Source organism: Acinetobacter piscicola (assembly GCF_002233755.1).
Taxonomy (GTDB): Bacteria; Pseudomonadota; Gammaproteobacteria; order Pseudomonadales; family Moraxellaceae; genus Acinetobacter; species Acinetobacter piscicola.
The window spans coordinates 57672-288357 of the sequence record NZ_KZ268704.1 but is presented as its reverse complement, the minus strand read 5'-3'; the positions used below and the strand labels follow the sequence as shown (position 1 = coordinate 288357).

The 230686-nt window shown below is 36.4% G+C and carries 195 protein-coding genes, 3 tRNA genes and 4 pseudogenes (2 of these 202 only partly in view); 124 read left to right on the top strand and 78 right to left on the bottom strand.

The features are described 5' to 3' along the window. The 5 genes from CDA10_RS01255 to CDA10_RS01235 form a co-directional block, all read left to right on the top strand. Nucleotides 1-324 carry the 3' portion of a response regulator gene (locus CDA10_RS01255; protein ID WP_089603703.1) on the top strand. The gene continues 45 nt to the left of window position 1, outside the view, so 324 of the gene's 369 nt are visible here — the last part of the coding sequence; its start codon lies off the left edge, out of view; its stop codon occupies nucleotides 322-324. A 3-nt stretch (nucleotides 325-327) separates the two neighbouring features. Further along, a complete protein-coding gene (locus tag CDA10_RS01250; RefSeq protein WP_089603702.1) occupies nucleotides 328-864 on the top strand; it encodes a chemotaxis protein CheW in 537 nt (178 codons plus the stop codon). A 44-nt stretch (nucleotides 865-908) separates the two neighbouring features. Continuing rightward, the gene (locus CDA10_RS01245) at nucleotides 909-2978 is read left to right on the top strand and encodes a methyl-accepting chemotaxis protein (RefSeq protein ID WP_089603701.1); all 2070 of its coding nucleotides are present in this window, start codon (nucleotides 909-911) and stop codon (nucleotides 2976-2978) included. A gap of 139 nt (nucleotides 2979-3117) precedes the next feature. Then, complete coding sequence (locus CDA10_RS01240) at nucleotides 3118-7530, top strand: Hpt domain-containing protein (RefSeq protein ID WP_089603700.1); 4413 nt, start codon at nucleotides 3118-3120, stop codon at nucleotides 7528-7530. 8 nt (nucleotides 7531-7538) lie between these two features. Continuing rightward, on the top strand, nucleotides 7539-7994 hold the full coding sequence (locus tag CDA10_RS01235) for a hypothetical protein (RefSeq protein WP_089603699.1): 456 nt from the start codon (nucleotides 7539-7541) through the stop codon (nucleotides 7992-7994). A 99-nt stretch (nucleotides 7995-8093) separates the two neighbouring features. Here CDA10_RS01235 and dapE read toward each other — a convergent pair whose 3' ends face one another. The 7 genes from dapE to CDA10_RS01200 all read right to left on the bottom strand — a co-directional run bounded on the left by dapE (nucleotide 8094) and on the right by CDA10_RS01200 (nucleotide 15104). Further along, on the bottom strand, nucleotides 8094-9227 hold the full coding sequence (gene dapE, locus CDA10_RS01230; RefSeq protein ID WP_089603698.1) for a succinyl-diaminopimelate desuccinylase: 1134 nt from the start codon (nucleotides 9225-9227) through the stop codon (nucleotides 8094-8096). Nucleotides 9228-9391: 164 nt separating this feature from the next. Beyond that, complete coding sequence (locus tag CDA10_RS01225; RefSeq protein WP_089603697.1) at nucleotides 9392-9532, bottom strand: entericidin A/B family lipoprotein; 141 nt, start codon at nucleotides 9530-9532, stop codon at nucleotides 9392-9394. 128 nt (nucleotides 9533-9660) lie between these two features. Then, nucleotides 9661-10548: a DUF1853 family protein gene (locus tag CDA10_RS01220; protein WP_089603696.1), complete on the bottom strand. Its 888-nt coding sequence runs from the start codon at nucleotides 10546-10548 to the stop codon at nucleotides 9661-9663. 183 nt (nucleotides 10549-10731) lie between these two features. Further along, on the bottom strand, nucleotides 10732-11472 hold the full coding sequence (gene ntrR, locus CDA10_RS01215) for an ADPR responsive transcriptional repressor NtrR (RefSeq protein WP_089603781.1): 741 nt from the start codon (nucleotides 11470-11472) through the stop codon (nucleotides 10732-10734). Between the two features lie 242 nt (nucleotides 11473-11714). Continuing rightward, entirely contained in the window at nucleotides 11715-13217 is a 1503-nt protein-coding gene (locus CDA10_RS01210; protein ID WP_089603695.1) for a nicotinate phosphoribosyltransferase, read from the bottom strand. 50 nt (nucleotides 13218-13267) lie between these two features. Further along, nucleotides 13268-14152 (bottom strand): phosphoribosyltransferase family protein, encoded by an 885-nt coding sequence (locus CDA10_RS01205; RefSeq protein ID WP_089603694.1) that lies wholly within the window; start codon nucleotides 14150-14152, stop codon nucleotides 13268-13270. 247 nt (nucleotides 14153-14399) lie between these two features. Then, complete coding sequence (locus CDA10_RS01200) at nucleotides 14400-15104, bottom strand: nitroreductase (RefSeq protein ID WP_089603693.1); 705 nt, start codon at nucleotides 15102-15104, stop codon at nucleotides 14400-14402. A 421-nt stretch (nucleotides 15105-15525) separates the two neighbouring features. On the opposite strand from CDA10_RS01200, the gene CDA10_RS01195 reads away from it, so the two are divergent. The 4 genes from CDA10_RS01195 (at nucleotide 15526) to CDA10_RS01180 (ending at nucleotide 20799) form a co-directional block, all read left to right on the top strand. After that, nucleotides 15526-16776 carry a DcaP family trimeric outer membrane transporter gene (locus tag CDA10_RS01195; RefSeq protein ID WP_089603692.1) on the top strand — a complete coding sequence of 417 codons (1251 nt, stop codon included), beginning with the start codon at nucleotides 15526-15528 and terminating at the stop codon, nucleotides 16774-16776. Nucleotides 16777-17364: 588 nt separating this feature from the next. Further along, nucleotides 17365-18600, top strand: coding sequence for a sodium/glutamate symporter (gene gltS / locus CDA10_RS01190; protein WP_089603691.1), 1236 nt, complete (start codon nucleotides 17365-17367; stop codon nucleotides 18598-18600). Nucleotides 18601-18940: 340 nt separating this feature from the next. Beyond that, entirely contained in the window at nucleotides 18941-19882 is a 942-nt protein-coding gene (locus CDA10_RS01185; protein WP_407640361.1) for a patatin-like phospholipase family protein, read from the top strand. Nucleotides 19883-20277: 395 nt separating this feature from the next. Then, complete coding sequence (locus CDA10_RS01180) at nucleotides 20278-20799, top strand: acyl-CoA thioesterase (RefSeq protein WP_089603689.1); 522 nt, start codon at nucleotides 20278-20280, stop codon at nucleotides 20797-20799. Between the two features lie 67 nt (nucleotides 20800-20866). Here the strand turns inward: CDA10_RS01180 and CDA10_RS01175 are convergent, their stop codons facing one another. After that, nucleotides 20867-21208 carry a hypothetical protein gene (locus tag CDA10_RS01175; protein WP_089603688.1) on the bottom strand — a complete coding sequence of 114 codons (342 nt, stop codon included), beginning with the start codon at nucleotides 21206-21208 and terminating at the stop codon, nucleotides 20867-20869. A 364-nt stretch (nucleotides 21209-21572) separates the two neighbouring features. Between CDA10_RS01175 and CDA10_RS01170 the strand changes: the two genes are divergently transcribed. Beyond that, nucleotides 21573-22181, top strand: a complete 609-nt coding sequence (locus tag CDA10_RS01170) for a glutathione S-transferase family protein (RefSeq protein WP_089603687.1) — start codon at nucleotides 21573-21575, stop codon at nucleotides 22179-22181. Between the two features lie 276 nt (nucleotides 22182-22457). On the opposite strand, the gene CDA10_RS01165 is transcribed toward CDA10_RS01170, so the two are convergent. Then, entirely contained in the window at nucleotides 22458-22706 is a 249-nt protein-coding gene (locus tag CDA10_RS01165; RefSeq protein ID WP_089603686.1) for a hypothetical protein, read from the bottom strand. Between the two features lie 451 nt (nucleotides 22707-23157). Between CDA10_RS01165 and CDA10_RS01160 the strand changes: the two genes are divergently transcribed. The 9 genes from CDA10_RS01160 (at nucleotide 23158) to CDA10_RS01120 (ending at nucleotide 32299) form a co-directional block, all read left to right on the top strand. Further along, a complete protein-coding gene (locus tag CDA10_RS01160; protein ID WP_089603685.1) occupies nucleotides 23158-24171 on the top strand; it encodes a CobW family GTP-binding protein in 1014 nt (337 codons plus the stop codon). Between the two features lie 60 nt (nucleotides 24172-24231). Beyond that, entirely contained in the window at nucleotides 24232-24762 is a 531-nt protein-coding gene (locus tag CDA10_RS01155; RefSeq protein WP_089603684.1) for a YaeQ family protein, read from the top strand. Between the two features lie 536 nt (nucleotides 24763-25298). Beyond that, a complete protein-coding gene (locus CDA10_RS01150) occupies nucleotides 25299-25637 on the top strand; it encodes an FKBP-type peptidyl-prolyl cis-trans isomerase (RefSeq protein WP_089603683.1) in 339 nt (112 codons plus the stop codon). Nucleotides 25638-26128: 491 nt separating this feature from the next. Beyond that, nucleotides 26129-28162, top strand: coding sequence for a poly-beta-1,6-N-acetyl-D-glucosamine N-deacetylase PgaB (gene pgaB / locus CDA10_RS01145; RefSeq protein ID WP_089603780.1), 2034 nt, complete (start codon nucleotides 26129-26131; stop codon nucleotides 28160-28162). Nucleotides 28163-28169: 7 nt separating this feature from the next. Then, the gene (gene pgaC / locus CDA10_RS01140; RefSeq protein ID WP_089603682.1) at nucleotides 28170-29435 is read left to right on the top strand and encodes a poly-beta-1,6-N-acetyl-D-glucosamine synthase; all 1266 of its coding nucleotides are present in this window, start codon (nucleotides 28170-28172) and stop codon (nucleotides 29433-29435) included. A gap of 26 nt (nucleotides 29436-29461) precedes the next feature. Continuing rightward, nucleotides 29462-29875, top strand: a complete 414-nt coding sequence (gene pgaD, locus CDA10_RS01135) for a poly-beta-1,6-N-acetyl-D-glucosamine biosynthesis protein PgaD (protein ID WP_089603681.1) — start codon at nucleotides 29462-29464, stop codon at nucleotides 29873-29875. Nucleotides 29876-29931: 56 nt separating this feature from the next. Continuing rightward, nucleotides 29932-31071, top strand: a complete 1140-nt coding sequence (locus tag CDA10_RS01130; RefSeq protein WP_089603680.1) for an acyltransferase family protein — start codon at nucleotides 29932-29934, stop codon at nucleotides 31069-31071. Between the two features lie 183 nt (nucleotides 31072-31254). Next, a complete protein-coding gene (locus tag CDA10_RS01125; protein WP_089603679.1) occupies nucleotides 31255-31725 on the top strand; it encodes a hypothetical protein in 471 nt (156 codons plus the stop codon). A 31-nt stretch (nucleotides 31726-31756) separates the two neighbouring features. Beyond that, nucleotides 31757-32299 carry a hypothetical protein gene (locus CDA10_RS01120; RefSeq protein WP_407640360.1) on the top strand — a complete coding sequence of 181 codons (543 nt, stop codon included), beginning with the start codon at nucleotides 31757-31759 and terminating at the stop codon, nucleotides 32297-32299. A 59-nt stretch (nucleotides 32300-32358) separates the two neighbouring features. On the opposite strand, the gene CDA10_RS01115 is transcribed toward CDA10_RS01120, so the two are convergent. The 3 genes from CDA10_RS01115 to CDA10_RS01105 are packed head-to-tail and all read right to left on the bottom strand — an operon-like array spanning nucleotide 32359 to nucleotide 34648. Next, complete coding sequence (locus tag CDA10_RS01115) at nucleotides 32359-32919, bottom strand: TetR/AcrR family transcriptional regulator (protein ID WP_089603677.1); 561 nt, start codon at nucleotides 32917-32919, stop codon at nucleotides 32359-32361. An 18-nt stretch (nucleotides 32920-32937) separates the two neighbouring features. Then, nucleotides 32938-33846: an alpha/beta hydrolase family protein gene (locus tag CDA10_RS01110; protein WP_089603676.1), complete on the bottom strand. Its 909-nt coding sequence runs from the start codon at nucleotides 33844-33846 to the stop codon at nucleotides 32938-32940. Between the two features lie 13 nt (nucleotides 33847-33859). Further along, nucleotides 33860-34648 (bottom strand): crotonase/enoyl-CoA hydratase family protein, encoded by a 789-nt coding sequence (locus CDA10_RS01105; RefSeq protein ID WP_089603675.1) that lies wholly within the window; start codon nucleotides 34646-34648, stop codon nucleotides 33860-33862. A gap of 263 nt (nucleotides 34649-34911) precedes the next feature. On the opposite strand from CDA10_RS01105, the gene pnuC reads away from it, so the two are divergent. From pnuC to CDA10_RS01085, 4 genes are all read left to right on the top strand, one after another. After that, nucleotides 34912-35496, top strand: a complete 585-nt coding sequence (gene pnuC / locus CDA10_RS01100; protein ID WP_089603674.1) for a nicotinamide riboside transporter PnuC — start codon at nucleotides 34912-34914, stop codon at nucleotides 35494-35496. Nucleotides 35497-35528: 32 nt separating this feature from the next. Next, on the top strand, nucleotides 35529-35798 hold the full coding sequence (locus CDA10_RS01095; RefSeq protein WP_089603673.1) for a hypothetical protein: 270 nt from the start codon (nucleotides 35529-35531) through the stop codon (nucleotides 35796-35798). A 134-nt stretch (nucleotides 35799-35932) separates the two neighbouring features. Beyond that, on the top strand, nucleotides 35933-36436 hold the full coding sequence (locus CDA10_RS01090) for a DUF2505 family protein (protein ID WP_089603672.1): 504 nt from the start codon (nucleotides 35933-35935) through the stop codon (nucleotides 36434-36436). 709 nt (nucleotides 36437-37145) lie between these two features. Further along, nucleotides 37146-38267: a GGDEF domain-containing protein gene (locus tag CDA10_RS01085; protein WP_167374932.1), complete on the top strand. Its 1122-nt coding sequence runs from the start codon at nucleotides 37146-37148 to the stop codon at nucleotides 38265-38267. Between the two features lie 236 nt (nucleotides 38268-38503). Here CDA10_RS01085 and CDA10_RS01080 read toward each other — a convergent pair whose 3' ends face one another. The 3 genes from CDA10_RS01080 to CDA10_RS01070 form a co-directional block, all read right to left on the bottom strand. Then, entirely contained in the window at nucleotides 38504-38686 is a 183-nt protein-coding gene (locus tag CDA10_RS01080) for a hypothetical protein (protein ID WP_228704576.1), read from the bottom strand. 363 nt (nucleotides 38687-39049) lie between these two features. Beyond that, nucleotides 39050-39568: a chromate transporter gene (locus CDA10_RS01075; RefSeq protein ID WP_089603671.1), complete on the bottom strand. Its 519-nt coding sequence runs from the start codon at nucleotides 39566-39568 to the stop codon at nucleotides 39050-39052. 7 nt (nucleotides 39569-39575) lie between these two features. Then, entirely contained in the window at nucleotides 39576-40157 is a 582-nt protein-coding gene (locus tag CDA10_RS01070) for a chromate transporter (RefSeq protein ID WP_089603670.1), read from the bottom strand. 122 nt (nucleotides 40158-40279) lie between these two features. Between CDA10_RS01070 and CDA10_RS01065 the strand changes: the two genes are divergently transcribed. From CDA10_RS01065 to CDA10_RS01050, 4 genes are all read left to right on the top strand, one after another. After that, nucleotides 40280-41164 carry a LysR family transcriptional regulator gene (locus CDA10_RS01065; RefSeq protein ID WP_089603777.1) on the top strand — a complete coding sequence of 295 codons (885 nt, stop codon included), beginning with the start codon at nucleotides 40280-40282 and terminating at the stop codon, nucleotides 41162-41164. Between the two features lie 283 nt (nucleotides 41165-41447). Continuing rightward, complete coding sequence (locus CDA10_RS01060) at nucleotides 41448-43520, top strand: M13 family metallopeptidase (RefSeq protein ID WP_089603776.1); 2073 nt, start codon at nucleotides 41448-41450, stop codon at nucleotides 43518-43520. A 273-nt stretch (nucleotides 43521-43793) separates the two neighbouring features. Then, the gene (locus CDA10_RS01055) at nucleotides 43794-44768 is read left to right on the top strand and encodes a hypothetical protein (protein WP_089603669.1); all 975 of its coding nucleotides are present in this window, start codon (nucleotides 43794-43796) and stop codon (nucleotides 44766-44768) included. A 182-nt stretch (nucleotides 44769-44950) separates the two neighbouring features. Next, nucleotides 44951-45469 (top strand): hypothetical protein, encoded by a 519-nt coding sequence (locus CDA10_RS01050; protein WP_089603668.1) that lies wholly within the window; start codon nucleotides 44951-44953, stop codon nucleotides 45467-45469. A gap of 61 nt (nucleotides 45470-45530) precedes the next feature. Here the strand turns inward: CDA10_RS01050 and CDA10_RS01045 are convergent, their stop codons facing one another. After that, complete coding sequence (locus CDA10_RS01045; RefSeq protein ID WP_089603775.1) at nucleotides 45531-46283, bottom strand: DUF4850 domain-containing protein; 753 nt, start codon at nucleotides 46281-46283, stop codon at nucleotides 45531-45533. Nucleotides 46284-46468: 185 nt separating this feature from the next. Between CDA10_RS01045 and CDA10_RS17210 the strand changes: the two are divergent. From CDA10_RS17210 to CDA10_RS01035, 3 genes and pseudogenes are all read left to right on the top strand, one after another. Beyond that, a pseudogene (locus CDA10_RS17210) lies at nucleotides 46469-46591 on the top strand (type VI immunity family protein); the annotation flags it as partial. 42 nt (nucleotides 46592-46633) lie between these two features. Further along, a complete protein-coding gene (locus CDA10_RS01040; protein WP_089603667.1) occupies nucleotides 46634-47401 on the top strand; it encodes a hypothetical protein in 768 nt (255 codons plus the stop codon). A 356-nt stretch (nucleotides 47402-47757) separates the two neighbouring features. Next, complete coding sequence (locus CDA10_RS01035; RefSeq protein WP_089603666.1) at nucleotides 47758-48813, top strand: GTP pyrophosphokinase; 1056 nt, start codon at nucleotides 47758-47760, stop codon at nucleotides 48811-48813. A 40-nt stretch (nucleotides 48814-48853) separates the two neighbouring features. Here the strand turns inward: CDA10_RS01035 and gatB are convergent, their stop codons facing one another. Genes gatB through gatC form a run of 3 tightly spaced genes read right to left on the bottom strand, consistent with a single transcriptional unit; the run spans nucleotide 48854 to nucleotide 52176 of the window. Then, nucleotides 48854-50332, bottom strand: coding sequence for an Asp-tRNA(Asn)/Glu-tRNA(Gln) amidotransferase subunit GatB (gatB, locus tag CDA10_RS01030; protein ID WP_089603665.1), 1479 nt, complete (start codon nucleotides 50330-50332; stop codon nucleotides 48854-48856). Further along, a complete protein-coding gene (gatA, locus tag CDA10_RS01025; RefSeq protein ID WP_089603664.1) occupies nucleotides 50332-51810 on the bottom strand; it encodes an Asp-tRNA(Asn)/Glu-tRNA(Gln) amidotransferase subunit GatA in 1479 nt (492 codons plus the stop codon). Before gatA ends, gatB begins: the two co-directional genes overlap by 1 nt. 51 nt (nucleotides 51811-51861) lie before the next feature. Continuing rightward, the gene (gene gatC, locus CDA10_RS01020; RefSeq protein ID WP_010116006.1) at nucleotides 51862-52176 is read right to left on the bottom strand and encodes an Asp-tRNA(Asn)/Glu-tRNA(Gln) amidotransferase subunit GatC; all 315 of its coding nucleotides are present in this window, start codon (nucleotides 52174-52176) and stop codon (nucleotides 51862-51864) included. Nucleotides 52177-52310: 134 nt separating this feature from the next. Between gatC and CDA10_RS01015 the strand changes: the two genes are divergently transcribed. The 6 genes from CDA10_RS01015 (at nucleotide 52311) to CDA10_RS16955 (ending at nucleotide 57090) form a co-directional block, all read left to right on the top strand. After that, nucleotides 52311-53351: a rod shape-determining protein gene (locus CDA10_RS01015; RefSeq protein ID WP_089603663.1), complete on the top strand. Its 1041-nt coding sequence runs from the start codon at nucleotides 52311-52313 to the stop codon at nucleotides 53349-53351. Between the two features lie 31 nt (nucleotides 53352-53382). Beyond that, nucleotides 53383-54240 carry a rod shape-determining protein MreC gene (mreC, locus tag CDA10_RS01010; RefSeq protein WP_089603662.1) on the top strand — a complete coding sequence of 286 codons (858 nt, stop codon included), beginning with the start codon at nucleotides 53383-53385 and terminating at the stop codon, nucleotides 54238-54240. Continuing rightward, complete coding sequence (gene mreD, locus CDA10_RS01005) at nucleotides 54227-54724, top strand: rod shape-determining protein MreD (protein WP_089603661.1); 498 nt, start codon at nucleotides 54227-54229, stop codon at nucleotides 54722-54724. Before mreC ends, mreD begins: the two co-directional genes overlap by 14 nt. Beyond that, nucleotides 54712-55278 carry a Maf family nucleotide pyrophosphatase gene (locus CDA10_RS01000; RefSeq protein WP_089603660.1) on the top strand — a complete coding sequence of 189 codons (567 nt, stop codon included), beginning with the start codon at nucleotides 54712-54714 and terminating at the stop codon, nucleotides 55276-55278. The genes mreD and CDA10_RS01000 overlap by 13 nt, the downstream gene beginning before the upstream one ends. Before the next feature lie 51 nt (nucleotides 55279-55329). After that, on the top strand, nucleotides 55330-56784 hold the full coding sequence (gene rng, locus CDA10_RS00995) for a ribonuclease G (protein WP_089603659.1): 1455 nt from the start codon (nucleotides 55330-55332) through the stop codon (nucleotides 56782-56784). Between the two features lie 132 nt (nucleotides 56785-56916). After that, nucleotides 56917-57090 carry a PA1571 family protein gene (locus tag CDA10_RS16955; RefSeq protein WP_010116013.1) on the top strand — a complete coding sequence of 58 codons (174 nt, stop codon included), beginning with the start codon at nucleotides 56917-56919 and terminating at the stop codon, nucleotides 57088-57090. Between the two features lie 213 nt (nucleotides 57091-57303). On the opposite strand, the gene CDA10_RS00985 is transcribed toward CDA10_RS16955, so the two are convergent. Both CDA10_RS00985 and CDA10_RS00980 read right to left on the bottom strand, forming a co-directional pair. Continuing rightward, nucleotides 57304-58767, bottom strand: coding sequence for a WS/DGAT/MGAT family O-acyltransferase (locus CDA10_RS00985; protein WP_089603657.1), 1464 nt, complete (start codon nucleotides 58765-58767; stop codon nucleotides 57304-57306). Between the two features lie 187 nt (nucleotides 58768-58954). Then, complete coding sequence (locus tag CDA10_RS00980) at nucleotides 58955-59686, bottom strand: phosphoadenylyl-sulfate reductase (protein ID WP_089603656.1); 732 nt, start codon at nucleotides 59684-59686, stop codon at nucleotides 58955-58957. A gap of 405 nt (nucleotides 59687-60091) precedes the next feature. Between CDA10_RS00980 and thrH the strand changes: the two genes are divergently transcribed. From thrH to glpD, 3 genes are all read left to right on the top strand, one after another. Beyond that, nucleotides 60092-60709 (top strand): bifunctional phosphoserine phosphatase/homoserine phosphotransferase ThrH, encoded by a 618-nt coding sequence (gene thrH, locus CDA10_RS00975; protein WP_010116018.1) that lies wholly within the window; start codon nucleotides 60092-60094, stop codon nucleotides 60707-60709. Between the two features lie 1069 nt (nucleotides 60710-61778). Continuing rightward, complete coding sequence (locus CDA10_RS00970; protein WP_089603655.1) at nucleotides 61779-62540, top strand: DeoR/GlpR family DNA-binding transcription regulator; 762 nt, start codon at nucleotides 61779-61781, stop codon at nucleotides 62538-62540. A 248-nt stretch (nucleotides 62541-62788) separates the two neighbouring features. Beyond that, nucleotides 62789-64318 carry a glycerol-3-phosphate dehydrogenase gene (gene glpD, locus CDA10_RS00965; protein ID WP_089603654.1) on the top strand — a complete coding sequence of 510 codons (1530 nt, stop codon included), beginning with the start codon at nucleotides 62789-62791 and terminating at the stop codon, nucleotides 64316-64318. A gap of 279 nt (nucleotides 64319-64597) precedes the next feature. Here the strand turns inward: glpD and CDA10_RS00960 are convergent, their stop codons facing one another. From CDA10_RS00960 to trpS, 3 genes are all read right to left on the bottom strand, one after another. Continuing rightward, nucleotides 64598-66313, bottom strand: a complete 1716-nt coding sequence (locus CDA10_RS00960; RefSeq protein ID WP_089603653.1) for a flotillin family protein — start codon at nucleotides 66311-66313, stop codon at nucleotides 64598-64600. 30 nt (nucleotides 66314-66343) lie between these two features. Beyond that, a complete protein-coding gene (locus CDA10_RS00955) occupies nucleotides 66344-66988 on the bottom strand; it encodes a YqiJ family protein (protein ID WP_089603652.1) in 645 nt (214 codons plus the stop codon). Nucleotides 66989-67531: 543 nt separating this feature from the next. Further along, nucleotides 67532-68545: a tryptophan--tRNA ligase gene (trpS, locus tag CDA10_RS00950; RefSeq protein WP_089603651.1), complete on the bottom strand. Its 1014-nt coding sequence runs from the start codon at nucleotides 68543-68545 to the stop codon at nucleotides 67532-67534. A gap of 196 nt (nucleotides 68546-68741) precedes the next feature. On the opposite strand from trpS, the gene CDA10_RS00945 reads away from it, so the two are divergent. The 3 genes from CDA10_RS00945 to CDA10_RS00935 all read left to right on the top strand — a co-directional run bounded on the left by CDA10_RS00945 (nucleotide 68742) and on the right by CDA10_RS00935 (nucleotide 72332). Further along, nucleotides 68742-69668, top strand: a complete 927-nt coding sequence (locus CDA10_RS00945; RefSeq protein ID WP_089603650.1) for a DUF808 domain-containing protein — start codon at nucleotides 68742-68744, stop codon at nucleotides 69666-69668. 48 nt (nucleotides 69669-69716) lie between these two features. Then, entirely contained in the window at nucleotides 69717-70607 is an 891-nt protein-coding gene (ypfJ, locus tag CDA10_RS00940) for a KPN_02809 family neutral zinc metallopeptidase (RefSeq protein ID WP_089603649.1), read from the top strand. 225 nt (nucleotides 70608-70832) lie between these two features. Further along, entirely contained in the window at nucleotides 70833-72332 is a 1500-nt protein-coding gene (locus CDA10_RS00935) for a cation:proton antiporter (protein WP_089603648.1), read from the top strand. A gap of 128 nt (nucleotides 72333-72460) precedes the next feature. Here CDA10_RS00935 and CDA10_RS00930 read toward each other — a convergent pair whose 3' ends face one another. After that, the gene (locus CDA10_RS00930; RefSeq protein ID WP_089603647.1) at nucleotides 72461-73426 is read right to left on the bottom strand and encodes an alpha/beta fold hydrolase; all 966 of its coding nucleotides are present in this window, start codon (nucleotides 73424-73426) and stop codon (nucleotides 72461-72463) included. A gap of 108 nt (nucleotides 73427-73534) precedes the next feature. Here CDA10_RS00930 and CDA10_RS00925 point away from each other — a divergent pair, with 108 nt between their 5' ends. After that, on the top strand, nucleotides 73535-73852 hold the full coding sequence (locus CDA10_RS00925) for an MGMT family protein (protein ID WP_089603646.1): 318 nt from the start codon (nucleotides 73535-73537) through the stop codon (nucleotides 73850-73852). Between the two features lie 405 nt (nucleotides 73853-74257). Here CDA10_RS00925 and CDA10_RS00920 read toward each other — a convergent pair whose 3' ends face one another. Beyond that, nucleotides 74258-74695, bottom strand: coding sequence for a universal stress protein (locus CDA10_RS00920; RefSeq protein WP_089603645.1), 438 nt, complete (start codon nucleotides 74693-74695; stop codon nucleotides 74258-74260). A gap of 545 nt (nucleotides 74696-75240) precedes the next feature. Here CDA10_RS00920 and CDA10_RS00915 point away from each other — a divergent pair. Continuing rightward, nucleotides 75241-75960, top strand: a complete 720-nt coding sequence (locus CDA10_RS00915) for a hypothetical protein (protein WP_228704575.1) — start codon at nucleotides 75241-75243, stop codon at nucleotides 75958-75960. A 65-nt stretch (nucleotides 75961-76025) separates the two neighbouring features. Here CDA10_RS00915 and CDA10_RS00910 read toward each other — a convergent pair whose 3' ends face one another. From CDA10_RS00910 to carA, 4 genes are all read right to left on the bottom strand, one after another. After that, the gene (locus CDA10_RS00910; RefSeq protein ID WP_089603644.1) at nucleotides 76026-76655 is read right to left on the bottom strand and encodes a CatB-related O-acetyltransferase; all 630 of its coding nucleotides are present in this window, start codon (nucleotides 76653-76655) and stop codon (nucleotides 76026-76028) included. Between the two features lie 327 nt (nucleotides 76656-76982). Further along, nucleotides 76983-77459: a transcription elongation factor GreA gene (gene greA / locus CDA10_RS00905; RefSeq protein ID WP_089603643.1), complete on the bottom strand. Its 477-nt coding sequence runs from the start codon at nucleotides 77457-77459 to the stop codon at nucleotides 76983-76985. Between the two features lie 93 nt (nucleotides 77460-77552). Beyond that, nucleotides 77553-80786: a carbamoyl-phosphate synthase large subunit gene (gene carB / locus CDA10_RS00900; RefSeq protein ID WP_089603642.1), complete on the bottom strand. Its 3234-nt coding sequence runs from the start codon at nucleotides 80784-80786 to the stop codon at nucleotides 77553-77555. Nucleotides 80787-80800: 14 nt separating this feature from the next. Continuing rightward, nucleotides 80801-81940, bottom strand: a complete 1140-nt coding sequence (carA, locus tag CDA10_RS00895; protein WP_089603641.1) for a glutamine-hydrolyzing carbamoyl-phosphate synthase small subunit — start codon at nucleotides 81938-81940, stop codon at nucleotides 80801-80803. A 316-nt stretch (nucleotides 81941-82256) separates the two neighbouring features. On the opposite strand from carA, the gene CDA10_RS00890 reads away from it, so the two are divergent. Further along, complete coding sequence (locus tag CDA10_RS00890) at nucleotides 82257-82766, top strand: hypothetical protein (protein WP_228704574.1); 510 nt, start codon at nucleotides 82257-82259, stop codon at nucleotides 82764-82766. A gap of 205 nt (nucleotides 82767-82971) precedes the next feature. Here CDA10_RS00890 and CDA10_RS00885 read toward each other — a convergent pair whose 3' ends face one another. Both CDA10_RS00885 and yhbY read right to left on the bottom strand, forming a co-directional pair. Further along, complete coding sequence (locus tag CDA10_RS00885) at nucleotides 82972-83511, bottom strand: DOMON-like domain-containing protein (RefSeq protein ID WP_089603640.1); 540 nt, start codon at nucleotides 83509-83511, stop codon at nucleotides 82972-82974. Between the two features lie 12 nt (nucleotides 83512-83523). Further along, the gene (gene yhbY, locus CDA10_RS00880) at nucleotides 83524-83847 is read right to left on the bottom strand and encodes a ribosome assembly RNA-binding protein YhbY (RefSeq protein WP_089603639.1); all 324 of its coding nucleotides are present in this window, start codon (nucleotides 83845-83847) and stop codon (nucleotides 83524-83526) included. A gap of 197 nt (nucleotides 83848-84044) precedes the next feature. On the opposite strand from yhbY, the gene rlmE reads away from it, so the two are divergent. From rlmE to CDA10_RS00850, 6 genes are all read left to right on the top strand, one after another. Further along, complete coding sequence (rlmE, locus tag CDA10_RS00875; RefSeq protein ID WP_089603638.1) at nucleotides 84045-84695, top strand: 23S rRNA (uridine(2552)-2'-O)-methyltransferase RlmE; 651 nt, start codon at nucleotides 84045-84047, stop codon at nucleotides 84693-84695. Between the two features lie 179 nt (nucleotides 84696-84874). After that, nucleotides 84875-86764, top strand: a complete 1890-nt coding sequence (gene ftsH, locus CDA10_RS00870) for an ATP-dependent zinc metalloprotease FtsH (RefSeq protein WP_089603637.1) — start codon at nucleotides 84875-84877, stop codon at nucleotides 86762-86764. A 139-nt stretch (nucleotides 86765-86903) separates the two neighbouring features. After that, a complete protein-coding gene (gene folP / locus CDA10_RS00865) occupies nucleotides 86904-87758 on the top strand; it encodes a dihydropteroate synthase (protein ID WP_089603636.1) in 855 nt (284 codons plus the stop codon). 431 nt (nucleotides 87759-88189) lie between these two features. Continuing rightward, nucleotides 88190-89800, top strand: coding sequence for a vWA domain-containing protein (locus tag CDA10_RS00860; protein ID WP_089603635.1), 1611 nt, complete (start codon nucleotides 88190-88192; stop codon nucleotides 89798-89800). 257 nt (nucleotides 89801-90057) lie between these two features. After that, nucleotides 90058-90372, top strand: a complete 315-nt coding sequence (locus CDA10_RS00855; protein WP_089603634.1) for a DUF5713 family protein — start codon at nucleotides 90058-90060, stop codon at nucleotides 90370-90372. A 262-nt stretch (nucleotides 90373-90634) separates the two neighbouring features. Continuing rightward, nucleotides 90635-90711, top strand: a tRNA-Met gene (locus CDA10_RS00850). Between the two features lie 201 nt (nucleotides 90712-90912). Here CDA10_RS00850 and CDA10_RS00845 read toward each other — a convergent pair. Together CDA10_RS00845 and CDA10_RS00840 are read right to left on the bottom strand one after the other, a co-directional pair. Continuing rightward, nucleotides 90913-91287 (bottom strand): hypothetical protein, encoded by a 375-nt coding sequence (locus CDA10_RS00845; protein ID WP_089603633.1) that lies wholly within the window; start codon nucleotides 91285-91287, stop codon nucleotides 90913-90915. A gap of 121 nt (nucleotides 91288-91408) precedes the next feature. Beyond that, complete coding sequence (locus CDA10_RS00840) at nucleotides 91409-93241, bottom strand: phosphoenolpyruvate carboxykinase (GTP) (protein WP_089603632.1); 1833 nt, start codon at nucleotides 93239-93241, stop codon at nucleotides 91409-91411. 407 nt (nucleotides 93242-93648) lie between these two features. Between CDA10_RS00840 and CDA10_RS00835 the strand changes: the two genes are divergently transcribed. The 7 genes from CDA10_RS00835 (at nucleotide 93649) to CDA10_RS00805 (ending at nucleotide 104385) form a co-directional block, all read left to right on the top strand. Continuing rightward, the gene (locus CDA10_RS00835) at nucleotides 93649-94587 is read left to right on the top strand and encodes a diacylglycerol/lipid kinase family protein (protein ID WP_089603631.1); all 939 of its coding nucleotides are present in this window, start codon (nucleotides 93649-93651) and stop codon (nucleotides 94585-94587) included. Then, nucleotides 94568-95332, top strand: coding sequence for a metallophosphoesterase family protein (locus CDA10_RS00830; RefSeq protein ID WP_089603630.1), 765 nt, complete (start codon nucleotides 94568-94570; stop codon nucleotides 95330-95332). Before CDA10_RS00835 ends, CDA10_RS00830 begins: the two co-directional genes overlap by 20 nt. A gap of 197 nt (nucleotides 95333-95529) precedes the next feature. After that, the gene (locus CDA10_RS00825) at nucleotides 95530-95820 is read left to right on the top strand and encodes a co-chaperone GroES (protein WP_010113891.1); all 291 of its coding nucleotides are present in this window, start codon (nucleotides 95530-95532) and stop codon (nucleotides 95818-95820) included. A 134-nt stretch (nucleotides 95821-95954) separates the two neighbouring features. Beyond that, nucleotides 95955-97589, top strand: a complete 1635-nt coding sequence (groL, locus tag CDA10_RS00820) for a chaperonin GroEL (RefSeq protein ID WP_089603629.1) — start codon at nucleotides 95955-95957, stop codon at nucleotides 97587-97589. 235 nt (nucleotides 97590-97824) lie between these two features. Next, nucleotides 97825-101718: a YadA-like family protein gene (locus CDA10_RS16950; RefSeq protein ID WP_228704573.1), complete on the top strand. Its 3894-nt coding sequence runs from the start codon at nucleotides 97825-97827 to the stop codon at nucleotides 101716-101718. 92 nt (nucleotides 101719-101810) lie between these two features. Further along, nucleotides 101811-102020, top strand: a complete 210-nt coding sequence (locus CDA10_RS00810) for a hypothetical protein (protein WP_089603628.1) — start codon at nucleotides 101811-101813, stop codon at nucleotides 102018-102020. Between the two features lie 253 nt (nucleotides 102021-102273). Then, nucleotides 102274-104385, top strand: coding sequence for a TonB-dependent siderophore receptor (locus tag CDA10_RS00805; RefSeq protein WP_089603627.1), 2112 nt, complete (start codon nucleotides 102274-102276; stop codon nucleotides 104383-104385). A gap of 115 nt (nucleotides 104386-104500) precedes the next feature. On the opposite strand, the gene CDA10_RS00800 is transcribed toward CDA10_RS00805, so the two are convergent. Beyond that, the gene (locus tag CDA10_RS00800; protein ID WP_089603626.1) at nucleotides 104501-104875 is read right to left on the bottom strand and encodes a diacylglycerol kinase; all 375 of its coding nucleotides are present in this window, start codon (nucleotides 104873-104875) and stop codon (nucleotides 104501-104503) included. A gap of 169 nt (nucleotides 104876-105044) precedes the next feature. Continuing rightward, nucleotides 105045-106196 (bottom strand): glycerophosphodiester phosphodiesterase, encoded by a 1152-nt coding sequence (locus tag CDA10_RS00795; protein WP_089603625.1) that lies wholly within the window; start codon nucleotides 106194-106196, stop codon nucleotides 105045-105047. Nucleotides 106197-106467: 271 nt separating this feature from the next. Between CDA10_RS00795 and CDA10_RS00790 the strand changes: the two genes are divergently transcribed. Both CDA10_RS00790 and CDA10_RS00785 read left to right on the top strand, forming a co-directional pair. Beyond that, entirely contained in the window at nucleotides 106468-109581 is a 3114-nt protein-coding gene (locus CDA10_RS00790; RefSeq protein WP_089603624.1) for a multidrug efflux RND transporter permease subunit, read from the top strand. A 605-nt stretch (nucleotides 109582-110186) separates the two neighbouring features. Further along, nucleotides 110187-110768, top strand: a complete 582-nt coding sequence (locus CDA10_RS00785; RefSeq protein ID WP_089603623.1) for a DUF4112 domain-containing protein — start codon at nucleotides 110187-110189, stop codon at nucleotides 110766-110768. A 109-nt stretch (nucleotides 110769-110877) separates the two neighbouring features. Here CDA10_RS00785 and htpX read toward each other — a convergent pair whose 3' ends face one another. Together htpX and CDA10_RS00775 are read right to left on the bottom strand one after the other, a co-directional pair. Further along, nucleotides 110878-111783: a protease HtpX gene (htpX, locus tag CDA10_RS00780; protein WP_089603622.1), complete on the bottom strand. Its 906-nt coding sequence runs from the start codon at nucleotides 111781-111783 to the stop codon at nucleotides 110878-110880. 252 nt (nucleotides 111784-112035) lie between these two features. Next, entirely contained in the window at nucleotides 112036-112941 is a 906-nt protein-coding gene (locus tag CDA10_RS00775; protein WP_089603621.1) for a lytic transglycosylase domain-containing protein, read from the bottom strand. A gap of 494 nt (nucleotides 112942-113435) precedes the next feature. Here CDA10_RS00775 and ttcA point away from each other — a divergent pair, with 494 nt between their 5' ends. Next, complete coding sequence (gene ttcA, locus CDA10_RS00770) at nucleotides 113436-114344, top strand: tRNA 2-thiocytidine(32) synthetase TtcA (RefSeq protein WP_089603620.1); 909 nt, start codon at nucleotides 113436-113438, stop codon at nucleotides 114342-114344. Between the two features lie 219 nt (nucleotides 114345-114563). After that, the gene (locus CDA10_RS00765) at nucleotides 114564-114947 is read left to right on the top strand and encodes an SCP2 sterol-binding domain-containing protein (protein ID WP_089603619.1); all 384 of its coding nucleotides are present in this window, start codon (nucleotides 114564-114566) and stop codon (nucleotides 114945-114947) included. An 85-nt stretch (nucleotides 114948-115032) separates the two neighbouring features. Here CDA10_RS00765 and CDA10_RS00760 read toward each other — a convergent pair whose 3' ends face one another. Next, the gene (locus CDA10_RS00760) at nucleotides 115033-116142 is read right to left on the bottom strand and encodes an MltF family protein (protein ID WP_089603618.1); all 1110 of its coding nucleotides are present in this window, start codon (nucleotides 116140-116142) and stop codon (nucleotides 115033-115035) included. A gap of 586 nt (nucleotides 116143-116728) precedes the next feature. Between CDA10_RS00760 and CDA10_RS00755 the strand changes: the two are divergent. The 13 genes and pseudogenes from CDA10_RS00755 to CDA10_RS00700 form a co-directional block, all read left to right on the top strand. After that, nucleotides 116729-116872 (top strand): annotated as a pseudogene (locus tag CDA10_RS00755) (transcription elongation factor GreB); the annotation flags it as partial. A gap of 264 nt (nucleotides 116873-117136) precedes the next feature. Then, a complete protein-coding gene (locus CDA10_RS00750) occupies nucleotides 117137-118366 on the top strand; it encodes a hypothetical protein (protein WP_089603616.1) in 1230 nt (409 codons plus the stop codon). 80 nt (nucleotides 118367-118446) lie between these two features. Then, a pseudogene (locus CDA10_RS00745) lies at nucleotides 118447-118801 on the top strand (DNA methyltransferase); the annotation flags it as partial. Between the two features lie 370 nt (nucleotides 118802-119171). After that, the gene (locus CDA10_RS00740) at nucleotides 119172-119849 is read left to right on the top strand and encodes a hypothetical protein (RefSeq protein WP_089603615.1); all 678 of its coding nucleotides are present in this window, start codon (nucleotides 119172-119174) and stop codon (nucleotides 119847-119849) included. Between the two features lie 152 nt (nucleotides 119850-120001). After that, entirely contained in the window at nucleotides 120002-120148 is a 147-nt protein-coding gene (locus CDA10_RS16805) for a hypothetical protein (RefSeq protein WP_157909332.1), read from the top strand. Beyond that, entirely contained in the window at nucleotides 120141-120566 is a 426-nt protein-coding gene (locus tag CDA10_RS00735) for a hypothetical protein (RefSeq protein WP_089603614.1), read from the top strand. The genes CDA10_RS16805 and CDA10_RS00735 overlap by 8 nt, the downstream gene beginning before the upstream one ends. A gap of 319 nt (nucleotides 120567-120885) precedes the next feature. Beyond that, on the top strand, nucleotides 120886-121128 hold the full coding sequence (locus CDA10_RS00730; protein ID WP_089603613.1) for a hypothetical protein: 243 nt from the start codon (nucleotides 120886-120888) through the stop codon (nucleotides 121126-121128). Between the two features lie 13 nt (nucleotides 121129-121141). Beyond that, nucleotides 121142-125938: an RHS repeat domain-containing protein gene (locus tag CDA10_RS00725; protein ID WP_167374931.1), complete on the top strand. Its 4797-nt coding sequence runs from the start codon at nucleotides 121142-121144 to the stop codon at nucleotides 125936-125938. A 5-nt stretch (nucleotides 125939-125943) separates the two neighbouring features. Further along, the gene (locus CDA10_RS00720) at nucleotides 125944-126234 is read left to right on the top strand and encodes a hypothetical protein (RefSeq protein WP_089603771.1); all 291 of its coding nucleotides are present in this window, start codon (nucleotides 125944-125946) and stop codon (nucleotides 126232-126234) included. Nucleotides 126235-126445: 211 nt separating this feature from the next. Then, a complete protein-coding gene (locus tag CDA10_RS17125; RefSeq protein WP_089603611.1) occupies nucleotides 126446-127219 on the top strand; it encodes an RHS repeat-associated core domain-containing protein in 774 nt (257 codons plus the stop codon). A gap of 12 nt (nucleotides 127220-127231) precedes the next feature. Beyond that, complete coding sequence (locus CDA10_RS00710; RefSeq protein ID WP_089603610.1) at nucleotides 127232-127525, top strand: immunity protein TriTu family protein; 294 nt, start codon at nucleotides 127232-127234, stop codon at nucleotides 127523-127525. A gap of 327 nt (nucleotides 127526-127852) precedes the next feature. Then, a complete protein-coding gene (locus tag CDA10_RS00705) occupies nucleotides 127853-128374 on the top strand; it encodes a hypothetical protein (RefSeq protein WP_089603609.1) in 522 nt (173 codons plus the stop codon). A gap of 305 nt (nucleotides 128375-128679) precedes the next feature. Continuing rightward, nucleotides 128680-129015: a ubiquitination-like system serine protease family protein gene (locus CDA10_RS00700; RefSeq protein ID WP_089603608.1), complete on the top strand. Its 336-nt coding sequence runs from the start codon at nucleotides 128680-128682 to the stop codon at nucleotides 129013-129015. Nucleotides 129016-129122: 107 nt separating this feature from the next. Here the strand turns inward: CDA10_RS00700 and CDA10_RS00695 are convergent, their stop codons facing one another. From CDA10_RS00695 to gmtY, 6 genes are all read right to left on the bottom strand, one after another. Next, complete coding sequence (locus tag CDA10_RS00695) at nucleotides 129123-130001, bottom strand: RelA/SpoT domain-containing protein (RefSeq protein ID WP_089603607.1); 879 nt, start codon at nucleotides 129999-130001, stop codon at nucleotides 129123-129125. A gap of 1 nt (nucleotide 130002) precedes the next feature. Next, nucleotides 130003-132162, bottom strand: coding sequence for an NACHT domain-containing protein (locus CDA10_RS00690; protein ID WP_089603606.1), 2160 nt, complete (start codon nucleotides 132160-132162; stop codon nucleotides 130003-130005). Nucleotides 132163-132231: 69 nt separating this feature from the next. Continuing rightward, nucleotides 132232-132705: a transcription elongation factor GreB gene (gene greB, locus CDA10_RS00685; RefSeq protein WP_089603605.1), complete on the bottom strand. Its 474-nt coding sequence runs from the start codon at nucleotides 132703-132705 to the stop codon at nucleotides 132232-132234. Further along, nucleotides 132702-133313, bottom strand: a complete 612-nt coding sequence (gene gmtX, locus CDA10_RS00680; RefSeq protein ID WP_089603604.1) for a gamma-mobile-trio protein GmtX — start codon at nucleotides 133311-133313, stop codon at nucleotides 132702-132704. The genes greB and gmtX overlap by 4 nt, the downstream gene beginning before the upstream one ends. After that, nucleotides 133303-136071, bottom strand: a complete 2769-nt coding sequence (gene gmtZ, locus CDA10_RS00675) for a gamma-mobile-trio integrase GmtZ (RefSeq protein WP_089603603.1) — start codon at nucleotides 136069-136071, stop codon at nucleotides 133303-133305. Before gmtZ ends, gmtX begins: the two co-directional genes overlap by 11 nt. Beyond that, the gene (gene gmtY, locus CDA10_RS00670; RefSeq protein WP_089603602.1) at nucleotides 136068-137378 is read right to left on the bottom strand and encodes a gamma-mobile-trio recombinase GmtY; all 1311 of its coding nucleotides are present in this window, start codon (nucleotides 137376-137378) and stop codon (nucleotides 136068-136070) included. The genes gmtZ and gmtY overlap by 4 nt, the downstream gene beginning before the upstream one ends. A 469-nt stretch (nucleotides 137379-137847) precedes the next feature. On the opposite strand from gmtY, the gene CDA10_RS00665 reads away from it, so the two are divergent. After that, a complete protein-coding gene (locus tag CDA10_RS00665; protein WP_089603601.1) occupies nucleotides 137848-138465 on the top strand; it encodes a hypothetical protein in 618 nt (205 codons plus the stop codon). 317 nt (nucleotides 138466-138782) lie between these two features. Here CDA10_RS00665 and CDA10_RS00660 read toward each other — a convergent pair whose 3' ends face one another. After that, nucleotides 138783-138980 carry an acetyltransferase gene (locus tag CDA10_RS00660; protein WP_089603600.1) on the bottom strand — a complete coding sequence of 66 codons (198 nt, stop codon included), beginning with the start codon at nucleotides 138978-138980 and terminating at the stop codon, nucleotides 138783-138785. A 714-nt stretch (nucleotides 138981-139694) separates the two neighbouring features. Here CDA10_RS00660 and CDA10_RS00655 point away from each other — a divergent pair. Both CDA10_RS00655 and CDA10_RS00650 read left to right on the top strand, forming a co-directional pair. Further along, a pseudogene (locus tag CDA10_RS00655) lies at nucleotides 139695-140048 on the top strand (GreA/GreB family elongation factor); the annotation flags it as partial. 90 nt (nucleotides 140049-140138) lie between these two features. Continuing rightward, nucleotides 140139-140228, top strand: a tRNA-Ser gene (locus CDA10_RS00650). 202 nt (nucleotides 140229-140430) lie between these two features. On the opposite strand, the gene CDA10_RS00645 is transcribed toward CDA10_RS00650, so the two are convergent. Further along, complete coding sequence (locus tag CDA10_RS00645; protein ID WP_089603599.1) at nucleotides 140431-141429, bottom strand: NADP-dependent oxidoreductase; 999 nt, start codon at nucleotides 141427-141429, stop codon at nucleotides 140431-140433. 489 nt (nucleotides 141430-141918) lie between these two features. Further along, complete coding sequence (locus tag CDA10_RS00640; RefSeq protein ID WP_089603598.1) at nucleotides 141919-142734, bottom strand: oxidoreductase; 816 nt, start codon at nucleotides 142732-142734, stop codon at nucleotides 141919-141921. Between the two features lie 381 nt (nucleotides 142735-143115). Between CDA10_RS00640 and CDA10_RS00635 the strand changes: the two genes are divergently transcribed. From CDA10_RS00635 to CDA10_RS00620, 4 genes are read left to right on the top strand one after another with little or no spacing between them, the layout of a single operon-like run. Continuing rightward, nucleotides 143116-143964 (top strand): alpha/beta fold hydrolase, encoded by an 849-nt coding sequence (locus CDA10_RS00635; RefSeq protein WP_228704579.1) that lies wholly within the window; start codon nucleotides 143116-143118, stop codon nucleotides 143962-143964. A 39-nt stretch (nucleotides 143965-144003) separates the two neighbouring features. After that, nucleotides 144004-144867, top strand: coding sequence for an alpha/beta fold hydrolase (locus tag CDA10_RS00630; protein ID WP_089603596.1), 864 nt, complete (start codon nucleotides 144004-144006; stop codon nucleotides 144865-144867). A gap of 51 nt (nucleotides 144868-144918) precedes the next feature. Beyond that, the gene (locus CDA10_RS00625; protein ID WP_089603770.1) at nucleotides 144919-145305 is read left to right on the top strand and encodes a helicase; all 387 of its coding nucleotides are present in this window, start codon (nucleotides 144919-144921) and stop codon (nucleotides 145303-145305) included. Between the two features lie 9 nt (nucleotides 145306-145314). After that, nucleotides 145315-146565, top strand: coding sequence for an NADH:flavin oxidoreductase/NADH oxidase family protein (locus CDA10_RS00620; protein WP_089603595.1), 1251 nt, complete (start codon nucleotides 145315-145317; stop codon nucleotides 146563-146565). Nucleotides 146566-146931: 366 nt separating this feature from the next. Here the strand turns inward: CDA10_RS00620 and CDA10_RS00615 are convergent, their stop codons facing one another. Both CDA10_RS00615 and CDA10_RS00610 read right to left on the bottom strand, forming a co-directional pair. Next, a complete protein-coding gene (locus CDA10_RS00615; protein ID WP_089603594.1) occupies nucleotides 146932-147372 on the bottom strand; it encodes a winged helix-turn-helix transcriptional regulator in 441 nt (146 codons plus the stop codon). A 484-nt stretch (nucleotides 147373-147856) separates the two neighbouring features. Then, entirely contained in the window at nucleotides 147857-148279 is a 423-nt protein-coding gene (locus CDA10_RS00610) for an Lrp/AsnC family transcriptional regulator (protein WP_089603769.1), read from the bottom strand. A 225-nt stretch (nucleotides 148280-148504) separates the two neighbouring features. Here CDA10_RS00610 and CDA10_RS00605 point away from each other — a divergent pair, with 225 nt between their 5' ends. The 8 genes from CDA10_RS00605 to CDA10_RS00570 all read left to right on the top strand — a co-directional run bounded on the left by CDA10_RS00605 (nucleotide 148505) and on the right by CDA10_RS00570 (nucleotide 159686). Further along, entirely contained in the window at nucleotides 148505-149776 is a 1272-nt protein-coding gene (locus CDA10_RS00605) for a Glu/Leu/Phe/Val family dehydrogenase (protein WP_089603593.1), read from the top strand. A gap of 95 nt (nucleotides 149777-149871) precedes the next feature. Beyond that, nucleotides 149872-151077 (top strand): aspartate aminotransferase family protein, encoded by a 1206-nt coding sequence (locus tag CDA10_RS00600; RefSeq protein ID WP_089603592.1) that lies wholly within the window; start codon nucleotides 149872-149874, stop codon nucleotides 151075-151077. Between the two features lie 21 nt (nucleotides 151078-151098). Beyond that, nucleotides 151099-152142: an arginine N-succinyltransferase gene (gene astA, locus CDA10_RS00595; RefSeq protein WP_089603591.1), complete on the top strand. Its 1044-nt coding sequence runs from the start codon at nucleotides 151099-151101 to the stop codon at nucleotides 152140-152142. Beyond that, nucleotides 152142-153620 carry a succinylglutamate-semialdehyde dehydrogenase gene (gene astD, locus CDA10_RS00590; RefSeq protein WP_167374930.1) on the top strand — a complete coding sequence of 493 codons (1479 nt, stop codon included), beginning with the start codon at nucleotides 152142-152144 and terminating at the stop codon, nucleotides 153618-153620. The genes astA and astD overlap by 1 nt, the downstream gene beginning before the upstream one ends. Before the next feature lie 33 nt (nucleotides 153621-153653). After that, nucleotides 153654-154994 carry an N-succinylarginine dihydrolase gene (astB, locus tag CDA10_RS00585; protein WP_089603590.1) on the top strand — a complete coding sequence of 447 codons (1341 nt, stop codon included), beginning with the start codon at nucleotides 153654-153656 and terminating at the stop codon, nucleotides 154992-154994. A gap of 32 nt (nucleotides 154995-155026) precedes the next feature. Then, a complete protein-coding gene (astE, locus tag CDA10_RS00580) occupies nucleotides 155027-155998 on the top strand; it encodes a succinylglutamate desuccinylase (protein ID WP_089603589.1) in 972 nt (323 codons plus the stop codon). Between the two features lie 175 nt (nucleotides 155999-156173). Beyond that, the gene (locus tag CDA10_RS00575; protein ID WP_089603588.1) at nucleotides 156174-157670 is read left to right on the top strand and encodes an amino acid permease; all 1497 of its coding nucleotides are present in this window, start codon (nucleotides 156174-156176) and stop codon (nucleotides 157668-157670) included. 393 nt (nucleotides 157671-158063) lie between these two features. Further along, nucleotides 158064-159686: a GMC family oxidoreductase gene (locus tag CDA10_RS00570; protein ID WP_089603587.1), complete on the top strand. Its 1623-nt coding sequence runs from the start codon at nucleotides 158064-158066 to the stop codon at nucleotides 159684-159686. 192 nt (nucleotides 159687-159878) lie between these two features. On the opposite strand, the gene CDA10_RS00565 is transcribed toward CDA10_RS00570, so the two are convergent. The 3 genes from CDA10_RS00565 to CDA10_RS00555 form a co-directional block, all read right to left on the bottom strand. After that, nucleotides 159879-160913, bottom strand: a complete 1035-nt coding sequence (locus CDA10_RS00565) for an AraC family transcriptional regulator (RefSeq protein WP_089603586.1) — start codon at nucleotides 160911-160913, stop codon at nucleotides 159879-159881. A gap of 298 nt (nucleotides 160914-161211) precedes the next feature. Continuing rightward, nucleotides 161212-161376: a rubredoxin gene (locus tag CDA10_RS00560; RefSeq protein WP_089603585.1), complete on the bottom strand. Its 165-nt coding sequence runs from the start codon at nucleotides 161374-161376 to the stop codon at nucleotides 161212-161214. Then, nucleotides 161373-162593, bottom strand: a complete 1221-nt coding sequence (locus CDA10_RS00555; RefSeq protein WP_089603584.1) for an alkane 1-monooxygenase — start codon at nucleotides 162591-162593, stop codon at nucleotides 161373-161375. Before CDA10_RS00555 ends, CDA10_RS00560 begins: the two co-directional genes overlap by 4 nt. Before the next feature lie 642 nt (nucleotides 162594-163235). Between CDA10_RS00555 and CDA10_RS00550 the strand changes: the two genes are divergently transcribed. After that, complete coding sequence (locus CDA10_RS00550; RefSeq protein WP_089603583.1) at nucleotides 163236-164045, top strand: formate/nitrite transporter family protein; 810 nt, start codon at nucleotides 163236-163238, stop codon at nucleotides 164043-164045. Between the two features lie 58 nt (nucleotides 164046-164103). Next, the gene (locus CDA10_RS00545) at nucleotides 164104-165834 is read left to right on the top strand and encodes a bifunctional protein-serine/threonine kinase/phosphatase (RefSeq protein ID WP_089603582.1); all 1731 of its coding nucleotides are present in this window, start codon (nucleotides 164104-164106) and stop codon (nucleotides 165832-165834) included. A 231-nt stretch (nucleotides 165835-166065) separates the two neighbouring features. Here CDA10_RS00545 and CDA10_RS00540 read toward each other — a convergent pair whose 3' ends face one another. Continuing rightward, nucleotides 166066-166299: a hypothetical protein gene (locus tag CDA10_RS00540; RefSeq protein ID WP_089603581.1), complete on the bottom strand. Its 234-nt coding sequence runs from the start codon at nucleotides 166297-166299 to the stop codon at nucleotides 166066-166068. 289 nt (nucleotides 166300-166588) lie between these two features. Between CDA10_RS00540 and CDA10_RS00535 the strand changes: the two genes are divergently transcribed. Further along, nucleotides 166589-167200, top strand: coding sequence for a LexA family protein (locus CDA10_RS00535; RefSeq protein ID WP_089603580.1), 612 nt, complete (start codon nucleotides 166589-166591; stop codon nucleotides 167198-167200). Nucleotides 167201-167337: 137 nt separating this feature from the next. On the opposite strand, the gene CDA10_RS00530 is transcribed toward CDA10_RS00535, so the two are convergent. The 3 genes from CDA10_RS00530 to CDA10_RS00520 all read right to left on the bottom strand — a co-directional run bounded on the left by CDA10_RS00530 (nucleotide 167338) and on the right by CDA10_RS00520 (nucleotide 170372). Beyond that, a complete protein-coding gene (locus CDA10_RS00530; RefSeq protein WP_089603579.1) occupies nucleotides 167338-168027 on the bottom strand; it encodes a pirin family protein in 690 nt (229 codons plus the stop codon). Nucleotides 168028-168189: 162 nt separating this feature from the next. Beyond that, complete coding sequence (locus CDA10_RS00525; protein WP_089603578.1) at nucleotides 168190-169023, bottom strand: SIR2 family NAD-dependent protein deacylase; 834 nt, start codon at nucleotides 169021-169023, stop codon at nucleotides 168190-168192. 107 nt (nucleotides 169024-169130) lie between these two features. Continuing rightward, entirely contained in the window at nucleotides 169131-170372 is a 1242-nt protein-coding gene (locus CDA10_RS00520) for a L,D-transpeptidase family protein (RefSeq protein WP_089603577.1), read from the bottom strand. Nucleotides 170373-170646: 274 nt separating this feature from the next. On the opposite strand from CDA10_RS00520, the gene hemE reads away from it, so the two are divergent. The 5 genes from hemE to CDA10_RS00495 all read left to right on the top strand — a co-directional run bounded on the left by hemE (nucleotide 170647) and on the right by CDA10_RS00495 (nucleotide 175802). Beyond that, a complete protein-coding gene (gene hemE / locus CDA10_RS00515; RefSeq protein ID WP_089603576.1) occupies nucleotides 170647-171720 on the top strand; it encodes a uroporphyrinogen decarboxylase in 1074 nt (357 codons plus the stop codon). 14 nt (nucleotides 171721-171734) lie between these two features. Then, the gene (locus CDA10_RS00510; protein WP_089603575.1) at nucleotides 171735-172541 is read left to right on the top strand and encodes a DUF817 domain-containing protein; all 807 of its coding nucleotides are present in this window, start codon (nucleotides 171735-171737) and stop codon (nucleotides 172539-172541) included. A gap of 132 nt (nucleotides 172542-172673) precedes the next feature. Continuing rightward, a complete protein-coding gene (locus tag CDA10_RS00505) occupies nucleotides 172674-173144 on the top strand; it encodes a DUF3015 family protein (protein WP_089603574.1) in 471 nt (156 codons plus the stop codon). A 92-nt stretch (nucleotides 173145-173236) separates the two neighbouring features. Further along, on the top strand, nucleotides 173237-175123 hold the full coding sequence (locus CDA10_RS00500) for an Lnb N-terminal periplasmic domain-containing protein (protein WP_089603573.1): 1887 nt from the start codon (nucleotides 173237-173239) through the stop codon (nucleotides 175121-175123). 169 nt (nucleotides 175124-175292) lie between these two features. After that, nucleotides 175293-175802: a GNAT family N-acetyltransferase gene (locus CDA10_RS00495; RefSeq protein ID WP_089603572.1), complete on the top strand. Its 510-nt coding sequence runs from the start codon at nucleotides 175293-175295 to the stop codon at nucleotides 175800-175802. Nucleotides 175803-175947: 145 nt separating this feature from the next. Here the strand turns inward: CDA10_RS00495 and CDA10_RS00490 are convergent, their stop codons facing one another. The 3 genes from CDA10_RS00490 to CDA10_RS00480 all read right to left on the bottom strand — a co-directional run bounded on the left by CDA10_RS00490 (nucleotide 175948) and on the right by CDA10_RS00480 (nucleotide 177792). After that, on the bottom strand, nucleotides 175948-176307 hold the full coding sequence (locus CDA10_RS00490) for a cupin domain-containing protein (RefSeq protein ID WP_089603571.1): 360 nt from the start codon (nucleotides 176305-176307) through the stop codon (nucleotides 175948-175950). A gap of 89 nt (nucleotides 176308-176396) precedes the next feature. Then, nucleotides 176397-176945, bottom strand: a complete 549-nt coding sequence (folE, locus tag CDA10_RS00485) for a GTP cyclohydrolase I FolE (protein WP_171057689.1) — start codon at nucleotides 176943-176945, stop codon at nucleotides 176397-176399. 142 nt (nucleotides 176946-177087) lie between these two features. Further along, nucleotides 177088-177792 carry a Smr/MutS family protein gene (locus tag CDA10_RS00480; protein ID WP_089603570.1) on the bottom strand — a complete coding sequence of 235 codons (705 nt, stop codon included), beginning with the start codon at nucleotides 177790-177792 and terminating at the stop codon, nucleotides 177088-177090. Between the two features lie 385 nt (nucleotides 177793-178177). Between CDA10_RS00480 and CDA10_RS00475 the strand changes: the two genes are divergently transcribed. Continuing rightward, nucleotides 178178-179317, top strand: a complete 1140-nt coding sequence (locus tag CDA10_RS00475; RefSeq protein ID WP_089603569.1) for a DUF389 domain-containing protein — start codon at nucleotides 178178-178180, stop codon at nucleotides 179315-179317. A gap of 500 nt (nucleotides 179318-179817) precedes the next feature. Here the strand turns inward: CDA10_RS00475 and trpC are convergent, their stop codons facing one another. From trpC to CDA10_RS00460, 3 genes are read right to left on the bottom strand one after another with little or no spacing between them, the layout of a single operon-like run. Beyond that, on the bottom strand, nucleotides 179818-180624 hold the full coding sequence (gene trpC / locus CDA10_RS00470) for an indole-3-glycerol phosphate synthase TrpC (protein WP_089603568.1): 807 nt from the start codon (nucleotides 180622-180624) through the stop codon (nucleotides 179818-179820). 19 nt (nucleotides 180625-180643) lie between these two features. Next, nucleotides 180644-181690 carry an anthranilate phosphoribosyltransferase gene (gene trpD / locus CDA10_RS00465; protein WP_089603567.1) on the bottom strand — a complete coding sequence of 349 codons (1047 nt, stop codon included), beginning with the start codon at nucleotides 181688-181690 and terminating at the stop codon, nucleotides 180644-180646. 17 nt (nucleotides 181691-181707) lie between these two features. After that, a complete protein-coding gene (locus CDA10_RS00460) occupies nucleotides 181708-182292 on the bottom strand; it encodes an anthranilate synthase component II (protein ID WP_089603566.1) in 585 nt (194 codons plus the stop codon). A 309-nt stretch (nucleotides 182293-182601) separates the two neighbouring features. Here CDA10_RS00460 and CDA10_RS00455 point away from each other — a divergent pair, with 309 nt between their 5' ends. The 8 genes from CDA10_RS00455 (at nucleotide 182602) to CDA10_RS00420 (ending at nucleotide 190607) form a co-directional block, all read left to right on the top strand. Next, nucleotides 182602-182877 carry a hypothetical protein gene (locus CDA10_RS00455; RefSeq protein ID WP_089603565.1) on the top strand — a complete coding sequence of 92 codons (276 nt, stop codon included), beginning with the start codon at nucleotides 182602-182604 and terminating at the stop codon, nucleotides 182875-182877. 804 nt (nucleotides 182878-183681) lie between these two features. After that, nucleotides 183682-184623, top strand: a complete 942-nt coding sequence (locus CDA10_RS00450) for a hypothetical protein (RefSeq protein WP_089603564.1) — start codon at nucleotides 183682-183684, stop codon at nucleotides 184621-184623. A gap of 162 nt (nucleotides 184624-184785) precedes the next feature. After that, complete coding sequence (locus CDA10_RS00445) at nucleotides 184786-185319, top strand: GTP-binding protein (RefSeq protein ID WP_089603563.1); 534 nt, start codon at nucleotides 184786-184788, stop codon at nucleotides 185317-185319. Nucleotides 185320-185735: 416 nt separating this feature from the next. After that, nucleotides 185736-187151 (top strand): type I glutamate--ammonia ligase, encoded by a 1416-nt coding sequence (gene glnA, locus CDA10_RS00440; protein WP_171057687.1) that lies wholly within the window; start codon nucleotides 185736-185738, stop codon nucleotides 187149-187151. A gap of 206 nt (nucleotides 187152-187357) precedes the next feature. Continuing rightward, nucleotides 187358-187855, top strand: coding sequence for a chorismate--pyruvate lyase family protein (locus tag CDA10_RS00435; protein WP_089603562.1), 498 nt, complete (start codon nucleotides 187358-187360; stop codon nucleotides 187853-187855). Nucleotides 187856-187872: 17 nt separating this feature from the next. Beyond that, entirely contained in the window at nucleotides 187873-188751 is an 879-nt protein-coding gene (gene ubiA, locus CDA10_RS00430) for a 4-hydroxybenzoate octaprenyltransferase (protein WP_089603561.1), read from the top strand. A 227-nt stretch (nucleotides 188752-188978) separates the two neighbouring features. Next, nucleotides 188979-190220: an alpha/beta hydrolase family protein gene (locus tag CDA10_RS00425; protein ID WP_089603560.1), complete on the top strand. Its 1242-nt coding sequence runs from the start codon at nucleotides 188979-188981 to the stop codon at nucleotides 190218-190220. 138 nt (nucleotides 190221-190358) lie between these two features. After that, entirely contained in the window at nucleotides 190359-190607 is a 249-nt protein-coding gene (locus CDA10_RS00420) for a hypothetical protein (protein ID WP_089603559.1), read from the top strand. A 429-nt stretch (nucleotides 190608-191036) separates the two neighbouring features. On the opposite strand, the gene argG is transcribed toward CDA10_RS00420, so the two are convergent. Next, the gene (gene argG / locus CDA10_RS00415; protein WP_089603558.1) at nucleotides 191037-192380 is read right to left on the bottom strand and encodes an argininosuccinate synthase; all 1344 of its coding nucleotides are present in this window, start codon (nucleotides 192378-192380) and stop codon (nucleotides 191037-191039) included. Between the two features lie 219 nt (nucleotides 192381-192599). Between argG and CDA10_RS00410 the strand changes: the two genes are divergently transcribed. Continuing rightward, nucleotides 192600-192947, top strand: coding sequence for a hypothetical protein (locus CDA10_RS00410; RefSeq protein WP_089603557.1), 348 nt, complete (start codon nucleotides 192600-192602; stop codon nucleotides 192945-192947). A 46-nt stretch (nucleotides 192948-192993) separates the two neighbouring features. On the opposite strand, the gene CDA10_RS00405 is transcribed toward CDA10_RS00410, so the two are convergent. After that, complete coding sequence (locus tag CDA10_RS00405) at nucleotides 192994-193845, bottom strand: LysR family transcriptional regulator (RefSeq protein ID WP_089603556.1); 852 nt, start codon at nucleotides 193843-193845, stop codon at nucleotides 192994-192996. A gap of 161 nt (nucleotides 193846-194006) precedes the next feature. On the opposite strand from CDA10_RS00405, the gene CDA10_RS00400 reads away from it, so the two are divergent. From CDA10_RS00400 to dld, 5 genes are all read left to right on the top strand, one after another. After that, nucleotides 194007-194924, top strand: a complete 918-nt coding sequence (locus CDA10_RS00400) for a DMT family transporter (RefSeq protein ID WP_089603555.1) — start codon at nucleotides 194007-194009, stop codon at nucleotides 194922-194924. A 659-nt stretch (nucleotides 194925-195583) separates the two neighbouring features. Further along, the gene (gene lldP, locus CDA10_RS00395) at nucleotides 195584-197251 is read left to right on the top strand and encodes an L-lactate permease (RefSeq protein ID WP_171333922.1); all 1668 of its coding nucleotides are present in this window, start codon (nucleotides 195584-195586) and stop codon (nucleotides 197249-197251) included. A gap of 32 nt (nucleotides 197252-197283) precedes the next feature. Continuing rightward, the gene (gene lldR / locus CDA10_RS00390) at nucleotides 197284-198027 is read left to right on the top strand and encodes a transcriptional regulator LldR (protein WP_089603553.1); all 744 of its coding nucleotides are present in this window, start codon (nucleotides 197284-197286) and stop codon (nucleotides 198025-198027) included. A 2-nt stretch (nucleotides 198028-198029) separates the two neighbouring features. Beyond that, nucleotides 198030-199184 (top strand): FMN-dependent L-lactate dehydrogenase LldD, encoded by a 1155-nt coding sequence (gene lldD / locus CDA10_RS00385; RefSeq protein ID WP_089603552.1) that lies wholly within the window; start codon nucleotides 198030-198032, stop codon nucleotides 199182-199184. Between the two features lie 175 nt (nucleotides 199185-199359). Further along, complete coding sequence (dld, locus tag CDA10_RS00380; RefSeq protein WP_089603551.1) at nucleotides 199360-201057, top strand: D-lactate dehydrogenase; 1698 nt, start codon at nucleotides 199360-199362, stop codon at nucleotides 201055-201057. A gap of 78 nt (nucleotides 201058-201135) precedes the next feature. Here the strand turns inward: dld and CDA10_RS00375 are convergent, their stop codons facing one another. Then, nucleotides 201136-201945: a hypothetical protein gene (locus CDA10_RS00375; protein ID WP_089603550.1), complete on the bottom strand. Its 810-nt coding sequence runs from the start codon at nucleotides 201943-201945 to the stop codon at nucleotides 201136-201138. A 244-nt stretch (nucleotides 201946-202189) separates the two neighbouring features. Between CDA10_RS00375 and CDA10_RS00370 the strand changes: the two genes are divergently transcribed. Both CDA10_RS00370 and CDA10_RS00365 read left to right on the top strand, forming a co-directional pair. Continuing rightward, nucleotides 202190-204223, top strand: coding sequence for an NADPH-dependent 2,4-dienoyl-CoA reductase (locus CDA10_RS00370; protein ID WP_089603767.1), 2034 nt, complete (start codon nucleotides 202190-202192; stop codon nucleotides 204221-204223). Nucleotides 204224-204321: 98 nt separating this feature from the next. Beyond that, nucleotides 204322-204411, top strand: a tRNA-Ser gene (locus CDA10_RS00365). 152 nt (nucleotides 204412-204563) lie between these two features. On the opposite strand, the gene CDA10_RS00360 is transcribed toward CDA10_RS00365, so the two are convergent. The 8 genes from CDA10_RS00360 to CDA10_RS00320 form a co-directional block, all read right to left on the bottom strand. After that, entirely contained in the window at nucleotides 204564-204959 is a 396-nt protein-coding gene (locus CDA10_RS00360; protein ID WP_089603549.1) for a DUF2784 family protein, read from the bottom strand. Further along, nucleotides 204946-206496, bottom strand: coding sequence for a radical SAM protein (locus tag CDA10_RS00355; RefSeq protein WP_089603548.1), 1551 nt, complete (start codon nucleotides 206494-206496; stop codon nucleotides 204946-204948). Before CDA10_RS00355 ends, CDA10_RS00360 begins: the two co-directional genes overlap by 14 nt. After that, on the bottom strand, nucleotides 206489-207211 hold the full coding sequence (locus tag CDA10_RS00350; RefSeq protein ID WP_089603547.1) for a hypothetical protein: 723 nt from the start codon (nucleotides 207209-207211) through the stop codon (nucleotides 206489-206491). The genes CDA10_RS00355 and CDA10_RS00350 overlap by 8 nt, the downstream gene beginning before the upstream one ends. A gap of 441 nt (nucleotides 207212-207652) precedes the next feature. After that, the gene (locus tag CDA10_RS00340) at nucleotides 207653-208774 is read right to left on the bottom strand and encodes a right-handed parallel beta-helix repeat-containing protein (RefSeq protein ID WP_089603545.1); all 1122 of its coding nucleotides are present in this window, start codon (nucleotides 208772-208774) and stop codon (nucleotides 207653-207655) included. After that, nucleotides 208771-214374: a DUF6765 family protein gene (locus CDA10_RS17120; RefSeq protein ID WP_089603544.1), complete on the bottom strand. Its 5604-nt coding sequence runs from the start codon at nucleotides 214372-214374 to the stop codon at nucleotides 208771-208773. The genes CDA10_RS00340 and CDA10_RS17120 overlap by 4 nt, the downstream gene beginning before the upstream one ends. A gap of 232 nt (nucleotides 214375-214606) precedes the next feature. Then, nucleotides 214607-215245: a 3-oxoacid CoA-transferase subunit B gene (locus tag CDA10_RS00330; protein WP_089603543.1), complete on the bottom strand. Its 639-nt coding sequence runs from the start codon at nucleotides 215243-215245 to the stop codon at nucleotides 214607-214609. Between the two features lie 3 nt (nucleotides 215246-215248). Further along, complete coding sequence (locus CDA10_RS00325) at nucleotides 215249-215953, bottom strand: CoA transferase subunit A (protein WP_089603542.1); 705 nt, start codon at nucleotides 215951-215953, stop codon at nucleotides 215249-215251. A gap of 319 nt (nucleotides 215954-216272) precedes the next feature. Continuing rightward, nucleotides 216273-217154, bottom strand: coding sequence for a LysR family transcriptional regulator (locus CDA10_RS00320; protein ID WP_089603541.1), 882 nt, complete (start codon nucleotides 217152-217154; stop codon nucleotides 216273-216275). 569 nt (nucleotides 217155-217723) lie between these two features. On the opposite strand from CDA10_RS00320, the gene CDA10_RS00315 reads away from it, so the two are divergent. The 6 genes from CDA10_RS00315 to CDA10_RS00290 all read left to right on the top strand — a co-directional run bounded on the left by CDA10_RS00315 (nucleotide 217724) and on the right by CDA10_RS00290 (nucleotide 224832). Continuing rightward, nucleotides 217724-219148 carry a GntP family permease gene (locus tag CDA10_RS00315; protein WP_089603540.1) on the top strand — a complete coding sequence of 475 codons (1425 nt, stop codon included), beginning with the start codon at nucleotides 217724-217726 and terminating at the stop codon, nucleotides 219146-219148. A 36-nt stretch (nucleotides 219149-219184) separates the two neighbouring features. Further along, nucleotides 219185-219970, top strand: a complete 786-nt coding sequence (locus tag CDA10_RS00310; protein WP_089603539.1) for a 3-hydroxybutyrate dehydrogenase — start codon at nucleotides 219185-219187, stop codon at nucleotides 219968-219970. 412 nt (nucleotides 219971-220382) lie between these two features. After that, on the top strand, nucleotides 220383-222140 hold the full coding sequence (locus CDA10_RS00305) for a type IV pilus assembly ATPase TfpB (RefSeq protein WP_089603538.1): 1758 nt from the start codon (nucleotides 220383-220385) through the stop codon (nucleotides 222138-222140). 140 nt (nucleotides 222141-222280) lie between these two features. Beyond that, entirely contained in the window at nucleotides 222281-222640 is a 360-nt protein-coding gene (locus tag CDA10_RS00300) for a NirD/YgiW/YdeI family stress tolerance protein (RefSeq protein WP_089603537.1), read from the top strand. A 163-nt stretch (nucleotides 222641-222803) separates the two neighbouring features. Continuing rightward, nucleotides 222804-223472 (top strand): response regulator transcription factor, encoded by a 669-nt coding sequence (locus tag CDA10_RS00295; RefSeq protein ID WP_089603536.1) that lies wholly within the window; start codon nucleotides 222804-222806, stop codon nucleotides 223470-223472. A 25-nt stretch (nucleotides 223473-223497) separates the two neighbouring features. Continuing rightward, complete coding sequence (locus tag CDA10_RS00290; protein WP_089603766.1) at nucleotides 223498-224832, top strand: sensor histidine kinase; 1335 nt, start codon at nucleotides 223498-223500, stop codon at nucleotides 224830-224832. 90 nt (nucleotides 224833-224922) lie between these two features. Here the strand turns inward: CDA10_RS00290 and hemP are convergent, their stop codons facing one another. After that, complete coding sequence (gene hemP, locus CDA10_RS00285) at nucleotides 224923-225093, bottom strand: hemin uptake protein HemP (protein ID WP_010112877.1); 171 nt, start codon at nucleotides 225091-225093, stop codon at nucleotides 224923-224925. A 139-nt stretch (nucleotides 225094-225232) separates the two neighbouring features. Between hemP and CDA10_RS00280 the strand changes: the two genes are divergently transcribed. Continuing rightward, nucleotides 225233-226141, top strand: a complete 909-nt coding sequence (locus CDA10_RS00280; protein ID WP_089603535.1) for an NUDIX domain-containing protein — start codon at nucleotides 225233-225235, stop codon at nucleotides 226139-226141. A 17-nt stretch (nucleotides 226142-226158) separates the two neighbouring features. On the opposite strand, the gene CDA10_RS00275 is transcribed toward CDA10_RS00280, so the two are convergent. Together CDA10_RS00275 and mrcB are read right to left on the bottom strand one after the other, a co-directional pair. Next, entirely contained in the window at nucleotides 226159-226728 is a 570-nt protein-coding gene (locus CDA10_RS00275) for a tetratricopeptide repeat protein (protein WP_089603534.1), read from the bottom strand. A gap of 104 nt (nucleotides 226729-226832) precedes the next feature. Next, complete coding sequence (mrcB, locus tag CDA10_RS00270; RefSeq protein WP_089603533.1) at nucleotides 226833-229235, bottom strand: penicillin-binding protein 1B; 2403 nt, start codon at nucleotides 229233-229235, stop codon at nucleotides 226833-226835. 194 nt (nucleotides 229236-229429) lie between these two features. Between mrcB and CDA10_RS00265 the strand changes: the two genes are divergently transcribed. After that, nucleotides 229430-230332: an NAD(+) kinase gene (locus CDA10_RS00265; RefSeq protein ID WP_407640359.1), complete on the top strand. Its 903-nt coding sequence runs from the start codon at nucleotides 229430-229432 to the stop codon at nucleotides 230330-230332. Nucleotides 230333-230334: 2 nt separating this feature from the next. After that, nucleotides 230335-230601, top strand: coding sequence for a YeaC family protein (locus CDA10_RS00260; RefSeq protein WP_089603531.1), 267 nt, complete (start codon nucleotides 230335-230337; stop codon nucleotides 230599-230601). Nucleotides 230602-230683: 82 nt separating this feature from the next. Here the strand turns inward: CDA10_RS00260 and CDA10_RS00255 are convergent, their stop codons facing one another. Further along, on the bottom strand, nucleotides 230684-230686 hold the end of the coding sequence (locus tag CDA10_RS00255) for a glycosyl transferase family protein (RefSeq protein ID WP_089603530.1). 993 nt of this gene lie beyond the right edge of the window; 3 of the gene's 996 nt are visible here — the last part of the coding sequence; its start codon lies off the right edge, out of view — the gene reads right to left on this strand; its stop codon occupies nucleotides 230684-230686.

Sequence of the window (230686 nt, the reverse complement as noted above, 5' to 3'; positions counted from 1 at the left end):
AGATTTAAAGAAATTCTAACAAAACATGGATTCGAGGTTCTTGAAGCAACAAATGGTGCGGATGGTGTAACGTTGGCTCAAGCTGAATTACCTGATCTCGTGTTGATGGATGTTGTAATGCCAGGTGTAAATGGTTTCCAAGCAACACGTCAAATTGCACGCAATGCAACCACTAAGCATATTCCAATTGTAATTGTCAGTACAAAAGATCAAGAAACTGACCGTGTTTGGGGCAAACGCCAAGGTGCTTGCGATTATCTAACAAAACCTATAGATGAGAATCAGCTAATCAATACGATTAAGCAATATCTCCAAGCAGGATAATATATGGCAGCAAATGGATTTATCGAATTACTTCGACTGTCTAAGCGGGGCAATAAAAATTACGCAGATAACGACAGTGAAGTAAATCGATGGTCAGGCATTGCATTTGAAATGATGGGGCAATATTTTGTTGCTCCATTAGGGGAGGTTTCGGAAGTTATATATCCGCCGAAATATACACCAGTTCCAAATGTTCAGGGCTGGGTGAAAGGTTTGGCGAATATTCGTGGACGGTTATTGTCAGTTTCCGATTTGGCTTTTTATTTAACGGGGCAAAGAAGCCAATTTCTACCTACTCAAAAAGTCTTATGTATTAGCCATAATGATCATTATGTCGGTTTGGTCGTAGATCAAGTCTTGGGGATTCAGCATTTTAATAAAAAAGGTTTTTTTTCTAAAAATAATCATTTAGAAGAAAACCTTCAATCGTATTGTCAAGGATATTTTCAACAGCATAATCAAGCATGGAATGTATTCTTGTTTAGCCGTTTGCTGAATGACCCTCAATACATGAATGCATCAGAAAAATTTATAAACTAGCTTTGACGCCTAAATGAAGAGTTAAGCGAATCGGGAGAAGCTGAATGGGCTTTAAACTAAAAAAGAAAAATACAGGGGATACTGCTCAAAAAAGTAGTCCAGGCGTATTAACCAAAACGAAATCAAAAATTGATGAGTTTGCTAAGTTATTTGGAGAAAGCGATAAGTCTAAGCCTTTCATTCAAATGGCGATCGTCAGTATTGTAATTGCACTGATTGTACTCTTAATTTTGTTCTATACGGTTCCTCGAAATAACGATTTAACGCGTAGTTTGGGTGAATTAAAACTTTTATCTCAAACTTTGTCGCGTCAAGCTAAAGATGCTACGGATTCTGGTTCTAAAGAATCGATTCAGGCACTTGTGGCTTCTCAGAAAAAATTCCAAGAAAACTTAGATGTTGTGAAAGACATTCATGTTTCGTCTAAAGAACTTGTGAATGCTGAAAAAATTTGGGCAAAAGTTTCTAGTGATATCGATCAGATTTCATCACAACAAAAAGTCATTAACCAATTATATGACACCAACATTGCCGTTGCAGATGCTATTCCAGGCATGCAGGCTGAGTACAACCTAATGGTTGACCAAATGGCACGTGACAATATGCCAAGTACTCAGGTGGTTATTGCGAAGAACCAAGTATTTATTGCGGAACGTATTTTACGTTCGATTGGTTCGGTCTTGGGTGGTTCTGATAATACACGTGCATCAGCAGAAGATTTTAATGCCGATACAGAAACATTTGGTACGTATTTGAATGCGCAATTAAATGGTAATGTTGACTTAGGTGTAACACGTATTGATAAGCCTGAATTGCGTGAATCATTAGAAAGTATTAAGTCTGACTATAATGAAATTGTTCAGTTAGCATCGACCTCAGTATTAAAGAACTCAGACCAAATTTTCAAAGTACGTCAAGCTGTTTCAAGTATTTATGCTGAATCAGATAACATGTTAAACAGCTTAAACCGTCTTTCAATTAATACGGGTGTAGGCACTGTTTTACCTGCGTTGGTTTTATTGCTGGCTTTAGGTGCGTTCTTATTTGCCGTATTCAAACTTCTTTCTTTACGTAGTGTATCAGATAAGGTTCGTGTAACTCGTTTACAAGATGAGTATGACCGTAACCAGAATGCGATTTTACGTTTACTGGATGAGATTGCCGACTTGGCAGACGGTGATTTACGTTCATATGCAACGGTATCGGAAGATTTTACGGGTGCAATTGCCGACTCGATTAACTTCGCGATTGACCAATTACGTGACCTTGTATCTCGAATCCACGAAACTTCGCAAGAAGTTGCGCAATATACGCAAAATACGCAAGAGATCACCAACCAGCTTGCGGAAGCATCTGAGCATCAAGCGCAAGAGATTGCAGGTGCATCTACTGCGATTAACGAAATTGCACAGTCAATTGATGACGTATCTGCAAATGCTGCTGAGTCAGCAGAAGTAGCGCAACGTTCAGTACAAATTGCATCGAATGGTGCGAATGTTGTAAACCGTTCAATTGAAGGTATGGATACAATTCGTGAGCAGATCCAAGAAACGTCTAAGCGTATTAAACGTTTGGGTGAATCTTCTCAAGAAATTGGTAACATTGTCTCTCTGATTAACGATATTGCCGATCAAACGAATATCTTGGCGTTAAATGCTGCAATTCAAGCATCGATGGCAGGGGAAGCGGGCCGTGGTTTCGCCGTGGTTGCGGACGAAGTACAGCGTCTTGCGGAACGTTCAGCGTCTGCAACTAAGCAGATTGAAACATTAGTTAAAACGATTCAGACAGATACTAACGAAGCGGTAATTTCGATGGAACAAACCACTTCAGAAGTTGTGCGTGGTGCGAATCTTGCGAAAGATGCAGGTGTTGCACTGGATGAGATTCAAACTGTATCGAGTAACTTGGCGAAATTGATTGAGAGTATTTCTGAGTCTGCGAAATTACAGTCTGCATCTGCAGGTCATATCGCAAATACGATGAATGTTGTACAAGAAATTACTTCGCAAACAACAGGTGCTACGTTTGATACTGCACGTTCAGTTTCTGAATTGGCAAACATGGCGGATTCATTACGTCAATCTGTTTCAGACTTTAAACTACCTGAATAAAACGATTGGTACTCGATGCAATATTGACGATACAGTTTGTATTGCATCGAGGAATGATAGCCTTCTAAAGTTATTCAGTTTGACTGAAGTTTTAAAGGTTTTAGTCCCATAGAAGGGAACTAACATAGAAGCCTAAGCTATGAAAGAAATATTAAAAAATTTAGTGGAACATGTCACTTTACCTGAAGATGCTTATCTAGATCAGGACGATGAAATTTTAGGAATTTTTGTAGAAGAACTCGAAGAAATTTTTGAAATGTTACAGACTTCGCTTGTGCAATGGAAAACAAGTGAGGCTCAGGCTGAGGAGTTGGTGAATGTTCGCCGTTACTTCCATACGCTTAAAGGATCTGGCCGTATGGTTGGGGCAAAGCAATCGGGTGAGCTTGCTTGGACTGTTGAAGACACTTTAAACCGCATTATTGCAAAAAATTTAGAACTGACAACAACGATTCAGCAATATGTAGATGCTGTATTTAACGTTTATAAATTTAAACTTTATCCAGAGTTTGTAAATAAAAAGCCACATCATCTTAGTTTGGCACCGTTGGTTTATTTAGGACAACAATTACAACAAAAACAAAGTTTAGAGCCAGCGCTTGATGATTTATTGAAGTTGTCTATAACATTAAACAATGTGGATGTTATTACTGGCTTAGAGTTGGATGGTGTATCTGAAACTTCTCAAGTCGTAGCGGTTGAAAATGAACAAACTTCTCCAGTAGCCGTAGAGTTAAGTACAGATGACGGTTTAATTTCTGAAACATTGGCAATTTTTGTTGAAGAGTCAGAAGACCATTTAGCTGTAATTAATGAGTTTTTGCATTTAGAGCAACATACGCCTGAGCAATATAATCGATTGATTCGTGCCTTGCATACTTTACGCGGCAGTTCTTCAATGGCACATGTCAATCATGTATTTGAAGCCAGTAGCAAGGTAGAGCAATTATTTAAAGTGTTGGTTCAGGAAGATACCGAATCATCGAAGAATGAAAATACTTTACTGATTCACTATGCAGAATTTGTCAGCGACTACTTACATGTTTTAAAACAAAAAGGTCATGATGATTTAGAACTTCAAAATATTTATCAAAAATTCAATGAAGCATGGGATCGTTATGATTTCCAAAACGAATATCAGCATGAAAATGAGCAACAAGTTGGTTTAGTATCACAACTGGTCGATTTGGAAATTGATTTATTGCTTGATGCTGAGTTTGAGTTTGAAAAACGTGCTCAGACTGAATATCCTGAATATTTTCAACAACTCAGCCAACAGGCTCAGTTACTTGTTGAGCACACAGATAATCGTGCTGCACAAGGGATTCATGAGTTTAGCTTAGCGTTGAAAGATAGCTATGATCAAGTATTGCAGCAGCATGCTTTATTAAATACAGATTATGTATTTGAAATTTTCTCTAAAGCCCATCAAGAATTCATTCATTTATTCGATACATTAGCCTCTGGGCAACGTGTGATTTTAGATGAGCGTACTCAAGCGATTTTGCTTGAATTACATGACTATTTACATCAAGAAATTGATGCAAGTATTGCTGTTCAAGCTGCAGAGAAGCCGCTTAATACGGCTATTGCAGCACCAGAAGCAAGCCCAGTTGAATCTGTAGGTAATTTCGTTTCAACACAAATTAGTAAAGATAAACAAAATATTGATTCAGAGCAGAGCCAAAAAGCTTTTGATGCAGATGTTCTTGATATCTTTATTGAAGAGGCTGATGAGCTTTTAGTTGAAATGGATCAAGACCTAAATACTTGGTCGAGTAATCCTAAAGATACGACAGCATTGAATAATTTAATGCGTTATTTGCATACCTTAAAAGGTGGTGCAAATATGGTACAAGCCACACATATTGGTTTGATCGCACATGAATTAGAAACGATTTATGAGCGTGTAATCAAAGGCCAGTTGAATGTTACACCACAAATTGTCCAATCTATTCGACTGATTCAAGATGATGTGGCAGACCGTATTCAGCTCATTCGTGAAAAATCTATCGATTATCCAGCAGATCATATTCTTGGCATTTTACAGAATATAGATCAGCAACTTGAAACTAAAAATACGGCAGCACAAACAGACCCTCAACCACAATCTACAACGGTTTCTGATGACTTGGTTGAAGTTGCTCATATTGATGATGATATTATCCTCGCGACTGATCCACAAACGGTTGAGCAAAGGCCTGCTGATGTTGATTTAGATCCAGCTGAGTTAATTGCCCGAGAAACTTTTTTTGAAGAAGCTCGTGAACTGATTGATGATGGTTTAAGAATTTTATCTCACTGGTTTGAACAACGTAGTAACCGTAGTTTATTACTCCAATTACAACGTATCGCACACAGCTTAAAAGGTGGTGCGAAGATGGTGAAATTGGATCAAGCTGCTGATATTGCATATGAATTGGAAAATGCTTTCGAACAATTTGGTTTGCATAACTTTAACTCCAATGTTTATGATGGTTTGCTTGAAAAAACGTTTAATTGGTTAGACTCAGCAATTTTTAATCATCATTATGAAAATTTTGATGGGTTAAAATTAAAACTACATAATATTGAATATGTTGATGTTTCGGCACAACTTCCAGATAAATTAGCTCGTACTAATTTGATTTTTGATACGTCTGAAAGTGATGTTGTTCATGGTGATGGTACTGAACCGCCTTCAATGTTAGGTGAATGGGATCTTTCAGAAAAAACTGAAACCAGCAATGAGATGATTCGTATCTCTGCTGATTTAGTGGAAAAAATGATCGATCTTTCAGGTGAAAATGCGATCAACCGTTCACGTATTGAAATGGATTTAGGTCAGTTAGGTAATACCTTGACTGATATGGAATTGGCCATCAAACGTTTGGCTGATCAGTTGCGTCGAATGGAAGGCGAACTTGAATCACAAATTATTGCTAAACATGGTGATTTAGGCTCACGTTATGCTGACTTTGACCCGCTTGAGATGGATCAATATTCATCCCTCAATCAATTGTCAAAATCACTTGCTGAATCTGCATCTGACTTGGTTGACTTTAAGACGACTTTGGCTGAAAAGATTCGTGATACAGAAGGTTTATTACTTCAACAGTCACGTATTCAAGCTGAAATTCAAGAAAGTTTAATGCGTACTCGCCTTGTACCATTCTCACGTCTATTGCCACGTTTACAACGTTTAGTGCGTCAAACTTCATCAACTTTGAATAAACCAACTGAGCTTTTAGTGAACAATACTGAAGGTGAATTGGATCGTAATATTCTAGAAAAATTGGTTTCTCCTTTGGAGCATATGCTTCGTAATGCGATTGACCATGGTATTGAAGAGACAGAAGTTCGTCAAAAACTTGGCAAATCACTTACGGGACAAATCGATTTAAATATTACCCGTCAAGGAACAGATGTTCTCGTTTCATTTAGTGATGATGGTAAGGGGATTAACCCTGAAATCATTCGTACTAAAGCGATTGAGAAAGGCTTGATCGATGCTGATCAGCAGCTAGAAGCTGAAGAAATTTTACAATTTATTTTCCATCCAGGGTTTAGTACAGCACAACAAGTGACGCAGATTTCAGGTCGTGGCGTAGGTTTGGATGTTGTACAAAGTGAGATCAAACTCTTGGGTGGACAGGTGACTGTTAGCTCGGAATTAGGCAAAGGTTCAACATTTACCATTCGTGTACCAACAACAGTGGCAGTAAGTGATGCCTTGATGGTGAAAGTAGGTGATCAACAATTTGCTGTACCATTATCGCAAATTGATCGTATCGTGCGTATTTCACCAGCAGCTTTGGAAGAATTTTTTGAAAGTCAAAATGACTACTTCGATATCGATTTCCAACGTTATAAGTTGCGTTATTTAGGTGAATATACGGCCAATCAAATTACACCTCGTTTGCACGGTGTTGGGCATTCATTACCAGTATTGTTGATTAAAGGAAGCATGGGGCAATCGATTGCGATTTTGGTTGACCAATTAATTGGCTCTCGTTCACAAATTGTTGTAAAACCGATTGGATCACAATTTGCAACGGTCAATGTGATTGCAGGGGCGACAATCCTCGGTGATGGTCAGGTTTGTTTGATTTTGGATGGTCAGAATATTGCACGACAAGTCCAAGCTTCAACACGTGGTCATACACTGAATGCGCATCAAGATAAGCAGCGTCATCGTGATCAACGTCGTTTAATTATGATTGTGGATGACTCAGTGACAGTACGTAAGGTTACTTCGCGACTTTTAGAACGACAAGGTTTTGATGTCATTACGGCAAAAGATGGTGTCGATGCGATAGAGCAGCTTGAAAATGTTAAACCTGATTTGATGCTGTTGGATATTGAAATGCCACGTATGGATGGTTTTGAAGTGACCAACTTAGTCCGTCACCATGAAGTACATCGTGATTTACCGATCATTATGATTACGTCACGAACAGGTGAAAAGCATCGTGAACGTGCATTCAGTTTGGGTGTGACAAATTATATGGGTAAACCATTCCAAGAAGCTGATTTATTAGAAAATATTGATGCTTTGTTAACAGTTAAATAGGAGGACTCATGGCTAAAGATATTAAAAAGTCTGCTATTGATAAAATTAGTGCACAAGAATTACAACATCTGATTACTGTGTCTACTGGTTTTATCGATGCCTATATTATTGACTGTTATAAGAAGGCACCAATGTTAATCCCGCAGAATATCGTTCTTTCTGCTCAGGATAGTCCAACGCATGTAAAAGCTGTAGAGTGGCATGAAAAGAAATTACCTGCGTTCAGTGTCAGTGACCCTAGAAAAACATTAGGTGTTGCTTTAGTGATTGAAGGTGAAGAAGCAGATGAACATTTTGCTTTGATGTGTAATGAAATGCCGACTTCAATTCGTTTACGTATTTCTGAAGTGGTTGATGCTGAGAATAATTCAACGGATAAAACGATTTTACAACACGTAAAAATTGGAGAAAGAATTTATCATGTACCTAATTTAGACCAAATTCAGCAAGAGATTGGGCTATAAATCAATACTTGATAAAAGCAACAACGTACTCAGAACAAAGGACGCTTAAAGCGTCCTTTGTTCTATTCAAATATATTAAAAATTGTTTTTAAAACAAAACTATGCCAATAATTCTATCAAAATTTGTTCATAAATTTCAGCCAAAGGCTCTAATTCATCGATATTGACATGTTCATTGATCTGATGAATGGTAGCATTCAATACACCTAATTCCAGAACCTGAGCACCTGTAGGGGCAATAAAACGACCGTCAGATGTACCACCACTGGTTGAAAGCTCAGTTTCAGTTCCTGTGACATTTTTAATTGCCGTTTTTGCTGCATTCACCAATTCACCAACAGGCGTTAAAAATGGCAAACCTGATAATGTCCATTTGATGTCGTATTCAAGATTGTTTCGATCTAAAATTTCCAAAACACGTGCCTTTAACTGCTCAGCTGTAACTTCTGTTGAATAGCGGAAGTTAAACGTTACCGCCATTGTTCCAGGTACAACATTGGTTGCTCCTGTACCCGCATGAATATTCGAAATTTGGAAAGAAGTTGCAGGGAAGTATTCATTTCCATGATCCCACACCGTGTCACATAGCTCAGTAATGGCTTTAGATGCGATGTGAATGGGGTTCACTGCTAAATGAGGGTAGGCTACATGGCCTTGTTTACCTTTCACTGTTAAAACAGCATTTAAAGAGCCACGGCGACCATTTTTGACAATATCACCAAGGGTATGGGTACTTGATGGTTCACCGACTAAACACCATTTCATTTTTTCATTACGTGCTTCTAAAGTCTCGATCACTTTTACTGTACCGTTAATCGAAGGACCTTCTTCATCGGAAGTGATAAGAAAAGCAATTGAGCCTTTATGGTTTGGGTGCTTTTTGACAAAGCGTTCAGAAGCAACCACCATCGCCGCCAATGCGGTTTTCATATCCGCACTGCCACGTCCATAAAGTTTACCATCACGTATTTCAGGTAAAAACGGATCTGAATGCCAAGCATCTAGATGACCTGTAGGAACAACGTCGGTATGACCTGCAAAACAGAAGACAGGCTCTTGAGTACCACGTCTTGCCCAAAGATTATCAACATCCTCAAAACGCATATTTTCAATATTGAAACCAACTGCAGCTAAGCGCTCAGCCATGATGGGTTGGCAAGTGTGATCAACTGGGGTAACTGAAGGTTGACGAAGAAGTTGCAAACTCAGGTCTAACGTATCCGAATGATTCATGGACAATGATCAAATAAGTAAATTGAGCGATATAATAGAGGAAGATAAAACTGAAAGAAAATCAAAAAATTCGAGAAGGTTTAAAACTATTATAAATGTAAATAAAAAAGCCCAATCTTTTGATCGGACTTATTGTGTAACTACAGAATGCTAAAGTACAGAATTTACAGCTTATCTTGAGTTTTTTCAGCGGTGTTCGTTACAACATCACCAACTTTAGATACGTCTTGCCCCACACCTTTAACAGTGTTACAACCTGTTAAAATAAATCCAACAACCATAGAAGCAACTAAAATTTTTTTCATTTACATCTCCAATTGTAATCTATTTATATATTTCCCAAGTTTAAATAATGCAAAGCTTTAGAAATATGATCCATTATAAGATAATTGGTTAAAAAGTGTATGCAATCACATGAAAAATTACATATTATTTACAGAATAGGTGCTTTTGAAGCAGATGCTTTTGAAGCAAGTAAGGCTGCTTGACGAAACATATAGAACTGTTGTGTTTGAATATTGTGATATAGACCATTACACCACCATTGAGCAAGCGCTGAAGATTGTACTAAATCTGGGCAAATCCATTCGTGGCGCTGTAAACGATATAAACTGTTATCAATTTGATGTCCCCATGTTCCCACTCTTCTTGCAGGGTTGAGCCAAGCAGGAAGGGCTGTACTGTCTGTAGAGTTCGTGTCAGAAAGTAAGTGTCTAGAACGTGGAATAAAAAGTTGTCCTTTCATCACTGCAAATTTCTTTTCAATATTCAAATCTAAAGCTTGGGTAAATTGAAACTGTTTGCTTGAAAAGTGGTTGAGTTTACGAAATAACGTATCACTACGATTTAAGCCATACCAATGTTCTAAACTTAAATTCGCTTCACCGAGATAATATTTTAAAGCAACTTCCCACTGTTCAATTTGTTGTGTTGCAAGATTCAAAACTAAAAAATCAATTTCGCCTAAGGTATTTTTTCCTTCAATAATTTGAATACTGTGTTGAATCAGTTTGAAGTTTGTTTGAGCGCCATCATGTAGCCAAAACCAAAATAAATATTCAAAGCGTAGTCCAAGCCTTGTACTTTTTAATTGCTGTAGAAACAAGATTAGCGGTTCAGGATTGATATCTAATTCAGCTAATCTACTTTGGTACAAGTCGAATTGTTGTTGCCAGAATTGAGTGTGATGCAACTCAAAATGGTTTTTAATCTCTAATTCTTGTGGATGACTTCGGATGATATTTGGACTGGCAATACAGAATGCAAGTTGCCGAACGATTGGATGTTTGTAGCTTAACCAAGGTTCAAAATAAGTGTCCATATGGTTTTTTGATTTCCTTTTTTAAATCAAAATTTGCTTTCATCATGTAAATGGGGAGTAGAAACGTCACACTAAAACGGTGTTTTCTGGTCATTCAACTGAGCATAACACTCAATACACTTAGTCATGCATGATTTATAACGGGTCAGCTTTCTCTTTATCTATAGATCATTTAAAGCAATGCTAATGCTGTTCTCTTGGGTATTCTAAAATACGTGGAAAATGAAAATCATAACTGTCTAAAGCATATTTATATAATTGAGCAGGGCGTTTTCCTGCAATTTTAGATTGATCGGTTTCCTCTACAGCACCTGCTTCAATCATACGACGTCTAAATGATTTTTTTTCCAAACTTTGCCCTAAAATGATTTCATAAATGTGCTGTAACTCAGTCAGAGTAAATAATTTTGGCATCAAACTTACAGGTAAAGCGGTATAACGTGTTTTATTACTAAGACGTTCAATCGCCATATTCAGTAGCTGTGCATGATCGAAAGCCAAATCTAGTTTTTGTGCATCAGCAATTGAAACCCATTCACTATATTCAGTTTGTGTAGTTGCAATTTTTTGAAATTCTTTAAAATCAATCAAAGCAAAATATAAAGCGGTGACTGACCAACCACGTGGGTCACGGGTGGCATTGCCTATACTTGCGACTTGTTCTAAATAGGGGGACTGAATTCCTGTTTTTTCAACAAGTTTGCGATGTGCTGAAGCCATCAAATCAGGATCTTGAGTCAAATCGATAAAGCCACCGGGTAGAGCCCACTTGTCTTTTTGTGGATAATTAGAACGTTTAATCAGTAAAACTTGTAGTTGTCCCGCATCTACAGAAAATATAGCCATATCCACAGTGAACAGTGGAGATTCATAATCCTTTTTATTGTAATTCGAGAGAAAGTCCTTTTCAGAAGTAAACGTCACAATTAGACTCACTTGATTTTTTCAATGAAATAGCTTGTAGGATTATTACAGGGTCATAGAAATTCGCCAAGTGGAAATTTGAAATCTGCTTTTAAATGATGATATTAATTGCAAATATAGGCGATCTCGTTCTTCAGTATTTTTTCCTAGATATTTATGATGTAGTCGTTTTCATTTATCCTAAAGATGAATAGTCCTACTTGAGTTTAAAAAGCAGGACTATTGGGGCTGTAAATGCGAGTTTAGTCTTTTAAATAAGCATCTATTTTTGCTCGAATTTCATTTAAAGTACATTTGGTTATCAAGTGTCCATTTTCAAAGACAACCTTTAATTCACCTTGCTGTTCTTGCTCAGCGCTTTGTTGGTCAAATAAAACAAAACCATCTTCAGACTGCTCAACACGCAGTAAGCCTTTAGCAGATTTTTTCACACCTGAATCAGTAATAGGATCTTTGAACAATTCACGCGGAATACCGTTGACTTGCCCCCAAGTGGCTTTGACTGCAAAACCAAAAGTATCACGGGTCAAATAGTTATAGGTATAACTGCCAATCCCAAACACGATATTATTTGATGCAAAACCTTTGGCTTCAAGTCCTTGCAATATTCTCAATGCACGATCTAATGTGATTGAATCACCATAAATCAGTCCAACACGTTCATTTAAAACGTTGTAGCCTTTTTCGGTATTCGTTCCACCAAAAATTTTCCATAAACATTGCACTGCACCTTTGTAAGCTGGGCTATCTATTTCAGCATCAGGGTCACCACAAATGATTTTAACTGGATCACCTGAATCTGGACGAAACACCAATTTCGCTAAACCTAAAGCATTCGGTTGGCGCGCTAATATTTCATCTTTGAGCTCTACAGTAAACTCAGTGATCACTCTCCAAAAGTCCCAAGTATCAGAGACAACACTCACCACACCTGAAGGATATAGTTCGCAAATTAAACGTCTAAAGGTATCAATTTCTTTATCTTCACTGCCCATGCACATCACGCTGTGTTCAGTTGCAGGGACAGAGACCCCAACGATACCCTCTGCAGCGTAGTATTCTTCTGCATAGTCGATAGCAGATACAGCATCTGTACCGATAAAACTGGTTAAGTGACCAACACCATTTTGTGTTGCATCATAAATACCACTCATGCCACGACTACTGAAATCATGGCCTTGTATCGCCACAAAATCGAGGGGCGCACCAGTTTTTAATGCATATTCAGTGAGTAGGCGTTTGTATTCGTAAGCAATCGTTGCAGTTGTACAACTTTTCCAAAGCTCAGCGCTAAGTACGGTTTCTAAATAATTGGTCAGCCAAAAAAACTCAGGCAATGTATTGATAATCGTCAATACGGGTACGCGAATATTAACGCGACTGCCTTCTGCTAAAGCTTTGATACGAATTGGTAAATAGCCTAAATCATGCAAAGCTTCAATGTGCTCAACAGGAACAGCACCATCACCTAAAGCACCGTCCATTCGGCGTTTATATGCTGTAACGACTTTGGTTTTGTCTTGTTGAAAAAAGCCTTCATTCCAAGTTTCAATAAGAAAGTGCTGAATGAAACCTTGTAAGCCAAAAAAGACGATTTTGTCTTCAAAGTCAGGCAACATATTGGCCAAACGTGACGAACGTGGTGTGAAATTCGCATAAACATATTCTGTACCAGTCGGGTACTGACGTCTATGGTCTGCTTTATAAAAGTCGATTGCATTTAAAGGGTTTATTTTAAAGCTCATTGTTATTCTCCAAGTTTCAACATTTCATTCATTTTTATCGGTTGATGTGATCATTTACGACTGAAGTAAATGATATTTAAGTTTTTGTATTGCTGTTGAATTAAGCTGTTTGTTGTGAAAATCTGATCGACAAGACCATCAAATACCTGCATGCCTTTACTAAAGATGCCGTGAGTCACATATAAGATGACGTGTTCACAATTGAGCTTTTTCAACTCTTCCGCAATACCAATAAAAGTTGCGCCACCATCACAAATGTCATCGCAAATTACGGCTGTTTTCCCAGTCAAATCAGTCGCATTTACCTGAGAATTCATCAGCCTTCCAGTGAGTGGGTTACGTTTCTTTTCACACTGAATCATTTCAATATTTTGCTTACGCAAAGGATTGATCGCCGCTGCAAGATTTGCTGTTCTAAGTTTTGCACCTGCATCAGGACAGACTAAAACTGTATTTTCAGCGGTTAAAATGCTCATCAGTGTTGAATCTTGCAAAATAATTTCACTGGGTTGCACATTTTCAACTTTCAAAAACTGAGTATTTTCATTTAGGAGTTTTTCAGTGGTTGTACTATGTGCATCCCATACAGTGATAGATTTGCGTTGTTGTGGAAATTTTTCTGTATTGATATTCAGCAGCTTGGTCATGATGTCCAAAGAAAAAGCTTGTCCTGTTGCACAAATACGGTCTTGGCGTGCATAAGGAAAGTAGGGCATTTCTATTTCAATTTCTAACTTTTGATTTAATAAAACATTTTCTATTAACAAATAATCCATTAAATCTTGGCTGTTATTGATTTGAGCTCGAATAAATACTCGACCATTTAATTGATTCAATCTTGTCGCATCAATTTGAACATGTCTTTCGCCACCAGCAAATTGCATGACTTTGATTGCAACTATTTCATTATTTATATCTTTGACTTGAATAGACATTTTTATATCTCTATAAGGTGGCTTATCGCCAATACAAATATAGTGTCATAAGGACATTATATTTGACAAGTGGAAATTAACATAAAATTACATATGTACGGGAAGCATGATTTTTAACCTGAGTGTTTGGAATTTAACAATACTTTGTTTTATCAATATATTTTTCTTAAAAAGCAGATAGAGAATGAATTTATATCTGCTCAAAAGTTTATGGTTTTTTTAATGTTTCACCTTTAGATTTTTATGTTTAGTCTAGAAATACAGTGAAATTTTCCACAGGTTCACGTGGTGTGATAAATGTATTTACGATGTGATTTGGATCTGCATAACCTAATGCAACGGTGCATACCAAGTCTTCATCATTTGGTGCATCAAGAATGTCTAAAACGATAGTGTGGAAATGGTTCCATGCCGCTTGCGGACAAGTATCCAAACCTCGCGCTTTGGCGGCGATCATGACATTTTGAACCATCATGGAAATATCCATTTTCGAACCAATCCCCATAGTTTTATTCACAGTAAAATATAAGGCAACAGGTGCATCGAACAGTTGGTAATTACGCAGTTGTTGCGCCGCCATCTTTTCTTTTTCACCTTTCAGAATTCCGAGAAGTCCATACAATCCCCAGCCATTTTCACGACGACGATCGATAAAGGGTGAAATCCAAGTTTCTGGATAATAGGGGAAAGTTTCTTGGTATTGTTTTGCAAGTTCTGGTGTGGTGAATAACTCAATTTGAGCGGCACACACACGATTGATCATTTCTTGGCGTTTTTTTCCCGTGACGACGTAGACTTTCCAAGGTTGAGTATTTGTCCCAGATGGTGCGCGACACGCTACGCTTAAAATATCCTTAATGGTCTGGGGATCAACCGCTTTATCTAAGAAAGCACGTACTGAATGACGGCTCGTAATGGCTTGATCAACTGCTTGAGTTTGTTCTGAACTCATAAAAACTCCGATTTATATGGTTATTTTATTGTATAAACTATAATACGATAGTCGTATAAGCACATTTAAAAAATTTAGTTGTTTTCTCTAAGCTACCGATTATATAACGATTATAGAAATGCTAATCTAAAAAAAGAATTGAAAACTATATGTTATTCGGTAAAACTGATTTTAATAAAGGGGTTGAGTTACGCTAGATTACAACAGTGTAGGAATTATACACAAATTGTTACTTTTGGGTTTTAACTTAGTTTCAACGCTTTCATAATTTAATAGCAGGCATACAAAGTGCAGTGTTTTTGAATGTGGTGTTTGAATAACTACTGAAGAAAACAATAAAAATTTAATTTTTTAACAAAGTATTGGGGTTAAAAAATTGAATTGTACGGATGCATAACATAAATAAGACTAGGAGTGTTTCATGAGTCTATTCACTAACAGCAAGTCATTTGTCATTAAAAGCTTAGCATTAACCGTCACAGCTTTAATGGTAAATACAGCTCATGCTGCTACAGACAGCGCAGAAATTCAGCAATTACGTACTGAGGTTCAAGAGCTTAAAGCTTTACTTCAACAGCAACAACAAGTTCAACAACAGCAACAAGTTCGACTTGCAGAAGTTGCAGCACAGCCTCAAGCGTCTTCTCCGTTAGCTGGTTTAAAATCTAAATCTGGTGCAGACATCAATATTTACGGTTTCGTACGTGGTGATGCAAACTACATCATCGAAGGTGCGGATGATGACTTCAACAAAGTAGCTGCTACAAATGGCGAAGCGGAAGATAAGTTACGTGCAACAGCTAAAACGACTCGTATTGGTTTAGATTTCTCTACTCCAGCAGGCGATTCAAAAGTTGGCGGTAAAGTTGAGGTTGATTTTGCAGGAAATGGCGCAAGCGAAAACCTTCGTATCCGTCATGCATATTTGACTTATAACAACTGGTTATTTGGTCAAACGACGTCTAACTTCCTTTCTAGCCATGCGCCAGAAATGATCGACTTCTCTACAAACGCCGGTGGCGGTACGACACGTATTCCACAAGTACGTTATGCATATAACTTAGCGCCAAGTACTAAACTTTTAGTTGCCGCTGAAGAAGGTAATAGCGCAGGTACTTCAATTAAATATAGCCTACCTGTATTAACTGCGAAAGTTGCGCATACTTATGCAAACTCAAAAGGTACTGTTTCGGGTCGTGCTTTAGTTGAAAACTATAAGTCTAGTGCTGCAGATGATAATAAAACAGGTTGGGGTGTTGCTTTAGGTACAGACTTTAAAGTAATTGATCCATTAAAGGTTTTTGCTGATGCTTCTTATGTGGTAGGTAACAGTAACTATTTATACGCAAGTAACAATGCATTCTCTGTTGTAGATGGTGACATTGAACAGAATGAATTTACTGCTATTCAAGTAGGCGCGACATACAAATTCTTACCGAACCTACGTTCTACTTTAGCTTATGGTACAGTATTGGCTGATGACGGTACTGATTTTGCTAAAGCAAACCAAACCGCAAACGAAAAAATTAAACAAGCTTGGGTCAATGTGATTTATTCACCGGCTAAACCAATCGATCTAGGTATTGAATATGTGAATGGTAAACGAGAAACTTTTGCTGGCCAATCTTATAAAGATAACCGTGTAGGTCTAATGGCAAAATACAACTTCTAATTTTAGAAAGTATTAAGCTCAAAAAACCGAGGATTATTCCTCGGTTTTTTATATATCTAACAATCGAAATTTATACTTTATAGACTTAAATATCAGAAAAAATTGTAAAAAATAAAGACTTTTATAAAAAAAACTGGATAATAGGCGCTCTTTTTAGAAATGAATTATTTCTAAAGCTTTTTCTATTGATATTTTTGATAGTCTGATGAAAAGTTACCCTTTTTTATCTGCGCTGGATTTCACAATATTTTGTTTTTCTCATTATTTGATGGAACGATCTTTTATCTATAATTGGAGTAACACCACATGACTCAAAACTTCTTGAAGTTGCTTGAATATAGCATTTCTGTTCATATTTAAGTCACACACTTTAACCCATTTTTATTTCCCATCTTTTAAGATATATCTTTCTCTTTTTTACCTTTAATTTGACATTAAATCCTTTTGGATTGCAAATTGGATCTTTTTTAATATTACAAATTGGATCTTTTTTAGATCGTATATTATTTGTATATTTAATGAACTATTTGCAATATTTAAAATTATTCAATGTAAAACTCAAGGTATTTTATAGCATGGATCAGTTCAATGGAATTTACTTTTAATGCTTTTTATACGCTGATTGCAGCGGTTATTGTACTTTTACTAGGACGATTCCTAGTTAATAAAATAGATTTTCTTCGTAAATATAACATTCCAGAACCAGTTGCGGGCGGTCTAGTTGCTGCGGTTATTTCTTTATTGGTACATAACATCTGGGGTTATAGCATTACTACAAGTAGTGAATTACAAACCAGTTTCATGTTGGTATTTTTTGCTTCGATTGGTTTAAGTGCGAACTTTGCAAAACTCAAAGAAGGTGGCTTTGGCTTAGTTGTATTCCTTATCTGTGTTGCATCATTTATTGTTGTACAAAATTTTGTAGGCATGGGCTTAGCGACAGTACTTGGTTTAGACCCATTGATCGGTTTAATTGCAGGTTCAATTACGCTTACAGGTGGTCATGGTACTGCTGGTGCGTGGGGTGAGATTCTTGAAACTCAACATGGTATACAAGGTGCTTTAGCACTCGGTATGGCAAGTGCAACTTTCGGTTTAATTATCGGAGGAATCATTGGTGGACCTTTAGCTAAACTGCTGATTAACCGTTATCAATTATCAAGTCCTAAAACAAGAAAAGAAGTGAAGGAAACGAATAGCCAACCAATAACAGAATTGGGGGAATACGTTCCTTTTGAATATCCTCATCAAGTTCGATTAATCACTGCGGATAATGCCATTACGACTTTAGGTTTATTTGCTGCTTGTTTGGCTTTTGCTGATTTTATGACAGGTTATAGTAAAGGGCAGTGGTTTGAATTACCGACTTTTGTATGGGCACTTGCAGGTGGTGTCATTCTTCGAAATGTTTTAGAAGGCATCCTTCGTGTAAAAATGTTTGATCGTGCAATTGATGTATTTGGTAATGCTGCACTTTCGCTTTATTTAGCGATGGCACTGCTATCTCTTAAATTATGGCAGTTGGCAGATCTTGCAGGTCCATTGGTTGTTATTCTTTCAGCTCAAACATTAACCATGGCTTTATATGCTGCATTTGTAACGTTCCGTGTAATGGGGAAAAACTACGATGCAGCAGTTCTAGCAGCAGGGCATTGCGGTTTTGGTATGGGAGCGACGCCAACAGCTGTGGCAAACATGCAAGCCATTACCAATATGTACGGGCCTTCACATAAAGCATTCTTAATTGTGCCACTTTGCGGTGCTTTCTTTGTTGATATTATTAATGCCACAGTGATTCAATTGATTTTGAAGTTTATTGCTTAAAATATCTGTATCAAGTCATAAAGCCAGTCACTTGACTGGCTTTTTTATTTAAGAATCAATCATTAAAACCAAATTTCACTATACTCATTATAAGCAATGTAACCAATCACTTAAAAATGATGATGTTGTTATCGCATACAAAACTTTTATTCAGCACATAACTACTTATTTTTTTAGAAAAATAATTTATACAATATCTAAAAATAATGACAGTTTAAATAAATACAACAACAATGCATTGTAAATTATGTTTATATACCGAATCGTTTCGGTTCATTCTAAATCTGAGATTATGTCTTTGCTCAACAAACTTTTCATTTCTTTGTTATGTAGTTCAACTTTGGTTGCTTGCGTATATTCACCTATAAAAAAAGATCGACAAAGCGCAGTTGCACATTCACCAAAAGTATCTGAAGCTGCATCAACGTTAGATAAAAGTTTTTATCAGTTTAAAAACGTCAGCAATGAAAAGCCCGTGATTGCACTTGTACTTGGTAGTGGTGGCGCTCGTGGTTATGCGCATATCGGTGTGATTGAGGCGCTAGAACAACATGGTATTCAACCTGATTTTATTGTGGGTACCAGTGCAGGGAGTATTGTTGGTTCAATCTATGCCAGTGGTAAATCTGCTGAACAATTACGTCAAATTGCTTTAGATATGAAAGTAGGTGATGTTCGCGACTTTAAAATTGGTATGAAAGGTTTTTTTGACGGTCAAAAAGTTGAAGATTATGTCAATAAACAAGTCAGCCAAATGTCATTGGAAAAGATGAAGATTCCAATGTATGTGGTCGCAACCGAACTGCAAAATGGACAACGTGCAGTTTTTAACTATGGTAATACAGGGCAAGCTGTTCGAGCTTCCGTATCTATTCCGAGTATGTTTATTCCGACAGTTATTCAAGGCAAAGAATATGTAGATGGTGGTTTGGTCAGCCCTGTACCTGTGGATATTGCGAAAGAATTGGGCGCAGATATTGTGATTGCAGTCGATATTTTGGCACAACCTGAAAATACTGAAACGACCAATGTTTGGGGTTTGTTTAACCAAAATATTAACATTATGCAGAATAAACTGGCTGCTGATGAATTAAAAAATGCAGATATTGTGATTCAACCTGATCTACGTGAAAAAGCACATATTTTTGATGTGAAAGGGCGCCAAGATACCATGCAAGCTGGTGTTGATGCGGCTAATCTACGCATGCATGATTTGGATGTTGTCATAGAAAGTAAGACAAAAAGTAAGTCTGAGAGCGCGCAGTATCACGCTTTGAACTAAGTTATTTCAATTCTTTATCTATATTTTAATTTCATGTTTAGATATATTTTTTACCCAAAATTCACTTAAATATTTTTAAGTGAATTAAATAAAAATTGTAATATAAAATGGTCAAATTATTTTTAATGTGTAGATGTGGTCGATACATTAGATATGATTATAAAATTGAAAAATAAAGATGGAAGGTTTTAAGTTTACAAAGAGAGTATTTTAGATGAAAGTGTCTAAAGTTTAAAAAATATACTATAAATCAAAAGAATATATTTAAAATAAATGAAACGCTTTCGGATCATCAATCTAAGGAATGACCAATTGCCGAATTAAACATGTTTTTTGTATGAAAAGATATATAATAATAAGTGTAAATCTCCTGTCCAAGTAGAGTTTAGAATACGATGTCTCCATTAGATCAAATGATCCCAGCTACAGATGATCAGTCAGAATTGACCATGTCCTTTTTAATGACGCCTGACATGGCAAACTTTTCAGGTAATGTACATGGTGGAACCATCCTTAAGTTTCTTGATCAAGTGGCTTATGCATGTGCAAGTCGTTACTCAGGAAGTTATGTTGTGACCCTTTCGGTTGATAAGGTAAACTTTAAAGAACCAATTCATGTGGGGGAGCTTGTGACTTTTTTAGCAAGTGTGAACCATGTTGGTCGTACTTCTATGGAAATCGGTATTCGTGTTGAAGCACAGAATATTCAAAAACGCACCGTTCGCCATACCAATAGTTGCTATTTTACGATGGTTGCTGTGGATGAAAATGGTAAGCCACAACAAATTCCATCTTTAGATTTAGATAATGATTGGAAGCGTTGTCGTTTTGAAGCAGCTGAACAGCGTAAAGTCGCTCGTTTACAAGAAAACCATCATCCTTCTTGTAGTATTTATAAAAAAGCTTCTCATAGCTAAGTGTTGTTGAGCTAAAACCTCCTTTATGGAGGTTTTTTTATTTGTTCAAAATTTTATTATCGTTTCTTTAATTAAGTCGCTTTAATTGATGCCCATCGACAGTCATTGTCCATGTTCCATCTGCGGTTTGTTGCGGTGCTTGACTGACTTTAAATTCAGTTGAAAGTGAGCCAAGTCCTGCACTAAAACCAGAACTACTAAACTCGGTAATTGGCGCGGAAACAGAGGTACTTGAATTAGGTTGTTTATTTTTATATTCCAGTCGACCCTCATTGCTAATTATTAAACTAATTCGACCATCAGCGCTTTGCCACGTGCCTATATAGTCTTTTTTATCTACAGGCAAAGGCTTAGAACAGGCTATAAGTAATATTGCTAATAATCCAATGGTTATGAACTTTTTAAGCATTGGTATTTTCTCCTTGATTTTTATAAGACAGGTTTTATTTATCAATTTTACAAGCTGATTTAAGTGATAAATAGTGCAACTTAATGATTAAATAATTCGAGTCAGAAAAATACCCCTAGAGTCTTTACTACGAGTGAGCTTGTATGTGTGTTATTGCAAAGATCAAGAAATGATGTGATTGCAATGGTTCTAAAATTTTTAAATGAATAATTTCAGTAGGCGATTCAAAAGGAGCATACCAAATAGCACCTTCAGCTCCATAATCTAAGTGAATTGGTATAATCATCATTTATGTATATAAATTAATCAAATTTAGCGATATTTTGATTATACTCAAAACACGATAAAAATGGATTCAAAAACAATGAAGCTTTATACCAATACACATTCTCGTGGAAATACGATTTTACCTTTATTAAAAGAATTGAATATCGAAGATCAAGTCGAAATTATTCAAGTGGATTATAAAGACTTGAATCAGCCTGAATATTTGGCGTTGAATCCAATGGCTAAAATTCCTTTTTTGGTGGATCAAGGTTCTGTGATTTCTGAGACACCTGCAATTTTTGCGTATTTAGCAGACAAATATATTGAGAAAGGTTTTGCACCCGCATTGAATGATCCCAAGCGTGGAGAATATTTAAAATGGTTATTCTTTTGCCACGGACCTTTGACTGAATTTATGGATATCAAAAGTTTAGGTATTTCAACAGAACAGATTCAAGAACGAAGAAGAAGTCTAGGGTTTGGTACAGAAGAAACAATTTATAACTTTATCAAAGTCGGTCTAAAGCAAGCGAATCCTTATTTGCTGGGGCATCAAATTTCTGCCGCAGATTTGTTTTTAGCATACTGGCTGATCTTTGCCATCTCTTTTAAAATTGTGCCCTATTTAGATGAATTTAAGCCTTTTATTCAGTTGATTCAACAGCGTGATGCCGTGAAAGGGGTAGCCTGGATTCAGGCGGTTTAGCGATATTTACTCAATAATGGATGTGGTTTAAAAAATGGATTTTAAATTTATCCAGATTATTCAAAATAGTGGAAATTCAAATACTATGAGTTGTTTTAATCATAAATTTAAGTGACTGATACTAATTATAAAAAGACTGTATCGCAGCAATGATACAGTCTTTCTATGTTAACGATTACTTTGAAAAAAAACCTGATCAGCTCATCATCGTGAACTCTGGAGGAGTCATCATTTTCACGATAAAGCGTTCATCTTTTTGGTTAACTCAAAAGTCAATTATTGTTTAGTTTTAGGTGTAGGCATTGCTGGTGTTTCAGCCGCACTTTCAGATGAAGGTTGGTTTGCGTTTGATGAACCAGCAGCTGTTTCTTCTGCTGAGGTTGCATCACTTGGCTGCTCTTGTGTAGAAACAATAACTTTTTCGCTGCTTTCAGCAGACTGGGTTGTTTTTTCAGAAGCTGCAAAAGTTGTCGTTGCAGCAGTCAAAGCAAAAGTTGTTGCTAAAAGCGTTTTAACTAAATTCATTGGAGACATCCTTATTTATTAAAAAATTAAAACCTGTAGTAGTGCAAAGTCCGAATCGACTGAGCTACAAGGCGTGAACTCATGCTAAGTGCTGAATGAAAATACGGCAACCTTATCAACAAAGCGAAACAGTCTGAGTTACGTGTTTAAAACAAAGGCCTGTGTTATGTAAGAATTTTGTGAGAAATCGGCATTTCTCCAATGATTTAAGTGTATTCAAATATTAAAAAATGGCTAAAAATCAAACAGGGTAGTTACTTGGATTAAACAATAACTGCAAATTTTCTTATTTAATTGAATTGTATTTTAGATCAATTGTAACATTTTAACTTCAAAAATAGATTAATCCCTTGATCTTGTCTGTACAATCTCAACTGTAGCTAATAGGTTTTAAGCAAATTTTAATATCAATCTTTAATAGCAACTGTCCATTGCAACTTGAGTAGTATCTGTGAAAATTATTTCTCAAAAAGTCGTCAAGACCCATATTATTTCTGGCTTTTTAGGTGCGGGAAAGACCACATTATTACAGCATTTATTACAACAAAAACCTGAAGGAGAGACTTGGGCAATCTTGATGAATGAGTTTGGTCAAATAGGAATTGATCAGCAATTATTACCGCAAGAAGAGGGTTATGAAGTCAAAGAACTTTTAGGTGGTTGTTTGTGTTGCGCAGGGCAATTACCGATGCAAATTGCTTTATCTCGATTGATTCAGGAAAAACAACCCGATCGACTTTTTATTGAACCAACTGGTTTGGGACATCCTGCGCAACTTTTAGAACAATTAACAGAACCACATTGGCAGTCTCAAATTGATATGCGGGCTTTGGTTACAGTCGTGGATGGTTCTCGATTGCATGATGAAGCATGGATTCAACAAGAACTTTATCAAGATCAATTAAAAGCAGCACAGATTGTTGTCGTTTCTCATGCAGATAGGATGACTGAACTTGATCAAAAACAATTAGATCAGTTTAAAAATGAGTATTTGGCTTATATTCAAACATGGTTATTGGCTGAAAATGGCAACATTCAACTTGAACAAATTGATGTTGCGCATCAAGGAATACAACGCAAAATTGTGCCTTTGATTCATATTCAAAAACAACTCAATTCAACTGAAGATTTACCTGTAATTAAGCAATTGCCATATCACTATGTAGAGTCTTCCAATGGTTATACGGTTGCAGGTTGGAAATTTTCCAAGCGTTGGCAATTTGATTTTTATGACTTATTGGATGCGTTATGCGAACAAAAAGACTGGTTAAGAATTAAAGGCATTTTTAACACCAATCAAGGTTGGATGAGCTTTAATTTCAATCCTGAAAACTTAAACTATAAATCGGCTGAAGAAAGCATCGATAATCGTGTCGAGATCATTACGCAACAGGATCGTGACTGGGAAAGCCTTGAAACTCAACTTTTACAATGCCGAATTGATCGGTCTGAAAATTCTCAGTAATTCGTTTGAAAATCTTATAGACTGAGCGGCATATTTTAGAACTTATTTTTTGGATTCAACATGGCTTTAAAAGCAACGATTTATAAAGCAGATTTAAATATCGCCAATATGGATGTGCATCAATATGGTGATTATCAGCTGACCATGGCATTGCATCCATCTGAAACCATTGAACGTTTAATGGTTCGAATTTTAGCTTATGCACGTTTTGCAGATGAGCAGTTGGAATTTACCAAAGATTTATTTGAAACTGATGAGCCTGCGCTGTGGGAAAAAGATTTAACAGGTCAATTGGTGAAATGGATTGAAGTTGGTTTGCCAGATGAAGATAAAGTTAAAAAAGCGGCTGCACGTTGTAAACACGTTGCTGTTATTGCTTATGGTTCAGCAGTAGCAGAGTGGTATAAACGTAGTTCAAAGCTTAAAACATTGTCCAATGTTGAAGTTTGGCAATTGTCTGAGCAGACGACGGCTGCCATTCAACAATTATGTGAAAGAACTATGCAATTACAGTTGAATGTAATGGATGGTGAATGGACATTGATTGGTGATCATGCTCAAGCGGTTATTGAATGGACGCAGTTAAAATAACGTCAGTTCGGAATAAACTTTGATGTAAGTTATTGAAAAGATAGGTCAGGCACAGCGGAGTCTTACCGTTTAAAGTCAAATGCAAGGATTAACCCACTTCGTCTTGCACTTCGCTTGAAATATATTTCAATCTTGTTCAGGTTCGACCTGAGAGGTACTACCTCGCAAGGCTTTCGGGATGAGTGGCACTGCCACGCAAGGGCAAAACCATTTGTCAGTCGCCAACTCGACAGATACTATCAAGTACCTAATATGTCGCAAAAACAGTACATTACAGATCTTGCGGAATATATTCCTCATGCCTCGAACAATGCGACTGACGTTTCCTCGTATCATATAGTTGGTAACATATCTTATCCCAAGCTCAGGTTACAATAAGGCTTTTAAAATTTAAAAGTTGTGAGCTTGCCTTGTATCTTTTAAATCAATTCATACATCAAGTGCTGAAAATTTAAGTCCAAAAATCACAGAATTCAGCACTTTTTCTTAGACCTGTTTATAATCGAACGAGAAAATTGAAAATTTAGGTAATTGCTATGTCGAATGAATTAGAAATCATTGATTTAAAAATTGGTGAAGGGAAAGAAGCGGTAAAAGGTGCTTTAATCACGACACATTATACTGGCTGGTTAGAAGATGGTACAAAATTTGATTCTTCAATCGACCGTGGCAATTATTTTGAAACCGTGATTGGTACTGGCCGTGTGATTAAAGGTTGGGATCAGGGCATTATGGGAATGAAAGTAGGCGGTAAGCGTAAGCTGATAGTTCCTTCTCATTTGGCGTATGGTGAACGCAAAATGGGTAAGGTGATTCCAGCAAACTCAAACCTCATTTTTGAAATTGAATTGTTTGATGTAAAAACACGTGATTAATCGATTGTTATGCTGAAATAGCATTAGAATCTAAAAATAGAGGTCATCGTGGTCTCTATTTTTTTGTAAATAAAAAAGTGAAAGTATTTATACTCGCTGTGATCTGAGCGCTTATTTTTTCTCATAATTCAACATTATAAAAGTTTCTAATCTAAATAAAAGCTTCTAATCAAAGCTTTTTGTTTTGTTATTTGATAATAATTTATTGAAAATAATGTGAAACGTAACACAATATATTTTTTTCTGTGTGTATAAAATATGCATAATTTAACAATCATCTACAATATTTTTGTTCTAAAAGTGTTTAAATGGCGCGAAGAAATAATTCTGTTCAGAGTTGTTTTTTAAGATTCATTTCAGCTTTATTCTTTTAAATCATCGTTGTAAAACGCTTGATTCAATTCGTCTAGAAAAAGGATTTTTAGTATTTCAATGATGGAATGCTACAGATGAGTTCAGGTCTAAACAATGATGATAGAGTATTAAAATTTATGGTAACTCGTTACTTTCCTGCTACAGCAATGTTGTGCGCATCACTATTATTTTCATCCTTTTTAAATAGTGCCTTTGCTGAAGAAAACCAAGCACTGCCAGACACAGCTGTTGAGCAGGAAGCGCCTAAAATTAATTTAGATACGCTGACAATTATTGGTTACCACGAAATCACAGCTGAAAAAAATGCAGTTATTCCAGACTATGCTGTAACGACTAAGCAATTTGAATTGCATTTAGATTGGCTGATTAAAAATGGCTATCACTTTGTGACTGTGAATCAGATCATTAGTGCCAAAGAAGGTAAGTTTAAATTACCAACCAAACCAGTATTGCTCACTGTAGATGATGGTTATCAATCCTTTTATCAATATGCTTATCCGATTATCAAGCGAAGAAAAATCCCTGTGGTTTTGTCTGTGGTTGGAAGCTGGTTAGAAACCAAGCCCAATCAATTGGTTCAATTTGGTGATGAAAAGCTAGATCGCAGTAAATTATTGACATGGGAAGAACTTAAAACCATGCAAAATAGTGGTTTAGTTGAAATTGGTAGTCACAGTTATAATTTGCATCGTGGAATTTTAGGCAATCCACAGGGGAACTCCGAACCTGCGGCGACAACTCGTGAATATGACCCTAAAACGAAGCAGTATGAGTCTGATCAAGCCTATGCAGATCGTATTTACAATGATTTAAAGAAAAATAATAAGGTTTTAAAAGCACATGGTCTAAAAGCACCACGTATCATGGTATGGCCATATGGACGATACAATATGGAAGCCGTGGCGATTGCAAAAAAAGTAGGCATGCCGATTACGATTAGTTTAGATGACGGCCCAGATCATATTGAAAAATCTTTAGGTCATCTCAACCGAATTTTAGTTGAAGGTAGTATGACGACGGATGCCTTGGCGCAAGAGATCCAAAGTCGTCAAATGGGTTTCACAGACAATAATCGCCCACAAAAAATCATGCATGTTGATTTGGACTATATTTACGACCCAGATCCAGTGCAGCAAGAACGTAATCTTGGACATTTATTAGATCGTATTCGTGAAATGCATGTAACAACGGTTTATTTACAAGCTTTCTCTGACCCAGATGCCAATGGTTCTGCGGATATGGTGTATTTCCCAAACCGTTATTTACCCATGCGTGCAGACTTATTTAACCGAGTGGCTTGGCAAATTCAAACGCGTACACAAGTCAGTCGTTTATATGCTTGGATGCCGTTATTGGCTTGGGAGTTGCCACAATCCAATCCAGTTTCAAAAGATTTAGTGGTGACTCAGCAAGCCAAAGCAGGAGATCACTTAAACATGGGTTATCTTCGTTTAAGCCCATATTCAGCAGATGCACGTAAAACCATTGAAGGGATTTATCAGGATTTGGCTAAGTCGGCGACTTTTGATGGAATCTTGTTCCATGATGATGCGACGTTGTCAGATTATGAAGATGCGAGTCCAGAAGCACTCAAAGCGTATCAAAAAATAGGTTTACCCACAGATCTAGCTGAAATCCGTAATGATGATGCAAAGCTGCAAAAATGGACTGCATTTAAAACGCAAACGATTGATTCATTTGCATTGGATTTAGCGCAAAAAGTACGTTATTACCAACCCTTCTTATTAACTGCACGTAATTTATACGCACAAGTTGCGTTATCGGCGTATTCTGAAAATTGGTATGCACAATCTTTAGAGCAATCGATTAAGAATTATGATTTTACAGCCATTATGGCAATGCCATACATGGAGCAAGCACCTGATAAAGATAAATTTTATCGAGATTTGGTGCAACGAGTGAAACAGCAACCGAATGGAATGAAGAAAACAGTTTTTGAATTGCAAGCAGTAAATTGGCGAAACAATGAGAAAATTTCAAATGCGGAATTAACTCAAACCATTCAATCGTTGTATCAACAAGGCGTGATTCATGTTGGTTACTATCCAGATGATTCGATCCAAGATCATCCTGATGCCACTGAAATGCGTAAAGTGTTTGATTCTAAATCATCACGTTTGATTCCATAGGCGACATATGCATTCATTTCAGCATCTTTGGCAGTCAATACTAAACTTTATCTTTTATTATCCACTGTTCATGTCGTATTTGTGGATGATCGGTGCACTCATTTTCTATTGGAAAGAGCGTAAAGAGCCCCCATATAAACAACCAGAGGCATTGTCTGAATATCCTTTGGTTGCGGTGTTGATTCCTTGTTTTAATGAACAAGATAACGCTGTCGAAACCATTACTCATGCACTGAATCTAAATTATCCAAACTTTGAAGTCATTGCAATTAATGATGGAAGTTCGGATCGAACAGCAGAGATTCTCAATGCTTTGGCTGAAAAACATGAGAAATTACGTGTTGTTCATTTGGCTGAAAACCAAGGTAAAGCGATGGCTTTACAGGCGGGTAGTCTATTAACAGATGCAGAATATTTAATTGGTATCGATGGTGATGCTTTATTAGACCAACATGCTGCGCAATGGATGATTCGCCATTTTTTACAAAATCCATCAGTTGCAGCCGTTACAGGTAATCCTCGTATTCGAACACGTTCGACTTTACTTGGGCGTATTCAGGTTGGGGAATTTTCTTCGATTGTCGGTATGATCAAACGTGCTCAAAGAACTTTTGGTCGTTTGTTTACAGTGTCAGGTGTAATTACTGCATTTCGTAAAAGTGCAGTGCATGAGGTGGGTTATTGGTCACCGAATATGCTAACTGAAGATATTGATATCACGTGGAAATTGCATCGAGCTGGTTGGGATGTGAGATTTGAACCGAATGCTTTGGTTTGGATTTTAATGCCAGAAACCTTTAATGGTTTATGGAAACAACGTCTGCGTTGGGCAATGGGTGGCGCACAGGTATTAATCAAAAATATTGATGTGCTTTTTAAACCGAAATTGAATTTTTTATGGCCACTCATTATCGAGTTATGTCTCACGCTAGTTTGGTCATATTTAATGTTGTTTATGGTGATCTTATGGATTTTGCATTGGGTTTTACCTTATGCCGGTTTTCCTGTCGTAAGTTCACCGTTACTCCCAATGGGAACAGGAATTTTACTCGGCACGACTTGTCTACTACAATTTGCAATTAGCAAATGGATGGATAGTCGTTACGAATCAAATTTAGCTAAAAACTTTTACTGGATGATTTGGTATCCAATTGTTTTTTGGCTGATTACAGTGACTGCAAGCATCATCGCATTTCCAAAGGTTTTGCTGCGTGGCAGTGGTAAGAGAGCACGATGGGTAAGTCCTGATCGTGGAATGCGACATGATGACTAAATCATATAAGTCATAGAGAAACAATGATGAAAACTGAAACTTTGATTATAGATGTACGTGATCAATTGCCTTGGCACAGACGCTATCTATCCAATACGACAACGGCAATGCTATGGGGATTTTGGTTATTCCTTTGGCGTCCTTTGGTGATTCTAATTGGGTATATTTCAGTACAAAAGCCACATTTAATTGAACATTTTTTTGGTACGCTTGCGCATGTTTTAGAGAATGGTTTTACTGCTTTATTGGCTTGCGCCGTTTCTTTATGGTTATGGAGTCATTTCATCCCATCAAAAACCAAAGCACAAGCTAAAGATAAAAGTACTGAAGAATATGCTCGGTCATTCAACTTAGATACGCAGGAACTGAAAATGTCGCGTTTACAAAAAGTTGCAACTGTACACCATGATGCTAATGGTCGAATTACCCATATTCACTAAAAGTTTGATTTACAAAAGTCCCACTGGTTGGGACTTTGTTTTATTAGGAAAAATTGATGTCAGGTAAAATAAATTCAGCAGAAAGCATCCGAGGTTTAGCCTGTCTTGCTGTGGTATTTTCACATCTGGCGATGAGTTTTTTTCCTTATCTACACCATTTCGATGCCAATGACACGACAGAACTGGCATGGGTCAATGCATTGCATCATGCTCCATTTGGTTTTTTATACTCAGGTGATGCTGCTGTTTTTGTATTCTTTGTCCTGAGTGGCTTTGTGTTAAGTTATGCAATTTTAAAAAGCCCTGATCAATTCAGTTATAAAATTAAAAGTATGATGATTAAGCGCTATCCACGTTTGATGATTCCTGCACTCACTTCATGTTTAATCATTTGGTCAGTGTTTAAAGTTATTCATATTGATAGTCATCTTGTCGGCGGGTGGTTACAGGCATTTACAGCACAAAATTTCAGCTTAAAGCAAGCCTTCTATGAAGGGACGATCAGCGCATTTTTATTTTCAGATAGTCAGATTAACTGGGTACTTTGGACGATGACCATCGAGTTGATGGGGTCATTTGTTTTATTTTTCTTACTCTATCTTTATCATCATCAAAAAATTGCATTTTTTATCGCCTCTTTATTGATTCCATGTTTGGCTTATTATTGGCGTGGGCAAGGTTTTTGTTTTGGCATATCCAGTTTTATTTTCGGGATGTATATTTACCTTTACGCCAAACCACTCAAAAACTATAGCGCAGTGATAATGCTGTTGATCGGTTTATATTTGGCTGGGGCACATAATACCAGTGCGGCTTATTCATGGGTTCATCATTTTTTAGGTGAGTCTACTTATGACTATTGTAATTTCTTTGCGGGTGTTTTGATTGTTTATAGTATTTTAATGAATCCATTATTGTCTAAAAACTTAGATCGTGCATTTTTAGTCTGGTTAGGAAAACTTTCTTTTTCGATCTATTTATTGCATTTGTTGATGCTGTATTTAATCTGTATTCCGCTCTTTAATCTTTTCTCTAGTTGGCAATGGAACTATTCCTTATCTGTGCTTGTTTCAGCAAGTGGTGCAATTTTAATGACTTTATTCATAGCCAATTTGTATAGTCGTTATGTAGATCAGTTTGCGATTACTGCCAGTAATTGGCTTGCAAATACAGTGTTAGGTAAAGATCCTAAATAAATAGAGTCCACAATTTATTTTATAAATCGAATGACTTCTTGTGAATTAGTCAGCTTATAATTTAAAATATAGCCCTTCAAACTATTGATACCTAAATAATAAATAATCAAATAGTTTGTCGAATGAAGTTCAAGTTTATATTGGGCTATACATTTAATTTAAAAAATTAATGAGTAAATTTAAATGCAAAAATTATTAATGATGACTGCACTGAGTTGTCTTTCTTCATTCAGCTTGGCAGATCCAGTGGTTCAACCTGTAATTCATGGAAAAAGCTACAGTAGTTTTCAAATAACAAATACTACGCCGAATAAAACATTTGGAAAGCCATTAAAAATTGTCAAAGGTGAAGTTGATGAGTGCAATGGTGGAAATTTCCCTGATCAATGGATCTATGATAGTTTTATCGTGTTAGATAATGGACGTATAGATAAAGTCTATTTGAAAATGAATAATGCTGTTAAAATAAACAGCATAACAATAGATGGAAAAATAACGGAAACACAATTTAAAAAGAAATTCTCATCGTTTATTTTTGGTTTAGAACCACATGTTTATGCTATGGAAATACCTAAAGATTCAAACAACGCTGTAACTTTTTATTTTAAAAATGGCAACTTGAATTATTACCAGTTTAATTTTGATGACTGTTAATAGAATAAATACATGAGGGAGTAGCGGTGTGATGAAGTTTATCTTTTTGATTCTAATTATTGCCACACTCTATATGCTTTGGAGATTGATGGCTAAACATAAAATAACCACGCTGAATAATGAACAAAATCCGTTGTTATCATCAAAATTACAAAATGAGTCTGAAGATGATGTGCTTCCTGAAAAATCTAAAGCCATCAAACAAGTACTTGATGCTGAACGAGTAAAAAGTGCAGATGCCGCCTCTACATCTGCTCCGCAAATTGCAGTTGAAGAAGTTCCAGTCAGTGAACAAGATCAACGGCTTTTTGATGAAGTGGCACAATTGTTTTTTGATAAAGCGATCCAAGTCAAAGACGTTAACCAAGCAGGGCAAATCCAACAAGAATTTTTAAATAAGATGCCAATGAGTACACAAAGCCAGAGCGGCAATTTTGATTTTGGTGAATGGTCAATTTTTTGGAGTTATCATGATCAATCATTGGAATACTACGTCGGACGCTATGGTATATTTTATGCGCATGTAGATCGTGAAGGAGTAGAGCATAAAGCTGAGTTTAAAGGTCATTTTTAACTTTTTATTCAAGGCATTGTTTTTAGTGTTTTAAGCCTAAGCGCATTTATTGCGAAAATTTAGGATTGAAGCGCTTGTAAGATTCTCGTTTTGATTTGATCAAGATAGAAAATATCATGATTCAATCGGTACATTAAAATAGCACCCTCATAATCTGCAATACTGATTTTAGCCAAGGTTTGCGCTGAATTCTCATCCAACCGATGACGAAATAATTGATAAAAAGCCTGTTGCCAATCTTGAAAGATTTCACGTATTTTTTGTACGATCTGCTCAGAGATATTTCCTGACTCTATAGAAAGGATTCCAACGAGACAGCCTTTAATTTCGTAGCTAAAAAATTGTAAGGCACGTTCATGCATTTGATTAAATTCAATCACAGGATTGATATCTTCTGCATAGGCGCTTGCAAATAGATATTGTTTTAAATACAAATGCGTATGTTCTAAAACTTTAAGTAATAAGGCTTCTTTATTTGGATAATAGTAATAAAATGAAGCCTTACTCAGCCCACATGCTTTTGCTAGCATATCCATACTGGTTCCTGCATAACCATGTGCCTTAAATTGTAAAGCGCAGAGATTAAGCATGTGTTCTGGCGTGAGTTTTTGTGGACGCATGTGTGACTTTGGTGCCTCTTAATAAGTAATTAAATCTTCAAAAGTATTCAGCATTTTATCCCAAATCGGTTCAGAACCTTTTCGGAAATAGCCCATGTGACCAATCTGTTTTAATCCGAACTCATCCGCAGAAATATTGATGAAGTGCATAGGGGCTTGACGGTAATGTTGCATAAAAGCATAACGTGAGCTAGGTAAAGCCCAATCATCATCGAGTGCAGCAACAGCATAAATGGGGGTTTTCACTTGTGCATATTGTTCATGTAACTGTTGTTGCTCAGGGTCAGCAAAGAAATAGGTTGGGTGTTTACACCATTTTCGCCATTGTTGATAAACACCTTTGGGAAGGTCAGCTCCCATATTGAGTTTGCTCCAAGGTAAATAGCCAGTTGCTGCAACCATTGGCGGAAAGACAATATTCCAAATCACTTGCACTTTAATTTTCTCTTTAAAGGGCATATAACCATGCCAACCTGCACCTGTACCGAAACAATACATTGCAGTGACTTTATGATGATTTGAAGTGAGCCCTAAAGCTTGCCCCCCGTAAGAATGTCCAACAACAAAGAGTGATACATCATCTTGCGCCAAATAATCGATTGCAGCAGTTAAATCTAACTTACCCCAATCTAGGTAAGACATTTGAAAGCCTTTTAACGTTTTTGGCGCTGATTGGCTTACACCACGATAATCAAAAGTAAAGACTTGGTAGCCTAATTGTGCTGCATATTCAGCGAAACGACGATAAAACCCTTGTGGAACACCTGTCGCACATGCAAGTACAATTTGAGCTTTAATGACGTCATTTGGTGTGTACGAGGTACCAATTAACGGATAACCATCCACTGCTTTAAATGAAACTGTTTCAGTATCGAAGCTTTGTATATTGAAGCTTTGAGTATTTGTTCGTTGTTTTAGGCTTTGCATCGTTGTTTCTCTATTATTTGCCTTTAAATTGAGGTGTTCTTCGCTCTATCATTGCCATAACACCTTCTCGGGCATCTTCAGATGCAAGTAACGGGCTCAGTAAACCTTGTAGATTTTTAAATGCAATTTCAGGGCTTTGTAAAAAAGCTTGGTGAGCAGACAGAAGTGTGGCTTGCACGGCAAGTGGCGCAGCTTGGGCGATACGTTCTGCCAATTCAATTGCATGGTTCAATTGATTATTGTCTTCAACGATTTCAGTGACTAAATTCATTTCATAAGCAGTTTGTGCATGAAATAAATCACCTGTTAGTATGTATTTCATTGCTTTGACCCAACCTGCGGCTTGCACAAAGCGCACAGTTGCACCACCAAAAGGTAAGATACCGCGCTGTACTTCGATTTGAGTGAATTGTGTATTTTGATTGGCAATCACGATGTCGGAATTCAGCATCAATTCAATTCCAGCTGTATAGCAATAGCCTTGTACAGCAGTCACGAGCGGTTTGGTTCGTTGGCGACCGACCGTCCCCCACGGATTGATCATCTCATCAGAAAAATTAAACACACCATTTGCGAGTTTAGGTTGTAATTCAATTAAATCTAATCCTGCTGTGAAATGCTCACCATGTGCAAAAACAACAGCACAGCGCAGTTCCGAATTATCCTCATATTCGGTTAAAGCGAGTGATAAGTCGTGAATCATATGACTATCAAAAGCGTTGCGTTTATCGGCTCGGTCTAATCCAATTAAAAAAATATGACCACGAATTTCACGACTGACTTTTCCTTGAGTATTTGACATTGTTGTTCTCTCTTTGGCTGTTATTTATTTTTAAACGATCGTTAGAAAACTGTCAAATGAATAAATATGACTGGATCGTATACAGTTGTATAGCATACTGCGGTGATAAGGATCATGTGAAAAATATAAAATGTAGCATTTTGAGGGAGATGATTCATTCACAGACTAGATCAAGTCAATTAATACTTGAGCATTGACTGTTCTACTTGCATTCGTTGTGTATTTTTTCATAATAGGCACTTCTTTTTATTCGTAGTCTAGCCATGTCACCATTAGAAATATTTGCCGTGATCATCAGTATTATTGGTGTTGCACTCACCATTAAACGGAATATGTGGTGTTGGTTATTTAACTTTGTTGCTTTTGTTTTATATGCTTATTTGTTCTTTGAATTTAAGTTATATGGAGAAACTATTTTACAGTTTTTCTTTATGGTGGTGAATTTTTATGGATTTTATCATTGGTTGAAAGGCAAGCAGCAAGATCATGAAATTCGAATTGAACCGATTGCAGTAAAAACAGTCATTTTACAAATGACTCTAGCCGCAATGGGTGGGCTTGTATTTGGATTAACACTGCACTATTTCACAGATGCCGCTGTGCCTATGTTAGATTCCCAATTAGCAGCATTTAGCTTATTGGCAACCTATTGGACTAGCCGTAAACATATCGCGACTTGGGTGCTTTGGGTTTTTGTCGATATTGTTTATGTGGGAATGTTTATTTATAAAGATTTGTTTTTAACAGCAGGCTTATATGCTGCTTTTGTCGGAATGGCTGCATTTGGTTGGTGGCAATGGGAACAAGTCAAAAAGAAACAGCAAGATAAGGCATTTAATGGTATTTAATAGAAGGGTTAATAGAGAGAAGAATTCACGCCATGATGATCAATTTTATTGAAATTCAAAAACAAAAGTTTGATGAAATTGTGCAAAGAATCATGGCAGAACCTGAAAAATATTTGGATTTTGATTCAATTTCTGATTTTTATAAATCAACTTGGTTAGATCAACTTCCAAAAGGAACAACATGGACAGTTTCAGGTTTGGATGATGGGGCAGAAGAGTTTGATATTTACATTGAATATAGAAACCATTATTTGTCTATCCACATTCAAGATCCAATAAGGTTATTGCATGGCATAAAATAACAAAAACAAGTCGTGCACAGTCAATCAAAAGACGAAATTAAAATATATAGTGGAGCTTAATTTCATTGAACGCTGTTCAAAAGAATTGAGAAAGCGTTTTATAGACAACAAAAAAACTGGGAAAGGGTTTTTATATGGCACATCAATTTACTGTAAATGCAACGATATCAGGTGTATCGCTCAATGATTTCAAAAGATTAGCAGCAAATACTTCATTGCATGAGGCTGTATGTAAAAGAATTCCAGGAGAAAACTTGGAAATTATTGAGTCTAAAATTGAAGGGAATACTTATACTTTACGTCGTGCTTACAATTTAGATGTGAATATTCCAGATATCGCAAAAAAACTTTTAAAAGACGCATTTCGCTTAAAACGTTCAGATGTTACCAATTTAGAAGCAATGACTTCTAAAGTAGAATTAGGTGCAAACTTACCTTTAGTTGCGAGTTGTAGTCGTTCCGTAACTGGTGATGACAATCAAGTGAATATCAAACTGGATTGGGACGTGAAAGTTAAAGTGCCATTGATTGGTGGTTTACTTGAAAAACATGCTGAAGGTGAAATTAGAAAATTCACAGATTTAGAAATCGAAATTATTGAAGATGAATTAAAGAAAAATTTAGCGACTCAAAGCTAATTGATACAAGACTGAATACAGCAAGGCCTCAATGAGGTCTTGCTTTTTTTTGGCTATACAAAAGTGACAGTGAATAATAAATTTTATAAGTCTTTATGAATCATAATTTTATAGAACATAAAAATACTAAAATTTGCTAGATTACTTTTTAAAATATTTCAGTACACAACAATGCTAAACATAGCAGCAAGAATAATTGAATTGAGAATCTTTAAGTTTAATACTGAATTTATTTCAGTATGCGTTAAAGAATTACTAAATAAATAAGATTAAAATAGAAGGTATTTTACCAATACCTTATTCACTATTAAGTTAAATTTATAAATATTTGAAATAATATAATGATCGTTGAATCATGTTTTATTCGGTTGTAAACTTATTACAATGATAACATTAAAAAACTATTTTTTTGATTATTGATATTATACTTAGTATATGAACCAATCTTTACTTATACTAAAGACTAATAATTAAATAAAAGGTGAATCTTGACATGTGTTCTAAATTAAACGTATAGAATGATAACTACGTCATATTTATTTTAAATACTGATACGTGATTATCTTATTTAACTTCTGTTAACCATATTGAATAAAAAGTTTCCAAATTAACAAGAGATGAGTATATCGAGTAGTAATTTCCCATGAAGCTTCATTTTCTTAAAATACTTAAAGACGAATATTCAAAATTCATGACAGCTAGCGTCATCATGAATTGGAGCAACGTCAATAAAAGTATTTTAGCTTTTAGCATGTGTGCGGTGATTACTTTGCTATGGATTGTGTGGTGGCTCATATGGACGAAACTACCTCATTTCCAAGTTTGGATTAATTTTGAGTTCTATCCCAATCTTATGACGGCGTATATTTTGTCATTAATGGGCTACTTGATTTCGATTGTTGCTGCCTATTTATTACGTAAAAACCTTTTTGTAGAAAGATACATTCCGTATTTTACAACGTGTTATCTCGGTATCACGCTTATGTATGGCGCATATTGTACGGGTATTATTAGTTTTGCTTCAATTGCAGGTTTTGTGAGTTTAGTGACCGTCGGTTTAGTACTTTTTCAACCCAGAGAAGTGTATACAGCTGTTATACCTGTTACTTTTTTTATATTGATTATGGGGTATCTTAGCGCAACAGATCAAATTGCTTATGCACCTATTTATAGTCAAAAATTACAAGAGCTTCCCTTACATACCAATGAGTTTTGGGTATATAGCATGTTGTATTTCTATATTCCAATTTTTTTAATGAGTATCATTTTATTTATTATCTTATTGATCCAATGGAAATATAGGGAAGAATATATCGATAAAATGAGTAAGATTGATCCATTAACTTCGGTATATAACCGTCGCAGTATTAGTGAATTTTTGGCTTTGAACCACGAGCAAAAAAAAGAATATGTTATTGTTTTATTAGACATAGATCATTTTAAACGCGTGAATGATACCTATGGGCATGATATTGGAGATCAAGTACTCAAAAAAGTCGCGAAAATATTGATGGAAAATATTAGGCAAGACGATTATGTTGGGCGCTTTGGTGGTGAAGAGTTTATTTTTATTTTAAATAATATCGAATTGAAGCAAGCTTCTGAAATTACGGAGCGTTGTCGAGTAGAAATTGAAAATAATCATATTCAACTGAACAATATTGAAAAAATAGTTGTGACTGCCAGTTTTGGTATTTCCATGCAATCTGGGCAAGCAGAAAATTTGAGTCAAGAAGAATTTATACGTCAAGCTGATCAAGCTTTATATTTTGCAAAATTAAGTGGGCGGAATCAGGTTCGGCAGTTTTCAGAATTAGGTAAAATGATTTGATATCTCTTTTAATGAGATCATGAGTTTAATTGTGTTGATATTTTTGATTTTAATAAAAATATTATCGAACTCAATTAATTCATAAAACCCTGTATTTCTGAGGAAAATCTATTTTTATATGATCACATATAGAGATCATTTCATGCTCTCCAAAATAACAAGGTAAATATGTATGGTTAAGTGTATTACATTGATTTTTGGAAGAGCATATTCTTAAAGTTTTATTCAGTGAAAAATCAAATTTTCTTCCACTGGATATTTTCATCGCTGAAATTGATCAGAAAAGAAAAACCTTTTTCATCTCCTACAAGATAAGAAGATGGATTGGTCATCAATATCTTCAATAAAGTTCCAGCCTCAATAGTTATCGGTTCTAAATCATCTTTTTTTAGTGTTACGGCTTTGAGTAATTCAATCACATCTATTTCCAAATCATTGTTTGTAAAAATATCAAGTTTATTATTGCATAATAAAATCCAACTTTTGTTGTGTTTGGTCAAACAATTGCAATTTTTTGTATCAACGATACTCTGTTTTAAATTCTAATTTTTAGATTTTTTGATTGTATGCTTTTGAATTATATAAGGAGTAATGGTTGAGTAATGGAGATATTTAACATGAATTTGGCTTGTATTTTGGGTTGCTATAATGATTTAAACAACTAGCTTTAAAGCAAAAGCTTTGGTCATCGTGTAAAGTCTTGAATGCTTATAACCAAAGCTTATTATGATAAAACTTATTGTGATCAGATGATCAGGCTTAGCGTGTTATAACAACTTAATTTATAACAAGATGGCCCCCGCACTTGCACCAAACACCATCAACCAAACAGGGTGTACATTTCTAAATAAACTTAGGCAAATCGTCAAAGCGACAATCACAATTAACAGAACATTTTGTGCAGAAGCTTGTGCAATAATCCAAGCGCTCACTAAAACTAGACCTACAGTGATGGGTTTCAGTGCTTTTTCAAATTTAGCTCTAAGCGGATGATCTTTAAAATTATTCCAAAACTTTAAAGCATATATTGTAATAATCGAAGAGGGCCCAAACTTTGCCAAGGAAGTGACAAGTAAACCTAGAGGCCCAGCAACATGCCAACCAACTAAAGGCACAATCATCATATTGGGGCCGGGTGCTGCTTGCGCCATTGCAAACATTGAACTGAATTGTTCCACTGTCATCCATTGATGAACTGTGACCACTTGATGCTGCATTTCAGGCAAAATCGCATTTCCGCCACCGAAAGCCAATAAAGACAATTGAGTAAAAACCAGTGTGAGTGCTAAAAGTACATACATGTTGTTGTTATCCCTGATTCATTTGGCGTTGTTTGAATGTTAAAACCAACATGTTAATACCTACTAAAATAAACAAGGTTAGTACCAATGGTAATTTAATCAACAGCATGAAAATGATGGTTAATATGATGGTGAAATAAGTCAATTTACTTTTCATCATCGGTTTAAGCATTTTAAAACCCGTTGCAAAAAGTAGCCCTGCGGCAGCGGCTGCCAAACCTTGAATCATGTGTTGTACTAGTGGAATTTCCTGAAACTGTGCGTAAAGTTGATATAGTGAAATTACGATTATGGTCGGAGCGAGCATTAAACCAAATACCGCACTAATTGCACCTTTTAGCCCTGCAAAATCATAACCAATCGCTACCGCCATATTGACAATATTGCCGCCCGGTAAAATCTGACAGACACCTAACAAATCTGTAAATTGTTCAGCAGTAAGCCACTTTTGATCTTCAACAATTAAACGCTGTGCCAGTGGTAAAACACCGCCAAAGCCCATTAAACCGAGTTTGCTAAAGCCTAGAAATAATGTTTTGCAATTGGGTACTTCCAAATGTTGTTCTAATGGCATGGCTTTAGTATTCATTTAGACCTCTTTCAATTGCTTTGCTATTTACCTTGAGACCAATTATCTGCTTGTTTAGATATAATGAAAAATGCTATTTTTGCTGTAAGGTATATCAAAAAAGTATGCTTTCAGGTGGGATGATGATTGATATTCATAAACTCAAAGCGTTTGTCGCCGTCGTAGAGGAAAGTAATATCTCACGTGCAGCGGTGCGCTTGAATATGCAACAACCGCCACTTACTAGAATGATTAAAAGCTTAGAAAATGAATTATCGACTGATTTATTGAAACGTTTGCCTCGAGGTGTTGAAGTCACAGAAGCTGGCAAAGCCTTATATCAAGAAGCATTGACCATACTTGCGCATGCACAAGCGATTCCAAAACGTGTACAAAATATTTCAATGGGTTTAGAAGGGCAAATCAGTATTGGTTTTACCAATTCAGTCGGTTTGCATCCATTCCTACCTGCATTATTGCGTAATTTTCGAGAGGCTTTCCCTGCAGTTTCTATTCAATTAGAAGAGGACGGAAGTAGCTCACTGATTGACTCTATTATCAATGATAAAAATGATATCGTGTTTTTACGAAAACCTGCGCCGATCGGCTTTGGATTGACCAGCTTGCATGTTTTGGATGAACCCCTCATTGTCGCATTGTCTAATAATCATCCTTTAGCAAACCAAACAGATGCAATTCATATCTTAGATTTAGAGGCCTATGATTTTGTGTTGTATCGACGTTTAGCAGGGCAAGACCTGTTTGATAATATTTTGGCCAGTTGTTATCAGGCTGGATTCAGTCCCAAAATTGTGCAAGAAGCCCCTCGTTTAACGTCAAGTCTTAATTTGATCGCAGCGGGAATTGGTTTGTCGATTGTACCGGCTTCGATTCGTGACTTTTGGAATAAGCAAATTGTTTATAAAGATCTAAAAGCGGATACGCCGTGTATCGCGCCGATTTATGCAGTGTTCAAACAAAATACTGCCAATATTCGTTTGACACATGTGTTGAATTTACTTAAGTGATTTCATTCATCAACGTGTTTTAGACTTTTATCAATTTTATTAAAAAATATACAATTCAGCTTGCTTTGGCTTAATTGTTGCTGTTATTTATAACAGATTGATTTTCAATTTATTTAACTGGGTTAAGAACAGTAATTTAAGCTTTATTGATCAATCATAATTAAATGCTTGTTCAAATCTAATGATGTGAAAATTGCATTTTCGCAACAGATTAAACTTGCTTGAAAGTACAAGATTGAAAATTAACGACACACATTTAAAAATTAAAATTGAGGGTATAGCTTTGAAATACAGATTCATAAAAAGTGCTTTAACAACAGCAATCATGTCAGCATCTGCACCACTTTGGGCAGGTACGGCAGTACAACCTACAACTACTTCATCAATAGCTATACAAGCTCAAAAAAAATCAGGTCTAGAAAAGCAATATTTTGACTCAAGTGTCAGTGAAAAAGATGATTTTTATGAACATGTAAATGGATTATGGTTAAAAAATACCGCAATTCCTGCTGATAAATCACGTTGGGGAACGTTTGATATTTTGCATGAAGATTCGGTCAATCAGTTACATGATATTGTTGATGAATTATCAAAACAACAATCGGCAGAAGGAAGTGCTGAACAAAAAGTATTATACTTATATGCCAATTTTATGGACGAAAAAGGTATTGAAGCACTGGGAATAAAGCCAATCCAAGCTGAAATTTCAAAGGTTGACGCATTAAAAACCAAAAAGGATATTGCTCAATTAGCAGCACATTTTTCACGTATTGGAGTGACGAGTCCTTTTGACGTGGGAATCGAACAAGACATGAAAGATTCTACGCAAATGCGTGCTGTACTTGGGCAAAGTGGCTTAGGTCTTCCTGATCGTGATTATTACTTAAAAAATGATGCTAAATTTAAAAAAATCCGTTCGCAATATGTCGCTTATATTGAAAAAACACTTGCAATGGCAGGGGATAAACAGGCATCACAACATGCTAAAGATATTCTAAAATTAGAAACTCAAATTGCAAAAGTGCAATGGAGCAATGTCCAAAATCGTGATGTACAGAAACTCTATAATATTTATAAAGTTGAAGACTTAGCCAAGTTAAGTCCAAAAATTGATTGGCAAACCTATCTAAAAGGACAAGGTTTGGCCGATAAAATTCAAACCATTCAAGTGGTTCAACCGAGTTATTTTAAAGCGCTTAGTCCGATTGTAGAAAATAATAGTTTAGATACATGGAAAGCCTATTATAAATTTCACTTAGTCAGCGATTTTTCATCTTTATTGAGTAAAGCTTTTGTCGATAACAGCTTTAATTTTTATAGTTATCAACTTAGAGAAGTGAAAGAGCAAAGACCACGTTGGAAACGTGGCGTACAGTTAGTTGAGGGTACTCTCGGCGAAAGTTTGGGTCAGATTTATGTGAAAAAGCATTTTTCTGCCGAGAAAAAACAACGCATGGAGCAACTGGTTCAAAATCTAATGAAAGCTTATCAACAAAGCATTGATGGTTTAGATTGGATGAGCCCAACAACAAAAGTTGAGGCACAGAAGAAATTGGCGAGTTTTGCTGTGAAAATTGGCTATCCAAATAAATGGCGAGACTACTCAGCTTTAGAGATTAAAAATAATGATTTGGTTGGTAATGTGATCCGTTCACGTGAATTTGAGCATCAATATGCATTAAATAAATTGGGTAAACCTGTTGATCGTGATGAATGGGGGATGACACCACAAACCATCAACGCATATTACAATGCATCTTTAAATGAGATCGTTTTTCCTGCTGCAATTTTACAGCCGCCTTTTTTTGATATGGATGCAGACGACGCCACAAACTACGGTGCAATTGGTGCGATCATTGGGCATGAAATCAGCCATGGTTTTGATGACCAAGGTAGTGAGTTTGATGATGTCGGTAATATGAAAAACTGGTGGACGGATGAAGATCGTAAAAAGTTTAAAGAAAAGACAGCAGTTCTCGTGCAACAATACAACGCTTATGAGCCTGTGAAAGGCTACCATGTCGATGGTGAGCTTACCTTAGGTGAAAACATTGCCGATAACTCGGGACTTGCGATTGCTTATAAAGCGTATCAGCTGTCTTTAAATGGTAAACCTGCGCCCGTTTTAGGTGGCTTCACAGGTGAACAGCGTTTCTATTTAGGATGGGCACAAGCATGGCGTTCTAAAATTACAGATGCATTGCAAGTTGAATATATAAAAAGAGATCCTCACTCACCCGATAAAGTCCGCGGTAATGCAACATTGCTGAATCAAACACCGTTTTATGACGCGTTTAAAATCAAACAAGGTGACAAGATGTACTTGCCAACCAATAAACGAGTGACCATTTGGTAAGTGATTTCACTTTTAATTTATCCATTTTTACCGAATTTTAACTCAGCTTAAAATTCGGTTTTTTATGATTTATCGCTATTATCCAAGTTTTAAAAATACAACTTAGATTCTAATATTCTTAACTTTGTTTGATCAGGTCTCAAACTGATATGAGTAATGTGTTTTGATCGTTGTTTTATTTTGATAAATGGATAATAAAATCAATATATTAAGTTTGTTATTTTAAGCAATTTCATATATTTTCATTTAAAAAATATAATCGAGAATTGTGACGTGAATTTCAAAACATTGCTGTTGTTGGGTGGGGTTGGTTTTGTTTTGCATGGCTGCGCCAGTATGAATGGATTAACATCAGAATCGTTTAATCAGTATACGTCGCCTCAAGAAGTGATTGATAAAAAAAATATCAATGACAATAACAGCTCAGCGAAAGAATATGTCTATTACTGGGGACCTCAGCAGAGCGAAACGGAAATTCAATCTTTATTGCCTAAACATTATTTAAGTCGTTTTTGTGCAGCCAAAGGTGGAAAGTTTTCCTCAGTTCAGAAAAGCTCAATGGGTTTAGTGAAAGACATTTGGTCAAAAAAATTACTCAATACCTATAGCAGTGTCAAACAAGGGATCGGTGCATATCAATGTAAACAAAGTGATGGTCAGCAGTGGTATGTGTCAATAGAACCTATTTCTGAACGTAAGTTAGATCATACTGAAACTCGAGTGGTTAATTTGCAGACGAAGCTTGTATCTCTGGATGAGCTGAAAAAACTCTATGCAAAAACGGTTGCAATACCAGTCGTACAAGAGAAAAAATCGACTGCAAATAATTCTAAAATTACCGCTTTAGTCAAAGTACCGCCAGTAAAAGTGGTAGAAGAGAAAAAGCCAGTGATTCCACCCGTTGAAGAAGAAAAAGAAAAACCTCAAGTTGAAAAAGTTGTTTTATCGCCACAACTTCAACAGATGCAACTATATACCACTGCACGTAAAGACTTAGGGCGTGGGCAAAATCAAATTAATGCATGTAATAATGCTGAACGTGCTTATGGTTATGGACGCTTGCGTGGGGCAAGTGGAATCAATATTTATGCAGAGTCAGGTATTTTGGTTGCGAAATGTTTAACCAGTGTACCGAGTTATAGCCGTCGTTTTTCGAATCCGCAAGATCGAGCAAAACGTATTTTACAAAATCTATCCGCCAATCAGAATCATGCTGTCGCTAAATATATGCTTAAGCAGATGAATTAATAATTTATATCATTGTATTTAAAAATAAATTTTCAGTGACCGGTAGCTTTTTATTCTACTGGTCTGAACTTTTAGAAATTCTATTCGTATTCAAACGATAAAGATTCGTTTACAGAGTCATAACAGGTGAATCATTGGATTTCATGATACAAAGGAAATTATTGAGTATTAGAATTTAATCTATGGCACGTTTAGTTTTTCCTTCAATTGGTCAGCGGTTTTCTCGTAGTGTTCAGTCTGCTTCTATCGCCGTAGCTTTGCTTGGGACTACGCAATTGGCAACAGCAGGGCAAACGGTAGATCAGTTAAGTGATTGTTTAGTCAAAGCGACTACAGCAACCGATAAAACCACTGTGCTGCAATGGACTTTTTCTGCCTTATCTACTCATCCAGATTTAAAAGCATTGAGTAATGTGACAGATGCACAACGAGATCAACTCGATCAAAAGTTTGCTCAGGTTTTGCAACGCGTAATTGTTGAGCAGTGCGCGACTCAAACTAAAGCTGTGATTCAAACTGAAGGTCTACAAGCAGTTGGTGATAGTTTTCAGGAGTTAGGACGCAGTACGGGTGAAGATATTATTCAAAATCCAGAAGTGAAGAAACAATTACAAGGTGTGATTCGCTATGTAGACTTGAATAAATTAGTCACGACTTTTTTAACACCTGATATTTTTAATAAATTAGGCATTACCCGATAGTTTTAATTTTATTTTGAAACCCTCTCCTTGACTCAGGAGAGGGCTTTTATCTTTAGTTTGATCAATGCATTGCATTATAAAAATTTAAAATAGGCGTTGCTAAGTTTTGATTGGCTTTGTCTAAAGTGACATGAATATTCACAAAATTAAAATCACCATTATCTGCGTATTTCGCAATACCATGTGTTTTGTTATTCAAATTGGGAATTTGATAACTAAAAAATGCTGTGGTTTTAGATGGATAAACCAGCTTTAATTTTTTATTGAGATCTTTATAGCCTCCAAATTCTGAATCAAGACTTTGTTTTAACAAGTTTGGAAAATACAAGGTCGCATTCGGTAAGCCACAACCCACACAGAAAGATGAGTCATACGCTGTAATCGCTTCTTTTTTATTTGGACTCATCATCAGAACTGAGCTTGTGCCATTGGCGCCTGTTGCCGCTGAGATATCTGTCCAATGTCTTGGAACAAGGATATAACCAAGACTTGGAATTGCAACGAGTTTGAGTTTTTCAGCCTGTCTGGGATCAAGTTTAAAATTGAAGGAACAATTACTTTTTGTACAAGGCTCAGTATTTTTAAGCAAACCATCCTCAGCAGGGTTTTCTACCGTTACGCTGTAAGCAGGAATTTTGACTTGGTTTGAAAATGTCGCCTGTCCGAGAGCGTAGAATTGGTTGATTTTTTTCCTTTGAGCATCTGTGTTTGAAAACTTTGGAAAAGTGGGCTGAAAGGTTTCTACATTCTGTGCATGTGCAGTGGTGGCAAAAAAAGATAACAGTAAACTAAGACCGATGATTTGCTTTTTCATTTTTAAAATACGCTGACTTCGATGATTTAAAAATAACATATTGTTAAGATTTGTGGGAAATCGAGCTGATGAATTTGTTAAAGGCTTGGTTGTGGTTTGGAATAGGATTGCTATCGTTGAAGAACTAGGATTGAAGAAACAGTTACACTTTAGTATTTTTCGCATCAATCAATTGAGGGAAGAATTGGTTTAAATACTGTGATATAAAACCCTCAGAAAAAATTGATTATTTTGCGAAATTACAGTTTGAGCCTAAATTAAATTCAAAATATGCTTTTTTAGATAAGCGTATAGATTGGGATTTGTAGTATAAAATATTTTATAAAACGAATACTTTTTGAGTAATGGATATGACACATCGCCAAACGATTTTGAAATGGATTGCAGCAACATCTTTGGCAGTATGTGCAATGCCTAGTTTTGCTTGTTCAGATTTACCGAATATTTGTGAAATGAATGCACAGCATCATCAAAATATGATGGATATTGGACATTCGATTGCCGAAGCAAATTATTGGCAACAACAAGAGGACATGGAGGCCGAAGATGAATATTATTATCACCATGAGCCTTCATATGGTTATGACCCAACATTACAACGCATGAATGCGGCAGGTGGTGTGGCAAATACTATGTCAAACCATGCCACTCGATTAGAACAAGTTAAAAATGACCCACGTTACCAAAGTTATGAAAATGGTAGTTGGGAGTTTTTTCAGGATGCCCCAAAAGTCAAAGCAGGTGAATATTGTGCTGCGTTATATTGGCAGAAAGATAGTTTTATTCGAGTGTCGGGCCCAGGTGGTGAATACAAAGGTGCATTACTAACCTTTTGGGGGCCAAATATTCCAAAGCCTGAAAAGCAACAAACGATAAAAATTTCGTTATATCAAAATGATGAAGCACCGCAGAATGTACAAGTGTTTAACTATACTTTGCCGAATTATGAATATGGTGCAATTGCGATCGCTGTACCGACTTTGGATGCTTTGCTGTCGAATATGGAAGATAAAATGAAGTTTGAAATTAAACAGGATGGCAAATCGATTACCAATATTGCTTGGCATAGTGGTTTACGTGCAAAAGAGATGTTAAAGCAGTGTACGAGCGGCAAGTGAGTTGTATAAATTGGACAGGTAGTGTGCTTTTAAAATTTAATATTTTTTTAATTTTAAAAATACGCTAACTTTGATATGTGAAAAATAACATATTGGTGTAGTTTGGGGATATGAAATTTACTAAAAGCCAGATGTAGAGTTGAATGATATGATTTGTTAGGTCGATTTAAATAAATTGTTAAGAGGGCAGTGATGGATATTTATTCTCTCCTAAAATAATTAGATTCTATGTCGTAAAGCCATTACTGATATTTTAAGTATTGGTAATGACTATTTTGTATCTAAATTTTATACTAAATTTAGAAAAGAAAGCTTTTATTTTTATAAGTTCATTTAAATTTTTTTAGGGAAAATATATGGATCATAAAAACTTTGATCAATGGTATGTAGATAATGCACATCTTTACGATTCATTAGCACAGTCGGTTGTGCAAATTTTAAAAAGTATTATGAAAGCCGAAAAAATTTCTTATGTGGATGTTCCTTATCGAGTCAAAACAAAAGATAGTTGCTTAGGTAAATTAAAAAAGAAAAGCAATTATACTTCTTTTAAAGATATGACCGATTTAGCTGGTTTAAGAATAATTACCCTTGTCGAAAGTGATTTGGAAAAAGTATCTAAAATTATTTCTGAAAATTTTAATGTGCATGAAGAAGACTCTGGTGATAAAGCTGATTTATTAGGAACAGATAAATTCGGTTATCGTTCAATTCATTTTGTATGTGACCTCGGTAAGAAAAGAGAGAGACTTCCAGAATTTACTCTTTATAAAGATTTATGTTTTGAAATACAAATTAGAACTGCACTATCACATGCTTGGGCAGAAATTGAACATGATCGTGGTTATAAACTCGGAGGAGAACTTCCTCAATATTTAAAACGACGCTTTAATCTTCTATCTGGTTTGTTGGAGTCAGCTGACTTAGAGTTTAATCGTCTGACTACAGAAATAGAAGATTATAAAAATAAGTTGAAGTCGTCTAATTTGAATGATTTGTTGGACTTAGATATAAATAGGTTAAGTTTAATTAGTTATTTAAATGTAAAGTTGAAGGAAATAGGTTTTAATCCATTGAACTATTCTATAGATAATTTTGATGATTCTGAAAACATTGTTTATCAATTGCCGAAATTTTATAAAGTATATACAATTAATGATTTAGATAAAATTTGGAATAATAATCAAGAGAAAGTATTTAAAGTAATAGGAGACTTTAAATACTTGTCAGCACCACTTTTTAGAGTTTTTATGGCTGAAAATTTGGAAATTTTCTTTAAAATGATTTATGAGATTTGTGGTTTTATTGATAAATCTGATGTGGAATTGACATTAGGTTTACATGATAGGGAAGTAGTAGATGCTATTATAAAAAATAATAATTATGAGGTTTTAGATTTGTTTAATGAATAAAAAACCGCTCTAAAGCGGTTTTTTTGAAATTAGATCAGCCTTAACCAATCAATTTCTTCATTAATTCATTCACTTGAGCAGGGTTGGCTTTACCTTTTGCAGCTTTCATGACTTGACCGACGAGACCATTAAAGGCTTTTTCTTTACCAGACTTGTACTCTTCGACCATTTTTTCATTGGCTGCAAGTACATCTTTGATAATTGCTTCAATGGCACCTGTATCAGTTTCTTGCTTTAAGCCTTTCTCAGCAATAATGTCATCCGCAGATTTTCCTTCTGCTTCCCACATAAAACCAAAAACTTGCTTGGCAATCTTACCGTTAATGGTGTTATCGACAATACGTGCAATCATGCCACCCAATTGCTCAGCAGAAACAGGCGAGTCTTGAAGTTCTAAACTGGCTTTGTTTAAAGCACCAGAGAACTCACCCATCACCCAGTTTGCAGCAACTTTACCTTGAGCAGCACCACCCGCAGCAACCACAACAGCTTCATAGAAATCAGCCATTTCACGAGAAAGCGTCAGTACATGCGCATCATACTCAGTCACACCAAAATCAGCGATAAAACGAGCACGGCGTGTTTTTGGCAACTCAGGAAGCGCAGCTTTAGCCATTTCAACTTGTTCATTTGAAATGATAACAGGAAGTAAGTCAGGATCAGGGAAGTAACGATAGTCGTTCGCTTCTTCTTTAGAACGCATCGAACGCGTTTCCATCTTCACCGTATCAAACAAGCGCGTTTCTTGGTCGATCTTGCCACCATCTTCCAAAATGTCCATTTGACGTTCAATTTCAACATTGATCGCTTGTTCAATGAAACGGAAAGAGTTGATGTTTTTCAATTCACAACGTGTACCGAATTCATTCCCCGGACGACGTAAAGACACGTTACAGTCACAACGGAAAGAACCTTCTGCCATGTTACCGTCAGAAATACCCAACCAACGCACTAAAGTGTGAATCGCTTTGATATACGCCAAAGCTTCTTCCACAGAACGCATATCAGGCTCAGAGACGATTTCGAGTAAAGGCGTACCTGCACGGTTCAAATCGATACCCGACATACCTTCAAATTGATCATGGATCGATTTACCAGCATCTTCTTCTAAATGCGCACGTGTTACGCCTATGCGCTTCACTGTGCCATCTTCAAGCTGAATGTCGATATGACCCAAGCCAACAATTGGATTGTCCATTTGGCTGATTTGGTAGCCTTTAGGCGAATCAGGATAGAAATAGTTCTTACGTGCAAACACAGAAGCTTGATCGATATACGCATCGATACCTAAACCAAAGCGAATCGCAAGATCAACTACTTCCTTATTCAAAACAGGAAGAACCCCCGGCATTGCCAAATCTACAAGGTTGGCTTGCGTATTTGGGTCTTGACCAAAAGTCGTTGAAGAACCTGAGAAAATTTTAGAATTGGTCATCAACTGCGTGTGGATTTCAATCCCGATAACGACTTCCCATCCATCAATCAAGTTTGATTTAGGTGCTTTTTGAGCTTGAGCCATTAGATGTTCTCCTCAGCAATTGCCGCACGTTTGGTATGCCAATCTGTATTTTGTTGATATTGATGGACAATAGATAACAATTGAGACTCTGACCAATAGTTACCAATCAACTGTAAACCTACAGGGAGCTGATTTGCATCAAAACCAACAGGCGCATTGATCGCTGGTAAGCCTGCCAAGTTCACAGCAAGCGTATAAATATCGCCTAAATACATTTCAGTCGGGCTAAGGTTTGCACCGATTTTGTAAGCTGTGGTTGGAGCAGATGGTGCAGCAATCACATCAACATTTTCAAAGGCTTTTAAGAAATCTTGTTGGATTAAACGACGTACTTTCTGTGCTTTGACATAATAAGCATCGTAGTATCCAGCCGATAATGCATAAGTACCAATCAAGATACGACGTTGCACTTCTGCGCCAAAACCTTCTGAACGAGAACGTTTATATAGGTCTAAAATATCCGTAGGGTTTTCACAACGGTAGCCATAACGAACGCCATCATAACGTGATAAGTTAGACGATGCTTCAGCAGGAGCAATGAGGTAATAGGTAGGTACATAAGCTTCAGTCATGTTGAGGTCAACCTCAACCAATGTTGCGCCCATGTCCTCTAACTTCTTCAATGATTCTTCAACACGTGCTTTAACGTCAGCATCTAAGCCTTGAACATTAAAGTATTGTTTAGGAATACCAATACGTAAGCCTTTTACTGCTGTTGCATTTAAATTTGCAACATAATCATCTACTTCTTTATTGACAGAAGTAGAGTCTTTAGCATCATGTCCAGCAATGGTGTTCATCAAATATGCACAGTCTTCAGCAGAACGTGCCATTGGGCCACCTTGGTCAAGTGATGATGCAAATGCGATCATCCCGAAACGTGATACACGCCCATAAGTCGGTTTTAAGCCGGTTAAACCACAGAATGATGCAGGTTGGCGAATTGAACCACCCGTATCTGTACCTGTTGCAATTGGGGCTAAATCCGCAGCAACCACAGCCGCAGAACCACCAGATGAACCACCCGGAACGTGTTCTAAGTTCCACGGGTTTTTAGTTGCACCATAGAATGAACTTTCAGAGGTTGAACCCATTGCGAATTCATCCATGTTCACTTTACCTAAAGTGACCAAGCCTGCTGCTTTGGTTTTGGCAACCACAGTTGCATCATAAGGTGAGATAAAATTATCCAGCATTTTTGAACCCGCAGAAGTGCGAATTCCTTGCGTACAGAAAATATCTTTATGTGCAATCGGAACACCAGTCAATATACCTGCTGTACCTGATTTAAGTAATTGATCCGCAGCATCGGCTTGAGCGAGCGCTTGCTCGGCAGTCACCGTCACATACGATTGAACACGACCATCGATTTTTGCAATACGGTCTAAATAGTGTTGAGTCAATTCACGAGATGAAAACTGAGCAGTTTTTAACCCTTCAGTCATTTCACGAATCGATAAACGGTGTAAATCAGTCATGAGTACAATTCTTTACGATTAATTTTATAAATAGGTTTAATTGGTTGAATATTATTCAATCACACGAGGTACAAGGTATAAGCCGTCTTGTGTTGCAGGGGCGATCGCTTGATATTGTTCGCGATGATTAGTTTCAGTCACAACATCAGGACGAAGTGGCTGTGGATGATCAAATGGGCTTTTAAGTGGCTCAACACCTTCGGTATCAATACCTTTTAATGTTTCCATCATTCCCAAGATTTTATTTAAACTTTGAGCATATTCAGCAGATTGCGTATCATTCAACGACAATCGAGCAAGGTTGGCAATCTGCGATACTGTTTGTGCATTTAACTCTGCAGTGTGCTGAGCATCTGAAGTTGACATGATGTCTGACCTAATTAGTTTCAAAAAAATTCAAAATATCGTGCGTTATAATAAGCGATTGACTTGTTCAAATCATCACATTTAGTTAAAGTTGCCATCTTGCGTCCACATAAAGTTTAAACTGAGAACGACCCGTGATTCTAAAACGACTAATTGGCTTGTTTTCGCCAGATCTTGCCATTGATTTAGGCACTGCAAATACACTTATTTATGCACCTGGAAAGGGCATTATATTAAATGAACCGACAGTTGTGGCAATCCGTCACAGTGGTTCGGCGAAAATTGTTGCAGCTGTAGGCTTAGACGCTAAGCAAATGCTTGGTCGTACACCTGCAAACATTTCTGCAATCCGTCCAATGAAGGATGGTGTGATTGCAGATTTTGAAGTCACTGAAACTATGTTGCACCAATTTTTAGATAAAGTGAATGAAAAACGTTTATTTCCACCCGCACCTCGTGTAGTGGTTTGTGTACCGTGTAAATCAACTTTGGTAGAACGTCGTGCCATTCGTGAAGCTGTATTTAATGCAGGCGCACGTGATGTACGTTTGATTGAAGAGCCGATGGCTGCTGCAATTGGCGCAGGTATGCCTGTAGAGCAAGCTTGTGGTTCAATGGTTGTCGATGTCGGTGGCGGTACAACAGAAATCGCGATCATTTCATTACAAGGTTGTGTGTACGCAGATTCTCTACGTATCGGTGGTGATGTGTTTGATGAACAAATCATTAACTATGTGCGTAAAGCACATGGCTGTGTGATTGGTGAAACAACTGCGGAAACCATTAAAAAAGAAGTGGGTATGGCGATTTCTGATGGTAAAACGTTAGAAATTGAAGTCCGTGGTCGTAATTTGGCAGAGGGTGTACCTCGCGCTATTACGGTGACTTCTGATGAAATTACGCAAGCGATTTCAGATCCTTTACAAAGTATTGTTTCAGCAGTGAAATCTGCATTAGAACAAACACCTCCTGAACTTTCTTCAGATATTGCAGAACGCGGTATCGTGTTAACAGGTGGTGGCGCATTATTGCGTAATTTAGATACATTACTTGCTCAAGAAACAGGTTTACCTGTTGTTGTTGCTGAAGATCCTTTAACTTGTGTGACTCGTGGTGGCGGGAAAGTCTTAGAATTCTTTGACAATCCAAACCATGATATGCTTTTTGTAGGCTAAACTTTCGTAGATTCAGTTTAAGGATGAGACGGTGCAACCGAATCTCTTTTCAAGACAACCGCCGTCTTTTCGCTCGTTCATCATTGCGGTCGTCACTTGTTTGGTCGTGCTGTTTTTTAACTGGCGCATGCCACAAGTGATTCAACCTGCAAGAGATGTCTTGTATGCGGCGTATAACCCGATTTATGCCTTAGCGAGTTATCCAGTGTTGTCGAAAGAATGGCTCAATCAACAAACCAAATCTGAAGCACAATTGCGTCGTGAAAATACAGCGATGCAAGCTGAGCTGCTTCAAGCGCAAGTGCGTCTGCAAAAACTGTCTGAACTTTCTGCTGAAAATACACGTTTACGTGGTTTACTTGATACACCATTAATCATCGATGGACGTATGGAGATTGCAGAAGTTATTGGTACAGATGCCGATCCATTGCGTCATATCATTATTATTAACCGTGGTTCTGTCAATCAAATCAAAGTGGGTCAAACTGTTTTGGATGATAAAGGGATTATGGGGCAAGTGATCAGTGTTTATCCACACAGTAGCCGTATCATGTTGCTTTCAGATAAAGAACATTCTTTATCTGTGCGTTTAGAAAGTTCAGGAATGCGGGCAATTGTGACAGGTACAGGCGATTTAGGTCGTTTGAAAATGGAATACGTCCCAACCAGTGCCAATATAAAAGTAGGCGATAAAGTCTATAGCTCTGGTTTAGGACAGCATTTTCCAGCGGGTTATTTGGTGGGTTCGGTTTCTAAAGTCATGCGCCATAATACAGGTGAATTCGCTCAAATTGATGTCGTACCTGCTGCACAATTGGCTGGTGGTCATCATGTGGTGGTATTATTTTCTGATTCATTAGCGATGGAGCAGCCAAATGTTGATCGCTAAAAAGTTACGCTCAGAAAAACAGCGCAAAGACCCATTATTCATTATCGTCGTTTCAATTATTGTTTGTTCGATTTTAGTCGTTTATCCGATGTCTTATGTATTTGCGGGTTGGCGACCACTGTATATGTTTTTGATCATGTTGTTTTGGGTGCTTTGTCAGCCAACATGGTGTGGGGTTTGGTTTGCATTTACGATGGGACTATTTACAGACCTGTTATTAGATGCACCTTTAGGCATGAATGCTTTAAGTTATGTGTTAATTGCTTTTCTGACGCGTTATTTTATTCGTGAAAGACGTGTACTGACCTTTAGTAATCTGTGGATTATTAGCATGTTTGCTATATTGGCTCATTTGGTTTTTACTTTTATGGGACAAGTGATGGCAGGTGTGCATTTTTCGTTTGCACGACATTGGCAACCTTTAGTGTCTAGTATTTTATGCTGGCCTATTTTCTATTATTTATTGAGAAGATGGCGCATTTAATTTTAGCTTCGAGTTCACTTCGACGAAAAGAGTTATTATTACAGGTCGGTTTGGATTTTGAGATCTGTAGTCCAGATATTGATGAATCTGTTTTAAGCCATGAACAAATTGATCATTATGTACAACGATTAGCGATACAAAAAGCACAAGCTGTTTTGGATTTATTTCCTAAAAGTACGGTGATTGCTGCGGATACAAGTTTGGTTTTTGCCGATCAAATCATTGGTAAACCTGAATCCAAGCAACATGCTTTTGATATTTGGACATTATTGTCAGGTCAAAAACATGAGGTGCTCACAGGTGTTTGTGTTGCAAATGCTAAACAAATATTGAGTGTTGTGGTTCGTACTGAAGTTGAGTTCCAATATTTAACCTCTAAGGATATGGAAGAATATTGGGCGACAGGTGAACCGATAGGTAAAGCAGGCGGATATGCGATCCAAGGTTTTGCCGCAAAGTATGTTAAACATATCAATGGTAGCTATAGTAACGTTGTAGGACTACCATTACATGAAACAATACGGTTACTCGATCAAATAGAGCAGGGCAGTTGACGCACTAAATTAACTGCTGAAAAGAATTTTTATAATGTTTTGAGTTTTGTTATGTCTGACGAGTTATTGATTAACGTCACGCCTATGGAATGTCGTGTGGCCTTAATTCAAAATGGTACGGTCAATGAATTATTTGTTGAACGGACTGTAAAGCGTGGGTTGGTTGGAAATATTTACAAAGGTAAAGTGGTTCGAGTACTTCCGGGTATGCAAGCTGCTTTTGTAGATATTGGGCTTTCTCGTACTGCTTTTTTACATATTAATGATATGGTTTGGACACGTAACCAACCTACACCTAATGTCTTTGAACTCTTACAACCCGGACAAATTCTCACTGTTCAAGTCATGAAAGACATGCTTGGAACAAAAGGTGCGCGTTTAAGTACAGACCTTTCTATTCCTTCTCGTTATTTAGTATTGATGCCTTATGGTCATCATACTGGGGTTTCACAACGTATTGAGTCCGAAGAAGAACGTGACCGATTACGTTCGATGATTGAACGCATTCAAGCAGAACATAAGCTACCAGGTTCGGTGATTGTGCGTACTGCTGCCGAAGGAATTGAAGAAGCAGCGATTGCCCAAGATATGGCTTATTTGGCTAAGCTATGGCAATACATTCAAGATAAACAAAAAAGTGTAATTGTCCCGTCTTTAATTTTTGAAGAATTACCCTTACCACAACGTGTGATTCGAGATTTGGCAAATGAAGATACTGCTAAAATTTCAGTCGATTCACGTGAAATTCATGCCAAGCTGCAAGAGTTTGTTTGTGAATTTGTGCCAAGTATGACCAATCGCTTGATCCACTATCCGGGTGAGCGTCCAATTTTTGATTTGTATAATGTTGAAGAAGATATTCAACGTGCATTGCAAACACGAGTTGCTTTGAAGTCTGGGGGGTATTTGATGATTGATCAGACCGAAGCCATGACCACAATTGATGTCAATACAGGTTCTTATGTGGGTGGGCGTACGCTAGAAGACACTGTATTTAAAACCAATATGGAAGCGACACAGGTGATCGCTCGCCAACTTAGGTTGCGAAACTTAGGTGGTATTATCATTATCGACTTCATTGATATGCAAGAAGTTCAGCATCGTGAAGAAGTGATGAATCAGTTTGATAAGATGCTTGAACGTGATCATGCCAAAACGAAGATTACTCAAGTTTCAGAGCTTGGCTTGGTTGAAATGACTCGTAAGCGTACACGTGAGTCACTAGAGCATTTGCTTTGTGAGTCATGTCCTGCTTGTCAGGGACGTGGTTATATTAAAACTGCAGAGACAGTATGTTACGAAATTTTTCGAGAAATCCTAAGATATGCTCGTGCTTTTGAATCTCAGAGTGGCTTTACTGTCGTTGCACATCCTTCAGTGATTGATCGACTTTTAACTGCAGAAGCACCAGCAGTCGCAGATTTAGAGCATTTCGTACATCGCGTGATTAAATTCCAAGTTGAAAATTTATATACGCAAGAGCAATACGATATCATTTTAAGCTAAAATTGTAACAGAATATCGTTAAACAGTTGTTACATCTGAAATTTTACTTTGTGCTTTGATTTCACAATACTAGACGTAAAGGTAGCCAAAGACATTTCTTCCTTTAAAATAGTCTTAGCAAGTGAGGTTAAAATGAGCGTAAGTGAACAAATAATAAAAAGCGGTATTAAGCATGTACTAGAGTCACAGCCAAAAAATACATGTGTAATGTTGGATGATGATGGTAAAGAAGTAAACATTACCAAAGATATGGTTGTGAATGTATGCCATCAGCTTCTGAGACAATGCCGTAATGTTAAAAATTAAGGGGCCTATTTAAGCCCCTTAATTTTTTATAAAACTTGTTGTTCAATCGAACAAGTTTCTGATTTCAATGATGACACATTTAAAAATTTACTCTTTTACAAGGTAATCTTCTCATCTTTGAAAAAGAGGGGAATTATCAAAAATTTAGAATCTTTACTCACACCCTCCTTTGAAAAAGGAGGGTGAAATGTTTAAATGAAAAGCATTGAGCCCTTAAGCGGGCTTTTGTATTTCAGTTGATTCTACAATCACTGGTTTTGAGTGTGTTGTTTTTGATGGTTTTACATCCGCAATTTCATTTGCAACATCACGAGTTTCTGGATTTTTTTCAGCAATCAATTGTTCAAATTTCTGAATTTCATTTTCTAAATGTGTCAGTAAGTTTTGCAATTTAGGTAGTGATTTACGGCAACCTGTTAAACCGACTTCTAATTTATCCAAATAACTGGTCATGGTAATATTCAGTGCTTGTCCATCAAGAACAATAGATGCAGGGTAGAGTGCATCAAGCTTTGCACCATTCCAATACAGCGGTTCACGAGGCCCCGGTACATTGGAAATAATCACATTGAATGCTTGGCGTTTAGGCATCATTCCAGAAGCAATATTTAAACCAGCTAATCCATAAACAAAAGCGCTGTAATTCAAAATTTGATCTGAATTCATGCGTTTGAAGCGAGTTTTTGAGTTTTGTACACTACGACGAATGATTTCTAAACGCTCTTCAGGGTGTTCTTTATGTGTCCCTAAATTCGCGAGAATCATCGTGATTCGGTTACTCATATCGGAGTCATCATCACGTAATGACGCAGGAACCATTGCAATTAGTGGTTTTTTCGGTAAAGCATCTTGTGTAATTAAGTAATCACGTAATGCACCTGAACAAACTGCCAGTACGACATCATTAATGGTGACACCTAAAGCTTTAGAAATATTTCTAAAACGATCAAGTTCAAAAGATTGTGCTGCAAAACGACGTGAAGAACTTACGCGTTGATTAAACAAACTACTTGGTGCTTGAAAGCTTGATACATAATCGGGGTTTTTCCCCATTTCTTTAAAAACAGTTTGGAAGAGTTCTTGCGTCACTTTAGGCGCAGCTTCAATTTGCCCTTTCAGTGTGTTGAGTATTTTCTTAACTTTGCCGAGTTTAGGTTCTTTGAAACGTTGGGAACGTTTACCTTCCACACACCAAGGTGGAATAATGGTTTTAGCATTTGGATCTTTTGAGAAAGATTTTTCTACTAAGCGCATCCCTGCTACACCATCAATCATGGCGTGGTGAATTTTAAAGTACATGGCAAAACGATTGCCTTCAATACCTTCAATGATATGACACGTCCAAAGCGGTTTTGCACGGTCAATCAATGCACTGTGTTCTTGTGAAATATAAACCAATAATTCACGAATTCGCCCCGGATGAGGAAGAGCGATATGGCGGAAATGGTGATCGATATCAAAATCTTCATCTTCATCCCAAAAGAAACCATTTAAAAGGTTGTTAAAGGGTGGAACAGGAATACCTTTTGAATTACGAATATCTGCTACTAAGTCTTGGATAAAAGTAGAAGGTGCATGCTCGGGAATTTCAAATAAGAATAACCCACCAACATGCATGGGTTGCTGCCGTTTCTCTAAATTAAGAAAAATAAAATCGATTGGGTGTAATGGGCGCATAATTTTAGATTGCCTCACTGCAATTTATACAACAATTCATGTCTGAGTGTTGTGTTGTTAGAATTATAAAACTTAACATGAAGTATAAAACGATTTCGATACTAAAATCCAAGCATTTCGATGAATGATAGGTCTAGAAAAAAGTCACCAAATGTAGTGACTTTTTTCAATAAATAAAGTGCTTAAATTATTTTAGGTTACCTGCATGTAAACCACATTCCTTATGTGTTGCTTCTTCCCACCACCAACGACCTTCACGTTCATGTTGGTTTGGCAAAACGGCACGTGTACAAGGTTCACATCCAATCGAAATAAAGCCCTTTTCATGTAAAGGATTGTATGGAATTTCCATCATACGAATGTAGTTCCATACATCTGCACTAGACCAATTTGCAAGTGGATTATATTTAATAAGCTGTTTACCTTCACCAGAGAATCCTGAATCTGCTTGAATAACAGGAATTTCCGTACGCGTACCCGGACTTTGATCTTTACGTTGCCCAGTGACCCAACCATCTAATGTTGCAAGCTTTTTACGCAAGGGTTGTACTTTGCGAATCCCACAACATTCTTTATGATCATCTTGATAAAAACTAAATAATCCCTTTTCATTCACGAGTTGCTGCACAGCTTCAGCTTCTGGGAAACAGATTTCAATTTGAATGCCGTAATGTTTACGTACAGTTTCAAGAAATTGGTAAGTTTCTGGATGTAAGCGCCCTGTATCTAAGCTAAATACACGGAATGGCTTTCCAAGATTATGCGCCATGTCAATCAACACAACATCTTCTGCGCCAGAAAATGAAATTGCAATTTCACCTTGTTGCGACAGTGCGAGTTCTAATATTTCAGATGGAGATTTATCGGCATATTCCGCAGCAAGTGCATCAACAAGATCGATAGTTGGAATGGTGGTCATATCTGCTCCTGGCAGTTGGCTTGAAGCTATGTTCGATGTCGACTTTAATCCTAGCAAATTAAACATTGTCTAAATATAGATCAGCTTAAAAATGGTTGAATCAGGCGCAATAGTCATTTGAAATTAATTTTATTTTAAAGTAAATGAAATAAACTGCTTAGCAGATTAATTAGAATACTTATGAATAAAATAGATTTATATAGCTAAAAATTTATTTGATTTGAATTCACAAACTTCTTTTACATATTCTGTCTATTGAATAGATCGCACTCAAATTTATTCCAAATCGAGCTTGTCTTAGTAAATCTGTAATGAAAAATGAATTGACGCAGAAACTTTCCGTCATCTTTAAAACTTTAATGCTATGATAGCGCCAAAATTTTAAACCGACATTTGGGAGAACCCATGGAAATCGTATGTCTTGATCTTGAGGGTGTATTGGTACCAGAAATCTGGATCAATTTTGCTAAAAAAACAGGAATCAAAGAATTAGAAGCCACAACGCGTGATATTCCAGACTACGATGTGTTGATGACTCAACGTTTGAATATTCTTAAACAACATGGTTTGGGTTTGAACGATATTCAAGCTGTAATTGCAGATATGGGGCCATTTCCGGGTGCAAAAGAGTTTGTCGAATGGGTTCGTACACATTTTCAATTGATCATTCTTTCAGATACATTCTATGAATTTGCTCATCCTTTAATGAAGCAATTAGGTTGGCCAACGATTTTCTGTCATAAGTTAGAAACAGATGAAAATGGTATGATCACTGCCTATAAATTACGTCAACCTGACCAAAAACGTGAAGCTGTAAAAGCATTACATGGTTTAAATTATCGTGTGATCGCGGCAGGCGATTCTTATAATGACACCACAATGTTGGGTGAAGCAGATCAAGGTTTCTTATTTGATGCGCCTGAAAATGTCATTCGCGAGTTTCCACAATTCCCACCAATTCATGGCTATGAAGCTTTGAAAGAAGCGATTCGTAACGCTTCGGTACGTGATATTCCAGCTTAATCCGTAAAATAGTAAATGTAAAAAAGACGCTAAATGCGTCTTTTTTAATTGTATTGCTTTAAAGTGAAATTTACTTTCAATCTTCAATCTTCAATCTTCAATCTTCAATCTTCAATCTTCAATCTTCAATCTTCAATCTTCAATCTTCAATCTTCAATCTTCAATCTTCAATCTTCAATCTTCAATCTTCAATCTTCAATCTTCAATCTTCAATCTTCAATCTTCAATCTTCAATCTTCAATCTTCAATCTTCAATCTTCAATCTTCAATCTTCAATCTTCAATCTTCAATCTTCAATCTTCAATCTTCAATCTTCAATCTTCAATCTTCAATCTTCAATCTTCAATCTTCAATCTTCAATCTTCAATCTTCAATCTTCAATCTTCAATCTTCAATCTTCAATCTTCAATCTTCAATCTTCAATCTTCAATCTTCAATCTTCAATCTTCAATCTTCAATCTTCAATCTTCAATCTTCAATCTTCAATCTTCAATCTTCAATCTTCAATCTTCAATCTTCAATCTTCAATCTTCAATCTTCAATCTTCAATCTTCAATCTTCAATCTTCAATCTTCAATCTTCAATCTTCAATCTTCAATCTTCAATCTTCAATCTTCAATCTTCAATCTTCAATCTTCAATCTTCAATCTTCAATCTTCAATCTTCAATCTTCAATCTTCAATCTTCAATCTTCAATCTTCAATCTTCAATCTTCAATCTTCAATCTTCAATCTTCAATCTTCAATCTTCAATCTTCAATCTTCAATCTTCAATCTTCAATCTTCAATCTTCAATCTTCAATCTTCAATCTATTTGAATATCTTGAAAATTCCAAAGTAAATGTTGCAACAACATCAAAATTTGAGTAGTAGAATGATTGAACGAGCATTGAAAAACATAGATTTTCAACTCTCATGAAGGTAGGAGTAGGGTCAAAGATAGCAAAATTGAACAAATGAGTTTAATAAATGCCATTCTTTTTAGGTGATAGCAGGTTTAATCTGTTGAACTTATGATATTTTATTCATCTCATGTTCGTTTTCGAAAATAAAACAACAAGGTTTATCAAATGAATTTAGCAATCCGCCAACAACAGACTTTAGAACTGGTTAAAGAACGTGGTTATATTAGTATTGATGAGTTAGCGCAGCATTTCTCTGTAACACCACAAACAGTACGCCGTGATATCAATCAATTGGCTGATGATGGCTTGTTACGTCGATATCATGGCGGAGCAGCGATCGATTCTAGTTCTAGTGTATCCAATACAGATTATAGTATGCGGATTGATCATAATTTTGAAGAAAAACAAAGAATTGCAAATGCTATTGCAGATGCTGTTCCAGATCATGCATCTATTTTTATTAATATTGGAACAACGACAGAAGCCATTGCGCATGCATTGATGGAGCATCAAGGTTTAAAGGTAATTACCAATAATTTGAATGTTGCCAACATCTTAAGTAAGAAAGAAGATTTTGAGATTCTGATTGCCAGTGGCAAGGTTCGTCCAGATGGTGGTGTGATTGGTCAAGCGACATCGGATTTTTTCAAACAGTTTAAAGTAGATTATGCGCTCATTGGTATTAGTGGTATCGATGAAGATGGCACATTGCTTGATTTTGATTTTCAAGAAGTTTCTGTTTCTCAAGAGATTATTGCAGGTGCAAGGCATGTTTTTCTTGCGGCGGATCATAGTAAATTTGGTCGCCATGCCATGATGCGCTTGGGGAGTTTGGCTGATATTGAATGTCTTTTTACCAATGAAAAGCCAACTGATGCTTTTCTACAAAAAATTAAAGAAGCAGATGTTACATTGGTGATTGCTTAAGATATATGACATTCTCATTCAAATAAAAATGTGCTGATCACTGATATTAGGTATTTAAAACAATCAATCATTGTGCAGTAATAGAGAAAAGATTTGAACGATTATTTTTAAGTATTGGTGATTAATGAAAAATAACGAAAAACAAAAATGTAATTTGGTCGGTTTTTGATAGACAGTATCGGCTTAATTGTTTATTATTTTTGTTAAATGAAAATAAACGAAAATTTTGTATTGTATAGGTGGTCGAAATGAATCAAAGTCTTGAGCAACAAACGTGTTATGACATTGCTGTAATTGGTGGTGGAATTAATGGTGTTGGGATTGCCACAGATGCGATCGGACGTGGCTTATCTGTATTTTTATGCGAGAAAGATGATTTAGCTAGTCATACTTCATCTGCAAGTAGTAAGTTGATTCATGGTGGCTTGCGTTATCTAGAACATAAAGAATTTCGATTGGTTCGTGAAGCTTTGGCAGAAAGAGAAGTTTTATTGACTAAAGCGCCACACATTATCCGACCGATGCGTTTTATCATGCCGCACAAACCTCATTTACGACCTGCATGGCTGATTCGTACAGGCTTGTTCTTCTATGATCATTTGGGAAAACGAGAAAAACTTGCTGGCTCAAATTTAGTTCAATTTGTTGCTGAAACAAGTCCATTAAAAGATGAAATCACCCGTGGTTTTGAGTATTCAGACTGTGCAGTTGATGACTCTCGCTTAGTTATTCTGAATGCTATACAAGCTCGTGAAAAGGGCGCAAAAATTGTGACTCAAACACGTTGCGTATCAGCTAAACGAGAAAATGGGCTTTGGGTCGTAGAACTGGAAAATGAGCAAGGTCGTTATCAAATTCATGCTAAAGTTTTAGTCAATGCTGCGGGGCCGTGGGTTGCACAGTTTATAAAACAAGATCTAAAACTTGAATCTCAATATGGTATTCGTTTGATACAAGGCAGTCATATTATCGTGCCTAAAATTTATGAGGGTGATAAAGCTTTCATTATGCAAAATGATGATCAACGTATTGTTTTTGCAATCCCTTATTTAGATAAATACACCATGATAGGTACGACGGATCGTGAATATACAAGTGATCCAAATCAGGTTGAAATTACCCAGTCTGAAATTGAATATCTTTTAGATGTTGCAAATGATCATTTTAAAAAGACATTGCAGCAAGATGACATTATTCAAACTTTCTCAGGGGTTCGTCCATTGTGTGATGACGAATCTGATAATCCAGCGGCAATTACACGTGACTACACTTTGGTTTTATCGCAAGATGAAGAGAATGAAGCACCTTTACTTTCTGTATTTGGTGGTAAGTTAACGACTTATCGTAAGCTTGCTGAATCAGCAATGGATCATTTGAAGAAGTTTTTTCCTGAAATGGCGAAGCCATGGACTGAAAAAGCATTACTGCCTGGTGCAGAAAATTTAAACTCTATCGATGATTTAGTGACTGAAATACAAAACAAAATTAAAGGTCTTGAGACTGAAACAGCAAGCCGTTGGGCACGTGCATACGGAATGTGCGTGTGGAATTTTGTTCAGCATGCAACATCAGTTCATGAGCTTGGTCAGCATTTCGGACACGGCTTATATGCGCAAGAGGTTGATTATTTGGTTGATTCAGAATGGGCGGTCACAAGTACTGATATTTTAAAACGTCGTACGAAACTGTATTTAGAATTCACTCAGGATGATGTTCAATCTTTAGATGGATATTTAGTGGAATTACATCAACGTCGTATGCAGAAAGAAGTGGCTTAGTTTAACGATTCTATAGGGAAAGCTAGTTGTAGATTCTCGCAATAAAACAAAGCCTTTAAATAAGTAATGCCAGTCAGTTAAGCATCTTTAATCCTCCCCAACCCTCCTTTGAAAAAGGAGGGGGTATCTTGGATTCAATACCGCATTGAATTCACGAGTGTTCCCCTCTTTTTCCTTGCGCCACAAATGGCTCAGGGTTAGGGGAGATTTATCAATCAGTAATAATAAAATTACGCTTAACTGATCAGTATTACCTCAATAGGAACTTTATTTAGTAAATCACGACTCTTTTTCGGACCTTGGATTTAATGTTTGGGTTAAACCATTAATATCGCCACCTTTAATACCTAGCTCATTCATTAAGCTATCAATCAGCGGTGCTTGAGAACGGTAACGCAAAGCACTATTCACCACTTGGTCTGAAAGGGCAACTTGACCTTGTTCAGCAGCTTCACCTGAACTCGTTGTGTTATTGAAGCCACCTAAACCATTGACTTGAAGAATTTTAATATCATCAATATTTTCCATCGGTTTAACGCTTTCACGAATAATTTCAGGTAAATACTTCATGAGTGCCAAACGAATTTGCATTTCGACTTGTTCAGTAGACAAGATGTTATTGGCTTCATTGACAGCGCGAGTACCATCAGCATCAACTTGATATTGTTTTTCTTGAGCTGCGGCAAGAAGCATTTTTGCATCTGCTTCACCTTTGGCTTTTAAACGAACTTTTTCAGCTTCTGCTTGAGCCGCAATACGTACGGCTTCTGCATCATCAGCAGCAGCTTGTTTCGATGCTGCAGCAGCAACTGTGATTGCAATTGCATCAGTTTCAGCAACCTGTTTTGCTGCAACCAATTCAACAGCTTTTAAACGCTCAGCACGTTGAGTTTCACGGACAGTCGTCACTTCCTCTTCAGCTTTTACAGCTTGAGCACGGGCTTGGTCAGCCAGTGCTTTGGCTTCAGATTCAGCACGTGATTTTTCTGCAATTGCGATGGCACGATCTTGCTCAGCCAATTCAATGGTTTTCTTTTGTTCAACCTGCGCCTTTTGAATTAATTGTGCTTTTTGGATATTTTCATTTTCAACATCACGTGCAGATGCAATACGTTTTAATTCAATTTCACGTTCAGCAGCAATTCGAGCTTCTTCTGCTTCACGTTTTTTTGCTGCTTCCTGAGATGCGATTTCAGCCATTTGTTCTGCTTTACGAATCGCAATTTCACGCTCTTGTTGAAGTTTAGCGTATTCTTCTTCACGTAAAATTTGTAAGCGAGCTTGTTCCGTTGATAAGTTTTTAGCTTTGATGGCTAAGTCATTGTCTTGTTCAATATCATTTCGTTTTTTACGGCGGTCTTCAATCGTTTCAGTGAGCTTGGTTAAACCTTCCGCATCAAAGGCATTTTGCGGATTAAAATACTCAAAACTGGTTTGGTCTAAACCTGTTAATGAAACGGTTTCTAATTCTAAGCCATTCTTAAATAAATCTTCCGATACCACTTGTTGAACTTTTTGAACGAAATCAACGCGCTTTTCATGCAATTCTTCCATGGCCATTTCAGCAGCAACAGAACGCAGTGAATCGACAAATTTACCTTCCACCAAGTCTTTGAGCTCTTGAGGAGACATGGTTTTTTTACCTAAAGTTTGCGCAGCAGTGGCAATCGATTCAGCAGTCGGTTTGACTCGAACATAGAACTCAGCCATCACGTCAACACGCATACGATCACGGGTAATCAAGGCTTGATCTGTTGCACGTTTTACTTCAAGGCGCAGCGTGTTCATATTGACTGGTATGACTTCATGCAAAACAGGGAGTACGATGGCTCCACCATTCAAAATGACCTTTTCACCCCCAAAACCTGTGCGAACAAAAGACACTTCTTTACTTGAACGTTTATATAAGCGCGCAATAATCACCCCAATGACAATCAATGCCACCAGTATTATTCCTGCTAAAACAAGTATTTCATATAAGTTTTCAGTCAACATTTTATTATCTCTGCGTTTGTTATTTAAAAATTAAGCGGTAATGGCTTGAAAACCAACTTTGGTTCTTTGTGTTAAAAGGACTTCTTGACCTTGTTGAAATATAACATCTGTTTCAGGTTCAACTAAGATGTAATGCGTTTGTCCAAATTGATCAATAACTTTGGCTTGGGCAGGATAGTTGAGTTTCGCTTCCCCCAAAATAATCCGTGCTTTACGTCCAATCAATTCATCACTATGAATCGCTGTGGTTTCATCTTGCGGTAGAATTTTTGCGATGACCGATGCGCAAATACGCACAATTGGCATGCAGAGAAAAAGACTTGCAGGTGCAATAATCCAAATTGGAAAATAGCTGTTTGTAAAATTGTGAGAAATGCCTTGAGCAGTAAAACCAAATAATGCATAAACAGTAAGAAATATGATTAGCCAGACCAAGACAGGAATACGTCCCAAATATAACCAATCTAAGAATTGTACGAAAACACTACTATCTGCATTAAGTTCTAGATCAGTGTGATGTGTTTCAAGTAATTGATCAGGAATGAATTGATCTAGAAAGCCTTGTGAGGTTGAACCAATAATTAATAGTAGGCATTCTAAAATACCTAACAAAAACATCAGACATAAACTTACGCTAAAGGCTAGATTGGACGAATGAGTAAATAATTCCCACATATTGTTGTGCCCGATATTGTTTAGTTTTCTTATAAAAATACGCTTTAATATGAATTAAATAATAAAAAAATCATTAATTAATTCAATTAATAGATAAAGATTATCGGTTTTATCAAAAGATTGCAATTTAATTATCAGCTTATAATAATTAAAATCAATATGTTATATTTTATTAAGAAAAATTAAGTTAAAAAAATGCATTCAAAACTATTGCTTGCGTTTTATTCAAGTATTGCTTATAAATGAAGCTGTTTTACGGATGAAAACAAAAGACAAAAAAATACGCAACGATTGGGGTGATCATTGCGTAGAACAACGAATCTGCTTTCACAGTTCGGTCAAGGAGAAATGTTATGAATTTTGGGGAAGATCCATAACTTAAGTAGATAGTAGATGTTCTCATCTGTAATTTCATTGGTATTCACGTAAATAAGTGTTAACTCTCGTAAGCGAGGTTAAAATGTGAACACCATCAAACAAAAAAGCCTTTCTTTTGAAAGGCTTTTTTGTTTATTTGATGACTAAAAGTTTTTTAACTAATGATTAAAAATGAAAGACGCCTAAACCATTTTTAACTTCATCAAGGGTGTTTTGCGTGATAATACGGCACTTTTCTGTACCTGTTTTCAAAATATCCATAATGTAATCAGGATCTTTTGCGAGTTCCATACGGCGCTCACGAATCGGTGTGATCAATTCTTTAAGCACACCTTCAAGACGTTTTTTCACAGTGCCATCACCTAAACCACCACGGCGATAGTGTGCTTTTAATTCTTCAACTTCTTCTTTATTTGGGTCAAAAGCATCTAAATAAGTAAATACAATATTACCTTCAACCTGACCTGGGTCTTCGATACGAAGATGGTTCGGGTCGGTATACATTGCATTTACAGCTTTTTTAATGTCTTTATCAGAAGCATCTAAAACAATGGTATTGCCTAAAGATTTAGACATTTTCGCCTTACCATCAAAACCAGGTAAACGGCTCATATTAGATAAAAGTGCCTTACATTCAGGCAATATTTCTTGCCCAATTTGACGATTTAAACGGCGAACAATTTCATTGGTTTGTTCGATCATTGGAATTTGATCTTCACCAACAGGAACAACAGACGCTTTAAATGCAGTAATATCGGCAGCTTGTGCAACAGGGTAGCAAAGAAAACCTGCTGGAATATCACGCTCAAAACCACGTAATTGAATTTCAGCTTTGATGGTTGGGTTACGTTCTAAACGAGAAACCGTCACAAAGTTTAAATACAACATGGTGAGTTCATTGAGTGCAGGTAAGCAAGATTGAACACAGATTGTAGTTTTTGTTGGGTCAATTCCAACAGCTAAGTAGTCTGTTGCTACTTCTAGAATGTTGCGACGTACTTTTTCAAAGTTGTCAGCATTGTCAGTCAGTGCTTGAGCATCTGCAAGAAGCAAATGTTGATGATGAGAATCTTGTAAGCCTACTCGTGAGCGTAAAGAACCTACAAAATGCCCTAAATGTAGTTGTCCAGTAGGACGGTCGCCTGTCAAAATCACAGGACGATTATCTTGATTCGTCATTATCGCTTCCAAAGTCTGATTAAAGGACAGTCGTGTTTTGTGAATGCGCACATTGTACGAGATAATTTATTTAAATGTCAGTGAAATTTGGCGATGAGCCGCTTTTTATAGATAAATGTGAAAATCTGCAAAATTTTCTATAGAAAAAACCATTTTCAAATTAAAATAGTGAAATAACTAAAATTTAGGATAAAAAATGGCGAGTAGTTTATTAATATTATTAGACGACATTGCGACTGTTCTCGATGATGTAGCTGTGATGAGTAAAATGGCAGCCAAAAAGACAGCAGGTGTTCTGGGTGATGATTTAGCTTTAAATGCACAGCAAGTGAGTGGAGTTCGTTCTGAACGAGAGCTACCTGTCGTTTGGAGTGTTGCCAAAGGTTCATTTGTTAATAAATTGATTTTGGTTCCTTTAGCATTATTGATCAGTGTTGTTGCGCCGTGGTTAATTAATCCCTTACTCATGATCGGTGGTCTTTTTCTTTGCTATGAAGGTGTAGAGAAAGTGATTCATAGCTTACAACATAAAAAAGCCAAAACAGAAGAAGCAGCGCATGAAGAAATAAAGCAGATTGAGACAGATTTAGCCACTTTTGAAAAAGACAAGATTAAAGGTGCTGTACGTACCGACTTTATTCTTTCTGCTGAAATTGTGGTGATTTCACTGGGTACGGTGGCTGCTGCGACATTTGGTACCAAAGTCATGGTTTTGTCTGTTATTGCAATTTTAATGACCGTTGGTGTTTATGGCTTTGTTGCAATGATTGTCAAAATTGATGATCTAGGTTTGTATCTAACTCAACAAACTTCGAATATCAAACAAGCCATTGGCCGTGGTTTATTGGCTTTTGCTCCTAAACTTATGAAAACCCTAACCATCGTAGGTACGATAGCCATGTTCCTTGTTGGTGGCGGGATTATTACGCATACGGTTTCTTCACTACATCATTTCACTGAAGAAGCTGTTGATCATGCACAACACATTCCTACAGTTGGTAATATCGTTGGTGCAATTACACCGACTTTAATCAATATGTCAGTGGGTATTGTCGCAGGTTTAATCGTCGTGATTGTGATTGGATTAATTCAAAGAATTCGTGGCAAATCATCGACTGTATAAGTTGGAAGCAATCAACTATTTTCAATTTAAAATAAAAAGGATAAGACTATGCGTTGGAAAGGACGTCGTGTCAGTGAAAATGTCGAAGATCGACGTGGTGGAGGCGGTGTAAAAGCAGGCGGGATTAGTATCCTCGGTTTGATCGTGGCTTTTGTGGCTTGGAAGTTTTTTGGCGTAGATCCGCAACAAGCTTATCAAGCAACCAAACAAGTCGCATCTGCTGGAGCAACGCAAAGTTCTGCACCGACTTCATTGACACCTGAACAAAAAGAAGTCTCAGATTTTGTTGGAACTGTGTTGGCTGATACGGAAGATACGTGGACAACGATTTTCCAACAACAAGGCGCACAATATACAGCACCTAAATTAAAGCTTTTTACGGGTAGTACAGATTCAGCTTGTGGAACAGCACAATCTGCAATGGGGCCTTTTTACTGTCCTGCGGATCAAAAAGTTTATATAGATACTCAATTCTTTAAAGATATGCGTCAACAAATGGGCATTTCAGGTGAGCAAAATCAGTCTGAACTTTCTGCCAAAGATGAAGCAGGTGATTTTGCGCAAGCTTATGTGATTGCGCATGAGGTTGGACATCATGTGCAAAACCTTTTGGGGATTTCCTCTCAAGTGCAAAAAGCTCGTCAACAATCGAGTGAAGCACAGGGGAATCAACTGTCTGTACGTTTAGAATTACAAGCAGATTGTTTTGCAGGTGTATGGGCCAATCATACGCAACAACGTACTCAGTTCTTAGAACAAGGTGATGTTGAAGAAGCGATGGATGCAGCTCAAAAAATTGGTGATGATTATCTTCAGAAGAAAGCACGTGGTTATGCTGTGCCAGACAGTTTTACGCATGGAACAAGTCAGCAACGGATGCAGTGGTTCAATATCGGTTTAAAATCAGGTGATATAAATCAATGTGATACTTTTAAATAAGTGATGTATTGAGATTTAAGGAGAGAGCTTTTAAAGCTCTCTTTTTATTGCGTGATTTTTAGTCTAAGCAGTTTTATGTTAAAAATTATAAATATTTCATTCAATATCCTTATTTTTTTGTAAAATTATTAAGATTGTTAAATAGTCTTTTATTTTTGTATTTATTTGATAAATGATCGAGTGTTTGATGCTGACTTAAATTAGAAAATAGCTGACAGGGTTTGCATGGGTAATTATTTTTTTCTACAAGTTTTTACGGTCGTTTTTGCACTTTCCATTGCAACAACTATTTTTAATAAGCGTATTTTAGGTTTTCCTCAAGCTATTGGTGTACCTCTTGTTTCAGCCATTTTTGTCTTTCTTTTGCAATGGGGTGCCAGTCTACTGAATGGCAATCAGTTCATCTCAATCAATATTCATAATATTGAAGAAGCAGTACGTCATATTGATTTCTATGATTTTTTAGTCAATGGTGTCATTTGTTTTATTTTAACTTCATCCGCACTCAAATTTAAGGTGTCAGATTTAAAGGTTTATTGGAAACCGATCAGTATTCTCGCCACAATTGCACTTTTGCTCTGCGCTGTTTTCTTTGCAGGTTTGGTTTTTGGCTTCCAATATTTAATTGGAAATCCTGTCCCTATTTTAGTTTTACTTTTACTCGGTTCTGCTTTAGGTGCAACTGACCCAATTGGCGTAAAAGGTGTCTTGAGCTCAGTTCGTGCGCCACATCATTTGATTGTTAAACTTGAAGGCGAATCTTTATTTAATGATGCCATGTGTATTGCAGTATTCATGACCTTATTAAATGTATTGGAAGGTGAACATTTTAGTTTAGTTGCAACCCTACAAACTTTTCTCTATGAAATTGTTGTTGCGGTGATTATCGGTTGGGCATTCGGTTTAGGTATTTTACGTTTACTGCGTGGTAAACATGAAATGGAATCCTTAATCCTAACGACAGCATTATTGGCATGTGGTTCATATTTAGTTGCATTATTTGCTCATGCTTCAGCGCCGATTGCTTGCGTTATTGGCGGTCTCATTGTTGGTAATAAATGGAAAGAAATTTTACAAGAGCGTGAAATTCGTGAAGTTAATCATTTTTGGCACACTGTAGAAGGAATTATTAATTCATTCTTATTCACGTTAATTGGTTTGGAAATTTTCATTCTAGATTTGAGTACAAGTTTGATTCTAGGCGGTATCTTTGCTTTCTTTGCATTACATCTTTCACGTTTTGCTGCGAATTTCTTTGCATTTGCATTCTTCCCGAGTTTTAGACAGAAAATTTATAATGGTAGTCTAGCTATTTTATCTTGGGGAGGAGTACGTGGTGGTATTTCTTTAGCATTGATTCTTGCCGTTGCGAACGTTCCTGAACTTCGTGACTATAGTAGTATCTTGATTGGTTATACCTTTATTAGCGTACTACTTTCAGGCGTTGTATGTGGTTTAGGTTTACCTGCTGTGATGAATGCTTTTTATTACAATCCAAATGAGGAAACGACTGGCTTTAAAGGTTGGTACCAAAAAATGTGTAATAAAATGAACCGTAAAGGGGTTAAATACATCGTGGGTGAAGACGCTGAAGGTCACGAAACCATCACCATTTATAACCCTGAAGCTTTGGTTGATAAAAAGTCTGCCGATGGTGTAGCGACGGTACATCATCCTAAAAAGGCACAAGAAGTAAAACGTTTGGAAAATCCAGCAAACTTTTAATCGTCAATATTGTTGTGATTGATCGTAGAAAAAGCCGATACTATTCATTCAAATATTTTTAAATCCTTCCAACCCTCCTTGTTCAAAGGAGGGTGTACCAAGAAGATTCGACGTTAGGTTAAATTCATTTATTTCGCGTGTTTACCTAAAAAATCCAAATAAGGTTTAACCAACAATTGCTCTTGTTCCAAAATTGGCATATGTCCAATCCCTTTTAAGATCACAGGTTCTTGCGCATTCTTGAGTAAGCCTTTCAATTCTGCGGCTGCTTCTACATTGATGATTTGGTCTTTATCACCCCATGCAATGAGTACAGGTTGGTCAATAGAACGTGCAGCAATTGCAAATGAATCAGGTGTAAATAGTTTTGACATGACAATCAACTGTTCAACCAATTTCGATGTATTTGCAGACTGGCTGATCATGAGTTTTTCTTGCGCATCTTTGAGTTCTTTTGGAATAAACGGTGGAGTATTCATGGCGATTTTCATTAAACGATCAAAATCCCCCGGTTTGCTTACGAGCATATTACGCAAGGTTGTTGGATCTTTTAAATAAGGTGTATTTGCCGATTTAAACACACCTGCACTGTCAATTAGAAATAATGACTTAGTATCAATAGGATATTGTGCAACATAGAGTAGGGCAATCGATCCTCCCATGCTATGACCTGCAATATTCAAACCATTATCTACCTTAATGGCTTCAGCAAAACGACGTAATTTTTCAGTTAAATTAGGAAGTGAGTAATCAAAATCATTGGGAACCTTACTGTCGCCTTGACCAGGTAAATCTGGAATAATGACATGATAATAAGGGGTTAAATAACGTGCTAAACGATTCCAGTTATCTCGACTACCTGCCAAGCCATGAACTAACAGCAGTGTTGGTTTACCTGCTTGTCCACCTTCACTATACGCCCAATCAATATCACCGACTTTAACGCGCTTAGTTTCCATACCTGCCCAAGTACGTTCTTGTTGTAATACACTTTGAATATCAATAGCTGGTGCAGCTTGCGCTTGGTTTATGATGCCGATTGATGCTAAACCTATAGCAGAAGCAAGGAATAATTGAGATAAAGTCCGTTTCATAGATATACTCTTGTTGTTTTAGATGGTCTATTTAAGATTAGAATAGTCGCAAACAGAATACATTTGCCTAAAAAGAGTTAACTGTTAATTATTGGTCAATGAGTCCTAATGTCACAAAATAATGAACTTGCACAACTTATTCTCAATGTTATCGTGCAAATACCCAAAGGAAAAGTTGCGAGTTATGGGCAGGTTGCCAAATTAGCAGGCCTGCCAAAACATGCCCGTTTGGTTGGTCGTGTTTTGGGGCAATTGGAAGAAGGACATGCAATTCCGTGGTTTAGAGTGGTGAATTCACAAGGTAGAATTAGCTTAAATAAATTAGATGAACAGGGTAATTGCATACAAACTGCATTATTATTATCCGAAAATATTGTGGTCATTGATGGCAAAATTAATTTAAAAAAATATCAATGGACGCCTTAAGCTTAAAAATCCCTACCATGGAATTATGATAAGGACTTTTAATACTCAAAAACTAAATTGTTGTGATGAGATCCTGTAAAATCAATATTTGAAATAGATTCTTAAAACAACACTTGTTTAACGTCAGTTTGGGATAAATTCTGATGTAAGTTATTGAAAAGATAGAATAGACTCAGCGGAGTCCTACCATTTAAAGTCATATACAAGGATTAACCTTCGGTTCGACCTACTTTTCTTTCGGGAAAAGTAGGCAAAACCATTTGTCAGTCGCCAACTCGACAAATACTATCTAGTACCTAATATATCGCAAAAACAGTATATTACAGATGTAGTCCTGCCTCGAACAATGCGACTGACGTTTCCGCGTATCATATGGTTGGAAACATATCTTATCCTGAGATTAGGTTATTTAATCACCAATACCGGAATCTGTAGTTCAGTTAATAAGCTTTGTGCAACACTTCCCATGAGCAATTTTTGGAAGCCAGTGCGTCCATGAGAACTTAGAATCACTAAATCAGTTTTTAAATCGATTGTTGCTTGGCTGATGGTGCGAGCAATATTTTCGCCTTCAAGTAGGCGTGTTTCGACTTGTACGCCTTCTGCAAGAAATTGTTCCTTTGCTGCATTAATATTGTCTTGGATAAACTCTCTAGCACGTTCAATCAACATATTGCTTTGACCATGTGCAAGATATTCTGAAGCAATATAAGGGTCTAAGGTCATCACCTGTACAACCGTGATTTTACTGTTAAATGCTTTAGCAAGTTCAGCGGCATGTTTAACCACAGACAGAGACGTTTCTGAACCATCAACAGGGACAAGAATATTTTGATAAGCCATAAGTAATTTCCTTATTTTGACAAAAAATGCTGAATTGAATGATGAACAATGAACACATAAATCAGTTTACACTTTGATCATAACGTGAATATGAAAAGAATAAAACCCAGTAATTTTATAAAGATAATTTATTGAAATATCTTAAGTTATTTTTAATTAGTCAATAGCTTGTAATATCAAAATCAAGATATTTAAATCTAGAGAAACATCATGCTATTAAGCTCAGTATTTAACTAGAAGTGAATGAAAAATTCGCTCTAAATAGATTTAAATGATGAGATATTTAAGACTAACATGAACAAAAACCATACATAATAATGAGAGTAATCATGTTTGATCGACAGATGAATTGAATTATCGTTTTGGATGGCTCGTTTTGTCTATTTTCGAAACAGAGTATTTTGAATCGTTTTTATGACATATTTTCATCAAGTAATGTTTATATTGATAATACAAACTAAGCTTAATTGAACAGGGCGCTTATGCTGTTATTTACAATGAATAGGTATAAAAATGTTGTAAAACCCTTAGGTTTATTTGTCCCCATGATTATGTTTTCTGCACAAACATTTGCTGTAGAAACGATTCAAGCAGTTCCTTTGGTTAAATTAAAAACGGAATCATCACAACTCAAAAAGATCTGTACGGATTTGAATTTGATGTGTTCAGAAGATTTAGCTTTGTGGAAAAAGAAAGCATCGGATGATGGCCAAGTTTATTTGATTGATGCTACTCCTCAATTGATTGAACTTGTTAAAGATAAAAATAGTTATAAAGTCGTTGATGCATGGAATTTTAAAAATTATCAGCATCATAGTAAAAATTCTGAAGATGGTGAGTTGGGTGATTATGGTGCTGAAATTTTCCCTGCATTTTATCCTTTGAATCGGCAAAAATTTGCAATTGCTATCGTTCAGCATTGGGGTACTGGTTATTCAGGTGGTGGTAAAGGTGAGCAGTTTGCAGATTTTGTGATGTTAGAACCGAAGGGGGCATATAAGTTGGCTTTGGCAGATGTTCCTTTTTATTCTTATGAGACGATTCGAGCATGTTTTTCTGAAAAAGATTATCAAACTTCGCTACATTGCCATGATGAAAGTGGTTCGAGTTTATCAATTCAATTCAAGGATGTAGGAAAGCCCTATTATCAATGGATTTTGAATTATACAGACTTCACTTGGGAGGCTTTTAAACCTGAAAAGGATAAAGTCGTGGAAAAGTATCGTGAAGTGGTGATGCCGTTTGGTTTTAGTAAAAAGAAATGATTTGAATGAGTGAGGCAGTAAAAATTTTACAATGCTTTATCAGGATATTCCTCATTTAAAAATGATTAATTTTTCAAATGCTTAAAATATTCTAACAAAGCATCCACATCATCCGTTTGTAACGTTTCCCGCATTTTTAAAATCTGCTTTTCATCTAAGTCGTATAACTTAAGGGAAAGCAGTTTTTCAATGTCTTGTTCAGGAAAACGATACTTAATCACTTTAGCAGGGACACCGCCGACAATTGCATAAGGTGGCACATCTTGCGTGACCACAGCACCTGTTGCAACCACAGCACCTTCACCAAGTGTCACACCTTGCATAATCATGGCACGGCTACCAATCCAGCAACCATCAGCAATTACAGTATCACCGGCAGCTAAAAAACTACGAGTATCAAAAGGGAAGGTTGAAATCCAATCTGGACGATGTAACTGATTTCCGCCCATCATAATCACACATTCCGCCCCAAAACAGACAAAGTTACCGATGTGGAGTTGATCAATCGGCTTTTCAGATGTAGAAGGTTTATCGTGTAAATAACGTACCACACAACGCTCAAAACCTTGATCCCAATAAGCTGAATAATAAGAATAATTACCCTTAATGTGGATGTTTGGATTTTTCACAGTTTTAGAGATAAATTCAAACTCGCACCAATGTTTTACAGGGGAATTGATCAAAGGTTCAGACATAGAATGATAACGTTGCAGAGTGAAAGGAATTATAACAAATAAAACACTTCCTTTGAAAAAGAGGAGGGAAATGGATTGCTTAAATCTAACATTCCTTTACTGAATCCTCCCCCCAACCTTCTTTCTTAGAGAAAAGGAGTCATCCATTGTGGATTGAATTTTGGGTTTTGGTTGGAAGATTTGTATATATCTTAAACCTATCTCATTCTTGTAATGAAGTTTCTCTCTCCTATACGGTGAGAATTAGGGAGAGGTGTTTTGGAAAATTCTAAAACAAAAAAATCCCCTCAAGTGAGGGGGTTTTACAGCCGTAAATATCAGAAAAAATTAAAGATATTCAACTTTTACAATTTCGTATTCCACTTCGCCTTGAGGTGTTACGATTTTCACTTCATCGCCTTCGCTTTTGCTTAACAAGCCACGTGCAATAGGGGAATTCACTGAAATTTTATTGATTTTAAAGTCAGCTTCATCGTCGCCAACAATTTTATAAGTCTTACGCTCTTCAGTGTCGATATTTTCAATCGTCACTGTTACGCCAAAAACTACACGACCATTTTGTTCAAGTGCTTTCACATCAATTTCTTGAACAGCGCCAAGCTTACCTTCGATATCTTGAATACGTCCCTCACAGAAACCTTGTTGCTCACGAGCTGCATGGTATTCTGCATTTTCTTTTAAATCGCCATGTTCACGTGCTTCTGCGATTGCGGCAATGATACGTGGACGATCAACAGACTTAAGCTGTTGTAATTCTTTCTCTAAGGCAACCTTGCCTTCAGGAGTCATAGGATAACGTTGCATTGTTGTCCCTCAATTATGTTAGTGAATAAAACACAGGTTTAGAAATAAAAAAATCCCGCTACCAAGAGGTAACGGGACTTCTCGGTAAACGAATTAACCTACAGTTTGTAAATCTTGCAAACGGTATACATCCATCGGCAATTGAATCGCTAAAGCTTGACATAAAGCATCTGCGCCATTCAAGGTCGTTGTGTTATACACTTTGCCTTGTAGGGCAGAACGACGAATCGAGAATGAATCTTCTTGAGCTTGTTTGCCTTCAGTTGTATTAATAATGAGGTGAATCTCGCCATTTTTCAAGCGGTCCACGATATTAGGACGACCTTCAGTGACTTTGTTTACACGTTCACATTCAATACCAGCAGCTTTAATGACATCATAAGTACCGCCAGTTGCGATCACTTTGAAACCAAAGTCTACAAGTTGTTTGGCAATACCTACAGCGCGAGGTTTGTCAGAATCACGAACGGAGATGAATGCATGCTTCACTTCACCTTCGGTTGGAAGACCCGGTAAGCGTTCATTTGCACCTAGTACGGCTTTATAAAATGCTTCACCGAATGTTTTACCAACACCCATCACTTCGCCTGTAGATTTCATCTCAGGGCCAAGAATTGGGTCAACACCAGGGAATTTGTTGAATGGGAATACTGCTTCTTTTACAGAGAAGTAAGTCGGAATAATTTCTTTAGTGAAACCTTGTGACACTAAAGATTGACCCGCCATACAACGTGCTGCAACTTTCGCTAATGATTCACCGATACATTTAGAAACAAACGGCACAGTACGTGATGCGCGTGGGTTGACTTCTAAAATATAGATGTCTTCGCCTTTAACTGCAAACTGTACGTTCATTAAACCAATAACGCCAAGTTCTTTCGCCATTGCAACAGTTTGACGGCGCATTTCATCTTGAATTTCGTCAGAGAGCGAATATGGAGGAATCGAACATGCTGAGTCACCTGAGTGAATCCCTGCTTGTTCAATGTGCTGCATAATACCGCCGATCACAACGTCTTTACCGTCAGATACGCAGTCTACGTCAACTTCGATGGCATCATCTAAGAAGCGATCAAGTAATACAGGCGCTTCATTCGAAGCTTGTACTGCATCACGTAAATAACGTTTCAATTCATCGTCGTTGTATACGATTTCCATCGCACGACCACCCAATACATAAGAAGGGCGTACAACCAATGGATAACCAACTTTTGATGCTTCAGCCATACCTTCTTCAGCAGATTTTACAATGCTGTTGTTTGGTTGACGAAGTTGTAAACGTTGAATCATTTGTTGGAAACGTTCACGGTCTTCTGCACGGTCAATCGCATCTGGCGATGTACCGATAATTGGTGCGCCAGCTTCTTCTAAAGCACGTGCCAATTTAAGCGGAGTTTGACCACCGTACTGAACGATAATACCTTTAGGTTTCTCGATACGTACGATTTCAAGGACATCTTCTAAAGTAATTGGTTCGAAGTACAAACGATCAGAGGTGTCGTAATCTGTTGAAACTGTTTCAGGGTTACAGTTCACCATGATCGTTTCGTAGCCGTCTTCACGCATTGCAAGTGCTGCGTGTACACAGCAGTAATCGAATTCTATACCCTGACCAATACGGTTAGGACCACCACCGATCACCATGATCTTGTCTTTAGCTGAAGGGTTCGCTTCGCATTCTTCATCGTAAGTTGAGTACATGTAAGCAGTATCTGATTCGAATTCAGCTGCACAGGTATCTACACGTTTGTAAACTGGCAAAACACCTAAGTTCCAACGATGCTTACGGAATTGCTTTTGTGAAATACCCATCAAATTCGCAATACGAAGGTCAGATAAACCTTTGCGTTTGAATAAACGAATATTGTCAGCGTTTAAGTCACCAAAGCCTAAAGTTTTAATTTGTTCTTCAGTTTTGATGATGTCTTCGATTTGGATCAAGAACCATTTATCGATATTCGTTGCAGCAAAAACTTCATCCAATGTGAAGCCATGACGGAAAGCATCTGCTACATACCAAATACGTTCTGGGCCAGGAACTTTAAGTTCAACCAAGATTTTATCTTTAACGTTTTCAGTACCCGCTTCGATCTTTTCATCAAAACCACATACACCAACTTCAAGACCACGAAGCGCTTTTTGTAAAGACTCTTGGAAGTTACGACCAATCGCCATCACTTCACCTACAGATTTCATCTGTGTTGTAAGTGTTGAGTCAGCTTGTGGGAATTTTTCGAAGTTGAAACGAGGTATTTTCGTTACAACGTAGTCGATTGAAGGTTCAAAAGATGCAGGCGTTACACCACCAGTGATGTCATTTTTCAATTCATCAAGGGTATAACCAACAGCTAATTTCGCAGCGATTTTTGCAATCGGGAAACCTGTTGCTTTTGAAGCCAAAGCAGATGAACGAGAAACACGCGGGTTCATCTCGATCACAACCATACGACCAGTGTTCGGGCAAATACCGAACTGAACGTTAGAACCACCTGTTTCTACACCAATTTCACGTAGTACTGCTAAAGAAGCATTACGCATCAATTGGTATTCTTTGTCTGTCAATGTTTGTGCAGGAGCAACAGTGATTGAGTCACCTGTATGCACACCCATTGGGTCAAAGTTTTCAATCGCACATACGATGATACAGTTGTCGTTTTTATCGCGAACAACTTCCATTTCGTATTCTTTCCAACCAATTAACGATTCATCAATCAATAATTGTTTTGTTGGCGAAAGATCGAAACCGCGTTCACAGATTTCAAGAAATTCTTGTTTGTTATAAGCGATACCGCCACCTGAACCACCCATCGTAAATGATGGACGGATAATTACAGGGAAGCCGAAGCGTGCTTGAATTTCTAAAGCTTCTTCCATTGATTCAGCAATATCTGCTTTTGGACATTCAAGACCGATTTTGCGCATTGCGATATCGAAAAGTTTACGATCTTCTGCTTTTTCAATCGCTTCTTTTGATGCGCCAATCAACTCAACATTGTATTTTTCTAAAATACCGTTGGCATCAAGTGCAAGTGCACAGTTCAAGGCTGTTTGACCACCCATTGTCGGAAGAACAGCATCAGGGCGTTCTTTCTCAATGATTTGCGCAACAGTCTGCCAAGTAATCGGTTCGATATACGTTGCATCTGCCATTGCAGGGTCGGTCATAATGGTCGCTGGGTTAGAGTTCACCAAAATAACACGGTAGCCTTCTTCACGAAGCGCTTTACAAGCTTGTGCACCTGAGTAGTCAAACTCACATGCTTGACCGATCACAATCGGACCCGCACCAATAATTAAGATGCTTTTAATGTCTGTACGTTTAGCCATGATCGCTTCCTTAATTACTTCTTAGATGCTTCAATAAGTTCGATGAAATGATCGAACAATGGGGCACAGTCATGTGGACCAGGGCTTGCTTCAGGGTGACCTTGGAAGCTGAACGCAGGCTTGTCAGTACGATGAATACCTTGGTTTGTACCGTCAAACAATGAGCGATATGTCACTTTTAAGTTTGCAGGTAAGGTACTTTCGTCAACAGCAAAACCGTGGTTTTGAGAAGTAATCATCACAGTACCATTCTCAAGGTCTTGTACAGGATGGTTTGCGCCGTGATGACCATGATTCATTTTCATCGTCTGAGCGCCAGAAGCGAGGGCTAAAATTTGATGACCCAAGCAAATACCAAATACAGGTAAGTTGGTTGTTTCAACAATCGTTTTAACTGCTTCAATCGCATAGTCACATGCTGCTGGATCGCCAGGACCATTTGATAAGAATACGCCGTCTGGATTTAAAGCAAGGACTTTTTCAGCAGGAGTCTGCGCAGGAACAACTGTAAGTTTACAGCCACGATCTGCAAGCATACGTAAGATGTTGGTTTTAACACCGTAATCGTATGCAACAACATGGAACTTAGCTTCAGGTTGAGAAAAACCTTTGCCTAATGTCCATGAACCTTCAGTCCATTCAAAACCTTCAGGGTCACAACATTCTTTAGCAAGGTCTAAGCCATTCAAACCACCAAAAGCACGAGCTTTAGCAATCGCTTCTTCTGCAGTAATATTTTCGCCAGCAAGAATACAACCGTTTTGTGCACCTTTGTCGCGCAGAATACGTGTTAATTTACGAGTATCAATATCTGCAATGGCAACCACGTTATGTTGTTGTAAATAATCGCCAAGAGATTGATTTGATCGGAAATTACTGTGTAATAACGGTAAGTCACGAATAATTAAGCCATTCGCCCATACTTTATGAATTCGACCTGATTCCACGTCTTCATCATTACAACCAGTATTACCGATATGTGGGTAGGTTAAAGTTACAAGTTGCTGTGCATAACTCGGATCAGTCAAAATCTCCTGATAACCAGTCATGGCAGTGTTAAAAACGACTTCACCAGTCGTACTTCCCGTAGCGCCGATCGATATACCTTTAAAAACAGTACCGTCAGCAAGGGCTAAAATGGCGGGGGTGCTCAAACCATAGCTCCTGAACTAAAACCACAAAATAGGGCTGTAAAAAAGCGAGTAGACGAAAAAAAAGGAAGGCTAACTAAATCCTACCCTCCTTATGTCTGCTCGCTTATAACTTAACAGCGCATTATACGCATGAATACTTTCAAAGTCCATTTTATTTATGATGAATATATAAGATAAATCCCTTGCTATTTAAAATAAATTCTGTTTCTAGTAAATGTCATAAATTTGTAAGTATTTTAGAATTGTTAGACAAATCAGAATTTAAAATTTATCTATTCACGTTATTGTTGCGGTTCACATTCCAGGGGGAATCGAAATGACAACATCTACAGATAAAGATCTAGATAAAGCACCAAAAGCGAAAGCAGCATTGAAAGAAGTTGTAACTGAAGCGAAAGAAGTTGTAACTGAAACAGCTGAAAATTTAGAGAAATTAGGTAAAGAAGCACAGCAAAAAGTAACTGAAGCTGTTGCAGAAACTAAAGCTAAACTTGAAGTTGAAGCAGAACAATTGAATGGTCAAGTTCAAGACCAAGTACAAAACTTTAAACAAGATCTTGTACAACGTATTGACGTGATTAAAACTCAATTTTCAACTTCACAAAAAGATTTGGTTGAATTGGCTGATTTCTTAAAAACTGAATTAAACCAACTTGTAAAAGAGTTAACTGAAGTGGGCAAAGAAATTCGTCAAGACGTTACTCAAATTTCGTCTAAGCACAAAGAGCAGTTAACTGAAACTTTAAAACGTTCTAAAGAACACACTTTAGATGCATGGAAAAAAGTTTCTGCAAAAGTTGAAGAAAATACAACTTTAAAAAGTTAAGTTGCAAAATCACAAACTTTATTCATTGAACATTTGATGTTTTGTGAGATTAAGTTAATCGTGATTTTTAGAGAAGGGCAGGTCATTGTTGATTTGCCTTTTTTTTATGCATAAAAAATATGAATAAAAACACAGACAATAAAAAAGTGAGGTCATTTGCCTCACTCATTTACATGTTACATACATTTTTAATGTAATTTACAATTTAGAACACATGTAGCCAATCACGCTTATTATGAAAGTCAGCTTGTTGCCCACTATGTTGCATAGCAAAAAACTGTTGTCCTTGTGTTGTATCCAACACAGCGCTTAAACCTACAAATAAATCTGACCATTTCAGCTTATTGGCTAACATGAATTCAGTTAAATCTAAGCTTACATTTAAGCCATAGTGTGTGCGTTTTAACTGATTCAGCTCAATATCATAGGCGACTTTAGGCGGCATTTCTTCAGGATACCGATATTCTTCAAATTGGTAAGCCTGCCATGCTTGAGAAGGGGATAGATTAATCTCACGATAATAATCTTCGCCTTGCACACCAATAAAAATCTCAAAACAAGTTTTTTCCCAGAGGAAATCCACACGTGGGTTGGATGCAACCATGTCTGGGTAGATAATCAATTGATTTGGGTCACGCAGCCAATATCCTACATTTAAAGTATAAGGACTGTTTTGCTCAATTGCGCCAACCAAGGAAATGCTTTGAAAGCGACGATCAAAAGCATTTAACTCATAACTTGCCATGAAGATTCAGTCTTAATTTGAAAGATGAGCGTGACGAACTAAATTTGATAATTTAGGATTTTGTTTCGGTGCTTTTTTGTAAAGTAAAACAATTTTACCAATCGTTTGTACAACTTCAGCACCTGTAGTTTCTGCAATTTCAGTCATAGTTGCAGCACGAGCTTCGCGATCTTCACCTGTAACTTTAACTTTAATCAGCTCGTGATCGTTCAAAGCGCGGTTTAATTCTTCAACGACACTTTCAGTCAAGCCTTTATCGCCAAGCATTACCACTGGATTTAAAGCATGTCCGATTTGACGTAAACGTTTACGTTCTTGGATAGAGAGAGTCGCCATAAAAATAACCTAATTCTAAAAACGACCTAGTATAACAAAAGCCTGATCACTGCGCTGTAAATTCTGTAGAAATAATCGATCAAGCTGATTCATAAAAATCATGTCATATCTATGTATTTAGATACAGATGCCTACTGCAATGAGAATGTTTTTCACGTACAATCAATATTGATTGATTAATTTGTATTAAGAGAGTTATGGCTACTCGCATTACCAACCAAAAGTTATCTAAAAGTAGTCGTGTGTGGATGCGAGAGCATCTAGATGATCCTTTTGTGAAAAAGGCTCAGAAAGAAGGTTATCGAGCTCGTGCGGCATACAAGCTGCTTGAAATTCAAGAAAAATACAAAATGATTAAACCGGGCATGATTGTTGTCGACCTCGGCGCAGCACCAGGAAGCTGGTCGCAAATTGCTGGAAAGTTGGTGGGTGACAAAGGTTTAGTTATTGCCTCTGATATTTTAGAAATGGACGCTTTACCTGATGTAACTTTCTTACAAGGTGACTTTCGTGAAGAAGAAGTTTTCGAAAAATTGTTAAATATTTTAAATGGACGCACTGTAGACGTTGTAATTTCGGATATGGCCCCCAATACATCAGGTAATAAGGCTGTAGATCAACCTCGCCAGATTTACTTGTGTGAACTTGCACTCGATTTTGCCAACAAGGTTTTAGGACCAAAAGGGCAATTTTTAGTTAAAGTCTTCCAAGGAACTGGTTTTGATGAGTTCCGAAAGCAAGTTGTGGATAGTTTTGAAGTGTTAAAAACAGCAAAACCCGCTGCTTCACGTGCACGTTCAAAAGAAGTTTTTTTAATTGGACAAGGCCGTAAAAAAGTTTCGCAATAAGTACCAATTATGAGGTATGTTCTTAGTTGGTGATGAATTGCCAACAAAAGCTTGCCAAGTTGTTAAAAATTGTGCATTTTGTACGTTTTTAATCTTTATTGCGAAATTCATTACTCGCTTTTTGTTACGATCAAGCAAGGTTGCGCCTGATCAAAATAGTTATATATGGGAATAAAGCTTTGAGCGATTACTTCAAAAATGCCGTATTGTGGCTTGTAATATTGGGTGTGCTGATCCTTATCTTCAGCAATCTCAGTGACCGCAGTAAGCCATCTGCGATGAATTATTCTGAATTCATTGTAGCGGTGAATGCTGGTCAAATTAAGCAAGTAACTATTGATGGTGAAAGAATAAGTGGCGAAAAAAGAAACGGTACACCTTTTGAAAGTATTCGCCCAGCGGTTCAAGATCCTGAATTGATGCCGAGCCTGATCAAAAATAACGTTGTTGTTGAAGGTACTGCTCCTCAACGTCAAGGTTTATTGATGCAGCTTTTAATCGCGAGTTTCCCTGTACTTCTGATTATCCTATTGTTCATGTTCTTTATGCGTAACATGGGTGGCGGTGCAGGTGGTAAAAATGGCCCAATGAGTTTTGGTAAATCTAAAGCAAAAATGCTTTCAGAAGACCAAATTAAAGTGACTTTTACCGATGTCGCTGGCTGTGATGAAGCGAAGCAAGAAGTTGTTGAAATTGTTGATTTCTTAAAAGATCCTGCAAAATTCAAACGTTTAGGGGCAACAATTCCTAAAGGCGTATTGATGGTAGGTCCTCCAGGTACAGGTAAAACTTTACTTGCTAAGGCGATTGCAGGTGAAGCAAAAGTTCCATTCTTTAGTATTTCTGGTTCTGACTTTGTCGAAATGTTTGTGGGTGTTGGTGCATCACGTGTTCGTGATATGTTCGAACAGGCAAAACGCCATGCACCATGTATCATCTTTATTGATGAGATTGATGCAGTTGGTCGTCACCGTGGTTCAGGTACAGGTGGTGGTCATGATGAGCGTGAGCAAACTTTGAACCAAATGCTTGTAGAGATGGATGGTTTTGAAGGTAATGAAGGTATTATCGTTATTGCTGCAACAAACCGTGCAGATGTACTTGATAAAGCTTTATTACGTCCGGGACGTTTTGACCGCCAAGTAATGGTTGGTCTTCCTGACATCAAAGGTCGTGAACAAATCCTAAATGTACACTTGAAGAAATTACCTTCAGTAACAGGTGTGGATCTTAAAGTTCTTGCACGCGGTACACCGGGCTTCTCAGGTGCGCAATTGGCAAACCTTGTAAACGAAGCTGCATTATTTGCTGCGCGCCGTAATAAGAATACTGTCGATATGCATGATTTTGAAGATGCGAAAGACAAGATTTATATGGGCCCTGAACGTAAATCGATGGTGATTCGTGAAGAAGAGCGTCGTGCTACGGCTTATCATGAAGCAGGTCATGCGATTGTTGCTGAAATTCTTCCTGAAACAGATCCAGTGCATAAAGTAACAATTATGCCACGTGGTTGGGCACTTGGTGTAACTTGGCAGTTGCCTGAACACGACCAAACCAGTCATTACAAATCGAAAATGTTGAATGAACTTTCAATCTTATTCGGTGGTCGTATTGCTGAAGAAGTGTTCATTAACCAAATGTCGACTGGTGCTTCGAATGACTTTGAGCGTGCAACTAAAATGGCACGTGCGATGGTGACTAAGTATGGTATGTCTGACAAAATGGGCGTCATGGTCTATGAAGATGAAAACCAAAACGGTTTCTTTGGGAATGTCGGTAGTCGTACAATTTCAGAAGCAACGCAGCAGCAAGTCGATTTAGAAGTACGTCGTATTCTTGATGAACAGTATAGAGTTGCTCGTGATATCTTGGAAAATAATAAAGATATCGCACATGCAATGGTAAAAGCATTGATGGAATGGGAAACCATTGATCGTGATCAAATCCGTGACATCATGGAAGGTCGTGAACCTCAACCACCAAAAGTTTATGTTGCTGAAAATCCTGTGATGGATGTAACACCAACTGATGGTCCATCAACTCCGCCGCCATTACCAGCGACTTAATATTTAAAAGTAATTTAAAAGAGTCTCAATAGAGGCTCTTTTTTTATGCAAAAAATACACCATTATGAAAACATTTCAACTTACACAGTATTGAAATTGGTAAACTGACATCGAATCAAATTATCAATGGAGACATGATATGCAACTTATGCAACTTCCTCAGCAAATTTTGCAATGTGGGCGTTTAAGCTTGGATCTATCGCAAGCGCATGTCATGGGTATTCTCAATGTAACGCCTGATTCATTTAGCGATGGTGGGAAGCATAATCAAAAAGACCAAGCTGTTGCTTATGCACTACAAATGATAGCTGAAGGTGCAACAGTGATTGATATTGGTGGTGAGTCAACTCGCCCCGGTGCATCTCCTGTAGAGATTCAAGAAGAGATTCGCCGTGTGATTCCTGTTGTTGTAGAGTTAGCAAAATATGATGTGGTGATCTCAATTGATACTTCACAGCCAGAAGTGATACGTGAAGCAGTGAAGGCGGGAGCACATATTTGGAATGATGTAAGAGCATTGGTACGTCCGAATGCCTTAGAGACAGCAGCTGAATTAAATATTCCTATCATCATTATGCATATGCGTGGTGAACCCACTACGATGAATAATCTGGATCAATACCAAGATGTAACTCAGAATGTTATTACAGAGCTTCAACAGCGTGTGGATGATGCACTACAAGCAGGTGTTAAACCTGAAAATATTATGATTGATCCGGGTTTTGGTTTTGCTAAAAATGCACAGCAAAATTTAAAACTTCTTAATGAGTTTTATAAACTTAATCAGATGGGTTACCCAATCCTTTCGGCACTCTCACGTAAGCGTTTTATTGGAGAGGCTCTAGGTGGTGCAGATGCGCAGAATCGTGCTGTAGGAAGTGTTGCAGCGCATTTATTGAGTATTCAGCAGGGGGCTTGTATGGTGCGTGTACATGATATAAAAGCAATGTCCGATGCAATAAAAGTATGGCAGGCGATGCAGGCTGCAATTTAGTCAATGAGTTAAATATTTTGGCAGGGTTCGCATCAGCATGTAAAGTTTTATATGCGACATGTAAATAAAATTCGGCAAGGAAGCTGTGATAAAGCTAACTGTTTTGTAAGATGGGAAGTAGATTTATCAGTTTTCCAGCTTATTCAACTGTATCTATCTATTATTTAAACAGATAATTCATATTTAATGTATTGATTTTTATTGATATATTGTTAAGTATGGAATTTAGTTATGAAATAAGTTCGATAATGAGTGCTAGAGCTATTCAAGAGAATTCTAGCATTGAGAATAACTTTTAAACTTACTGAAAATAAACAAAATCATGTCAACCATTTTGAAAATACAATTGTGAAAAATAATAAACGTTATAATATAACAATTAGCTTATATCGATATAACAATAACACTTAAAATAATTTGAGGAATGAGTGATGAAATTCAATCAAAAAATACTGGCAATATCATTATGTGCTGTGATGATGACTGCTTGCAGTAAAAAGGCCCAAGAAGCTGCAAGTGATATGCACGCTCCGATGGGTAATTCCAGCCAACAGGTTACAGATGCTGCTGCGGAACAAAGTCCTGCTTATGGAACTGAGGGAAATACTGAGAATTATCAAAAAATTGAAACGAATACTGTGAAAAGTGTAGCTCAGCAACCTGTATCTACTTTTAGTGCCGATGTTGATACAGGAAGTTATACCAATGTCCGACGTTTTTTGCTGAGTGAGAAAATGCTACCACCTGCAGATGCTGTACGTGTGGAGGAGATGATTAACTATTTTGATTATCAATATCCACAAGTAAGTGGTGCTCATCCTTTTGCTGTGAGTACAGAAACAGTTGATTCTCCATGGCAACCGAATGCCAAAGTGATCAAAATTGGCATTAAGGCCAAGGATATTGATCAGAAAAATTTAGCACCAGCCAATTTGGTTTTCCTTGTTGATGTTTCCGGTAGCATGGATGAGCCTAATAAATTACCACTGGTCAAAAAGACATTAACAATACTCACTCAGCAATTACGCCCTCAAGATAAAGTCACGTTAATTACCTATTCAGATGGTGACAAAATGGTCTTAGCGCCGACCAGTGGGGAACAAAAGCAGAAGATTCTTAACGCGATTGATGATTTGGTTGCAGGAGGTGGCACAGCTGGTGCACATGCGATTGACATGGCTTATCAAGCCGCAGAAAAAGCTTATATTAAGAGGGGGATAAATCGTATTTTGATCACGACAGATGGTGATTTTAATGTCGGTGTTACAGATTTTGATGCATTGAAAACAATGGTTGAGCAAAAGCGTAAAACAGGTGTCTCATTTTCTACGCTAGGCTTTGGCTCAGGAAATTATGATGAGCAACTGATGGAGCAATTGGCTGATGCTGGAAATGGAAATTACAGTTATATCGACAATGAAAATGAAGCAAAAAAAGTTTTAGATCGTCAATTATCATCAACTTTGGCAACAGTTGTGCAAGACGTAAAACTTCAAGTGGAATTTAATCCTAAAACTGTGAAAGAGTACCGTCTGATCGGTTATGAAAATCGACTATTGAATGAGGAGGATTTTAATAATGATAAGGTCGATGCGGGTGATATTGGAGCAGGGCATACAGTTACGGCATTGTATGAAATTATTCCAGTGGGGCAAAAGGGCTGGTTAAACGATTCAAGATATGCTCAAAACAAAACTAAATCAGGGAAAAATTCTGAGTATGCATTTTTAAATATTCGCTATAAATTACCTAACCAATCTAAGAGTATTTTAATGACTCAACCGATTGCAGTGGCGAGTAGACCATTGAGCCAAGCAAATGTGGATACTAAATTTGCGATCGCTGTTGCTGCATACGGGCAACAATTAAGAGGTGGTCAATATAATGCGTCAATGGGATGGAATGACATTCTCAATTTAGCGCAAGCTGGAAAGCAATCTGATCCTTATGGTTTAAAAGCGGAGTTTATTGATTTGGTTAAAAAGGCGAAAAGTCTAAGTGGTGATCAAACTAAAGCGCTGCAAATCAACAAGGTGGCTTAAAGTGGTAATTGGCATTTTTATCAAGAAAAGTGCCAATTTTTTTAGAATAAATAAGTAGCTATTAAAATATCAATCAACAGTTAGCTAATTTTGATTTGCTTCCATTTTATTGATTTGGTTTGTTTTTTTATTGCAGATAAGCTGAACAGGTAAATATGATTTGTAAATCCAATCAATTTAATGATTTATCAACTTGGTGAATTGTATTGTTTATGTTATATAAGCGTGTTGATTGATATGCTGTATTTTAGGTTGCTATGTTTAACGATCTACTCCTCCCAATGTTCGATGATGAATATTATCCTGACATTCTTGTTGCTGAAGTGAAGCAATTGATAGAAAAGTTCGCTAAAAAGGTTTCTAAGAACAGTTTTAGTGATACTGAAATTTATTCTTTGGCTAATTTAACTGTGGTTGAGATTAATGAAATGAAGCCACAGTTTGAAGACTTAGACTCTTCACTGGATGATACGGCTGCTGACTACATTGCAGAAGCGATGATGATGGTGGTTCAAAATCAAGGTTATTTCGAAATTGAAATAGAAGAGCTTGTTGCAAATAGAGAGTGGTAAGTCACTCTCTATTTTTTCTTTAATTCAGCTGAATTAAGTTAATCTTTGTTTTTAATTTTGGAAATTGTTACCTGTATATTTCTAAAATTTATTGTTCATTTTTTACAAATTCAACGCTCTTTTTATTTATTTTGTTTTATAAAATAGATAAATATGTATTAATTTTAAACATTTAATTATCAATTGTTTAAAGTGTGATCAGTGGCGAGTTTGAATGCTTGACGAAGCATGCAGAACTTTAGATAATGCGCACACAGTTTAAGGCTATGTAGCTCAGTTGGTTAGAGCACCGCACTCATAATGCGGGGGTCACAAGTTCAAGTCTCGTCATAGCCACCATTTTTATAGACCATGCTCACCGCATGGTCTCTTTTTTTGTGCAAAATAAAAGATTGAGAGCAATATAGCTCTTATTGTATTTCAAAAAATGCCTGTAGTTGCTGTGTTGGGGGATTGGCGTTTGTTTGATAACTTCGAATGTTATTTCACTTTATTCTAGAACGCAGTATATAAAAAAGCCGCTTACGCGGCTTTTTTTGTTTAGATTTCGATTCCGCCAAGTTGTTGGCAGTTTACAGGTGTATTCCATTTTACAGCAGTACCCCAAACTACTGGGCGTACAATACGCCAAGGCCAGAAACCGAATCTTTGGCTAGCATTGTAGTTAATGACTACATTACCACCAACTTGATGGGTGCGTTCTGCAAAGCGCGGATAAAGTTCCTCTACGCTACCATAAGTACCTTTCGCTACTTTAACGCGTTTCATGATCTTGAATTGGCTAGAATCAGGTGTGCCTTTAATTGCACAGATATGCAAAGCAGGTTGTTGTTCTGCTGTTTCAGTATTCGCCATAGCAATACTTGATAGGCTGAGTAGGCAAACAGTCGTAGTGAGTGTTAGTGTTTTTAGCATGGATTACCCCTTTGTTGTGCTTCGTTGTAAAGTTCGTTAAAAGTTATAAAAATTATTAAATTTTTTAAGATATTTTGAAAAAAGACCGCATGTGCGGTCTTTTTTCTATGTTAATTATGTTTTAAGCAGACTTCTGAACAGCTTCTAAAAGCTCGTTTTGGCGTGTTTTAAGCGCAGCTGGTAAGCGTTCACCAAGCTTATCAAACAACTCAGTGTGGCTTTCAAGTTCTTTTATCCATTGCGCTTTGTCTTGTGCAGTTACAAGGTCAAATTGCGCTTTAGTAAAGTCAGAACCAGTCCAGTTCAACTGTTCGTAAGTTGGTACGCGACCAATTGGTGTGTCGATTGCAGTTGCACGACCTTCACAACGGTCAATGATCCACTCAAGAACACGCATGTTTTGTCCGAAACCAGGCCATACGAAATTACCTTCAGCATCACGACGGAACCAGTTCACATTGTAGATACCAGGAAGTTTGTTGCCAGCAGCTTTCGCTTTAGCAGCAACTTCTTCACCAAGTTCTAACCAATGAGAGAAATAGTCAGCCATGTTATAGCCAGCAAATGGAAGCATCGCAAATGGGTCACGACGTACAACACCTTGTTGACCAACAGCAGCAGCAGTAGTTTCAGAACCCATGGTTGCAGCTTTATACACGCCATCAACCCAGTCAAATGCTTCTGAGATTAAAGGTACTGTATCTGCGCGACGACCACCGAAAATGAATGCAGAAATCGGTACGCCTGCTGGATTTTCCCAGTCAGCATCGATAGAAGGGCATTGACCAGCAGCAACGGTGAAACGAGCATTTGGATGTGCCGCTTTTTCTTCGCCAGTGTGTGGTTGACCTTTCCAGTTTGTTAGGTTAGCTGGTGCTTCTTTAGAAAGACCTTCCCACCAAACTTCGCCATTATCAGTTACGGCAACGTTTGTATAGATCACATCTTTATGAAGTGTAGCCATACAGTTTGGATTGGTTTTGATGTTAGTACCTGGTGCAACACCGAAGAAACCAGCTTCAGGGTTGATTGCGTATAAGCGACCATCTTCACCTGGTTTGATCCAAGCAATATCGTCACCTACAGTTTCAATTTTCCAACCTTCATAACCTGCAGGTGGAATCAACATTGCGAAGTTGGTTTTACCACATGCAGATGGGAATGCCGCTGCAATGTAGTGTTTCTCGCCTTGTGGATTGGTCACGCCAAGGATCAACATATGTTCAGCTAACCAGCCTTGTTGACGACCCATAGATGATGCAATACGTAAAGCAAGGCATTTTTTACCCAATAATGCGTTACCGCCGTATCCTGAACCATAAGACCAGATCTCACGAGTTTCAGGATAATGCACGATATATTTTTCAGGGTTGCAAGGCCATGCAACGTCTTTTTCGCCTTCAGCAAGCGGCGCGCCAACTGTATGTACGCAAGGGATGTATTCGCCATCTGTACCAAGAACGTCATAAACAGCTTTACCCATGCGAGCCATTTTAGACATGCTAACTGCTACATAAGGAGAGTCAGTAAGTTCGATACCGATGTGAGCAATGTGAGAACCTAAAGGCCCCATTGAGAAAGGTACAACATACATTGTACGACCTTCCATTGCGCCATCAAATAAACCATCAAGACGCACGCGCATTTCTGCAGGTGCTTCCCAGTTATTCGTCGCACCAGCATCTTCTTGTTTTTCTGAACAGATGTATGTGCGACCTTCAACACGAGCTACGTCAGACGGGTCAGAATTCGCTAAATAAGAACCAGGATGTTTTTCTTGGTTCAAAGCTTGCATAGTGCCGTTAGCGATCATCAAATCAATATAACGTTGATTTTCTTCGTCGCTTCCGTCACACCATTCAATTTTTGCAGGTTTAGTTAATTTAGCAATTTCTTCAACCCATGCAATGAGCTTGGGATGACGAACGAATTCTGGTGCGTTCACTTGGGTCATGGTGAGGCCTATCTTAAATGTGTACAATTTTATGTACAAATAATAATCTAAATGTAGTGATACAACATTCAGATTTAAGTATGAAAAAAAGTGGCTGTATTAAAGCATATATTCATGAAAAAAATAAGACTAAAGGCGTAAAAGATACCAAATGTAATATTTTTACTAAATTATTGATTAAGATCAATAAAGACACTTAAAAGTAGCTAATATTAAGTTATTTAGATTTATTATATGTGATATTTTAATTATAAATAATAATATTATACAATAAGTTAATTTTGTATCGTTCTTGTGTTTTATTATTGATTAAATAAATGCTCATGATTTAAATTTTACATAAAGGTGCTACTATTTGTTTGTAAAATAAGCGAAATTAACAAGAATACTTCAAAATAATCAAGCCTATGCGTAAAGATCTAAAACCACTTTCAATGATTTATAATGAAAAATCAGGTTTTCATGCGAATAATAAAGAAGACGGCTATGAACAACTCATGACCATTTGGTCTGCCTATGGGTTTGAAATACAGGTTTTTGATATTGGATCAGAAGTAAATATTCAAACTTTAATGAAAAAAGTGTTTGAACGACATCAGCGTTATGATCATAAAGGTGTGATCGTCGCAGCAGGAGGGGACGGTACTTTAAATGCTGTTGCCTCACAAATGTTACATCAAAAAATTCCTATGGGTATTTTGCCATTGGGGACGTTTAATTATGTTGCGAGAGTTTTAAATATTCCGTTAGATCTGCTTGAAGCAGCAGAAGTCATAGCAACAGGGACACCACGTGCTTCGCATGTTGCATGCATTAATGATCAAATTTATTTAAATAATGCCAGCTTAGGACTTTATCCTTTATTCATTAAAAAAAGAGAAGAATATAATCGTAAATTTGGACGCTTCCCTTTAAATGCATACACTTCGGGGTTGGATGTATTGGTACGTGATCGTAAGGAATTAAAACTGGAAGTTGAGGTCGATGGTCAAAAATACCCTGTCAAAACGCCATTAGTATTTTTTGGTAATAATCAACTACAGCTAAAAGAAATGAAGCTCAAGATTGCCAAATGTGCAGAACTTGGAGAAATCGCAGGAGTGGTGATTGCGAAAGGAGATAAACTGACTTTATTTAAAACCCTTGTTCAAACGATACGAGGGCAATTAGACCAAGCTTCCGATGTGTATAGTTTTGGTGCACAAAGCGTTATTGTTTATTCAAAAAAGCCTAAACTAACCGTTGCTGTCGATGGTGAAATTGTGTCTATGAATACGCCTTTAAAACTTCATGTAGAAAAAAATGCTTTAAATATTATGGTGCCGTATGTTGTTGCATCTGTCTGATCTACACTTTGGAACGGAACGTCAAGATTGTATCAAAGCCATACAAAAGTTTTGCACAGAACGGCAACCTGAAATCGTTGTAGTGAGTGGGGATCTTACTCAACGTGCTAAATTTAAAGAGTTTTTAGCTTGTCGCCAATTCTTAGATAGCTTGAAAATACCTTATTTTGTGGTTCCCGGAAATCATGATATTCCGCTGTATCATATATGGAAGCGTGTTTTTCAACCTTTTGGTTTATATCAACTTTTTTTTGGTAGTCTAGAAAGCACTTTGCAAACTGAACATTTCTATTTGATTGGAATGAATACCATTCGGCGTCGTTACCATACTCGTGGTCATATTTCTTTAGCGCAAATCCAAAAAGTGAATCAGCTATTATCAGCTGCACCAGCTGATCAACTAAAAATCATTGTCAGTCACCAACCTTTTTACATTTCCAATGAAGATCATCATTTAAAAGATTGTCCTGCATTGGGGAAATTTGCCATAAAAGAATGGGGGCAGCATCAGCTCTATGCTTTGTTACATGGACATTTACACCTTGTTGATGTTTATGATTTAAATCAAGAATTTACTTTAAACTTAAATCATGCAGTTTATGAAGTGCATGCAGGGACTGCTGTTTCTAAAAGGTTGCATAAAAATATTCCAAATAGTTTTAATGTGATTCATAACGATGGTCGGTTTGAACATTATTTTTTTGATGAGCATGTGCAAGAATTTATTGCAAAATCAGAACAATGAATTTCAATATATTCTGAGTTTTGAATTGAATGAGTAAAAAAAATACAAATTTTCAAAATATTTTTAAGCTTTCCCCTTGAAGCCTATATTTCCATCCCCACAAAAGTGACATACAAATATTTTGTCGATGGCCTAGGAATAAGAAGTCATCCTCATCTAGTAATCAATGGCATTTTGAAATGCCTATGGAGTTTGAAATGAGCAACATTCGTCCTTTACATGATAACGTTGTGGTTCGTCGCGTAGAAAAGGAAACTAAAACTGCAGGTGGTTTGATTCTAAGCACTTCTGCTGCTGAACAACCCGCTCAAGGTGAAGTCCTTGCTGTAGGTAACGGTAAAATCACTGACAATGGTGTTCGTGCATTAGATGTAAAAGTTGGCGATAACGTATTGTTCGGCGCATATGCGGGTACAAAAGTTAAAGTTAATGGTGAAGAACTTCTTGTGATGAAAGAGTCTGATATTTTAGCGGTTCTAGAAGGTTAATTTAAACCTGAATTACTTTTTCATACTTTTAAATGGCTTTGATTTTCCACATTAAAGAAAACAAAGTAAAGATGAAAAAGTAGAATCTATTTTAAAATCAAATCAGTCAAAGTTTAAGAATATTGGAGTTTAGCATGTCAGCTAAAGACGTAAAATTCGGTGATTCAGCGCGTTCGAAAATGATTGCTGGTGTAAACACACTTGCAGATGCTGTAAAAGTAACTTTAGGCCCTAAAGGTCGTAACGTTGTAATCGACCGTTCTTTTGGTGCACCACACATCACTAAAGATGGTGTAACTGTTGCTAAAGAAATTTCTCTTAAAGATAAATTTGAGAATATGGGCGCGCAATTGGTTCGTGAAGTTTCTTCAAAAACCAATGACATCGCAGGTGATGGTACAACGACTGCGACTGTGCTTGCTCAAGCAATTTTGAATGAAGGTATCAAATCAGTTACAGCGGGTATGAACCCAATGGACTTGAAACGTGGTATTGATCTTGCTGTACGTGCTGTTGTTGAAAACATCAAAGCGACTGCAAAACCAGCTTCTGATACGAAAGCAATTGAACAAGTAGGTTCGATCTCTGCAAACTCTGATGAGACTGTAGGTAAGTTGATTGCGCAAGCAATGGAACGTGTTGGTAAAGAAGGCGTGATTACCGTTGAAGAAGGTTCAGGCTTTGAAGATGCACTTGACGTTGTTGAGGGTATGCAGTTTGACCGTGGTTATATCAGCCCGTATTTTGCAAACAAACCAGAAACATTGACAGCTGAACTTGAAAACCCATTCATTCTTCTTGTTGATAAAAAAATTAGCAATATCCGTGAATTGATTGCAGTTCTTGAAGCTGTTGCTAAAACAGGTAAACCACTACTTATTATCGCTGAAGATGTTGAAGGCGAAGCTTTGGCAACACTTGTTGTAAACAACATGCGCGGTATTATCAAAGTATGTGCTGTTAAAGCACCTGGTTTTGGTGATCGTCGTAAAGCAATGTTACAAGACATCGCAATTTTAACTGGTGCTACAGTTATTTCTGAAGAAGTAGGTATGAGCTTAGAGCAAGCTTCTCTTCAAGATTTGGGTACTGCACATAAAGTAACGGTTTCTAAAGAAAACACTGTGATTGTTGATGGTGCGGGTAACGCAGCACAAATTGCTGAACGTGTAACTCAAATCCGTGCACAAATTGAAGAATCTACGTCTGAATATGACAAAGAAAAACTTCAAGAGCGTGTTGCTAAACTAGCAGGCGGTGTGGCTGTTATCAAAATTGGTGCAGCGACTGAAGTTGAAATGAAAGAGAAGAAAGACCGTGTTGACGATGCACTTCATGCAACACGTGCTGCGGTTGAAGAAGGTGTTGTAGCGGGTGGTGGTGTTGCACTGGTACGTGCTGCATCTGTGCTTGATGGTATTACTGGTGCGAATGATGACCAGAATGTTGGTATTAACATTTTACGTCGTGCGATTGAAGCGCCTTTACGTCAAATCGTTTCAAATGCTGGCGATGAGCCATCAGTTGTGATTAATGCTGTGAAAAATGGTGAAGGTAACTTCGGTTATAACGCTGCGACTTCTCAGTATGGCGACATGTTGGAAATGGGTATTCTTGATCCTGCAAAAGTAACACGTTCTGCACTTGAGCATGCTGCATCTGTAGCAGGTTTAATGTTGACTACAGAATGTATGATTACTGACATCCCAGAAGATAAAGCGGCTATGCCAGATATGGGCGGCATGGGTGGTATGGGCGGAATGATGTAATTCATTCTAAGCTCCGCTTCATAAAAATCCCTGCTTTTTAGCAGGGATTTTTTTATCAATATTTAAATTTCTTGAACTTTAAAAATTTATTCTTAGAAAAGAAATAACGAAATTCATTGATTAAATTACATAATAAAACTAGTATTTTATACTATTCAGTAAGTGTGTCATTTCTATATTTAAAAGGCACAAAACAAAAAATTTAATAATCGATAAAACTTTGGGAATTATATTGATGAAGTTAAAACAAACTACACTCGTATTAGCATTATCTTCAATAACAGGTTATGCAGCTGCAGACCTTACTTATCAAACTGCCTATGATCAAAACTTAGGAAATAATTATCAACAAACCAGTGGAACAAATAGTTATCAATTTAACCCCAATTTTAATATGTACGATCAGAATTATCAAAACGATAGTTTAAATTCAAATACTATTTTATCTACAGGGACAAAAATAAAAGGAAGTCAAACGTCTAGTTCTGGGCAAAATTATCAACAATATAGTTATGATGAAACACGTCGGGCAGATTTATATGGAAATAGATATTATTCATCAAGCCAAGTGGGTGAAAATGAAATTTCACATTATGATAATATTAATAGTAACTTTAGCAGCACAGGTACGGTTACACGTAAAGCCAATACTCAGGTCGGATTAGATGCAAGTGGTAACGAGATTGCAAATTCAGAACGTCGTTTAAATGATTCATCATTTGATTTTACTGCGGATGATTTAACAAAAGTTAAAGATGCGAGAAGTAGTACCTATTATAGTCGTCAATCAAATACAAAATACTTAAATAACGTTGCATTAGATACGCTGAATGAATCGCAGTACCAGCAATCAAATTTTAATAGTGTTCAAAAACGCGATGCCAATGGGCAACCCGTTATAGAAAGTAGTGCTCATGTTTATATTGCCGAAGGTGGAGCTAACCAATCTCAATCTAAAAATGCGACATATAAATCTACGACTAACCAAGATGGTAAAATTATTAGCCGTGACCCAAATAAGGTTTTAACCAATCAAGAACGTTCATCAAGTGGAAACAGTACAGATGTAGATTATGCAACTGATGGTCAAGGACAATTTGTAGCAATTCAAGTGAGTTCTGATAAAAGATATTTAGAAAAAGAATCTACAGTTACGAATAGAAAAAATTCAGATTCAAGTCATAATATTGTTTACGATGATTCATCTTTAATCAAGGAAAGTAGAAAGTCGTCAAACCTGAATGAAGTAAATAGAACTTCAGTATGGGATGAATTTAATGCAATAAATAATACTTCTACGGATACAACATATGTTAAATACCAAGATGGTGCGCAACCCATAGGTACAGAAGAAAGTTCTAAAACTCTTCGACATAACGCAAATCGTCAATTGCAAAAGAATATAAATGGTGAGTTGGTGTTAACCAATAATCAACCTATTAGTGAATTTACCATTGAAAATAAATCTTCTGAAGAATTATATCAGGCAAATTATCAAGCAACACATCATGCCTCTGGTGATAAACAAGGGCAGGATTATGAAATCATTAATAATGGTACAAATAGCCGTTATTCGGATACCGCTACTCAAAAAAGAACCAAATTAGCGACATATAATGAAGTTAAAAACTATGCTGATGGGTTTGTCGGGCATGTAGTAACAGCAGCAAATGGCTCAGCAGAATATAAAAAGAGCATGCAGGAAAATATTGAAGTTGATCGAGCTATAAGTCAGCAATCAAGTGTTGATCTGCAGCAGTTAATAAGCAAGACTGTAAGTGCTGAAAATACATCTGGAGCAAATCAACAGAATATTAAAGCGGGTAGTATTAATAAAACCATTGGTAATTATAGCTCATTGTCAGGCGGCTATTTAGATCCTAATCAGCCTATTTTTTTAAATTCAGGGCAAGATGTGACGGAGAGTGATGTTCGAAGCTGGATTGATGAAAATGGTAAGCAGCGCCATTATGTGGTTCTTGGGACTGATTTAGAAGGGAAAGACATTCGAAGTGAAGTGACTTTAGAAAATGCATCAGAAAATAAAAGCATTCAAGTCGATACTGTTTTTAAAGCAAAAAACTCAAATCATAAATCTGAACAAGTTAATTATGGGCAAGAGCTGGCTTATCATTTAACCGAGCAGGATCATGTAGATGAATCTGAAACATCAAAAGATGGTCAGGTTATTTACGGATCCAATAAATCGGATAAGAATAAAACCATTAAATTATATTCTGCAGGAAAAAATGCACTAGATCGTGAAATTCAACAAACTTACGACACTCAAAATATGTCGAGTAATTTAGTTCTAGATGAGCAAGGTCAAGTTGTTATTAAAACCATTAATACATCTGATACCGCAGCTAAGGTTTTATTACAGCAATACCAAACTGGGCAAGAAAAAGTATGGAACTATTCAAGTCAGGTTTCATCAAACCAAAAAAGTACAGATGCGAATGGAAAAGTATTAAGCCATGATAATCAATCAAATGGTTTAGACATTGTGCAATATGCACAAGGGAAAAATATTTTAGATCGAACAACTCATACTTCCTCTACTCAAGATGTGCTCAGCAGTCAGAAATCGACTTTGACTACACCTTATTATGGTGTTGATGAAAATGGTACTGATCTGTCAATGCGAAACGGTGTCTTAGCATACGATGAGCGTGGGGGAGAAGTGAAAAGCACTCAAGTATTAAAAACAACAGATTTAGATGTTGTTAATCAAAATACGAAGAGTAAAAATGTAGCTGAACAAATTTATCAGTCTGGTGCTATAGCATATAAAAAGTCTGAACAAAATCAGCAAACCAATCAAGATACCTTCGTAGATGGTTATGTTGCTCGCTCAGAATTAAAAAGTACAAATGATGTCACTTTATACAATCATAATCAAAGTGATAAATATCGTGATGCAGCCACGACAGTGGAAGTGAGTACGAATAATAAAATTTATGATTTTAATGAAAATGGCGAATCAGTCGTAAAAGGTACGATTGAAACAACATCAAGCAACAAAACAACTGCTGTGGATTACCAAAAAGGCAAAAATGCTTTATCAAGTTCATCGCTAAATGAATCTTCTTATACACATAAAAATGTTCTAGATGCGTCAACCACAGAAACAAAGGGAACTACGAAGTTAGAAAATTTGGTCTATCAAGCGGATCAAAAAATATCAGAGCAAATTATATCTGAGTTCAATACTGACACTAAAGTAACCAATAAAGATCAATCAGGTTCTACATATACAACATCAAGTATTTCGAATGAGACAGTAAACAATACTGATATGGGGTTATTAGCTTCGCAAGCTGTTTCTTCAACAAGAAATAGTCAATATGCTGAAGCTAAAAAAACCATAACAGTAGATGGTAAAATTACGGCACAAAATATTATTCGAGGTTCAGATGTTGAGAATCGTACGGATCAAAGTTTTACTGAGAAAGTATACGGTTCAGAGAATATTCTTAGTTCGGAGGGTATCAATACATCAGTAGCGAATGCCAATACGAGAGTTGTTGATAAATTTGGAATCTTAGAATCAGATACTTCAAATCGTAATGCGACTTCAACAGCTAAAGATGGTTCGGTAAAGTCTGTAACAGAAACTCGAGTAGATCATGTGTCTGGAGTGTTATTGAGCCAAGATATTGTCCAAAAAGATGCATCAGGTAAAGAAACGAAATCATCTATATCCACAACCGTAAAAGCAGGCGAGGTATCTGTTGGTGATGTAAGGCTCTCTGCACAGGGTGTAGATGCAGGAAATAAAGTCGTCTCTAATGTTGCCAACGGTGTTGCAAATAATGACGCAGTCAATATGGGGCAATTTCGATCTTACACTGCAGATTTAAATCGACGCTTTGATGATATTGAAACGAATGCGTATCGTGGAGTAGCGATCTCACTTGCGGCTCAACAGGCTGTACCGAATATGAAGCCAGGCCAATTTGCTGTATTTGGTGGTATGGGGCATTATGAAGGGCAATCAGCTGGTGCTCTAGGCATAACAAGTGTGCTTGAAGATGGTCGTACATCATTTAGTGGTGCATTTGGTGTTGCCGGTGGTGGCGAAGTGGGCGGAAGAGTTGGAGTTTCCTACGTTTTTGGTGGGAAATAATAAGTAAATTAATCACAATGAGTATATAACCAAAACAAAATATTGGGTATATACTCAAAAGACAAAGATTATAATGCTATGGGAGCAAAATTATGCCACTCAAATTTGTTATTCGTTTTGCGAGTATTCTTTTTTCAGTTTTGATATTGGCTGCTATTGGTATTCACTCCTTATTTCCGAGTGAATTAACAGTTGTGCTTTGGATTTTCACAGTTCCCATTATTCTTGCAGTTCCGATTTTAACATCGGTTGTATTTGCCAAAGATGAGGAGCTTTGCATTCCGATTAAAGTGAATCAATAAGAATTTAAAAATTTAAAATAACAGGTTCATTCAATATGAGCCTGTTTGCATTTGATAATGTATTGTATTTTTTTCAAGTAAAAATATCATATGATTTTGATCGTATTCAGTTATAAATATTCATATTTTATGAATAAAATTTGTTTAAAATTTCTAAAGTTAAGATACTTTTTATAAATTATTCTAAAGCCACACCTATACATTTAAATGCAAATGATTATACTTTACATCACTTTCTTCAATGGTGTGTCAAATGCAATTCAACAGATCTTATTTAACATTTTCAGTTCTGGTTATTTTGGCATCGACCACTTATGCAGAAACAGAACTAAATATAAAGGCAGGGCAAATCTCAACGTCGGTACTTCCTTCAATTACAGTGCAAGCGGAAAAAGAACAACAGCCTTATGTAGCTAAAACAGCAAGTGCAGTACTTCGTTCAGATGCATCATTATTTGAAACTGCGCAATCGATTAGTGTGATCACCAATCAGCAGATCGAACAAAAACAAGCAAAAACTGTAGCAGAAGCACTTGAAGGTGTTGCAGGTGTAACTTCAGGGCAATATGGACGTCGTGGCTGGGATGATTTTATTATTCGTGGGCAAATTTCGAGTTCACAAACCTATATTGACGGTTTACGCGTACAAGCATCAGATAATGTTTTAAGAGCAGAAGATATTTCAGGTTTAGAATCAATTGAAGTCGTCAAAGGCCCAACATCAGTCGGTTTTGGCTTAGCGCTACCAGGGGGCTTAGTCAACTTAACCACAAAACGCCCGCAAGCTGAAACCGCTTCTAAAGGCAGCTTAAGTTACGGGAGTTATGGTTTAAAAGAGGGAACTTTTGATCTTAACTATGCACCAAACAACACAGAAAAAGGCGCATTCCGTGTCGTCGGGCGAGTGTCTGATCAGGATGATCCAACTGATTATGTATATTTTAAAAACTTTTATATTGCACCATCTTATAATTTTGATTTAGGTGAAAAAGACGATTTATCTGTAATCGCCAGCTATCAACGCCGTGAATATCTTCGTCAGCAGGGTATTCCTCATGGAAATAGTTCAACATATAAAAACTATAGTCATGGCTTATTCTTTGGTGATGCTGACTATGGTTATGATGTTGATGTGTATCGCTTAGGGGCCAATTATGCTCATTATTTTGATAATGATTGGACGTTTAAACAAAACTTTGCAGTAACTAAAACTGAGACATTAGGTGATTCGATTCTCGCATCTGGTCGAAATGTACTTCCTACAATTAAGCGAGCCATTAACAATCAAGATAAGCAAGATGTGAATTATACCTTGGATAATAATTTACAGCGTAATTTCAATTTTGGGCATATCAACTATGATGTGATGGTTGGTGTAGACATGATGCGTGAGCGTAGTGATTATTATCGTCGTACAGATACGATTAATGATTTTGAGGCCAATCATCCAAGCTATCGCAACATCATTATTAAAAAAAGAGGTACACCCTCTGAAGAAATAACTTATAGCCAATACACAGGTTTATATTTACGTAACACGATTAAAATTGACGATGATTGGATTATTGGGCTATCTGGGCGCCATGATTGGACACAAGTTGAAATTGATAATGTGCTAAAAGATGCAACCACCAAAAATTCAGACAATGCTTTTACAGGCAGCGCTTCAGTGATGTATCGCATGAATGATATGTTTGCACCTTATATCAGTTATTCAACGTCTTTTATGCCAGTAACAGATTCAGGTGAAAATGGCTTATTACTTGACCCTGAGGAAGGCAAACAAACAGAAGTTGGAGTGAAGCTGCAAGCCTTTGATCAACGTTTGCAAGGTTATATTGCTTATTATGATTTAACGCGTAAAAACGTTACTGAGGCAGATGCTTCTGGAAATTTCTCTATCCAAACAGGTGAACAAGTGACTAAAGGCTTTGAAGCCGAAATGGCCGCTGCACTTACAGATCAATGGAACATTTCGACAACCTATAGCTATATTCCAACAGCAAAAATCACCGAAAGTTTAACTGCCAGTGAAATTGGTAAACGCACCAATCATGTCCCTAAAACTGCAGCGACACTATCAACTCAATATTATTTTAGCCCTGATAAATTGGGTTGGAATATTGGTGCAGGAATTCGTTATCAAGGTTCACGCACTGCGCAACGTAGTACGGATTATATTGATTTGCCAAGCTATGCTTTATTTGATGTGAATGCAGGGTATGAAACGGAAAAATGGGGTGCAGGTTTAAGCATTAAAAATTTATTTGATCGAGAATACTTAGCAGGAACAACACCAAATGCGCAATTGGTGAATTGGGGCGATCCAATGATGGTTCGTTTTAATGTGAAGTTTAAATACTAAGTTGTAGATTATTTTAATGGAAGGATTTGCGAAGGTGAAATACGCTTCGCAAATCAATATGTTATGAATAAATTCTAGTTTGGATTTTCAATCAATTTCTAAATGAATATCGTACTTAACGAATTAAAATCAGTGCCCAAGTGACAGTAATAATTGTTAAAGTCACAAATTGAGCAGCACTACCCATATCTTTGGCATTTTTAGAAAGCGGATGACGTTCTAAAGAAATACGATCAACGACAGCCTCAATGGCAGAATTAAACAATTCAACGATAATTGCCAATAAACACACGCCAATCATCAAAGCTTGTTCAACAGCACTCAAATCTAAGAAAAAAGTGATTGGAATTAAAATCACATTTAACAGAATAACTTGACGAAAAGCGGCTTCATTTTGAAAGGCTGCCTTAAAGCCAGCAAGAGAATAACCTGTGGCATTGACAATACGTTTTAAACCTGTTGAACCTTTAAAGGGAGAATAATCACTCATAAATCAAAGAAGCTAAATTTTTAGAAAGTGTATTATTTTAAACTTAAATAGGTATTAATTTTAGGCAAAATACATCAATTTTCTGGAAAAATTAGACAAGTGATTGAACCACTTGCCTAATTAATGCGCTTACTTATGTTCTGTGGCAAGTACAAGTAGGGATCGATATTTATCGCGCACTAGGATTGGCTTTCCAATAAGCATCAAGTGCTTTGCGACCTAGACCAGGATCATCTGTAAATAAACCATCAACACCAGCTTTAAAGTACATTTCATATTCTTTGGTTGCGCCTGTTTCACAACGTTTTGCTGCGTCTATTTCAGCACTGCTACATTTAAGATTAGCTGCAAGAAAGTTATTTTCAGGACGGAAAGTATAAGGATGAACTTTTAACCCAACAGCGTGAGCATCCTTAACGAATGTAGATGGTGCTGTAAAGGCCTCATTAAAAATATAAGGTTTCCATGGACCTACACCATTGGCATACTTTGCAACTGCTGTTAAACCTTGAGCTGTTGCCATTTCGCCGTAGGTTGTTTTAATACCTTGAGCAACATAATCTGCAGGGCTAACCGTTTTATCATCATAGAGCTGAATGATTTTGGCATTCTTTAAGCTCTTGTGCAACGTCAGTTGATCTTTCATATATTTGAGATTACTAACTTCAAATGACTGTAAATAAATCGGTGCAATGTCGCGTGTATATTGATATTTAGACAGTGTTTTTAACAATGGATCTTCTAATCCTAAATTATTTTTTTGAAAATAAGTTGGGTGCTTGGTTTCGATATATAAGCCAATAATTTTACCCGTTTTTTTATAATTTTTTTCTGCCAGTTCAATAATTTGTTCAAGTGTGGGAATATTGAATTGATCATTGTATTGAGTATTTTCAGGGCGAAGTTTTGGAATACGTTCACGTGCTTTGATTAGGTTCAATTCATTCAATGTTAAATCTTCGGTAAACCATCCTGTCAGTGAAGTACCATCGATGATTTTGGTTTTTTTACGATCTGCAAATTGCGCCAATTCACTGATATTGGTTGTACCCCCAATTTCATTTTCATGACGTGCGACCAATACACCGTCTTTGGTTGAAACCAAATCTGGTTCAATAAAGTCTGCACCATCATCAATCGCTTTTTGATACGATTCTAAAGTATGTTCAGGACGCAATGCACTGGCACCACGATGACCTACAATAATAATTTTAGGTTCTTTATATTCAGGTTTTGACGTTGTTGTTGAATCATCATTATCGTCATTGCAAGCGCTTAAAAGTGCGACGATACTGGTCATCATTAAGGTTCTTTTAATCATGTTCTGCTCAAATTATGGCGTGAGAGTTGAATGAGTTTGAGATGTTAAATTGACAATGTGATGACACTGATATGAAAAAATGATGAAATTATTCATCATTATGTTTTTAATTTCGGATCGTTCTTCATAGTTTCTTCATATTTAATAATAAAGTTCAGTTTTCTGTTATTTGTTCTTGAGTTTTTCGGTCAACTCACAGAATATCCATGTAAAGCAAATTTCATTGTCTTTACGAGATTTATAATATTCATCTGCTACAGAATTTAATCTGATGCTTTCAAAATTTTTTATTCAACGTCCTATTTTTGCTTGTGTGCTTGCCATTATTGTTATGGCTTTAGGTATTTTCTCCCTTATTCATTTACCAGTAGAGCGTTATCCCGATATTGCACCACCCAGAATCACCGTTTCAGCAACATATACAGGTGCAGATGCTGAAACTGTTGAAGAAAGTGTGACCCAAGTTTTAGAACAACAAATCAAAGGGATAGACAATTTACTCTATTTTAGTTCGAGTAGTGATTCTTCTGGGCGTGCACGTATCAATATCAGTTTTGAGAATGGAACAGACCCGGATACAGCACAAGTTCAAGTACAAAATAGCATTAATGGTGTAATTAGCCGTTTACCAGAAGATGTACAACGCCAAGGGGTGAATGTGTATAAATCACTTGGTGACACATTCATGGTGGTTGGTTTATACGATGAAACGGGTAAAAGTAATAATATTGAACTGGGAGATTATCTTTCAGATCATATAGAACAAGAACTTTCCCGTATTGATGGTGTCGGGGAGGTGGACGTTTTTGGTTCACAATATGCAATGCGAATTTGGTTGAATCCGAATTTATTACGTCAATATCAATTGATGCCGAGTGATATTCGTGCTGCGATTGAAGCACAAAATACACAAGTTGCTGCTGGTGGTATAGGTGATTTACCTGTAGTTTCCGATCAATATTTAAATGCTAAAGTTACAGCAGGTTCACGCTTAAAAACAGTTGAAGAATTTCAAAATATTATTGTCAAATCCAGTACCAATGGTGGTTATGTTTATTTAAAAGATGTTGCACGGGTTGAATTAGGTGCTGAGAATTATCAATCCTTTAATACGATTAATGGTTTTCCATCTTCAGGTATCGGAATTTCATTATCTTCAGGTGCAAATGCCTTAGCGACTTCTGCTTTAATTAAGGCTGAATTGGCACAAATTACAGAAAAATTACCACAAGGTTATAAAATCGTTTATCCACGTGATAATACGCCTTTTGTTCAAGAATCGATTAAAGAGGTAATAAAAACCTTATTTGAAGCCATTATCCTTGTCGTTATTGTCATGTTTGTTTTCTTGCAAAGCTGGCGCGCAACTTTAATTCCAACCATTACCGTTCCAGTTGTGATTTTAGGTACATTTGCAGTACTGTTTGGATTGGGCATGAGCATTAATACATTAACCTTATTTGCACTCGTGCTTGCGATTGGCTTACTGGTTGATGATGCAATTGTGGTTGTAGAGAATGTTGAGCGGTTGATGCATGAGCGTGGCTTAAGTGCTAAACAAGCTTCAATTGAATCGATGCAAGAAATGACAGGTGCTTTGATTGGAATCACTGTAGTCCTTACTGCCGTTTTTATCCCTATGGCATTCTTTACAGGGTCAACAGGAGTTATTTATCGTCAGTTTTCGATTACCTTAGTTGCAGCAATGGCTTTGTCGTTAATGGTTGCATTGGTTTTAACTCCCGCTTTATGTGCAATTATTCTTAAACCTAATCAAAAAACCATGCGTTGGGCAAATAAGTTTAATCAGAAATTAGAGCATTTAAGACAAATATATTTAAAAATTGTTGCAAAAACCTTGCGGTTAAAATGGGTGGTTTTGGTTATTTTTATTGGGTTAATCAGTATTTTTGCACTGATTTATCGAGTGTTGCCGACAAGTTTTATCCCGAGTGAAGATCAAGGCATGTTGAGTGTACAATTCCGCCTTACTGAGGGTGCACCCATCTCCAAGAGCCAAATTGTTGGGGAAGAAATTCGTCAATATTTCCTAGAAAAAGAAAAACAGAATGTCAATATTGTACTCATCCGTTATGGTCGTAACTTCTCTGGGACAGGGCAGAACTTAGGAACAGGCTTTATTGCACTAAAACATTGGGATGAACGTGCAGGGAGTGCCAATTCGGCTCAAGCCATCCGTGAACGTGCAATGAAGTATTTTAAAAATAATAAAAATGCCAATATTACCGTAATGATGCCTTCTTCAGTGAATGGCTTAGGGAATAGCAATAGCTTAGAGTTTTGGATTCGAGATATTAATGGTCAAGGTCGAAAGTACTTAGATCAACAATTTGAATTACTTAAAAATGAAGCTGCGACAGTGACTACTTTTGAGAATTTGGATAAGCAATCGAATCCTGATAAAGCCAAGTTAAAAGTCAATGTTGACCAAAAACTCGCATTGGCGAATGGTCTATCTCAATCAGAAATTAATAACACGCTCTCTACTGCTTGGGGTGGTTCATATATCAATGACTTTATTGATCGTGGGCGAATTAAACGCGTGATGGTACAAGGCGATGCTGCATTCCGTTCAAAGCCTGAAGATTTACAGCATTGGACAGTACGCAATGCACAAAATCAAATGATCCCATTTAGTAATTTTGCAACGATCAATTGGGAAGGTGGGCCTGATGTGGTCAATCGTTTCCAAGGTTATACCGCGTTGGAAATGGAAGCAGATGCAACAAAGAATACCAGTTCTGGTGTGGCTATGCGTGATGTTGAAAAACTGATTGCACAACATGATGGAATCGATGTGGCATGGAGTGGCTTATCTTTCGAAGAGCAGAAATCAAGCAGTCAAGCTTTATGGCTTTATTTAATTTCAATTGGATTTATCTTCTTATGTCTAGCTGCTTTATATGAAAGCTGGTCAATTCCGACAGCGGTCATTGCAGCCATTCCTTTGGGCGTCGGTGGGAATATCATTTTCAGTAAATTAATGGGTTTCCCAAATGATATTTACTTCCAAATTGCACTGCTGACTACTATTGGTCTCTCATGTAAGAACGCCATTTTGATCGTGGAATTTGCTGCAATTGCCCAAGAAAAAGGTCAAACCGCAGTTGCTGCTGCATTAGAAGGGGCAGGGCTACGTTTACGTCCTATTTTAATGACCTCATTGGCCTTTGGTGCAGGTGTGATTCCGTTGGTTTTTGCATTGGGTGCAGGGGCAGCAAGCCGCCAAGAAATAGGAGTAAGTGTACTGGGTGGTGTCATTTTCGGAACAATTTTAGTGCTGATTTTTATTCCATTTATGTATGTTCTGATTCGCTCATTGTTCAAATCTAAAATAGTCCAAGAGAAAGAATCAGTGATATAAAAATGAATGATTCAAGCTAAGCCATCATTATCTATGGTGGCTTATCTGATTTTGAGATGAGTGTTAAAAATATTTTTAAACCTAAGATTTGATTTATTGCATCGATGTTATGAGTACAAACCATAATATAATTTTGGCCACAACCTGAGCAAGAACAAAGCACTGCTTTGTTCTTAGCACAAGGCGCAGCGGGGACTAGAGTGTTTTTTAACGCTACGTTGTTGCCTTGCGAAACAGTGTTTCTCATCATTTAGAATGACTAAATTTCGTATTTCACGCCTAGTATTGCCTAAAAAATACTCGNAGCAAGAACAAAGCACTGCTTTGTTCTTAGCACAAGGCGCAGCGGGGACTAGAGTGTTTTTTAACGCTACGTTGTTGCCTTGCGAAACAGTGTTTCTCATCATTTAGAATGACTAAATTTCGTATTTCACGCCTAGTATTGCCTAAAAAATACTCGTAGTCGCAAACATAGACGAATTGTCAACAGACCCTAATCATTTTGACTTTTGTAAGAGATTTAATATTAAAAGCATACACAACATGCTGAATTTATTGGCTATGATGTTTTCAATACAGCGTGATGTTAGAAGATAGATCAATCGATGAGTTCAGAAAAAAAATTATCGACTCAAGAAGTCATTAAATTAGAGCGTGATTTGGCTAAATTTGCCAATATGATGGATTCTGTGGTGCGCATTCCATTCACTAAGCAAGGAGTAGGTGCAGATGCGGCATTGAGTACGATTCCTATTGCAGGTGATGCTGCTGGTTTTGTACTGACATGTTATGCAGTCTATAAAGCTAAACAAATTGGTGTGCCACAAACTAAACTAAATGGGGTCATTAAACTCGCAGCTGTCGATGCTGTAGTCGGTTTTATTCCTGTGGTTGGAACTGTTTTTGATATTTTTATTCGCCCAAGTCGACGGGCTTTAGACGTTGTGCATGATCATATTCGTGAAGAATATCAAATTCATAGTGATGATCATGTGGTTCATCCCTTCTTGCATGAAAAATTAGAGCAGAAACAACAACAATCTGCATTTTGGCGTAACCCTGTTGTTGCTTGGCTTTGGATTCATATACCCGATATTTTGGGTGCTATTGTATTGGTATTGATCGGTTTTGCGCTTTGGTTTGGGGTGAATATGCTGTGGGATTGGTATCAGAGTTTAAACTTCTAAAATCTTATTATCCATTTCGAAAATTAAAAATTGATCATACATAGACATAAAAATGAAGCCTCCAATTGGAGGCTTCATTCATTTATTCATTCAGTATTTGTCATATCAATTAAGGTAGATTAAGCTGACGTAAAGCGGCAACACGCTGTTCGATACTTGGATGCGTGTGAAATAGTGCAGCTAAACTAAAGCCTTGTTCTTTACCTTCTGCGATTGCAAAAGCTTTCATCTCTTTTGGCATTTGGTCAGGCATTTCAGATTCTGCCTGTAAACGTAATAACGCAGAGATCATGGCTTCTTTACCTGCCAATTGTGCACCTGCTTCATCGGCACGATATTCACGGTGGCGAGAGAACCACAATACAATCGCTGAAGCCAAGATACCAAAGACGATGTCTAAGACCATGGTAATTGCAAAATAAGCGATACCTGGTGCTTCACCATCTTGACGACCAAAGATATTACGATCAATGAAATCACCCGCAATACGAGCAAAGAACATCACAAAGGCGTTCACGACACCTTGAATCAACGATAAGGTGACCATATCGCCATTGGCAACGTGACCAATCTCGTGGGCCAATACAGCACGTAGCTCATCTTGATTCATACGCTCTAACAAGCCTGTTGAAACAGAGACAAGCGCATTATTTTTGTTCCAACCCGTGGCAAAAGCATTCGATTGATAAGACGGGAAGATACCAACATCTGGCATTTTAATACCAGCGCGTTGTGAAAGTTGTGCAACCTCTTGTAATAACCAAGATTCAGCTTGATTACGAGGAGCATTTGGATCAATTAATTCAGTACCCGTGGTTTTTAAAGCCATCCATTTAGAAAGGAAAAGCGAGACGAATGAGCCTGCCATACCAAAGACTAAACAGAATACCAACAAGTTGCCTAAGTTGAGACCGCCAGCGCCGTGATAACTGCCAACACCTAATAAAGATAGGATAAGACCAGCTACAACCAGTACCGCGAGGTTGGTTAGCAAAAACAAACCAATCCGCATCATCGAGAAAATCCTCTTATAACTATAAAATAATTTGATTTATTGATTATAAACCATGTAAGGAATATGAGGTTTCGATCATGAAAATTCAAGAATAATTGAAAAAATCTATATCATCTAAAAACGAAATAATTTTAATATATGAGCACGATCTCTATAAAAACAAAGAAAATATTTTAAAAATAAGATGAATTATCTCCACAGGAGAAATAAGCAAAAATTTAAGCTATTCATTTATAAAACTTAAATAATCAGCTAATTTCCAAAACTAATATGTGCTGTCGCACTGGCATTGGCTGTGGAGTAAGAAGATCCAGATGGTGCATCCGTAAAAGTACCATCAGATGCAACAATAATTTGTCTAGAACTGTATTTTACTGGGGTGGTTGTAGGTGTGTTATTTGATAAATTTTGAGACGTATTGTTATTTGAATTATTGCTTATATCATTATTTGATTGGGCAATGACTTGTCCTGAATTTGTGTTATTGCCTGAACTATAGCTAGCGGTACCTAAACCACCAGAATAAAGGTTGTTATAGCGACTAGTCACACGTCTGACATAATCTTGCGTTTCACGAAAAGGAGGAATGCCACCATATTTATCAACATTGCCTTCACCTGCATTATATGCAGCCAATGCTAAATTTGTATTGCCATTAAAACGCTTCATTAACCAACTCAGGTATTTAGCACCACCAAAAATATTTTGTTGTGGGTCATAAGAGTTGGAAACATTAAAACGACGTGCTGTGGCAGGCATGAGTTGCATTAAGCCTTGTGCACCAACAGGGGAGCGTGCGTTTGAGTTAAAGCCAGATTCGGTATGCATCACTGCTTTAATTAAACCTTCAGAAACACCATGTGTTTGCGCTGCTTGGCGAATAATACTGTCAAAAGAGTTTTTGCTTTTGCTATAACTTGGTAAAACAGAAGATTCTGAACTACCCCAATTGCTATAACTATGAATATTACTGTCTTTGTAATAAGTCACTTTAACTTTTTGTAGGGAGCTATCTGAATTTTTACGGTTGGTAAGTAAAGTTGTGCCGTTTTTATCTTTATAGAAATAAATTTGCCCAGCAAAGCTTTGCGATGTAAATGAGGCCACGCTCATACACCCTAAAATTGATACCAATGAACCCGTAAATAATTTTTTCATTTTTAGTAATTAAAATTTTCCCCAATTTCCTTTTGGAGTTTAGCAAAGTTATTCAATAAGAAAAACCACGATTTGTTTTTTAACAATACAAATAAAAAAAATCAAGTCTTATTTGTTGGCATATTAATCAAAAATTATTTTATATTTTTTTTAAAACATAACTATTGACTATAATAAGTCATTGTAAAATATATGAAAAATAATGTGGTTAAAAAATGATCAATTTAAAGAAAACGCCCATTCTTCGGTATCAATACTTTGTCAAGCCCCAAACAATCCACACTTTTATCCACAGGATTTGTGGAAAACTGTGGAAAAGTCCAAATCATAAGCACCTCGGTTAAAAAATGAACTGAACCGTCTATTTTAGATATGTGAATAAGACAGGAATATGACGAACAAAAATATTAATGTAAAAATAAAAATTCTTTAGATGCGATTCAGCAACAAATCAGCTAAAATTGCGCAGAATTTTTTTTTGGTAAATCGCGTCTATGTACTCGCCAGTTGAGTCCGAACAAGGATTTAATTTCAAACCAGAACTTCCTACAAGTTCGGCTTACTATCGTCTATTGAAAAAGCTTCGTCGTCAGGTCGGTCATGCAATTCGTGACTTTAAAATGATCGAAGAAGGCGACAAGGTCATGGTCTGTGTTTCTGGTGGGAAAGATAGCTATACTTTGTTAGACATTTTGCTGCAATTTAAACGAATTGCACCGATTAATTTTGATGTAGTGGCTGTTAATCTTGATCAGAAACAGCCAGGTTTTCCTGAAGATGTTTTGCCAAAATATTTAGAGGAAAATAATATTCCTTATTATATTTTGGAAAAAGATACCTACAGCATTACCAAACGTTTAACACCTGAAGGCAAAACATACTGCGCAGTCTGTTCTCGTCTACGTCGTGGTTCTCTATATGGCTTTGCACAAGAAATTGGTGCGACTAAAGTTGCATTAGGACACCATCGCGATGACATTCTGGCAACTTTCTTCTTAAATCTGTTCCATGGCGGTAGTTTAAAGGCAATGCCCCCCAAACTTTTGTCATCGGATAAAAAGAATATTCTGATTCGTCCGCTTGCCTATGTAGAAGAGAAAGACATCATTAAATATGCGGAAATTCGACAATTTCCAATTATCCCATGTAATTTGTGTGGTTCTCAGGAAAATCTACAACGTGCAATTTTGAACGACATGTTACGTGATTGGGATAAACAATATCCTAAACGCTTACACAGCATTTTCGGTGCGTTACAAAATGTCTCACCATCTCAGTTGGCAGACCGTGACTTATTTGATTTTGAAAAATTGGATGAGGAACGTGAGTTCGATATGAAGTGTGATACTGAAGACATGAAAAAGCGACTTGATGTCGTAAATTTAAGTTTTGCAGCTGATTGATTTCTAGTCACAATACAATAAAAAAAGGCATTCATCTTGATTTGAGTGCCTTTTTTTTATGTAAAGTCAAAAATCCGACAAAAGTTGAACAGCCCGTACAAAAAACTTTAGCCCAAATGGAAATTATCATGCTATAACAATGGGCGAGCAAAACTGCTTCACTATGATGTTGTTGGGATAGACAACACTATAAATGAATAAATAATTTGAGGAATGAACATGCCTGCTTTCTTAACTGATGATTGGTTTGCAAATGTAGAAAAATTGACTGCTGAAGCTGGTGATTTAAATTTACCACCTGCACTTTCAAATTTAGCAATCAACCTTGTTGTTGCTGATGCTGATGGCAATACTGAACTTGCTTTAGATGGCGGAAAAATCCTTAAAGGCACTTCTGCAAATGCTAAAACGACATTAAACATGGATGCTGAAACGCTTCGTAAAGTATTCCTTGAGTTTGATATGGCTGCTGCGATGCAAGCATTCATGACAGGTAAAATCAAAGTTCAAGGCGATATGTCACAATTGATGGCGTTACAAACAGCTCGACCAAGCCAAGAACAAAAAGATCTTTTCAAACGTGTACTTGAGCAAACTGCTTAATCTTGATTGAAAATAAAAAAGCTTACCTATATTAGGTAAGCTTTTTTTATGCAATTACGGCACGCTTTTTTTCTTAGGATCTCGATTAGATCTCTAAAAGACGTGGCGTGGTTTTAATATGCTCTAAATACGCGCGAATACGCGTTACATATTGCACAGCTTGCTTATAACGACCATTTTGCGCTTGATTACGTGTCAAATAATTATAAAGATTCATCCAGTCGTTTGGATCTTTACCTTGAGCTTTGATACGCTTTTGAATATTTTCAACCGCACCAGGTCCCATATTATAAGCCACGAGCGCGTACCAACGACGATCAGGGTTAGAAATATAAGAATAACGACTCAGCATCATATCAAAATATTTTGCGCCACCCTGAATGCTTTGTGCAGGATCATTACGATTGCGTACACCCATTTCTTTAGCCGTACCATTGGTCAACATCATCAAACCACGAACACCTGTGGGAGAAACAGAGTCAGGTTTGAGATATGATTCTTGATAAGCGATTGCTGCAAGCAAATGCCAATCTAGATCATACTGTTGAGCTGAACGTTGAAAACTAGCTTTATAAATAGGTAAGCGATTGCTTAAATCACGCTGGATCACATTCCAATCATCTTCTTTTACAACATTTCGGTTATAAAACGAAGCAAGTTGCTGTGTTGCGCCATTTTGCTTACTTTGACAAACAAAACCACTTGCTGTCGCTGTTAATGGATCTTCAGCTTGTTTAAATACCCAATTTAGTTCGGTATTTAAACCATTCTTTTTCAAGCTATTAAAGTCACCACAACTGGCAGAAAAAGAAGTCAATTGTTTAGCTTCAATGGTTTGCATATTTGCAGTGGTGATTGCAAAATTGGCTTTACCTTGTGCAACCATTTTCAGTGCAGTGGCATTGTCTGAAACTGTTTGAAAATCTAACTTCACATTTAAACTTTGTGCATAGTTATGCGCTAAATCATAGCCGAAGCCATGCTTAAATTTTCCATCCTTAAACACGACGCTTGGATTGGAAACCGCGACTACAGTCAATTTACTTGAATTAACTACAGCATTGTACTGATTGGTCTTGCTCGCATTAATACTGAAAGGAATTAACGCGGTGGATAAAACTAAAGTTTTGATTGGAAGAGCACGAAAAAATGAGTTAAGGCTAAGCCTCGACCCAGAGGTTGAACTACTGTGCATGTTGTCTCCGCTACAAGTAATTTATTGCCCAAAAAAGTCAAAGCAAAAAAAGCCTAAAACCTTTTACAGTTGGTAAATTCAATAAGGGTGGGCAAGTCATGAACGTCATTCAAAAAATGACATATGGGATTGAAAGCTTTTGCAGAAAAACTACAAAAAAATATAACTAAGCTAATAAAACATGTGCGCATATTATAGGCGTTTTTTTAGCTTGTCAAATTTCGATTAAAAAACAAACAGTTTTAAATATTCAATATATTGATTTTAAACGATAATTTTTTTTAAGATTTTCAGTAAATTCATGGGTAAATTATATAAGCTTAAATTGTAAAAAAATGTACCCAATGAGTCTGCAATAAAACTTAAATAGCGCATTTTTTTTACTGTGTTTTTCTGAGTTTAAGTTGAATAAATAAACAGCAATATGACCTGTTCGTTTGAAAAAAAATCCTGTTTTCAAATTATTATTTTGATATTTTAATATTAGACTCGCAATAAAAATGACTAGTATATTCGAGCAAGACTCTAGATAATCTTAAGTACATAAATAAGATAAGTTGTTGTAGATTGTGAGTGGTTTTGAAAGATGAAATCAAATTTAATTACCCGTGCAGGACATGATCTTTTAGTTGCTGAGTTACAACAACTATGGCGTGTTGAGCGTCCTGAAATCACTAAAAAAGTAAATTGGGCTGCAAGTTTAGGTGATCGCTCGGAAAATGCTGATTATTTTTAATAACCTCATTTTTTATACTATATTGTATTTAATCAATATAAATTATTAACTTATACCTAGTATACATAATAAGTATATATACTATTTTCTAAAATATTTTAAATTAATTGAGTTAGTATTTTTAAAATTGTACGTAAGGAGTTTTGTTAAATGGTGAATAAAGATTATGAACTTGTGACGAATGTAACTTATGAAGATTTTAATATTGAAATATTGAAATATTGAAATATTGAAATATTGAAATATTGAAATGTTGAAATGTTGAAAGATTATTGGTCTTTCAAAAATTTCGAAAGTCAAAAATTTACTTACAGTCTTGCTAGCCTATTACGTAAATACGGTATTAAATCGCCAGAGACATTAGAACGTATTGTTAGAAATAGTGGATTTTTAAAATTTAGTGAATTAATGAGTTGTAAAAAGTGCTTTAAAGAATTTAAAGCCTATAAGCGTAAAGATATTAATTATTATAAATGGAATAGTTTTTCTGATAAATTAATTTGTCATAACTGTCGTTCATTAATTGCTGATAGACGTACAAAAAAAATTCTAAATACATTTAGAGAGTTTAATACTTCACAAACAATTTCAGAAGTCATTTCACCAATTGAAGAGCTTAAATATTTAGAAAAAATATTTTTATTTGTCCTCCTTACTAAAACAAAAATTGAAAAAAATGGAGTGATCTCATCTCACGTATTAGAGCACTTTAATAATATTGATGTATGTGGAAGCGGAAATTCATTAGATTGTTTTTTAAAAAAAGGTTATCTCTTCAAAACAAGTCAAAATGATGAATTTTTAGAAAACCAAGCTGAATTACGTAATTTGATACTTAAGTATGGACAATATATTAGTGAAGTAATGAAACAGGAAATAAACAACTATCTACGATTGAATTTTAAAAGTAAAATAAAAGTTGTAATTCCTGAAAAATTTGAAGATTTAGAGAGTTGGATTGAAGAGCTTTATCTAGAAATAATAAAAGCTAAACTTTCAATTGACGATTGTATTGAAATTGAAAAATTTATAACCTGTAAGCGCTTAGAAGAAATATATATTTTGCTCGATTATATTTGTGAAATGAAAAGTATACCGATTAAAAAAAATAATGCACTTGAAATTGATTTAATAAGAATGTTGAAAAAATATAATTTAAATGAAATATATAGCGTACTAGATTATCAAGCAAAAATGGCGGCATCTCGCTTATATGAAATTGAGCATTCTAAAAATTGTAATATTTTTCATAAAGATACTATTTTTGCGACGAAAATTTCATTAGCTATTGATTTTTTACAAATGAGAAATGAGAAACCTAAGTATCCCAAACCGCTTTTAGAGAATTGGACATATTCTGAGGTTGAGGTATTTATTAGTTCAACTATCATTAGAAATTGTGAAAAATGGCATAAGTTTACCCCTGATGAAATTTTAGCATTATGGGTTGAATCTGTTGGGATGCAAAACGACGAAGAAAATATTTGAAAAATATTGCCTCAATTGCCCATTGATTGAGGCATTTTTGATAAGATTAAGTCAATTTTTATCTTATATTCAGTTATGTTATGCCTTTACTTGATTGGGTGAACCGAAACCAAGCTGAAGAAACAGCGACCCAAGTTCCATATCATCTTTTAAAATTCGAAAAATCTTATGGTGATGAGAAGCAAGCAAAGATAATCTTATTATTCAAGGGGATAATTTACAGGCTCTCAAAGCACTTTTGCCCCTTTATAGCGGACAAGTGAAGTGTATCTTTATTGACCCACCATACACACGCAATCTGCTTTCGAACACTATGATAACAAGTTTAAATATACTCAATGGCTGTCAATGATGTATCTACGTTTACAATTATTAAAAGAGCTTTTGGCAGAAGATGGTTCTATTTGGATCATTTTAGATGATAATGAAGCGCATTAATTAAAAGCTCTTGTGTGAAAGCACTTTATAAAGTTTCATCTTGTTCCAGCCTTATTTCGTTGATTTATATTAATTCATCTATTTGAAAAAAATAAAGTTTCACCTTTACAGTTCACATTTTTCTTCAATCAGTGCAGATCTAGTAATAAAGTATCACCCTAAACTCATAGACCCAATAACATATTAATTATACTATTATTTCATGCTATGAAAGAATCGCCATAAACTACAAGCTGAGTCAAGTTTGAATATTCTACTAATGGGCTTCATGTGCATACAATAATGTTCTACTAACTTTTAACAATTTTAAGTATCAAGGACAGGTTGTGTACGATGAAAATATTTAATGAAATAAAAGAGATATAATGTGAACATTCAAAGGTTTTTAATTGAAAATCATGGTCCAAATGTTGATGCTTTTAAGATGGCATTGGCTGAGGCAATAAAATTTTCACATTCAAATGGTATTGGCCAAATCACTTTAGTTGTACCTGCCAAAGGTGGTTTTCCTGACACTATAATTGGAGAGTTCTTTGGCGATCGAATTTCTAAGTTATTGTGTAAAGGAGGAGTTGTAGATTTAGGGCATGGAATATCAATGAATCTAGAAATTCCTCGTAATCTTTCTTCGCATAAAAATTTTGGCACTTTACTGGCTACTTACTTATCAGAGGAAGATATGTCCATTATTGATGCTCTAAGAACAGTTCAAGCAATCGTATATTTGCCTTGGCATGAAGAGGAAGGGAAAAAATGGTTAGCATGTTGGAATCCAGTTATCTGGGGGAATTCTTCTTGGATAATTAAACCTCTGACTTTTACGCAAGATGTTGAAGAGGCTTTAAGCCGTTTAACCAAAGTAATAAACTTATCTACAGGGCTAGTACATCCATCTGATAAAGAATTTGCCAAGCGTATATTCCTAAAATTGAAAAATGAAGGACATCAAGTAGAACCTGAAGATGTTAAATTTTGGGCAATTAAAAATGGTTGGCAGGCCAGACATGCAAAAGAATTGGAAAAGTTAGCAACAAAATATTTTTGATAGTGGGGGGTAAGCTGCATAATTAGATTTTGAGTCTAATTTCCAATTACATTTGTAAAAGTTAATCTCTTCATGATGTAGAATAAATCTCACCAGTGAAAGTGACTTTATCCTAATAGCTCTGTTAAAACTCTCTAAGTTTAGTCTTGATTATGAATGAATTATTAAAAAACATTTTAACAGTTTTAAAGGATAAAGGGCCTTTAAAAGCGTCAGAAATTGCAAAGGTTCTTGGAAAAACGAAGAAAGATTTGAACCCAACGCTTTATGCAGCACACATCACCTTGTATTATGGGTAAAGTTTTATATATAGAAGAAATTGGAGGCTCAATTCTTAAACGTGCTCCAACAACCCAAAAATTGCTAAATGAAATTGAAGAAGGTCATCCACTTGATGTACTTATGGTGACTTTTTTACTTTATTCAGAAGCAATTGACCAAAACTATTCAAGAAGGTATTTGATATTGAATTTTGCTGAAAAATATATAAAAAAATTACAACGAAGTACTGAATTAAGATTTACTCAAACTCTTGTATTTGAATTTATTTTAAATTTTTTTACATCATTGGAACAAAAAAATGAACTTAATTTTACTCATAAAGAAGATTATGAAATATATAAAAAGATTACAATGATGAAACCGATAAAATACTCTCAGCATAATGCTTATGATGCAATTAGAGCATTTAATAAAATCAGAGATTTTTATGATTAAAACAAATCAAATTACATAACTGATATTTTTATTACTTCATCACTTGAATAAGCTTCAAAAAATTAGACTTAATAACATTTTGAATGGATGGACAAAAACAACAAATGGAAAAATACAACCTTTGAAAAATAAAAACGATCAAAGATTGGGATATTGAAGGCGGAGATGTATATGAAGAGAAAAAATCCCGTAGATTGTTAATAACTAGAAAATGAATTATAGTTATCGATAAAATTTGGATTAAATATACAAGATTGTGCAAAACTAGCAAAGTATTGAAATTAATCAACAATATTATTAAAAATAAGGAAGTATATCGATGATAAAAAATCTCTCAGGTTTAAAAACAGCTATATTTTGTTGCTGTATTTTTATAACAGGTTGTAAGACAGAACAGGCAACGAATAGTAATGTTGCTGCTGGATATAACGAAGATTTCGGGAAAAATCAGGCTCGGTTGATGAACGAGGCTGCCTTAGAAAAAGCCCCTGTTTCAAATATGCCTGTGGTTGCAGATGGTAAATCACATAACATTTCGACTATGCCAGATACATCCAAATAATAAGGCTAATAAAATGATTAATTTTAATTTTCGTAGTGGTGCGATTCTTTTTATTGCTTATTTTTTATCAATGTCTCAATTAATCCATGCGGCACCCGATGTGGTTGCACAAAATTATGCAGCAGCCAACTCACCGGGTATTCAGTCCTGTACGGCTGGTTATGATCTGATGAGTGGAGATGTTGCTTATCAACAACCGTTAATTTCCAGTAAGTTAGCCTACTCACTGAATTATAAAGCCCCTCTGCGCTTAAATTTATCAGCAGCTCAAACCTTTGCTCAACCAGAAAACACAACAAGCGGTTGGAGCGATAATTACCAATCATCAATTATTATTCAAAATATTGATACAAAAACAACGCAATACACAAGTTATTCAACAACAATAAATCCAATTAATACAAACTATTTTATTCTAAAAACATCAAATCCAATAACAACAGAATTGTCTGCAAAATTAATTATTGCTAGATTACCAGGTGAAACAATTGATACTGTTTTTAAAGAAGAAAAAGGAGGGTTCTCTAGATTATATTCCGCAGATGCAATCCGTGATATGAATCGTTATTCAATAAATCAACTTTCTTGGAATACTGATTTAGGTGAGTATGAATTAAATCGTATAAATGGAAATTTGGTTATTACAAAGAATGGAGTTAAGTATACCATTTCAAGTGATAATTATAGAACAGCCCCAGCAACATCATCTTTTAATAATCTAAATTTATATATTGATAGATTTGGAAATATGAGCACAACCACAGGCTCTTGGCCGTCGGGACTTAGTGGGAGTCGATCCAATACTGCTCCATATCTGGAGACTACATCAACAGTTTCATTAGATTTATACCGTGTCGCACGTATTGAATCTCAGGGACGCAGCCTAGATATGCAATATGATGGCTTAATGAATCTGACACAGGTTACTGATAATTTTAATAATAAATTAATGATTGAGCATACCTTTGATGACCCTAATATTGGTAGTGGGCAGACAATTGATGAATCCCGCCTAGTGACTAAGGTCAGCTATGCTGATGCAGGACAGGAAGTAACTCAGGTTGCTGAGTTTAAATACGAGTCATATGATGTAAAAACTCCCAGTACAGGTATAACAGCGAAAGTTTATGCTCTGATTGAAAGTAATTCGACAGCAGCAGGACAAACGACCTATGTGAACGCATTAACCGAACTGGGAGCCATGAAAGCTTATGTTGCAAGTAAAGGTAGAACAGCTGACAGTAGTTATTATTATCCTGTTTTAAAACAGGTTAAAAATTCACTTTCTCAAATTGTACGTCTGTGGGATGTAACTCAAAATTATGTTTTAGGCAGTGGAAATACTTATTCTACAGCTCAGACAACATTAAGGTCATTTACACCTGATAATGGAACAGTAGCGGACAATACTACGGTATATGATGATATTTCTAAAAGTATCAATCTAAACTTTGCACTGGATGGGGTCAGTGGGGCGACCACCATTGTGCAGACTACTATCAACTCTGACAAAAGTATTACGTTAACGAATACAGGCTATCCTTGTCTGACATCAAATAAAAAGCCATTAACTTCAGCAACTTTTGATACTGCACGCAGCCGTCTTATTCAGGTGAGGGATGTCAATGCCAGTAATACAGTCTACACTTATGATAGTCGCAACCGTCTTACATCCACAACAGAAGCAGCAGATACGCCACTGAGCCGTCTGACAACCTACGTCTATGGATTACTGGCTGATGGCCAGCCTAACCCTTATTCCACACCTGAAACCATACAAACACCTAACCTGAAAATTACTAATGTACTAAATAATCGTGGGCAAATTATTACTCAGACTGAAAGTTCAACACAAGCTGGCAGTACTAGTAAAGTGACTAATTACAGTTACTATGAAGCAAACTTTATCGGGCTGGGGCTGTTAGTCAATGTCGATGGGCCACGTGATAAAATCACTTATGCCTATGATGCGTATGGTAATGTAGCTAATATCTCTAAGGTTGTAAGTGGTATTAGCCGAATAACGCAGTATGTGGGCTTCAATTCATTTGGTCAGCCCGAACGTATTGTCTCGCCAAACGGGATGGTAGAAAAACTAGTCTATAATGTTGATGGTACTGTAAAAAGTAAAACTGTAGGTGCAGGTGGTGCATCAGGCACTGTCACTGGGCAAACAATCACTTATGGTTATAATGATCTCAAACAGATGATCAGCCAGACCAGCCCTGATGGTGAAGTCGTCACGTATCAGTATGATGTAGCAGGAAGACGCATACAGTCAGTTTTACCTGACGACACGATTGAGAAATATACCTATCATCCAATTGGAACACAGGAAAGTTATAAAAGAACTGACAGTGCTGGAAATGTCTTCAGTGCAATTTATCAGGATCTGAATTTTCAGGGTCGTACTTACAGAATACGGCAAAGTACAGATGCTGGTCAGTATATGAGCACCTATGGCTATGATAACAATGGAAATCTGATTCAGGCAACCAATACACTTGGGATTACAGAAAAATGGACATATGATCTGCTCAACCGTATAAAAACGCATACTGACGGCAATGGTAATACGGATACCAAAGATTACGATACCAATGACAATGTGATTTCAGCAAAAGATGCACTCAATGCAGGGTCAGCACCTTTGACCTACCGCAACGGCAATGTGCTGGTTCAGGAAAACAATACTGACTTTGGTCAAAAAACCTATACTTATAATAATGCCGATCAACTGACCAGGCGTCTGCATGGAACCCGTCAATGTGACTATAACAACATTGATGAAATTGGTCGTTATACCAATTTTGCCTGCAAGGCTAGCAGCGGTTCCACTGATACTGAGCATCAGGTGAATGACAGCTACACCTATGATCAAAGTCGTTATGGGCGGCTTGACAAGGTAACAACCAGTACAGGTTATGATATTGATACTAGTTACAGTTATGACAGCTATGACCGTATTACCAAAAAGACACAACTCAATTATTTCTATAATACTGGGCAGGCATTGTCCGTAGGTTACAGCTACAGTACAGCAGGAAAACTGACTTCAACAACTTTACCTTCAGGCCGAGTAATTAATTATGGACTTAACCTATCCAAGGGACAGGTGACCAGCATCAGTGTATCCGGTACAGTCATCAGCCGCCTGATCAGCTATAACGGTGGCGGTGATCTTGCTAGCCTGTCTTGGGGTGCATCTGGCAATGCCAGTCAGAAAATAAATTATGATTCAATCGGAAATATCAGTTCTATAAGCAACAGCAATACAGCAGGTAATATCAATTATTCTTTAGCTTATGGACGGGATAGTGAAGGCCGTATTACCAGCCTGACCCGTCATGATGGTACGAGGGATGTTTTTACATATGACAATGTTAACCGGCTGCTGACTGAGAAGCGGACCAATGGTGCAACCAGTGTCTATGGTATAACATATACCTATGACAGGAATGGCAATCGGACCAGTTTAAGGGCGACAGGAAATCATCTGCAACCAGCCACAAATGCAGACTCTACCTACAATAATAACAGGCTAAACAGCTACAGTAAGGATGGTAATGCCCAATATCTGACTTACACCCCCATGGGCGATTTAGCCTATGGTACTTATGGTGGCGGTTCTTATGACAATGGCGGCAGGCGCAAAATTGAGCATGGAACTGTTGATTATTACTACATGAATTATAACCATAAAAATGAGCGTAGTTTAAGAACTTCGCCCACGCATGGTGTTCAGGCGACAGCTGTACAGTATGTTTATGATGAAAGCAGTCATTTGATTGGGGAATACAACGCTAGTGGTGTGATTGTTGAATATGTCTGGTTGGGGGATAAGCCTGTTGCTGCTATTTACGGTTCAGGTGCAGCAACTAAAATATATTATATTGTTACAGATCATTTGAATACACCACGTCGTTTGATTGATAGCAGTACATCAACAGTTGTGTGGTCATGGGATTCTACAGCATTTGGATTAGGTGATCCTGTAGAAGTAGGTTCAATAAAATTCAATCTGCGTTTCCCAGGTCAGTATTATGATAAGGAAAGCAAACGGTTCTATAACCATAACCGTTATTATAACCCTGAGCTTGGGCGTTATATGGAGCCTGACCCAATTGGGCTTGAAGGTGGTTTGAATCCGTATGCTTATGCAGGGAATAACCCTGTTATGAATAGTGATTCGAGTGGGTTGATCTTAGATATGATGAATGATGGTCAGTTATCAATGATAACAGGTATCAATAATTCATTAAGTAATTCAATTTTAAATCAGCAAATTAGGTATTTGAATAATTCATTAAATAACGGCTCTTCAACATTGTCTAGACTATCAGATAGTGAAATGAGTAATGTAACGGGTGGGGTAGCTCCAGTATTTTATTTTTTAGCAGTTGCTGGGGGATTTGTACTTACTGCTGATGGATTAGCAGATGGTGAACCTCCTCAAGCTAAAGGAGCTAAAATTGCTGATAAAGCAATTGATTTTTATAGAGGAGCTAAAGCAGTAGATGTTCCTCACTTTAATCCACGCGCTACTGAGTTTAAAATAGATGCTAATAGTTTCGTAAAAAATGGAAGTGATCCTTATGCACGAGGAGTTTCATTATTTAATAATCCTACCAGTTTAACTTCTAAGGGATTTGTTCCATATAAAGTTGATCCGAATAGCCTTCCAAATGGATTAGGAATTTTTCAAAGAGGAGCAGATCCAAAACATTATGAAATTCTTCCTACTCCTGGAACTTTTTTAACTCCTGAGCAATATAGAAACTTATGCTCTCAAATTAAATGTGTGAGATGAAACTAATGGAAAACTATACTATTAATTCACCTGATGATTTTCAGGATTATGATTGGGAATATGAAGCTAAAGGATGCTTAGAGGTTGATGTCACAATTTTTGAAAATTCTTATATTTTTAATTTTTATGATATGCGGAGAATCTACAGTATAGAGAGCGCTAACTACTTTGGAAATAATTGCTTCTATGATAAAAATTTAGTTCTGTTATCTAGTGTTAATTTGAATAATATTAAGGAGTTCTTGAATAATATTATGGAAAAAAATGAATTATCATATTTTGTTAAAAATTCTTAAAATTAACATAATACATTTGGCTCTAGACTAGCAGTCCTGTGGCTGCGGTGTACCCGAATAACCGAATCACTTATTTGGTTACGGACAATCAGGGTAAACCAAGACAAGGTATAGATACGCAAAATAAGCAAATAGTTTGGAGCTGGGATCCTGATGCCTTTGGAGCAACATAGCCAATAGGTAGGAGGTAAATTTACGTTTTCCTGGGCAGATCTATGATGCGCAAAGTGGTTTATATTATAACCATCATCGGTTCTATAACCCACAGTTAGGCAGATATATGGAGCCTGACCCAATTGGGCTTGAAGGTGGTTTGAATCCGTATGCTTATGCAGGGAATAATCCTGTGATGAATAGTGATCCGAGTGGATTAGATATTACAACTGGCTTCGGCGGTCTACTCTATGAAACATATAATTGGGCGCTTGGTAATAGTTTTGATTGGCCAAATCTACAAGGAGCTTTTAAAGATGGTTATAATGGTGACGGATCTTTCAGTAATCCATATGCCAATATGGCTTGGTCGGCTGGTAACGATGCTTTGAACTTTGGGACGTTGGGGCTTGGTAGTTTAGCCAAAAATTCCATACAACTTGGCGTTAGAGAGGCTGGTAATGTTATCAGTGCAACGCGGACTGTTTTGCCAGAAATGGAATGGTCTACTAGGGTTGGTCGTTGGATGTCTACTAATGAACTGAAAGCGATGCAAAATACAAAGATGGTGCAAGAAAGTGTTACTGGTACGACACATGTGGCATCTCCTGCAAGTGCGAATGCCTTTATGCACCAAGCAAAGCCAGGTAGTACATACGTTGAGTTTACTATCCCATCCAGCTCCCTCAAAATTACGAACCCAGCAGAAGGATGGGGCAAGATTCTTGGTCCTAGCTCAATGGAGGGACGACTTGCTCTTCGAAAAGGTGAGCCAGTACCGCAAATGCCTAGAGCATCTTGCATTAGTCCAATTATGTGTAAACTTAATTAAAGAGGATTGGATATGTTGGTTCAATTTACTCAATGGGTAATGCAATTGTCGCATATAGCAGAAGAGCATGGATTTGATGTTGACGTGACTGTGCAGGAGAAGTATTTTACAAAACTCTGCATAGATTCTAATAGTTATGTTTCTCAAATTGTATGCTGGGAAAATCATAATTTATATGAGGTAGAAATATTAAATGTTGAGACTAGCGAAACAGTTTATATGAAATCAGGAGAGTTTGAAGACAATACTAGTTTCTCAGAATTCTTCTGTGAATTTTTAGTTAAATTGAAGTTACCGACGATTTAGAAAGCGTAACTCATCACAACAAGCAATTTAGGCTGGACACCCTGTCCAGTTTTTTATTTCCACTTAACTTTTACCCTGTAAAATTATCTGCTGGGCGGCCATACGGTCTTTAAAAATAAAGACTTATTAATTTAGTCATAATATTGGTCACATTTTTCACCAAGGTTAAGTATCATATCCTGGAGGTCAATTTACACGTATAGTTGATACTGGGCAGATTATTGGGAATGCTTCAATAAATCAAGGTGGTCAGGCAACACGATTTATTAAAATATTTACCGATTTAAAAGGGAATTTAATAACGGTTTATCCTGTAGCTGGTGGAAGATGAGTTCAAAATATTTAAACAAAGCGATTTGGAAAGACTTTCTTGATAAAATAAATGATGAAGAGTCTGTAGAACCTGTGTGTATTTACTTAGTAATTAGAAATTGGATATTAGAAAATATAGATATGTTTTCTAATTATCCTTTCTCTAATTATAAAATATTAGAATACTGTAATTTAGATATGAATGATTATCCTATTTACAAATTTCAGTTTGATAAGGATGAATTTATCTTATTTATTAAAAATTTGAATAGATATAGCTTTAATGATCAGAAAAGTATAGCAAGAATACTATCAGAAATATTTGAATATTTATTCGTGCTTAGAGTTAATATTCTTTGTTCTTTTTGTGATTCAGATGGTTTGCTAGTGCTCAAAAATGTAAAAGATTCTAGACTTGTATATGAGTGCCCGCAATGTGGGAATGCAATTTATGTGGACAATAATAAACAGTCGATAGATAAACTAACTCTCCCAAATAGACTTGAATTAGAAAACTATAAATTATTGCCTAAATAACGTGAATTCGGGATAAGAAAGTTGTAGCGGATAGGCATTTTACAATACTTTATGGAACCTGATCCGTAAACATCCACTGAACCCCACTTGAACTCAAGTAGGGTTCAGTGGATGTTTACTTAATTTTACTATGTTCATATTGATGAAAATGGCTGGTCAATTGAGTTGAAACTGCTTTGGTCTAAATGATGTTTTTAGTATGGTCAATTGGTGTGAAAATCTCCATTTGAACCAATCTCTAAGGTAAACATTGGTCACGGAGTGACAAATCCATTGCTAGGTATACCTAATCTTGGAGGTGGTAAATGAAAAGATTTTTCTTAAAATACTTTAATTTATTATTGGATAAAATTCTTTATAGATCATTTGTTTTAATAGACGGAGATTCTCTACCTAAACTAATGCCTCTAAGAGCAATTGTAGTAGCTGCTGAAGATGATGAATTCTGGTGTGTAGGATTAAAATGTCCTTGTGGCTGTGGTTATACAATAGAGTTGCCTGTAATTAAAGAGGCAAAGCCAAGATGGGATATTCAGATCAACTCAGAGGACAGAATTAGTCTACATCCTTCAGTGTTTCTAAAAAATGGTTGTAAATCACATTTTTGGATTAGGAATGGTAAGGTAATTTGGTGTGATTGATAATAAAAGTGGACTTTATTCAAGTCCACCACTTAATATTGATTTTTTATAATATGTGAATACTAGTACCTCAACTGATGCTAAGATTTTAGCATATCAATTCTAACTTAGGTCTTTTCGGATAACCGGAAATCCTCAATCATTGTTGAAGGAGTAATATTTAAAATATCTCTATTTTGAATTACTAATAAATTAATAAAATACAATATATTATCTAAGGTTAAGGGGTAGTAAAAATCTTTGTTACACATTGCTATTAATAATTCTGTTCTATCAATTCTAAAAATTTTTTTTGCTAAATGCTCATCTCTTAGAATTTCAATAAGCTCACTATTTAAAGAGGTAGAAGCAAATCTAAGACGAAGTTTATGCCTCAACATTTCTGAAATTCTATTAGATTTATAGTGCTTATGAGACAAATCATCAAAAATTTGTAGCATCGCCCATTCACTACTTTCTAATGATGCGAATAAACCATTAAGTAATCTAGAGTGAGAATTTGAATCAACCCAATCATCTTTACATTTATATCTAAAATCATGGTCAATTTCATGCCATCCTTCAGAAAAAATTGTCCGAATTTGAAGTTCAAATGTATTATCAATTTTATCTGAAAGGTTATCTGATTTTAATAAATTAACTATCACATTATCTAATATATAAACAATATTATATCTAGAGGCTTTAAATCTATCTTCAGAATGATTGTCAATGCTATTACTATTCGAAAATTCATTAAAAAGAGATGAAGTGATTGAATGAGCTACGGGAATATCATCTGTAAAGTAAAGAACTACACGTATTCCTATCAAATCTTGCAATTTTTTACTTTTACCATATTCTGAATCATTTTCTAGTTTCTTTTCTAACGATTTTTTATCTTTAACTCGTCCAAAAATTCGATACATAACCCCAATATCATCTAATTTTGCCGAAATTTTATTTAAAATATCGTTTAGCACCCCATTATAATTTGATAATTTCATGTTAAACTTTTCCTAAAATATTCTTAATTTCGCCAATTTTATCTTTATTGATTGCAACAAAATTTGAATTATTTGCATCTGTTAGATAATCTAACCGTTTCAAACTTTTGATTCCTTTTAAAATAGATTTTTTATCATGTTTTTCAGATTTTAATATCTGTCCAACATAGAAATGTAATCTAATTATTCCATCAGAAGAATTAGGCCAAAGTTTATCCAAGATATAAATTTCGATATCATTTAAATTATGTATGCCAATTAATGCATCAGTTTCTAAGTTATAATCATCGTCATCAAAAGTTGTTGGTAATTTATCATTGGATTTACAGTTGAAAAAATTTAATTCTGAATTTTCATCTATTACCAAGTTACAATCCCAAAAGCTACAGTTTAGAAAAGTTACATCTTTAAAATTTTCGAAATTAATTTTTGAATTATAAAAAATACACTCATTAAATAAGCTTCCATTAATACCGTTCGAAGGGAAGATTGATACATTTTTAATATTTAGACTAGTTATTTCTGATTGGTTATAAACTTCATCATCTACTGTATTTGTTAATAAACTTTCAAATTTCATTCTTGATGAAGAGTCTAAAAAATCTTTCATTAGACCTAACTTCATCCATAGTAAAAATCGAGAATCATTATCTCGTGGCACGTAAGCTAGAACAGCAGGTTCTACAAATCGTTCATCACTAGCGACCCAATCCCCTTGATAATCTATAATATTAGCAGCAATATAATTTCCAAATACAAATTCATTTATAAATTCGATTTTATTATCATCGGAACTACTTCTATCAAAAAATGCGTGGTTTGATAAAGTAGTTGCTAATTTATCTAATGAAGGTCGCTCCTTAGCTGAATATAATGTTCTTACTTCATTTAAAATATTTGAAGCTTTATTTTTAATAGTAGAAATTAATTTTTCTTTAGTATCTGCAGTATAGTTATACTCACACATATCTTCAGCAATTAATGCTAAAAATTTAGATTGTTGTTCTGGATTCATTCGAAGTTCTTGTCGATCCATTTCTCGTTCAAGCATAGATGTAAAATACTGTTCTACAATCTTTGAAGGTTGGTTACATAGTGCTTCAAAAGTTTCATCTGAAACAAATCTTAGATAACTTAATAACACTGGATTTGCAAGTTTATAAACATCTAAACCCGCATTGCTAAGCCTATCCAATCTTGTAATTGTTAGCCAATCTTTAATTTCTGGTTTTTCAATTTTATATCTATTAATTCTAAATTTTTGGTCATATCTTGCCAGCCAATCATTGAAAATTTCACCATCAAATATTGCAGATCGTCTTGATGTTAATATTACTTTTGCATTATTAACCAATAGTTCTCCAATGGTTTCAAGCATTGGTTCTGCATTTTCAAAATTATTTTCTATGCTAGCCATAGTTTGATTGCTATTATCATGCAAAATTTCATCAAAACCATCAAGTACCACTACAATCCTACCAGACTTGACTTCTTCAATTACTACTTCAGAATTTACAGAGCTAAAAGTTTTATCGACTTCACGAATAAAAATATGACTGAAGATCCTTGCTTGCCTATCTCTTGAAAATTCAGTAAAAAAAGGAATCGGAGTTTGTTTATTTTTGCTTTTAGCAAGCTCATTAATTATTTCAAAAGAAGTGCAAGTTTTTCCAAATCCTGCTGGGGCTTCAACAATAGTTAGAAGAGGCCCAGAAGATTTTAAATTACTACATATATCCTCAACAATATTATTGTTACTTCCAAGCACATTGTTTTTAATGTATGAGCTATTAATATATTGATAGTTTACTGCTTCTTTAGGTAGTATTTTTAGAATTTTCTGAGTATGTTCAGAGTATTCATTTTTAATCTTTTCTTTCCATTCTGTAACATTAAAAAAACCATTAAATAATGTTTCTTCAATTTCTTCAAAATTTCTATAAAATGATTTTTTTGTTGAAAATCCTAATGCTTCCAATGATTTTAGAGATTTTTCCATTTCTGCATCTAAAATTTCCTTATTCTCATAGTTAAGTGAAACTAATTCAGCGTTATGAAAAAAACCTGATTTATATGTAAAAGCTAAAAAATTTGTATTAGAAGCACTTTCCCTATACTCAAATCCATATTTATTAAAAAGCTCAATAATCTTAGTATGCATAAAAACCTACAATAGAAAAATATATAACACTTAATATTAAATTTAACACATTGTTAATATTTAATTGATTCAAATCACATAATTAATTTTTACAATATACCAGGCTTTTTTTCCTTTTGGTGTCTGTACTTGAATTTCATCATCTACAGACTTGCCTAAACAAGCCTTTGCTATGGGTGACTGGAGTGAAATATAATCTTTACGACCATATATTTCTTCATCGCCTACAATGCGAAATTTGATAGTTCCACTTTCATCATTTTCCAATTCGACCCACGCACCAAAATAAGCTTTTCCATCTTGTTCAGGACTATATTCTACTTTATATGCAACCTCAAAAAGTTTAGTTAAGTATCTAATTCTACGATCAATCTCACGTAACTTTCTTTTATTATAAATATAATCAGCGTTCTCAGACCTATCGCCGAGACTGGCTGCCCAAGACACAATTTTTGTTATTTCAGGGCGTTCTTTACGAACTAAATCATTTAACTCATCTTGTAAGCGTTGATAACCTTCAGCCGTTAATAATTTACGATTCAAGACAAGTACTCCAAAGCCTTACGTAAGGCATCTAATGTTGAAACTTTAAAAACAGGCTTATTGGACTCATCTACAAGCTCACCAAAATGAGTTGGTTTTAGATTCCATTTTTTTTGGAAGTCTGTAGACAATAAATACTGTAATGCTCGTACTTCTTGATCAGAAAGCTTAAAAGATTCATCGGGTATCATATTCTTATGATCATAAATATCAATCCTTTGTTTGGGTGGAATGATTTCACGGATCATTTGTTGAGCTTCTTTTAACTCAGATGCCATAATTCGTACAAGCAATTGATGCTTGGGATTTTGAATTTCTTCAATCCACGCATTGTCTGTTTGAGATGGTTTAGACAATTTAGGTTTCTGTGATGAAACATCTACAAAGCTTTGAATTAGTGCTCTATATTTTTCACCTGTCTTATTTCTGATGCTTTGCGCTTTAGGAACTCCTCGATTAAATCCTAAATTAGCAATCGTACTTACAGAAAAATCCTGAATTCCACGTTCCTGTTGCTCTATACATACTTCATAGATTGCATCTAGTGATTGTTGGATTTTAAGTGATGAGCCGTGTTTTAATTTATTTAGTAACTCTTCAGGATTCATGACTAGCCTCAATCAAAGTTGGTGAATTATGTAGAATGATCTCAATTTCTGATTTTGAAATTTGTTCATTTTCAGAAAGCTCGATCAATTTAAGCTTGCCATCTATAACACTTTGTACTTTATCCCAAGATTTGAGGCGACTTATTAATAATTTAAAAATTTGATTGCCTGCCGAAAGTTGCTGTTCTTTAGATAACATGAATAAAGCAGGCATAATTTCATTAAACATTGCCATTTTATCAATGAGCTGAGTCCTTGGATAAATAGCTTGATCTGCATTACAAGATTTATAAATGACTGCATTTTCACAGACTTCTTGTAATTGTTGATAATGGCTCACTTCTTCCATTTCTAATATCAATTCAGCATTAGGGGCTGTAATTAAGGAGAGTTTTTCATCGCTCTCTATAAGGGGATTGTTATTGATGAGCTTGTGGCATTTTGTAATATGACTATATGCTGCTTGAATATCACACAAAAGCATATCCAATTTCTTAGCAGCAGTTTCATATTCTGATTCGAAATTTCGAAGTTCAGTCTCGAGCTTTGATCTTTTCGAAGCACCTTCAAATTTTTCTTTCTTCAAATTAGCTATATATTCTTCTTTTTCAATATTATCAATATCTTGATTAATCTGATTGATTTTAAGTTGTAACTTTGAGCATATTTCAGATTGATCATTGGATTGGAGTAATATCTCATTTGTTATTGCCAATAAACCGCCTATAAAAGCTGGTCCTGTAATGAAATGCCTGCAACGGATACAATTCTGAGTACCTAAATAACCTTGAGGTGTTGGGGTGTAGAATGAACTACTTTTAATTAACTCTCCACCATCCTCACATCTTGAAGCTGCAAAAGGGCAGATTCCATAATCTCTGAAAATATAATTACCCGCAGGAACCTCATTAGATAAAGCTTGTAGTAACTCCAAATTACTTCCGACCAATTGGTTTTTGACACTTTCAATCTTGTTTTGCTCAATTGTTCTTTGAATAGATTCAACTTCAGATTTTAGGGCTATTTTTTCACCTTCCTCTAATCGTGTTCTGATGTCATGATTGGAAACTTTACAATAATAGATCGACATGATCACAGAGCTATGCCCAACGATTTTCATCACGATTTCAATAGGCATACCCATTTCAAGGACATAAGCTGTAATGAGGCTAACACGCATACTATGAGGTGTATATTTGGACTTATACGTAGTGAGAATAGCTCTATTTCCTTCAAGCGTAGCTAAGCAAAGATTTGAAGGTTGTATATTATAAAGAGCAGCTGCTAATCTCGGAGTCAAAGCATTTCCAATATTTGCTGGCTCAAAATCATTAAAGCGCCTAAAAAGAAAACAATTTAATCCTTTGGCTTTTAGTTGTACTTCATTTAAGTTTGTTCTTTGGCAATCAATCCAAGCACTCGGATATGAGATAGGATTATATTTTTGTTGCCATTTTCGTAGCCTAATTAACCAATATGCTAAATCTTCAGGTATCCACGGAATTGTGTAACCTTGCCCATTGTTATTTGTTTTATTTGTGGTGGTAAAAATACCTGTCTGACCATCAGGCATCCTTTTAATAAACGATTGTTCTTTAGTCAAACCCGAAAGTGGGGAACTATTCTTTTCCCAAATAATTTTATTTTGTGAATCTAATTCAGCTAAATATTCATCAGCTTCACCTGAATCATTATAGGCAATTTGACGACCACGTAATGGCACTTTGGTGAGTGCATAAGTATGAATCCAGTCTGTTGGGCACCATAAGTATGCTTGATTATCAACTACACGATAAACACAATCAGGGTCATAAATATCTAATTGATCAAAACTTACTTTTACCCAATCTGCATCAAATTTATGAAGTTGCTCTAAATCTTGGAAGCTTTTTGCATTGGATGGAATAATCCATTCTTGGGCTTTTTTGACAAAATGATATTGTAAGCATGGCTTTGTCGTTTCAGAACGAATTGAGCTAGATGATATATTTTGTTGATTGAGTAAAAGGGAGAACGGATTTCGAGCATTATCGACTCGTACTATTTCGCCTGTTTCTTCATCTTCAATCGTTAAATCATTATCAATAATGTAATCTAAGAATTCATTGACATAAACAACGAGTTTTCTCCTCATCGGTTCAGATTCTATATTTTCAAGAATATCTCGAAAGGGTTTTACATCGAATTTTTCCTGTATGAGAAAAGCATGTGGTGTTTTGCTTTTATCAAATCGTTCGATATAAAGACGGACGAAACGACAGAGCTGAGTTTCTTTAGTGCCACCACCACGGGCTTTAGTCATGAATTCTTTGATTTTAATTGCCCAAGTTATAAAGCTTGGTGAAATAAAATCAGGTTTAAACGGTTCAGTTTTACCTAAAAATTTGTACCAATTTTCCCATTCATTTAGATATGCAGTCTGTGGATCAAGTGGAAGGCTTGGATCATTTAATTTTAAAATAAAAATTTTGTATTCTTTAGCATTTTTAAGATTTTTGCTTTCTATCAAATTTTTTAGTTCAAGGTATGAAATAAAATCGACTATATCAAAAAATTCTTTATAGCTGATCCATTCGTCATAAATTCTTTCAGGGTGTGCAGGTAGTCCATATTCTTTGTAACTTTGTTTATATGATACGGAATTGGTAATACCAACATTTTTACAGAATTGCTTTAAAGAATCCAAATCTGGAAAAGTCGAAAACTCCTTATTAAATCGTTTACTTTCAATTTGTCTGATAGCTTGAGGTTTAATCATTTAATCGCTCTCAACTTTTCTTGTACTTCTTCAATTGTTGGTTTGATATAAACAAGGCACGAAGTTGGACTTTTATGATGCATGGCTTTTTGAATTTCGACTTGATTTAAACCAGCCTGACGTGCTCGAAATCCATATGCATGACGATGACCATGCTCGGTCGTACCAAGAGCTTTTTTACAAATTAGTCCGATACGCTCTACTGCACGTTTATGCAGTCGTTGAAAGTTTTTTATAGTTTCAGGCTCCCCTAGCGTATTTGTAAATGCGAAAGGGTGTGGATTACTTTTTGATGGTTCAATTCTTTGAAATTTTAAATAATTTGCCCATATTAATAAAAATTCTTTAGCTTTATCTGGTGGATTAAATACAACCTCAAAATAACCTTGTTTAGATGTAAGTAATGGGTTTTTCCATCCTGCATATAAACGTTCTGTAAATGGGTAATTATTTCTTGGTTTGAACGGTGTTGTGGATAAAAGAAATTCACGTCTATTTTTGAAATGAGGATATGGAGATACACCTAATTCAGGATGATAAACACGAACAAGAGCCTCTTGAGGGCGATTTGGGTTTAATGTGATATCCGAAGTGTAAATATGAAAAATTTCACTTTTTCTAAGCCCACCATAATTCATCAACATCGTAATCGCTTGCGATTTATAGTCATATTGTCCATTTTTTTCAAATCCTAAGTAAATCAACCTTTCAATTTGATCTTCAGGAAAACGAACTGCATATTCAAAATCAATCAGATCCTCAGTGAACGAGCCAACCAAACGAATTTGCTGTTGTGATAAATCTTTTTTAGTTAAATGATTCAGAAAGACATGTGCTTGCTTATGATAATAAGCACACCAATTTAGACGCTCTTCATAACTTGTAGCTTTGCGAAATGGATTTACACGAATTGTTGAATGTTCATCCTGCAGCATCAGAAAATCTGTGTAATGAGTAATGTGAAACAATAGATTATTGGTATCTCTGACTGTGCGTGGTCGCCAATAAAGTTCAAGAGTATCAATACGGGTTGTTGGATCAATTGTTCCTGTGATTAAAGCTTCAGTGAAAGCTTTGAGTAATTTAGTAGCATTATCAATTTTTGGAACAGAATTTATATATTTCAATAAAATTTTGAGTGCATAGCATGATCGTTCTTTCCATGATTCGCTTTTATAGTTAAACCATGCTAAGTACCTAGTATGGGAAATTATGATTCCTTTCTCAGTTAATAAACTAGGTAACGTGAAAATGCTATTAGTGGTGCAATCTATGTAATTGACATATATTTTCTTTATATATGACATAATACTACAATCCAATAATTATTTTAATAAATTTATTTTAAATTAAAATAATGTCAATAAGGAATTAAGTTAAAATATATTTTATTTGTTAATTTTTATTATTTTAAATTTTGAAATATGGTATGTGTTTATAATGTGTTTTGGGTTGGTGGTGTGGTATATGTTTATAATGTAATTCTAATTTTTTAAATGGATTTATTTTATTTTTAAATTAGAAGTTAAATGACAGTTGATGTGAAATTATTGACACATGTTTCGAGATTGTTAAATAACTTAAAAAATAGAGTCTAAATGGCTCTATTATATATATATCATTTCTGAAAAAATTGAAGATGAAAATGTGCCCGCTGCTGGAGTTGTTAACAATAGCTCGATTAAGATAAAACCAGTGCAAAAGTAGTCTTGAATAAGCCTCTCAATACATTGAAAATTAGAGCATAAAATAATTTGGGGTTACAGGCAGAATACAATGGAAATAATCACGCTCATAACAATATTAGGGATTGTCATTTTAGTGATTTATCTCAAACTTAGCGCCAAAAACCGTCAATGGCATTTGGATGAAAAAGGCGTGATGAAACATGAACGGATTGAGTACACAACATTCAATAAAATTGATGAAAAAGACTTTCAATGGATACCTGACGTTGTAAAAAAATATTTCCTCGAAGGTCATGCCACTGTGCGGAAATATGGCAGTGAGGCGAAAAATATTCTGATCGTGAACAGCTCGATTTATTATCACCAATACTTAATTCGTGAAGAAGGCACAGGTGAAATGATGCTGCATGGGTGGGATGCCATTATGGACAGTGTATTGTATGTAGAGAAGCGCAATGACGATAGCTACTGCATGTATCTGTTCAGACCGTGCGAGATTAACTTGCAAAATCATAATTTGTTTTTTAAAGGTAGATTTGTGGAAGGTACGATTGCTGACTTGAAGCAAGGTTTTGATGCATGGCAGGCAGCGCAAAAGGATTTTGTGAAAATACATCAAGATAAGGTAGATATACTCAAAAATAATATCATCGCTAAACAAAAAAAATATGACACTGAGGTTTATAAGCATTCTGAATTTAATTAATTAATCCGCAAATTAAATCAAGAAAACTAAAAATTTCTTGATTTAATTAAGAAAATTAATCTCATATTATCTGTCATTTACAATTAGCATTAAAACATATGAAATTAATTTTTTAGATCTTATGATTTTTCTTAAATTCAATATTGATGGTTTTTTCACGGCTTGGTTGTACAAAACTATCCCTAAAGAGAATTACGTATACCTCATATTCATGCCATGCCTTAAAATTTAGTTGCTTGGGTAAGTATTAACTTTTAAATCTTTGTATAATAAAGCAGTTTTAATGTGGAAAATAACTATCAAAAATGACTTTTTATCTAAGTTTCATGTGTGAAATGTCTTCGAAACTCACATTTCAGATAAACGCTTAAACGCTTAAATGCTTTTTGATGGCGAATTAAAATTAATTTTGTCAGTGATTTAATCATTTCTTCTCCCATTTTTCCGTTCAAATCTAGCCTTTTTGTTGCTTTAATTGCTGGTCTAGGAATAATTTCAACACCGTATTTTTTCACTTTTAAATCTCCTTACAATGAATAGAATTTCAAACCCAGAAAAGCTACTGAATTTAGTGTTTCTAAAGCAATACCACCGATTTATTTACAGTTGTATTCTTCTAAACTAGAAAATAAAGAATTCCAATCCTTATCACAAAAGCCATCGAAAGTGCAATTCGGCTTGCCAGATCAAAATCATGCACTGCGCCGAGACTGCTGCATAAGCATGCAATTTTCGGATTTTGATAGTTTATTAAAACCTACACTTTAATTGAGTTGAAACAGGCTTATTTAATTGGTCAATCATTAAATAGAGATTATACATGAAATTTTTGTATATGAATCACAAGGGATTATATTACGATAATTTAGTAATCGAGAGGTTTTTTCTCAAATTTGAAAGTAGAGCGAGTATAGCAACAATATTATGCAAATCATTAGGGGATTAAAGATATTAGTCTTTATATCAAGGTGTTTTATAATAAATTTTTTTAAATTCAATATTGGGTTTTTTCTTACCAAGAAACTGAAAGAAAAATATAATCAATGATTTGATTCATATGTCTGATTTTATTTAATCTTTACAGTTCGAGAAAGTGATAATTGGAAATAACTCATCAAATATACTATTTATTATATAGTTAGGGGTGTTTACATATTTTTATGTATATATTTTTTTGGGTTTTTTTTCTAAAGACATTGTAAATAGTATGTTCTGTAATGGGGTTGTAATATCAATATAATAAACAAATACTTAGGAAAATTGATCGACGCGTAAGATATTTAGGTAAGCGCTTAGAAGAGCTTAGGATTATTGATTTTTCTCCTGAGCAGGAAGGAAAAGTATATTTTGGTGCATGGGTTGAAATTGAAAATGATGAAGGAGAGTTGAAAACTTTACGTATTGTAGGTGTTGATGAAATTTATGATCATCATCCGCAGCATATTTCGATAGACTCACCAATCGCACGTGCCTTGCTGTCCAAACAAGTGAATGATGAAGTTGAAGTTGTTACTCCGCTAGGAAAGAAGCTTTGGTACATCAACTCAATTCGATATGAAAAGCTTGAAAATTCAGCAAATTAGTCGTTATTGATTTTATTTTGTACATTTGATTGAAAAAATGTTTAAAAAGATTTGCCAAGTTCGAATTTTATTTATATGATAGCCGCCATTGGAAGCGTGGCAGAGCGGTTTAATGCACCGGTCTTGAAAACCGACGAGGGTGTGAGTCCTCCGTGAGTTCGAATCTCACCGCTTCCGCCAAATATCTAAATAAGCCCTTGTTATTACAAGGGCTTATTTTTTATCTGTGCTTTTACCCTTCAACTTACCCCACATCAAAATTTGGATTGGATCGGCTTTTTTGAGTCGTACTTGGAGGGGTAAGGAATACGGTTTAAAAAACTGTATCTAAATCTAACTATATTTAGTGCCAATATAAGAGACAGAATCCTAGGTTCTCATATTAATCTGCAATTTTTAAGACGACTTTACCTTTTGCTCGTCCAGTATTCACATATTGAAAAGCATCTTTAATCTCCGGAAATGTATAAGTCTTATCAACGATTGGATTTATTTTCCCAGACTCGACTAACTTTGAAATTTCAGATAGTTGCTGACCATTTGGTTGCATAAACAAAAATGAGTAAGTAATTCCTCTTTTTTTGGCTTTATTTCGGATTGACCAACTTAAAAGGGGGATAATACATTTCAGTAACCAATTTGCATGGATTGCTTCTGCGAACTCGCGATCAGGTGGACCCGAGATACTGATAATACGACCACCGCGTTTAAGGACATTTAGAGATTTCTCTAAAGTTTTTCCACCTTGTGTATCTAACACTACGTCATAGTCTTTAAGTTCTTGTTCAAAATCAGTGGTTTTGTAGTCAATGATAATGTCTGCACCTAATGTTTTGACCCATTGAGCGTTTTTACCACTTGTGGTTGTCGCAACAGTCGCACCTAAGTGTTTCGCAAGCTGAATAGCGATTGAACCAACACCGCCAGAACCAGCATGAATAAGCACTTTTTGTCCCGCTTGAACCTTCGCAATTTCAACCAAGGCCTGCCATGCAGTCAATGAAACAAGAGGGAGAGAGGCTGCGAGTTCCATAGAAATATTTTGAGGTTTTAGAGCCAGTGAAGATTGCTGAACTACAGTATATTCAGCAAAAGCACCATTTTGGTCAGTCTTGGCATACACTTCATCTCCAGTTTTAAAATGTTTAACATTTACGCCAACTTGGACAACTGTACCTGCAAAATCATTACCTAAAATAAAAGGAAACTTTACAGGTAGAATTGCCTTAAATTCACCTTCTAAAACCCTTAAATCCAGTGGATTAATACTTGCTGCATGTATTTTGACAAGTACATCATTCTCTGTAATCAATGGTTTAGATTGTTCATCCAGTTGTACATCATCAATATTGCCATAACGGTTTATGTAGGCTGCTTTCATATAAGACCTCAATTGGTTTGCTTTTTGTTTTAATGTTTTACACGTGTAAATCTACATTAAATTTTCAGACTAGGTTGCATATCAGACTCTTTAGTTAAAGCTTAAAAGTATATTCGAGTCATCAACAATGTTTATTTTTTATCATAATCCAAATAATAGATAGTTACTACTAAAAAGATAGTTACATTTATGGAATTAGTTCATCAGTTTGATTAAATAAAACGATTTTTAATCTAATGAGCTTATTACATAGATACAAAGGTGAATAATTTTTATCATCATTTTCTTATTTTTATAAATATAAATTATTGATTTATTAAGGTATATAATGTCATTGAATACTAGTGTGAGTTGAATATAACGCTTGAGATATTAGCTTAAAATTTGATCTCAAAGTGCTTTTTAACTGAGAAGTTATGAATAGAGGAAAATTGAATAAAAAAGCCATACCCGTTTAGACATGGCTTTAATACTATAGCTTGATTTTACTTAAGCCTTTGAAAGTTTCAGTCCTTTTTGAATAGCAAAGTATGAGATTTTTGAAGGGATAAGCTGCCTAAATAATCTAAAGCCTAATGCAGATTTTCCTGTCGTATAGTTAAGATTTGGAGAGGTTTTAGAGATAACAAGTAACACCTTATTCGCTACGATACTTGGATCATCCGACTTTTCCATTAGTTCTTCCATGATTCGATGTTGCTGAGTACGGACAGTATCATAGTGTGGAATTTTCAAGTCTGCCTCAAGTAAATGAGCATCTAAAGATGTCTTTGTCTGAGCTGGCTCAATAACACTCACATGAATATTTTGTGACCTTAATTCATGACTCAAAGCCTCAGAATATCCACGAATCGCATGTTTCGTTGACGAATAAAGTGCCCAATAAGGTAATGGGAAAAATCCCATTACAGAGCCAATATTAATAATTTGTCCGCCGCCTTGTTGACGCATATGTGGGATTACAGCCTGAGTCATACGAACCATACCAAAAAAATTGGTGTTAAAAATTGATTGCGCTTGTGCCATTGAACTTTCTTCAGCGGCGGCTGGTGCGATAGCAAATCCTGCATTATTGATGAGCACATCAATATGACCTTCTAAATCTATGACTTTTTGAACGGCTGATTTAACTGAATGATCATGTGTAACATCTAAATCAATCATCTTAAAGGGGAATGATTGATGTGATTTTGTCACTTTTCGACTTGTACCATAAACAATATATCCAGCTTGATAGAGCTTTTCAGCGATAGCATAACCTATACCTAGGGATGCACCTGTAATTAAAATAACTTTGTTTTTCATGGGATTTTCCTAAATTAACTTCTTTTTTTGATAAGTTTTTTAATCCAACGGACTTATCGAAATATCATCATAATGAAAAAAAATTAAAGTTACTACTAAAAAGATAGTGACTATTTAAAATTACTCCTGTATTGTTAGTATTAATTCGATAGTAACTATTTTTACTATAGATGTGTGTGCAGACCAGCTCAAGATATGAATGATTCCGAAAGTATGAGGTTCTTATTCTTAGGGTAGCGGTTTAGATATTAATCTTACTTTAGGTAATTAATCATGCGTGGCTTACTCAAAAAAAGTCTGATTTCAATGGTTTTAGCTGTATCTAGTTCAATCTATGCGGATGTAAATACGGCTATTACCCCAAATTCAGGAGTGACGGTAATGACGGAAAAACAATATCAATGGACAACTGTTCCAACTCAGTTCATTTCAGCAGATGGTATTAATTTCGCCTATCGAGAGTATGGGCAACAAAATGGTGGAACTCCCATCATCTTCTTAAATCATTTAGCTGCTGTATTGGACAATTGGGATCCACGAATCATTGATGGTATTGCAGCAAAACATCATGTCGTTATTTTTGATAATCGTGGTGTCGGCGCATCAACTGGTGAGCCAGCAAAGTCCATTGAACAAATGGCTGATGACGCCATTACTTTTATTCAAGCAAAAGGATTTAAACAGGTTGATTTATTTGGTTTTTCAATGGGTGGCATGATTTCGCAAGAGATCGTTCTTAAACAACCAAACTTGATTCGTAAAATGATTTTATCGGGAACTGGACCTGCGGGTGGTACTGGAATTAGTATAGTGGGGCGAGTTTCAAATTGGGATTTAGTTCGTGGTATGACGACGCATCAAGATCCTAAAGTTTATTTATTTTTTACGCGTACAGATAATGGCAAAGCTGCTGCAAAAGAATTTGTGCAGCGTATAAATGAACGCACTGAAAATCGTGACAAAGAGATTACCATTTCTGCATATCGTGCCCAGCTTAAAGCATTGAAAAAATGGGGAAATAAGAAACCTGCTGACCTTTCAGTTATTCAACAACCCGTCTTAGTTGCCAACGGTGATTATGACCGTATGGTTCCAACAGTGAATACCTACGACTTAGCAAAACGCCTCCCAAATAGCTCGCTCATTATCTATCCAGATGCAGGTCATGGCGGAATATTTCAGTTTAATCAAGATTTTGTAAAACAATCGCTCACGTTCTTGGCTAAATAAATTTAGACCCAATCAGATATTTAAATGAGGATAATAAAGATGACTGCAATTACACATCAAACAGCTGAAACCCAGTTTATAGAAGTTAATGGAGCAACTTTTGCCTATCGTCGCTGGGGTAATGCAAATACAGAGCAACCTCCTCTATTTTTTCTTCAGCATTTCCGAGGTGGTTTAGATAATTGGGATCCATTGATTACAGATGGGTTAGCAGCAGGGCGAGAAGTCATTTTGTTTAATGGTCGTGGTGTCGCTTCATCCACAGGTCAGCCACGCACTCGCATTGAAGATATGGCTGATGATGCTGCCGCAGTAATTCGTGCATTGGATTTAAACCAAGTGGATCTACTTGGATTCTCACTGGGAGGATTTCAGGCACAGGATTTAGTACATCGTCATCCTGAACTGGTCAGAAAATTAATGCTTTTGGGTACAGGTCCACGAGGTGGAAAACCACGTGGTGATGACCCAGATGTACCTGCTTTGGTCTTGAAGCATGCAACTAGTGCAGTGCCTTCCGAAGAGGACTTTCTATTTTTATTCTTTGGTCGATCAAAGGCCGCAATTCAAGCAGGTCGTGATTTTTGGCAACGTCGCCATCAACGTAAAGATCAGGATCCAGCAAGTTCAGTCGACGTGATGCAGGCTCAGATTGAAGCCAATATGCACTTTTTACCGAAACTTGATGAACAAGATCCATTTGCTCATTTACGTGAGATTAAACAGCCAACTTTTATCCTCAATGGTGTGGATGATGTGATGATTCCGACCATCAATGCCTATCAGATGGCACTTAATATTCCAAATGCACAGCTGTTTATTTATCCCGATGCAGGGCATGGCGCACAGTTTCAGTATCCAGAACGCTTCATTAAGCATGCCATACAGTTTCTAGATGAGTAATCGATCAAAATTTCCTTAGTGTTTTTATATATTGATGAACTGAGAGCTAAAATGATGAAATTTAAATTATTACTGTGGATGCTGACTAAGCTGTTACAACGGGCTGTGAAAACCAATCCGAAATGTGCCACATACGTGAAAGATAGAAATGTCACATTCCAAATCCAGACGGCAAGTGGTGAAGGGCGTTATTTTGAAGTTAAAAATGGCAAGATAAGTTCTCACGCAGGACAAACCCAATCTCCAAGTTTTACCTTTACTTTTAAAACAGGTAGTACGGGTTTTGCAGTGTTGTCAGCTAAAGACAGTGTCAATACGTTTCTAACTGCTCTTAGAACAGAGGATCTTGTGATTACTGGAAACTTTGTAGATGTGATGTGGTTTCAAAGTTTAGTGGACTTTATTCAACCTCATTCTAAATTATCTTCAACTGTGTGAGCGAAGCCCATGACTCATTTACCATTAAAAACGAATCTCCTAAATCAGCCTTTAACTTTACCGAATGGTGTGGTGATTCCAAATCGCTTGGCTAAAGCAGCAACCAGTGAAACCTTAGCCACCTATTCCAATAATCCAACTGAAAAGCATATACGTTTATATCAACGCTGGGCGTCATCAGGGATTGGAATGATTATCACGGGCAACATTATGATTGATCGACGTGCCTTAGGTGAACCAGGAAATGTTGTGATTGAAGATGAGCGTGATTTCGAAATTTTAAAGAAATGGGCAAAAAGTGTTACTGAACAAGGTTCACAATTGTGGGCACAACTCAATCATCCGGGGAAACAATCACCAAAAGGATTAAATGCTCGTAATATTTCTGCATCAGCAGTGCCATTTGGTACCGAAATGCAATCTTTATTTGCTACCCCCGATGAAGCAACTCATGATGAAATCATAGAGATTATTCAACGCTTTGGTCGTAGTGCAGTGATATGTAAAAATGCAGGATTTAGTGGTGTTGAAATCCATGCCGCACATGGATATTTGATTAATCAATTCTTATCACCATTACATAATTTAAGAACTGATGAATGGGGCGGTACACCTGAAAAACGTCGTAAGTTTCTAATGGACGTTTATACAGAAATACGAAAACAGGTCGGTGCAGATTTTCCTATAGCCATAAAACTTAATTCAGCTGATTTCCAAAAGGGTGGATTTACTGAAGAGGATTCTTTAGAGGTTATTAAGGCATTAGCAGCCGCAGGGATTGATCTGATTGAAATTTCAGGTGGTACTTATGAGTCTGGTGTAGCTAAAGCACCGCAGAAATCTTCAACCATTGCGCGTGAAGCATTTTTTATTGATTTTGCTGAAAAAGTGAGAAAGCATGTAACAACACCATTAATGGTTACAGGTGGCTTTAGAAGTGCGCAGGGAATGAATCAAGCGTTAGAATCTAATGCATTTGATGTTGTCGGAATTGCAAGGCTTATGGCAATAGATCCAGATGCAGCAAAATATTTGTTAGCAGGAATGGATAGCAAACAAAAGGTTCAACCTATCAAAACAGGAATTAAAAAGATTGATCATCTTGGGATTATGGAAGTGCTGTGGTACACCCAACAACTTAACCGTATTGCTCAAGGTAAAGCACCAAAACCTAAACAGAGTGGGTTATGGGCATTTATCAAGTCAGTTTTACGCAGTGGTTGGGGAACGTATGCGACGCAGCGTACTCGAATAAAATGATGAATTGGTTATTAAAATAAACCGCATGAAAAAGCACTCAATACGAGTGCTTTTTATATTTAACCTGAGTTCGGGATAAGATATATTCCTAACTATATGATACGCGTGAACGTCAGTTGCATTGTTCGAGGCAGAGCTACATCTGTAATATACTGTTTTTGCAATATATTAGGTACTTGATGGTATCTGTCGAGTTGGCGACTGACAAATGGTTTTGCCCTTGCGTGGCAGTGCCACTCATCCCGAAAGAAAAGTAGGTCGAACCGAAGGTTAATCCTTACATTTGACTTTAAACGGTAAGACTCCGCTGTATCTGATCAATCTTTTCAATAACTTACATCAGAGTTTATCCCGAACTGACGTTATTTATTTACTTTGTTGGTGAATAAGTCGTGTACCAATTTCCGCACCAGTCACCTGATCGATCACAATAGGCTTAATTTCAGTACCATTCTCAGCATCAATAAATGTGACCATTTCTTCAGGATGCTCATAAGGTTTGTGCTTACGTCCCCATGCACCAATCACAAATAAAACAGGGAGAAAATCTTGGCCTGCTTGAGTGAGTACATATTCTTCACGTGGAGGATGTTCTGAATATTGTCTTTTTTCAAGTAAACCTTCATCGACTAAAACGGATAAACGTTTCGTTAGCATTGTGGGAGCAATGCCTAAACTTTTACGAAATTGATCAAAGCGTGTAAATCCTGCATGTGCATCTCGTAATATCAACATGCTCCAAGCATCACCCAAAACGGATAAACTTCTGGCAATTGGGCAGATTTCAAGGCTGGTATTTTTACTCATAAGAATTAATAAATTTAAAAGTAACTACTAAAATAATAGTAACATGTTTTAATATTCTAAACTATATCGTTTAGAGGGAAATTGAAGTTGATATTCATTCACAAGTACTAAATCATAGAAAGTTAATGACGGTGATATATTCCCGAACTTTAAAAATAATTGGGGAATTGTGTATTGGCAGTTTAGTGGAGGAAGAATAAATCTTAGATTAGCGTTTAAAGTGCAACACCATGCTCTTGGAATAGTACCTGACTTGAGCTTCTAAATCTGAGTCTTTTTCTTGGGTAGTAGTTTAGTTTTGTGATGATCTCTTCAATAAAATCAATTCAAACTAAAAGCTTAAAAAGATTCCATTGACGAGTATCCCTATTTTTCCATATTGAGTATGCCGCTTTCTTTTTTGAAATACTCTAGCTGATTTTTAGTGTTACGTATATTTTAGGTAAATATTTTTAAAAACAAAATTTACTCTAAAACACAATCTTTAAGTCTTATAAGTCGACAATAAAATGCTGGTTTCACTATTATAAATTCCTGCAATATTTCTAATTCTTTCAAGTGCTTTATCAAAATTCTCAAGACTGTCCGCTTGCAGTTCTACTAAAAGATCCCATTTCCCATTGGTCGTATGTAGACGCTCAACGGTTGACTCTAAACGTAACTCCCGAATGACAGCCTGTGCTTTCGTTCCTTCAACCATAATATTCATCCAAGCACGAATAATATTCTTTTCCGTATTTGGGCGGAAACGTACGGTATAACCCGTAATGATCCCTGTGGATTCCATATATTCAATACGTTTTTGCACAGTTGCTCTAGATACGCGTGTTTTTGCAGCCAGATCTGTAATTGAAATTCGAGCATTGTCTTTGAGTAATCCTAAGATAATATGATCAATATTGTTCATTTTGATATTTACCATTAGCAAATTGATAAAAATTAACTCATTTTAATCATTAAAACAAATTTTGTGAATCAATTTGATTCTTAATAATAATGAGTATTCGAAGTCCCAATATCTCAAGTTCAATCAAATGAAAAGATCTATATTGACAATGGACGATGAGATGAACAGAAACCTTTGAAAAAAGGGTCTGTAGATAACAGGGACAATTGGTTAATTAAGGAATACATGATGTCTTTATCATATACGGCTCAAAACAGTGCGTGGCAAACTTATCTTACTCAAATTGATCGAGTAACCCCTTATTTAGACGCTGATCTCAGTAATTTCGTCAATACGCTAAAACGTCCAAAGCGTACGCTCATTGTAGATGTTCCAATCGTCATGGATGATGGAACAATTCGTCATTTCGAAGGCTACCGTGTACAACACAATTTATCTCGTGGGCCAGGTAAAGGTGGTATTCGTTATCATCAAGATGTTGAATTAAATGAAGTTATGGCGTTGTCTGCATGGATGACGATCAAAACTGCGGTACTTAACCTTCCATTCGGTGGCGCGAAAGGCGGTGTTCGAGTGAATCCGAAAGAACTTTCAACACGTGAATTAGAGCGTTTGACTCGTCGTTTTACCAGTGAAATCAGTTCAATTATTGGTCCTCAAATTGATATTCCTGCACCAGATGTTGGTACAAATGCCAATATCATGGGTTGGATGATGGATACTTATTCAAGTATCAAAGGTCATACAGTGACAGGTGTTGTGACTGGTAAACCAGTACATTTGGGTGGTTCACTTGGACGTGTACGTGCAACAGGTCGCGGCGTATTTGTTACAGGTTTAGAAGTTGCAAAAAGAATTAACTTAACTATTGCTGGCAGCAAAATTGCAGTTCAAGGCTTTGGTAACGTAGGTAATGAAGCGGCTTATTTATTTAGCCATGCTCAAGCGCTAGTCGTTTGTGTGCAAGACCACACCGGGACTATTTTTAATGCTGAAGGCTTTAATGTAAAAGCATTACAAAAACATGTTGCAGAACATGGTGGTGTGATGGGCTTTGCTGATGCAACTGTGATTACAGATGAAGAGTTTTGGGATGTTGATATGGACATTCTTATTCCAGCAGCATTGGAAGGTCAGATTACCGTTGAACGTGCGCAAAAATTGAAAGCCAAAATCGTACTTGAAGGTGCGAATGGTCCAACTTATCCAGAAGCGGATGACGTTTTTGTTAGTCGTAATATTACTGTTGTTCCAGACGTGATCTGTAACGCAGGTGGTGTAACCGTGAGTTATTTTGAATGGGTTCAAGATATGGCGAGTTACTTCTGGAGTGAAGATGAGATCAATGAACGTCTTGATAAATTGATGATTCAAGCGATGGGTGATGTTTGGAACACAGCAGAAGCGAAAGATTGTAGCTTGCGTACAGCGGCATATATTCTTGCTTGTGAACGTATTCTTAAAGCGCGTAAAGAACGCGGTATTTTCCCAGGATAATTGGATTTCAGGTCCGATCCCACAAAGCTAAAAACTAGGGCGAGTTGGAGATCCAATACGCCCTAACAATACTAAACAGGAAGTGAGTAAATAAAATGAGTGATGTAGCAATTACACGTAGTAACTTTAATGATTGGATGGTTCCCGTTTTTGCTCCAGCAAATTTCATTTTAGTTCGTGGCGAAGGTTCACGTATTTGGGATCAAAACGATAAAGAATATATTGATTTCGCGGGCGGAATTGCTGTTAACGCACTAGGTCATGCACATCCTGTCGCTGTGAAAGCGCTTACTGACCAAGCACAAAAGCTTTGGCATATTGGTAATGGTTATACCAATGAACCTGTTTTAGCACTTGCTAAACAATTGGTTGAAAATACATTTGCAGACAAAGTATTTTTCTGTAACTCAGGTGCAGAAGCCAACGAAGCAGCATTAAAACTTGCACGTAAAGTCGGTTTGTTGAGCGGTAACCCAAACAAAAATCATATCGTTGCATTTAAAAATGCATTCCACGGTCGTACTTTATTCACCGTGACTGCGGGTGGTCAACCTAAGTATTCTCAAGATTTTGCGCCATTACCAGGTGGCATTGAACATACTGCATTTAATGATTTAGAAGCAGCTAAAGCTGTGATTACTGACGACACTTGTGCAGTCATTGTTGAACCAATTCAAGGTGAAGGTGGTGTTTTACCAGCAGATATCGAATTCCTCAAAGGTTTACGTACACTGTGTGACGAAAAAGGTGCAGTCCTGATTTTTGATGAAGTACAAACAGGTGTGGGACGCACAGGTTCACTTTATGCCTACATGAATACAGGTGTAACACCAGACATTCTAACGACTGCTAAAGCATTAGGTGGTGGCTTCCCAATTGGTGCAATGATCGCGACAGACAAGTATGCCAATATGTATGCAGTAGGTGATCACGGTACGACCTACGGTGGTAATCCATTGGCATGTGCAGTTGCTGGCGCAGTATTTGAATTTATCAATACACCTGAAGTTTTAGACGGTGTAAAACAACGTCACCAATATTTCCTAGAAGCTTTAAACAAGATCAATGCTGAATATGGTTTGTTTAAAGAAATTCGTGGTCAAGGCTTGTTGATCGGTTGTGTACTTAAAGATGAGTATGCAGGCAAAGCGAAAAATATCGTGACCTTAGCAGGTGAAGAAGGTGTTTTGGCTTTAGTTGCTGGCCCTGATGTTGTGCGTTTTACGCCGTCACTGATTATTCCAATGGAAGATATTGATGAAGGTCTAAATCGTTTTGCTCGTGCTTTAGCACGTCTCTAAATCTTTTGTGAGCATCTAACCATGATGATTGTTAGACATGCCGCGCATCGGGATTTAGATGATATTTATCGTTTAGCGCAAAGAGCAGGGGAGTCAGGCATTGGCCTGACCTCCTTGCCACAAAATAAAGAAATCTTAGCTGAACGTATTACACGTACCAATCACACTTTAGATGGTCTAGCCGAAAAGAGTGATGCGAGTTATTTATTTGTACTCGAAGATACCGTAATTCAAAAAATTGTTGGTGTGAGTGCAATTGAAGTTGCTGTTGGTTTAAAAGAGCCTTTTTACAATTTTCGTGTCGCAACGCAAGTACATGCGTCTAAAGCGCTCAATGTTTATAAGACTTTAGATACTTTGTTTTTAAGTAATGATCATACAGGATGCAGCGAACTCTGCACTTTGTTCCTTGATCCTGAATATCGTAAGAATCAGAACGGCAAGTTTTTATCTAAAGTTCGATTCCTGTTTATTGCTGCTTTTAGATCGTTCTTTGAAGAAAGATTGATTGCAGAAATGCGTGGTTTTTCAGATGAAAATGGACATTCACCCTTTTGGGATTCTTTAGGCTATCACTTTTTTAATATGGATTTTGCTGCGGCAGATTATTTAAGTGGTGTCGGGCAAAAAGTATTTATTGCTGAGTTAATGCCAAGATTTCCAGTTTATGTCGATTTACTTTCAAAAGAAGCGCGCGCTGTGATTGCGGAAATGCATCCGCATACTTTACCTGCAGCAAAAGTTTTAATGTCAGAAGGTCTTAAATATCAAGGCTATGTCGATATTTTTGACGCTGGTCCAACACTTGAGGCCAAAACTTCTGATTTACGAGCAGTCAATGAAAGTCGTTTGCTCAAGGTCAAAATTGTCGATCAAGTTGAAACTGCAAATACGCAGTACTTGGTTGCAAATGATCAATACAAAGATTATTGCGTTTTGCTCATCAATAACAAAGTTCAAGAAGGCGATACTTTGTTGATGACAGTACAACAGGCTCAGGCACTCAATGTTTGCGAACACGATGAAGTGCGAGTTTTAGCATTAGAAAAAATGGAGAATAACTAATGTCACAATTGTCACAAGGTGCATTATTAATTAACGGTGTTTGGGTACAAGGACAAGGTACCGCATTCACTAAAACAGATCCAGTGAGTAATCAAAGCATCTGGACTGGGCATGAAGCGAACCAAGCTGATGTTGAGCAAGCTTGCAATGCTGCTCGTCAAGCATTTCCAACTTGGGCACGTTTGGCTCTAGAAGAACGTATCGCGATCATTGAACGTTTTGCAGAATTATTAGAGCAAAATAAAAACCAATTGGCAGAAGTGATTAGCCAAGAAACCAGTAAACCTTTTTGGGAAACTTTAACTGAAGTCCAGTCGATGATTGGGAAAGTGGCCATCTCGATTCGCGCTTATCAGCAACGTACTGGTTTTAGCGAAACGCCAATGGCAGATGGCGTGGCTTCTTTACGTCATCGTCCACATGGTGTTTTGGCTGTATTTGGCCCATATAACTTCCCTGGTCATTTGCCGAATGGTCATATCGTGCCAGCTTTGATTGCCGGTAATACTTTGGTGTTTAAACCAAGTGAGTTGACACCGTGGACAGCTGAAGAAACGGCTAAATTGTGGCAACAAGCGGGTCTACCAAACGGTGTATTGAATGTCGTACAAGGTGGACGCAGCACTGGTGAAGCTTTAGCTGCTGCAGAGCAAATTGATGGTTTGCTTTTCACAGGGAGTGCCAACACTGGTTATCACTTACATAAGCAAATGGCAGGCGCACCTGAAAAAATTCTTGCATTAGAAATGGGTGGCAATAATGCACTGATTATTGATGATGCAACAGATATCGATGCCGTAGTGAATTTAGCGATTCAGTCAGCATTTGTATCAGCAGGACAACGTTGTACCTGTGCTCGCCGTATCATTGTAAAACAAGGTGCAACTGGCGATGCTTTCATTCAACGTTTTGTTGAAGTAGCTAAAAACTTAGTCGTTGGTCCTTGGAATGCAGAACCGCAACCATTTATGGGTGGTGTGATTTCTTCCCGTGCGGCTGAGCAAATGTTAGTTGCGCAAAGCAAATTGATTGCTTTAGGTGCAAAACCATTATTAGAGATGACCCGTCCACAAGCAGACAGTGCTTTGCTCACGGCAGGTATTTTAGAACTCACAGATGTTGCTGATATTCCTGATGATGAATATTTTGGCCCATTGACGACGATCTATCGTTATCACGATTTTGATGAAGCATTAAGTATTGCCAATAATACCCGCTTCGGTTTGGCTGTTGGTTTAGTGTCGCCAGATCGTGACTTATTTGAACGTGTGCTGATTGAAGCACGTGCAGGTATTGTGAACTGGAATAAACCGCTTACAGGTGCATCTAGTGCAGCACCATTTGGTGGTGTTGGCGCATCTGGTAACCATCGTTCAAGTGCTTTTTATGCTGCAGATTATAGCGCATGGCCTATGGCATCACTGGAAAGTGACAGCGTGACACTGCCTTCAAAATTATCACCGGGCATTGTGCTCTAAGTCTAAACGTATAGTGACTACAAGGAGAAAAAAATGTCAGGTTATGAAATAAATTTTGATGGATTAGTTGGACCAACGCATCATTATGCAGGTTTATCTTTTGGTAATGTTGCATCGACTAAAAACCGTAATAATGCTTCAAATCCAAAATTGGCAGCAAAACAAGGCTTAATGAAAATGAAAGCCCTTGCTGATCTTGGATTGAAACAAGGTGTTTTTGCACCACAAGAACGACCACATGTACCGACTCTACGCCGTTTAGGTTTTACAGGTAGCGATACCGATGTGATTGCGCAGGCAATGAGAACTGCGCCAGCGTTATTATCATCATTAAGCTCTGCATCATCGATGTGGACAGCAAATTCTTGCACCGTTTCTCCGTCTGCGGATAGTGTAGATGGTCGTATGCATTTTACTGCTGCGAACTTAAATAATAAGTTCCATCGTTCTATTGAACATCATACGACAACACGCATTCTTCAAGCGATGTTTGATAATGATGTCCATTTTGCACATCATGAAGCACTCCCAGAAGCGGCTTTATTCGGTGATGAAGGCGCAGCCAACCATAACCGTTTAGGTGGTGCATACGATCAAGCGGGTGTACAAGTTTTTGTCTACGGTCAGCAACAACTCGGTGGTGCAGTTGCGCCACAGAAGTTCCCTGCACGTCAGACACGTGAAGCGAGTGAAGCAGTTGCACGTTTACATCGTCTTGATAATAAACGCACTGTATTTATTCAGCAAAACCCTGACGTGATTGATAAAGGTGTGTTTCACAACGATGTGATCGCGGTCAGTAATCAGCAAGTTTTATTTCATCATCAACAGGCATTTTTAAATCAAGCTGAAGCATTGGATGAAATTCGTCAAAAAATGGCGGGTATCGAGCAAGACTTTATATCGATTGAAGTGCCTGAAAGCCGTGTAACCGTTGAAGATGCAGTTGCAACTTATTTATTCAATAGCCAGATTCTAACGCGTGCAGATGGTGGAATGAGCATCGTTGTACCAGAGGAATCACGTCAGAACAAAGCTGTGTGGAGCTATTTGAATGACATGATTCAAATGGGAACACCAATTGACGAAGTTAAAGTTTTTGACTTGCGTGAAAGTATGCGTAATGGCGGTGGCCCTGCGTGCTTAAGATTACGTGTCGCAGTCAATGAGGCTGAACTTGCAGCAGTAAATCCTAACTTATTTATGAATGATGCTTTATTCAAAACCTTAAATAAATGGGTCGATCAGCATTATCGTGATGAGTTATCTCAGGATGATTTAGCTGATCCAAGTTTATTGATTGAAAGCCGTACCGCACTGGATGAATTAACCAAAATTTTAGCTTTAGGCTCGGTTTATCATTTCCAAAGATAAATAGAAACAATGGCTTTTAAGGATGAAGGTACATGGTTGATCTACTCACGTTGACTTTAGAGCAACAAACACCTGAGCAAACGCAAGGTGAGACAATGGGTTTTACATGGCAGTGGCTAGGTGAAGGGCTACTGCAATGTACACCAAAAACACGATATAGAAAAACCATCGTACTTTCTGCTGGTATTCATGGTAATGAAACTGCACCTATCGAGTTAGTGGCAAATATCATCAATGACTTATTTGCTGAACGTTTAACTTTAACGGAGCGAGTGCTTTTTGTTTTGGGAAATCCCGAAGCAATTCGGCAAGGTGTGCGTTATCTTGAAAATGATGTGAACCGCATGTTTTGTGGTGCATATCAACACTTAGAAATGGATCAAGAAACCAAACGTGCGGCGCATTTAGAGCAAATTACAGCACAGTTTTTTGAGCAAAGTTCTCCAGAAGCACAGCGTTATCACTACGATTTGCATACAGCAATTCGTGGGTCGTTATTGCCCGTTTTCGCCTTATTTCCCTATCAAACAAGACCATACGATGACTTTCTTATCCAAAGTTTGAATGCGGCTGATTTAGATGCTTTGGTTTATCACAATGCAGTTGGAAAAACCTTTACTCATTTTACGACTGAGCGTTTTCAGGCAGAAAGTAGCACTTTAGAGTTAGGTAAGGCGAAACCATTTGGTCAGAATGATCTAGCAGAATTTGCCAGTATTGATCAGGTCATACGTGCTGTTGTTTCAGGTCAGGCTTTGCCATTACGACAAAAGCAAAGTCTTCGTCAGTTTAAAGTTGTGGATTCAATTTTAAAACAAAGTGAAGACTTTCAACTGAATTTAAGTGCCAATGCACCTAACTTTTCCACCTTTCAGAAAGGTGAGGTGATTGCAACTCAAGCAGGCAATGAAGCTATTTTCGATCAACAGGTTTGGATTTTATTCCCCAATCCGAATGTGAAAATAGGGCTTAGAGCTGGGCTGATTTTACAAGAAATTGGATAGAAAATTGCCTCAATGAGTCAATCAAAACAAGGACAGGGCACAAATGGAGTTGGAATATGGATGTTTAGTCAACAACAAAACATAGCGAAGAAAAATATCTTTTGGGATATTTATTTTTATGAAAGTAAAGCAGCAAGGACAGGTTGTCATAAGAATATAGTTGGAGTGATCGTGTATGAGTAACAAGAATGAAAAGGCATTTCAATCAGGGGAAGCCCTGAGCGAGCAATGTGTGGCACAGCAAGACACATCCAGCCAATCAAGTGCATTTTCGTCAGAAATAGAAATTGGAAAACCTTTGAAACGTGCCATGACAAAACGTCATTTGGTGATGATTTCACTGGGTGGCGCAATTGGAACAGGATTATTTTTAGGCTCAGGTGATGTTATTTCTCAGGCTGGTCCTGTAGGTGCTATTCTGTCTTATCTACTCGGCGGCATCATTGCATATATGGTGATGCTATGCTTAGGTGAGTTAGCTGTACACATGCCAGTTTCTGGTTCATTTGGCGAATATGCTAGAACCTATATTGGGCCAGGTACAGGCTATATGATCACTTGGTTATATTGGTTAACTTGGACAGCAACCTTAGGTACAGAGTTTACCGCTGCTGCATTATTGATGCAGGAATGGTTTCCTACAATTTCCATGTGGACATGGACTTTATTATTTGCAGGCTTAGTTTTTACTCTGAATGTCAGTTCAACTCGATTATTTGCTGAGTCCGAATTTTGGCTGTCTTTGGTGAAAGTCTTAACCATTATCTGTTTTATTGCTTTAGGTTTAGCAGCGATTTTTGGTTTGGTATCTTATCATGGGCATGAGTCTGCGCCTTTGTTTAGTAAATTAACTGAGCATGGTTGGTTTCCAAACGGCATTTTCCCTATTTTTGCGACTATGTTGATTGTAAACTTTGCATTCTCTGGTACTGAATTGATTGGTGTTGCGGCTGGTGAAGCAGAAGAGCCTGCGAAAACTGTACCAAAGGCAATTAACGCTGCGATTTGGCGTTTGTTAATCTTTTTTGTTGGGACAATTGTCGTGATCTGCGCATTGCTACCTTATGAAATGGCAGGATTGAATGCAAATGGTGTCAGTAATAGTCCTTTCGTAACGGTATTCAACTATATTGGTATTCCTTATGCAGAAGACATCATCCGTTTTGTGATTATCACGGCACTTTTATCTGCTGCAAACTCAGGCTTATTCGCTGCTTCACGTATGATGTGGTCTTTATCTGCCAAGAAACAGTTACCGAAAGTATTTGCTAAATTGACACGCTCTGGTACACCAATTATTGCGATTACTGTGACCATGTTTGGTGCAATTCCAGGTTTATTGTCAGAATTATTTGCACCTGAAACGATTTTTAAGAACTTATTGGGTGTCGCTGCTTTTACTATGGTTGTGGTTTGGATTTCAATTTGTGTGAGCCAATTTAACTTCCGTAGACAATGGATTAAGTCAGGTAAAACGGTAAAAGATTTGAAATTTGCTGCGCCATTATTTCCACTTACACCCATTTTAGGTGGTGTATTCTGTGTAATTACCTGTGTGAGTATGGTAGCAGATCCTTCAATGCAAGTTGGTTTCGTGTGCTGTATTTTATTTATTATTGCGTGTTATGCGAGCTATAACTTTTTCTACAAAGATAAAGATACGATTTCATAAAAGTTGTCGTTTATTTTTAGATTGTACATTCGAAACAACAACGTGTTGTGAATCGTAATTTGTTATTTCAAAATAGACTCACTGATATTATTCAGTGAGTAATAAGCAAAATTATTGAATATATTTATAAATCACTGACATTATTATCAAACTTATTGCTGTATATTTTATAAAGCTCTTGATCTTCAAGAGCTTTATATTTTTCTGCTGAACCTGTCTTTTAAAGAATAGATAGTGTCCTTTTATGATTATAAAAAATACATAAAGTTGTTCATCATGTCCTATTCAGAATTAAAGTGTTTGCAAGTCTATGCATTCATTTCAATTTGAAAATTACTTCCTCATTTTGTTGTTAGCGCTCATTCAATGAATGGCTGAAAAGGAACTCAATAGATGCATAAAATAAATTATGATTTTGATTATCTCATCATTGGCTCAGGATTTGGAGGAAGCGTTTCAGCACATCGGCTTTCAGAAAAAGGATATTCTGTTGCTGTTATGGAAATGGGGAAACGTTGGGAAGCTAAAGATTTTCCAAAAACCAATTGGAATACGCCACGTTGGATTTGGCGACCTGCTTTAAAATTCTTTGGTTTCTTTAATTTACGTATTTTCAGACATGTCACCATTATCTGTGGTAATGCTGTTGGTGGTGGATCGATTACCTATGCAAATACCTTATTGATACCACCCGATAGTATTTGGTCAGAAGGCTCTTGGGGAAATATTCCTCATTTAAAACAAGAAATGCCACAACATTTTGCTGAAGCAGAACGAATGTTAGGTGTGACTGATAATGTGATCTTAGGGCCAGCAGATCATATGTTGAAGCGGATGGGCGAGGCAGTTGGCGTTGGTGATACCTTTAAACCGACACGTGTCGCTACTTTTTTTCCAGCTGAAGGTGAGGTTGGTGGAAAAACTTATCCTGATCCCTATTTTAATGGGCAAGGGCCTGATCGTGCAACTTGCACAGCATGTGGTGGTTGTATGACGGGCTGTAAGCACAATGCTAAAAATACGTTAGATAAAAACTATCTCTATTTTGCAGAAAAACAGGGCGCAAAAGTTTTCGCAGAAACCAAAGTCATTGATATTCGTCCTTTAAATGATCAAGAAGATGGTGCTGACGGTTATGAAGTGACAACCATTGATTCAATGTCTTGGGGAAATAAAAATAAGCGAGTTTGGAAAGTAAAAAACGTCATTTTTTCAGCGTCTTCTTTAGGTACGCAAGAACTACTGTTGCGTTTAAAAGATCGTCAGGCCTTACCGAACATTTCAGACCAATTAGGCAAGCAGGTGAGAACCAATGCTGAGTCAATATTAGGTGTTCGCTTTTTTGATAAAAACATCGATATGAGTCAAGGTGTTGCAATTGGATCAAGTATCTATATCGATCACAATACGCATATTGAGGCAACACGTTACCAACGTGGTTCAGATGGGATGGGCTTATTAACCACATATATGGCAGATGGAAAACCCGGATTATCGAGAATATTTTTATGGTTATGGGCATTCATCTGCCATCCGATTATTTTCCTAAAAATGAATAGTCCTTTTGGTTTTGCAAAGCAGACTTTAATTTTCCTCGTTATGCAGACCGTAGATGCATCTATTCAAATGAAATTAAAAAGGAATTGGTGGTGGCCTTTTGGTAAAACATTATCTTCAGAGGGCAAACCTTTACCTGTTTATATTCCACAAGCCAATGCTTTTACGGAAAAAGTTGCAAAAATGTTTAATGGTTATCCCATGACCACTAAAACAGAAATATTTTTTAATGTTCCTTTTACGGCACATTGCATGGGGGGGTGTGCCATGTCTGATTCAGTAGAAACTGGTGTTGTAGATGCGCAAAACAGAGTTTTTAATTATAAAAATATGTACGTAATCGATGGTGCAATGTTGGGTGCAAACTTAGGAGTAAATCCAAGTTTGACGATTACTGCTTTGGCAGAACGTGCTATGTCATTTATTCCAGATAAAGCGACCTTGGAAAATGTAGATTAAGGCTGAGAAAATGGTTAAAAATTCCTAAGATTATTATTTCATAGGAATTTTTTAACTCATTTTTGTATTGAGTGGAATGATAAGTGCTTTGCTTAGACTTGAAAATAAACAATAGTCAAAAGACAAGATTTAGCAAATAAGACAAAATATACAAAGCTTTGATGTTCATAAACCACGTTCTATCATCGTAAATCATCCAACATACTTATTTTGTTTTTGATAGAAACTCGGTGCAACACCGACAAAGAACTTAAAGGAACGAGAAAAGTTAGAGGCAGAGGCATAACCCAGTTCTTCTGCAATTTCGATCAGATTCTTATTGGAAGAAACTAACATTTTCTTGGCTTTATCAATCACCACTTCATTTTTTAATTGTTGATATGACATGTCTTGTGCTTTCAAGCTTCTTTGTAGTGTTTTACTGGAAATATTCAAAAAGGTAGCACATTCCTGCAAACTCGGAATATCTGAAGAATTTAAAAATAATTGCCTAAGCCATGCAATCAAATCCATATTATTTTTAATCTCATCAATTTGTTCCTGACACGTCAATTCAATCGCTTTACGTGTACCTTCATCGGCTAGGCGTAGGTTTTGTTTAATCAGTTGTTTGCTTAATTGCAGGACAATGCTTGGTTTTTTTAATGCATTAAAGTGAAAACGAACTTTAGATAATTGTGCATAGCGATGTATATGTAAAGGTTCATTGATAGACATAAAAATGTGGTAGGGCATTAAGCGCTCTTCAACAAGTTCATGGATGGCGCAATGTAATGCAACAGCAATTGCTTCAAGATGAAAATTAAGCGATAGCGTATCTATGGGGATAACAGGCTCACAAATCAGTTCCATCGACTGATCTTCATGATAAAAATACGAAATTTTAAAACTCGGTAGAATCAAAGAAAAATATTTAGAAATATAGATTACCGCTTGTTCTAAGTTGTCACAGGTCAAAATTGCATAACCAATCAAGCTATGTGAGCTGACTTTTAGCGAGCGACCTAATTCAAAAGCTAGATCATAATTAAAAGGAAATTTAAGGCAAAAAGATATGAATTTCTCAACTTGCTCTTGAGAAATTTTCATATCTGGTGAGCTTAAATATTTCTTTAGATCTATACCGACCTCAGCCAATATATCTACAGTTGAAATATTCCGAGACTCTAAAAGACTTAAAACCTTGAAATAATATCTTGCAGGGATAATGGGAATTTGATTATTCATATGACTATTCATTCGCCAAGAGAGGAATCATCAATGCGTTGATGATTTAAATATTAACTGTATAAATTGTGTATGACTAGAGGTTATAAATAATCGAAAGTGTAAAGCAATGATGTGATGGACAGATTGCCGTGCAATAAACAGATTGAAGCAACTGTGATTTAGCATCAATATTTGATTATTCACCAACCAACAGCGCTTCAATAACGAGACAAATCAATAGACAAAGCAAAAGATAATATCTTTCGATTTTTGGGTATAACGACTAAATGCTTCTATTCTCAAAATCGATTTTCAACTAAATCTCAATCATTTCAAAATCAGCTTTTGAAACACCACAATCAGGGCAACTCCAGTGTTCGGGAATGTCTTGCCATGCAGTTCCTGCTGCAAAACCTTCTTCTGGCATTCCCACTGATTCATCATAAATCCACCCGCAAACAATACACTGATATCTTTTCATGACTCAGAAACCTCTTTGATTTCTTGATTATTTTCAGAGTTGAAGTAATCGCTATATTTTTCTAGCACTTTCTCTTTAGCAGGTTCGTAGAGATTGATTTTATGGATATCACCTTGATAATAATCAATAACTTGTTTATCCATAATGCTAAACCAATATTTCGGAATAAAGACATGCAAAAATAAACTCGCATAGCCTACAGGTAATTGCGGAACATTTTCATAATGTCTGAGTGCTTGGTAACTTCTGGTCGGATAGGCATGATGATCCGAGTGACGTTGTAGCTGATACAACAGGATATTGCTAAATAGACTGTTGTTGTTCCAACTGTGAACAGGCATGGTTCTTTCATAACGTCCACTTTCTAACTTCTGACGTTTTAAACCATAATGCTCCATATAATTCACAGCTTCGAATAAAGTAATACCGTAAGCAGATTGAGCAATTTGCGTTGGGATAATATTTTTCCCGAACATTTTCAGCATGATCGCATGATACGTTGCTGACATTGCCCAGCCTTGTAGCAGCTCATTATGTATAGACCAAAAGGATAGACCTTTTCTTTCTAAACGTCGTTTTTCAATTTCAATCGCTGATTTAAAACTACCACGAACAGTTCGTGGCCAAAATTTCCAAAATGACTCGCCAAACTGTGAAGAAGCAGGGTCTTCTGGTGTCGCTACACGTAAATGATGCCCATAAGGATGTTCAATACGGAAATGATTGTATCCTGTCGGTGCTAAACATAAGTGAGAAAGATAATGTTGTCGTTTACCTGCTTTGTGGCTCAGTTCATGGGCTGTGTTAATGGCAACACCATTGACCACACCTAGTGTTAACCCAATGAGAACTCGATCTGACAATGGTGTTGAACTTTTACTCGCAAGATAATTTCCATAAATATTTGCAATATATTGTAGTGGTATATAAAGATTGACGACTTTTTCATAGAAGGGATCTGCCTCTAATTCAGCAATAGCATCCTCAGGCGGGTTTTCAGGGTCTTCACCTAAAAAACGGTCGATGACAGGAATAATGCCATGCAGAACAATCGGGCCAGCCGCTGCAAAAAGCTTTTTGGTTTTTTTAGGGCCAAACTGATAGCCGAGCATTGCTACATTAGCAATATTGGGAACCACGAGTCCGAGTAGCCATAATTTTCTTTTTTTGTCTTTAAATTTTGGTGAATCAGTTGTTATTTGAGCAACAGCATTCATGTTACACCTTGTGAAATCTAACTTAGTCATCACATGATTGAATATTATTGAATGCAATGCATTGCATAAAAGGACGATGACTATTCTTAAAAGGACATTGGGGCTGAAGATTGGAATTGGATATATTTTGTGCTTTGGATTAGAAAATTTATACTTATTTTACTGAATATAATTTCAAAGCATTGTTGTTTATTAGATTTGCTTAATTAATGCAACTTATGAAGTTGTATTTTTTATTGTGTTAAATTATAGGGATCGTATTTTTTTTAAAGGTCATTGAGCTCTTCTAATTTTTCTGTGTAGAAACTCCGAAATAAATTTAATGAATTGATATCACATGGTCCTTTAGAAACTATGTTTAAGACAGCCTAATACAAGATGCTATCAAGTATCATATTTGCACTTTATTTGTATGAAAACTTCGTTGTTTTACAGCTAAAATAAACTTCATCAACATCAATAGAACCTGAAAAATTGGCATACCATTTGCTTTTAATAACTCAGTAGGCAACGAAGCCTATTTTTTAATTCTAATTTATCACTGATGTTTGATAGGCAAAGGAGCCTAAAGCATATCTGCATGCTTTAGGCTTTTTTATAACTAATTTAAAAGAGTTGCCTATTTATAGAGGAGCAAAACGTATGTCATATCTTGCACCATCGGAATTTGCAGTCAAAGTTGTTGATGCAGGTGAATCAAAATTACATATGGCAACTAGAGATGTCATTATTCGTGCTTACATGGCAGGGGCGATCCTAGCTATTTCAGCAGTATTTGCAATAACAATAGGAATTCAAACAGGTGTGCCTTTAATTGGTGCATTATTATTTCCAGTCGGTTTTTGTATGTTGTATTTATTGGGATATGACTTATTAACAGGTGTGTTTGTTCTAACCCCATTGGCATGGATCGATAAGCGTGTAGGCGTTACGATCCCGAGAATTTTAAAACATTGGGGATTGGTATTTTTAGGTAATTTTGCAGGTGCATTGACGGTTGCAGCACTTATGGCAATTGTATATACCTACGGGTTTTCAACTGAGCCAAATGAAATAGGCAATAAAATTGCGCATATCGGTGAAAGTAGAACACTTGGTTATAAAGAGTATGGATTGGGCGGTTGGTTAACAATTTTCATTCGTGGCATGTTATGTAATTGGATGGTTTCTCTAGGTGTAATTGGCGCCATGATTTCTACTTCTGTGAGTGGTAAATTCATTGCGATGTGGATGCCTGTGATGTTGTTTTTTGCAATGGGTTTTGAGCATTCAGTTGTGAATATGTTTTTATTCCCTTTTGCAATGATGATGGGTGGCAACTTTTCCGTTATGGATTATTTGTTATGGAATGAGATTCCTGTTGCATTGGGTAATCTAGTTGGTGGTTTAGCATTGACTGGTTTAGCTTTATATACAACGCATGTAAAAACAGCACCAAAGCGTACTTTTTAATACGTTCAATTTTATAGGAGCATCAGGGAATGATTCTCCTGAATATTGAGATAATAATATGAGTCAACAATTACAAATTGAACTTGGACAATACTCTCATCAAGGCCGTAAAGAGATCAATCAAGATTTTTATGCCACAACTTTACCGCAAAATTATATGTTGTATCATAAAGGCATTGCGTGTGCATTATCGGATGGGATTAGCAGTAGTAATGTCAGCCATATTGCCAGTCAAATGGCTGTAACAGGCTTATTATCAGATTACTTTTCAACACCTGAATCGTGGACTGTGAAAACATCAGTTCAACGTGTTTTAACCGCTATTAATAGTTGGTTATATGCACAAACCCAGCAAAGCCAATATCGTTTTGATAAGGATCGTGGTTATGTTTGCACTTTAAGTGCAATTATTCTGAAAGGACATATTGCGCATCTTTTTCATATTGGTGATAGTCGAATTTATCGTTTACAGTCTGGTCAATTGGAGCAACTCAGCACAGACCATCGAGTTTGGTTATCATCGCAAGAAAGTTATTTGAGTCGAGCTTTAGGTGTCAATGCAAAAGTTGATATTGATTATCAAAGTTATGTTTTATATGAGAATGATATTTTTATTCTCATGACAGATGGTGTTTATGAGTATTGTCAATCAGAACAACTGATTCAATTATTAACTCAAACACATACCCATTTAGAGCAAATCGCACAACAGATTGTGGAGTATGCGTATCAACAGGGGAGTACCGATAACTTAACCATTCAAATTGTAAAAGTACAAAAACTACCTCAGATAAAAACACATGAAACTTTGCCCGATTATGCAGAACTTGCATTCACACCAAGATTGAATGTTCCGACACAATTTGATGGTTATCAAATTATTCGTGAGCTTCACGTCAGTCACCGTAGTATTTTATATTTAGCGCATGAAATTGATCAGCAACGATGTGTTGTTATTAAAATACCTGCTTCAGATGTACAACAAAGTCAATATTTAACAGAACAATTCTTATTGGAAGAGTGGATCGCAAAACGGATTCATCATCCTCATGTCTTGGCGGCTTATTCTCAACTTAGACCGAGACATTATATTTATCATACGATGGAATATATTGAAGGAATCACGCTTAAACAATGGTTTCTTGATCAAGAACAGTCGATTTCATTGAATCAAGCTCGTCAAATCGTTGAGCAAATTGCTCAAGGATTACAGGCGATACATCGTTTAGAAATGGTACATCAAGATATACGACCAGAAAATATTATGTTGGATCGTTTTGGTACAGTTAAAATTATTGATTTTGGGGCATGCCGTGTAGCGGGAATTCGTGAAATGCAAAGAGAGATCAGCGAAATTGCATTGGGTACGATCGCTTATATGGCACCTGAATATTTTTTACTTGAACCTGTTTCAGCTTATTCAGATCAATACGCACTTGGTGTATTAACTTATTACTTACTTACAGCAGATTTGCCTTATCAAACTAATATTGCGAAGTGCAAATCTAAAAAGGACTTTAGAAAATTACAGTACCGTTCTCTATCTTATTATCGTAACGATATACCTGAATGGATTGATCAAGCCTTAGAAAAAGCCGTTAAGATCAATCCTGAACAACGTTATGATGATATTTCAGAATTTATTTATGATTTGAAGCATCCAAATCCAAAGTTTATAAAACGGGAGCGGAAACCATTGGCAGATAAAGAACCTGTATTGTTTTGGAAAGCAATTTCATCAATATTGTTCCTCTTGTTATTAGCTTTAAGCGCTTTATTTTTTATTTAATCATTATAAGATTAAGCTGAATAATAGATGATTCAGATGTTCAGTTTGCTTAATCCAGTTCATTTATTAAATATAAAAATATATACATAAAGATTCATCTGTCACAGTGTTTCATATGACCCTGAATAGTGTGTTTTTTATGGTCTGAGTATGAATGCTTATTCATATTTCCGAGCACAATATTCAGGTAAGTTTATTTAGGCAGATTTCACATTGTTTTTCATTCAATCTTCAAAGTGTTAAAGGCTCTAAACCTTTCACAATATCGTTGAATGCCGAACCATTGAGCCAAAAAGATTTCTTTAAAAATAGTGTCGTCATAATACTTTCGGCTGTATCACTATTGGTATTCTCACAGAATAGACCATATTGGCTGCCGAGCACTGTATTGTCTTCAATGAGGCGAATATAGTAAGCATGTTGTTCATCTGCATAACCAAGAATTGCATCACGTTGAGTAGCCATTTTTATGTCTCCGCATAGAAAATTTATCAATTAAGTAAGCTAAATCAGACCAGTAAACTTATTCAATTAGATCAATGCATTAGTGAAACGCTGAATATTATTTCTATTCTAACTTATTGATTTATGAAAAGTATGTTGATTATCTTTGTCATCCTTGATCAAATAGATATGTCAAAAACTGATCGATAAGGTTATTGTTATTCAAAATAATCACGGCGTCAACTTGAATTTGTAACTTTTTCGAGATATATTGATTTTAATGGCTTTGATACAGCATATAGGATGCATCATGACAAAAAAAGTAGAGTTTGAACATGGGGGAGCAAGAATAAATGCAGGCCGTAAAGCACAATTTAATGAACCAACAAAAGTTATCCGTGTACCTGAGTCGCAAGTTGATTTTATCAAAAGTTGGTTACTGAAAAATTTCAACAATGGTCATTTGAGTGATTTAACTTCAAGTATTAAAATTCAAACCGTTCAACCAAACTTGGATAAAATTTATCAAATTCCCATGGCAACAGAACGAGTAGCCGCAGGTGTACCTTTTTCTGTGCAAGATACGATTGATCAATCTTTAGATATGAATGAATTTTTGATTCGTAATGAAAGTTCAACATTTATTGTTAAAGCAAATTCTTTATCTATGCTTGATGTTGGAATTGACATTGACGATCCATTGATTGTGGATCGTAGTATTACGGCTAAATCAGGGGATATTGTGATTGCCCGTATAGATAATGATTTTACGGTAAAGCGTTTGATGATTGATAAACAATTTGATCCTCCTAAAATTTGGTTAAAAGCTGAAAACCCTGAGTATCAGAATATTTATATTGAGGAAGGTCAAGAGGTTGAAATCTGGGGTGTCGTCACTTATAACTTAAAACGGATGCGTTAAAGAAAAATTCTATCAAATTGATAAAAATGATTTTTAATGAATTAATAAGAAATATTATTATTTTAGAACCTATTTTCTACCCCAAATAAGAAACCTCTGTATTTGATATACAGAGGTTTTATGGTGGGTTAGACAAATTAATTGGTTAAATCAAACCAGATGAATTGACTATTTTCATTCGCTGAAAGGGTTGCATCTTCATCAAACAGATAAGCATCACCTGCTTTGACAATTTGACCTGCAATATCAATTTCACCTTCAATTACATGAACATAGTTAAACATTTGAGTCGCTTTAACTTCAAGTGTGTGACCTTTTTCTAAATAAGCCGCTTTAATTTCTGCATTTTGACGAATATGCATCGGCGCATTTTCGTTTGGGCCAGCAATCAATTGCCACTCGTTTGGTGTTTTCTTTGGGTCACGTTCGATTTGTTGATAGTTTGGTTCAGCATCTTTCACATTTGGAATCACCCAAATTTGGAGAATGTGAACGGGTTTATCTCCTTTGTTTTCTTCACTATGCCGTACACCGGTACCAGCACTCATCAATTGCCATTCACCAGCTTTGATGTGACCTTCGTTACCCATACTGTCTTTATGTGAAATTGTCCCATCAAGTACACATGTTAAGATTTCCATATTGTCATGTGGGTGAGTACCAAAGCCGTTATGTGCAGCAATCGTATCATCGTTGATGACACGTAATGAACCGACACCCATATATTTAGGATCATACCAACTACCAAATGAGAAGCTATGTTTGGTATCTAGCCATCCTGCTTGTACATGTCCACGGTCTTCACTGCGATGTAAAAATGTATTCATTTCAAATCTCCAAATTTTTGTTTTTAACTTGAGATTATATTAATCCTTCACTGTAATGCTTAAAACATTAAACAAGCAACGTATTGTTGTATATTTGGAACGATGATTTAGAAATTATGTAACCGTTGTAAATTTCCCTAACTTTTCGATTTGTAAATAAATCTATTCTTCGGTTTTTAGTACATCTAAAATCGCTTGAATAGAAGGCAAGGCATTGTTTGGAATCGAGATTCCTTGATTTGTCGCTAAATCATATTCTCTAGGATTGATGCGAATGAAGGATGGTACAAATCTTTCACCAAAATTACGAACAGTAGGAATCGCTATTCCTGCACCTATTTCAATGACAATCGGTTGGCGATATTGCTTTAACCAATGTTCTAAGTTTTGTCTTTGTTGATTCGTTCTATTATTCAGCCAATCATAGTCATCGAACATCAAAATATTGGGTCTTGCTAATTCTAAGCAATGTGGGCATTGTGGCAATTCGCCCAGCCATTCGCAACGAGTGTTATCAATTCGGGGTTGAATTTGATCCGCGTCCCAGATTTTATTTTCACAACCATCCAAACATTGTAAATGGTGAATAGAACCATGGCATTCATAAATCAGATCTTCATTAAAGCCAGCTTTTTGGAATTGACCGTCGACATTTGAGGTAAAAATGAAATAGGGGAGTTGTAATACTTCACTTAATTTTTTGAGTAAATGAAAGCCTTGATGTGGTGTGGTTTCGCGATAAAGTTGGAGACGATGTCCATAAAATCCCCAAGCAAGCCTAGGTGTCTTCAAAAATGCAGCAGGATTCGCAATTGAAGTAAATTCAATACGTTGTTTTCCTAATTCAGGATAAGCTTGCCACATGCCTTGATTACCACGAAAATCAGGTAATCCAGAATCAATACCCATGCCCGCACCCGCCGTGATGAGTAAACCATCTGCACTGGAGAACATGTTCTTTATTTTAGAAATTTGTTGTGTATTGAGCATTGTCATATGCCTAAGAATAGAACTGCGTATTTTTATAAATAGTGTATCTTAAATAAAAAAACCAGTGCATTGACACTGGTTTTTGATATTGGTGAATGCTTAATTCCGAATGATCATTCTAAGAATTTAACAGTAACACCCGATTTCACTTTTTTACCGAGGTCATTTGCATCCCAGTTGGTTAAACGGATACAACCATGTGAAGCCGTTTTAGAGATTGCTGATGGATTCGGTGTACCGTGAATACCAAATGATTTTTTGCTTAAACCAATCCAAATATTTCCAACTGGTGCATTTGGACCCGGTGGTAATGATAATGGTTTTAAGTTTTTGCCCTGAACAAAGTTACTTGGTGAGTAGCTGTACCAAGGATTTTTCGCTACACCAGTAACTTTATATGTTCCTTGTGGTGAAGGTGTATCTGAGCTACCAATGGTTGCTGGAAACGAACCAACCATTTGGTTTTGAGCATTAAACAAATAAAGTTGTTTCGCACCTTTATGCGCAACAATGAGGTGAATATTTTCAGGAAGTTCATTGCGAATATTAGTTACAACGATTTTTTCACCAACTTTATTAAATGTTGCTTTAGGATTTAATTTCTTGAGGAAATCTTCATCCATGTGGAATTTTTCACCCAACATTTCAGTGACACGAGTGTAGTAAAGACCTGGCATTTTTGCTTGTAATGCATAATCATGTGGAATTGATTTTGCATAAGGGCCTTTAATATCTTCAGCCGTCACAGTGTATTCAACGAAGGCAGGTTTATTGCCTTGTTTAGCAACCAATGTATCCCAAGTTTCTTGAGTTAATTCACCTGTTGGTTTTAAACCATTGATTTGCTGGAATGATGCAACCGCTTTTAAGGTGTTCATACCACTGGTGCCATCAATTGCACCTGGTGAAGCATGTGCATTATTCAACATCACATGTGCACGAGCATAGACAGGGAATTGACCTTTGCCAATATTTTCATACCACTGTGCATTGTTCAGACCATCGAGTGTCCAAGATGCTTTGGGTGCATTTGGGTTTGATGGCGGAGTTGTTGGTACAGTAGGTGTTGAAGGTGCAGTTGGAGCAGAAGCAATATCTGCAGTTTTAGATTCTGTTTTTTCTAAATTTTGCAGTGTATTAGCGGCTTGGTCTAACTCTTGTTGCTCTTGCTGCGAGATCTGAGCTTCAGCAGAAGATACTGCTGATGAATCAATTGCTAAAGGGTCAATTGGATCTTCGACTGGAGTGGTTGCAACTTTTGTAGGATTTAGAGGTTGCTCAGTTGTAGAAGCTGCAAATGCTGTACCAGTAAGTATACAGCTTAAACTCAAAGCAAGAATTGAGCGAACGAACATGTAATTCAACCTTAAGAATTATTCATATTGATTACTAAAATATCTTGGCAAGTATTACAGAAATTACATATAGATGCAGTACTTGTTTTGTTTCAATCATTTTTTTCTATGGAGAAATATTGTAAAAAGCATTTTTGTTTTATTTTCGTATTTTAAAAATTTATAAATATTGTGCTGATTCAATTTGTAGACTGAAATTTTTGCTTAGAAATTATTAAATTTGAAGCCTTTTTGCTATGATGGAGCGACTTTAATTTTTGGAATGGGAAAGTAAATGACGACCTTAAAAAATGATCGTTTTCTACGTGCCTTATTACGTGAACCTGTAGATACCACACCCGTATGGATGATGCGTCAAGCAGGACGTTATTTACCAGAATACCGTGAAACGCGTGCTAAAGCAGGTGATTTTCTTTCTCTTTGTAAAAATACAGAATTTGCTTGTGAAGTGACTTTACAGCCTTTGCGTCGTTATGAATTAGATGCTGCGATTCTTTTCTCAGACATTCTCACTGTTCCAGATGCTTTGGGCTTAGGTCTATATTTTGAAGTAGGTGAAGGTCCAAAATTTCATAAAACTGTTCGAACAGAACAGGATGTTGCCAATCTTCCAAAGTTTGATGCGAAATCAGATTTATCTTATGTCATGAATGCAGTGACGACCATTCGTTCTGCATTGGGTGGACAAGTTCCATTGATTGGTTTCTCAGGCAGTCCTTGGACATTGGCAACTTATATGGTTGAAGGTGGTTCGAGTAAGGATTTTCGTTTTACTAAACAGATGATGTATGCGCAACCCGAAGTTTTACATGCATTATTGGATCGACTTGCGGATGCTGTTATTGATTATTTAAATGCGCAAATTGATGCAGGTGCGCAAGCTGTACAAATTTTTGATAGTTGGGGTGGGGCATTGGCTCACCGTGAATATTTAGAATTTTCTTTAAAATACATGCAAAAAATTGTAGCAGGTCTAAAACGTGAAAGTGAAGGACGAAAAGTTCCTGTTATTTTATTCACTAAAGGCGGTGGTCAATGGCTTGAGCCTATGATTGCAACAGGTGCAGATGCATTTGGTTTAGATTGGACGACACCATTAAATGTTGCTCGCCAAACTGTAAATGGCCGTGCAGCATTACAAGGAAATTTAGATCCTGCAACGCTTTATGGTTCTGCAATGACGATTGAAAATGCCACCAAAGCCATGCTGGATGATGCTTATGCCAATGGTGAAAAAACAGGTTATGTGGCAAATTTAGGTCATGGTATTACCCAATGGATCGATCCAAAAAATCCTAAAGCTTTTATTGATACGGTTCATGAATATAGTGCCAAGTATTTAGGCTAAGCTTTAATTTCGCCATGATCTATTTAAAATCATTATTTGAGTTTTTGTATAAGGCAGCCTCAGCTGCCTTATTTGGTATTTTATTGCTGATTGCTTTTGTAGCAACAGCGAGTATGGGAAGCCATGAGTTTTATGGTTTGTTTCGCTATGACTATTTATTGTTTTACGCCTTAATTATTCAAGCTTGTTTGTTATATTTAAAATTAGAATCTTGGGCTGAAGCCAAGGTGATTGCTTTATTTCATATCATGGCAATGGGTATGGAATTATTTCTAACTCACCCGCAAATCGCTTCTTGGCAATATCCACAACCTGCTGTATTTAAAATAATGACTGTACCTCTATTTGCAGGGTTTATGTACTCAGCGGTCGGGAGTTTTTTTGCACGATCATTACGTTTATATCAGGTTTCATTTATAAATTTGCCTCGTTTTGCCAATATGCTCAGTTTGGCGGTATTGTCTTATATTAATTTTATGAGCAAATTTTTTATTCCAGATTTTCGTAATATGCTTTTTATTTGGAGTGTGATTATATTTTGGAAAACAAAAATTCGTTTTGAATTATACCATCACCATTTTCAACTGCCGATGCTTCCAATTTTATTTATTTTGGCATTTATTATCTGGATTGCAGAAAATATCAGTACATTTTATAAAATTTGGCTTTATCCGAGCCAAGTCGATGCATGGCATATGGTTGGTTGGGGGAAATTAGGTTCTTGGTATTTATTACTATTATTAAGTTTAGTTCTTGTTTTAAAAATTCTTGGAAAAAGAAATAGCAATGGAAATTGGTTACTTATAGAGAACAAAAAATAGTCACTTAATTGTCATATTTTGATTTGCTTATCTATATTTATGTGATAAATCTGTATGGGTGTAATTTAATCTACACAAAACGGAATATAACAATTTACATATGTCATATATGGATAATTTCTGGAGAATTATATGTTAAAAAAAATCGCTTTAGCTGCTGTATTAGCTGCTGGTTCTAGTGTTGCAATGGCTGATCCCGATGTAGGGTGTGGTGTCGGTTCGCAAATTTGGGCAGGTCAATCAGGTAAAATTCCAAAAATTTTAGCTGCAACAACCAATGGTCTTTTAACAAACCAATTAATCGGTATTACTTTTGGTACATTGGGTTGTAATGGGAATGGTAAAGTCACTGCTCAAGTGGTTACATTCACCAATGAAAATTCAGAATCACTTGCGCGTGATATGGCTGTAGGTCAAGGGGAAAGCTTGAATGTTCTTGCTTCTTTGCTGAATGTTAAAGAAGCCGATAAAGCACATTTCTTTGCTGTGACCAAGTCAAATTTCTCACATATCTATTCAGTAGATAATCAAAATTCTCTACAAGTTTTAGCATCACTTCAAGATGTGATGGCAAAAGATGCGGTATTAAAAGCATACGTTTAATGGTTTACTAGCCCTGTCTTTGACAGGGTTTTTATTTTGTATATATGATAAAAATCATAAGTTTACTTAATTTTTTAATATTGAAATTGTGAATGAAATATTTAGTTTATAGTTTAAGTTTACTCAGTACATTTGTATCTTTCAGCGCCTCGGCTGAATCATTAGCCATTCAAGACTATGTCAATTTGGCAGAACAAAAAAAATTAGAACAGAACATCACATGGAAACGCTTGCTTTATGCAGAAGATTCTCCAAAAAGTGAAGTCAGTTATTCAGGCTATTTTCTAGCTCCAGATGGTCAAAATAATATTAAAAATGAAATGATTGCAGATATAACGGCTTTATTTCAGTCTGCTGAACCGAATCAATCTTTTCGTTGTAAATTCCCAGCTCGTAGCCAGTGGCTCATACAACAATTAAATATTAACGCTCAACAACTTCCGCAAGTTGCATGTCCTGAGTTTGAGCAGTGGTATGGACAAATTAATCCTTATAAAGCGACTTTAATTTACGCCACAGATTTTATGGGCAATCCAAGCTCTATGTTTGGTCATACTTTATTACGTTTAGACCCTAAAGACCAAAAGCAATTAAATTTAGTCTCTTATGCTGTGAATTATGCAGCGACGGTGAATGGACAAGACAATTGGTCTTATGCATGGAAAGGTTTAATTGGTGATTATCCAGGGGAATATTCACTGATGCCATATTACCGAAAAGTAAAAGAATATGGTGATTTTGAAAGTCGCGATCTGTGGGAATATGAACTGAATTTAAGTCCAGAAGAAACAGCCTTTTTGGTCAAACATATGTGGGAAATGCAAAAAGTGAGCTTCCCATATTATTTCGTGAGTGACAATTGCGCCTATCGTTTGTTGGGACTTATTGATTTAGTTCGTCCAACCGCTAATTTGCGTCATAAATTCAGCTATGCTGCAATTCCTGTTGAAACCATTAAAGCAGTTGACCAACAAGGTTTAATCAAGGAAACAGTGTATCGTCCTGCACTAGAAACACAATTGAATGCGCAAGCCAAGCAACATGGACATCGTTTAGCGAAGAAAGCACATGAGATCGCTTCTTTAGAACCTCAGCAAATGCAAATGCGTTTAGCCAATGAGCAGGAAGCGGATCGTGCCAAAATACTTGAAATGGCTTATGACGATTTATACCTACAATTTGTTTCTCGCCAAGTTGATGAGACGTTTGTACAACCACGTTTTAGACAATTACTGGGTTTACGTAGTCAAATCCAAATCGCCAAACAACGTCAAGAACCGCAAAAACCAAAAATAAATCCTGTACATGGGCATGATTCTCGAAATTGGTCGATCGATATCGGAGAAGTGCAGGGCGAGAAATTTGTGCAATTAGGGCATCGTCAGGCTTACCATGAATTAAAAGATCCACAAGGTGGTTTTCGTACAGGTACGCAGCTTTTATTTTTAGATGGCGCTGCACAGTGGCGTGATGATCAACTCAAATTAGAACATTTGGATGTATTAACGGTTAATTCATATAACCCGATTACGCCATTTAAAACACCAATCACGTGGGGATTTAATATGGGATGGCAACAAGAAGCCATTCATCATGGAAAATTCAGCGAAGATGAACAACACGGGGTGTTTGCGGTAAAGGCACAATCAGGCTATACCGTAGCAGATGATGATCGTAAAAATTTATGTTATGCAGAATTGCAGACTCATTTACAGGCAGGCAAATCACTGGACAAGGGTTGGCGTATCGGTTTAGGGCCTACGCTAGGTTGCCAAAATCTTTGGACAGATCAGTTGAATAGTGTTGTTCAGCTTGAATTGCCCTATTGGGAAGATTCTCATCAATGGAACTTACGAATCAATAGTTACTTACAATATTCATTGTCCTCACGAAACTCTTTAAGAGTGGGTTGGGAATACCAACAGCAAGATGGTCAGGACTGGATGAAAGGAAGTTTTGGATTTGCTCATTATTTTTAAGTTTTAAAATGTGTTCGAAATAATTAACCTGTTTAATAAATGATCTTTTGTCTATTTTAATCACCTTGAGTTCTATCGCTGGTGTTTTATCATCATTATGTTTTAATTAGACTTTTTTTCATGTTATATACTGAAAGCAGTGAATTTATTGTTAGAAGTATAAGCTCATATGGAAATAAGACAAATTGAGATACAAGATGCTGAAAGCTTGATAAAATTTTTTAGCCAACTCGATGTTGAAACGGAATTCATGCTCTTTGAGGTAGGGGAAAGACCAATCTCATTGAGTCAGCAAATTGAATATATTAAAACTTTAAATACATCAGAGAATGAGAAAATATTTATTGCTATTGATCAACAGCATATTGTTGGTTTTATTGCGCTTTCTAGAAAACCATTTAATAAAGTAAAGCATTGTTTTCAATTGGTGATAGGCATTTTGAAAAACTATCATGGAAAGAATTTAGCCAATGCGTTATACCGCTATGCCGAATCGTGGGCTATGGCACAAGGGGCGATCAGGATTGAACTGACTGTTATTCAAGACAATACGATTAAGTTCTATGAAAAGCTCGGATTCAAAACAGAAGGGATTCGTACTAAGAGTATGTTTTATCAAGGACAGTTATTGGATGAACGCTATATGGGGAAAATTCTAAATAACCTGAGTTCGGGGTAAGCTATATTCCTAACTATAGGATACGCAGAAACGTCAGTCGTATTGTTTGAGACATGAGGAATATATTCCGCAAGATCTGTAATATACTGTTTTTGCAATATATTAGGTACTTGATAGTTTATCCCGAACTGACGTTATCTTCGTTTTATACTTCGACAACGACAAAGTATTTTTTAACTGTTTCAATGACTTCAAATGTACCGATAAATGAAGGGGGAATAATGCCAGCTTCGCCAGCTTTTATTTCTATAAATGATTGGCCATTTGCGTCATGTAAACGCACAGCACCTTCAATAATTTGAAAAAACTCTTGTTTATTATCTGCAAATTGAATATTCCATGCACCTACTTCACATTGCCAAATACCACAATTCATATTTGGATGATCATACAAACTTTGAGTTAAACGTTTTGGATTACCTTTTACCAAACGATCCGCACGAGGGTGATCTTCACTTATTTCACTGTTTGTTAATCCATGACCAGCTAACCAAATTGAAGACATTTTAAAAACCTTATTTAAAAAGAAAGCCTCAATTGAAGTTGAAGCTTAAAGCAATCTTTATAGATAGAAATGATGAAAAATTCATAAAATCAATGTGCTTCAGGTACAGCTTGTAAGAATTCACGACGTGCTTCTTTATCAGTTTTAAAATCACCGACAAAGGATACAGTACGTGTCGTTGATTCTTGTTTGCTTACACCACGCATCATCATACACATATGTGCTGAATCGATGACAACAGCGACACCACGCGCCTGAGTGACTTCTGCAACAGCATCTGCAATTTGCTTAGTCAGTTGCTCTTGAATTTGCAAACGACGTGCAAACATTTCAGTGATTCGTGCAAATTTAGATAAACCTAAAACATTACCAGAAGGTAAATAGGCAATATGCACACGACCATGAAAAGGCAATAAATGGTGCTCACATAAAGAATAAAATTCGATATTTTTAACCAACACCATTTCATCATTATCAGAAGGAAAGACCGCATTATTGGTCACTTCTTCCAAGGTCTTGCTATAGCCAGACGTCAAATACGAAAAAGCTTTAGCCGCACGCATAGGTGTATCTTTCAAACCAGGACGATCTAAGTCCTCGCCAACGGCAGTTAAAATATTTGCGTAGGATTGCTGCATAGACATATAACGTGTTCACTTATACGGATTGAACAAGGACGGCATTGTAGCAGAAAAACCAAAAAAGTCTGACTACTACAGGATAAACCGTATTTTAAAGGATATTGATCATCAATCACAAAATTTGTGAGTAAAAAATGGATTATTGATCCTGATTAAATTTTGGATTTTTTTCAGCACGTTTCAATAACACTAAAACTGCACCTGTGCCACCTTGCTTCTCAGGCGCACTGACAAAAGCTAAAACATCACGGTGCTGACGAAGCCAGCTATTTACATAGGATTTTAAAATGGCTTCTGGGCCTTTACCGTGAACAATTTTAATTACATTTTGGTTCTCACTCTTCGCAATTTGGATAATCTCCAAAACTGCGGTTCTTGCCTCTTCCACAGTACAACCATGCAAATCTACAGCTTCATACCATCGTACATTGCCTGCTTTCAAATCTTCAAAAACTTTGTGCTGTAAGGTTGCGATGCGATAACTTAAAGTCGCCTGACTTGCAACTGGATTGAGCATTGCATGTGTATCTGATAATTCAGCATGTTCAGTTTCAGTTGGACCTTCAGCCGCGGCACGTTTTGCCAGTGTTTTAGCATCTGGTTTTTTTCGAACATTATTCGTTTGTATTTTAGCAATATTACTATTATCTATCGTTTTAACACCGCGCATCGCTTGATTGAACAAAGCAAGATCATCATCCTGTTGTATGGGCGCGACAACAGGAGCTGTTTTTTGCTGTTTCTTTGTAGAATCAAATTGTGATTGACCCGTTGAAATTTGTTTTTTGAATTGTTTTAAAAGATCAAGTTGTGATTTGGAGAATGTAGAATCAGATTTACTCATAATTGCAAAAAACAGTAAAAGGAGAATATTTGATTAGCATTATAGACTTAATCCATTAAAAATTGAACTGAATTGAATTCACTGTGTCTTTCAGCGTTTTGACATAGATGTTGAGATATAAGTCATCATATATTTTGAGAATAATTTGGAAATAGGCATAGTTTCTGCAATCATCTATTTACACTTCATTTACGGCTTAGAGAGAATGCCTAGTTGTGATTTTCCAATAACTATATTGAATATTATTTTTTAAAAATTATACAAAGTTGAGGATGTGAATGGATAAAAGACATGATTAGAAAATTATTTATTAACAGATTTCTCTACACGTTGTTTAAAAAATAAGCTAAATTAATTTAAGACATTACAAGATAAATAAAGACTTATGGCAAATGAAAAAGATAAAGATCCAACAATCATTGTTGAAGATACTCCTGATCAAAAAAAGTATGAAATCCTCAAAGAAAAATTGAGATATAAACAAGCGTTGCGAGAGAATTCAAAAAAAATTGATCATAAGCAAGTTCGTTTAAATATTCAGGCAAATGCTTTGCCGAGTAGAACATTTTTTATCATGAATGCCTTAGCTGCAATTATTGCGGGATATGGTTTATTAACCAATTCATCTGCTGTGGTCATTGGAGCTATGTTAGTTGCAATAATGTTAGGGCCAATTTCGGGTATCGCCTTATCTTTGATTGATAATCGCTGGATATTATTTAGAACGGCCTTAACTACACTTTCCTTAGGCATTGCAATGATCTATGCCATTGGGATCATCTTAGGCTTAATTAATATTGATGTTCCAATTACACATGAAATTCTTTCTCGAACTCAACCCACAATCATGGATTTAATGATCGCTTTAGCAGGGGGGGCAGCAGGGGCATTTGCATCGATATCTCCACGGCTTTCTGTTGCAGTTGTTGGTGTTGCTGTCGCCACAGCTTTGGTTCCTCCTTTGGTTGCAAGCGGCATTTTATTTGCACATATGGAGTGGAGAAATGCGGCGAATGCTTTTATTTTAGCTGCGACCAATATTATAGCCATTCAAGTGAGTTCATCACTTGTATTGTGGATTGCAGGTTTTAGACGTGGTTCAGATATTGAAGTTAAAAGTAATGTCATTGAATTTATTAAAAGAAATGCGATAAGTTTAATCTGCCTTTTGGTACTCACCATCTATTTGTCTTTGAATTTTATGCATTTGTTGCGTCAACAATTATATGAGACTGATATTAAAGCCGAAGTTGAGACCTTACTGAATAAAAATAATAATATTGTTGATACGATTCAATTCGAAAAACACGATGAATTTACATTGGTTCGTATTGTCGTCAGAGGTGATACTCCTCCAAATTCGATTGAAGTTGGAAAATTAAATAAGATTTTAGAACATGATTTAAAAGACAAGCCGAGTATTGCACAAGTACGTTTTATTCTTACTGAAATTATTGAAGCACCGAATAGTCCGACCATCAGTATTCAAGAACGAGAAGCCACGGGAGTGATCACAAGTTATTAACTTAACCTGAGTTCGGGATAAGGTATGTTCCCAACTATATGATACTCGGAAACGTCAGTCGCATTGTTCGAGGCAAGACTACATCTGTAATATAATGTTTTTGCAATATATTAGATACTTGATGGTATCTGTCGAGTTGGCGACTGACAAATGATTTTGCCCTTGCGTGGCAGTGCCACTCATCCCGAAAGCCTTGCGAGGTAGTACCTCTCAGGTCGAACCGAAGGTTAATCCTTACATTTGACTTTAAACGGTAAGACTCCGCTGTGCCTGATCTATCTTTTCAATAACTTACATCAAAGTTTATCCCGAACAGACGTTAACTTATGTGCATCCATTATAAATAATTTAGAGAATAAAAAGCCCAACTCAAAAGCGTTGGGCTTTTTTGAGAATCAACGATTTAAAATTCTTATTCATAAAAGAAAAAATTAAATAACAGACTCAAATATCATCTAAAGCTAAATTGAAGCATCAAATCACGATTTGAAGGATTCAGTTTAAATAGAATGAGGAACCCCAAACAGAGCTTTAAAAGCTTCATCTGGACGTGGTTGCTTCATAAAACTTTCACCGACCAAGAAAGCGTGAATGTCATGCTCTTGCATCATTGCAACATCAGCAGGCGTCGCAATACCACTTTCAGTGACCAATAAACGCGATGGATCGAGTAATCTTTTTAAACGCAATGAGGTATTTAAATCAACATCGAAGTTTTTAAGATTACGATTATTGACGCCTAGAATACAGCGTTCAGAAAGCTTCATCGCACGTTCAAGTTCATCTTCATCATGAACTTCAACCAGTACATCTAGGTTGTGTTCAAATGCAGTTTTTGACATTTCTTCAAGTTGTTGGTCAGACAAACAAGCCACAATCAATAAAATACAATCCGCATGTAAAGCACGTGCTTCAATCACGCCATAAGGATCAATTAGAAAATCCTTACGCAAAGCAGGAAGTGAACAATGATTACGTGCAATTTGAATGTTTTCATCTGCACCTTGGAAAAAATCAACATCGGTTAAAACAGACAAACATGCAGCACCTGCTTGTTCATACTGTTCTGCAATTTCCGCAGGATTAAAGTTTTCACGAATGATCCCTTTTGATGGCGATGCTTTCTTGATTTCAGCAATCACACCGGGACGTTTGCTCAGTAAAGATTGAGCAAAACTGCGAACTGGCGTTGCAGCTTTTGCAAGTTCTTCAACATCTTTTAAACTATGTTGTTTTAAACGAATCGCAAACTCTTCATGTTTACGATCAACAATTTTACCTAAAATGGTATTGGCAATATTAACCATGATGACTTTCCTTAAATCCTTAAGCTTCGTATTCTTTGAGCGTTTTGGTAAATTCAGACAAAATGCCCATTTTTTCTAAAGCCTGCCCACCATAGATAATATCATGTGCTAAAGCGACACCTTGTTTATAGGTTTTGGTTAAACCTGAAACATAGATACCCGCACCTGCATTTAAAGCAATCATATTGGCTGCTTTTTCACCTTTGGTTGATTTATTCTTGCTTAAAGCATCTTTAATCAACACTAGACTTTCAGCCGCACTTTCTACAGATAAGCCTGTCAATGTCTGAGATTCAATATCAACGTCTTCAGGCTGAATCATCCATTCTGTGATTTCACCCTCTTTGAGCTCAGCTACATAGGTTGCTGATGCGAGGCTAATCTCATCTAAGCCATCTTTAGAATGAACCACCATGACATGTTCAGCCCCCAGTTGTTTGAGCACTTCAGCAAGTGGGCGACATAATTCGGTTGAGAATACGCCAATCACATAGCGGCGTACCCCAGCCGGATTCGTAAGCGGGCCAAGGAGATTGAAAATACTACGGAAGCCTAACTCTTTACGTGGGCCAGCAGCATATTTCATCGCTTTATGATGGTTTGGTGCAAATAAAAAACCGACACCCATTTCACGGATACAACGTTCAGTCTGTTGCATATTTAAATCGAGGTTGATGCCTGCTTGTTCTAATAAATCAGAAGAACCTGATTTTGAAGAAACGCCACGATTACCATGTTTGGCAATGGTTGCGCCCGCAGCTGCAATCACGAAAGAAGATGCAGTAGAAACATTGAATAGGTTTTGACCATCACCGCCTGTGCCGACGATATCGATCAGATGCGGAATGTCACTGACATCTATTTTAATCGCAAACTCACGCATGACACGCGCAGCCGCTGTGATTTCATCAATACTTTCGCCTTTTAAACGCAGTCCCATCATCAATGCACCAATTTGTGCATCTGTGGCTTCACCACTCATGATCGTGCGCATGACTTCTTCCATTTGTGGTTGGGTCAGCTCAATATTTTTGGTGATATTATTTAAAGCTTGTTGAATATTCATTATCTTGGTTACGCTCTTTATGCATAAATATCTAAAAAGTTTTTAAAGATTTGGTGACCATGTTGGCTCAGGATTGATTCAGGATGAAATTGCACACCTTCTATAGGTAATGTCTTATGTTTTACACCCATGATTTCTTCCATAGAGCCATCAGTTTCATTGGTCCAACACGTCACTTCAAGGCATTCAGGAACAGTTGCTTGATCAATCACAAGAGAATGATAGCGAGTGGCTGAAAATGGAGAAGGGAGGTTGCTGAAAATGCCTGTATCACTGTGGTACATGTCAGATAAACGACCATGCATCACTGTTTTGGCACGGACAATGTCACCACCAAAAGCCTGTCCAATTGCTTGATGTCCTAAGCAAACACCGAGCAAAGGGATTTTTCCTGCAAAATGTTGAATTGCAGGGATAGAAATACCTGCCTCTGAAGGAGAGCAAGGACCAGGCCCAATCACTAAATACTTTGGTTGCCATCGTTCAATATCCTCTAAAGTCACGGCATCATTACGGACTACTTTTACTTCTTGATTTAACTCGCCAAAATATTGGACGATGTTATAAGTAAACGAGTCATAGTTGTCGATCATTAGAAGCATTTTTGGCTTAAACCTCTGATATTTATAGCATAATTAGTATTGTATTAGTGATATTACTCACTATGTTACTCATTTTGCTGTTTGTCTAATTTTTAGTAACAAAAAACTTGCTACTAACTCACTATAATATCAGATTCTTGCGGAGATTCTTTGACTTTTTGCTTCACATAAAATTCGCATCAAAACATATCTTTATTCATAAGCGATGGACATTCATAAGCATTGTAATTATTGATTGGTCAACATTGTTCCATATTTAGTTTTGTTATATTTTATAATGATTCACTATAGAAGAATATGGAGAAAACGATGTCAATTATTGATGCAACGGAAGCAAAACAAAATTCAGAAAATCATCAGCCCAAGAAAACACTTGAAACGTTGCGTAATGAAATTGCAGCTCAAATTAAAGCAAGTTCTGATTTAGGTTATTTCAGTGCAGGCTATACTATTCCATCGAATGTAAGTGCAGAAGATCAAGAAGCAATATTGGCGGAATTGAACCAAAAAAAGTATTCTTTGGATACAACTCCAAATGAGAGTGGGCTTGATTTGTTTATTAAATGGTTTAGGCCTGTTCCATAATTTTAATTTCAAATGTAAACCTCCTTCGGGAGGTTTTTTTAGGAAGGTCTAAATAAAAAGAGCTTTCAAAGTTGAGTTAAGCTTTAAACATATAGTTATAGAAAACAAAAAGTTGGTCGGAAGGTATTTTAATCTAACGATGATTTATTCTTTGAATGACCATCCCAAAATCTAAAAAAATTTGTGGTAGATCGAGAGGTATTTCAAAGCCTTTCAGTAATTTAACATAAATCATCGATCTTGCTGTGGTCATCCAAAGCTTTTATATCTTTAAAAGATCATATGACTATCATTCATGAGTTTTCTATTTATCGTGACTCATATTTTCGAGATATTTATCATTATTTAAGTAAGTAAATGGATCATATTCATTAATGTTTTTAATACTAAATTAAAATCATTTTATATATTATATTAGTGAAACTTAACCTCATTTTTTAATTAAAATACAAGTGTTTTTATATTGAATAAAAAATAAGTTAAGCCTAATTTAATATAATATTGTGAAATAAATATGAGAATGATTTTTATATTCATTTAATCAATATTTTGTATTTAAAATACATGTTTTTGATAAAAATAAGCTATTGTTTTACAATAAATTGTGTGATTTTTATTTAATTAAAAATATTATTGTTGTTTTAATATTTTTTTTATCAATTGGATATTACATTTTTATAATTTATAAGGTAAAAATAATATAAATTATTCTGTAATTTTTTAGTTTTTTAATGTGATTTGTATGTTTTTTTAAAAATAAAATGTTAATATTGTCACGTTTTATAATGTGGCTATGGGGGTTTGATGAAAGAAGAAATAAAAATTGCTATATTTGGTTTAAGTTTAAATGTACTTGAAAGCATTAAGCAAAAAGTTCAAACAATGTACGATGACTCTTTGAAAGTGAGTTGGGCGACTATTGCTGACCCTCATTTAGATATTCTTTTAGTCAATGATATGTTTTTTAGTTCAGCGACTATTCAGAATCTAGTTGGTGCAAAAAAGATTCCCTATTTACGCTTAGTCAATAAAAATGAAAAGTCAGGTACGATTGAAGGGGATAAATTATATTTACCTTTTTCAACTACCGAAGAGATTAGACAATGGTTTAAAGATCGATATCTACGTGTGCCTGTAAGCAATAAAACAGAAACTTTTGTGAATCAAATTTCCAAAAAAATGGACTTAAAAAAAGTCGTTCCTGAATTTTTCAATGAAAGAAATGGAAATATTCAGGTTTTTGATTCAAAAGGTAATATTGCGTTAATGAATATTCGGACTCAACAGGTTTGGATTAATCAAGCACGGAAATTGCAGCGAACAGATGCTTCTCTAAACTATACTTATGCAACCATGCAAATGGCTCAATCTGTAAGTTCAATGCAGGGAGCGGATTTGACATCATGGCTTTGGAATGTCTTATGGCACTCTGAAGATTTGGACTTTAAGCAAAACCATTCGGATTCCTATAAGTTAAAGTTTTGGCCTCAACCTGATCCTCAAAATGAACGAAAATTGGTTTTTAAAATCGCTGCTTGTTTTGAGCAAGGTGCAAACCCTAAGCAAGTTGCTCAAAAAACAGGATATAGTTTAGAACAAATTAATAAGTTTGTTTCAATCGCTTTACTATGTAATGTACTTCAAAACATACCTTCAGATGCTGCAAAACTGATGACTGAAGAAAAAGAGTCCTCAAGTGTTCTTCGTGGCTTTTTTGGTAAGTTAAGAAAGAAATTGGGTCTATAAAGCTAGACAATGAACGTTCATTGTAAAGTATTTTGTTGCACATATTCACTAAACTCAGTTTTTGCTAAGCTAAGTTTTACAAAGTTAAGTTGTTAAACTTTATGTGTATTAAAAATAAATTTACAGTCTGCTAAAAGTGTAATAAATACAACAGGTGATGAAGTGATACTACATAAATATAAAATTGTATTTGGCGGTAAAATGGGTGCTGGTAAAACAGCAGCGATTAAATCATTATCTGAAATATCGGTACTTTCAACCGAAGCGCACAATACCGATGAACAAGCGCATAGTAAAGCATTGACTACAGTTGGAATTGATTACGGAGAAATCAAACTGGATGATGAAGTTGCAGTGGGTCTGTATGGTACACCAGGACAAGATCGCTTTGATTTCGTATGGTCTGTGATTTGCAAAGGAGCGATTGGTGCAGTGGTATTGATTGACCATTCGCAAAAAGATGCAATTGAAGATTTAAAATTTTATTTTCAAGCCTTTAAAGAATATGTAAATAATATCGTTGTCGGCGTGACTCATGTTGATGAAGATCCACAACATTTGTTAAAACAATATAAAGACTGGATGCATTTGAATCAGCTCACTATGCCTATTTTTGCAATTGATGCTAGAGAAAAAGATGATGTATTACTTATGGTTGAAGCATTGATTGCCCGTGCAGAAGTTGAATTTGGTTAACTTATAAAGCTATCTATTTAGTACTGTATTTAATTTTTTATCAGTCTGATAAACCAATTTTGAAAGCGTATTCATTGATACGCTTTTTTTGTTTTTAAATTATATTTAGATAAATTCAGTAAAATAGACTTATTTAAGGCAAAATAAGCACCAAATTAAAACAAATAAGTATATTTGCACAAAGTTGGTGCATTAAAGTTGCGCATTGTAATATAAAATTTGCAAGTGTGTTTGAATATAGTGCAATTCTAAATACTCTCAGTATAATAGTTAGAAATTAAAGGTTGCTAAGCTTATTTTCTAATAAGGATTTCAATATTTTAGCAGCCGTTTAAAAAGTTGGTACGGTAATTGCTATATAAACATCAACTACTAACACGCACTTTGTAAGTGCAACAAAAATGCATTGGAGCAAAATGAGCATGGCGAACAAAGTCCTTCAACTCATACAAGAAAGTGGCGCAAAATGGGTCGATTTTCGCTTTACTGATACTAAGGGTAAAGAGCAGCACGTAAGCTACCCATCAGATACTATCGATGAAGATACTTTTGAAGATGGTAAAATGTTTGATGGTTCTTCAATCGCTGGTTGGAAAGGCATTGAAGCATCTGACATGATTCTACGTCCAGATCCAGAAACTGCTTTCCTTGACCCGTTCTTTGCTGAAGCAACTATCGTTGTAACTTGTGATGTAATTGAACCTTCTACTGGTCAAGGTTATGACCGTGATCCACGTTCAATTGCTCGTCGTGCTGAAGAATACCTAAAATCTACAGGTATTGGTGATACTGCATTCTTTGGCCCAGAGCCAGAATTCTTTGTTTTCGACGAAGTTAAATGGGACATCGACATGTCTGGCGCTCGCCACACATTGATCGCTGAAGAAGCGGCTTGGTCAACAGGTAAAGATTACGAAGCAGGTAACTCTGGCCACCGTCCTCGCGTTAAAGGTGGTTATTTCCCAGTTCCTCCAGTTGATTCTTCACAAGATATGCGTGCTGAAATGTGTGCTCGTATCGAAGACATCATGGGCCCAGGTCGTGTAGAAGTACACCACCACGAAGTTGCATCTTGCCAGTTAGAAATTGGTGTAAGTTTCAACACAATGGTACGTAAAGCTGACGAAGTTCAACAGTTCAAATATGCTGTTTGGAACGTTGCGCACCAATATGCAAAAACTGCGACTTTCATGCCTAAGCCAATGGTTGGTGATAATGGTTCTGGTATGCACGTTCATATGTCTATCTCTAAAGATGGCAAGAACTTGTTTGCTGGTGATGAATACGCTGGCCTTTCTGAAATGGCGCTTTACTTCATCGGTGGTATCATCAAGCACGCTCGTGCATTGAATGCGATTACAAACCCTTCTACGAACTCGTATAAGCGTTTAGTTCCACACTTCGAAGCACCAATTATGCTTGCTTACTCAGCACGTAACCGTTCTGCTTCTATCCGTATTCCATACGTTTCTAGCCCTAAAGGTAAGCGTATCGAAGCACGTTTCCCAGATCCAATGATGAACCCATACTTAGGTTTTGCAGCATTGTTAATGGCTGGTCTTGATGGTATCCAAAACAAGATCCACCCAGGTGAAGCTGCTGATAAAAACTTGTATGATCTTCCTCCTGAAGAAGAAGCTAAAATCCCAACAGTTGCTCATAGCCTAGATATGGCGCTTGAAGCACTTAAAGCGGATCAAGACTTCCTTCTTAAAGGTGGCGTGTTCACTAAAGAAATGTTAGATGCATACATCGAACTTAAAACTGAAGATGTTCGTCGTCTTAACACGACAACTCACCCAGTTGAATTTGATATGTACTACAGCTTGTAATTCGTTTTCGAATTTAAGTGATGAAAAACCCGCCTTGTGCGGGTTTTTTTATTGTTGATTTATCCAAAGATGAGAAAAATCATGATTTGATAAAATATATGATTAATACGCAAAATATTCATCTAAATGATATATTTTACGCTTCATCTGCTTATATCTGATATTTTCAGTTAAACTGCGACTTTATTGAAAAATAGGAGAGAACATTGGCTCAATCATGCAAAAATCAGGAAAAACAAATTCCTTTAGAATTAAAAACATGGTTGTATGCTTCAGGTTCTCTTACTCAACAATTGACTGACCTTGCTGGTGGTACGTTTAGTGTTCAACCCATTCAAGAACATTATAAAAGACTTACATTTATTGATAGTCAATGGATGAAAATGCCGCATCAGCATACATCATGGGTGCGTGAAAGCTATTTATTTGGTTGCGAAGAACAACCGTGGGTCAAAGCAAAAAGTATTTTCCCTATTTTAAGTATTCATAGCAAAGCACGTTTATTTAAACATATCCGAAATAAGCCAATTGGAAAGTTTCTATTTCAACGTACCAATCCTCAATGTGAACGACGTGTATTATTGCTTGAAGAAGGTTGGACACGACAAAGTTGTTATACTTGGCATGGTTGTAAATTTATTGTTCAAGAAACATTTTTACCTGCTTTTGAGCAATTTCTAAAACAGCAAAGTATTTCAAAATAAGGTACTGAAGGATTGTTATGACAACTGTTCAACACACCACTTGGCAACAACGTTTAGAAGCATATTACTATTTATGCCGATTTGATAAACCGATAGGTACAGAATTGGTTTTCTGGCCAACCATGTGGGCAATGTGGATTGCAAATAAAGGTATTCCTGCAATTGGGATTTTAATTCCAATGATTTTAGGGACGATTTTTATGCGAGCAGCGGGTTGTGCAATCAACGATTTTGCGGATCGTAAAGTGGATGCACATGTAGAGCGTACCAAAACTCGCCCTTTAGCGACGGGTATTATTCGTGCTAAAGAAGCAATTTTTGTTTTTTTAGCCTTAGTTGCTGCCAGTGCTACCATGCTATTTTTCCTCCCAATTGAAACTTTTTACTGGTCTTTTGGTGCTTTATTTTTGGCGTTTATTTACCCATTTATGAAGCGTTATACTCACTTACCACAAGTGTTCTTAGGTGCTGCATTTTCATGGTCAATTCCAATGGGTTATACCGCCGTTGGTGTTGAACCCAATTTAACCTGTTGGTTGCTATATTTTGGTAATTTGGCTTGGACAGTGGCTTATGACACGCAATATGCGATTACAGACCGAGAATATGATTTAAAAATTGGTGTGAAATCTACAGCAATTTTATTTGGAAAATATGATATTCAAATCATTTCAATACTTCAGGCTTTGAGTGTTGCATTGATTGCCACAGCATTTTATTTAGAAAATATTCTTGTTCCATTTGGGCTTACAGCTTTATTACTTGTTTGTGCTGATTTTATTTATCAATGGATGAAAACCAATGACCGAGACCCACAACGTTGCTTTTGGGCATTTCGTCATAATCGTTGGGTTGGTTTAATCATTTTTATAGGGATATTTGCTTCGTTCATTTAAAACTAAAGAAAGAATGAGCAGATGTTTTTGAGTATTTAAATACTAGATGCTTATCCCTTAGGAATAAGAATCTGTATTTTAATGTGAACATCTGCATAGATTATTTAAAGACATTGAATTCGTTTGAAATTCAGATCAAAAGCGCACTAGTAAGGTGCTTTTTTTTATGTTTAAGTATCAGAAGACATGAAGTCAGTTAAATTACAATACAAATAGAAGGGTAACTTATGAATATAATGCTTAAACGGACATTACTCGCAATTACATGTAGCGCAACATTATTTTTGGCAGCATGTAATGACGATGATGATAATAATCAATGGTCTACCAATAAAAGTTATGTTTCAGAAAAAACATACAATTTAGACAGCATGACATCAGCAGCCACAGTTAAAGTCATGACCTATAACATGCCGAATGTATTGGGTGAAACCAAGAAAGCGACAGCCATGGTCTTTGTACCGAAAACAACGCGACCAGCGAATGGGTGGAAAGTTGTGGTATGGGAGCATGGAACTGTAGGAATTGGCGATAGTTGTGCACCGAGTAATAATGCATTTAATCCACGCTTCAAAAACATGGCTGAAAGCTTATTGGCAGAAGGCTACGTCGTTATTGCACCAGATTATGAAGGTCTGGGTACAGCAGGGATTCATCCTTATTTAAACTTAAAGAGCGAAGCGAATTCGGCAATTTATGCAGTAAAAGCCTATAAAGATCATTACGGTAGTCAAATCAATGGTCAGTGGATGTCAGTCGGACAATCTCAAGGTGGACATGGTTCTTTAGGAACGGCTGAGCTATCCAATAGCGATTCAAATTATAAAGGTGCGGTTGCTGGTGCCCCTGCATCAAGTTTAGGCTACATTATTTCTGTTGTTGCTCCGCAAGCAATCAAAAATCTTCTTCAACAAGAGCAAGAGGGTAAAGTACCTGTTGGAACAGCGGTTGAAGTTTATGCAGAATTATTGGCCTACGCTGCTTATACCACTGTCGGGATTACAGCGTACGAACCGAAATTTAATTATCGTGAAATTTTCCAAGAACGTTCAAGAACGATTGCAGAATTTGCTGAAGGTACTACGGGTGAAAATGGCTTATGCTTAGATGATTTACATAATAAGTTTGCCGCAGATATTCGTGATTTCATTGTAAAAAATGCAAATAAAACTGTTTTGGATTATCCCGGTTTAGCTGGGGATTTCCAAGAAAATCCAACAGTTAAAAAGTTCTTAGTTGATAATCAACCTGCGACCAAAAAAATCAATACACCTGTGATGATTATTCAAGGTACAGCGGATATGGCAGTGCCTTATCCTGTGACGAATGCTTTGCAACAAGGTTTAAAAGACATGGGTACAGATGTGACTTTCTTACCTGTGGTTGGTGCAAGTCATACGCAGGCAATTGTTGAAATGAATCCGCAATTGGTTGCATTTATTAAAGCAAAAATGCCAGCAAATCAATAATTGTAAGATGGATAAAAGAGAGGGAGCTACGGTTTTCTCTCTTTTTGAAAATGTATAAATGCAATAGCAACAAAATTTGTATATCGAAAATCTTCTGTTATATTGATCGACCTAAACGCTATTGATTGATGTAAATTTATGACGCAGGTAAGTTCAAAGAAATTTCCAAAGATTTATATTTTCGGCGCATTAGCGTTACTATTACCTCTTTTTTTGATTGGAATGCTTTTTATTGCTGCCAAAAATGATGCTGAAACGAAACGAGAATATGATCTGATACGTCAACAACATGCGGAAAAGGTTGAGTTGAAAAAGCAACAACAAAAACTTGAGCAAGAAAATAAAGAACAAATTAAACTCGTTCAAAAGAATGCTGAAGAATCATAGTTTTAGAATTTGATATTTTGTAATGATTAGGGTCTGTTGACATTTCATAAATGGCTTGCGTTGTAGGCTAAAATTGAGCAGACGAGGAATGAAACGAAGAGAATAGCGAGACTATTTTCAAGTTTCATAACGAAGGCTGAGATAATTTTAGCCACAACCTGAGCAAGAACAAAGCATTGCTTCGTTCGTAGCGCAAGGCGCAGCGGGGACTAGAGTGTTTTTTGACGCTACGTTGTTGCCTTGCGAAACAGTGTTTCTCATCATTTAGAATGACTAAATTTTGTATTTCACGCCTAGTATCGCCTAAAAAACACTCATAGTCGCAATCATAGACGAATTGTCAACAGCCCCTATTTAATCATAAAAATTTTGTCGTAAAAAAACCGCCATTATTGGCGGTTTTTTTACGTTCATTGTGATCAAACGAACTTATTTGTTTTTATCTTTAAGTTGTGGAACAGCAGAACCTGTACCCACTGCAAGTAAACCAGTATTTGTATAAATACCTAATTTTGCACGAGTATCTGTGATATCAAGATTACGCATTGTTAACTGACCAATACGATCCATTGGTGTAAACATTGAATCACCTTTCTCCATCGTTAAACGCTCAGCTTCATAAGTGAGGTTTTCAGATTCAGTGTTCATAATCGTATAGTCATTACCACGACGTAGTTCTAAAGTTACTGTACCAGTAATGGCTTTAGCAACCCAACGTTGTGCAGTTTCACGAAGCATCAATGCTTGAGAATCGAACCAACGACCTTGGTACAATAAACGACCTAAACGTAAACCGTTAATACGATATTGTTCAATTGTATCTTCGTTGTGAATACCAGTCACAAGACGCTCATAAGCAATATGCAGTAATGCCATACCCGGAGCTTCATAGATACCACGAGATTTCGCTTCGATGATACGGTTTTCGATTTGGTCTGACATACCTAGACCATGACGACCACCAATACGGTTCGCTTCAAGAATAAACTCAACTGGATCTTCGATACGTTTACCGTTTAATGCAACAGGGAAACCTTCTTCAAAAGTGATCGAAACTTCTTCAGCTTCAATTTTTACATCATCTTTCCAGAAAGCAACACCCATGATTGGGTCAACGATTTTGATACCTGCATTGAGATATTCTAAATCTTTCGCTTCATGTGTCGCACCCAACATATTTGAATCTGTTGAATACGCTTTCTCTTTCGACATTTTATAGTCAAAACCATTGTCGATTAAGAATTGTGACATTTCAGCACGACCACCCAATTCATCAATGAACTGTTGGTCTAACCAAGGTTTGTAAATTTTAAGATCAGGATTGGTCAATAAACCATAACGATAGAAACGTTCAATATCGTTACCTTTATATGTAGAGCCGTCGCCCCAAATATTGACATCATCTTCTTTCATTGCTGTAACAAGCATTGTTCCTGTTACGGCACGACCTAAAGGCGTCGTATTGAAATAAGGAACACCACCAGTGCTGATATGAAATGCGCCACATTGAATTGCAGCAATACCTTCTAATGCAAGTTGTAAGCGGCAGTCTACTAAGCGTGCTTTTGCAGCGCCGTATGCTTCAGCTTTACGTGGAATTGCATCATAGTCATCTTCATCAGGTTGACCTAGATTTGCTGTATAAGCATAAGGTTCTGCGCCTTTTTGTTTCATCCACAATAAAGCTGCTGAAGTGTCTAGACCACCAGAGAAGGCGATACCGACTTTTTTGCCTACTGGTACATTCTGCAAGATCGTTGCATTATCAGTCATTGCGAGTCCTAACTATTTCGAAATAGGCACCATATACTTTTGGTAGCCGAAGAGAATTTTATTAACGCAGTATTATAGCACCCTTCAATACGAAATTTTTGGTGTTGCTGGTGGAAATATTATTTTTTGATTTAAAAAACAGATTAATATTCTAAAAATATAAAGTTTTACGATAAGAATGAAGAGATTCAACCCAAGACTAGATGGAAGGATAAAGCAGTGCCAAATAGCAATAATCAAATTTTATCGGCATTACATCGGATTGTGGCATTTATTTTAATTTTTGATTTGATCTATATGTTTTATCAATTATTCGTAGATCATTCGGCATATCTTTTTGGAAGTTTTCTAGGGAAATTAACGTTAATCTGTGTGCATTTTTTATGTGCCAAAGGAGTAAAATCAGGACGTACAAGTAGTCGTTTGGCGTCCATCTTTTTCACTATTTTTATGTTAAATGCATTTCCATTGGGAACTTTATTTGCTGTAACGATGCTTTTTTTCTCGTTATTCAAGTGGCAACCTAATCAAACTTTGAATTTTGCAGCAACTGATATGAAAGGCTGATTTTTAAACTTAATTATCCATTTAAAAAACAGACATCTAAGATCCATTAAAGCTGATCATTGAGTCCAATAAATTGTTTCTCAATGGGAGTAAACACATGATCATTTCTGGCAATTAAATACAATCCAATATCACGATATTGTTCAGGTATATCCATATAATATTGGATGTTAAATTTAGCAATTAATGATTTCGCAATCATCGAAATTCCCATACCCAATTGAGTAAATTGGATCAGCGCTTCGTGATCATAAATATGAGTCGATTCGCCTTTGGTAAGTTGGTAATCCGTATAAATCTGATTTAAAACAGTTGAATAACAACATTCTTCTGAAGCGAGTAAAATATTTTGATGATTTAAGCAGCCAGCTATATTGTCATGATTGAGAATATTTTTGCCTATAAGTACTAATTTATCATCTGCTTTATGAATGTATTGCAGCTTTTTTTGATTTGGATGACCCAATACATAGGCAATATCTAAATTACCTTGCAAAATTTCATCTTCGATATAACCTGTTGCACCTGTTTTCATGGTCACGGATAGGTCAGGGTAGGTTTCATATAACTGATTAAATGAAGGATAAAAGCGCATACCACCTAAACTGGTATTGGTGCCAAAACGCAAATATTTTTTTTGTTGATAGATTTTATTTTCAGTTTCTTCCCACGTAAAAATCATTTTTTTGTATTGAGCATATAAATTCATGCCAGATTCAGTTAGCTCAACACCTTTAGGCTTACGAATAAAGAGCTGACGTTTATAGTGATTTTCAATTTTCTTAATTTTGGCTGTCATATTGGATTGTAAATAATTCAGCTTATTGGCAGCACCTGAAATACTTTTGAGTTCAGCTACAGCAACAAATGATTTGATATCACTTATATCTATATTCATTGATATTTGCTCACTGCTTAAAAATGTTTGGCAATTAAAGATCACTTTCTTACTTAAAAAGTGATATTAAAAAAAGTGATGGGTATATTAAAATATAACATTATTCATGATGTCTTTTGTTTTTTATAATCAATTTACTTTCCATCTGTTGAGTACAACCAATGAATACTAAAGTGGTTAGTGCAATCGCCTTGCTGTGTTTGATCTGGGGTTCATTGTGGGGACTGGTAAAACACAGTTTGCAGATTTTCCCACCATTCTTATTTATTTCTATGCGTTTGATTCTAGCGGCGTTCACATTGATTGTTGTGCAATTTATTCTCAGAAAATCGATTTTACCTAAACGTGGTGAGTGGAAGAAGTTAATCATTTCCAGTTTGATGATTTGTTTTGGTTTTTATGTGACACAAACCTTTGCAATGCAATTTGTGGATTCAGGTTTGTCTGCAGTTTTGGTCTTTACAATGCCGATTTTTATCGGTGTTTTAGCCCATTATTTTTTAAATGAACGTTTGAATGCTCAAAAGATTACAGGATTAGTTCTAGGGACGTTAGGACTGATCTCAATCTTATGGCCACAACTGCATCATATTCATATGAACCTATCTTTAATTGGACAATTTTTCCTGATTTTGTCAGGATTTTTCTGGGCACTGACAACCGTTTATATCAAGAAGAGTTTTACAAGCTACGACAAAATGAAGCTCACCATTTGGCAGTTATTAATAGGTGGCAGTGTACTTTTGATTGGTGCGCTGGCTTTTGAGTCGTTTGATTTTAAAGTGTGGCTCAATCCGCTCAATGACTCAATGTTGTTTTATATTGCAGTGGTCGGAACAGGCTTTGCATTTGTGCTTTGGAATTGGATCGTCAGTCAGGTTGATACCTTTATTGCCTCGATTTCGATTATGTGTATTCCAATTTTAAGCTTATTTTTTGGCTACATGATTTGGCATGAAGCTTTGACAATCAATATTTTAATTGGTGCTGTGTTTATTTGTTTAGGCATTATTTTCAGTTCATTGAAGATGAAAGTGCAGTCACAATCGATTGATTCTTTGTGTAGTGATCAACATTGATGCTCAAGCTAAATTAATGAAATTCAGTCCTTAGTGAAATGGGTATCGATGGTCTAGGTCATCAATACAAAAGGCAATTGTGCAAATAGTATTTAAGCAAAATCAGTGGAAGTCTGCTGATTTTGCTTTTTATATTTTTAATTTGAACATTAGGCAGCTTTGATTTTCAAGAGGCAACCTTTTGGTTATTGAGTGAGTAGGAGGTGGAGTATTATTTATCTAATATATTGTTAAATATTTGGAAATATAAGTTATTTCATATTGTCTGAGTATTCATCTAAATCAGCGGCAACGTAGCATTTAGGTTGAAATAAATACAGATGATGGCGATTAAAAACTGCTTATTAGACTAAAGTTTAATATGATGTCGTAAAAAGTTAATCATTCTGAAAAAAATAAGTAAAAACAAGCGATTTAATTTATTCATTCAAAACATAGCTTGCCTAATGTACAGATAAAATTTACATAAATACTTTTAAATTGGTATGACCAATATAATTATTTACATTCTTATATTGATCTTTAAATCAGCAGAAATTACTATTAAGGCGAAATTAATAGATTTTTTTTACTTTATTGTTTTATTGGTCATACCAATTTTGTAAAAGATGAATGACTGATCTGACCACGTGATACTTTCCTGAAAGCATTTCAAGGAGATGACAATGCTTCAACAATGGCAACAAATTTATGATCCTATGGGCAATATCTGGATTTCCAGTTTGATTGCTCTTATTCCAATTATTTTCTTTTTTTTAGCACTTGCTGTTTTCCGTATGAAAGGAAGCGTGGCAGGTACAATTACCGTTGTATTGGCACTCTTGGTTTCATTATTTGCATATAAAATGCCAGTTATGATGGCATTCGCTTCAATGGCTTACGGTTTTTTATATGGCTTATGGCCAATCGCATGGATCATTATTGGGGCAGTATTCCTCTATAAAATTTCAGTAAAAACAGGGCAGTTCGATATTATTCGTTCTTCAATTCTGTCGATTACTGAAGATCAACGATTACAAATGCTTTTTGTTGGTTTTGCATTTGGTACTTTCCTTGAAGGTGCAGCAGGCTTTGGCGCACCAGTGGCAATTACTGCCGCACTTTTAGTGGGTTTAGGCTTTAAGCCACTCTATGCAGCAGGTTTGTGCTTAATTGTGAATACTGCACCTGTAGCATTTGGTGCAATGGGGATTCCAATTATTGTTGCAGGGCAGGTTTCAGGCGTTGAAACGATGGAAATCAGCCAGATGGTGGGACGTCAGTTACCATTTATGGTGATTATTGTTTTATTCTGGATGATGGCCATCATGGATGGTTGGCGTGGCGTGAAAGAAACATGGCCTGCGGTAATCGTTGGTGGTGGATCATTTGCAATTGCACAATATTTAACATCAAATTTTGTTGGTCCTGAACTTCCTGATATTACTGCCGCAATTGCATCATTGGTTTCATTGACTATTTTGTTAAAATTTTGGCAGCCAAAGCATATTTTCCGCTTTGCCAATGAAGATAACATCGATGAGAATTTGGCAGAACAGAAGCAAAAGAAATATTCAATTGCTCAGATTGCTAAAGCATGGTCTCCATTTGCAATTTTAACGGTCATGGTGACAATTTGGAGTGTAAAACCATTTAAGGATTTATTTACCAAAGATGGTGCTTTACATGATTTGGTTATTTCAATCAAAGTTCCGTATTTACATCAACTTGTGCAAAAAATGCCACCAGTTGTGCCTGAAATTAAAGACTATGATGCAATTTTCAAATTTGACTGGTTCTCGGCAACGGGTACTGCCATTTTGATTGCAGCGATCATCACGATTATTTTCTTAAAAATGAAGCCAAAAGAAGCTGTAATTACTTTTGGTGAAACAGTTAATGAATTAAAAATTCCAATTTATTCAATTGGTATGGTGTTGGCTTTTGCTTTTATTGCAAATTATTCAGGCATGTCTGCGACACTTGCATTGGCACTTGCGCATACAGGTCAAGCTTTCACTTTCTTCTCACCATTCTTGGGATGGCTAGGTGTATTCCTCACAGGTTCTGATACTTCAGCAAATGCTTTGTTTGCTGCTTTACAGGCAACGACTGCGCAACAAATCGGTGTACCTGAAGTGTTGTTGGTTGCAGCGAATACCAGTGGTGGTGTAACAGGAAAAATGATTTCTCCACAATCTATTGCAATCGCTTGTGCAGCAGTTGGTTTAGTGGGTAAAGAATCCGATCTGTTCCGTTTTACAGTTAAACACAGTATAACGTTTACAGTAATGATCGGTATTATTATTACCTTACAAGCCTATGTGTTCCCATGGATGATTCCATGACACATCAATTGATGTAAAGCTGAGGAAAGCAGATGAAAGTCTCCGATAAAGTCGTACAAAGTCTTCACATGTTAATTGAAGAAAAAAATATGCAAGTCGGAGAGCGATTACCTGCTGAACGAAAGCTGTGTGAGCAACTTGGCGTATCCCGTTCCTCTTTGAGAGAAGCACTTTCACAACTGACCAGTATGGGCATGTTGGTCAACAAAGTTGGAGCGGGAACGTATTTGCAACAATTGCCGGTGAATTGGTCTCAGTATCAAATTGTTGAACCGTTGAGTAATCTGATTGATGAAGATCCTGCCTATCGTTTCGATGTGCAGGAAGCGCGTACAATTTTAGAGGGTGGTTCAGCGTGGTATGCAGCACAACGTGCGACCAAAGAAGATATTGAAAAGATTCGTTATTACTATGATCAAATAACATATTTTCAATCTTTAGGTGATGACGATCAGGCATCGAATGCAGATGCTAAATTTCATTTAGCCATCGCAGAAGCATCACACAATTTGGTGTTGATCCAAATGATGCGAGGGTTGTTTGATTTGTTGCAATTCAACGTGGTTTTGGGGCGGCGTAAAGTCTATTCCGAAGCTCGTCGTTTTGATCAGTTGCATGATCAACATTTTCAAGTGATGGATGCAATTGAACGTCATGATCCAGATGCTGCACGTGACGCAGTATGTGGACATATAGAATTTGTAGTACAGCAAGTGCGTATGATTGATGAGGAAGAAGCTCGTCGTCAGCGTGCAAGTCGATTAAACAGGATATAAACATGATTATTTCTTCTGCAAATGACTATCGTGAAGCCGCACGACGTCGTTTACCACCATTTCTTTTTCAATATATTGATGGTGGTGCGTATGCGGAATATACACTGAAACGCAATGTGGAAGATTTATCAAAAATTGCGTTAAGGCAGCGTGTTTTAAATGACATGTCGCAGTTGAGTTTAGAAACCAAGCTGTTTGATGAAACTTTGGCTATGCCAGTTGCTTTATCACCTGTGGGTTTAACAGGAATGTATGCACGCCGTGGTGAAGTGCAAGCTGCTGTAGCTGCCGATAAAAAAGGGATTCCTTTTACATTATCGACAGTTTCAGTATGCCCAATTGAAGAAGTTGCGCCCGCAATTAACCGTCCAATGTGGTTCCAGTTGTATGTGCTACGTGATCGTGGCTTTATGCGAAATGCTTTGGAACGTGCGAAGGCAGCAGGCTGTTCAACTCTCGTCTTTACCGTAGATATGCCTGTTCCTGGGGCACGTTATCGTGATGCGCACTCAGGTATGAGTGGGCCAAATGCAGCGATGCGTCGTTATATGCAGTCATGTTTTCACCCACATTGGGCGTGGAATGTCGGTCTGTTAGGACGTCCACATGATTTAGGCAATATTTCTAAATATTTAGGTAAACCAACGGGTCTTGAAGATTATATCGGTTGGCTTGGCAATAACTTTGACCCATCTATTTCATGGAAAGACCTTGAGTGGATTCGTGAGTTTTGGGATGGCCCAATGGTGATCAAAGGGATTCTTGATCCTGAAGATGCAAAAGATGCTGTACGTTTTGGCGCAGACGGTATCGTGGTTTCAAATCATGGCGGTCGTCAGCTAGATGGTGTTTTATCTTCTGCACGTGCTCTTCCTCCAATTGCAGATGCTGTGAAAGGCGATATTAAAATTCTAGCGGACTCTGGTATTCGTAATGGCTTGGACGTTGTCCGTATGCTGGCATTGGGTGCGGATACCTGTATGTTAGGTCGTGCATTTGTATATGCGCTTGGTGCGGCAGGTGGCGAAGGTGTTTCGAATTTACTCGATTTAATTGATAAAGAAATGCGCGTTGCAATGACTTTAACAGGTGCGAAAACAATCGCCGATATTACTTCGGATTGTTTAGTGAAGTTAGATAGAGAATTGGTGGGGTGATTCCTACTTTATAAATAAATGTTTCTCATATAAAAGTATCGCTATTCATAGATAATCCCTCCCAACCTCCCTTTAAAAAGGGAGGAGCTATACCAACTAGGAATAGTTTTGGGTGAAAAGTCCCCCTTTGGAAAAGGGGGATTTAGGGGGATTTGAATAATTGGAAATAACAACTATGAACACCCAATCCTCTACTAAACACACTATTCAAAACCTCATCGCTATTGTCGGTAAACAACACGTTTTAATTGATGATCATGATACTAGGCTCTATCGTCAGGGACGCCGCTATGGATCAGGTCAAGTCCTTGCTGTTGTTGTTCCGGGCACTTTGCTTGAGCAATGGCTAGTCTTGCAAACTGCGGTAAATGCAGATTGTATCGTGATTATGCAAGCAGCAAATACAGGTTTGACAGGTGGCTCTACGCCATTTGGTGATGATTATGACCGTCCTGTAATTTTAATGAGTACACGACGCTTGGCTGGTATTCAAGTCATTAATGAAGGTCAGCAAGTGATTTGCTTACCGGGTGCAACACTGGATCGACTTGAAAAAGAATTAGCACAATTTAACCGTGAACCACATTCTGTGATTGGGTCGTCATGTATTGGTGCATCTGTTTTAGGTGGTGTGTGCAATAACTCTGGCGGCGCACTGGTTCGTCGTGGCCCTGCATATACAGAATTGGCACTTTATGCACGTATCAATGCGTCTGGCGAATTAGAGTTGGTGAATCATTTAGGTGTAAATCTAGGGGTTACACCTGAAGAAATTCTAACGAAGCTTGAGAATAAAAATTACCAAGCCAATGATGTGATTAACAATTCAGAGTGTTGTGCATCGGATCATCGTTACGCACACGATGTTAAACAGGTCGATGAAAATACCCCTGCACGTTTTAATGCTGATCCATCACGATTATTTGAGGCATCAGGCTCGGCAGGGAAAGTTTGTGTCTTTGCTGTACGCTTAGATACTTTCGAGAAAATACCTAGTCAGGTGTTCTATGTCGGTACAAATTCACATGATGATTTGACTGAAATTCGCCGTTTTCTACTCAAAGATTTACCACGCTTACCAATAGCAGGGGAATATATTCACCGTGTTGCTTATGATATTGGTGCTGAATACGGTAAAGATACATTTATGTTTATCGAAAAATTTGGTACAGCCAAAGTACCTGCTGCATTTGCGATGAAAGATAAAGTCGATGGGTATTTAGAAAAAGTAGGCTTACGTGGTTTATCAGACAAAGTCTTACAACTGATCACCAAATTTATGCCAAGCCATTTACCGAAAAGTATGAATGAGTTTCGGGATTTGTATGAACATCATCTTGTGATTCGAGTTGAAAATCAGGATGTTGAACAGGTCGAAGCATTTTTAAAAGACTATTTCCACAATAAAACTTCAGGAAATTATTTCCACTGTACCGATGAAGAAGGGCGTAAAGCATTTTTACATCGTTTTGCAGTTGCTGGTGCTGCAATTCGATATCGAGATACCCATCGTTCAGAAGTTGAAGATATTGTGGCGTTGGACATTGCATTGCGTCGTAACGACCGTGAATGGGTGGAAACTTTACCTAAGGAAATGGATGATTTAATTCTGCATAAATTGTATTACGGTCATTTTTTATGTCACGTATTCCATCAGGATTATATTGTCAAAAAAGGGGTAGACCCTTTAGCCATGGAACATCAAATGTGGCATTTATTGGATGGGCGTGGTGCTGAATATCCTGCAGAACATAATGTTGGACATTTATATATTGCTAAGCCTGCTTTAAAAAATCATTATCAAAAGCTAGATCCAACCAATAGTTTTAATGTAGGAATTGGTCAAACCAGTAAATTAAAATATTGGAAATAGTGATGAATTAATATCAACAGATGATAGATGTTAATAATTTCATTAATCAGCCATATTCATATTGAAGATGGCTGATTTTTACTTTTGCTGACCTAGTTTTGAAGAAATAAATCCAAGGACCAATGCACTGATTAAAAAAGCCAAAACAGCATAGAGTATGGAATATGTTGTAAACCAAACAGCAAAGGTAACGATCACTACGATGATGGTACAAATGAGGATGGTTAGCCCTGTAGATTTAGCTACAGTTGAAGGTTGGTTTTCTTGTAATTGATTTGCTTCATTATTTATGGGTTCATAGATTGCATTATTGTTTACCCCATAAAAGAAATAGGGATGATCATCAAAACGAGCTAGATCTGCTCTTTGGAGTGCAGAAAATTCATCGCGATTGCTATGATCATATTGAAAATTTTCAATATGTTGTAATGGCTGCATTAAAAAATTGGCATCATTTGAATCTATAGGTAATCCACTGGTTCTTAATAAAATATATTGTGGATAGTGCTGTTCAATGAGTGACTTAAATTGTTCAAACTGAAAGCTATTCTCAGTTCCAAAAATCGCTGTGAAAATAGCTTGATGATTTTTTAGGTTAATTAAAGCCTGTTTTTGATCAACCACCAAATAAGCATAATAATGATCGCCAAAGGTATCTTGGTAGTCTTCTAAATTATCAAGCAACCGTTCATCATTTAGATCTAAATCATCTGTGTATTTTGCCCACAAAATATGATCTTGTTTAAATAACATGAGCCATAAAATAGGAATAAAAGCGTTTGCCTCAAGTTCAAAAGATGCTGTTTTGAAAAAATTAGCCCATTGATTTTGACTGCCTACAGGCATATGGTTCAAATGTGAACTCGTTAAAAATACTGGATGGCTCATATCGTTAATATGCTCAATTTCTAAAAGTTTTTAATAAGCATATTTCAAATTGGTTAAATTGAATCTTTAAAATTGTTGTAAAGCTGTATATAGATAATCATAGTTATAATCGCTTAACGCTATATTTATTTACATGATTGACTCTATCTACGTTGAAAATAACATAAAAAGTCATCCCAAAAAGGATAAAAATAGATAAAGTAGTATGCAACAAGTTGCAAAGCCAAATATTAAAGGATTCATCATGACAACTAGCTATGCAAATATTCTAAAACCCCTTCATTTGGGATTTACGACCATTAAAAATCGTGTCGTGATGGGTTCCATGCACACGGGTTTAGAAGATCGCTTTTATAATTATCCAAAACTCGCTGCATATTTTGGTGAGCGTGCCAAAGGTGGTGTTGGACTGATTATTACAGGTGGTATTTCACCAAACCGTCAAGGTTGGTTACTTCCTGCTGGTGGGACGATGAATAATATTGGAGATATTGCTCCGCATCGTTTGGTGACACATGCTGTACATAAGCATGGTGCAAAAATCCTCATGCAAATTCTACATGCAGGACGTTATGGGTATCAGCCATTTGTTGTATCTGCGAGCCCAATCAAATCGCCTATTTCAGTATTTAAACCACGTCAAATGAGTGAAAAACTTATTCTTGAAACGATTCAAGATTATGCTGAAACAGCGAGCCTAGCAAAAAAAGCAGGTTATGATGGTGTGGAAATTATGGGTTCAGAAGGTTATCTTTTGAATCAATTTTTAAGCCTCCATGTCAATCAGCGTGAAGATCGTTGGGGTGGCCCAATTGAAAATCGTATGCGCTTTGCTGTAGAAATTGTAAAAGCGATTCGTGAAAAAGTTGGTGAAAAATTCATTATTTGTTTCCGTTTATCTATGCTGGATTTGGTGCATGATGGTAATACCATGCATGAAGTCATTACGGTTGCTCAAGCTTTGGAAAAGGCAGGCATTACGTTATTGAATACAGGAATTGGTTGGCATGAAGCACGTGTTCCAACGATCGTAACGTCAGTTCCTCGTGCTGCTTTTGTGGACTACACGGCAGAAGTGAAAAAGCATGTGTCTGTACCAGTCATTGCATCAAACCGTATCAATATGCCTGAAACTGCTGAAGAAATATTGGCAGCAGGTAAAGCAGATATGGTGCAAATGGCTCGCCCATTGCTCGCCGATGCTTTTTGGGTGAATAAAACTGCGACTAATCGTGTTGATGAAATTAATACCTGTATCGCTTGTAACCAAGCTTGTTTAGACCATAGTTTCCAAAATAAACGTGCGAGTTGTTTAGTTAACCCACGTGCTGCTCATGAAACGGAACTGGTTTATATTAAAACCAAAAAACCAAAGAAAATTGCTGTAGTTGGCGGTGGGGTCGCAGGAATGTCGGCGGCAACCATTGCGGCTGAACGAGGTCACCAAGTGACATTGTTTGAAGCGTCAAGTGAAGTTGGTGGTCAGTTTAATTTAGCGAAAGTTGTTCCGGGGAAAGAAGAGTTCCATGAAACCATTCGCTATTTTAAAGTACAGATTGAAAAGACAGGTGTGGATTTACGTTTAAATACCAAAGTCAATCGTGAACAACTTGAACGTGAAGGTTTTGATGATGTTGTAGTAGCAACAGGTGTTATTCCTCGTGGTTTGAAAATTGAAGGGAGCGATGCACCACAAGTTTTATCTTATGCAGAAGTTTTACGTGGCGCACCTGTAGGGCATAATGTTGCAGTGATTGGCGCGGGAGGTATTGGTTTTGATGTATCTGAATACTTATTGAAACCAGAACATCAACCGCAACCTCAGCCATTGTCAGATTGGATGCGTGAATGGGGGATTGACCCAAATCCAAACTATATGACTGAAGGTGGTTTTGTTCCAGCAGAAGTTGAGCCGCCAATTCGTCAGATTTATTTGATGCAACGTAAAACCACAGCTTTAGGTGCAGGTCTAGGTAAAACCTCAGGTTGGGTACACCGTGCACAATTGAAAAAGCATGCAGTCAGAATGATGCGCGGTGTGCAGTATAAAGCTGTGACTAATGAAGGACTATGGATTGAAACCAATGGCCAAGATCAACTTTTACGTGTTGATACGATAGTCGTCTGTGCAGGGCAAGAGTCTGTGAAGGATTTAATGCCAAAAGAAGGTGAGTCGACATTGGCCACTTATCATATTATTGGTGGTGCGAAACTTGCTGGTGAGCTTGATGCAAAACGTGCAATACGTGAAGGTGCTGAATTAGCAGCTAAACTTTAAGCAAAAAATGCAAAATTGATGAAACAATATGCATTTGAATGCTTTAAGCTTATATTTCTCTTGTCAGAAATAAGAAAGCTTAGTATTCTTGCGCACATGGAAGCGTGGCAGAGCGGTTTAATGCACCGGTCTTGAAAACCGACGAGGGTGTGAGTCCTCCGTGAGTTCGAATCTCACCGCTTCCGCCAAATTTTTAAATAAGCTCTTGTTTTTACAAGGGCTTATTTTTTATCTGTGCTTTTACCCCACATAAAAATTTGAAGTTACAGGAAACCGACTATACGATGTATTTTGAAGTTAAAATATAGGTAATAAAAATACAGTAAGAGTATTTTATTTACTACATTGCCATTTGGGGAAAAATTCGATTTAAAAAAATTAAATAAGGGATAAAGTTTGCTAAAATCATAATCCACATGAAAATTTTACGCGAACTGGGCTCATATCCTGTTCTGTTGAAATGAGACCAAATATAGTAGGGCATAAACTCATCCATTGGCCAAGATAATGTTTCTCCTGCTTTTACACGCAATGATCTTTCCCATTTTGTTAAAAAGCATCCCATATTTCGTTTGCGATTTATGACGCCATAAAACACACAAATCATATGAAATATCATTAAGCTATTAAATGGAAAAGCTATTAGCCCTCCGATTAGTACAAATAAAATAAAAGTCATATGCCAAGCTGCTATAAACCTAGCTAATAATAAATAGATCAATCTATGTAAGTTCATTTTCAATATCTGCAATTTGTACGACCTTTACCGAATCAAATTTATCCCAGTTGTCTTGTTCTCTATAGCGCACGTTGTATTCGCAAAAAGAAATCAATTGACCATCATTATTTAGAGTATGGTGGCAACACGCTGAAACTCTATCTTGGTCATAATTAAATTGATCCATAAAAGGCTTTATTACAATGCCAAATACATCTTCAGTACGGATTAAATAACGGCTGATTTTGGCAAATAAAGTTTTAAAAAAACCATGTTTATTGGTACCTAACATACCTCGTAATTCTTGTTGATCTAATAAAGTTTTATTAGCAACATCATTCATGATACTGTCTAAATCAACAAATTTAGCAATATTAATAAAGAGCCCAAATCGCCGTACAAACAATGTTACCCAGCCACAATTTGGGTGGCTACATGGTATGGGTAAGAAGTCATTTTGTGTTACATATTTGGGAAAAGCATTTGCAACACCTTTGGCTACATCAGACAATGTAAGACGTTCAGTTGCGTAATGGGGTAATTCGTAACGTCCTGTAAAAAAAGCGGGTTGCATTGCAATTAATCGAACATTTTTATATTTTTTACCTTGACTGACAACCCATGCAATTTCTTTCTCACTCACTCCATAACTTAGAGTCATCGTCAATTGCATTGCAATCCCTATATGATTAAGATTTTTTAATATCTTAAGTCGTATTTTTAAAAGATTAGCATGACGTAGTGCTTGATTTGTCGTTATTTCTTCACCATCAAATTGTAATAAAACTAATAATTTATTTTTATAAGGTAATAATTTCTTATATGTTTCACCTTTTGATAATTGAATACCATTCGTTGGCAGATATATCTTTTTGACTTGATTTTGTGCGTATAGCCAATCGAAAATATCCCAAATTTGAGGGTGCAATAATGCTTCACCTCCAGTAATTTGAACTGAGTCGATTTGCTCTTTTAGCAAAATTAAGTCTGTCATATATCGTTTAAACTGGTTTAGCGGTATAACCTTATCGCCTTTTGCATCGGCATAACATACTCGACAAGCGAGATCACATGCATTGGTTACTTCAACTAAAACAGTACATGTTTTGTTGTCACTTTGGTCAGCAAAGCTTTCACGCCATGTTTGATTATTGTTTATCTGTTTAGTTGATGGGCAACATCCTGTCGTTGGATCACAACAACCATTTGCTGAATTACTTATAGAATTAAATATGGGAAAGTCAATTTTGTGATTTAAACTATACGATTTTCCCCATTGATCTTTATTGGATAGCCGATAAAAACGTTTATCATTTTCTAAAATAGCTTGGCGTATACCGTGGGTATCACATTGTTTTTTGATCAATACTTGTTCGCCATGTTCAAATACGCATGCTGGTGTATATGTTTTACATTGATCACACAAACTTATGGTTGTTTTAATGAGAATATCTTGATCACTTAACATAAATTTTTGATAAATATCAGTAGATGAGAATGCTTGTAATTGTTTTTGAATGGTACTTAAGTGAATACCTGTTTTTAGATCATACATAGTTTTTTCCTATCACCATGAATGTAGAATACATACGATACAAAGCGTGTTCAGTAGTCGAAAAATGATTTTTATAATCTTTGAGCATACGCTGAACTTGTGCGGATGAAAAATCTAAATTGGCAATTTTTTCGCTGTATTGATGTGATCGTAATATGTCCTTGGCAATTTGCTCTGGTAAAAGCTCGAATACTGATTGACGTGTATATTTTACATGTCTTAATTCATCATCAAGTACTGTTTGTACTACCTTAGTAACATAAGGCTCGCTATTTGCAGCTAAACAAGCATCCAAATGATACTCCAAAGAGTGTGTTACTCTTTTTTCCAAGAAGTGAGCATGTGCCAAAAAATGAGCTAATTTAAGCGTTTGTTGATCACGGTTATCTGTTTGAATATCTACGGTAAACGAGTTCGCCATGTACTGACGAATAATGTGATTAAAGCAATTTTCAATTGGAAGTTCTACTATAGGCTGCCTTATTTTGATAAGTGCTTTGTTGTACAATGCAACATGTTTGTCTTCATCTTGCATGTGTTGCTGTACTTTATTTGATAGTTCTTCGGTATTTGCAGCATAATATGGAAAATAATCAAGCACCCGTTGAGGGTATGCTTCACCATTTAAGTACAGATTAAGTACTACTCCATGTAAAGTTGGATCAGCACATACCATTCGATGAAAAGACTGCTTAATACGTGATATTACATACATACGCTCTCCCTACACTTTTTGTTAATAAGTTGTTTAATTATAAAAAATTGATACGATCCATATTGTAATAAACCCTAGCAGACATATCCCTGCGAGATTGTGGACAGTACGTTCGTGTTTAGATAGCAGTTTATGGAAAACTATCTCATCATATAGCATCACAGGAATGACACAGGCCAGTGCTATTACAGCAATGCTGTGCAATCCAAGAATAGATGTGATAAAAAAAACTCCAAATAAGACAATGGATATACCGTGAGCACCTCGCTCTTTAGGCGGAACTTTGCGATGATTAACATGTAGCCACACATCGTATGCCAGTACACTAAGATATGGTGCTACACCTGCTAATAGCATCCAGTTTATTTTCATTTTGATACATCCTACCAATGGTTTTTTCTATATTTTTAATATTTATTTAAACCGATTTTAAGAAACCTATTATTTAAGCACAATCTCACCTTTTCGATTCATCGTAACATTGCCTGCGAATTTGTTAGGATTTATAACATTGCCGTAGCCTGTAAAATTTTCAGGTTTAATTTCATTGCCATTCTCGTCGACAATCGAACTCCACTGATCTATCAAAATAGGAACTTTAAAACCGTTAAAAGTATTGTTTGTAATACGAACACGAGGGGAGTGGTCTAAAACGATGGCGTAGGCTTGGTCATTTTTTTTGGTGAGGGTAAAAGTATTTCCATCAATGACTGTATCAGGGGAGAATTTGATATATAAAACATTTGGAATGGCAGTAGTATCATTATTTTCATCAGGAAATATTTGTTGTGATTTATCTATGAGTCTAGATGAATTCGTCTTAGTTAAAGAAAATATACTTTTATTACTTCCAACTTTATCTTTTGAAAGTGTAGTATTTACACCTAATTTAGTTTTAGAAATTATTTTATTTTGAATTATAGTTGCTTTAGAACCTGCAATATATATATTTTTTTCTATAATAAATTGAGAGGAAAGTATTCCTCCTCCCCATGAGCTTAATTCTAAAGTATCAGAATAATTTTTCATGTCTTTAAAGTGAAAATTTTCAATAGTTCCTTGATATGCTCCTGAACTATATTCTTTAGCATATAAAAATCCATATTTTTCTACATTATTATTTATTTGTGTATTTGTTGAAAAATTTGGAGAAATATAATTACCTCCTAAAGATAAATAAGTATTTAATAAAATACCATTCTGAATAATCGTATCATGACCTCTAAGCTCAACAACAGGAAAGCCTTGTTTAGAAAAATCCCAAACATGTCCTTGCATATCGAGTTCCTGATTCTCCAAGTCTAAAATTAAACCTGCGCGACTTCCTGAGTAGCTACTGGTATGTCCAGCGCCAACTAAAATTTGTAAAAATTTAGGTGTATAGTCTTTTGAAACACTTTTTGCGATAGAGTCTCGTGTAGCACAGGTTTTTTTAATTTTTTTTCCATTCAGTTGGCTGATTCCACATTCAGGAAATTCATATTGCATACCACTCGCAATATCATCATTACCACAAGCGGTCAATGAAATGGATGAAGCTATAAGAAGTATTATTTTTTTCATTTTGTAGTTCCTTGAGGAGGGGTACCTTGGATAACAAATACTTTATTTTGATTCTGTATTTGAGTGATTAGATTTGTGGAATATTTTAGTCTATAACTTCGCACACCTTTTTCCACACTTTCACTTTCTCCATCCTGTGATTCATATTTCTGCACAGATGTATCCCAAATAACATTATCAAATTTCTTTTTTTGCTCAAGTGATGCAATAGATTGAAATGCCAATATACGATTGGTGATTGCTTGTGGAACATTAAAACCATCAATGCCTGCAATATAACCACCAACGATCTTTCCTTTAGAGTTTTCTAAAGCACTATTATAACTAATTAATTTAAATTCTTTACTTTGCTTTGGTTTATATCCCCAATTAGGTGCATTGACGGTAATCACTTTATCTTCTTTGACAAAGTTGCCAACAATTTTATAAGTTTGTATTTGTGTATTCTGACCATTTAACAAGTTTTGTAAGTAGGTAACTTTAGAAACTACACCATCTAATGATCCTGTACCATGTTCATCAAAATCCTCTCGTATTTGATTAAAATTTTTCAATAATGGTTCGAGTTGATTCCATGATATAACTTTATTGGTATTTTTAAGCGTGGATCGATTGTATTCAAGCAATTTGTTATAAATTTCTTTTTGCGACACTAATGTTCTTGTTGAATTGTTCATCCATTCTCGAATCAAGTTATTATTGATTAGTGAACCTGAGGGTAAGTCATAAGTATGGTCTGGATGAGTTAAGCCTGTTGCATGTCCTGTTCCTCCATTTGTACCATAAGGATCATTGTTTTGATCTCGATGAGCAAATGTATCCTCAAATGCATGCAGATATTCACCAAAAAATTGCATACTGAGGTTTTTACTACATTTAATTGCCCTTGTATAATTAGTTTTCATAATCTCAAGTTGAGGGATACCTTTTTGATTAGGATTCTTTTTTGTATTTTGATCTAAATTTGAAGTTAATCTCCAAACTTTGTATTGACTATCAGTCATTCCTTTCGGTTTCTGTAAATCCCAGCTACCCAAGTCATAACCACTACCAATACTTTCATAATATTCTCGGTTATTAGTAAAGTGGTACCAATCTAAACGCATTGTTGTTGCATTGTTAAGTTCAATACTACCATAATCATACCAATGGCTTCCTTCAGGCAATGGACTTGTATTGTCATTTACATCCACAAATTGAGCAGCCAAAGCAATTCGTCTCGCATTATCCGAATCAATTCCTGCGGTAATTGCAAGAAAATAAGTCATGTAATAATGCATATCCGTTTGGTATAAACCATAAGGATCAACTTTGTTTAACGGATTATTACCCACATACAAATAAGGATTTAAACCATCGACAGTTCCCATTGGATCAGGCGTTAAATAACGCCCTACGACAGGATCGTATTGACGATAACCATTGTCATACAAACCTGTAATTGGGTCTTCATTTTGTCCAGGTAAACGAACCGAAATAGCATAACGCAAATCATCTATCGATTGAGAAATAGGTAAATTTTGATTCACTCTAATGAGCTGGGCTTCATCATTATGTGTGCTAACCGTATTTAAACGTTCACCGAATGGTGAGTAATCAGTTTGCCAACGGACAGTATTATTCTTATCAAAAACCTTGACTGGCGCACCAATACGATTGAACTGAACTGCATTAAACGAAGCGAAAGCTATATCTAACTGCTCATTCTGTTTTTGAGTAGAAATCTGACTAAATTGCATCACAGGCAAACCCGCGAGCATCACATAATCACGATCAACGATAACATCATTAAGTTCAGGTGCATGAATGTCGGAATACTTTTCAGTAGGCATACGCAAACGCTGCTGTTCCCACATTCGAATACCATTCACATAGCCATTACGTTGTGAAAACTCACGCTGTTGATTTTTACTTTTAAATGATACAGAACGTTTGGAGACAAAACCTTGTTGATTAAATTGTTGATCTATTGAAATATTATGATTTTGATCATTTACCCCCTTCCATACATTAGAAGAGGTATCCCATAAAGGTGCACCATTATTTGCAGAAGGCACATAATCTAAAACCGTATTTACTTCAGACCCAGCCTGCCACCAAGCATGAGGTTGTCCAGTTTGTGCATAAGAAGCAATGCGAGAGAGTTGACCCGTTTGTATATTTCCTTTACTCACTTGATGCCGCGATACACCAAGCAACTGTACAGAAGCATCCGCATTTTCACCATAACGATAAAAATTTATGGCTTCTGGTTGTTGTTTATTGGCTTTTTGCCACTGTAGGCGGCGATTACCTTGTGCATCATAAGCGTAGACTTGAGCTGGATACCAAGAACGGCTCAATTTATGTTGGCTATCACTTTTCCACACAGCCAACAATTGATCTTGATCATCATATTGATAAAATTGACGTCCTGATTCATTGCTATAAATTAAACGATCTGCCTGATCATAAACATAATTTGCTGTTTGAATTGCAGTTTTAGGTAAATTCTGATTAAGCCATTGATACTTAACTTTATGGACAAAATTTCCCCACCACGATTGAGAGGTAGGGCTATACCAACGTTGTTCAGTCAGTCGCCCACGGCTGTCATAATTTCGCCACAATTGCTGACCTGAGGACAAACGATAATGGGCCAATTGCCCAGTACTACTCCATTGAATTTGATCAACAAAAGCTTTTTCGCCATTTTTAGTGAGTTGTAAAGAAGTAATCTGACCCAAATTATCTCGATCATACTGAATGGTTAAATCGCGACGTATTTCTTTACTCAGCAAACCATTTTCATCGTATTCATAATCTTCAGACCATGAATTTATGGATAAGTTATGATCTTGCTGCTTACTTTTCCCTGATAAAATATCTGCAATTTGATTCAGTTGTTGTGTTTGGCTAATAAAATTAATAGGTTGAACATTTGTCTTGTTCAATGATGTATCGAGTTGGGCTGTTGTATGGCGAAGTAACTTCCCATCTTGAGCATATTGCCATTGCTGTACTTCATCTTGACTAATTTGACGAATGGGTTTTGAGCCGTCAAATTCAGTTTTTTGGGTAATTATTTCTTCTTGAGTTTTAGGGTTTTTAATCGAGGACTCAACAAGATTATGTGCATAGTCATACTTATTCTTCTGAATAAAACCTTTCTCATCAATGATTTCTGTAGGTAAATCTATTTCATTAAAACGATATAGTTTTATTCCTATAGCTGGTGATTGAGTTACTACAGTACGACCAAAATCATCCATCCATTTATTTTGTTGTAAGCCAGCAGACGATTGAGTGGCATAACCTTGATTGAATGAAGATAATGTAGAGTGAATTAATTGATTGCTTTTATTTTCTATTTGTAAAGCAATCGTACGCCCAAGCCCATCAGCGTGTTGGATAAAAACACGATTGAGCGCATCTTTGCGCGTAGAAATAAGACCAGTTTGGCTTGTTTTTTGTAATAAACCTAAAGCATCAGAAACCTCAGTAGATACATTGTCAGAACTGAAATTAAATTTATTCATGGTTTGATGAACCAATTTACCATCTTGATCGACTAATGTTTCAGATGTCACTAGATTTTCAGTATTATATTTTTTTTGAAGATTTAAGCCTTGAATATTTCGTTTTTCAATCAAGCGACCCATTAAATCATAAATAAAGTCTGTTTGTTGTAAACCATTTTGAGTCGAAATAAGTTGTCCTTGAGCATTAAACTTATTTTCAATAATGTGCTTTTGATTTGCAGAATGATAAATATATTTAGATACGTTTGGCCCAGTTCCTACATAACTGAGATCAATAAGCATCGTTCTTTGACCATCGTATACTTTAATACTTGATGGACGTTCAAGCTTATCAAATGATAAAACTTGGACACCTTGATGACCTGGTAGATTCAGTTGTTTGAGTTGTCCTGTTAAGCTGTATTGAAAAGTACGAATATCACTATCTCTTGGACTATTCGTTTTCCCATTGGGCAGAGGACCATCCTCCCAAGCTAACCGACCGTGTTCATCATAACCATACTTAGATTCCCGAACTAACACATCACCTAAAGGAGAAAACCCAGTTTCCTTTACAGAGATCAGATGATTATTTTGATCATAAGTAAACTCCTTACGGTATTTTTTCCCAGCAACCACACTCTGACGTGATTCCGCTTTTAAACGGCGAGCATCTCGTTGATTCAATTGGAGGAGCAGGGGATTGTCTAAGTTTGATACATTAGATGATTTAAGTTGAAAAGACTCATACTCATAAAAAGTCGTCTGAGCTTGTACCCCAACCCCAGAAACAGTTTTAGACAATACCTCACCTAAATCATTATATTTTAGGTCAATTGCACGAATGACCTCTCCTGATGAATCTAGATCGGCAGCATAAGTGACTAAGCCCTGAGGATTAAAACGATAACGCTTATTGACCTCACCACAACTAGCACAGCCTGCGCCAAAGCTTTCTAATAATTGGAACTGTGTGCCGACAACCTGATAGGAATAAGTTGTTTTCTGCCCTAAACTGTTGGTGACCACATTTTTAAAGACAGGTTTGTTGGCAGAATAATTTGCAGGCATCGCCTTGGTGGTACGTGGATCAAACTGAATGGTGACTTTCTCAATGCCATTCGCATGCTGACTCAAACTAGCCCGATCCTGCTGATCATACTGCCACTGGGAAATTAACCTGAATTTCTTTTGATCTGGATCGAACACAGACTTTGCAGTGAGGTTATGAATATCCCCACCTTGAAACTTAGGATCATAACTATACTTAAAGCGGCGACCATCAGGATAAACAACTTGAGCCAGATTATGATGACGATCAAGAAAATAGAAATATTTACCTATAGGTGTGGTTAAGGTAATTAGGGGTAAACCAAACTTGGTGATTGAATACGCAAAGGAAAGCTGCTGGCCTTGCCCATTTTTCACCACAGCAAGACGCTGCTGTGGATCATAAATAAAAGAAAAATTAAGTGCGGGATTATTTTTATCAAGAGTTGATAAAGCTGAGATTTTAGTGATATGCGCCAGATTAGGATCTTTACCACCTAGATATTGAAAGAAATAATCCTGATTGGATTGAGTTTTGTGCCACACCCATCCAGAACCATCAATTTTCTTTTCAATCCAACCATCGGAAGGATTGAGAGGTAGGGCACGAATAACAAACTGATTATTACCGAGGTTAATCTTATTTTTTTTGAAATTGATACGTTTCCCAGATTCAAGACGAATCTGGATAATATCGGGTTGTTCATAAAGTTTAAGATCAAAAGAGCTGTACCAACCATAACCGAAAGGAGTATTGGCATGACTTTGACTATTATAAAACCGAGAGAAGGAGAGACCTTTAAAGGAGGGAAGTTCTTTAAAGTCTTCCACAGCTTCAAACTTATTGCCATTGAGGACATTGATAGGGTTACCAACGCCAGTGTCGAGCCCACCACAAGCATAGGTTGGTCCTTCACTTTGAGTGACGATAGCGAAAGAAGAGTTTGTACCACATTGGCTAAAGTCGATGACGGCAGCATAGGAAAGAGGTGAAATAAAATAAATTATTGTTATTAAATACAATAAGATTAATTTTTTGTTTTTTTTCATTTTATCGAACAATATTTTTAAGATTTAGTTAAATAATATTGAATTTTTTTTTAAAATCAAATGAAAAATGATCAATAACATATTAAAAATATTTAGCTTTACCAGCGGATAAAATTCAATAATTTACGTTGTTTAGTAGTGGAACGTTATATAAGCTATAGGCAAATAAAACGTCCAATGAAATCCATTAGACGTTTGTTTGGAACAGGTATTATTTTAAAACGATATATTACTACAAACCTGTGGTAATCAACTCAACACCTGTCGCAGCTTGAATTTGCGCTAAACTGACATCTTTAGCAAGTTCAATGAGTTTTACGCCATCAGCGGTGATATCCATTACACCCAAATCTGTAATGACACGATTTACGACACCTTTACCCGTTAAAGGTAAACTGCATTGATTGACGATTTTAGGGCTACCATCTTTTGCATTGTGTTCCATTAGCACCACAATTTTTTGCACACCTGCAACCAAATCCATAGCACCACCCATGCCTTTGACTTTCTTCCCCGGAATCATCCAGTTTGCAAGATCACCAGTTTCAGAGACTTCCATTGCACCTAAAATAGTGATATTGATGTGTCCACCACGAATCATGGCAAAAGATTCAGCGCTAGAAAATAAAGCAGCACCTTTTTTCATGGTGATGGTCTGTTTACCTGCATTAATCAAATCTGCATCGACTGTATCTTGAGTTGGAAATTCACCAATACCCAATAAACCATTTTCAGACTGTAACCAAACATCAATATCTTCAGGAATATAGTTGGCAACCAATGTCGGCAGACCAATACCCAAATTCACATAAAAACCATCTTCAAGTTCAAGTGCAGCACGTTGTGCCATTTCATTACGTGTCCAAGCCATGATTTAAGCCTCCGTTGCTTTTAAAGTCATCTGTTCAATACGTTTTTCAGGTGTTTGATTGAGGACGATTTTATTAATATAAATACCTGCTAAATGCACATCATCAGGATCAATCTCACCAATTTCAACGATTTGCTCAACTTCAACAATTGTGAATTTCCCAGCCATAGCACATTCAGGATTAAAGTTGCGTGCGGTCTTGCGGAACACTAAGTTGCCAGCTTTATCTGCTTTATAAGCTTTAATTAGTGCAATATCGGCAGTTAAAGAAGGTTCTAAAATATATTCTTTACCATCAAACTCACGTACTTCTTTGCCTTCTGCAATGAGTGTGCCTACGCCTGTTTGCGTGAAAAATGCAGGAATACCTGCACCGCCTGCACGTAATTTTTCGGCTAAAGTGCCTTGAGGAGTCAGTTCTACTTCAAGTTCGCCGTTGAGGTATTGGCGTTCAAATTCTTTATTTTCACCGACATATGACGAGATCATTTTTTTAATTTGTTTGGTTTGCAATAATTTTCCTAAACCAAAATCATCGACACCCGCATTATTTGAAATACAGGTTAAGTCAGTTACACCTGTTTCTTTTAAAGCATCAATTAATGCTTCAGGAATGCCACATAAGCCAAAACCGCCTACAGCGATCGTTTGATTATTGCTAACAATATCTGCTAAAGCATCTTGAGCATTTGCTACAACTTTATTCATCCTGATTACCTTAATGTCCATTTGTATATTTTATTATTAGCATTGAGGACGTTTTTTAGAAATTGAATGTTTTTAACGTGTAATAAGAAAAACTCATTAATCTGTTTAAGGTTTAAAAATATAACGAAACCATCACGAGTGAGTTTTTAAAAGATTGGAAATTTTGATATATGAATGGGGGAAAGAATAGATTTAATTTTTCAATTTAAATGATGTATTGAGTTTAAGATACTCAGTTGTTTCTCAAAACAGGTTCACACAGTCGCTTTGATATCAGAGTGAAATTTGATTGTGCTATTTTTAATTGAACAATGATGGTTTAAAAATGATGCTTCAATAATGTTTCGATGAATTGTGTTGAAATATTAGACAGCTCAAAATCTTTTTTATAGATCACACCAAGCGGTAAATGGACATTTCCTTCATCAATTTCAATCAAAACATTTTGCTCTTTATCAATAAATTTTTGGAAATGTCTTGGTATTGCTGTGACACCCATGCCATAAGCAACAAAGTGAGACAATGAGCTAATTTGATGACATTCAACTTTTAGGTCTAAAACTAAGTTGTTTTCAATGCATGTTTGTTCAATAACATGACGAATAATCGAAGGTTTTTGTAAGGTTACAAATGGGTAAGAACATAATTCTGCCATCGATACACTTTTACGTTTTGCTAAAGCGTGATCTTTGGGTACCAATGCGACAAAGTCTTCTTTAAATACCAGTTCAAAGGTCAGTTGCTCACTGTGTTTGGGTTCATAGCAAATGCCAATTTCAAAAATGCCTTCTTGTACTTTTTCGATAATTTTTTCATTGGTCACGTCATGTATAGAAAAACTAATATTCGGATGAAGTTTGGAAAATTCATGCATCACTGTGGGTAAAACAGCATGTGTGGCAAAAGGCATAGATGCGATATTTAAAGTACCACGATGTAATTTAAAACGTTGCTTAACATCTTTTTCCATATCCTCCCAATTCGCCAACAGTTTTTTTGCATAGGGAATTAAAGATAGACCTTCAGTAGTAATGTCTACGCGACGGGTATTACGTTTAAATAATTTTCCACCCAATTCTTCTTCTAAGGTTTTGATACTTAGACTTAAAGCAGATTGACTTAAACAAAGTTCATCAGCCGCATTGGCATAATTTAAAGTGCGTGCAAGAACTAAAAAAGCTTTTAATTGTTTAAGTGTCATGATTTAACCTAGTCAAATTTTCAAAATGCATAAAATCAGAAGGGGATAGATTTATCTGCAATCATCAAAATCATACAATTTTTAAAATATTAATCGTTTGGTCAATTATCAGTATCAAACGACTCAAAAAGAGTATAAGTGAACAAGTTTAAAACAGATAGAGTCGCTGCTTTGTAAACAGATGAAAAGTTGATATTTCGCTTGAATTTTTTTGCTTAAACAAAAGTGAACGAGTTCAAATTTTAAAGGGATTTCATTGAACTTTTTTTATGCAATATTTTAAATTTGATTAATCAATTTTTCTTATTACTCAATGATTATTTTGAAATAATGAGCTGAATTAAATGCATTATAGTTTAATCAATAAATTGAATATGCTTACTTTGATTTATCAATATTTAAAGCTTTATAGAAGCTGAAATTGACAAAGTTAAGCCAATTGACAGGTAGTCTTTATTGTTAAATGTGATTTAACAAATTGATATTAATGGATTTTAATGTCTCGAAAATATATTTGAAATAAATATTGACGCTGAACGGACATATATTCTTTAAGGATGGAGTAAAATATGTGGGATTTAGGTGTAATTCTACTTTCTCTTGGGCTGTTGATGTATACAGCGTACAGAGGATTTTCTGTAATTCTCATGGCACCAATCTGTGCCTTGCTCGCTGTACTGCTGATTAACCCAGCAAATGTTTTACCATTTTATTCAGGCGTATTTATGCCGAAAATGGTTGGTTTTATTAAAGACTATTTCCTCGTTTTTTTACTGGGTGCAATCTTTGGTAAAGTCGTTGAAATGTCAGGCATTGCAGAATCTATTGCTAAAACGATTGTTAAGCTCATCGGTTCTAAAAATGCCATGCTGACAGTTGTACTTCTTGGTGCAATTTTGACATATAGCGGCGTTAGTCTTTTTGTGGTGGTATTTGCCGTATATCCTTTTGCAAATCAACTCTTTAAACAAGCAGATATTCCTAAGCGTTTGATCCCGGGTACGATTGCCTTGGGTGCATTTACCTTTACTATGGATGCACTTCCAGGAACACCACAAATTCAAAACGTGATTCCAACAACTTTCTTTGGCACAGACATTTATGCAGCGCCATTTCTAGGGATTATTGGTGCGATATTTGTTCTAGGTGTTGGTTTAAGTTATTTAGAATGGCGTCGCCGTGTAGCTGCACGTAATGGTGATGGTTTTACTTCAGGTATTACACTGACTGCTGCTGAACAACAATTATTAGACAATGCTTCTAACGATCTCTCAAATGGTTCTGGCTTACGTCAATTCATGGCATTTGTCCCACTGATTTTAGTGGCTGTAACCAATAAATATCTTTCGACTGCAATTAAAACGTGGTACCCAAATGGTTTCGATTTTAATGCAATCGGTCTTGCGAATTACACTGTAGATGTTGCTAAAACTTCAGCAATTTGGGCAGTGGGTTTAGCTTTGATTGTCGGAATTATTGCAGCCATATTATTCGATTTCCGCCGTGTGTATAGCAGCTTTAAAGATGGTGTAAATGCCAGTATTGGTGGTTCACTTTTAGCGGTGATGAACACTGCATCTGAATATGGTTTCGGTGCGATTATTGCGGCGCTTCCTGGTTTTGCTGTGATTAGTCATGCGCTAGGGCATACTTTTACCAATCCGTTGGTCAATGGCGCAGTAACGACAACTGTCTTGGCAGGTATTACAGGTTCAGCATCGGGTGGTATGAGTATTGCCTTGAGTGCGATGGCAGATCAATATAATGCCGCAATTACTGCAATGGGTATTCCTCCTGAAGTCATGCATCGTATTGTAGCAATGGCTTCTGGTGGTATGGATACGCTTCCGCACAATGGTGCTGTTATTACCTTACTTGCTGTAACAGGTCTTACCCATAAACAATCTTATAAAGATATTTTTGCAATTACTGTAATTAAAACAATTGCCGTATTTGTTGCGATCGCGGCATTTACATGGTTCGGTATTGTGTAATTTTGTAGAAAATATTTTTGAAATAAGGAGTAAATAATGAGTCAAATGCTCAAAGATAAAGTTGCATTTATTACTGGTTCTGCAAGCGGTATTGGTTTGGAAATAGCGAAGAAGTTTGCCCTAGAAGGTGCAAAAGTTGTTATTTCTGATATGAATAGTGAAAAGTGTGATGAAACGGTTTTAGCACTGAAAAATGATGGTTTTGATGCTTTATCTGCTCCTTGTGATGTGTCGAATGAAGCAGCCTATGGTGCTGCGATCGATTTAGCGCATAAGACCTATGGACGATTGGATATTTTGATTAATAATGCTGGTTTTCAGTATGTTACATCGATTGAAGACTTTCCAACAGAGACTTTCCAAAAATTGTTAAATGTCATGCTTGTCGGTTCTTTTATTGGTATCAAGCATGCATTTCCAATCATGAAAGCGCAAAAGTACGGTCGTGTAATTAATATGGCCTCGATCAATGGTTTAATTGGTTTTGCCGGAAAATCAGGCTATAACAGTGCTAAACATGGTGTCATTGGTTTGACCAAAGTTGCTGCACTTGAAGCTGCCCGTGATGGTATTACTGTGAATGCGTTGTGTCCAGGTTATGTGGATACGCCTTTGGTTCGTGGTCAAATTGCGGATCTTGCAAAGACTCGTAATGTCAGTGAAAGCAGTGCGCTTGAAGATGTTATTTTGGCGATGGTGCCACAAAAACGTTTGCTCAGTGTTGATGAAATTGCTGATTATGCAATCTTCTTGGCAAGTGAAAAAGCGGGTGGGGTAACAGGTCAAGCTGTCGTAATGGATGGTGGTTATACTGCTCAATAAGCTTGATTGGTTATTTAGTGGATTATCTATTTGCTGTATAAGTTGCATGGTGTTTGATCATTCATCATGTAATTTATGCAACAGCGCTTTTGCAAGTGAGCTGATCGCTTAGATTGAACAAGTAAAATATAAAAACTGAAGAGAAAAAGCTAACCATAAAAAAATTAACTCAATTGTTTCTTTATAGATTGATGCCGTATTTAGGTATTTTTTTAAAATTCTCTTTTATTTTCAAACTTATCCACTCTCTAAATTTATATTCTCTATCATTCAATCCACTATGGATTGAATGAGCGAATCAAATCGCTATGTGCATTTATTCTCTATTTATATTCTTAGAAAATGATTAAAAAATGAAGGAAACTCAAAGACTCATTTTTGCTATAGTAGAGCAAGATTTGGGGATATAACAATGCAATTTAATTTTGAAATCGATACAACATGGTGTTTAGAACAATTATTAAAAGACGGTCGAATTACAGAGCGCGAAAAGCTATTGGTACAAACCACACATCGACAACGTGATCAGTTGAAGTGGCATCCTTTGCAATGGATTGCGAGTTTTAAACTGGTCGATGCAAAAGATCCTGTTAAACGTTTAACATTGACGAATTTAACGGAGTGGTTGGCTGAAAAATCTAAACTAAATTTATTTACTATAGATCCTTTAAAAGCAGATGTGACTTCTTTGACGGGTGTGATGTCACAAGAGTTCGCACTGAGAAATAAAATTTTAGCGGTTGGGGTGACTGCGGACACAATTCTGATTGGTACGGCGCAGCCTTTTACCACAGATTGGGTACATAATTTAGAACGCAGTTTGAGTCCTAAAAAAATTGAACGTGTGGTTTTAAATCCTGAGCAATTGCAGCGTTATCTGGTTGAGTATTATCAAGTCAGTAAAGCGGTCAGTTCTTCACAAAAATCAGGTTTGCATGATAAAGAAAATAAAGGTGTAGAAGCACTTTTACAGTTGGGAGATACGCAAAATCCAGATGCCAATGATCAACACATTGTCAAACTGGTCGATTGGGTTTTACAGTTTGCTTTTGAGCAGGGTGCGAGTGATATTCACTTAGAACCACGTAAGGAAAAAGGTAAGATCCGTTTTCGAATCGATGGGGTATTGCATACTATTTACAATATGCCAGCAAGTACACTGACCGCTGTGATTTCACGTATTAAAATTTTAGGTCGTATGAACGTTGCTGAAAAACGTAAACCGCAAGATGGACGATTAAAAACACGTACACCGAAAGGGCAAGAAACAGAATTACGTCTTTCAACTTTACCGACAGCATTTGGTGAAAAGTTGGTGATGCGTATTTTTGACCCTGAGGTTTTGGTACGGAGCTTCCAACAACTCGGTTTCGACGAACATTTATTAGAACAATGGAACGGTTTAACGCAGCATAGCCACGGTATTATTCTTGTTACTGGCCCAACGGGTTCGGGTAAAACCACGACTTTATATTCTTCACTCAAACAGTTGGCTACCGAAGAAGTCAATGTCTGTACTATTGAAGATCCAATTGAAATGTTAGAGCCGAGCTTTAACCAAATGCAGGTCAATCAAGGGATTGAACTGGGTTTTGCAGATGGTATTCGTGCATTAATGCGTCAAGATCCTGACATTATCATGGTCGGAGAGATTCGTGACCAAGATACAGCAAATATGGCGATTCAAGCGGCGTTGACTGGTCATTTGGTCTTATCGACTTTGCATACCAATGATGCGCCTTCGAGTTTGACGCGTTTACATGACCTAGGTATTCAGCCATTTTTGACTGCTGCAACAATTCTCGGGGTGCTTGCACAGCGTTTGGTGAGAAAATTATGCCCGCATTGTAAGCAAGAAACTTTTATTAATGAGCAAGAGTGGAAGCATTTAACTTTTGGTTATCAAACTAAAATGCCTAGTTTTGTTTTTAAAGCTGTAGGTTGTGAAGAATGTCGTCATACAGGTTATAAGGGGCGTGTGGGGATTTATGAGTTTATGCCTGTAAGTTTAGAGGCAAAGCAAAAAATCAGTGCTAATGCGACTTTAGATGATTTGCGTGCTCAGGCGAAGAAAGAAGGGATTGAACCATTAAGAATTAGTGGCGCTCGAAAAGTACTTGAAGGCACGACAACGTTAGAAGAAGTGTTGAGAGTTGTGCCGTTAAACTAAGCATTATAAATATAAAATTGTAAATATAGCGTTGAATTGAAATTTGCTTAAATTTGAACATGAGGAAATCTTAAGATTCGCCTCATGTTTATTTGTTTAAATAACCTCATTGAAACGATATAGATGATGAGGGTTTAACCATGAATTTATTCAATAAAGCAGTTTTAGCCGTAGGCTTAATTGGTGCAACAACATTTGTAAGCGCAAATACAGCTGTAAACCAATCAGCGCTTACACCGAGCTTAACTACAGTGAAACAAGCTTTAACGCTAAAAGATAATACTAAGGTTCAACTGCGTGGTCATGTTGTAAAAGCCACTGGAGATGAGAAGTACCAATTCCGTGATAATACAGGTTCAATCACTGTCGATATTGATGATGAATTGTGGCAAGGTAAACCAATTTCAGCCAATACCACTGTAACGTTAATTGGTGAAGTAGATGTGGATTATAAACCTACAAAACGTGTTGAAATTGATGTAGATAGCGTTAAATTTTAAGCATTTGTCTATTGAGATAAAGCAATAAGCGGCTTTGTAATTATTCTCCCAAAACCACATGAGTCCATCATGTGGTTTTTTGATGTAAAGTATATAAAGCATGTATGTATATTTTTAAATACCTTAAAAGCTAAATATGATCAATCCTAGAGAGAGTCTATAGATGCGGCTATTACTTGCAGAAGATGATGTATCACAAGCTGAAAGTATTAAAGCTTGGCTAGAAATGGATGGCTATAATGTTGATTGGGTAGAGCGTGGCGATTATGCGATTTTGGCAATAGAACAACATCAATATGATTGCATATTGTTAGATCGTGGTTTACCCAAAGCTTCAGGTGATGAAGTTTTAAAAATCTTAAAACAAAAACATTGTGATATTCCTGTGATTTTTCTCACTGCAAAAGACAGCATTCAAGATCGTGTGCAAGGCTTGGATTTAGGCGCAAATGATTATTTAGTGAAACCTTTTAGTCTGGAAGAGCTATCGGCACGGGTTCGTGCTCAATTGAGACAGACGCAAACTTCAGGACAGCATGTAATCAAATACGCAAACCTGAGTTTAGATGTTCAAGCAAAAACCGTTTTACTGGATGATCAGCTTGTAAATCTAACTGCAAAAGAATTTCAGATTTTATATCGGTTGATGGTCAAGCCAGAGCATATTGTGACCCGAGAGCAACTCGAAGAATCACTCTATGCATGGGGAGATGAAATTGAGAGTAATGCGATTGAAGTTTTTATTTATCAATTACGTAAGAAAATAGGAAGTCATTTCATTAAAACAATTCGTGGTCTGGGGTATCGCATGAATCAAGGAAAAAGTGAATGACATGATTGAAAATGCAGGATCTAAAATGACTCCACAAGCAGTGTCGTTACAGTCCAAGTTGATCAAGACCTCAATGTTGAGCTCAGTGGTTGCGGGTTTGGCTGCATTCATTTTATTAATCGCTCATTCAGCATACCAAACCATGCAAGTTCAAGATGAAATTATGGACGAAATTGCAGATATGCTCATGATTTCTGATCTGAGTATAAGTTCAGGTTCACAGATAGATGAGTTGAGTGATGAATTTGATATCCAATATCAATTATCAAATCAAAATATGCTTTTAACCCAATCGACTCAATTTGACTTAAATACTCAAAATCCAAGAATTTTTGCTCAGCAGGATGCTTACTCATTTATTTGGTCGGGAGATCGCTTATTGCGGAGTTATCGAGTTTTCGACCACCAAACAAAGTTGAATGTTCATGTGATACAACCGTTAAGTATTCGCTTTAAGGATTTAAAACACAGTTTTTTAAGTTATTTACTTATTTTGTTGGGGCTATGGTCTGTACAGTGGTTAATTTCACATTTTCTCATTCAAAAACAATTTAAACCGATTCAGCAATTGTCTAAAGATATTGCAGAAAAAAGTGCCAATGATCTCAGTTTGATTGATCAACCACGACCTGAGTTAAAAGAATTGCAACCGATGGTCAATCAGTTAAATCAAATGTTGACTCGGTTAGATCAGGCGCTGGTTGCAGAACAACGATTTACTGCCGATGCTTCACATGAATTACGTTCACCACTCTCTGCGATTCAGTTACGGTTACAACTTTTGCAACGTAAATATGCTGAAATACCTGAATTAAAAGCACAATTACAATTGATTCAAAATGATGTCAATCGCGGAACACAAGTATTAGAAAACTTATTATTACTGGCTCGTTTAGATCCAATGGATGAAACCCAGTTACCACGCGCTTGGGTCAGCGTGGAGACTTTAACGCAAGATGTATTGAAGGCACTTGAGCCGTTGATCAATGAAAAAAAAATTCAAATTCATATTGATCGTGAAGCATCAGATATTTACGCAAATGCAGAATTAATCTTCATTTGTATTCGAAACTTAATCGACAATGCAATTCGCTATACTCCCGCGTTGGGTTATATTTATATTCGTTTTGGACATTTAAATAATCAAATTTTCTATGAAATTGAAAACGATGGGCAAGGAATTTCACAGGAAGTATTAGACAGGCTAGGTGAGCGCTTTTATCGGGCTTTAGGTACTCAAACGCAAGGCTCTGGTTTAGGTTTATCGATTTGTAAGAAAATTATTGCGTTGCACCAAGGGCGGATTGAATTTTCATCGTCGGAATATGGCGGTCTAAATGTAAGTGTATATTTGCGTTAATATAATGTTCGAAGTAATCATTAAAAAGCAGTATGCGCTGATTCATACTGCTTGTTCCCACGTTTTTTGTTTTGAAACTTGTTGTTTTAGTTATTTGGTTAAAATCAAACGGTTATTACGTGTTAAACGTAAGCGATATTCTTCACCTGCATGCATAATGCGGATTTCGCGTCCTAGGGCAAATAAATTATTTGAATGTAACATTGGAAGAGATTGATGTGCTTCGTTGTTACGTGTAAATAGGCTAAAAGGTGCGTTCATTGTTATTACTCCGAGTGGGGTGCTGTTCAAGTGATTTAAATGATAATCATTATCGAATAGATCTGTCAACGATAATTTTTATGATTTATAAAATATCTATAATTACTTACAATTCTTAAAACCTTGGATGAATAAATTTATGTTTAAGCCCAGCATACATGTTGCAATCGGATTATTATTTCATCGTGGAAAAGTATTGGTCGGATGGCGTAATACAGATCAGCATCAGGGCAATAAGCATGAGTTTCCCGGTGGAAAGGTCGAAGAAGGGGAAAGCCCTGTGGAAGCATGTCGTCGAGAAATATTTGAAGAAGTGGGAATTGGTATTCAACAATGGCATGCGTTTGATGTGATTCATCATGACTATGAAGATGTAGAGGTTTTCTTACATATTTTTCATGCGATTGTTCCAGAAAAATATTTAACTGATATTCAAACGCCGTGGGCTTGGTATACACGTGATCAGTTATTAGAATTAAATTTTCCTAAGGCGAATAAAAGTATTATTCAGCGTTTATATTGGTCACATCACATTAAAATTTCTGAACAATTATCGACTTATATAGCTGAAAAAAAGGATCAACTTTTTTATTGGAGAATAGAGTCTAACCAAGAGGCAATTACGCAATTAAATCAGTTAGGCAGTTTAGATCACTATGATTTGTCACAATTGATGGTGAATATTGATCTATGGCAACAACTACCTGAAGCACTGCAAAAAAAGATTGTTACGATTCATTTTAAACAGCATCAATTGATGAATTTAACAGTAGGGCAATTACCGATTGGAATCCGTTGTATAGCTGCATGCCATGATTTAGTTTCGTTACAACGAGCACTGCAACTAGGCTTTGAAGCGGTGACTTTAAGTCCTATCTTAAAAACACAAACACATCCTGACGCAGTTGTATTGGGATGGGAAAAGTTTGCTGAGTATGCAAAGACTTGTGACATTCCTGTCTTTGCACTTGGTGGGCTCACTCAAAATGATTTAGTGTCAGCACAACAAAATTATGCTTATGGCATTGCTGGAATTCGTCATTTTTAAGTTTCAATGAAATTGAATTACAAACTTTGCAGTTGACGCAGTGCTTCTGCAACAGTTTGTTGATTTTTTAATTGTTGTCCTGATTGTAAAATCACATTCCAAAACATTTTTTTCTGCGCTGAACTTTGAGCAAAACCTAAACCACGCCGTGCTAATGATTCAGCATTGGCGTATTGCTTTTTCTGATTGGCAATCCGTGCTAGATATAAAAACGTTTCCGCAGATTGTGGTGCGAGGCGTTGAGCTTGTAATGCACTACGTTCAGCAGCATCCCATTGTCCTTTTTGAAACGAGACTTGCGTTTGTTGCATTAAATTTTTAAATGCAGGGATATTCTGACCATCATCCAATTTTTGTGATTTTACTTTTTGTTGAGGAACGACAACAGGGATTTTTTCACGTTTAATTTCAGGATGGTCATAAGGCGTGATTTTCACACCGTCAGGTGTTGGTACTGACGGTTTTGAGGTTTTCGGTTTTTCAACAGGTTTGGTGACTTTGGACTTGTATTGAGGTGTCGTTTGACACCCAACTAAAGTCATCATTACAGTTAAACTGACAATATATTTTGTATAACGATTAATCATAACTACTCATCTAAACTTTAGAATCTGTTGACAATTCATCTATCTTGGCGACGATGAAATGTCAGTAAACCCTAATCAAAACCAAACTATGACTAAATCATGTTCTAGTTTTGAAAGCTACCACTCGAAATGACACGGCCTTTAGAATTTGACAAATCTTGATCCATGTCAGTTTCACTTTCGCGAATATAGTTTTCTATACTATCGCTTGAATGGGGTTGAGATGCGTTTTGTTGTGTATCGGGATTGTATTGTGGGTCAACTTGATAATGCGGCATACCACATTCAGTTGCACTATTAGGTACAGTTTGACGCAATAATGGAATGTACATTGCACCACTACAACCTTGTGCAGACAATTCACCACTTGCAGAGTCAATCCATTGCCACGAAATATTATCAGGCTGACGTAAGTTCACTGGTTTTTGACGTAATTGTTTCATTGCATTAATCCAAACTGGTAATGCACCTGATGAACCTGTCAATCCAGTGACTTTATTATTATCCAATCCTAACCAAACAACAGCCAAATGATTACCTGAATACCCAGCAAACCAAGAGTCACGAGTGTCATTGGTGGTGCCTGATTTACCTGCAAGTTTTAAATCGGCAGGAAGTGTATTGTAAGCTGCCTTACCTGTACCTGTTGCCATGACTTGCTGTAAGCCATAATTCAGTAAATATGCAGCAGAAGGATCAATGGTTTGTTGTACATTTAAACCAAAGCGTTCAAGTAAATGCCCATTGGCATCAACTACGGTACGAATGGCTTTATTCGGATATTTAAAACCGCCTGTGGCAAAATTTCCATAAATACCTAACATTTCCATGGGCGACATGTCTACAGCACCTAGAAAAATAGAAGGGTAGTTTGGAATTTTAGAGGTTACGCCAAATTTAGTTAGGTTATTTCTAAATGAAGAAACACCAAATTCATTACCTAAGCGTACTGCGGATAGGTTATAAGAATTTGCAAGCGCTTGAGCCATAGGAACATATCCATGACCATCGCCACTATAGTTTTTCGGCGTCCATGTTTTATTGCCTTCAACGGTTAAACTGATTGGTGAATCTTCAATTTGACTTGCCCAATTATAACGGCCTGATTCTAAAGCACTTAAGTAAATCACAGGTTTAAGTAGTGAACCTACTTGACGTTTTGCATCCAAAGCACGGTTAAAGCCAGTAAATTCTTGGGTTGAACCGACTGCTGCAATCAATTCACCATTTTCAGGATGTGAAACTAAAATTGCACCTTGTAAATCTTTCAGTCGTGACGGATTGGCATTGGCTAAGCGAGCAACAGTTTCTCTAAAACTATTTTGGATTTTGGTTTGTGCAATTGGATCAAGTGTCGTAAAAATTCTTAAACCTTGATTGGTTAAATCGGACTCTTGATATTCTGTTTTTAATTGGCGACGTACAATATCTAAAAAGTCAGGGAAGCTTGCTGTACCTACCGTTGGTTTACTTACAACATTTAATGGGCGAGCAATTTCTTTTTCATATTGAGCTTGGTCGAGATAACCCATAACCAGCATATTGTTCAGTACAATATCTCGGCGTTTTTTAGCACTTTCAGGGTTTTTCCAAGGGTTATATAAAGTAGGCCCTTGTACTAAACCAACAAGGAACGCTTGTTGAGAAATATTCAGTTCACGTAGTGGCAGACCAAAGTAAAACTGTGATGCTAAACCGTAACCATTTACAGAATAGTTTCCGCTTTGACCAAGATTCACTTCATTTAAATAAGTCTCTAAAATTTCATCTTTACTGTAATGTAATTCTAATAATAACGACATCAATGCTTCATTGACTTTACGTTTTAAGGTTTTTTCAGGTGTTAAGAAAAAGTTTTTGACCAACTGTTGAGTCAGGGTTGAGCCGCCTTGACGTTTCCCACCTGTGACATTACTCACCAATGCACGAGCTGTACCACGGAATGAAATACCATGATGGTGGTAGAAATTGCGATCTTCAGTGGCAATTAAAGCTTCGATTAAAGGTTTAGGTACTTTATCTAATTTAATTAAAACACGATCTTCATTGTGTTGAGGGTAAATACCACCAATCAACATTGGTTCTAAACGTGCAATGCCTGTATTGGTCGGTTTGGTTGCTTTAACATCGGCAACGGTATCATCTGTAAAAGTGACTTGTAGAACTTGTTCAGGGTCAACACTATCACCGAAATCGAAACCACGTGTATGCACATAGACAGAATTGGCTTGAGTTAGATAGCTACCAGACTTGGTATAACTGTCACTACTTTTATAACCGAGTAATTTGAGTTCTTGCTCAAATTCACTTTGGGCAATTGGCGCAGTTGCATAGATTTCTAAAGGACGAGCAAAAACCTTCGCAGGGATATCCCAGCGATTGCCTTCAAATTTGTCCCGAATCACATTGTCGAGCCTAATTAAATAGATACTAAATGCGAGAAATGCTGCAATTACTAATACACAAAAAATCAGTGCAATTAAGCCAATACCACGTTCGGTCTTCATATATAGATGATAATGCCCAGTTTATTTTCGTTAATCATGCGAAGCTTTTCTTAAATTTGCAATAATAAAACTGTGAAATACACAAATTTAAAGACTTTTTAAACATTCCGATTATTTTTCATTGAGGAATGATTTTATAAAAATATTCTGAAAGTGTTATTATAACTCAGAATTTCAATGGAGCCACAGCACCTGTGCAAATTTCACCAAAGACATTTCGTAACATCGGTTTAATTGGGCGACCAGATAAAAACTCTGTAGTCGATACACTATGCCTTATCCATGATCATTTACTTAGTCTAGGTTTGCATCCCATTTTCGATACAGATACAGCAGAGCTTGTCCCTTATAAGAATACCCAGAAAGTCAGTAAAGCACTGCTTGGTGAAGTTGCTGATCTTGTCATTGTCGTGGGTGGTGATGGATCTTTGTTACATGCTGCACGTGCCTTGGTGAAACATAATACGCCTGTACTCGGCGTCAACCGTGGTCGTTTGGGCTTTCTCACTGATATTAAGCCAACAGAAGTAATTTTTAAACTTGATCAAGTTTTAAAAGGTGATTTCCAACTGGATCGTCGCTTCTTATTAGAAATAGAAATTCGTACCAAAAATGAAACGATTTATGATGCAATTGCTTTGAATGACGTGGTGCTGCATTCTGGTAAATCTGTACATATGATTGATTTTGAATTAAATATCGACGGGCAATATGTATATCGTCAGCATAGTGATGGTTTGATTGTTTCCACACCAACAGGTTCGACTGCTTATGCATTATCGGGTGGTGGGCCTATTCTGCATCCAAGTATGGATGCCATCGCTTTAGTGCCAATGCATCCGCATACCTTATCATCACGTCCAATTGTCGTTGGTGGGCAGAGTGAAATTAAAATTTTGATTCGTGAAAATCGTGTATTACCCATGGTCAGTGCCGATGGGCAACACAGTGTTTCATTAAATGTCGGTGATAGTTTGCATATTCGTAAACATCCATTCAAACTAATACTTTTACATCCACCAGGTTATGACTTCTATATGGCGTGTCGTACTAAACTTGGTTGGAACCAAGATTTTGATTCATTTCAGCAGGATTGACCATGAATATTGAACAAATGCTTTCTATTTTAGATGCAGATATTGTTGAGCGTTTAAAAACGGCAGTCGAAATTGGTAAATGGCCCAATGGTATTGCTTTAACTGCTGAGCAACGCCAAACGTGTATGCAAGCTGTGATTGCTTGGGAACATCAAAACGTCGCTGAAAAAGAACGTACAGGATATATCGACAAAGGACATAAGGAAGAGGGTGAGGAGTGTGATTCACACGTGCCTGAGCCTGAGTTTAAGCCGATTCGTTTTGTGTAATGGATTAGTTGAATCACAGGGATATATTGAATGTCTGTGATTCAACAATGATTTGATGGTAATAATCTAATAGAATCGTTGCTTA

What these genes read in the sequence shown, in the direction of transcription:
- CDA10_RS01250 (WP_089603702.1), top strand. Translation starts at nt 328, where the DNA reads ATGGCAGCAAATGGATTTATCGAATTACTTCGACTGTCTAAGCGGGGC.
- CDA10_RS01245 (WP_089603701.1), top strand. Translation starts at nt 909, where the DNA reads ATGGGCTTTAAACTAAAAAAGAAAAATACAGGGGATACTGCTCAAAAA.
- CDA10_RS01240 (WP_089603700.1), top strand. Translation starts at nt 3,118, where the DNA reads ATGAAAGAAATATTAAAAAATTTAGTGGAACATGTCACTTTACCTGAA.
- CDA10_RS01235 (WP_089603699.1), top strand. Translation starts at nt 7,539, where the DNA reads ATGGCTAAAGATATTAAAAAGTCTGCTATTGATAAAATTAGTGCACAA.
- dapE (WP_089603698.1), bottom strand. Translation starts at nt 9,227, where the DNA reads ATGAATCATTCGGATACGTTAGACCTGAGTTTGCAACTTCTTCGTCAA.
- CDA10_RS01225 (WP_089603697.1), bottom strand. Translation starts at nt 9,532, where the DNA reads ATGAAAAAAATTTTAGTTGCTTCTATGGTTGTTGGATTTATTTTAACA.
- CDA10_RS01220 (WP_089603696.1), bottom strand. Translation starts at nt 10,548, where the DNA reads ATGGACACTTATTTTGAACCTTGGTTAAGCTACAAACATCCAATCGTT.
- CDA10_RS01210 (WP_089603695.1), bottom strand. Translation starts at nt 13,217, where the DNA reads ATGAGCTTTAAAATAAACCCTTTAAATGCAATCGACTTTTATAAAGCA.
- CDA10_RS01205 (WP_089603694.1), bottom strand. Translation starts at nt 14,152, where the DNA reads ATGTCTATTCAAGTCAAAGATATAAATAATGAAATAGTTGCAATCAAA.
- CDA10_RS01200 (WP_089603693.1), bottom strand. Translation starts at nt 15,104, where the DNA reads ATGAGTTCAGAACAAACTCAAGCAGTTGATCAAGCCATTACGAGCCGT.
- CDA10_RS01195 (WP_089603692.1), top strand. Translation starts at nt 15,526, where the DNA reads ATGAGTCTATTCACTAACAGCAAGTCATTTGTCATTAAAAGCTTAGCA.
- gltS (WP_089603691.1), top strand. Translation starts at nt 17,365, where the DNA reads ATGGAATTTACTTTTAATGCTTTTTATACGCTGATTGCAGCGGTTATT.
- CDA10_RS01180 (WP_089603689.1), top strand. Translation starts at nt 20,278, where the DNA reads ATGTCTCCATTAGATCAAATGATCCCAGCTACAGATGATCAGTCAGAA.
- CDA10_RS01175 (WP_089603688.1), bottom strand. Translation starts at nt 21,208, where the DNA reads ATGCTTAAAAAGTTCATAACCATTGGATTATTAGCAATATTACTTATA.
- CDA10_RS01170 (WP_089603687.1), top strand. Translation starts at nt 21,573, where the DNA reads ATGAAGCTTTATACCAATACACATTCTCGTGGAAATACGATTTTACCT.
- CDA10_RS01165 (WP_089603686.1), bottom strand. Translation starts at nt 22,706, where the DNA reads ATGAATTTAGTTAAAACGCTTTTAGCAACAACTTTTGCTTTGACTGCT.
- CDA10_RS01155 (WP_089603684.1), top strand. Translation starts at nt 24,232, where the DNA reads ATGGCTTTAAAAGCAACGATTTATAAAGCAGATTTAAATATCGCCAAT.
- CDA10_RS01150 (WP_089603683.1), top strand. Translation starts at nt 25,299, where the DNA reads ATGTCGAATGAATTAGAAATCATTGATTTAAAAATTGGTGAAGGGAAA.
- pgaB (WP_089603780.1), top strand. Translation starts at nt 26,129, where the DNA reads ATGGTAACTCGTTACTTTCCTGCTACAGCAATGTTGTGCGCATCACTA.
- pgaC (WP_089603682.1), top strand. Translation starts at nt 28,170, where the DNA reads ATGCATTCATTTCAGCATCTTTGGCAGTCAATACTAAACTTTATCTTT.
- pgaD (WP_089603681.1), top strand. Translation starts at nt 29,462, where the DNA reads ATGAAAACTGAAACTTTGATTATAGATGTACGTGATCAATTGCCTTGG.
- CDA10_RS01130 (WP_089603680.1), top strand. Translation starts at nt 29,932, where the DNA reads ATGTCAGGTAAAATAAATTCAGCAGAAAGCATCCGAGGTTTAGCCTGT.
- CDA10_RS01125 (WP_089603679.1), top strand. Translation starts at nt 31,255, where the DNA reads ATGCAAAAATTATTAATGATGACTGCACTGAGTTGTCTTTCTTCATTC.
- CDA10_RS01120 (WP_407640360.1), top strand. Translation starts at nt 31,757, where the DNA reads ATGAAGTTTATCTTTTTGATTCTAATTATTGCCACACTCTATATGCTT.
- CDA10_RS01115 (WP_089603677.1), bottom strand. Translation starts at nt 32,919, where the DNA reads ATGCGTCCACAAAAACTCACGCCAGAACACATGCTTAATCTCTGCGCT.
- CDA10_RS01110 (WP_089603676.1), bottom strand. Translation starts at nt 33,846, where the DNA reads ATGCAAAGCCTAAAACAACGAACAAATACTCAAAGCTTCAATATACAA.
- CDA10_RS01105 (WP_089603675.1), bottom strand. Translation starts at nt 34,648, where the DNA reads ATGTCAAATACTCAAGGAAAAGTCAGTCGTGAAATTCGTGGTCATATT.
- pnuC (WP_089603674.1), top strand. Translation starts at nt 34,912, where the DNA reads ATGTCACCATTAGAAATATTTGCCGTGATCATCAGTATTATTGGTGTT.
- CDA10_RS01095 (WP_089603673.1), top strand. Translation starts at nt 35,529, where the DNA reads ATGATGATCAATTTTATTGAAATTCAAAAACAAAAGTTTGATGAAATT.
- CDA10_RS01090 (WP_089603672.1), top strand. Translation starts at nt 35,933, where the DNA reads ATGGCACATCAATTTACTGTAAATGCAACGATATCAGGTGTATCGCTC.
- CDA10_RS01085 (WP_167374932.1), top strand. Translation starts at nt 37,146, where the DNA reads ATGAATTGGAGCAACGTCAATAAAAGTATTTTAGCTTTTAGCATGTGT.
- CDA10_RS01075 (WP_089603671.1), bottom strand. Translation starts at nt 39,568, where the DNA reads ATGTATGTACTTTTAGCACTCACACTGGTTTTTACTCAATTGTCTTTA.
- CDA10_RS01070 (WP_089603670.1), bottom strand. Translation starts at nt 40,157, where the DNA reads ATGAATACTAAAGCCATGCCATTAGAACAACATTTGGAAGTACCCAAT.
- CDA10_RS01065 (WP_089603777.1), top strand. Translation starts at nt 40,280, where the DNA reads ATGATTGATATTCATAAACTCAAAGCGTTTGTCGCCGTCGTAGAGGAA.
- CDA10_RS01050 (WP_089603668.1), top strand. Translation starts at nt 44,951, where the DNA reads ATGGCACGTTTAGTTTTTCCTTCAATTGGTCAGCGGTTTTCTCGTAGT.
- CDA10_RS01045 (WP_089603775.1), bottom strand. Translation starts at nt 46,283, where the DNA reads ATGAAAAAGCAAATCATCGGTCTTAGTTTACTGTTATCTTTTTTTGCC.
- CDA10_RS01040 (WP_089603667.1), top strand. Translation starts at nt 46,634, where the DNA reads ATGACACATCGCCAAACGATTTTGAAATGGATTGCAGCAACATCTTTG.
- CDA10_RS01035 (WP_089603666.1), top strand. Translation starts at nt 47,758, where the DNA reads ATGGATCATAAAAACTTTGATCAATGGTATGTAGATAATGCACATCTT.
- gatB (WP_089603665.1), bottom strand. Translation starts at nt 50,332, where the DNA reads ATGGCTCAAGCTCAAAAAGCACCTAAATCAAACTTGATTGATGGATGG.
- gatA (WP_089603664.1), bottom strand. Translation starts at nt 51,810, where the DNA reads ATGACTGATTTACACCGTTTATCGATTCGTGAAATGACTGAAGGGTTA.
- gatC (WP_010116006.1), bottom strand. Translation starts at nt 52,176, where the DNA reads ATGTCAACTTCAGATGCTCAGCACACTGCAGAGTTAAATGCACAAACA.
- mreD (WP_089603661.1), top strand. Translation starts at nt 54,227, where the DNA reads ATGTTGATCGCTAAAAAGTTACGCTCAGAAAAACAGCGCAAAGACCCA.
- CDA10_RS01000 (WP_089603660.1), top strand. Translation starts at nt 54,712, where the DNA reads ATGGCGCATTTAATTTTAGCTTCGAGTTCACTTCGACGAAAAGAGTTA.
- rng (WP_089603659.1), top strand. Translation starts at nt 55,330, where the DNA reads ATGTCTGACGAGTTATTGATTAACGTCACGCCTATGGAATGTCGTGTG.
- CDA10_RS16955 (WP_010116013.1), top strand. Translation starts at nt 56,917, where the DNA reads ATGAGCGTAAGTGAACAAATAATAAAAAGCGGTATTAAGCATGTACTA.
- CDA10_RS00985 (WP_089603657.1), bottom strand. Translation starts at nt 58,767, where the DNA reads ATGCGCCCATTACACCCAATCGATTTTATTTTTCTTAATTTAGAGAAA.
- CDA10_RS00980 (WP_089603656.1), bottom strand. Translation starts at nt 59,686, where the DNA reads ATGACCACCATTCCAACTATCGATCTTGTTGATGCACTTGCTGCGGAA.
- thrH (WP_010116018.1), top strand. Translation starts at nt 60,092, where the DNA reads ATGGAAATCGTATGTCTTGATCTTGAGGGTGTATTGGTACCAGAAATC.
- CDA10_RS00970 (WP_089603655.1), top strand. Translation starts at nt 61,779, where the DNA reads ATGAATTTAGCAATCCGCCAACAACAGACTTTAGAACTGGTTAAAGAA.
- glpD (WP_089603654.1), top strand. Translation starts at nt 62,789, where the DNA reads ATGAATCAAAGTCTTGAGCAACAAACGTGTTATGACATTGCTGTAATT.
- CDA10_RS00960 (WP_089603653.1), bottom strand. Translation starts at nt 66,313, where the DNA reads ATGTTGACTGAAAACTTATATGAAATACTTGTTTTAGCAGGAATAATA.
- CDA10_RS00955 (WP_089603652.1), bottom strand. Translation starts at nt 66,988, where the DNA reads ATGTGGGAATTATTTACTCATTCGTCCAATCTAGCCTTTAGCGTAAGT.
- trpS (WP_089603651.1), bottom strand. Translation starts at nt 68,545, where the DNA reads ATGACGAATCAAGATAATCGTCCTGTGATTTTGACAGGCGACCGTCCT.
- CDA10_RS00945 (WP_089603650.1), top strand. Translation starts at nt 68,742, where the DNA reads ATGGCGAGTAGTTTATTAATATTATTAGACGACATTGCGACTGTTCTC.
- ypfJ (WP_089603649.1), top strand. Translation starts at nt 69,717, where the DNA reads ATGCGTTGGAAAGGACGTCGTGTCAGTGAAAATGTCGAAGATCGACGT.
- CDA10_RS00935 (WP_089603648.1), top strand. Translation starts at nt 70,833, where the DNA reads ATGGGTAATTATTTTTTTCTACAAGTTTTTACGGTCGTTTTTGCACTT.
- CDA10_RS00930 (WP_089603647.1), bottom strand. Translation starts at nt 73,426, where the DNA reads ATGAAACGGACTTTATCTCAATTATTCCTTGCTTCTGCTATAGGTTTA.
- CDA10_RS00925 (WP_089603646.1), top strand. Translation starts at nt 73,535, where the DNA reads ATGTCACAAAATAATGAACTTGCACAACTTATTCTCAATGTTATCGTG.
- CDA10_RS00920 (WP_089603645.1), bottom strand. Translation starts at nt 74,695, where the DNA reads ATGGCTTATCAAAATATTCTTGTCCCTGTTGATGGTTCAGAAACGTCT.
- CDA10_RS00915 (WP_228704575.1), top strand. Translation starts at nt 75,241, where the DNA reads ATGATTATGTTTTCTGCACAAACATTTGCTGTAGAAACGATTCAAGCA.
- CDA10_RS00910 (WP_089603644.1), bottom strand. Translation starts at nt 76,655, where the DNA reads ATGTCTGAACCTTTGATCAATTCCCCTGTAAAACATTGGTGCGAGTTT.
- greA (WP_089603643.1), bottom strand. Translation starts at nt 77,459, where the DNA reads ATGCAACGTTATCCTATGACTCCTGAAGGCAAGGTTGCCTTAGAGAAA.
- carB (WP_089603642.1), bottom strand. Translation starts at nt 80,786, where the DNA reads ATGGCTAAACGTACAGACATTAAAAGCATCTTAATTATTGGTGCGGGT.
- CDA10_RS00890 (WP_228704574.1), top strand. Translation starts at nt 82,257, where the DNA reads ATGACAACATCTACAGATAAAGATCTAGATAAAGCACCAAAAGCGAAA.
- CDA10_RS00885 (WP_089603640.1), bottom strand. Translation starts at nt 83,511, where the DNA reads ATGGCAAGTTATGAGTTAAATGCTTTTGATCGTCGCTTTCAAAGCATT.
- yhbY (WP_089603639.1), bottom strand. Translation starts at nt 83,847, where the DNA reads ATGGCGACTCTCTCTATCCAAGAACGTAAACGTTTACGTCAAATCGGA.
- rlmE (WP_089603638.1), top strand. Translation starts at nt 84,045, where the DNA reads ATGGCTACTCGCATTACCAACCAAAAGTTATCTAAAAGTAGTCGTGTG.
- folP (WP_089603636.1), top strand. Translation starts at nt 86,904, where the DNA reads ATGCAACTTATGCAACTTCCTCAGCAAATTTTGCAATGTGGGCGTTTA.
- CDA10_RS00860 (WP_089603635.1), top strand. Translation starts at nt 88,190, where the DNA reads ATGAAATTCAATCAAAAAATACTGGCAATATCATTATGTGCTGTGATG.
- CDA10_RS00855 (WP_089603634.1), top strand. Translation starts at nt 90,058, where the DNA reads ATGTTTAACGATCTACTCCTCCCAATGTTCGATGATGAATATTATCCT.
- CDA10_RS00845 (WP_089603633.1), bottom strand. Translation starts at nt 91,287, where the DNA reads ATGCTAAAAACACTAACACTCACTACGACTGTTTGCCTACTCAGCCTA.
- CDA10_RS00840 (WP_089603632.1), bottom strand. Translation starts at nt 93,241, where the DNA reads ATGACCCAAGTGAACGCACCAGAATTCGTTCGTCATCCCAAGCTCATT.
- CDA10_RS00835 (WP_089603631.1), top strand. Translation starts at nt 93,649, where the DNA reads ATGCGTAAAGATCTAAAACCACTTTCAATGATTTATAATGAAAAATCA.
- CDA10_RS00830 (WP_089603630.1), top strand. Translation starts at nt 94,568, where the DNA reads ATGTTGTTGCATCTGTCTGATCTACACTTTGGAACGGAACGTCAAGAT.
- CDA10_RS00825 (WP_010113891.1), top strand. Translation starts at nt 95,530, where the DNA reads ATGAGCAACATTCGTCCTTTACATGATAACGTTGTGGTTCGTCGCGTA.
- groL (WP_089603629.1), top strand. Translation starts at nt 95,955, where the DNA reads ATGTCAGCTAAAGACGTAAAATTCGGTGATTCAGCGCGTTCGAAAATG.
- CDA10_RS16950 (WP_228704573.1), top strand. Translation starts at nt 97,825, where the DNA reads ATGAAGTTAAAACAAACTACACTCGTATTAGCATTATCTTCAATAACA.
- CDA10_RS00810 (WP_089603628.1), top strand. Translation starts at nt 101,811, where the DNA reads ATGCCACTCAAATTTGTTATTCGTTTTGCGAGTATTCTTTTTTCAGTT.
- CDA10_RS00805 (WP_089603627.1), top strand. Translation starts at nt 102,274, where the DNA reads ATGCAATTCAACAGATCTTATTTAACATTTTCAGTTCTGGTTATTTTG.
- CDA10_RS00800 (WP_089603626.1), bottom strand. Translation starts at nt 104,875, where the DNA reads ATGAGTGATTATTCTCCCTTTAAAGGTTCAACAGGTTTAAAACGTATT.
- CDA10_RS00795 (WP_089603625.1), bottom strand. Translation starts at nt 106,196, where the DNA reads ATGATTAAAAGAACCTTAATGATGACCAGTATCGTCGCACTTTTAAGC.
- CDA10_RS00790 (WP_089603624.1), top strand. Translation starts at nt 106,468, where the DNA reads ATGCTTTCAAAATTTTTTATTCAACGTCCTATTTTTGCTTGTGTGCTT.
- CDA10_RS00785 (WP_089603623.1), top strand. Translation starts at nt 110,187, where the DNA reads ATGAGTTCAGAAAAAAAATTATCGACTCAAGAAGTCATTAAATTAGAG.
- htpX (WP_089603622.1), bottom strand. Translation starts at nt 111,783, where the DNA reads ATGATGCGGATTGGTTTGTTTTTGCTAACCAACCTCGCGGTACTGGTT.
- CDA10_RS00775 (WP_089603621.1), bottom strand. Translation starts at nt 112,941, where the DNA reads ATGAAAAAATTATTTACGGGTTCATTGGTATCAATTTTAGGGTGTATG.
- ttcA (WP_089603620.1), top strand. Translation starts at nt 113,436, where the DNA reads ATGTACTCGCCAGTTGAGTCCGAACAAGGATTTAATTTCAAACCAGAA.
- CDA10_RS00765 (WP_089603619.1), top strand. Translation starts at nt 114,564, where the DNA reads ATGCCTGCTTTCTTAACTGATGATTGGTTTGCAAATGTAGAAAAATTG.
- CDA10_RS00760 (WP_089603618.1), bottom strand. Translation starts at nt 116,142, where the DNA reads ATGCACAGTAGTTCAACCTCTGGGTCGAGGCTTAGCCTTAACTCATTT.
- CDA10_RS00750 (WP_089603616.1), top strand. Translation starts at nt 117,137, where the DNA reads ATGTTGAAAGATTATTGGTCTTTCAAAAATTTCGAAAGTCAAAAATTT.
- CDA10_RS16805 (WP_157909332.1), top strand. Translation starts at nt 120,002, where the DNA reads ATGAATGAATTATTAAAAAACATTTTAACAGTTTTAAAGGATAAAGGG.
- CDA10_RS00735 (WP_089603614.1), top strand. Translation starts at nt 120,141, where the DNA reads ATGGGTAAAGTTTTATATATAGAAGAAATTGGAGGCTCAATTCTTAAA.
- CDA10_RS00730 (WP_089603613.1), top strand. Translation starts at nt 120,886, where the DNA reads ATGATAAAAAATCTCTCAGGTTTAAAAACAGCTATATTTTGTTGCTGT.
- CDA10_RS00725 (WP_167374931.1), top strand. Translation starts at nt 121,142, where the DNA reads ATGATTAATTTTAATTTTCGTAGTGGTGCGATTCTTTTTATTGCTTAT.
- CDA10_RS00720 (WP_089603771.1), top strand. Translation starts at nt 125,944, where the DNA reads ATGGAAAACTATACTATTAATTCACCTGATGATTTTCAGGATTATGAT.
- CDA10_RS00710 (WP_089603610.1), top strand. Translation starts at nt 127,232, where the DNA reads ATGTTGGTTCAATTTACTCAATGGGTAATGCAATTGTCGCATATAGCA.
- CDA10_RS00705 (WP_089603609.1), top strand. Translation starts at nt 127,853, where the DNA reads ATGAGTTCAAAATATTTAAACAAAGCGATTTGGAAAGACTTTCTTGAT.
- CDA10_RS00700 (WP_089603608.1), top strand. Translation starts at nt 128,680, where the DNA reads ATGAAAAGATTTTTCTTAAAATACTTTAATTTATTATTGGATAAAATT.
- CDA10_RS00695 (WP_089603607.1), bottom strand. Translation starts at nt 130,001, where the DNA reads ATGAAATTATCAAATTATAATGGGGTGCTAAACGATATTTTAAATAAA.
- CDA10_RS00690 (WP_089603606.1), bottom strand. Translation starts at nt 132,162, where the DNA reads ATGCATACTAAGATTATTGAGCTTTTTAATAAATATGGATTTGAGTAT.
- gmtX (WP_089603604.1), bottom strand. Translation starts at nt 133,313, where the DNA reads ATGAATCCTGAAGAGTTACTAAATAAATTAAAACACGGCTCATCACTT.
- gmtZ (WP_089603603.1), bottom strand. Translation starts at nt 136,071, where the DNA reads ATGATTAAACCTCAAGCTATCAGACAAATTGAAAGTAAACGATTTAAT.
- gmtY (WP_089603602.1), bottom strand. Translation starts at nt 137,378, where the DNA reads ATGTCATATATAAAGAAAATATATGTCAATTACATAGATTGCACCACT.
- CDA10_RS00665 (WP_089603601.1), top strand. Translation starts at nt 137,848, where the DNA reads ATGGAAATAATCACGCTCATAACAATATTAGGGATTGTCATTTTAGTG.
- CDA10_RS00645 (WP_089603599.1), bottom strand. Translation starts at nt 141,429, where the DNA reads ATGAAAGCAGCCTACATAAACCGTTATGGCAATATTGATGATGTACAA.
- CDA10_RS00640 (WP_089603598.1), bottom strand. Translation starts at nt 142,734, where the DNA reads ATGAAAAACAAAGTTATTTTAATTACAGGTGCATCCCTAGGTATAGGT.
- CDA10_RS00635 (WP_228704579.1), top strand. Translation starts at nt 143,116, where the DNA reads ATGACGGAAAAACAATATCAATGGACAACTGTTCCAACTCAGTTCATT.
- CDA10_RS00630 (WP_089603596.1), top strand. Translation starts at nt 144,004, where the DNA reads ATGACTGCAATTACACATCAAACAGCTGAAACCCAGTTTATAGAAGTT.
- CDA10_RS00625 (WP_089603770.1), top strand. Translation starts at nt 144,919, where the DNA reads ATGATGAAATTTAAATTATTACTGTGGATGCTGACTAAGCTGTTACAA.
- CDA10_RS00620 (WP_089603595.1), top strand. Translation starts at nt 145,315, where the DNA reads ATGACTCATTTACCATTAAAAACGAATCTCCTAAATCAGCCTTTAACT.
- CDA10_RS00615 (WP_089603594.1), bottom strand. Translation starts at nt 147,372, where the DNA reads ATGAGTAAAAATACCAGCCTTGAAATCTGCCCAATTGCCAGAAGTTTA.
- CDA10_RS00610 (WP_089603769.1), bottom strand. Translation starts at nt 148,279, where the DNA reads ATGAACAATATTGATCATATTATCTTAGGATTACTCAAAGACAATGCT.
- CDA10_RS00605 (WP_089603593.1), top strand. Translation starts at nt 148,505, where the DNA reads ATGATGTCTTTATCATATACGGCTCAAAACAGTGCGTGGCAAACTTAT.
- CDA10_RS00600 (WP_089603592.1), top strand. Translation starts at nt 149,872, where the DNA reads ATGAGTGATGTAGCAATTACACGTAGTAACTTTAATGATTGGATGGTT.
- astA (WP_089603591.1), top strand. Translation starts at nt 151,099, where the DNA reads ATGATGATTGTTAGACATGCCGCGCATCGGGATTTAGATGATATTTAT.
- astD (WP_167374930.1), top strand. Translation starts at nt 152,142, where the DNA reads ATGTCACAATTGTCACAAGGTGCATTATTAATTAACGGTGTTTGGGTA.
- astB (WP_089603590.1), top strand. Translation starts at nt 153,654, where the DNA reads ATGTCAGGTTATGAAATAAATTTTGATGGATTAGTTGGACCAACGCAT.
- astE (WP_089603589.1), top strand. Translation starts at nt 155,027, where the DNA reads ATGGTTGATCTACTCACGTTGACTTTAGAGCAACAAACACCTGAGCAA.
- CDA10_RS00575 (WP_089603588.1), top strand. Translation starts at nt 156,174, where the DNA reads ATGAGTAACAAGAATGAAAAGGCATTTCAATCAGGGGAAGCCCTGAGC.
- CDA10_RS00570 (WP_089603587.1), top strand. Translation starts at nt 158,064, where the DNA reads ATGCATAAAATAAATTATGATTTTGATTATCTCATCATTGGCTCAGGA.
- CDA10_RS00565 (WP_089603586.1), bottom strand. Translation starts at nt 160,913, where the DNA reads ATGAATAATCAAATTCCCATTATCCCTGCAAGATATTATTTCAAGGTT.
- CDA10_RS00560 (WP_089603585.1), bottom strand. Translation starts at nt 161,376, where the DNA reads ATGAAAAGATATCAGTGTATTGTTTGCGGGTGGATTTATGATGAATCA.
- CDA10_RS00555 (WP_089603584.1), bottom strand. Translation starts at nt 162,593, where the DNA reads ATGAATGCTGTTGCTCAAATAACAACTGATTCACCAAAATTTAAAGAC.
- CDA10_RS00550 (WP_089603583.1), top strand. Translation starts at nt 163,236, where the DNA reads ATGTCATATCTTGCACCATCGGAATTTGCAGTCAAAGTTGTTGATGCA.
- CDA10_RS00545 (WP_089603582.1), top strand. Translation starts at nt 164,104, where the DNA reads ATGAGTCAACAATTACAAATTGAACTTGGACAATACTCTCATCAAGGC.
- CDA10_RS00540 (WP_089603581.1), bottom strand. Translation starts at nt 166,299, where the DNA reads ATGGCTACTCAACGTGATGCAATTCTTGGTTATGCAGATGAACAACAT.
- CDA10_RS00535 (WP_089603580.1), top strand. Translation starts at nt 166,589, where the DNA reads ATGACAAAAAAAGTAGAGTTTGAACATGGGGGAGCAAGAATAAATGCA.
- CDA10_RS00530 (WP_089603579.1), bottom strand. Translation starts at nt 168,027, where the DNA reads ATGAATACATTTTTACATCGCAGTGAAGACCGTGGACATGTACAAGCA.
- CDA10_RS00525 (WP_089603578.1), bottom strand. Translation starts at nt 169,023, where the DNA reads ATGACAATGCTCAATACACAACAAATTTCTAAAATAAAGAACATGTTC.
- CDA10_RS00520 (WP_089603577.1), bottom strand. Translation starts at nt 170,372, where the DNA reads ATGTTCGTTCGCTCAATTCTTGCTTTGAGTTTAAGCTGTATACTTACT.
- hemE (WP_089603576.1), top strand. Translation starts at nt 170,647, where the DNA reads ATGACGACCTTAAAAAATGATCGTTTTCTACGTGCCTTATTACGTGAA.
- CDA10_RS00510 (WP_089603575.1), top strand. Translation starts at nt 171,735, where the DNA reads ATGATCTATTTAAAATCATTATTTGAGTTTTTGTATAAGGCAGCCTCA.
- CDA10_RS00505 (WP_089603574.1), top strand. Translation starts at nt 172,674, where the DNA reads ATGTTAAAAAAAATCGCTTTAGCTGCTGTATTAGCTGCTGGTTCTAGT.
- CDA10_RS00500 (WP_089603573.1), top strand. Translation starts at nt 173,237, where the DNA reads ATGAAATATTTAGTTTATAGTTTAAGTTTACTCAGTACATTTGTATCT.
- CDA10_RS00495 (WP_089603572.1), top strand. Translation starts at nt 175,293, where the DNA reads ATGGAAATAAGACAAATTGAGATACAAGATGCTGAAAGCTTGATAAAA.
- CDA10_RS00490 (WP_089603571.1), bottom strand. Translation starts at nt 176,307, where the DNA reads ATGTCTTCAATTTGGTTAGCTGGTCATGGATTAACAAACAGTGAAATA.
- folE (WP_171057689.1), bottom strand. Translation starts at nt 176,945, where the DNA reads ATGCAGCAATCCTACGCAAATATTTTAACTGCCGTTGGCGAGGACTTA.
- CDA10_RS00480 (WP_089603570.1), bottom strand. Translation starts at nt 177,792, where the DNA reads ATGAGTAAATCTGATTCTACATTCTCCAAATCACAACTTGATCTTTTA.
- CDA10_RS00475 (WP_089603569.1), top strand. Translation starts at nt 178,178, where the DNA reads ATGGCAAATGAAAAAGATAAAGATCCAACAATCATTGTTGAAGATACT.
- trpC (WP_089603568.1), bottom strand. Translation starts at nt 180,624, where the DNA reads ATGGTTAATATTGCCAATACCATTTTAGGTAAAATTGTTGATCGTAAA.
- trpD (WP_089603567.1), bottom strand. Translation starts at nt 181,690, where the DNA reads ATGAATATTCAACAAGCTTTAAATAATATCACCAAAAATATTGAGCTG.
- CDA10_RS00460 (WP_089603566.1), bottom strand. Translation starts at nt 182,292, where the DNA reads ATGCTTCTAATGATCGACAACTATGACTCGTTTACTTATAACATCGTC.
- CDA10_RS00455 (WP_089603565.1), top strand. Translation starts at nt 182,602, where the DNA reads ATGTCAATTATTGATGCAACGGAAGCAAAACAAAATTCAGAAAATCAT.
- CDA10_RS00450 (WP_089603564.1), top strand. Translation starts at nt 183,682, where the DNA reads ATGAAAGAAGAAATAAAAATTGCTATATTTGGTTTAAGTTTAAATGTA.
- glnA (WP_171057687.1), top strand. Translation starts at nt 185,736, where the DNA reads ATGAGCATGGCGAACAAAGTCCTTCAACTCATACAAGAAAGTGGCGCA.
- ubiA (WP_089603561.1), top strand. Translation starts at nt 187,873, where the DNA reads ATGACAACTGTTCAACACACCACTTGGCAACAACGTTTAGAAGCATAT.
- CDA10_RS00425 (WP_089603560.1), top strand. Translation starts at nt 188,979, where the DNA reads ATGAATATAATGCTTAAACGGACATTACTCGCAATTACATGTAGCGCA.
- CDA10_RS00420 (WP_089603559.1), top strand. Translation starts at nt 190,359, where the DNA reads ATGACGCAGGTAAGTTCAAAGAAATTTCCAAAGATTTATATTTTCGGC.
- argG (WP_089603558.1), bottom strand. Translation starts at nt 192,380, where the DNA reads ATGACTGATAATGCAACGATCTTGCAGAATGTACCAGTAGGCAAAAAA.
- CDA10_RS00405 (WP_089603556.1), bottom strand. Translation starts at nt 193,845, where the DNA reads ATGAATATAGATATAAGTGATATCAAATCATTTGTTGCTGTAGCTGAA.
- CDA10_RS00400 (WP_089603555.1), top strand. Translation starts at nt 194,007, where the DNA reads ATGAATACTAAAGTGGTTAGTGCAATCGCCTTGCTGTGTTTGATCTGG.
- lldP (WP_171333922.1), top strand. Translation starts at nt 195,584, where the DNA reads ATGACAATGCTTCAACAATGGCAACAAATTTATGATCCTATGGGCAAT.
- lldR (WP_089603553.1), top strand. Translation starts at nt 197,284, where the DNA reads ATGAAAGTCTCCGATAAAGTCGTACAAAGTCTTCACATGTTAATTGAA.
- lldD (WP_089603552.1), top strand. Translation starts at nt 198,030, where the DNA reads ATGATTATTTCTTCTGCAAATGACTATCGTGAAGCCGCACGACGTCGT.
- dld (WP_089603551.1), top strand. Translation starts at nt 199,360, where the DNA reads ATGAACACCCAATCCTCTACTAAACACACTATTCAAAACCTCATCGCT.
- CDA10_RS00375 (WP_089603550.1), bottom strand. Translation starts at nt 201,945, where the DNA reads ATGAGCCATCCAGTATTTTTAACGAGTTCACATTTGAACCATATGCCT.
- CDA10_RS00370 (WP_089603767.1), top strand. Translation starts at nt 202,190, where the DNA reads ATGACAACTAGCTATGCAAATATTCTAAAACCCCTTCATTTGGGATTT.
- CDA10_RS00360 (WP_089603549.1), bottom strand. Translation starts at nt 204,959, where the DNA reads ATGAACTTACATAGATTGATCTATTTATTATTAGCTAGGTTTATAGCA.
- CDA10_RS00355 (WP_089603548.1), bottom strand. Translation starts at nt 206,496, where the DNA reads ATGTATGATCTAAAAACAGGTATTCACTTAAGTACCATTCAAAAACAA.
- CDA10_RS00350 (WP_089603547.1), bottom strand. Translation starts at nt 207,211, where the DNA reads ATGTATGTAATATCACGTATTAAGCAGTCTTTTCATCGAATGGTATGT.
- CDA10_RS00340 (WP_089603545.1), bottom strand. Translation starts at nt 208,774, where the DNA reads ATGAAAAAAATAATACTTCTTATAGCTTCATCCATTTCATTGACCGCT.
- CDA10_RS17120 (WP_089603544.1), bottom strand. Translation starts at nt 214,374, where the DNA reads ATGAAAAAAAACAAAAAATTAATCTTATTGTATTTAATAACAATAATT.
- CDA10_RS00330 (WP_089603543.1), bottom strand. Translation starts at nt 215,245, where the DNA reads ATGGCTTGGACACGTAATGAAATGGCACAACGTGCTGCACTTGAACTT.
- CDA10_RS00325 (WP_089603542.1), bottom strand. Translation starts at nt 215,953, where the DNA reads ATGAATAAAGTTGTAGCAAATGCTCAAGATGCTTTAGCAGATATTGTT.
- CDA10_RS00320 (WP_089603541.1), bottom strand. Translation starts at nt 217,154, where the DNA reads ATGACACTTAAACAATTAAAAGCTTTTTTAGTTCTTGCACGCACTTTA.
- CDA10_RS00315 (WP_089603540.1), top strand. Translation starts at nt 217,724, where the DNA reads ATGTGGGATTTAGGTGTAATTCTACTTTCTCTTGGGCTGTTGATGTAT.
- CDA10_RS00310 (WP_089603539.1), top strand. Translation starts at nt 219,185, where the DNA reads ATGAGTCAAATGCTCAAAGATAAAGTTGCATTTATTACTGGTTCTGCA.
- CDA10_RS00305 (WP_089603538.1), top strand. Translation starts at nt 220,383, where the DNA reads ATGCAATTTAATTTTGAAATCGATACAACATGGTGTTTAGAACAATTA.
- CDA10_RS00300 (WP_089603537.1), top strand. Translation starts at nt 222,281, where the DNA reads ATGAATTTATTCAATAAAGCAGTTTTAGCCGTAGGCTTAATTGGTGCA.
- CDA10_RS00295 (WP_089603536.1), top strand. Translation starts at nt 222,804, where the DNA reads ATGCGGCTATTACTTGCAGAAGATGATGTATCACAAGCTGAAAGTATT.
- CDA10_RS00290 (WP_089603766.1), top strand. Translation starts at nt 223,498, where the DNA reads ATGACTCCACAAGCAGTGTCGTTACAGTCCAAGTTGATCAAGACCTCA.
- hemP (WP_010112877.1), bottom strand. Translation starts at nt 225,093, where the DNA reads ATGAACGCACCTTTTAGCCTATTTACACGTAACAACGAAGCACATCAA.
- CDA10_RS00280 (WP_089603535.1), top strand. Translation starts at nt 225,233, where the DNA reads ATGTTTAAGCCCAGCATACATGTTGCAATCGGATTATTATTTCATCGT.
- CDA10_RS00275 (WP_089603534.1), bottom strand. Translation starts at nt 226,728, where the DNA reads ATGATTAATCGTTATACAAAATATATTGTCAGTTTAACTGTAATGATG.
- mrcB (WP_089603533.1), bottom strand. Translation starts at nt 229,235, where the DNA reads ATGAAGACCGAACGTGGTATTGGCTTAATTGCACTGATTTTTTGTGTA.
- CDA10_RS00260 (WP_089603531.1), top strand. Translation starts at nt 230,335, where the DNA reads ATGAATATTGAACAAATGCTTTCTATTTTAGATGCAGATATTGTTGAG.